We start from the raw sequence: 224,599 nt of genomic DNA on the forward strand, positions 1-224,599 counted from the left end.
GTCGATCTCAACGGCCTTGTCGGGGTAGCCTTCCTTCTTGAAGCGCAGCGTATAGGTCTGTCCAGAAAAATACCCATCACCTGATTTGAGAGTAATGGTGCTTGGAGTGTTTCCGGAGTGAACGACAATTCCGTTTTTATCGGTGACCTCGAAAGATGCACCAGGCGGAGCGCTAGAAACCGCTACAGGATATCGCGACTCTCCCACAATACTCGCACACCCTTGGATTCCCAGAGTCGCGGCAACAACAGCAGCTCCAATCACTTTCCGAACCATTTTCTAACAGCTCCGTATGCCTTTATTGGCTAGGGCCGGATATCGGCCGTCGGCGATTGTACTCAAACGATGTCAAATAGCCATCACCTCGAAAAATAAAGTGGTCGGGCGGTAATTCAGACTCAGAAGACCACTTCCTGAACCTGCATAGCCTTATGAAGCCCGCCGCTGAGCAGGCATTTTTCTAGGCAGGAGAATTTATGTACTTCTGGTATTTGAGCGCCATGAACGACAAGCGATGTATTGGGAGGAGCAGTCGATTCTGTTCGGAGTGCTTCCGGATCACTTGCAGACGATGGCCTTATTCGAGGTGAACGCGGGCTGCCGGGCGCACTAAGTTTGCAAGCTGCGGTGGGATTGGGAGATTGCAATGCCGGAACTCGGGACCAGTGCTTTCCTGATCCCCGCTGACTTCGGCGGGAGACACGCCCGGTCGGGAGTAAAGAATGGCGACGAACGCTTGGTGGTCTTGAACAGCGTGGCCAAGTCGATCATTGAGAGTCAGCGGGCATCAGCCGGGAGTGGGTTTTCTCGTACAACGGCACCGCAATGCACCGGATGAACGACTCGGCTTGGAAGAAGGCACGGGTGAGAGCGGCGAAACTCTGGCCTCGATCAGGATTCACGACTTGAAGCACACCTTCAGCCGCCTACTGCGGGCCGCGGGAATTACTGAAGAAGATCGGAAGTCACTGCTCGGGCACAAGAACGCCAGCATCACCAGTCATTACTCGGGCGCTGAGCTTGGTCAACTGATCGAAGCGGCAAACATGGAATCAGCCACTGATTCGAGAGGACCAGTGCTGACGATCTTGAAGAGGAGGCAGGCGTGAAAATTAGAGAAGTCACGCAAAAGTCACGCACATGAAAAAGGCCAGCTCTCACGAAACTGGCCTAATTCATTGAAAATAATGGTCGGGACGGAGTGATTCGAACACTCGACCCCTTGCACCCCATGCAAGTGCGCTACCGGGCTGCGCTACGCCCCGACTGGGCTTGAAGCATGTTCTCCTAGTTGCTGAGAACGTTGAAGAATGTACCCTAACCTTTTGAATTATGGAAGCATTTTTTCCAAAATTCCTGGCCCGATAAGGGTTACTTCTTCAGCACTACCAATACATCCTCAAGCTCGACAATCATCTGCCGGATCAGTTGTTTGTACTGGGTAGTGTCGTCCTTGGCTTCATCGCCAGAGAGGCGCAATCGCGCCCCGCCGATGGTGAAGCCCTGGTCGTACAACAGCGCGCGGATCTGGCGGATCATCAGCACGTCTTGGCGCTGGTAATACCGTCGGTTGCCGCGACGCTTCACCGGGTTGAGTTGTGGGAATTCCTGCTCCCAGTAGCGGAGCACATGCGGTTTTACCGCACAAAGCTCGCTCACTTCACCGATGGTGAAGTAGCGTTTGCCTGGAATCGGCGGAAGCTCGTCGTTATGACTTGGTTCCAGCATAAGCCTCAACTCGGGCTTTCAACTTCTGCCCTGGACGAAAGGTGACGACTCGACGCGCCGTGATCGGGATCTCTTCCCCTGTCTTGGGGTTGCGGCCCGGCCGCTGGCGTTTGTCACGCAGGTCGAAATTGCCGAATCCGGACAATTTGACTTGCTCGTTGTCTTCTAGAGCGTGCCTGATTTCCTCAAAGAACAGTTCGACCAATTCCTTGGCCTCACGTTTGTTCAGGCCCAGCTCCTCGTACAGCCGTTCGGCCATCTCAGCTTTCGTCAGAGCACCCATACGCTATTTCCTTAACGTGGTGTTCAACCTTTGTTCGAGCGAGGTGAGGATGTTTTGTGTCGCGGTATTCACCTCTTCATCATTAAGAGTGCGCGATGGATGCTGCCAGGTCAAGCCGACCGCCAGGCTTTTTCTATCAGGATCAATGCCTTTACCCTGATAAACATCAAACAGCCTGAGGTCTGTCAGCCATTCGCCTGCATTGTCACGAATTACTTCAAGTACCGAGCTCGAAGCAACATCACGTCCTGCTACCAAGGCCAGGTCACGACGCACTTCCGGGAATTTCGACAATTCGCTGAACTTCGGCAGACGGCCTTCGGCCACTTCACCCAACACCAGCTCAAAGACGAATACCGGACGGTCCAGACCGAGGGTTTTAGCCAGTTCTGGGTGAATGGCACCCAGGTAGCCAACTTCACGGCCGTCACGCTCGATGCGGGCAGTCTGGCCTGGATGCAGCGCAGGGTGCTTACCCGGTACGAAGTTGAACTCGGCCAGCGAACCCGAGAAGCCCAACAGTGCTTCTACGTCAGCCTTCACATCGAAGAAGTCGATGGTGTCGCGACCGTTGGCCCAGCCTTCCGGCAGGCGGCTGCCGCACACCACGCCAGCCAGCATCGGTTGCTGCTGCAAGTCACCCAGTTGGCCGACAAAGCGCAGGCCGCTCTCGAACAAGCGCACGCGATCCTGCTGGCGGTTGAGGTTGTGTTGCAGCGACTTGACCAGGCCCGGCCACAAGGAGGCACGCATGGCCGCCATGTCGCTGGAGATCGGGTTGGCCAACAGCAGCGGCTCGACGCCTGGGCTGAACAGCTCGAACAGTTTCGGGTCGATGAAACTGTAGGTGATAGCTTCCTGGTAGCCGCGGGCAACCAACAAGCGACGAAGGGCCGGCAGTTCACCACGGGCCTCGGCCTTGGCTTGCGGAGCCAGGCGCGCTTGCGGGTAACGAACCGGCAGGCGGTTGTAACCGTACAGGCGGGCCAGTTCTTCGATCAGGTCGACTTCCAGGCTGATGTCGAAGCGATGGCTTGGTACTTCAACCTGCCACTGCCCGGCTTCACCGCTGGTTTTCAGGCCGAGGGCGTTGAGCAGGCGCTCGACTTCGGCGGTGTCCATGTCCATACCGAGCATCTGATTGATACGCTCGGAACGAAGGGTCACCGGTGCAATTTTCGGCAGGTGCTGTTCGCTGACGGTTTCGATAACCGGACCGGCTTCGCCACCGACGATGTCCAGCAGCAGGCCAGTGGCGCGCTCCATGGCTTCACGGGCCAGCTGCGAGTCGACGCCTCGCTCGTAGCGGTGCGAAGCGTCAGTATGCAGGCCATAGGAGCGGGCCTTGCCAGCGACCGAGATCGGCTCGAAAAACGCGCTTTCAAGGAAGATGTCGCGCGTGGCGGCAGAAACACCGCTGTGCTCGCCACCCATGACGCCGGCGATAGCCAGGGCGCGAGTGTGGTCGGCGATAACCAGGGTATCGCTGCGCAGTGCTACTTCCTGGCCATCAAGCAGAACGAGCTTCTCGCCCTCCTCGGCCATACGCACGCGGATGCCGCCGTTGATTTCGGCGAAATCGAATGCATGCAGCGGCTGACCAAGTTCGAGCATCACATAGTTGGTGATGTCGACGGCAGCGTCGATGCTGCGCACGTCAGCGCGACGCAGGCGCTCAACCATCCACAGTGGCGTCGGACGCGACAGGTCGACGTTGCGGATGACACGACCCAGGTAACGCGGGCAAGCGACCGGGGCCAGAACTTCCACCGGGCGCACTTCGTCGTGTACAGCTGCAACGGCGGACACTTGCGGGCGAGTGACTGGCTCTGCGTACAGGGCGCCAACTTCACGGGCCAGGCCAGCCAGGGACAGGCAGTCGCCACGGTTCGGGGTCAGGTCGACCTCGATGCTGGCGTCGTCCAGGTCCAGGTACACGCGAATGTCTTCGCCAACCGGGGCGTCGGCAGCCAGTTCCAGCAGGCCATCGTTTTCTTCGCTGATCTGCAGCTCGGCAGCCGAGCACAGCATGCCGTTGGATTCAACGCCACGCAGCTTGGCTTTCTTGATTTTGAAGTCGCCCGGCAGTTCGGCGCCGATCATGGCGAACGGAATCTTCAGGCCAGGGCGAACGTTTGGCGCGCCACACACTACCTGGAAGGTCTCGCTGCCGTTGCTGACCTGGCACACGCGCAGCTTGTCGGCGTCTGGGTGCTGCTCGGTGCTCAGCACCTCACCGACAACGATACCGCTGAATTGACCGGCAGCCGGGGTGACGCTGTCGACTTCAAGGCCGGCCATGGACAGACGGGCAACCAGCTCGTCTCGGGATACCTGCGGGTTTACCCAACCGCGCAGCCATTTTTCACTGAATTTCATCCTGCTCTCCTGAAAGATTCGTTACGGGTGCGCGACCTAGCGAAATTGCGCAAGGAACCGCAAGTCGTTGTCGAAGAACAGACGCAAATCGTTGACGCCGTAACGCAGCATGGCCAGGCGCTCGGCGCCCATGCCGAAGGCAAAGCCCTGGAACTCTTCAGGGTCGATGCCGGACATGCGCAGCACGTTCGGGTGAACCATGCCGCAGCCCATGACTTCCAGCCAGCCGGTCTGCTTGCACACGCGGCAGCCTTTGCCGCTGCACATCACGCACTGGATGTCGACTTCAGCCGAAGGCTCGGTGAAGGGGAAGAAGGACGGACGGAAGCGGACCGCCAGTTCCTTTTCAAAGAACACACGCAGGAATTCTTCGATGGTGCCTTTAAGGTCGGCGAAATTGATGTCGCGATCGATCAGCAGGCCTTCGACCTGGTGAAACATCGGCGAGTGGGTCAGGTCCGAGTCGCAACGGTAAACGCGGCCCGGGCAGACAATGCGGATTGGCGGCTGGCTGGACTCCATGGTCCGTACCTGCACCGGCGAGGTGTGGGTGCGCAGCAGCATGTTGGCATTGAAATAGAAGGTGTCGTGCATTGCCCGGGCCGGGTGGTGGCCGGGAATGTTGAGCGCCTCGAAGTTGTGGTAGTCGTCTTCGACCTCTGGGCCTTCGGCGATGCCGTAGCCGATATGGGTGAAGAACTGCTCGATGCGCTCCAGGGTGCGGGTGATCGGATGCAGACCACCGGAGGTCTGGCCACGGCCCGGCAAGGTTACATCAATGCACTCGGCAGCCAGACGGGCGCTGAGTTCGGCTTCTTCAAACGCCGCCTTGCGCGCATTGAGCACCTCGGTGACGCGTTCCTTGGCGTCGTTGATCAGCGCGCCAACTTTTGGCCGCTCTTCGGCAGGCATGTTGCCCAGGGTCTTCATCACCTGGGTCAGTTCGCCTTTCTTGCCAAGGAATTGAACCCGGATCTGTTCCAGGGCATTGATGTCTTCAGCGCGTTCCACGGCCTCCAGGGCTTGGGAGACCAGCGCGTCCAGGTTTTCCATGTACAGACTCCAGATACAAAATAGGGGAAGAGCGCAGGCTCTTCCCCTATTAAGACGTTTAACACCCGGCGCCGGAAATGACGCCGGGTGATTGTCGGGGGTACTTAAGCCAGCGAGGCTTTAGCTTTCTCGACAATCGCAGCAAACGCCGCTTTTTCGTTCACTGCCAGATCGGCCAGAACCTTACGGTCGATTTCGATCGACGCTTTTTTCAGGCCAGCGATCAGGCGGCTGTAGGACAGACCGTTGATACGCGCACCAGCGTTGATACGAGCGATCCACAGAGCGCGGAACTGACGTTTTTTCTGACGACGGTCGCGGTAGGCGTATTGGCCTGCCTTGATGACCGCTTGCTTGGCTACACGGAATACGCGCGAGCGTGCGCCGTAGTAACCTTTAGCCAGTTTCAGAATTTTCTTGTGACGCTTACGAGCGATGACGCCACGCTTTACACGAGCCATGAGTAATTTCCTCTATCTTTGACCAAAAATTAACGAAGGCGCAGCATGCGCTCGACTTTTGCAACGTCCGACGCGTGCAGCAGGCTGCTACCGCGAAGTTGACGCTTACGCTTGGTCGACATTTTGGTCAGGATGTGGCTCTTAAAAGCGTGCTTGTGCTTGATGCCGTTAGCCGTTTTCAAGAAACGCTTGGCTGCACCGCTTTTGGTTTTCATCTTTGGCATGTTCGGATACTCCGCATTCAGTTGATAAACATAACCGCAAGGCCTGCCGTGCCCTGGTGGTTATTTCTTTTTCTTGGGGGCGATGACCATCATAAGCTGGCGTCCTTCCATCTTCGGATGCTGTTCGACGGTACCGTATTCGGCGAGGTCAGCTTCGACCCGCTTCAGCAGTTCCATACCCAGCTCCTGGTGAGCCATCTCACGGCCGCGAAAACGCAGGGAAATCTTGGCCTTGTCCCCATCACTAAGGAAACGTACCAGGTTGCGTAGTTTTACCTGGTAATCCCCTTCCTCCGTCCCTGGACGAAACTTGATTTCTTTAATCTGGATCTGCTTCTGATTCTTCTTGGCGGCGGCCTGCTGCTTTTTCTTCTCGAAAAGGCTTTTGCCGTAGTCCATGACGCGGCAAACAGGGGGTACCGCGTCGGCAGAAATCTCTACCAGATCCAGCTTCGCTTCTTCAGCGATACGAAGCGCTTCATCGATCGAGACGATGCCAATCTGCTCGCCGTCAGCGCCAATTAACCGAACCTCGCGTGCCGAGATATTCTCGTTGATCGGGGCCTTCGGTGCAGCTCGTTTATCGTTTCTCATATCACGCTTAATAGTAATTACTCCGATTCTTGGCGACCACGCCGGGAAACCGACTGCGCAAGGAACTCCGCGAACTGGGCGACCGGCATGGAGCCGAGGTCTGCGCCTTCTCGGGTACGTACGGCGACGGTTTGCGTTTCGACCTCACGGTCCCCTATAACCAAAAGGTAAGGGACCTTGAGCAAAGTATGCTCGCGGATTTTAAAGCCGATCTTCTCATTTCTCAAGTCGGACTTGGCACGGAATCCGCTTTCATTGAGAGTTTTTTCAACATTCAGGGCGAATTCGGCCTGCTTGTCGGTGATATTCATGATCACCGCCTGGGTTGGCGCGAGCCAAGCCGGGAATGCACCTTCGTAGTGCTCGATCAGAATTCCGACGAAACGCTCGAACGAACCGAGGATCGCACGGTGCAGCATTACTGGGTGCTTGCGGCCGTTATCTTCGGAGACGAACTCTGCGCCCAGACGGATCGGCAGGTTGAAGTCGAGCTGCAGGGTACCACACTGCCAGACACGACCGAGGCAATCTTTGAGCGAGAACTCGATCTTCGGACCGTAGAAGGCGCCCTCACCCGGTTGCAGGTCGTACGGCAGGCCGGCGCTGTCGAGTGCGGCGGCCAGTGCGGCTTCAGCGCGATCCCACAGTTCATCGGAACCCACACGCTTCTCAGGGCGGGTGGACAGCTTCATCTCGATGTCCTTGAAGCCGAAATCGGCGTAGACATCCATGGTCAGCTTGATGAAAGCGGCGGATTCGGACTGCATCTGCTCTTCGGTACAGAAGATGTGCGCGTCATCCTGGGTAAAGCCGCGTACACGCATGATGCCGTGCAGGGCCCCGGATGGCTCATTGCGGTGGCAGGCACCGAACTCGGCCAGGCGCAGCGGCAGCTCGCGGTAGCTCTTCAGGCCCTGGTTGAACACCTGCACGTGGCAAGGGCAGTTCATCGGCTTGATGGCGTAGTCGCGGTTTTCCGACTGCGTGGTGAACATGTTGTCGGCGTAGTTGGCCCAGTGACCGGACTTCTCCCACAGCGAGCGATCAACCACTTGCGGGGTCTTGATCTCCAGGTAGCCGTTGTCACGCTGCACCTTGCGCATGTACTGCTCAAGCACCTGGTACAGGGTCCAGCCATTCGGATGCCAGAACACCATGCCCGGCGCTTCTTCCTGGAGGTGGAACAGGCCCAGGCGCTTGCCGATTTTACGGTGATCGCGTTTTTCCGCTTCTTCGATGCGCTGGATGTAGGCGGCCAACTGCTTCTTGTCGGCCCAGGCAGTGCCGTAGACACGTTGCAGTTGCTCGTTCTTGGCATCGCCGCGCCAGTAGGCACCCGACAGCTTGGTCAGCTTGAAGGATTTGAGGAAGCGGGTGTTCGGCACGTGCGGGCCACGGCACATGTCGACATATTCTTCGTGATAGTACAGGCCCATGGCCTGTTCATCCGGCATGTCTTCGACCAGGCGCAGCTTGTAGTCTTCGCCACGGGCCTTGAACACTTCGATCACCTCGGCGCGCGGGGTGACCTTCTTGATGACGTCGTAATCGGTGTCGATCAGCTGCTGCATGCGCTGCTCGATGGCAGCCATGTCCTCAGGCGTGAAAGGACGCTCGTAGGCGATGTCGTAATAGAAGCCTTCGTCGATGACCGGACCGATGACCATCTTGGCGGTCGGGTACAGCTGCTTGACGGCGTGGCCGACCAAGTGAGCGCACGAGTGACGGATGATCTCCAGTCCCTCTTCGTCCTTGGGCGTGATGATTTGCAGGCTGGCGTCGTGGTCGATCAGGTCACAGGCGTCGACCAGCTTGCCGTCGACTTTACCGGCGACGGTGGCCTTGGCCAGGCCCGCACCAATGGATGCGGCGACTTCAGCTACGGATACGGCCTTGTCGAACGAACGTTGACTGCCATCGGGAAGAGTAATAATGGGCATGGCGCCTCCTCTCCTAGTGGTGACCCCTACCAAAGGTCACGTGGGTTGGGATGAGCCAGTACGCGATCCGCCCCTGCCCTTGCCTAAGCAAAGCCTGTCTCACAGTGACAGAAGCCCGAGAGCCTGCCAGGGAACGAACCAGAGTGACTGGAAGTAAATGAATATGGTGGGGAGCATTAAGCCGTGAGCTGTAAGAAAAAGCGCACGGCGATCCCGAGCTGGGCATGCTAGCACAAAGCTTTGCGGCGATTGGGCCTGGGGCAGAAATATTCGGAATTTACGCCGCCCGGGTGAACTTGCGCGGATTTTTTCCGCTCAGAGCTTGTGAAGCGTCCTACTCTTGTGAGACTCGACCCCAAGGAGTGTTTGGTTATGCGACTTCAGTCTCTTCTGGCCCTGGCGGCTGCCTCTGCCCTGCTGCTGCCGCTGGGCGCCCATGCCGGCAAGCTACCCGCAGGCTACCAGACCAATTGCGTTGCCCAGGCGCAACAACAAGGCGTGGCGAAGACCGCTGCCGAACAGCATTGCACCTGCGCCGGCAAAGTGATCGAAAAGGAGTTCAGCGATGCTGAAATCAAGGATCTGGACAGCCGGGATGGCATCGACGCCAGCACAATGAAGCGCGCCCAAGAAAAAGTTGCAGCCGCCTGCGCCCCGAAAAAATAGGCGTTTGGCCATGTAATCCATCGCAAATTTGCTCCAGATCAGCAATCTGCGAAGGTAAAAGGGGCTACAAGCCCATAATTAGACTATGATGGTCGGCGTGCACCCTGTTGGCCTCGGCAACACCGCACTACTGAAAATCATGTTTCCTGGAGATACACCCATGTCTAATCGCCAAACCGGCACCGTAAAATGGTTCAACGATGAGAAAGGCTTCGGCTTCATCACTCCACAAGGTGGCGGCGACGACCTGTTCGTTCACTTCAAGGCTATCGAAACCGACGGTTTCAAAAGCCTGAAGGAAGGCCAGACCGTTTCCTTCGTTGCCGAAAAAGGCCAGAAGGGCATGCAGGCTGCACAAGTTCGTCCAGAGTAAGATCTGACGAATAAAAAAACCCGTCCATGTGACGGGTTTTTTTGTGCCTGTAGGAGCGGGCTTGCCCCGCGATCGCGATGCAAGCCCCCTACATTGTCAACTCAACCGCAGTTGACACGCGTGACGACGCCTTGGGCATCGGTGTTCAGGTTCAAGCGCTCCGAGCGGTACTCCAGGGTGATGACATCATGAGGCCCCAGGGCGCGAGCCAGTTGTGATCCGCTGGCCTTGCGAGCCTGCTCCAGCAATTGGGGGGTCACCTGCTTGCCAACGGCAAACTCGGCACCACTGGCCTGGCAACGGCCGTCAGTTTCCGCAGCCACAGGCTCGGTCGTCTTCGACGACGAACCGCCAGTGCTGCAACCGGCCAGAGCGGCGACCGCCAACAGGCTCATCAATGATGCACGGAACATGAATCCTCCTTCAAAATACGGAATGCTGCCTATCTGACAGCCTCGCTGGTTTTTCGTTGCAAAACCCGCCAAGTCTGCCTGAGCCAGCGCACTCAAGGGAAAACCGAATCGTCACGGGATTTTGCGCAAGACCTCTCTGCATTCAGTAGAGGTCGATGTAATCGCTCGCAGGCTTCGGCCAGTTATCCTTCAAGGCATTGAACACCTGCAGCACCCAGCGCTCGTCTGCTGCGCCCTGCTCGCCGACGCAACCGGAACCCGCCGCCCAGGTTTCCAGACGAAAGGCCAGGCCGTCGAGCTCACGACCGCCCACCACCTGTGAAAGCCAGGCAATGCCCCCGCGACTGACCCGCAGTTGGTTGTGCTGGGCATTGTTGCCTGCGGCGAGCATGCTGCGCACCGCCTCCAGGGTGAACTGTTCCGGGTTGTTCAAATCAATCTGCACAGCGCGGTTCCGACAAACTGGAAACCGATAGTTTGCCACGCCCCCTGCCCTTATGCCTAAGTCGCAGTGCCTTGCCACGCGCTGGCATGATTTACTGCACTCCTTGGGCAACGGCAGCTTGGCCGTGCTCTTCAATCGCCAGGGCCCGGCGTTTGAACCCACAGTGCGCGCAGTTTTTATCCGGAAATTTTCATGACAAGCCACATCATCGATGCCGACATCAAGGTCAAATGGCCCGAAGGCCAGAGTGCCTATAGCCCCGCCAGCGCCGAAGAGCTGATGCTGATTGCCGTCGACCTGCTGGTCAAAGACCTGGGCAACGAAGCCGCGCGCAGCTTCGTCGAGCAGGTCTTCGAGCGCTATGCGCACACTACTTCAGACGCCCAAGCCGCGTACTGAGCAGGTCGAAAAAGCCCTGGGCATCGGCACGGTCGATCCACATCACATTCGCCGGCTGCCCCAGCGCGTTATGCCAATCGGCAATGGTCTGGCCGTAAGTCGGGCCTTCACGGCTGTCGACTTGCAGATGGATCTTTCGCCCGGAAAACAGCTCTGGCTTGAGCAGGTAGGCGATCACGCTGGCGTCATGCACAGGGCCGCCGGGTAGGCCGTAGCGCGCCATGTCGATGGTGATGTAGGCATTGAGTACATCCAGCACCCGCTTGCTGGCCGCATTGTCGACGGCGGCCAGTTGCTGAAGCCGCGCCTCGCTGGTCAGCACCTTGTGGGTGACGTCCAGCGGCAGGTACGTCAGTGTTAGGCCGCTGCTCAGCACCACGTCTGCCGCCTCGGGGTCGGCGAACAGGTTGAATTCGGCCACCGGCGTGATGTTGCCGCCATTGAAGTGCGCCCCGCCCATCACCACCACTTCCTTGATGCCCCTGACAATGTCCGGTGCCTGGATCAGTGCCAACGCCAGGTTGGTCTGCGGACCGAGCATGGCCACCGTGATACTGCGCGGTTCGGCATTGCCGAGGGTGTCGATCAGATACTGCACCGCGCCGCCCGCAGCCAGGCCCAGCCTGGGCTCGTACACCGCAACACCCGGCATGCCCTCCTCGCCATGAACATCGGCCGCACACACAGGGGCGCGCAACAATGGCCTGGCGGCACCGGCATACACCGGAATGTCCTCGCGCCCTCCCCACTCCCTGGCCAGGCACGCATTGCGCGAAGTCTTGCCCAGGCACACGTTACCGGCCACGGTCGTAATGGCGCGAATGTTCAACGCATCGGGTGACGCCATGGCCAGCAGCAACGCCACCACATCGTCGGCGCCGGGGTCGGTATCAATGATCAGCTCGATCGGGGAAGCCTGGGCGGCATTGGCCGTCAACAGGGACATCAGCAGTACTCCTTGCAGCAAACGTTTGGCGATCAGGCCTAAAAGGTAACACCCGCGATCAAGGCGATGTTGCTGTACGGCTTGCATTCACCGGTGCGCACCACCACCCGGGCGCCGCGACTGAGTTGCTTGAATTCGGCATGGCTGAGCAGGTTGCGGGCGCCGAGTTGGCCATGGGCAAAACATTGCTCGATGGTGGTCAGCGCGGGTGGATTGGCCTTGAACAACTCCTCGGCCAGCACATGGCTTTCAACCTGCATTTCGCTGAGTACGGCACGCAAGGTACTGGCAAAGTCCGGGATGCCAGGCGTCAGGGCCAGGTCGATCAGCTCGACGCCGGGCGGCACCGGCAGGCCGGCGTCACCAATCACCAGAATGTCGCCGTGGCCCAGGGACGCTACAACCCGGGACAGGGCAATGTTGAGCAAGGCGGTCTTTTTCATGGCTGCAACTCGACCAGATAAGGGATCGAAGGTTGGGCGCCAGCGCGAGTGACCGACAGGGCCGCCGCGCGCTGGCCGAACGCGATGGCCTCGCCAGCCTCCATACCCCGCGCCAGGGCTGCGGCAAAGCCGCCGACAAAGGTATCGCCAGCGGCCGTGGTGTCCAGCGGCTGGACCACCGGTGCCGGAAAGTGGCGCATGCCCTGGGCATTGGCAAACAATGCGCCTTGGGCGCCGAGGGTGACAATCACGTTTTTCACCCCCAGATTGCGCAGATGGCTGGCCGCCACCTCGGCGCCGGTCAGGTCGATCACCGGCAGGCCGGTCAGGGCCTGGGCTTCACTCTCGTTGGGGATCAGGTAGTCGATAGCGTCGTACCAGTCCTGAGGCAAGGGGCCGGTACAGGGCGCCGGGTTGAGGATCACGGTCTTGCCCAGCGCGCGACCGCGCTCCAGGGTGTAGGCCACCGTCGCCGGCGGAACTTCCAGCTGGCAGATGATCACCTCGGCGCCTTGCAGCAACCCATCGAACGCCTGCACCGACTCAGGCAACAACTGGCCATTGCCGCCGGGAATGATGACGATGGAGTTCTGGCTACTGGCATCCACCACAATCAGCGCCAGGCCGCTGGAGACGCCGGCGCACACACCCACGCCCTGGCAGTCAATCCGTTCATCGAGCAAGGCCTGGCGCAGTTGCTGGCCGTAGGCATCGTCGCCCACCCTCCCGATCATCGCCACCGGCGCCCCCAGGCGCGCCGCGGCCACGGCCTGGTTGGCGCCCTTGCCACCGGGTACGGTGGCGAAGGATTCGCCCGCCAGGGTCTCCCCCGCGCGCGGCAGCCGCTGGGCGCGGGCCACCAGGTCCATGTTCAGGCTACCGACCACCACTACCTTGGCTTGCATGTTCGTGTTGCTCTCAGCGGTAATCATTGAAAAGGTCCGGACGCGGCGCGGTGGACTCACGCAAAACGATCTTCGGCGCAACGATGCGCTGCTCTGGCGCACCGCGCAGGGGTTGGGCAATCCGTGACAGCAGCAAAGCTGCTGCACTCTCGCCCAACTCGCGGATCGACTGCCCCACCGTCGTCAGCGCAGGAAACACATAGCGACTGAGCTGGATGTCGTCGAAACCGATCACCGACAGCTCGCTCGGCACGCAGATGTTGCGCTCGGCGGCGGCGCGCAACACGCCGATGCCGATCATGTCATTGCCGGCAAATATCGCCGTCGGGCGCTCCCCTTCCAGCAACCGCGCCGCAGCGGCGTAGCCGCCAAGGCTGGTGAAGTCACTGCTGAGAATACGCTCTGGCGCCACCACAACCCCGGCTTCGGCCAGGGCACGCTCAAAGCCTGCGAGGCGCAACTGGGCAACGCTGGTGTTATCCGGGCCGCCAATACAGGCGATATCGCGATGCCCCAGGTCCAGCAGGTGACGGGTGGCAAGGTAGGCGCCCTGCTCATGGTCGATACGCACGATGTCGGCCTCGACCCCCTCCAGCGCACGATCGACGATCACCATCGGTGTACGCACGGCGGCCAGACTGTCGAGCAGGTCGCTGTCTTCACCCACCGAGGCAACAATCAGGCCGTCGATGCGCTTTTCCAGCAGCACGCGCAAGTAGCTGCGCTGCTTTTGCGGGTTATCGTCGGAGTTGCACAGGATCACGCAGTAGCCCTTGCGCTCGCAGCCGTCCTCGATGCCCCGGGCCAGCTCGGCGAAATACGGGTTGACACTGTTGGGCACCAGCAAACCGATGGTGGCCGTGCTGCGCGCCTTGAGCGAGCGCGCCACGGCGCTGGGCACGTAGTCGAGTTCAGCAATGGCGGCCTCCACTTTCAGGCGCACCTGCTCGCTGACCGGTCGGGTCTTGTTCAGTACATGGGACACGGTGGTGTAGGAAATCCCCGCCAGTGCCGCGACATCTTTGATCGTTGCCATTGTTCAGTTCCGCCGGCTTGCACGCCGGCTACGGTAGGTGTCGAGGACCACGGCGATCACGATGACCGCCCCGGTGATAATGCGTTTAGTGGGTTCCGAGGCGCCGATCTGCGCCAAGCCTGCGGCCAGCACCGAAATAATCAGCACGCCAAAAAAGGTGCTGATGACCGAGCCGCGCCCGCCCATCAGGCTGGTACCGCCGATGACCACGGCGGCAATGACCTGCAGCTCAAGGCCTGAGCCGGCGTTGGGGTCGGCCGCCTCCAGGCGGGAAATCTGGAACAGCGCCGCGAGCCCGGCGAGCAACCCCATCAACGAGAACACCAGGACCTTGTAAGGGCGCGGGTCGATACCCGCCAGGCGCACGGCCTCCTCGTTGGTACCGATGCCGATCAGGTAGCGGCCGAACACGGTGCGGGTCAGCACAAACTGGGCGAGAACAATGACCAGCAGGGCGATGATGAATGACGGCGACACGCCGAATGCCAGCGGGTTCGAGAGCCAGGCAAAAGCATCGCCGATATAGGCGGTGCGCGAGTCGGTCAGTTGATACGCCAGGCCCCGCGCCATTTCCAGCACGCCCAGCGAAACGATGAACGACGGAATCCGCCAGGCCACGGTAATTGCGCCGGTGACGCTTCCGGCCAGCGCCGCCACGCCCATCCCCAGCAAGGCCGCCGGCAACACGCTCCAGCCCCAGCCCAGTATCGCCACGCTGACCGCCGACGCCGCCAGGGCGAGCACCGAACCCACCGACAAGTCGATGCCACCGATGATCAGGACGAAGGTCATGCCCACCGCCAGCACCATCAGGTCGGGGATCTGGTTGGCCAAGGTGCTGAAGGTGCCATAGGACAGAAAGTGATCGCTGAGCAGCGAGAACAGCACAATCATCGCCAGCAATGCGCCAGCCAGGCCCAGGTAGGTACCCAGGCCGTAATAGGTGCCACCACGCTTGGCGCGGGGGGCGGTGGTGTCCGGTACAGTGGTTTTCATGGGGCTGTCCTGGCTGCCGCATCGTGCAGCAGCGCATCACGTTTTTGATAGCCGGCGAAGGCCGCGGCCAATAGTTGGTCCTGGGTCCAGTGCTCGCGCTCGAAGGTGTCGATCAGGCGCCCGGCGCTGAGCACGGCAATACGGTCGCAGATCAGCATCAGCTCGCGCAGGTCGCTGGAAACCACCACCAGCGCCTTGCCCTGGCGCGCCAGTTCGGCGAGCAGGCCGTAGATATCGAATTTGGCGCCGACATCAATGCCGCGGGTCGGCTCATCAAACAGCACCACACTGCAGTCGCGCTCGAGCCAACGGCCGATGACCACCTTTTGCTGATTGCCACCGGACAGCTCGCCCACCGCCTGGTCCGGGCTGGAACTACGAATGCGCATGGCGCTGATCTGCCGCTGGGCAAGCGCTCGCTCGGCGGCGCCGTCAAGCACCCCGGCGCGGGAAATTGCCGGCAGGTTGCCCAGGGCGATATTGGCGCTGATCGACTGCGACAACAGCAACCCCTCCCCCTTGCGGTCTTCGGTGATCAAGGCGATGCCTTCACGCACGGCCGCCGCCGGCGAGTGGATCTGTACCGCGCGCAGCGGACTGCCCAGTTCGATACTGCCGCTGTCGGCTCCGTCGGCACCATAGATCAAGCGGAGTAATTCGGTGCGCCCGGCGCCGATCAGTCCCGAGATGCCAAAAATCTCGCCGCTGCGCACTTCAAAGGACACGTCACGAACCTTGTCGGCCCGACTCAGGCCATTGACCTTGAGAAGAGGCGCGCCAATCTGACGCTGCCCCAGATCGATATGCTCGGCCAGCTCGCGCCCCACCATCAGATTGACCAGCTGCGCGCTGCTGTAGCGATCCATCGGCTCGACACACACCAATTTGCCGTCGCGCAGCACGGCAATTCGCTGGGCGATGCGCTTGAGCTCTTCAAGACGGTGCGAGATGTAGACGATGGCCACACCGCGCTGCTGCAGGCGTTCGATCTGGGTGAACAGCAACTCGACTTCCCGCGCCGTGAGCATGGCTGTCGGCTCGTCGAAGATCAGCACACGGCAGTCGCCGACCAGGTTGCGGGCAATTTCCACCATCTGCTGATGACCAATCCCCAGCTCGCCCACCGGCGTGTCCGGGTCGATGGCCTCCAGGCCAACCTGAGCCATGGCTTCCTGGGCCATTTGGCGCAGGCGCCTGCGATTGATCCAGCCAGCGCGACTGGGCAGGTTGTCGAGAAACAGGTTCTCGGCCACGGTCAGGGTCGGCAGCAAATTGAGTTCCTGCATGACCATGCGCACGCCGGCACGCTCGGCGGCAGCACGACTGCCCGGCTGGTACGCCTGCCCCTGATACTGCATGTGCCCGGTGGTGGGCACTTCAAGGCCGCCGATGATCTTGGAAAGCGTGCTCTTGCCCGCCCCGTTCTCGCCGGTGAGCGCCAGCACCTCGCCGCGATACAGGCTCAAGTCGATATCGCCCAGCACGGGCTGGGCGTAGGTCTTGCCGATGGCGCTGACTGAAAGTACAACATCCGCCGTCGCTGACATTGCCGATTCTCCTGGCGCCGACCCTGGGGCAGGCGCACATTGTGCGACTACGGTTGGGTGATCAGTTCGACCGGGGTCTGGATGACGTTGTCGGCATCCACTTCAGGCTTTTCGCCCTTGAGCATCTTCAGCGCCGCCTCAATGCCGAACACCGCCTGCTTGGCGGCGTACTGATCGGCCGTGGCGAGTACGCGACCGTCCTTGAGCATCGGCTTGATCGCGTTGATGTTGTCGTAGCCGACCACCTGCACCTGGCCGGCCTTGCCCGCCGCCCGCACTGCCGACACCGCCCCCAGGGCCATGCTGTCGTTACCGGCCAGCAGCGCCTTGATATCCGGGTGCGCATTGAGCATCGAGGCGGCCACCGCGTTGCCCTTGGCAATTTCCCAGTCACCCGACTGCACCGAAACCACCTTCATCTGCGCCGCCTCCATTGCCTCCTTGAAGCCTGCGGTGCGCTGCTGGGCGTTGGTGGTGGTGGAAACGCCCTCGATGATGCCGACCTGGTCACCGGCCTTGAGTTTCTCCTTGGCCAGGTACTCTCCCACCAGGCGTGCGCCTTTGCGGTTATCGGGGCCTACGAAGGGCACACTGAGGTGTTTGCTCTTGAGCACCTCGGGGTCCAGACGGTTGTCGATGTTGATCACTGTGATGCCGGCATCCATGGCCTTTTTCACCACCGGCACCAGGGCCTTGGAGTCGGCGGGCGCAATGACCAGCGCATTGACTCCGGACACGATCATCTGCTCGACGATACGAATCTGGTTGCTTGAGTCAGTCTCGTCCTTGATGCCGTTGGAGATCAGCTCGAAGTCGGCGGCGTGGGCTTTCTGGTAGGCCTTGGCGCCGTCTTCCATGGTCAGGAAGAACTCGTTGGCGAGCGATTTCATCACCAGCGCAACCTTGGGTTTTTCATCGGCCAGGGCCTGAGACAACGGGGCAGCGAGGGAAAGGGTAGAAAGTACGGCGACAGCCAGCAGGCGCCCTGGGAACGGCAGCTTCATGGGTTTACTCCGGATCTTATGATTTTTATCGGGTCGCAAACGTTTGCGTTAGCTCACTATGGAAATGTAACCAAACTTTGTCAAATCCGCTGCCGGAGACCGTCTGGATAGCGCGCGTAGGAATTATCGTTCAAACAACCGTAAAACCGAACACTCCTTGCGGGCAATATTCGGAATTCCGAATACCCAGCGCTTTCAACAACCTCCGTGACGCAACATAAATTCCTTTAAAAACAATGTGTTACACATGAAAACAGACAAACGGTCGAGCTGGTACGCTTTCTGCTCCCTCCCAGGGGTTACACAGCTAACGCCACCAATAAGAGAGAACAACAATGAAAGCTGCGCTTACCTCCTTCGCTCCTGGGGCCCTGGCCCTTTTGCTGCTCCTGCCCACCACCGTTAACGCCAAGGAAGCCGAAAACCAGCAGAAGCTGGCCAACGTCGTGATCCTCGCCACCGGCGGCACCATTGCTGGTGCCGGCGCCAGTGCCGCCAACAGCGCGACCTACCAGGCCGCCAAGCTGGGCGTCGATAAACTGATTGCCGGCGTTCCGGAACTGGCCAACATTGCCAACGTGCGCGGCGAGCAAGTGATGCAGATCGCCTCCGAGAGCATCAGCAACGAAAACCTGCTGCAACTGGGCAAGCGCGTCGCCGAACTTGCCGACAGCAAGGACGTCGACGGCATCGTCATTACCCACGGCACCGACACCCTGGAAGAAACCGCCTACTTCCTCAACCTGGTAGAAAAGACCGACAAGCCGATCGTGGTGGTGGGCTCGATGCGTCCAGGTACCGCGATGTCGGCCGACGGCATGCTCAACCTGTACAACGCCGTGGCCGTTGCCAGTGACAAGCAATCGCGCGGCAAAGGCGTGCTGGTCACCATGAACGACGAGATCCAGTCCGGTCGTGACGTCAGCAAAACCGTCAACATCAAGACCGAAGCCTTCAAGAGCCCATGGGGCCCGCTGGGCATGGTGGTCGAAGGCAAATCCTACTGGTTCCGCCTGCCGGCCAAGCGCCACACCGTGGATTCGGAATTCGACATCAAGAAGATCAGCAGCCTGCCTGCCGTGGACATCGCCTACGGTTACGGCAACGTGACCGACACGGCCTACAAGGCGCTGGCCCAGAACGGCGCCAAGGCGATCATTCATGCCGGCACCGGCAACGGCTCGGTATCGTCGCGCGTAGTGCCTGCCCTGCAGGAGCTGCGCAAGGAAGGCGTGCAGATCATCCGCTCTTCCCACGTCAATGCCGGTGGCTTCGTGCTGCGCAACGCCGAGCAGCCTGACGACAAGAATGACTGGGTCGTGGCCCACGACCTGAACCCGCAAAAAGCCCGCATCCTGGCGATGGTCGCCCTGACCAAGACCCAGGACAGCAAAGAGCTGCAGCGAATCTTCTGGGAATACTGAGTGAATTGCGCTGGCTTACCGTGCCGGTAGGCCAGCGCCCCTCCCTGCCCTGGCAAAAGCCTTCAGCGAACCGCAGCAAAATCCGCGGTTCGCCTCCAATGCGTTCTTTCACTGACGAGCAGTTGCGAAAATTCCTACAGTAAAATACTGTATGCGCATACAGCTAAATAAGGAACGCTTCGTGGCCACCACCTCCGCACCTGCCAGCAGTTACGAACAACTGGGCATCCGCATCCAGAAAATCATCAACTCGCCCACTGCACAAAAAGCCCGGGCCGCCCTGATCTTCCGCCTGGAGCATGAGTCGCCCGATGACTGGGCTACGCTGCTCGAAGAAATCGCCGAAAACGACAACGTCACCCTCGCCTATCGCGACGACGGTGGCGTGCAGATTTTCTGGGTTGTGCCCAAGGAAGATTGATTGCGCATGAGAGTTTCGTTTTTTGCAGTCGCTTGCCTGCTGTTGAGTATCACCACCGCCCATGCCGACGCACCGCGCACCTTCAGCGAAGCCAAGAAGGTTGCCTGGCGCCTGTATGCGCCGCAGTCCACCGAGTTCTACTGCGGCTGCAAGTACAACGGCAACAAGGTCGACCTCGCAGCCTGCGGTTATGTACCCCGCAAGAACGCCAACCGCGCCTCTCGCATCGAGTGGGAGCACATCGTCCCCGCCTGGCAGATCGGCCACCAACGCCAATGCTGGCAGGACGGCGGGCGCAAGAACTGTGCGCGTAACGACAAGGTGTTCCAGCGCGCCGAAGCCGACCTGCACAACCTGGTGCCAAGCATCGGCGAGGTGAACGGGGATCGCAGCAACTTCAGCTTCGGCTGGCTGCCCGAGCAGCGCGGGCAATACGGTTCGTGCCTGACCCAGGTGGACTTCAAGGCCAAGAAGGTCATGCCACGCCCGTCGATTCGCGGGATGATCGCACGCACCTACTTTTATATGAGCAAGCAGTACAACCTGAAACTGTCCAAGCAGGACCGCCAGCTGTACGAGGCCTGGAACAGGACCTACCCGCCGCAAGCCTGGGAACGCCAGCGCAATCAGCGGGTAGCCTGTGTGATGGGCCGGGGGAATGACTTTGTCGGCCCGGTGAACCTCAGCGCGTGCGGCTGAGGTTCAGGCCAGTGCCTGCAGGTAAGCGCTGGCCTGCTGGTAACGGGCCAGGCGCGCCATGTCTTCAGGGCCGGGAATGGCGATACGCGACAGGTCACTGTTGTCGGCAAGGTCTGCCAGCTTGACCACCCGCGCCAGCGGGTCACCACCCAGGCGGATGACGAAGGCCTCGTAGCTTTCGTTATCGCGCCGACTCAGCGCCTGCACCGCCGCCAGGATCTTCAGAGCAAAACCTTCCCGGGCAAGGTCCGACAAGGTCATGGGTGAATCCTCGAGCACATCGTGCAACACCGCGACGATGCGCTGCTCTGCGGTCGACACCCTCAACATCACCCGCAATGGGTGCAGAATATATGCAGCGCCGCCCTTGTCGTGCTGCCCCTCGTGCGCCTTTGCCGCTACCGCAATGGCCCGTTCCAACGTCGACATAAGGCCCCTCCCGCTCAACGCCCGCGCCGCTTAAGGCGCGCCATGCTGTAGACATCGGTCAACACGCCGTCACGCAAAGCATAGTCAAGCAATTGTCCTTCGACATCAAAGCCATGGCGCTTGTACAAGGCCAGCGCCGGTTGATTGTCGGTGTACACCGTCAACTCCACGCGCTGCAACCCCATCCAGTTGTCGGCCACCTCAAGCACCGCCTGCAACAGCCGAGAACCTACGCCCTGCCCTTGCCAGGCGGGCGCCACAGCCATGCCGATGCCACCGCTGTGACCAAGGCGCACGCGCGCATACTGTTCCAGCGAGCAGTTGCCGATCACTTCACCTTCATGCAGGGCCACCAGCGGCACCAGGCGTTCGTTCTCTGTGCCCAGTCGCTTGCGCCAGATTTCAGCTGACGGGTAAGGCAATTGCAGTACCTGGCGAGTGACTTGCGGATGACTGTACAGCGCGACCAAGCCCTGAACATGCTGTTCGGTGGCGCGCTGCAGGGTAATGGCGGGGGATGCTTCCTTCATCACGGCTCTCCTTGCGTTGAGCCGTGAGTGTACGGGGCCGGGAAAGACGCTGGCTAGCGCGTCGCACCGTGCTGGATGATCACCGAGTCGGTACCCAGGCGCGTCATCACGTCGTCTTGCCGGGATTCGGCCTCGGCCTTGGTCGCGAACGGGCCGAGCAGCACCACCGGCTTGCCGTCACGGTAGGCGACTGAAGACGGGATCTGCTTCTCGATCAGGCGAGCGGTCATGTCGCTCAAGGCGCCCATGTTAGGGCCCTGGACGATCTCGACATCCCAGCCTTCAGGGGCTGGCTGGTCAGCCAGGGCGTCGGCACGGCGCTGCAGATCGGCACCGCCGCAGATTTCGCGAATGCGCAGATTGCTGCCCTTGTCGGCGAGAATAATCTCGTAGCCGTCGGTTTTCTTGATCGCCACATAGCTGCGGTACGGCAGGAACGTGCCGGTATCGTCTTTGGTACGAACCTGGCCACAGATGTCGCCCTGGGTGTCGGTCCGCACGTTGGCGAACTTGGCTGTCTTGGGGTTTGGCAGCTGTTCGGCAATCTGATTGTGTACGCCTTCGATTTCATTTTCACAGCCGGCCAGCGCCAGAACTGCCATTACCATCGCCACTTTGCGCACGCGTCTATCTCCTGAATTCAAGCGGCGGATTCTAGCATTTATGCTGTTTTCGTGTGGGCAGGAGCGCTGGCCGCGGCCGCCGGGTAGCGGCTGCAACATCCAGGAAACCGGAATGCAAAAAGGGCGATCCTTTCGGATCGCCCTTTCTGTCGAGATTTGGTAGGCACAATTGGACTCGAACCAACGACCCCCACCATGTCAAGGTGGTGCTCTAACCAACTGAGCTATGTGCCTGCTGTGGGGCGCATAATACGCAGGTATGTACCTGTCGTAAAGCGAAATTTCATAAAAAAATCAGCAGCTTTAGTCTTTCGGCCAAACCCGCCGAAAACAAAAAAGGCGACCCTTTCGGATCGCCTTTTTGGTACCGCCAGCAGGGGCGGATTTGATTTGGTAGGCACAATTGGACTCGAACCAACGACCCCCACCATGTCAAGGTGGTGCTCTAACCAACTGAGCTATGTGCCTGCTGTGGGGCGGCATTCTACGGAATCGGCTGACAGTGTCAACTCTTTTTTTCACGCTAAGCCACTGAATCTTAAAAATATTTATGAAAACCCCCAGTAAAGGATTTTCAACACACGACTAGCGGGTGTTTATTATTATTGATAGCATCGGTACAGTCGTAAAAAATATAAAACAGAGGTTTCGCAGCATGGCCAATACCCCCTACCCTCAGTCCTACTACGCCGCATCGGCCAATCCGGTACCGCCGCGCCCGGCGCTGCAGGAAGAGGTACAGACCGATGTCTGCGTGATCGGCGCCGGCTACACCGGTCTGTCCAGCGCTTTGTTCCTGCTGGAGAGTGGCTTCAGCGTGACCGTACTGGAAGCCGCCAAAGTCGGCTTCGGCGCCTCGGGCCGCAACGGTGGCCAGATCGTCAACAGTTATAGCCGTGACATCGACGTCATCGAGCGCACCGTCGGCCCCAAGCAGGCTCAACTGCTCGGCCAGATGGCCTTTGAAGGCGGTCGCATCATTCGTGAGCGCGTGGCCAAGTACAACATCCAGTGCGACCTTAAGGACGGCGGTGTCTTCGCAGCCCTGACCCCCAAGCAAATGGGCCACCTGGAGTCGCAGAAACGCCTGTGGGAACGCTTCGGCCACACCCAGCTGGAACTGATGGACCAGAAGCGCATCCGTGAAGTTGTCGATTGCGACCAGTACCTGGGCGGCATGCTCGACATGAGCGGCGGTCATATCCACCCGCTGAACCTGGCCCTGGGCGAAGCCGCCGCGGTCGAGTCGCTGGGCGGCAAGATCTACGAGCAATCCCCGGCCGTGCGCATCGAGCGTGGTGCCAACCCGGTGGTGCATACCCCGCAAGGTAAAGTGCGCGCCAAGTTCATCATCGTTGCCGGCAACGCCTACCTGGGCAACCTGGTGCCGGAACTGGCGGCCAAGTCCATGCCGTGCGGTACCCAGGTGATCACCACCGAGCCACTGGGCGAAGACCTCGCGCGCCAGCTGCTGCCACAGGACTACTGCGTCGAAGACTGCAACTACCTGCTCGACTACTACCGCCTGACTGGCGACAAGCGCCTGATCTTCGGCGGCGGCGTGGTGTACGGCGCACGTGATCCAGCCAATATCGAAGCGATCATTCGTCCGAAGATGCTCAAGGCCTTCCCGCAGCTCAAGGACGTGAAGATCGACTACGCCTGGACCGGCAACTTCCTGCTGACCCTGTCGCGCCTGCCGCAAGTGGGTCGCCTGGGCGACAACATCTACTACTCCCAGGGCTGCAGTGGCCACGGCGTCACCTACACCCACCTGGCGGGCAAGGTGCTGGCCGAAGCCCTGCGTGGCCAGGCCGAGCGTTTCGACGCCTTTGCCGAACTGCCGCACTACCCCTTCCCGGGCGGCCAGATGCTGCGCGTACCGTTCAGCGCCCTGGGCGCCTGGTACTACAGCCTGCGCGACCGCCTGGGCTTCTAAGCCAGCACCCGGCTTGCGCCGTCACTGCCCCAGGGCGCTGACGGCCTGCCGGGCCGCTTGTTCCTGGCCCGCCTGGGCCAGGTCATTGGCCGCTTTGAGCCAACGATTGCGATCGACCTGGGCCGGCAATTGGCCCGGCTGCTGCACCAGCACCGCCCAACTCCCCTCTTTACTCCACGCCGACGTGAAGTCGTCGAAGTCCATCAGCATGCGCCGGTGATTACCGGAGCGCAGCAGTACGCGCTGCTTGTAGCGGTCGTAACCGACCATCAAGGCATAGCGCGGCTGGGCCCAGAACGTCGAACCCTCGGAATAGCGCAGCAACACCGGATTGCCGGCCGACACCTGGGCCAGCAAAGCGTTGAGTTTCGGCTCAAGCGGATAAACCACCATGCCGTATTGACGGGCGACGTTCTGCATCGAGTCCTGCAGCTTGTCCACGCCCTGGGGCAGGCCCAATTGCTGTTCGAGCAAACCTGGCGTAATCCGCACCCCCTGCTGCGACAGCATGGCCGCCAGCGCCATGGGCGCGCTCTGGTTGGCATTGCCGCGGTAGAACGGCACCGAGCCGATTTCGACGCGCTGCGCCAAACCGTCCTTGATCGGGGCCGGCGGCTGACTGGCGCAGCCAACCAGCGCAACAGCCAGGGCACAGGCCGCCAACAGGCGACGCGGGGAAGTACAGGAGAAAGACAGTGGCAGCATGAACACTCGCTTGTGCTGATGCCCGGCAGACAGCGCCCGGCCCTGGGGTGCGATCATAGGCCGGCAAAGGGTGCGGGTATAGCCCGTCAGGGGCTTAGAACAAAGTAACCCAAGGGGCTAGACCATCGGTCAATGGCCTGAAACATGGCTTCGGCTAGACTACAGGGGTGTCCGCGTGGCTAGCAGCATGGGCTTGGCCAGGGACCTGAGGAGGCATACATGAGCCTGACGATGGCAATCCTGATGCTGGTCGGCGCCTGGTTGAGCGTCGCCGCTGCAATGCTATGGGGCGTCCTGCGGATTGCCCGCCGTCACCACCCCCACCATACCTTGCCGAAAAAGAGCAACGAGCCTGTACCCGCCCGGCGCAACCGCCGGCATGCCAACGCCCACTGATACCTGAAAAAACCCGAGGGAGCCGGCAATGCCGGCTCCCTCGGGTTTGGCTTATCAGCCCTCCGCTGCCTCACGCTTCAACCGCGCCCGGCGCGACATGATGTTCAGCACTTCGATCAGCGTCGAGAACGCCATCGCCGCATACACATAGCCTTTCGGTACGTGGGCGCCGAAGCCTTCGGCGATCAGGGTCATGCCGATCATGATCAGGAAGCCCAGGGCCAGCATCACCACGGTCGGGTTATCGTTGATGAACTTGGCCAGCGGGTCGGCCGCCACCAGCATCACGATAACGGCGCTGATCACAGCGATGATCATGATCGGCAGGTGCTCGGTCATGCCCACGGCGGTAATGATGCTGTCGATCGAGAAGACGATGTCCAGGATCAGGATCTGCCCGATAGCAGCGGCAAAGCCCAGCGTGATGGTCGAGGACGCCTTGGCTTCAGCCTGAGCGCGCGGATCGACGCTCTCGTGGATTTCCTTGGTCGCCTTCCACAGCAGGAACAGGCCACCGGCGATCAGGATCATGTCCTTCCAAGAGAAGGTATGGCCGAACACATCGACCACAGGTTCGGTCAGCTGGACGATCCAGGCCACGGTACTCAGCAGGCCCAGGCGCATGATCAACGCCATGCTGATACCGATGCGACGCGCCTTGGAGCGAAACTCCTCCGGCAGCTTGTTGGTCAGGATAGAGATGAAAATCAGGTTATCGATGCCCAGCACGATCTCCATGGCCACCAGGGTGGCCAGGGCTACCCAGGCGGTCGGGCTTGCAGCGAGTTCCAACAAGTATTCCATGAATCAATCCTGAATCGAGGTAAGGGGTGGGTCAGATTTCTTGAGCGCTGTCATCGCGCTCGGATTTTTCAGCCTTGTCGCCGCCCTGGGAGCCGGTGGCTTCGCTCAGCGCCTGCTGGGCTGCATCGTTGGTTTTATCGATGGCCTCCTTGGCCGACTCCGCTGCCTGGTTGAGCATCTGCTGGGCGGACTTTTCCGCCTGCTCGCAACCGCTCATGGCCAAGAGGGCCAGCAGCAACACCAGGGGTGTACCGATGGATTTGAAGTGAAGCATCTTTGGATCTCCGTGCAAATGAATCAGCGCCCAATCAGCGGCACCGTGATGGCTGGGGATTCTAAATATCTTGATACATCAGGAAAATTCGTATTTTCAGCAGTTATACTTCGATTTTTACGAATCCGGACTCGGCATGCTCAACTATCGACAGCTGCACTACTTCTGGGTAGTCGCCCGCACCGGCAGCATCGTGCGCGCCGGCGAGCAACTGAACCTGACGCCCCAGACCATCAGCGGGCAAATCAGCCTGCTGGAGCAAACCTACGGCATCGAGCTGTTCCGCCGGGTCGGCCGGCAACTGGAACTGACCGAAAGCGGCCGCCAGGCCCTGACCTACGCCGAGCAGATGTTCCAGATTGGCGGGGAGCTTGAAGCCATGTTGCGGGCCCGCCCGGATGAGCAGCAGATTCTGTTCCGGGTCGGGGTGGCCGATGTGGTGCCCAAGTCCATCGTCTACCGCCTGCTGGCACCGACCATGGACATGGAAGATGCCCTGCGCCTGAGCTGTCGCGAAGACAAACTCGAACGCCTGCTGGCGGACCTGGCGATCCAGCGCCTGGACCTGGTGATTTCCGACAGCCCCATGCCCAGCCACCTGGACATCAAGGGCTACAGCCAGAAGCTGGGCGAATGCGGCATCAGCTTTTTTGCCACCCCGAGCCTGGCCGCCAGCCTCGGCCAGGGCTTCCCGGGTTGCCTGCAGAACGCACCGCTACTGATTCCCGGCCAGGAAACCGTGGTGCGCAGCCGCCTGCTGCGCTGGTTCGCCGAACAACAGCTGCAGCCCAGAATCGTCGGCGAATTCGACGACAGCGCCTTGATGCAGGCCTTCGGCCAATCCGGCAGCGGCATTTTCATCGGCCCCAGCGTGATTGCCGATGAGGTGTGCAAACAGTACGGCGTCGAACTGATCGGCCAGACCGACGCGGTGATCGAGTCGTTCTACGCCATCTCGGTGGAGCGCAAGGTCAAGCACCCGGGCATCATCGCCATCACCGAAGGCGCCCGGCGCCAGCTGTTCAATTGGTAACGCGCACCCGCGCCAGGCCCAACGCCAGCAGCACCGACAAGCCGATCAACAACGCGGCGGCATAACCCAGGCTGGCCAGGCCCAGGCTGTCGATCACCCGACCGCCAATCACGGCGCCCAGGCCAATGCCAAGGTTGGCCCCGGCGATGTTCAGCGAAGCGGCAAAGGCCGGAGCCTGCGGCGCGGCCTTGATCACCCGCACATGGCTGACCAGAAACAACGTCGCCTGCGCCGCGCCCCAAAGCGCCAGAGCCACGATCAGGCCGTAGGTGGAATGGATGCTCGGCACCAGGGCAATCAAACCCACAAGCATCACCGCGCAAAAGCTTGCCGACGCCAGCAAAGGATGGCGATCCACTGCCCGGCCGCCCAGGCTGTTGCCAATCAGGCCCACGGCACCGAAGCCCATCAAATACCAACCGACCCGCGCCCCGTCGAAGCCCGCCAGGCGTTCAAGCATGTCGGCCAGGTAGGTGTAGGCGGTGAACATGCCGCTGAACACCAGCACCGAGAGCAGCACATGCCCCTGCAGCAGACCACTGCGCAGCAAGCCGAACTGCCCGCGCAACGAGGTGACCTGGTTATGCCGTGGCGTGCGCGGCAAATAGAGGTGCAGCAACAGCGCCTTGGCCAGGGCCAGTACCGCCAGCAGGGCAAATGCCGCGCGCCAGCCCAGGGCGTCGCCCACCAGGGTGCCGACCGGAATACCGAACACCGTGGCGCACACGACGCCAAAGCTGATTTTCGCGATGGCCCGGCCGGCATAGGCCGGGCCGACAATATCCACCGCCGTTTCACTGGCCAGCGACCAGAACACCGGCAAGCCCAGCGCTGGCAGCAACCGGGCCAGGCCCATCACATAGATGTTGGGAGCCAGTGCCGCCAACGCATTGCATCCGGCAAACAACAGCAAAATGCCCACGAGCAGGCGCTTGCGCTCAAGGCGCGCGCACCAGGCCGTGAGAAACGGCCCGAAGCAGGCCACGGTGAAGGCAAACAGCGTGACCAGCAGCCCGGCCTGGGGAATGCTCACGGCCAGGTCGCGCGCAATGCCGGGCAACAGGCCGACAATCACGAACTCGGTGGTCAACACGGTGAAGCCTGCGGCAGCCAGCAATAGGATCGGCAGTAACATCTACACTCCAGAAGTTCTAAACATCCACGGCCCGCAGCCGTTTCAAGGGGGCGCGCATACTACACCCGCCACGCGACCGTCTGACACAGGGCCGTCACCAAAAGTGGCTGCTGTGCTAAAGTCGCGCCCCTTTCACGGCCCTGAACGCTTGGCGCCCCGTTATTTCGGCGTCGCGACGGGCTTGCAGCCCTCTTACAAGACCGAGAAACACCCGACATGACACCCGTTCTAAAGTTGTTGAACCGTACCAGTCTGGTGGTACAGATCATGATCGGCCTGGTGGCCGGTATCGCCCTGGCCCTGATGGCCCCCGACGTCGCCCTGAGCCTGGGTTTCATCGGCAAGGTATTCGTGTCTGCCCTCAAGGCCGTTGCACCGATCCTGGTGTTCATTCTGGTCATGGCCTCCATCGCCAACCATAAGCACGGCACCGAAACCCACATTCGACCGATCCTCGTGCTGTACCTGTTCGGCACGTTCGCGGCGGCCGTGGTTGCCGTGATCGCCAGCATGGCCTTTCCGTCGAACCTGGCGCTGAGCACCTCGGACGTTGCGCTCAGCGCCCCCGGCGGCATCACCGAAGTGCTGCAAAGCCTGCTGCTGAGCGTGGTCGACAACCCGGTCAGCGCCCTGATGAATGCCAACTTCATCGGCATCCTGGCCTGGGCCATCGGCCTGGGTGTGGCCATTCGTCATGCCGGGCCAACCACCCGCACCGTGGTCGAAGACCTCTCCAACGGCGTCACCCTGATCGTGCGCGTGGTCATCCGCTTCGCGCCGCTGGGCATTTTCGGCCTGGTGGCCTCGACCCTCGCCCAGTCGGGCCTGGACGCCCTGCTCGGCTACCTGCACCTGCTGGCCGTGCTGATCGGCTGCATGCTGTTCGTGGCGCTGGTGGTCAACCCGCTGATCGTGTTCTGGAAGATTCGCCGCAACCCTTACCCGCTGGTGCTCCTGTGCCTGCGTGAAAGCGGCATCACCGCCTTCTTTACCCGTAGCTCGGCGGCCAACATTCCGGTCAACATGGCCTTGAGCGAAAAACTCGGCCTGCACGAAGACACCTACTCGGTGTCGATCCCGCTGGGTGCCACCATCAACATGGCCGGCGCAGCCATCACCATCACCGTCCTGACCCTGGCCGCGGTACACACCCTCGGCATTGCCGTCGACATCCCTACCGCCATCCTCCTCAGCGTCGTGGCCGCCGTGTGTGCCTGTGGCGCTTCGGGCGTTGCCGGGGGTTCGCTGCTGCTGATCCCGCTGGCCTGCAGCCTGTTCGGCATTCCCAGTGAGATCGCCATGCAGGTGGTGGCTGTAGGCTTCATCATCGGCGTGCTGCAGGACTCGGCAGAAACCGCACTCAACTCCTCCACCGACGTGCTGTTCACCGCCGCGGCCTGCATGGCCCAAGAGCGCCAGGCAGCCTGAGCCTGACCCGCAGCCGGTGCGTCCTGCACCGGCTGCTTGTGTTTTACCCTGTCGCGCACCTAGGCTAGAGGCCTTACTTCGCAAAGAGACAGGGTCATGTCCGACGAAAACGAATCCCCTTCCGAAGCCCGCTTCAACAGCACCGAGATCCGCGTCCTCGGCTCGCTGATCGAAAAACAGGCCACCAGCCCCGAAACCTACCCCCTGACCTTGAACGCCCTGGTGCTGGCCTGCAATCAGAAGACCAGCCGCGAGCCCGTGATGAACCTGAGCCAGGGCCAGGTCGGCCAGGCCCTGCGCGCCCTTGAAGGCCAGGGGCTGACCCGCTTGCAGATGGGCAGCCGTGCCGACCGCTGGGAGCACCGCGTAGACAAGGCCCTGGAGCTGGTGCCTGCCCAGGTCACCCTGCTGGGCCTGATGTTTTTGCGCGGCCCGCAAACGGTGAACGAACTGCTGAGCCGCAGCAGTCGCATGCATGAGTTCGAGGACGCCGAGCAAGTCGTGCACCAGCTCGAGCGCCTGATCGCCCGCGGCTTTGCCTTGCACCTGCCGCGCCAGGCCGGGCAGCGGGAAGATCGCTACACCCACGCCCTGGGTGATCCGGCCGAGATCGAAGCGATTCTGGCGGCGCGCCAGCAAGGGCCGGAGCGCAGTGGCGGTGCCGTGTCACTGGAGCGTATCGAGGCCCTGGAAGCGCGCATTGCCGCACTTGAAGAACGCCTGGCCCAGCTGGAATAAACCGCTGCTTTTACCTGTGGGCGCCGGCTTGCCGGCGCCCACAGCGGTTCACCCCTTCGCCCTCACTCTCGGGCAAATGCCACCGCCAACTGCACCTGCTCCGGCGTCGGCCGAACCCCGGTGTACAACACAAACTGCTCCAGCGCCTGCAAGGCAATCACTTCAAGCCCGGTGATCACCGCCTTTCCCTGCCGCTCGGCCTCGATGATCAACGGCGTACGCGCCGGCATCGCCACCACATCGAACACCAGCTGCGCCGCCGCAATCGCCTCCAGGCCGAACGCCAGATGCTCGGCTTCCACCCCGCCGGCCATGCCAATCGGCGTGACATTCACCAGCATCGGCGGGCACAGGTCACCCAGGTCGGCCTGCCAGCGATAACCACAGCTGTCTGCCAACTGCCGTCCCGCCTGCTCGTTGCGGGCGACGATGGTGCCCCGGGTAAAACCGGCATCACGCAGCGCGCTGGCCACCGCCTTGGCCATGCCGCCACTGCCGCGCAAGGCAAACGCCGTGGACGGATCGACCCGATGCAGTTCAAGCAATTGGCGTACGGCCAGGTAGTCGGTGTTGTAGGCCTTGAGCCTTCCGCCGTCGTTGACCAGGGTGTTGATCGAGTCGATCGCCGCAGCCGAGGGGTCGATCTCATCGACCAGGGCCATGCAGGCTTCCTTGTACGGCATCGACACGCCGCAACCACGAATCCCCAGGGCCCGAATGCCATTCACCGCCGCCGGCAGGTCCTGGGTGGTCATGGCCTTGTAGTAGAAGTCCAGGCCCAGTTGCTCATACAGGTGATTGTGAAAACGCACCCCGAAGCGACCGGGGCGACCGGCCAGGGAGATGCACAATACGGTGTCTTTACCGGGCACGTGGGCCATTTGAAGCTCCTTTGCGATCGAGTCGGCATTATGCACAGCGCAGGCGTCTACCGTTGATCGGCGCTTACAAAACCTTTACTCAGACGCCCTGTGCAACGCTCGGTTCCCGCAGTCTTATAGAGGTATCCCCAGGTGGGGTTGCTCTGTGAGGAATTCGCGATGAACCGTCATCTGCCGTCAATCGCCCTGCTGGTCGGCGCCCTAGCCGCCAGCGCACAGGTCGCCGCCCATGGCGGGGGTGGCGGTGGAGGTCATGGCTGGTACGGCCCAGCCCCGGTGATTGGCGCGGCAGTGATCGGCGCCGTGGTCGGTTCGGCGCTCTATGGCGGGCGCGACCGTACGGTGTACGTTGAGCGCCAGCCGGTCTACTACGGTCCACCACCGGTGTATTACCAGGTGCCCCCGCCGGTGTACTACCAGCCATACCCGGTGGTCGAGCGTTATGCGCCACCGCCTCCACCCTACTATCGCGAGCGCTACTACGGCCCGCCGCCGGTCTATTACGGACCACCGCGCTGGTGAGGCCGGGTCGATGACAGTGATGAACACTATCGAGCCGGTTGATTTCAACCGGCCCGCTTCACGACGTAAGGTAGGCCCATGAATCGCAGGAGAACACCCATGGCCCCTATCAGCATCATGTCCGTCATCGGCAGCGCCGTCCCCGCCTCGCTCAGAGAGCTGGGCCTGCTGGCCTGCTGGTACCTGGTCCGCGAAGGTGAGCCGGTGTCCGGCCCGCTGACCTCACTGACCGATGCCCAGGCCCTGGCCAGTCGCCTGCAGTACCCCGGCATGCGTGCCTGAGGCTCGACCGCTTTTATCGTGCGTTGCTCCGCACAGCCCCTTGCCCCGCCTATTGGCGGGGCTTTTTATGCACGCGACCATGGCTCCGGTGATCACGTCGGCTGGATGCGCCGTATCAACGCCGCCGTGCTGCGCGGCCAACCTACGCGGCCGAACCAGGCACCGCCGGCGATGGTGGACGCGATGACAACGCCGTACGCCACCAGTGCCAGGCCCTGCGCCACGAACACATGGACCAGGTCGCCACCCCAGCGCAATGCCAGCCAGCCACCCAGGCCAGCCACCGCCAGGCGTGCGAGGTTGCCCATCACCGGCCAGAACAGTCGCCCCGTGCCTTGGGAGGCGAAGTACAGCACCTGGCCAGCGCCAAAGAAGCCGTACAACGGCGCAACCACCTGCAAGTATTGGGTGCCGGCCTCGAGCATGGCGGGCTCGCTGCCGAACAGCATCAGCCAGGATCGTGGGAACATCGCCGCTGCCAGACCGATCGCTTCGGTGATCGCGAAAACCATCGCTGCACCCACCCACGCGGCCTTGAGGGCGCGCTCGCGATTGCCAGCCCCAATGCAGGTACCGACGATGGCCAGCAGGGGTGCGCCAAAGCCAAATGCCAGCGGCACCAGCAGGTACTCAAGCCGCGCGGCGGTACCGTAGCCCGCAATCGCATCGGGCCCAAACTGCCCCGACAGCGCCGTCGCTATACCGATCGACAGGTTAGCGGCCACCGTCGCAATCGCACCGACCAGGCCAATGCGCAGGATGTCGCGAAACAGCGGCCAGCACAGGCGTACGCCCATCAGCTTCGGCTTGAGCAGGCTCTGCGGCGAACGCAGGTACATCCAGAGCGCCAGCGCGCCACCGAGGTAGTAGAGAAGTAGCGCGGCGGCACCGCCGGCGATCCCCATGCCGGGAATCGGCCCCCAGCCGAAGATCAGCAAAGGTGACAGCGGGATAAGGACGACGGCACCAGCGACCGTCACGTTGGCGGGCACGGCCATGTTGCCGGTGGCCCGGATTACCGCAGCCAGCGCGTTGAACAGCCACACCAGCACGGAACCGGCAAATACCCAGTGCGAATAGACCAGCGCCGCCTCAAGCGACGGTCCGGTTCCCCCCATCAGCGTGTACAACCACCGCCCTCCGAGCAGGAGGGCCACGGTGAATGCAAGACCGAACCCCAGTGCGATGAGCATGGAGTGGAGTACCAGGGCATTGGCATCTTCCCGGCGTTGCGCGCCGAGTGCCCGGGCAATCGAGGAAGCAATACCGCCGCCTATCGCACCCGCAGAGCTCATCTGCATCAACATGACAATTGGAAACACCAGCGCCATCGCCGCCAGGGCGTCGCCTCCCAGTTTCCCGACGAAAAAGGTTTCGATCAGGCCGACGGAGGCCTGGACAATCATTACCACCACGTTGGGTGCCGCCAGACGCAGGACAGTCGGCACGAGGGGAGCTTCTAACAGGAGACGTGTACGCGAGTCGATGGCAGTCATGATTAGCCCTTGTGAGTTTTATTGTTTGGCTTGACCTCCATTGGATCGCTAGCAATTTAATGAGAGAAGTGAATTCTTTAAATTCCAACTATTCATAGTGTGCATAAAGCGATGTCACTGGTACCCGAACCAAGACTGCCGCCCCGGCCCACTACCTTCGCGCCAAAAACGACTACTCTCCACACCCTTGACCCAGCAAATCATCATTGCTGGGCTATCGTCGAAAGGGTTGCCGGCGGATTGTCGGACCTGTCCAAGTTCCTCCGCATACGGCAAAGAACAAAAGGAGTCAGGACGCAGTAATAAAAGTCGCGCTTCGCGACCCACTGGTATAGGAGCAAGTCAGATGACGTGCGTACGCAAGTGGCTACCCAAAGTCGCCTTGATGGCGACCTCACTCATGGTTTTATCGGCAACCGCCACAGCTGCAGACAAGCCAAACATATTGGTGATCTTCGGCGACGATATCGGCCAGACCAACATCAGCGCCTATGCCGATGGTGTCGTGGGGTACCAGACCCCCAATATCGATCGAATTGCCAAAGAAGGCATGATGTTCACCGATTACTACGCGGAGAACAGTTGCACGGCGGGCCGGTCGACGTTTGTCACGGGGCAGTCACCCCTGCGTACAGGCCTTTCCAAGGTGGGCATGCCAGGTGCACCGGTCGGGCTGCAGGCAAGGGATGTGACAATCGCCCAGGCGCTCAAAGCCCACGGCTACGCTACCGGTCAGTTCGGCAAGAACCACTTGGGCGACAAGGACGAATACCTCCCTACCAACCACGGTTTCGATGAGTTTTTCGGCAACCTTTATCACCTCAACGCCGAAGAGGAACCCGAGCGTCCGTACTGGCCAAAAGATAACGCTGCATTTATCAAAGCGGCCTCGCCTCGCGGAGTTATCCATAGTTACGCCGACGGCAAGATCGAAGACACCGGTGCGCTGAACAGCAAACGCATGGAAACCATCGATGACGAGACCACCCAGGCCGCCATCAACTTCATCGAGAAACAAGCCAAAGCTGACAAACCGTTCTTTGTCTGGATGAACACCACGCGCATGCATGCCTTCACACATGTACGCGACTCCATGAAAGGCCAAAGCGGCATGGCGGGCAATGACTATGCCGACGGCATGCTGGAACACGATGGCGACGTCGGCAAGTTGCTCAAGAGCATCGATGACCTCAAGCTCGCCGACAACACCATCATTGTTTACACCACTGACAACGGCCCCAACCAATGGTCCTGGCCGGATGCTGCAACCACACCATTCCGCAACGAGAAAAACTCGAACTGGGAAGGGGCTTACCGTGTTCCAGCAATGGTCCGCTGGCCCGGGAAAATCAAACCCGGCGTCGTATCCACCCAAATGTTCTCCGGCCTCGATTGGTTCCCCACACTGCTGGCTGCAGCAGGCGATACCGATATCAAGGATCGCCTGCTCAAAGGGACTGACGTCGGCGGGAGTAACTTCAAGGTGCACTTGGACGGTTTCAACCAGCTGGACTACCTGACCGGCAAAGCGGATAAAAGCGCACGTAACGAGTTCTTCTACTTCAGCGACGATGGCGACCTGGTAGGCATGCGTTACGACAATTGGAAGATTGTTTATTGTGAACAGCGTGCACCCGGTGGTTTGAAGGTGTGGAGCGAACCGTTCACCTGCCTGCGCGTACCCAAGCTGTTCAACTTGCGCATGGACCCGTACGAGCGTGCCGACGTGGTGTCCGACCAATATTATGATTGGCTGACAAAGAACGACTACCTGCTGTTTGAAGGCACCCAGAAAGCCGCAGCCTTCCTGGAGACATTTGTCGAGTATCCACCGAGCCAACGCCCTGCGAGCTTCAGCATCGACCAGATTCGCGCCGACGTGGACAAGCGAATTGAAGCGAAAATGAATCAACAGAAGAAGTGAGTAATGCGAATCCAGCGTCCGCCCATGGGCGGACGCTTTTCTCATCGCACTATCAGCAACCGCCCGGTGGGTAGCACAGTTTCAGCCACCACGGCATGCGAGCCTGGCGCAGGATCTCAGGCAACGTTGCGACGCCGGACACGCCGAAGTACCCCAAAGACGATATTGGGCAACATCATGATCGCGAACATGCCCCAAAACCCGACCTTGCCGGCGCCATGAAGGTAGCCACCCAGGGCGATGAAAACCACCGTGAGCAAGAACTGAAACGATACGAATTTCTCCAGGCCTCTCACCCTAACTCCTTAGATTCATTAATAAACACCTCACGAGTCTACAGCCTGCAGCGCGGGCATGGTGCGCCATTGCAATGACGAAACAAGCACTGGCCAGCCTGACAAATAACGGACAGGATTAAATCTTTTTCATATTTGCCCCAGCAGATACGGCGCAATCGACAGCAACTCGGCCATACTCCAGAGATGTTTTTCGCGTTTTGGCGAGTGATCCAGAGTGGCGAAGCCAAGTAAAAACGGGGGTTTCGCCACTCTGCCCTACATACAAAAACACACCAAAACATAGCTGTTGGTACAAAAAGTTGTATGGCCCTCCTCCGGCGTTCTGCCGACCTCAATTCCAACCTCAATTGATCACAGACTTACCAACGGTCATTCCGTCGTACTCACGCTCGCACTGCTGCCCGGCGATGCGGGCACGGTCATAAGCTTCCGCCGGCGCTCCCGCTCGTTCGTCAGACCGTGCGAGCAGGTCGGAGAGCACCATGGCGGCGCGGGTGGCTGCCTGGCCACTGGCGACGGCGGCGGCAGCGAGTTGGGCGGCCTCACTGCGCAACCGCTGGCCAACAGCATCGGCGCCAGCATCAGCCATCGTTCTTTCTTCATGCCCTTTTACCCTCGCCTCTTGCTGCGCATCTGCGCTACGGTGTTCTTGCTGGCGCGCCGACCGTTCGCCAATTACTTCAGCCAGTAGGTCACCGCTGTCACGCTTCGCAGATGCCTGGTCGGCCTTGGCAAGCTCCACTGAGCGCCCGTGCTCGTAGGCCACCCAGTGGGAAACTAGCAGCACCAGCCCTGCAGCAGCGCCAGCCCACGGGCTCATGAAGGCAGGGCCCGCCGCACACCCTTGCCGATCACTTCGGCCTTGTAGGGGTTGCTGCCGTTCTCATGGACGATGATGCCGAGCACGGCTTCGCGCAGCACCTGAGGCTTGGAGATGTCGATGGAGTCGCAGACGCCCACGCCGAGTCGCTTGGCAATGGCCTTAACATAGGCCAGGGTGTTGTTCTCGCTGGACGGTGCCCAGCGACTGATGAACTCCAACGGGGTATCGATACCGGGCCGCCCGACGCCGGGCATACCGTCCTTGCCTCGGTAGTTGAGCAGCAGCTTGCCGAGTGCTCGGATGCCGTTTTCAGCCTGGTCGAACCGAGCAAAGCGCGGGTTTAAATCAATGTTGCCTAGGTTGTGGTTGCGGATGCCGCGAGGTGTGGTCATGGTTTACTCCAGTCGAAAAAAATCCCGCAAAGATGCGGGGCTAGGTAGAATCCGAGGCATGGCTGCGGATGCCAGCCTTGGGAATGATTAACTGGTGCTTTAAGGAGCTATTTTGAACAAGCACGAAGTTGCAGCTGCAGAACTTAACGAGGCGTATAAATCGGTCCGAGCCGAGCTTTCGTCCAATGGCTACGAATCCGAAAAATTCTCTACCGACGCTGGGCTAGCCGATTTCTTGTCCTCCTTGGAGCAGGAAGCAAACCGCACAGCAAGCCTGGCTCGGCGACTGAGCCTTAAAATTCAAGCCGCAATGGAAAAAGAAGAGCTGACCGGCCCGCGCGCATAAAGCCAATCGAGCCAGCCAATCTCGAACCGCATACAACTCCTGATTTAAAAAGAATACAGAACGATGACCGCCATAGAAGAAATTGATATTTCACTATCCCCAAGATTCATTGGATGGCATGGCTCAAAAAGCAACCCTCAGCGAAATAGAGCCATTCCTAAAAAGATATGGACCTACTGGAACTCTGAGGAGGCGCCTAAAACTGTCAGGGCGTGCATGAAGTCATGGAAGGACAAAAACCCAGACTATGAGATAACCCAGCTAAATCCGAACAATCTGCAAGCGTACCTAAGAGAAGTACCTGAGCAATTCTATAGTGACACTCCCCAGAGGCAAGCTGACTGGGTTAGGCTAGCTGTTCTCAGGGAGCATGGTGGAGTATGGCTTGACTCCACCACAGTCACGTTTGAGCGGCTTGACTTCCTTCACCAGATCCAGCGAGTGCACGGAAGTGAGCTAATCGCGTTCTTCAACAAACAGCACACCAGCAACCCTCTATATCCGATAATTGAAAATTGGTTCATTGCGGCGCCCGAGAAAAGCAAGTTTATCAGCGATTGGTATGACGAATTTGGAAAATCAATCGCAAATGGCGCTGGAAAATACATTGAGCAGCTCGGAAAAGAGTTCAACATCCACGAACTAGCTCAAAACCTTAAAAAGCACAATTATTTCTCGATGCACATTGCAGCCCAAGCATTAATGAATCGAGAGAACAACTATTCATTATCACTGATGCCAGCTGACAGCGATGCCTTTAAGATTGCCCGTCATTTTTCATGGAGCCTTGAAAAGATCGCTGATGCAATGTGCAAGGCTGACAATCTGAATGTACCTTGCAACCTTTTCAAAATGACCGGAAAGGTTTGGGACCCAATCAATCAGATGCTCACCAGCGGTGACTATCTGCCATCCTCCATCATGGGAAAGCTTTACGATTCAACTTTTTAAGATGAATGTAGTTGGGCGACTACGATTCGCCCACCCCCTCCCCTTCATGTTATACCGAAATCCCGAGCCGCTGCATGCGACGCCGGATTGCGCCGGCAACCTGGTCGATCTCGGAATCCGTGAGATAGCTGGAGTAGATCGCCGCAGCAGAGATATCCGACTCGCCGTTGTAATCAAAGGTACCACTGCCAATCCTGAGCATTTTGTCACACAGAATCCGCTTGGTGACATCCGGCTTGGCTGGACTTTAAGGTCATCCCCTTCGAGGGTTTGGGCGAGCAAGTGATCCGCCTGCGCGTATCCGTCATCACTGGCGGCGCGCAACCAGTGCTGAAGCTGCGCTGGATCGGTGAGGAAGCACAGCGCGAAGCCATTGCCCAGGAGTTCAAGGCTGTTCTCGACACCAAGGCCGGTACCGCCGCGAAGTTGTCCCTGGGCACCTTTGACCCTAAGTAACCTCCGAGGACGACGCATGAAACCTGAAATGGTGAAACTGGAGCACAACGGCCTCAAGTTCAAAATTTCTCGACCAGTCCTGGCTGAGCTCGCGATTGCCAGCGTGTTTGCCCAGGCGCTACCGCCTGCGGCCAATGTTCAGCCGATCACCCCGACCGACATCCCTGCTGTCGGACAGCCATGGCCGGGCCAGGGCGGCATCAACGGTGGCCTGGTAGCTGCTTGAGGCGAAGTTCCAGAGCACTACCTGATCATTGCTTCCAAGGACATCGGCGACCATGCCTGGAGCGGCCACCGGGAAGAGTCGAGGGCGACCAGCAAGACCGATGGCATGGCAAACAGCGCAATCCTGCTGGAGGAAGGCAGCCACCCTGCAGCCAGCGCTGCGAGCAAGCACACCGCCGACAACCACAACGACTTCTACCTGCCGGCCGCAGCCGAGCTCTATCACTGCTGGGTTAACTGCCCGGAGGTGTTCGCTCAGGACCGCTACTACTGGTCGAGCTCGCAGCGCTCCACCCACCTCGCATTCTTCATGCACTTCGGTGGTTGCAATCAGGGCATCAGCGGCAAGGGCAGCGAGCTCCTCGTCCGCCCCGTCCGCAGGTTGTTCATTTAATCCTTCATTCCTTCAATACCAGGGCGCAACAGCGCCTTTTTTGTTGCCTTCAGAAAGGAGCAGCACATGAGCGCAGTAGAGAAAGTGGCACCTGCAGTACATCTTCCCGAGATCGGCCAGGCCTTCGGCGGTGGCTTTTTCTCCGGTATCACCGTCGAGAACGGCCAGCGCTTCGCCAACATCACTGCCGGTGCAGAGCATGAGCTTGTCGGCGAATGGGGTGAGTACGGCGTCAAGATCGACGGCGCCGACAGCTTCACCGATAGCCGCGCCAAGACCGAGGTAATGGCCAAGGCCAGCGGCGAACTGGCACAGCAGGTCCTGGCTCTGGATATCGGCGGCTTTACCGACTGGGCGATCCCGGCGCGCGATGTGCAGGAGCTGCAGTACCGCCACTTCAAACCAACCAGCCGCGAGAACTACTGCTGGAACCACGACGGTGACAACCCCAACAGCCTGCCGGTGGGCCTGCTGCACACCAAGGAGTCGCCAACCAAGACCCAGGTGCCAGGTTTCGCAGATGGTGAGCCGGAGGCCTTCAAGGCTGACTGGTACTGGTCATCTTCGCAGCGCTCCGCCTACAACGCTTTCAGCATGGACTTCGTTGATGGCTATCAGAGCAACGACGGCAAGCTCAGCGAGCTCCGCGTCCGCCCCGTCCGCAGGTCGCTTATTGATTAATTCGCTCATTCAATCCGGCCGCTTGCGGCCGGTTGCTCAAGGAGGAGCGCCGCAATGGCAATGCACACCGATCTGTCGATCTACAAGTCATCGCTTGGCCTGCTGTAAATGGCCACCAACCTGACCCGGAACATCCCTCGCGACCTCAAGCAGTCACTGGGCAAGCGCGTGATTGATGAGTGCATCGACGTGCTGATGCTGATTGCCCGGGCCAACGCATCGCAGGACAAGCGCCCGCATCTGACAAAGCTGGTTGAAAAGGTACAGGTGATCGAGTTCCTGATGCGGCTGTTCAAGGAAAGCCGGTTCATCAGCGTGCCACAGCACGCCAAAACGATGGAGGTCACCACCTTGATCGGTAAACAGGCCAACGCCTGGAAACGCTCCACCCCAACCGCGCCCGCTACCTGAGAGTCACGGCTTTCAGGTCTGTGCGAATTGAACCTGGTCGTGCCGCTGACCTCTGGTCACCGCCATGCGCACCCTGGATACCGCCGGTCTAAAGCGTCCGTGTAGGTCCAGCGCAGTTTGCCCGCTGAGGATTCGGCAGGCCAACGTAGATAGCACGACAGGTCGCAGCGCTCCGCCAACAACGCATTCAACATGAACTTCGATGATGGCAATCAGAACAACAACGACAAGAACGACGAGCTCCGCGTCCGCCCCGTCCGCAGCTTCAACGCCCTACCCGTTCAGCGATTTGGTTCAGGCCTATTACGACTGCCGTCGCTCGAAGCGCAACAGCGCCAGCGCGCTGGCTTTCGAGATGAACCTGGAGCTGAACCTGACAGCGCTTCACCGCGACCTGGTGACCGGCCAATACCGGCCAGGCCGCTCTATCTGTTTCGTGGACACCCGGCCCAAGCCCCGCGAGGTGTGGGCCGCCGACTTCCGCGACCGCATCGTGCACCACCTGCTGTACAACCACATTGGCCCAGGCATCGAGCGCAGCTTCATAGCGGACAGCTGCGCCTGTATCCGAGAGCGCGGCACGCTATACGCCGCCCGGCGCCTTGAGGCGAAGATCCGCAGCCAGACGCAGAACTGGTCGAAGCCAGCCTTCTACCTGAAGTGCGACCTGGCCAACTTCTTCGTGGCCATCGACAAGCGTGTGCTGGCCGGACAACTGTCGGCCAGGATCGCTGAGCCCTGGTGGCGTGCCCAAGCCCTGCAGGTGCTGATGCACGACCCGCGCGAGAACTACCAAGTCCGCAGCCCGGCGTACCTGTTCAACCGGGTACCGAAGCACAAGCGCCTGACCGCGCAGCCTGCACACCTGGGCCTGCCGATCGGCAATCTGTCGTCGCAGTTCTTCGCCAACATCTACCTCGACGCCTTGGATCAGTTCTGCAAGCACCGGCTGGGCGCGCGGCATTACGTGCGATATGTCGACGACTTCGTGCTGCTGCATGAATCCCCCCAGCAACTGAACGCCTGGAAGGCCGAGATCGAAGCGTTCCTGCCGAAACTGGGCGCCAGGTTGAACCCATCGAAGACCATCCTGCAGCCGATTGACCGAGGCGTGGACTTCGTTGGGCATGTGATCAAGCCCTGGCGACGTACAACCCGCAAGCGATCCGTGGCGCAGGCCATTAAGCGCACCGCAGCGGTACCAGCCGAGCAGTTACGCGAGACCGCCAACAGCTACTTCGGCCTGCTCACTCAGGCCAGTCACAGCCAGAAGGACCGCGCCGACCTGGCCAACCTGGTGCTTAGGCGCGGGCACGTCGTCAACGGCGAGCTGACCAAGACCTACCCGAAGCGATAGAAATCCAATCAACGAATCACGCAGTCCGGCGATGGCAGTGCTTGGAGCGGTTACCCCTTTCGCCGAACGTCTTCGATTGCAGCGTGGTTGCTGGTTACTGCCGTAAAGCTCCCTGTGAAACAGTGGCGCAGCTCTCTTGGCATCTCGAAGGAGAAATGCACAAGCCAAGATCCATCGCCCAGCTGAATGGTTTCCCGACGGTATCGCTCCACCTCAGCCACTTCGATTCCGACTTCAACTGCAACTTCTTGATTGGTTGGTTCGGTATCCATCGACTTCTCACCTCCGCTGAATTAAGTGACCTCTCGCAGATTTAGCGATAGCACATAGACATCACAACCACCAATTTTCACGCCACCCCGGCGAGGTATCCCCATGCCCCCAGATAACCAACTCGGCAGCATCGTTCAAATGGTCCCATGTGACGATGGCCTGCACCTGATCCAGCTTGATGAGAACTTGAGTCACTACGGGTGGGTATTCCGAAAGGTCGAGGGTGGCGAGCCCTTCTCAGTGCGCAAAGCGACTGAGCACGAAATGGCGCACGCCAAAGCTCGTCAGCATCTGCGAGCAGGCGCTGCGCAAATAGCAGCCCAATACAATCCCAGCCACCCAGCACCAAAGCGACGGCTTCAGCGCCGGTGACATGGCCGACCAAGGTGCCAAGGCGTCCCGGGATGGGCAGCGGGCTCTGGTGCTGCCAGATCGCGAGCTGTACACCAAGTACCTGCCTGGCGCGATCCCGAAAAATGCGGCTGAAGTGAACAGCTACAAGGAAGGCTGGAACTCCTGTCTCGAGGAAGTCAGCCGCCTGAACGAAGCAGCTACTACCCCAGAGTAACCAAGGAGTACATTTGCACTCCAACCCTCTCCCCACTATCGAAGAGCTACTCGGTCAGGCCTCACTAGGGGTGCGCCGCTTGACTTGAGGGACATTTGAGGTGGCGAGCTTTCGGGCCAGCGCTACACCCCAACCCAGCGCCCTGGTCATCGACTCACCAGGCCTGGAGTTGTAAGCCTCTACATGCAAGGCCATTCCTGATGGCCCATAAACGCCGATGAACATTTGCGTGTTCCCAGTGCGTGATAGGCACACTTGTACGTCGATCATTGTTCCATCGTCGAGCGTTTCATCATGGAACCTGTACTGGGTCAGCCCACAGCCAAAAAGCTTCGCCTCGTATTCTCATGTCACCCATACGACTTTAGTCTTATATGTGTAAAAGCCACCATAGACAAAGCCAAGTGACAAGCAGCACCTCGCGACTGGATTGATTGCTGAATCAGACAACCGGCTGAAAACCCTGTACCGAACTTCATTCCCTGTACAACTTTCAGCCGCGATAGCGGCAAGGACGAAGTCATGCCTGAAAAAAATATTGCCCTCGACTCAATCGACCTGGATGCCCTGTACGTCGCCGCCAAAGCCGCAGCCGAGGACGTGATTCGCTCGCACGGCTGGAAAGGCATGGTCGAGGATGCCGATATGCTCCGAACGGATGAGCGCTACTTAGTGTTGGCTGATCTCACCGTGATAGCTGGCCTCATCGTTGAACTGAAGGATCTTCGGCTCGCACTGGGCGGCATGCTGTTCGCCTTCGACGATGGCGCTGGTGCGGACTGGTCGCGAGGCCTTCTAGACCATGCCCGCAAGATCGCGCCTGCAGTCGAGTTCAAGCCATGATCCTCCTGCCCCTCGCCGCCCCGCTCTACATGGCCTATTTGATCTACAGGGGGGCGAAATAATGACCGACATCGGCCACGGTGTGCTAATGCCAAAGGAACTTGTGCTTGACCGCGAGCACCGCAGTCAGAAGCCCGCGCGCCGGTTTGTCGCGGTAGTCCACGGCTGGCACGTTCACAGCAACGGCTTCAACGTGCACGAGCTCCAGGCCTGGATACTCGAAGAGGCGAACAAGGAAGCCTGCTGGCTTTGCGATCAGCGCGATGCCGCGTTCGATCGGTGCGCCTGGGTGGTGGTCGAGATCGAGGCTCACGAACACCTTCCGCGCCGCCTGACCTGGCGTGAACGGCTCACCGGCCGCATCAAGTAACCCCTCCCCCTACAACAACTCAATCCTGCCGGAAAGCGGGCGAGGACGACCCGTGCTCAAACAAATCGGAAGGTTCATCACCGAACCACTTCGCAAAGGGGACAAGCATCGTCCGCTGAAATGGCGGATGGGCATGCGCCTCAACCACATCCACCTGGACCTTCACTGCAATCACCCGCGCACCTGGAATGCAATCGTGCTGGTCGGCCGGTGGCTGATCTACAAGCCGTTCGGGCACCCATGGACGCGGTTCTCGCCGGTGAAGTACGGCGACTTTGGCGACTCGCGGATGTGCAGAGTGTGCCGGACCAGTCACAGCCCGCATCGCGGAATCGACACGTACCACGAAACTCATCGACGCGGCGGCTGGACCAAGATCACGAATCCGTAACCCTTCCAAACCTCTGCCGCCATGCGCGGCGTGGAGACAATCATGCAAGACGAAGAAAGGCAGCCCATCGCCCATGCGTCCGACAAAGTTCCTGAGAAACGCATGGCGGAACTCATCGGCACAACCAAGCGCGCCCTGGAGGGCAAACGAAGCCGAGGCGTGATCCCCGAGGGGGTCTGGAAAAAGATCGACGGAAGGATTTTCTACAGCATCAGGAGGTACGAGGCGTGGCTGGAAGGAGAATGGGGTTACCCACTGGAGTCGATTACATTGGCAAATCAATTCGCATCCGTTTCACTTGGAATGGCGAGCACCGAACTGAAACCCTCGCGTATCCCCAGACCGCGAAGGGGGTCAAAGCGGCCGCTGATCTACGCGCTCAGGTAGTCAGTCTCGCGAAACATGGCGTACTGGACGAAAAGCGGTACGCCGAGCTGTTCCCGAACTCGAGTTACGGGGCTAGGCCCACCGAGATTCTCTTTGGTGAGTACGCACAAAGCTGGCTGGACAGCCTGGAGGTCGTCAAGGATACCCGGGTGAACTACAAGGGATTGATGAACAACTACTGGATGCCGTACTTGGCGACGCTGCCCATGACGGCGGTAACTCCTATGGTGCTGAGGAAGGCGGTCGCTGAGACCGAGTGGAAAAGCTCGACAGTCAAACGCGCTGCGATCGCCCGGGTCAAGGCGATGTTTCGTGCAGCCGTCTACGACGAGGTTGTGGAGAGGAACCTGGCGGCATCCATTCAACTGCCGCAGAATATCAAGAAGCAGATCGAGCCATTTTCGGTTGAAGAAGCAGATGCCTTGATCGCCTGGATGTACGCCAACTTCTCCCAGTGCCTGCAGGTAGTAGCCGCGTTCTATGAGTTCGCGTTCTACACCGGCATGTGGACAGGCGAGATAATGGCGCTGCGATGGGATGAGATCAACTTCGAGCAGAAGACCGCTCACGTTTGCAGGATCGTGGTGGAGAACCAGGTGGTTGAGCGCACCAAGACGAAGTACACACGGACGGTGATGTTGAACAGCAGGGCCTTGGGCGCGCTGGCAGCAGCCCGTCGGATCGCCGACGATCGCGCAAAACACAAGCGAAGGGTCTCTACCAGCTCACCCTTCATCTTCCAGCCTTCCGGAAGCTCGCCGCACATGAAGGTGCCGGAAACCCCCGGCCAGCACTTCAATCGTGCCGTTGGCGCGGTCGGCATTCAACCCCGCTCTCAATACAACTGCCGCCACACGTATGCCACCATGTGCCTTATGTCGGGAATGAATCCTGCCTTCATTGCCGGGCAGTTGGGGCACTCCGTCCAGGTGCTACTGTCGACCTATGCGAAGTGGTTGAATTCAGCCAATGACTGGACCGAACTGGCCAAGTTGGAAATGCAGCTAATTGGTACAGAATTGGTACAGGATTAAATCTTTTTCATATTTGCCCCAGCAGATACGGCGCAATCGACAGCCGTTCAGCCATACTCCAGAATGCAGCGGTTTTTTTGGGGGAAAACCCTTGCACAGCCAACGACATAACAACTTTTAGTGAGCCTCAACGTGAAAACTTCCCTTTCGATTCTAAGCCTGCTGCTGTTGCTCACGGGTACCGCGACTGTCACCACAGCCGCTGCTGCGCAACCCCCGGCCCAGGTGCAACGCGATCCCGCCAAGTTGCACCTGGCTTCCGGTGCTGCGTTGCTGATCGATCTGCAGACCAACAAGGTGCTCTACGCCAACAACCCTGACAGGGTGGTGCCGATTGCCTCGGTGACCAAGCTGATGACCGGCATGGTGGTGCTCGACGCCAAGCAGAACATGGATGAAATGCTCACGGTCACCATCGCCCAGAACAAGGAAATGAAAGGCGTGTATTCGCGCGTGCGGCTGGGCAGCCAGCTCAACCGCAAGGACATGCTGCTGATCACCCTGATGTCGTCGGAAAACCGCGCTGCCTCTACCCTGGCCCACAACTACCCAGGCGGCTACAGCGCCTTCATCAAGGCAATGAACGCCAAGGCCAAGGCCCTGGGCATGACCCAGACCCGTTATGTCGAACCCACGGGGCTGTCGCACAGCAACGTCTCCACGGCCCGGGACCTGGGCAAGTTGCTGCTGGCTGCGCGCAACTACCCGATGCTCAGTCAACTGAGCAGCACCCCGGAGAAGACGGTGGCGTTCCGCAAACCCAACTACACCCTGGGCTTTCGTAACACCGACCACCTGGTCAACAAGAGCAACTGGGACATCACGCTGACCAAGACCGGCTTCACCAACGAAGCCGGCCATTGCCTGGTGCTGTTGACCAAGATGGACAACCGCCCGGTGGCCATGGTGATTCTCGATGCCTTCGGCAAGTACACCCACTTCGCCGATGCCAGCCGCATGCGCCAGTGGCTGGAAACCGGCAGCGCCAAGCCGGCCCCGGCAGTGGCGATGCGCTACAAGTCCGAACGCAGCCAGAACCGCCCGACGGCCGACTGACCTCAGGCGCTGGTGCTGACCAGCGAACCTGAGCTTGCACCGCCGCTCTCGTTCAAGGCATTGAGCAGCGCGGCGGTAGCCGAGCCCAGGGCCGCCATGGTGGCGCCGACGGCCGACTGCGCGGCGGCAACGGCGGCGGCCTTGGCGGTTTCTTCCATCTGGCTGGCCATGACCTGCTGCAAGTGCTTCTGCTGCTCTTCCAGCTGCTTCTGCAGCTTCTCGATCATCTGTCGCAACTGCTTGACATGGGCCGGCTCCGAGTCGGCCCGCGGGTCGCTGGCGCCACTGGCCTGCGCCTTGGTGGTGCGAAAGCTGGACGGATCAATCACCACCTTTGCGTCCGAAGCCGCTGCAGGCGCCTGATCTGCAGTGACCGCCACCCGCGCGCCGGATGCGAGGGTGGTGCTTTGCAGTGGATTTGCGTTGAGTGTTACGGCACCGATGCCTGCCATGGAGTGATCTTCCTGATGGGTACTTGGGATGTCGTACTTATCGGCCGCCACCGCCCAATCTTGAACTGACACACGGCTCAGTAAGTGCCGCGCAGCGTGAGCACAAAATTGCGCGGGTCACCGTAGAAGTTGCCGTACATGGAATTGCCAATGGTCGAGTAGTACTTCTTGTCAGCCAGGTTGTTGCCGTTGAGCGCCACGCTCCAGTGGTTGTTCAGGCGGTAGTCGGCAAAGGCGTTGTACAGCGCATACCCCGGCTGGGAAAAATCAATGTTGCCCTCCGCGACGTAGCTCGCGCTCTGGGTCGTGACACCGCCCCCCACACGCAGGTTCTCCAGCGCGCCCGGCATGCGGTAGGTCAGGAACGCCTTGCCCAGGTGCCTGGGCGTCAGGCTCAAGGCCGTGGCAGTGGTCGAACCGCTCTCAGTCGCTACGTTGCGGCTGTGGTTGTAGGTGTAGCCAAAGGTGCCTTCCAGGCGCTCGGTGATCTGCCCGCTGGCTTCGAATTCAACGCCCTTGCTGGTGACCTCGCCTTCATCGAGGAAGCAGCACGAGGCACCCTGCCCGGACACCACATACGGTACATTGAGGTCCTGCACGGCTTCGCCATCACGCTTTGTGTAATACAGCGCAGTGGCGGTGTTCAAACGACCGTCGAACAATTCGCCTTTGATACCCAGCTCATAAGCACGCCCTTCCACCGGGTCCAGTGACGAACTGCCAGGGCTTGGACCCTTGAGGTAATTGGCCTGGGACTTGTAGATCTCGGCGACGCTGGTATAGGCGGTCCATTCATCGCTCAGTTTGTAGGTCAGGGCGGCAAACGGGGTGAACACGTTGTCGTCGCTGTACACCGTCCTGCTGTTGGCCGTCTGCGCACCGGCGGCGTTGAAACGGGTGGCCTCGAAGCTGTAGTAGTAATCGTTGTATCGACCACCGAGGATCACGTGCAACGGGTCCGCCAGTTGCAGGCGGACCGAGCCGTAGAAACCGCTCTGCTTGATGTAGGTTGGCAACACCTGGCTCGGGTAGCGCGCGTCTTTTTGCGAAGGGAAATCGCTCGGATCGAAGGCAAAAATATCGCCCGCCGAAACGCGCGCGCCAGCGGCATAGGCATCAATGTCCTGCTTGGAGTTCTGCCAGGTATACCCCAGCACCGCATCGTGACGCCCCCCCAGCAGGTCGAAACCACCCTTGAGGGAAAGGTCTACCGCGCGATCACGATAGGTTTCATCCTGGAAGGCCCAGACGCCTCTGGAGCCGGTGTTGGTGGCCGGGTCGATGGCGCCGATGAAGTTGTAGTAATCGCGGTCCTGCTGGTTCTTGGCATAGATGGCATCCAGCGTCGCCGTCCAATTGTCATTGAGGTGCTGTTCCAGCCGTGCATAGACGTTGTCGCCACGACGGTCCTTGTAGTCGTGCTTGCCCGCCAGGAAGGTGCTGCGCGACACGTCCAGATCATTACCGTTGCTGTAGCGCGGCAAGCCATAGGCCTGGTCGCTGGCGTTCAGGCGGTCATGGGTGTAGCCCACGGTGAGCAGCGTGCTGTCGGTCAGGTCGGCCTCCAGCACGCCATGGAACAACTGGCGATCGGAGTCGAATTCGTCGATGTAGGAGTTGCGGTCCTGGTACACGATCACGCTGCGCCCGCGCAGCTTGCCGTCAAAACCCAACGGGCCGCTGACATCGAGTTCGGTACGGTAGTTGTCCCAGCTGCCGATGGACTGGGTCACCGAGAACTGATTGAACGCGGTCGGGCGCTTGCGCACCAGGTTGACGCTGCCGCCCGGCTCGCCGTTGCCCGAGTACAGGCCATCGGCGCCACGCAGAATCTCCACATGGTCGTAGATGGCCATGTCCAGGTCTTTCCAGGCAAAGGCACTGACCCCTACCGGCGCTCCACCATCCAGGCGGAAGTTGGTGATCTCGAACCCGCGCGCCAGGTAGCGCGAGTTGGTCATGCTGCCCTGGTAGGCGGTGACGCCCGTGGTCTGGGTGAGCACGTCGTTCATGGTGGTCAGGTGCTGGTCTTCCATCCGCTGCCGGGTGATGACGCTGACGCTCTGCGGGGTGTCCTTGATCGACTGGGGCATCTTGCCGATCGACACCGAGCCCGCGGTGTAGGAGCCCGTGCCCTCAGTGGTCGCCCCCAGGCCGGTGCCGGTGATGCTGGTAGCGCCCAGTTCCATCGCCGCGTCGTCGGGGGTACCCAGCAACAGCACGGTACCGTCCTCGATCTGGTAACGCAGGCCGCTGCCGCGCAACAGCTGCGACAGGACATCGCTGGACTCCATCGCACCGTTCACGGCGCCTGCGCGCTTGCCCTCCACCAGGCGTGGCTCGTACAGCACCTGCAAGCCCGACTGCTCACCAAATGCACGCAGGGCACCAGCCAGGCTCTGGGCCGGGATGTTGACAGTGACCGGTGCAGCCTCGGCCATCGCGGCAAAACCCAAGACCCCCAGCAGAACCCATGACGCTGAACGGGAGCACTCCCTCCTGGAAAACGGCGACACCACTGAACGCAAACGACGTGCTGCAAGCCCCATGACAACTCCATGTATAAACAAGAATGATTCTGCTTTAATTAAGTGTTTCCAATTAGACGAAGCCGTGATCGCAAACCGGAAAACTTTTTTTGGGGCGCAGCGAAGGCGCAGGTCTATCCAGGAAGCGGGCAAAAAGATTGGGACCGAAGCGCCCGGCAAACCTTGAAACAGAGCCTTAGTAAGAATTAGATACATTTTCTTGCAAATAAGCAGACGGGTTTTGCCCTGCTCATCCGTCCTTATAGAGACGGGTAACTTATCTGACGAGATCGGCTGCCCACCGTTCACCTACAAAAGACAGGCTCATGTCGAAAAAGTCACGCTCAAAACTCTGGTTCCTGGTCCATAGCTGGCTCGCGTTGCCGATCTGGTTTTTCGTGCTGATCGTGTGCTTTACCGGCACGTTGGCCGTGGTTAGTCAGGAGATCGTCTGGCTGGCCAACCCGGACGTACGCGCCACCAAGCCAAGCCCCGATGCCGAGCGCCTGAGCTTCCAGCAAGTGCTGGACGCCATGCAAAAGGCCGAACCGGAAATGGCCGTGCGCTTTATCAGCCAGCCCGACGGCTCGCACTTTGCCCTGACTGCGGCGGTGACCTACCCCGACGGCAGCGCGCCGACGCTCTACGTCAACCCGTACACCGGGGCGATCCAGGGCAAGAGCCCGTCATTCAACTTCGAGGGCTTCACCCGTGCCTTGCACGGCTGGTGGCTGGTGCCCTTCACCAATGGCTACAGCTGGGGCTGGTACCTGGTGTCGCTGCTCGGCCTGCCGATGCTGGCCTCGCTGGTGACCGGCCTTGTGGTGTACAAAAAATTCTGGAAGGGCTTTTTCAAGCTGCCACGGGCCAACCACGGCTCGCGGATTTTCTGGGGCGACCTGCACCGCTTGAGCGGCGTGTGGTCGATCTGGTTCATCGCAGTGATCTCCATCACCGGCACCTGGTTCCTGATCCAGGCGATTCTGGGCGACAACCACATCACCATTTCCACTGAGCCGGTGGTACCGGTGATTGCCCGTGAGGATGTACCGCGCAGCGAGTCGGGCGCGCCTGCCCCGCGCATCGATCTGGATGAAGCCGAGCGCATCGCCAAGTCGCAGATTCCCGGCCTGGATGTGAGCTTCATCCAGATGCCGGGCAACGCCTACTCGCACCTGTACCTGGGTGGCCGTGGCTGGTACCCGCTGATGTTCCAGACGGTCAACGTCAACCCGTACAACAGCAAGATCGAAGCGCAGTTCCTGATCGAGGACCGTTCGACCCTGGAGTTCGTCACCGAGTCCATGCGTCCGTTGCACACCGGTGACTTCGGCGGCCTGATCATCAAGTTGATCTGGGCCTTCTTCGGCCTGGTGCTGTCGCTGATGGTACTGAGCGGCCTGCTGATCTGGACCAAACGCACCGCCCAGGCCACCGCCGCCGCCCTCAAGCGCAGCGAGCGCGCACCGCGCAAACAGGCCGTTAGCGCCACCCCTGACACCGCCACGGAGACCAGCGTATGAGCAAGGCAGCCGTCGAGACCGCCAGCCCGTTGAGCCGTTGGTGGCACAAGTGGCGTTTTCACCTGAACATCCTGTTGTTGCTGATCCCCCTGGGCTTCATGCCCAAGTACTTCAGCGAAGCCGCACTGTTTCGCGGTGACAGCGGCCTGGGTGAACGCGAGCTGGGTGATGTGCAGGTCGGGCGCTGGAGTGTGAAGCTGGCCGAAATGCGCGACGAAGCCCCGCGCCAGGATGGCCCGGCCGGTTACTTCAAGGTCTTCAACCTGGCCCTGTGCCAAACCTGCATTCCCGAGGTCAAGGCGGTTTACCTGCGCATCGGCAAGCCGCGCAGCCTGCGCGCCGCCGGCACCATCTTCTTCGGCCCGCCCTACCGCATGAGCACCGGGCTGCCGGTCCCCACCAAGACCAGCCCGGACGCCGAGATCTGGATCACCCTCGAAGGCTGGGACGGCAGCATGCAGCAGGGCTCCATCCCCCTGGCCAAGGCCTCGCCGGCCACCGTGGCCTGGCTGAAAACACAAGGAGGCAAGTAATGACGTTTACCGCCCGCAGGCTGCTTGTGCCCCTGCTGTTGCTCGGCGCCGCCGGCCCGGCCCTGGCCCACAACCCGATGTGCGAGTGCAAGCCCATCGACGGCGAGCAGATCGAATGCACCGGTGGTTTCTCTGACGGCAGCGGCGCGCCAGGGGTGACCCTGGATGTGATCGGCTACAACGAAGAAATCCTGGTGCCGGGCAAGCTTGGCGACAACTCCAAACTGACCTTCAAGCGCCCGGAAGGCGAATGGTATGTGCTGTTCGACGCAGGCCCCGGCCACGTCGTGGAAATCGACTACGCCGATATCGGTGAGCCATGAGCCGGGTCCAGGTAGTACGCCCGGCCGGCGCCGGGCATGAAACCCTTTATGTGCTGTTGGTGAGCCTGTTCATCCTGGCCGTGGCGGCCGGGGTGGTGGCGCTGCGTGGCGAGAACCACGACGAGGTCAGCATCGAGGCCCATCAACTCGATGCCCGCCGCGACCTCAACGCCGCCGAACAAGGGGTGTATGCCGACCTGCGGGTGGCCTTCGAGGAAATCCAGCTGCTGCGCGAAGACGACCCGGCGCTGGTCGAGGTGGCCGTGCTGGCCGAGGAAGGCTTCCCGCCGTTCGTGACCGATGCCAGCAGCGCCAGCCGCGGCGAGCATCAATGGCAGGTGCTGGGCGAGCAGGCCTACCTGGGCCTGAGCCAGTCGCCGAGCGTGGCCGGCAGCTTCCTGCTGCTGGTACCCAACGCCCATGACGGCGCCGCCGACATCTGGCTGCAGCGCAAGGCTGGCGCCAGTGCCCCTGCCGACTTCAGCCCCGCTGCCCTGATCGCCGCCGGCTGGCAGCAGATCGCCGCCCACTACGACGCCGGTGTCACCCGCCAGCATCGCCACTGATACAAGGACGCCCCATGCTTCGCTCCGCCCTCGCCCGCCGTGTTCTGAGCCTGTTGATCGCCTGCGCCCTGCCAACCCTGGCCCTGGCCGACAACGGCAAGCCGCTGCGTATCGGCATCACCCTGCACCCCTACTACAGCTACGTGAGCAACATTGTCGGCGACAAGGCCGAGGTGGTGCCGCTGATTCCGGCAGGCTTCAACCCCCACGCCTACGAGCCACGGGCCGAGGACATCAAGCGCATCGGCAGCCTCGACGTGGTGGTGCTCAACGGCATCGGCCACGATGACTTCGCCGACCGCATGATCGCCGCCAGCGAAAAGCCGCAGATCACCGTGATCGAGTCCAACACCAACGTACCGCTGCTGGCTGCCACCGGCGTGGCTGCGCGTGGCGCCGGCAAGGTGGTGAACCCGCATACCTTCCTGTCGATCAGCGCCAGCATCGCCCAGGTCAACAACATCGCCCGCGAGCTGGGCAAGCTCGACCCGGACAACGCCAAGTACTACAGCCAGAACGCCCGCGCCTACGCCAAGCGCCTGCGTAAACTGCGCGCCGACGCCCTGGCCCAGGTCACCGAAGCGCCGGGCGCGGAGTTCCGCGTGGCCACCATCCACGCCGCCTACGACTACCTGGTGCGCGAGTTCGGCCTGGAAGTCACCGCCGTGGTCGAGCCCGCCCACGGTATCGAACCCAGCCCAAGCCAGCTGAAAAAGACCATCGACCAGCTCAAGGCCCTGGACGTGAAAGTGATCTTCTCGGAGATGGACTTTCCGTCGGCCTATGTCGAGACCATCCAGCGCGAGTCGGGGGTGAAGATCTACCCGCTGACTCACATCTCCTACGGCGACTACAGCAAGGAAAAGTACGAGGTGGAGATGAAGCGCAACCTCGACACCGTGGTGCGTGCGATCAAGGAGTCCAAGGCATGACCGTGGCCGAAACCGTCGTCAGCCAGCCCTGCGGGCCGGACATCGAATTTGCCGGCATTGACCTGACCCTGGGCCGCACACGGATTCTCGACCAGGTCAGTTTCAAGGTCGCCGCCGGCAGCGTGCATGCTTTGGTGGGCCCCAACGGCGGCGGCAAGAGCTCGCTGATCAAGACCCTGCTGGGGCAGATGCCGCACCAGGGCCAACTGACCCTGACCTGGCCAGGCGATGCGCAGATCATCGGCTACGTGCCCCAGGCACTGGAGTTCGACCGTGGCCTGCCGATGACCGTGGACGACTTCATGGCCGCCATGTGCCAGCGCCGCCCGGCCTTCCTCGGGCTTTCGCGCAAGGTGGCGCCCGCCATCGACGCAGCGCTTGCGCAGGTCGGCATGCTCGACAAGCGCAAGCGGCGCATGGGCGCGCTGTCCGGTGGCGAGCGCCAGCGCGTGCTGCTGGCCCAGGGCCTGATCCCGGCGCCGCAACTGCTGGTGCTGGATGAGCCCATGTCGGCGCTGGACGAAGCCGGTATCCAGGTGTTCGAGCGCCTACTGCTGGACTGGCGCGCCGCCGGCACCACGGTGCTGTGGATCGAGCACGACCTGCAAGCGGTGACACGCCTGGCCGACCGGGTGACAGGCCTGAGCCGCCGGGTGCTGTTCGACGCCCCGCCCAAGCAGGCCCTGACCCCTGAGCGCCTGCTCAGCCTGTTCTCCATCCATCCGCGCAGCGAGAGCATCGCCTGATGAACTACGAAGAATTCCGCCTGCTGATCCAGGCGTGGGCCAACGCCGGCTACCTGCCCGAAGCCCTGGCCTACGGCTTTGTGGTCAACGCCTTGCTCGCGGGCCTGATGATCGGCCCGGTGCTGGGCGGCCTGGGCACGCTGGTCGTGGTCAAGCGCTTTGCCTTCTTCTCCGAAGCGGTGGGCCATGCGGCGCTGACCGGCGTGGCCATCGGCATCCTGCTGGGCGAGCCCTACACCGGCCCCTACGGCAGCCTGTTCGGCTACTGCCTGCTGTTCGGCATCCTGCTCAACTTCCTGCGCAACCGCACGGGGCTGTCGCCCGACACCCTGATCGGCGTGTTCCTGTCGGTGTCCCTGGCCCTGGGCGCGAGCCTGTTGTTGATGCTGGCCGGCAAGATCAACGTACACATTCTCGAGAACGTACTGTTCGGTTCAGTGCTCACCGTCAATCCCCAGGACCTGCTGGTGCTCGGCATTGTCGGCAGCCTGGTGCTGGCCCTGGCCCTGCCGCTGTACAACCGCATCATCCTGGCCAGCTTCAACCCGCAACTGGCGGCGGTGCGAGGTGTGGCCGTAAAGCGCCTGGACTACTTGTTCGTGGTGCTGGTGACCCTGGTGACCGTGGCGGCGGTGAAAGTGATCGGGGCGATCCTGGTGGGCGCACTGCTGGTGATCCCGGCGGCGGCGGCGCGGTTGGTCAGCCAGTCGCTCAAGGGTTTCTTCTGGGCGTCGGTGCTGATCGCCACCTTGAGCACCCTGGCCGGCATCCTGCTGCCGATCGTGTTCGACCTGCCGGTGCCTTCCGGTGCGGCGATCATCCTCGTCTCCGGTGCCTTTTTCGCACTCGCCGCACTGGCGCGCGGCCTTGTTCCACGCCTGCAAGGAAACCCGGCATGACCTTCAAACTCCAGCACCTGTGCCTGGCCCTGGCGCTCGCCGGCCTGCCCTCCCTGGGCCTGGCCCAGAACGCACCGGCCGCCCCTCGGCAACAGGCCGCTACGACCACCGTTCTGGCCGCCCTTCCCGTTACCCACGCCCTGGCAGCCGCGCTGCTCGACGGTACCAGCGTCAAACTGCAACGCGCGGCACCGGCGAACATTCCGGCTTCGCGCCAGCCGTCGTACTTCAGCGGCCGGGGTGGCGCCAGCCTGCAAAAGGCCGCAAGCCAGGCCGATGCAGTCATCGCCCTGCGCTCGATCTGGGGCGATGACCCGCTGTACCCGATGGCCCGGCGCACTAACATCCGCATTATCGAAATCGACGCCGCCCGCCCGGTAGACGGCGCCTTGCCGGGGATTGCCGTACAGGGCAGCAACGCCTTTGCCGCCTACCCCTGGCTGAACCCGACCAACCTGGGGCGCATGGCCGACGTCCTCGCCAACGACCTCGGGCGCTTGAGCCCGAGCGACCAACCGAAAATCCAGACCAACCTTGCCAGCCTCAAGCGCCAGTTGCTGGAACTGAGCGCCGACAGCGAGTCGCGCCTGGCCGAGGCGGACAACCTCAGCGTGATTAACCTGTCAGATCGACTGGACTACCTGATCAGCGGCCTGAACCTCGACCTGATCGACCACCCGCGCCTGGCCGACGACCAATGGGACGCCGCTGCGCTCAAAGGCTTGGGGGATGAACTCAAAGCACAGGACGTGGCGCTGGTGATGCACCACAAACAACCGAGCAAGGACGTCGCGGACGTGATTGCCGCGAGCGGTGCGAAACTGCTGGTGATCGACACCGATCCACAGGACACCCTGGTTGGGTTGAAGGCCAGTGTCGAGCACGTGGTAGAGGCTTTGCAGTAATCGCTGGCTTGCCCTGCGATAGCAATTCCACAGATACATCGCATCGCGGGGCAAGCCCGCTCCTACCGAGCTCGATCTGTGGGAGCGGGCTTGCCCCGCGATGGATCGTGAATCTTGCCGACAGACCCATGCCTGCCGGTAATCCTGCTTCACCGTTGCACCTAGGTGTGCATGACTCAGGGGCCTCATCGCGGGGCAAGCCCGCTCCTACCGAGCTCGATCTGTGGGAGCGGGCTTGCCCCGCGATGGATCGTGAATCTTGCCGACAGATCCATGCCTGCCTGCAATCCTGTTTCACCGTTGCACCTGGATGTGCACGACTCAGGGGCCTCATCGCGGGGCAAGCCCGCTCCTACCGTTTCATGCACCGCTCATAGCGCTCATCCACCCGCTTGGCAAACCAGGCCGTGGTCAACTTGCGGGTAATCTTCGGGCTCTTCAATTCGATGCCCGGCAACTGCGCCCGCGGCAACTGCTTGCCCGCCTTCCCCTCAGCCAGTGCATAAACCCCGCTGTACAATCGCGTCTGCTCGAACGCCAGGCTATCGCCCTGCTCCAACTGGCTGCGAATACTCGGGTTACGCAGATCAAGCTGCTCCCCCAACCGCCGCGCCGCCTTCTCGGTCGTGCCCGGAAAAATCGCCCCCGGCGCAATCAGGTCCCCATCCAGGGCCAGGGTCACCCCACTGGCCCGGCTCAGGGCACTCTGGAACGCCGCATTGCGACTGGCGTACCACCCGGCATTGAAGTCGGCAAACCGGTACAACTGGCGCTCGTAGTGGCTGGGGTACCCGAGCAAATGAGCAATGCCGAAGTACATCCCGCCACGCCGACTGAACACCTCCTGGCGAATCGTCCCCGAATGGCTGTAGGGATACCCCTGCGCATGGCGCTCGGCAAAGTCGATACTGACCTGCATCGGCCCACCGGTATGGACCGGGTTCAAGTCGCCCAGCAAAGTGCGCCCCAGCGGCACTGTACCGATCAGGTCATCGAAGATCGCACTGAGTTGCTTCTCGCTGCGCACCCCGTTCAAGCGCTGGCTGTACGTCTGGCCATTGGGCGAACGCGTCTGCAGGGCCGCGTTCACCAGCATCTGCGGGATGTGCAGACTGGCGGCGCGACGGTCGATTTCCTGGCGGGCAATGCGGCCAAGCCCCGGCACTTGCGGGTCGGCCTGGAAGGTGGACTCCTGCTCGGTCACCGCCAGCACGGCGCACAGGTTGGAGCGGCTGGGGGTGATCTTCTGCGTGGTGAAGGCCGTCTGGATATCCCGGGCCCAGCCTTCACGGTCCTGGGTGGATGCCGGCAACAAACGCAGGATCTGCGCCCGCACCTTGGCGGGGTCGCTTTCCGGTGCCTCGCGCTGGGTGACGCAACCCTGCACCGTCAGCAGCACCACAATCGCCAACAACCATCCCCTGACCCGCATGTACCGCCCTCGCCTTGTGCTCGATCAGCAGCACAGTAGCGAGGGCCGGGGCCGACTGCAATCAAGCACTGGCCCTTACTGGAAGTTGAAGCTGTACGAGACCGGCAAGTGATCGGAGGGCCCGGCCACGCCGACCCGACCAGGGTTCGACGGCCCGGCCGTGCCATTGCTGACGGCATAGTCGAGCATGTTCTGCGGGGCGACACTGGGGTGGGTGCTGCCGTTGGCCGGGATGACCTGGGCGATGTCCGGTGGCGAGACCCATTCGCCACGATCCGGGTGCAGAGCATCAGCCGTGCGTGGGTCGCGGTTGAAGTCGCCCAGCATGACGTAGGGCGTACTGGCATGCCAGCTGACTTCCCGCAACAGCCTCGGCGCGTTGACCCCGCCACCGGAAACGGCATGAAGGTTGGCCACCACAATGTCCTCCACCAGCCCCTGCAATCGCAGGCGCAACCCCAGCACGGGGCGGATGGGGGGTACCTGGGGATCGCTTGGTATGCCATCGGCAATGACCAGCGCCGACTGGATGCTCAGGTTCGCCCGCTCGGCCACCACGATGGCAAGGTTCACGCGTATACGTTGAACATTGAGAAAGAACAATTGGTAGCCCTCGGGACGGCTTGCAGATCCCCCCGACCAACGATAGTGGTTGACCTCGTGCTGCTGGCCGAACTGATCGTCAATGCGCATCCGCTCCAGATGCTGTGCGGAAAAAGGCGCGACACCCGCTTCCTGCAAAACCACCACATCGTGCTCACGGGCCAGCTGGAGCACCCGTGTGCGCCACTTGTAGTCGGTTGATTGCGCCCCACCCTGCAGATTCCAGGTGGCCGCTCGCAGGGCAATCGGGGCACCGGCCCGATTGATACGACCGATCTCGATCTGTGCCCCCCCGGCTCGCTCGCTCACCCGGGCGTGATGGTAGTCGCGTACCGCACCGTTCAAGCGTACATACGCATGCCAGGGTCCGAAGGCCGCACCGACGATAATCTGCAGCATGCGCAAGGCATCGAACGCATCGAGGCTGTGCGGCCCGTCCTGGCTGCGCAGCCCATTCATCAGCAAGGCATGATGAAATCGGTAGAGCATGAGCAACACGGCCAGGCTTGTGGCACGCGGTGCACCAGCAATTGCCGTGATCACACGCTGCTCGTTGTAGCGACGCTGCAGCACGCGGGTAACGGCGCTGGCGTAGCTGGCCTGCAGCGCCTGGTTACTGCTGCGCATGAACAGTGAGGACAACCGCGAAGCCAGGTAGGCGCTGGTGGGAGGCGCCTCATCCGGCGCACGGGCCAGCAACTCGACGATTTCCCCAACAATGAAATCAATCTGCGTTTCCAAGGGGTCGGAAGACAGCCCGGCAATCAACAAGTGGTCAATGTAGTGGCGAACATCCTGGTTCACTGGCATGAGCAATGGCCTTTATCAAGGGACAATGAAGTGGCGTGGTACACGTCAGTCCTGACCGTGGTACAGCACATACAAAATGCCGTCCTGCACCGCCATGGAAACCCGAAACTTCGCCCCCAGGTTCAGACTGGTATCCGGCTCACTGATTACATTGCCATCGTAGCCATACAGATCGATCGCACGCGCACTCAGATTGCCTTTCCAGCCACTGAATGCCACCTTCAACAAGCCATTGTGAATCGCCAGCCCTGGCGGGCTTGAATAGTCCCTCGCGATCCATGTCCTGGCGCGCGTCCAGGCGGTGTCGCCATCGAACTTGATCAACAACGAACCTTTGCCAAGTTCGTTATTGGCCACCAGATGAATCAACCCCTGATAACTGATAGCCACCGGATCCAACGCACAGGAAAGGTTAAGCGAATCGTCAATCTTGACGGGCTTTGCTTCGCTCCAGGTCACCATGTCGCGGGTGGACTTCCACAGCACCGTGGTGCTATCCGGCTCCTTGTAGAACATGTAGAGCTGCCCATTGTGCTCCACCAGGCTGGGCCCGCCGACGAACTGTGCCGCGAACTCAGTCACGGTGAAGCGCCCGGTCAAATCATCGTACTCGGCCAGATGAGCTGAAACACTCTGCTCCCGCACGATGTGCCGACCGCTGCAGAGCACATAGAGCTTGTTGCGGAAGACAAAAACAGCGGGCGATCCAGAGAGGCTGACGGCGCCCACTTCAAGCGGATTGCCCCAGCCCGCGGCAGAGGGTTTGGAAATGAACTTGACGTTTTGGTCGCTACCCTCGGCGATATAAGCACAAAACAAAGTGCCCTTGTAATTGACCACGCAGCAATCAGACTTTATATCGGCCGGTGTAGCATACGAGTTGTTCAAAATGCCGAAGCGACTTACTGTGTACCAGCACTTCATAATGGTCGACCCCTTGAATGAGGGCCCAGTAGACCTTGCGTCATACCTGCACAAGCAGTTGGAAATCGTTCGCGGCGCTCACACGGCAGAACTCAAACATCCCCCGGCACGATGTAGTTTTTGCTGATATGCCGGAACTGCTCATGGCTGGAACTTTCCATCCACTCGAACAGCACCATCTCCCGGGTAACGATCTGCGCCCCGGCATCACGCATGCGCGCGATACCGGCCGCCTTGCTGGCACTGGTGCGGCTGTCACAGGCATCCTCGACCACGAACACCTGCTTGCCCAGCTCACGCAGGCCGAGCACGGTTTGCAGCACGCACACGTGGGTTTCCATGCCGCAAACAACCACCTGCTCGCGGGCCAGCAGCGAGGCCGGCAGGCAGTTGGCGGCGACGCAGGAGAAGTGCAGCTTTTCCACCACCTGCGCTGCGGGCGAAGCCTCGATCAGCGCCGCCACGGTGTGGCCCAGCCCCTTGGGGTACTGCTCGGAAAACACCGTGGGTACGCCCAGGGCATGCGTAGCAGCCAGCAGCCAGCGGGTGCGGGCCAGGGTGCCGGCCGGATCGCTGACGGCACCAATGAGCTTGTCCTGCACATCAATGACCAGCAGGCTGGCCTGGTTAGGCTTGATCAACATCCCTTACACCTCGTCATGAGTGAGCCGCCAAGGCTCGCCCACCACGGCCATGGCGTCAATAATGACGGCCTGGCATTGCTGCGCTTCGCGCCGAAAAGTGACAGCCCAGCGCACCCCGGACTGGAAAAATTCGTCGCAAAGCGCCATCCTCCCCGCCTTTTTTCACGCTCACCTCGCCAAGGACCCTGTTTATGCAAGCCCAACCCCTGACCCCCAGCGAGTTCGAGTACATCGAAGACATCTTGCTCAAGTACGGTGACGACCACTCCGTGCTCAACCCCTCCGAGCTCGACGGCTACTTCACCGCGCTGGTCTCGAGCCCTGCGCAGGTGGACATCGCCGAATGGTTCCCGGCCATCTGGGGCAGCAACACTCCGGAGTGGCAAAAGCCGGAAGAATGCCGCCGCTTCATCGACCTGTGCGTGCGCCACCTCAACACCCTGGCCAGCCAGCTCGCTACCGCGCCCGAGGCATTCAAGGCGCGCTTCGAGCAAACCGAACACCGCGGCCAACCACTGACCCTGGCCGAAGAATGGTGCTTTGGCTATGTGCGTGGCGTGGCCGTCGGCAACTGGCCGGCACTGACCGAGCCACTGGCGGGCCGCCTGCAACTGATCACGGACTGCGCCGAGCAGGACAACTACGAGCTGCCGGTGGATTTCGACGTAGTGCTGCATCGCCAGCGCGTGGCGGCCATTGAACCGGCTGCACGGGCATTGCATGACTATTGGGTAGCGCAACGCTGATTCACTTGCCGCAGCCACCAGGCTGCGGCTTCAGGCGAATGCACCGAGGATGGCTATAGTCATTGACTGACTCTTTTGCCATGCCCATCCGACTCTTTTCAGAGAGGTGCCCCATGCTCACCATCGGCTACGCCGCACAAACCCCACAGGCGCCGCTGGCGCCCTTTACCTTCCAGCGCCGCAGCCTGCGTCCCAACGACGTGGCCATGCAGATCCTCTACTGCGGCGTCTGCCACTCCGACCTGCACCAGGCCCGGGATGACTGGGGCATCAGCCGCTACCCGATCGTCCCCGGCCACGAAATCATCGGCCGGGTGACCGACATCGGCAGCGCCGTCACCCGCTACAAAGTTGGCGACGCCGTGGCCGTCGGCTGCATGGTCGACTCCTGCCAACAGTGCGACCAGTGCCGTAAAGGCGAAGAGCAACTGTGCCGCGAGAACAACACCCAGACCTACAACGGCCTGGACCGCATCACCAAAGAGCCCACCTACGGCGGCTACTCCAAACACCTGGTGGTTCGCGAAGAATTCGTGCTGCGCGTCCCCGACGGCCTGGACCTGGCCAAGGCCGCGCCGCTGCTGTGCGCCGGCATTACCACCTACTCCCCCCTGCGCACCTGGAACGTCGGCCCCGGCAGTCGCGTGGCGGTAGTCGGCCTGGGCGGCCTGGGGCACATGGCGGTGAAGCTGGCCGCCGGGCTGGGCGCCTTCGTCACCGTACTCAGCCGCACCCCGGACAAACTCGCCGACGCCCTGGAACTGGGCGCCGATAACCTGCTGGTGTCGACCGACCCCAAAGCGATGGCCGCAGCCCGTTCGAGCTTCGACCTGATCATCGACACCATCCCCGTGCGCCACGATGTATCGCCGTACATGGCCTTGCTGGACGTCGACGCCACCCTGGTGATCGTCGGCCAGGTCGGCCCCATCGACGAACAACTCACCGTCCCCTTCATCCTGGGCCGCCGGCGGCTGGCCGGCTCGCCCATTGGCGGCATCGCCGAGACCCAGGAAATGCTCGACTTCTGCGCCCGCAAAAACATCCTCCCGGACTGCGAAATGATCCGCATGGACCAGATCAACGAAGCCTTTGAACGCATGGAACGCTCGGATGTGCGCTACCGCTTCGTCATCGACATGGCCAGCCTGGACGACACCGCCAAACCCTGAACCTGATGACCCCATTCGATGGGGTCATCCCCCCATACCCGCACCGCTGACACCCGCCTATCCACCACCACTAGACATCAATGATGGCCAATTAGTAGCATCGCATCCCACACACCGTGTTGTCCTACAAAAAGAACCAGCCAGGGAGGCCCAATGTCCACCATCGTCCACCGCCCGATCCACGTCGCACCCCGCCCTACCCTCACCTGGACCGACACCTGGCAAGGCCCCGACAACGGCTTGATCCGCTGCTGGGAAATCGGCCGGGAACGCGCCCTCAAACACCCGGAAGTCGCCCAGCGCTGCCTTGCTGGCGAACTCCCCGTGCTGGGCTGGAAAGGCGGCGTCGAACGCCCCCTGAAAAAACGCGAAAAATACGGCTCGCTCAAATACCTGGCCCAGTGGCAGGGCCTGCGCGGCGAAGACCTGCAGATTGATACCAGCACCGAGCTGACCCTCAACTGCACCCGCACCGGAATGCTGGTGACGTTTACGCCGGATGCGGCGAAGTACTACAACCCGCAGCTTGAGATGGAAGAATAAGGAGCCCTGCGTCATGGTCGATTTGCATCAGGAATTCCAGAACAGCCGCTTTTACCACCAGGCCCGCATCGATCGACGCTCAGCCGATGCCCTGCTCGGCATCGCAGCCGGCCTCACCGCCGACAGCAGCATCAACCAGCAAGAAGCCGAATTCCTCAAAAGCTGGATCGAACAACACCTGGCCCACCTGGATGACCCTGTGATCAACCTGCTGTACCGGCGCCTGACCAACATGCTGAGCGACGGCATTCTGGATGCCGACGAGTCCGCAGAACTGCTCGAAGTGCTGCATCAATTTACGGGCGCCCCTCAAAACAGCGTCCGGTCCTTTACCGCCCCGACCACCCTGCCCCTGAACATTCCAGCCCCCGTGCTGGAGTGGTCCGACCGCGTGTATCTGTTCACCGGCGCAATGGCTTATGGGCCGCGCAAAGAGTGCGAAGCGCTGGTGCTTGAGCGTGGCGGGTTGATTGGCGGATCGGTGAGCAAGAAGGTCCACTTCCTGGTCGTGGGTAGTGTTGGGAACGAACAGTGGCTGCACAGTAGCTATGGAACGAAGATCAAAAAGGCGTTGGAGATTCGCGAAGCGGGTGGCGGGATTGCGATTGTCAGTGAGGAACATTGGCAGCGAGCGGTGTTTGGCTGAAAGCACTAACCTCGCGCATTGGCCAACACAACAGAGGCATTGCACATGGACGTACGTTGCACATCGCTCGAAGAGGTTCGCGAGCATATTGACGGCATTGACCGTGAACTGGTCAGGCTGCTTGCGCGTCGGGGGAATCTGGTTGCCCAGGCGGCGGCGTTCAAGAAGACCACCGATGATGTAAGAGCACCGGCGCGGGTCGAGCAGGTCATTGCCAAAGTACGAAGCCTTGCTGAGGAAACAGGGGCCTCTGCTCATGTGGTCGAGCGAGTGTATCGGGCGATGATTGATGCGTTTGTAGAGGAAGAGTTGAGGGTGCATGCGGGGCTGGTGAAGTCCTCATAGTGCGTGTCGACTTGTGAGTTGAAGTGGATGGTTCGAGGGGCAGCTATCGGCCAGAAGCGGTCCTACACCAGTGGGAGCGGCGGTGCGACGCTTCGACTTGCCCCGCGACAGACTCACGGCAGCATGGCAAACATTCCCCATCGCCAGAATCGCGGGGCAAGCCCGCTCCCACTGCGATCAGTCCGGGAAACGCTCTACGCCCGCTGCGCGGCCGATCGCAGCCTCGTACCTCGGCAGCGGCTACACCGCCCGTAGCCGCTGCCGACAGGCTGCGATCGACTGCGTAGCAGTCGCCAATGCGGTGATGAATGGCATGGTGAAGACAGTTGCTCCCACCGAGCCTCTATGCACTGACGGCTTTGGGTCGCAAGACTCATCAAGTTCAATGCAAACGGGTGGCCTAATCATCTGAAGGCGCGTCCACGTCAGCCGGTGAACCATCAAGCACTGAATAATCTGAATAGCTTGAAACACGGCGCCAAAAAAAAGAAAATAGCAGAGTGCCATCACCGCACAATTTCTCTGCTGTCCACGCTTCAGGATGGGCAGTCACGAATGGACCAGTAGGGGGTACCGCAAACAATGTGGTCCGCGCCCTATGGGTCAACCTAGTAGGACAAGGACCATAGGGAATGATGATTCGAGTATTAGCTACATTGCTGGGTGCAGTGGCTCTCCAGGGGTGCGCGACTCACACCGGCAAGCAGTGCGAAGATAATTTCACAACGTCCGGAAGTTTTCTGACTGGGAAATCGTTTACCACTACCTCTGAACTGCCTACCACAGCTCCCTCCATAGCCTTTACCAATGCTTACAAGATGCTGTTGCGTGAAAGCTTCCACGTCGAGAGCGCCGATCCCGAGCGCGGTCTGATTTCTGCGTATCAGAACGTGAATCTGAGCAGCAAGACGGCTCCCCTGAACGTCATTATTGAACCGGTCGGTGAAGGCTCCAAGGTCACGTTCATATTTGCTGCTGCAGCCGGCCTCTATACGCCGGAATCCGGGGCTAGAGACAAATTCTGCGAGATGCTCGGCCAGGTTACCCAATAAAACGCTTGGAAGTGACTACTGATCCCTCGAGAGCAGGTACCCATATCTGACAGCAACCAAGCCAAGGCATTGCTCGACGATGCCTTGTCGGGCTTTGCAAAAGGGGCAAGCACCACTGTAGTGAGCGGTGCACTTGGCTCAGGCCGCCGATGCGGCCATCTGCAATCGCTCGATGCAAACACCTGAATGTCGATCCGGGCGTTACATCAGGGCTTACATGGGGTGCCAAGCAGGGCAGCGGCGGACATCGCAAAACAGCAGATCGAAGTCCGGGTTCTTGAGCCAACATGCGAGGACCTTCAGGTTTGCGGAGCGAATTTTGCGATCCGTGACCTTTCGGAAACGTCTCGGCGGCGTCTCTCGCTGACTTGCGAAGCTGTCGCTGTGAAAACGCGCCAGGCGCTTGCGGATTGCGAGACTTCGCGAAGTGAGCAACTCGGGCTCAATGTCCCAGAGCACAAAAACATAATCGTACTGGCAGCCATGGCGCCGGTAGGTGCGTGCCATATCCACATCTCCCTTTCATTATCTGGCTGACATGGCGGTCTCCTTTGGCAAGGTTGAAGGGGTAAGAAACTCGGAGCGTGTGTGATGCACGCTCCGGTTCAAGTGATTGGCTACAGGTCTTCGAGTAGCTCGATTTCGCGAGTGATGAGTGCAGTGACGTCGATCATGCCTTCGCGGGGGAACACTTCAGTATTGATCGACCACGCGTCACGACGGCCCGGTGTGAAGCGCAGTGCACCAATGTCTTGAAGTACGGCTGCAAGCGCGCTGGCGTCAGGCGGGTTACCCTTCTTGTCGGTCGCTTCGTAGTAGGCGGTACCGATACCAAACGCGCTTTCATCGGCACGGACCTTCGTTGCGCTATTGGCGAGAGGGAATGGCGTGCTACCCGATACTTCCCAAAGGATATTCAACATCTTGTTGATGACCTCGAGCGGATAGCGGCGGCCTCCATGAAGCCGTATTGCGCCGCCGTCAATCTGGTAGTGGAACTTATTGCCTTTTGCAGCGGTGTAGCACTCGGTCCAACCGTCACCAGGCATCGGGGGGGTGGTCAACAGAGGCTGGGCATTGCTCCCGTCATGGGGCAGGTCATAACCGATCATGAACAATGCAGCCTCCAGTTGGCGTAGCGCCGGTACGGCAGAGGAGACGGCGAAATCGCTGGCAGGTGCCCGGGCCAATGCCGCTGCCAGAATCCAGCTGGCCTTGAGATTCCACTCTGCATGGTGGGCACCGGCGATCAAACGCGGAAAGCTGTAACCATGCCGAGCAGGGTTGCGGTTCTTTGGCGACTTTGCATTAGGACCCTCTTTGGAAGGCGCCCAGGGAAAGGCGAGTTCGGCGGGGACACTCGAGAGCTGCTTCTCCTGGCAATACTTCACGACAATCCAGCCCAGGGCGGCCGCAACACGGCTGTCGTAGATGATGAAATCGTTGACCAGTAGCGAGTAGACCTTGGTCATGCCGGCGTTGAAGCGCAGACCATTACTCACGAGGATCTGCTCAGTCAGGTCGCCGCGGGTCAATGCGGCGGCTGTCGACGTCAGGGTCTGGGCCAGGTTGTTGATGTTGATACTCAGCCAGCGAATGTTACCTGCCTGGACGCCGCCCCATATCATCACATCCGCAGCAGCGGAAAATGCAGCCTGGTCGTTTGCCGGGTTGATGCTGCTACGCAACGCGCTACTCAGTGCGTTCAGCGCTTCACCGTTGCTGGTCAGGTCTGTTCCTGGTGGAACGCCAAGAGCCCCTTTGTGCCGCCATTGATAGCGTGCGCAAGCGTCCTGAAGCCCTTGGCATTGCCAAAGGATGCCGCTGCGGCGGTCCGTGTACTCATGAGTAAATAGCGATGTGTTGCCCAGGTTGTTAACCAGCCAATCGACAAAGTCACCCACCACATGGCTCGTCGTGGCGGAAGAAGTGGTGCCGAGGTACTGATCGCGATGCATGTCCCGATTCCTTGTGATGGGCGTCTTGAGTTGCGCTAGTATCCCTCTAGGTACGACATAACCTGTCGCACATGGGCAGCTAGTTTATCCCGCCATTGACGCCAATAGTGACGGTTTGATCTTCGCATCCAGATGTGGGCCAACAGAGGAGCCGAATGTGACCAAGCAGGATTTGCCGAATGCGATCAAGACCTTGAAGCGGCGATTTGAACTGCTGCGCAATGTGAGGTCGTCAAAGGGAAAAGGCATTACCGCGACTGAGTTACAGGGTAGCGATGACAGTGGTGTGGACATCCGAACGATCCAGCGTGATCTGGAAGTCATGGCCAAGGCAGGTGTACTCAAGGTGAAGTCGCGTGGCAAACATGAAACTCCGACGTGGTTTTTGCATGATGAAAGTCCTATTGATCTGAACTTTGCGGGCGACTATGGGCGGGCAGAGACACTGGAATTATCACCCTCCCAACTGAAATCCAGCCGTGTAGCTCTGGGGATCGTGACACTTTACGAGCACGCTCAGCACCTCTTGCACCACGCAGCGCTAGCTGATCTGAAACCGATCTATGAACGGTCCAGGGACATCCTCAAAAAAAATCACTCACTGGAACATGGCTGGGTCGGAAAGGTCGTGCATGGAACCCAACAAGTTCAACTCCGCCCAGCCAAGGTCTCCAGTGTGGTACTACACGCAATTCAGACCGCTATTCTGGAGGGAACCCAAGTCAGGGGGCGCTACCGATCTCGTCGTAGCAAAGATACCAAAAGCATGCTCCTTAACCCTCTCGGTCTTGCTTACCAGGACTCAAGCATCTACCTGATTTGCCAACTGGACGGTGATCAGATCATTCGCAAGCTGCCACTTCAACGCTTTGAAGCCGTTCATGTACTTCAGTCTCGTCGCGTATCAATACCGGAGAATTTCGCACCGTCTGAGCATGTTCAGAAAATTCACAAAGCATGCGGCCCCATCCGATTAAAGATGAGGATCAATGAGGCACTTCGTGAGCGACTGGATGAGTCGGAAACCCCATTGACAGAAAATCAGGTACTGACGCCTCTGAGTTCCGGCGACTGGATGCTGGAGTGTGACTACGAGTACACCCAAGGCCTTGAATGGTGGATTCTCGGCCACGGTGCCGCCATCGAGGTACTTGAACCGGCCCAGTTACGGGAAAGCATCAGCAATTGCGTCAGGCAAATGGCCCAGGCATATGGGCACCTTGTGCACGAGAGTGCCACTTAGCTCGATCGCGCTAACGATTTCATACACGGAAAGGCTATGAACCGCTTCGCACAGTTTGACGCAACCAAAGCCTCGTTAAAAACTCGTTTATCCAGGGTCCTTGATGAGGCCTCGTCTGGGCTGGCCCATGCATTAATCCTCCAAGATTTATCCAGTGATGCGCGCATGGCGTGAGCTAGTCCGAGCGATGCTTGTTCAAGATAGTATTTAGGACATTGCGAGTACATTTTGGGCGACCTTGTAACTGCACCTGGCACACGTCGCGCACATGCGCCTGCGACGACCGTCACCCGCCCCGCTTCGCCGTAAACGCCCAGACCGCCCAGGCCGCAGCGCTGATCAAGGCCCCCAGCAGGCTGACAGCCATCCAGCCCCAGAGCGCATAAACCTGGGTCGCGGCGATGGCCCCCAGCGCACTGCCGAGCGAGTAAAAACACATGTAGGCGCCGACCATGCGGCTTTGGGCATCGGGTCGCGCTGCAAAAATGAAGCTCTGGCTGGTGACGTGAACGGCCTGTACCGCGAAGTCGAGCAACACCACGCCGCATACCAGCGCGACCAGGGAGGTCTCGGTAAACGAGATGGGCAACCAGGAAAGTGTCAGCAGGCCCAGGGAAACACCCGTGACCCGTTGCCCCAACCCTTGATCGGCCCAGCGCCCGGCTCGTCTGGCGGCAAGCGCACCGACCACGCCGGCCAGGCCAAACAGGCCGATGGCCGTGTGTGAAAGCGCCAGCGGCGCGGCGCTCAGCGGCAGCACCATCGAGGTCCACAACACGGAAAACGCGGCAAAGATCAGCAAGGCCAGCAGGCCTCGGGTCCGCAACACCGGCTCAGTCATGAACAGCGTGAACAGCGAGCGGATGAGCGCGGGGTAAGACTCTTGGCTGCGGGGCGACACAGTGGCGGGCACCACTTTCCAGAACAGCACGGCGAGCATCAGCATCAACCCTGAGGACGCGAAATAAACCGCGCGCCAGCCCGCAAGGTCGGCAATCAGCCCCGAGGTGAAGCGGGCCAGAAGAATGCCCAGGACAATGCCGCTGGTGACCGTTCCCACGGCCTGCCCGCGTTGCACCGGGGTTGCCAGCACGGCGGCATAGGCCACAAGCACCTGGACGACCACGGCCAGCACGCCCATCACGATCATGGCGCCCAGCAGCGTCAGCCACTGCTGGGATGCCCCCACTGCCGCCAGCGCAACAGCAGACAGAATCACCTGGGTGAGAATCAGCCGCTTGCGGTTGACCCTGTCGCCCAGCGGCACGATCAACAGCAGCCCCAGTGCGTAGCCAACCTGAGTGGCCGTCACCACCACCCCGATCAATCCAGAGGCAACGCCCAGGCTGTGCGCCATCGAGGACAGCAAGGGTTGGGCAAAGTAGACATTGGCCACGGCGAGTGCGCAAGTGACGGAAAACAACAGCGTGAGCGAGGGAGAGAGCCCCGGGGGTTGCCTGGTTAGATCTTGGGTGAGCGAACCGGTATCTGCTGTCATGTACGCCTCCACGGCGCTAAACTGGTTTCAATTCAAAACCTTTTTCTATTGTTGGCAAATCAGGTTTCAAAACGCAACCACATTCAGCAGGTAAACACGATGGTCGAAAGTACGGCACTGCACAGCAGCGAATGCCCGGTAGCGAGAACACTGGAGGCCATTGGCGATCGCTGGTCACTGATGATCATCCGCGACGCCTTTGACGACGTTCGCCGGTTCAGCGAATTCCAGAAGCGCCTGGGCGTGGCCAAAAACATCCTGGCCTCGCGGCTTAAAGCGTTGGTTGAGGTCGGTGTCTTCGAGGTTCGCCCCGCGTCGGATGGGAGCGCCTACAAGGAGTACGTTCTCACCCGGAAAGGACGGGAGATTTTTCCGGTCGTGGTCAGCATGAGGCAGTGGGGCGAACGTTTCCTGTTCGAGCCGGGCGAGACCCACTCCGTGCTGGTGGACAACGCCTCCGGACAGGCGCTGATGCCGATGGAGGTTCGCTCATCCAGCGGTGAGCTACTCGGGCCTTCTGACTGCCACAAAGTCAGACATACTGCCCACGCCTCGTGAGTCGACAGCCAATCCAGCCTTACCAGAACGCCCTTGCGGAACTCGCCATGCACCCGAACAAAGCCTGCGCCGTTGTCCTCTCCCCTGCCCCACACCCCCGCATCCTGCTGTTTCGTCACCCCCTGGCCGGGGTACAACTGGTCAAGGGCACCATCGAGAAAGATGAAACGCCAGCGCAAGCAGCGCTGCGTGAGTTGCAGGAAGAGTCGGGAATCCGCGCTGCCCACGTCTCAAGCGACCTGGGTTGCTGGGATGCCGGCCACCTCGATCAAATCTGGTCGTTTCACTTGTGCCAGGCGCACGCACCCCTGCCTGAACAATGGTCCCACCACACGCTGGACGACAACGGCCATTGCTTTGAATTCTTCTGGGCGTCGCTCGACCGCTTGCCGTATGCCGACTGCCACCCGGTGTTCAGTCGAGCCCTTGAGTTCGTGACAACCGCACTGAAACACGGGACCCGGTAGGAGCGGGCTTGCCCCGCGATAACGATCAACCTGACACACCGCATCGCGGGGCAAGCCCGCTCCTACCGTGCAGCCGCCAGATAGTGCGCCACCAAGGCATTGGCATGGCCGTGCCCCAGGCCATGCTCAGTCTTGAGCGCGGCCACCAGCTCCATGTGCTTTTTTGCGCCCATCGTTTCCAACACACTGAGCCAATGACTGATCGGCTGGCCGTACTTTTTCTCGATCGAGGGAAAGTACGAAGCCGGGCCTTTTACGTTTGTATCGTCGCTCATGATGCAATCCCCTTGGCGTGGAGAATCAGCATAGCCCGCGCCCGCACCACTGTAGGAGCGGGCTTGCCCCGCGATCGCGATCAACCTGACACACCGCCTCGCGGGCCAAGCCCACCAAGTCGGTCCTCAATGGGCCGATGCGCCGCTGGCGCCTACACCGGTCTGGCCGCGGACATACTGATCCTCGAAGGCTTCGCGTTCGGCCCTGGCGCGGGCGCTGTGGTCGAGTTTCGAGAACACGTAGGCCGCCAGGAACGCCAACGGCATGGAGAACAACGCCGGCTGGGTATACGGGAACAGCGGCTCGCTGAAGTGGAACACATCGACCCACACCAGCTTCGACAGCACCACGAACGCCATCGCACTCAGCAACCCCAGGTAACCACCTGCCAGCGCACCCCGGGTCGTCAGCCCACGCCAGAACATCGAAAGAAACAGCACCGGAAAGTTCGCCGACGCGGCAATCCCAAACGCCAGCGCCACCATGAAGGCCACGTTGGTGTTCTCGAACACGATGCCCAGGCCGATGGCGACCAACCCCAGGCCCAGGGTCGCGAATTTGGTGACGCGCAGTTCCTGCGCCTCGCTGGCCGTGCCCTTCTTGATCACCCGCGCATACAAGTCGTGGGCGATGGCCGAGGCACCCGCCAGGGCAAGCCCGGATACCACGGCCAGGATGGTGGCGAAGGTCACCGCCGAGAGAAAGCCCAGCAGCATGTTGCCGCCCACGGCCTGGGCCAGGTGCATGGCCACCATGTTGCCGCCGCCCAGCAGTTTGCCGCCGGTCTGGCCACCCTCGAAGTACTGCGGGTCCTGGCTGACGATGACAATCGAGGCCAGGCCCAGCAGGAAGATCACGTTGAAGAAATAGCCGATGAAGCCGGTGGCATAGAGCACCGACTTGCGCGCCTCCTTGGCGTCGCTGACGGTGAAGAAGCGCATCAGGATATGCGGCAATCCGGCGGTCCCGAACACCAGCCCGAGGCTCAGCGACAATGCTGTCAGCGGGTCGGCCAGCAGGCTGCCGGGTGCCAGCAGGCGATCACCCAGGCCGTGAATGCTCATCGCGCGGGTGACCAGGGTGTCGTAGCTGAAGTTGAACTCGTTCATCGCCAGCAGCATCACCAGGGTGCCGCCCACCATCAGCAGGAAGGCCTTGATGATCTGCACCCAGGTGGTCGCCACCATGCCGCCGAAGGTCACGTAGAGCATCATCAGCGCCCCGACAATCAACAGCGCGATGTGGTAGTCCAGGCCAAACAGCAGCTTGATCAGTTGCCCCGCCCCGACCATCTGCGCCACCAGGTAGAAACACACCACGGTCAACGAGCCGATCGCGGCCATGGTCCGCACCTTGCCCTGATCGAGGCGGTACGAAGTGATGTCGGCGAAGGTGAAGCGTCCCAGGTTGCGCAGCCGTTCGGTCATCAGCAACAGCAGCACGGGCCAGCCGGCGAAGAAGGCGATCAGGTAGATGTAGCCGTCCATGCCTGAGGTGTAGATCAGCGCGGTGATGCCCAGCAAGGTCGAGGCCGACATGTAGTCGCCCGCCAGCGCCAGGCCGTTCTGGAACCCCGAGATGCCGCCCCCGGCGCTGTAGAAATCGGCGGTCGAGCGGGTGCGCCGCGCGGCCCACCAGGTGATGGCCAGGGTGAAGAGCACGAACACCATGAACATGCCGATGGCATGCAGGTTCAACGGCTGGCGTGCTGCCGCCTCCATCGCGGGCGACGCCAGCAGCGACGTGGAACAGAGCGCAGCGCCAAGGGCGAGCAAGCAACGTGCGTTCATCGGGCCTCCTCCTGCTCGACCTGGGCGATCAGCTCGCGGGTCATGCGGTCGAACTCACCATTGGCGCGGTACACGTAGAAGCCGGACAGCGCGCAGAAGAACACGAACAGCGATACCCCGGCGACCACGCCGACGGTGAGCGTCGAGCCCTCGGCAAGGCGCTGGCCGATCAGCTCGGGCCAGAACGACACCAGCCCCATGTAGGCGTAGAACACCGCCACGATCACCAGCAGAAGGGCCAGCGTGAGCCGGTTGCGTCGAGCCACCAGCTCGATGAATTGGGTGTTGCGCCGTATGCGTGCATACAAGGGACTGGAACTGGGCATGTGACCACCTCTGACGAAAGCACTTGTTGTTATTGGAAAAGGCGTGCGACGGGTCGATCAGTGTTCAAGCTGGCTGGGCACCTCCTGTGGCGCCCTGGCCCATTCACGCAGCACGAACTTCTGGATCTTGCCGGTCGCGGTCTTGGGTAGCTCCACCAGCGAGACATGCCGCGGCGCCTTGAAGTGCGCCAGGCGCTGGCGGCACCAGAGGATCAACTCATCAGCGCCGACGCTGGCGCTGGCATCCGCGCGCAAGGTCACGAACGCATGGGGCGTTTCCCCCCAGTGCGGGTCGGGTCGAGCCACCACGGCCGCCTCGATCACCGCCGGGTGTTGATAGAGCACTTCCTCGATTTCCAGCGAGCTGATGTTCTCGCCACCGGAGATGATGATGTCCTTGGAGCGGTCCTTGATCTCCACGTAGCCGTCGGCGTGCAGCACCGCCAGGTCGCCGGTGTGCAGCCAGCCATCGGCAAAGGCGGCGCGGGTCGCCGAGGGGTTGTTGAGGTAGCCCTTCATCACCGTATTGCCGCGCACCACCAGCTCCCCGAGGGTAACGCCATCGGCGGGCACCGGCTCGCCACTCTCGACGTCGACTACCGTGGCTTCTTCAAGCATCGGGTGGGCCACGCCCTGGCGCCCCATGAACTGCGCACGGGCCTCCAGCGGCAGTGCGTCCAAGCCCGGCTGCCACATGCACAGGGTGCTCGGCCCATAGCTTTCGGTCATGCCGTAGGCGTGGGTGATGCTGAACCCTCTTGCCTCCATGGCAGCGATCACGGCACTGGGCGGCGCGGCGCCCCCGGTGATCACCGCCACCGGCTGACCGGCGCTTCGCTCGAACTGTTGCTGGGCATGGATCAGCATCGACATCACCACCGGCGCCGCACTCATGTGCGTGACACCGTGCTCGGCGATGGCGGTGTAGATCGAGGTGGTCTGCACTTTGCGCAGGCACACATGGGTACCGCCGCACAGGGTCACCGCCCAGGTGTGGCTCCAGCCGTTGCAATGGAACATCGGCAGGGTCCACAAGTACACGCTGCGCGGCCCGAGCTGAAAGATCAGCGCCCCGGCGCAGGCATTGAGGTAAGCGCCCCGGTGATGCAACAGCACGCCCTTGGGGTCGCCGGTGGTGCCGGAGGTGTAGTTCAGGGCAATCGACTGCCATTCGTTTTCCGGCAGCGCAAGCGCCCGCCGGGCGTCGCCCTGGGCCAGGAACGCTTCGTAGTCCAGCTCGCCGATCAGCTCGCCGCCCACAGCCTGGGCATCGTCGATGTCGATCACCAGAGGCCGGCTTTCCAGCAAGGCCAGGGCCTGGCGCACCGTGGCACTGAACTCGCGGTCACAGATAAGCACCTTGGCCGCCGAGTGGCGAAGGATGAAGGCAATGCTGTGCGCTTCCAGGCGAATGTTGATGCTCACCAGTACCGCGCCCGCCCCCGGCACACCGTAGTGCGCCTCAAGCAGCTCCGGCACGTTCGGCGCCAGCACCGCCACGCGGTCGCCGCGCTGGACGCCGACCCGCTCCAGCGCACTGGCCAGGCAGCGGCTGCGCTGGTGCAACTGCCGGTAGCTGTAGCGACGGCTGCCGTGGATCACCGCGTCGCGGTCCGGGTAAATGTGCGCGGCACGCTTGAGGAACGAGACTGGCGACAGCGGCACATAGTTGGCGTCGTTGGGCGCCAGTTCCGCTTCAAACATCGAAGGCATCATGTATTGCTCTCCTGACCGTCATCGGTCTGTTGTTGTGCTTCAGAGGCGTTGCCGCAGACGGCCTACAGGCCGCTGCACAGATGCCCTCCATCGACCACGATCTCGGCGCCGGTCATGGCCTTGCCGGCATCGGAGGCCAGCAGCAACAGCGCACCGTCGAGGTCCGCCGGCCGGCTGAACGCACGGCTGGGAATCCGCGCCCGCAGCTTCTCCCCCGCTTCACTGCGAAGAAATGCTTCGTTCAGTTCGGTCATCACATAGCCCGGCGCCAGGGCGTTGACCCGGATGCCATGGCGCGCCAGCTCCAGCGCCATGGCGCGGGTCAGGTGGGCCAGCCCGGCCTTGGCCGCCACGTAGGGGCTGACCGCGCCGGCCACGCGGCTGGCGAGAATGGAGGTGACGTTGATCACACTGCCGCCACGCTGCGCCTGCACCATCCGCCGCGCGGTTTCCTGGGCAACGATCCAGGCGCCCTTGAGGTTGGTGTCGAGAATCTGGTCCCAGCCCTCGTCGTCATAGGCCAGCACAGTGCGGCTGTCGCTGACGCCGGCGTTGTTGACCAGGATGTCCAGCGGGCCGACCTCATCGAGGCAGCGGCAGATGGCGTCGCGGCGGGTGACGTCGAGTGAATGGGCGCTGGCCCGGCCGCCGGCCGCCTGGATGTCGTACACCAGTTGGCGCAACGGCTCGCTGCGCCGCGCCGCCACCGCCACCTCGGCACCGGCGGCGGCCAGGGTCAGGGCGAAGTGCCGGCCCAGGCCGCTGGAGGCGCCGGTGACCAGGGCGCGACGGCCTTCCAGGTTGAACAGTTGGGCAATCGCGGGCTGCATCAGTGCGCTCCTGTACGGCGGTCGAGGATCTTTTTCGCCAGGCTCATGCGATGGACTTCGCTCGGGCCGTCGTAGATACGGAACGGGCGGATGTCCCGGAAGATCCGCTCGACCACGGTGTCGTCGGTCACCCCGCGACCACCGAGCATCTGCACACAGCGGTCGACCACCCGCCACAGCGCTTCGGCGCTGATCACCTTGGCCATGCTCGAATCGACATTGGCGCGCTGGCCCTGGTCGAGCACCCAGGCGCAATGCCAGACCGCCAGGCGAACCACGTGCAGGTCCATCATGTTGTCGGCGAGCATGAAGCCGACCCCCTGGTGCTCGCCCAGCGGCTTGCCGAACGAATCACGGGTGCGGGCGTAGTCGCAGGCGATGTCGTGGGCCCGACGGGCCGCACCGAGCCAGCGCATGCAATGGGTCAGCCGCGCTGGCGCCAGGCGTACCTGGGCATAGCGAAAGCCGGCGCCGATCTCACCCAGCACGTCGCTGGCCGGAATGCGCAGGTTGTCGAAGCGCAACTGGCTATGGCCGCCGGTAAAGCAGCTGTCCAGGGAGTTGAGCTGACGCTCGTGGACGATGCCCTCGCGGTCCATGTCGCTGAGGAACATGGTGGCGGTGCCGTCTTCCATGCGCGCCATGATGATCACGAACCCGGCACCCTCGGCGCCGGTGATCAGCCACTTGCGGCCATTGATGAGGTAGTCGTCACCGTCGCGGGTGGCGGTGGTGCGCAGCATCGACGGATCGGAGCCGGAGCCCGGCGCAGGCTCGGTCATGGCAAAGCAGGAACGGATATGGCCCTGCACCAGCGGACGCAACCAGCGGTCTTTCTGCGCCTCGGTGGCGACCACGTCCATCAGGTGAATGTTGCCTTCATCCGGCGCATGAATGTTCATCGCCACAGGGCCCAGCGGCGAGTAACCGGCCTCCTCGAAGACGATGGCCTTGGCGATATGGCTCAGCGCCTGGCCACCCATGTCGCGGCTGGCGTGCGGGGTCAGCAGGCCTGCGTTGCGGGCGCGTTCGACCAACGCCTGGCGCAGGCTTTCGCTGGGACCATGGGCGGTCTGGCGTGGATCGTTTTCCAGCGGGATCACCTGCTCGGCGATAAAGGCGCGGGTCTTCTCTTGCAGGGCAAGCAAATCGTCGGAGAGAGAGAAATTCATGGCTGTCCTTGGGTGCGTGGCACGGTGCGGTATTCAAGAGGGGCGACGGGCGCGTTCATGGCAGCGCCTTGGGGTTGCTGATTGCCAGCTGTGCGAGGGTGGTCTGGTGCAGCGCCTCAAGCAGGCGGTCGCGTTCATCGCCTGCGTCGAACCGGCCTTCGCGGATGGCCGCGGCCAGCCCCTTGCGGGCGTCTTCCAGCGACAGCTGGCGGTCGTCCAGCAGCGCCTGCAGCTGCTCGCATTCCATGGCCGATGCGCCACTGGCGGCCTGGTACTCGCGGCCAGCGATGGCCATGGCATTGGCGACCATCAGGGTCAGGTAGCGCTTGTCGGCAGGCAGTGCGGGCAGCAGCTCCTGCAGCAGGGTCTGGCGAGCGATGTGCAGCAGCTCGCGGGCGTCGGGGCGGTTCATTGTGTGGCTCCTGAGGTCAGGCGCAGGATGTCCAGTTCCAGCTCCGGCAACAGGCGCCCGGTCAGCGCCAGTTCGAGCGACGGCTCTTCGCCCGAGAGGTGGCGTTGGGTTTGTTGCAGGGCGATCACAGCCCAGCGCAGGGTCGCCATCACTTGCCAGTAATCGAGTTGTTCACGGTCGATGTGCAGCGGGGCGACCTCGCGGTAGCCGCGCAAAAAATCATCCAGTTGGCCGATGCCGCCCGCCTCGAGGTCCGGTCGAGCGAAGCGCCAGCAACGGGCGCTGAACCAGCCGATGTCTTCGCGGGGATCGCCCCAGCCGGTGAATTCCCAGTCCAGTACAGCCTGCAAACCGGCGGCGTCGGCCAGGTAATTGCCGCTGCGGTAATCGCGATGCAGCAGGCAGAGCGTGCTGTCGCTCGGTGCATTGCGTTCGCACCAGCGCAGGCCCCATTCCAGCACCGGATGGGCACCCCCGTGGCCGTCGAGAAACGCGCGGTACGTGGCGATGCTGGCCAGTGCCGGCGCGGTGTCGGGCAGCGGCAGAAAGTCCAGCTCGGCGCAGGGCGGGCGCAGCTGATGCAAGCGCGCAAGGTTGGCGCCCAGCTCGGCGGCCAATTGCGCATTGCCTTGGGCCGCAGATTGGCCACTGAGCAAACGCCCCGCCGCAATACCGGGCATCCACTCCATGAGGAAGAAGGCGCGGCCAATCACCGCCGGGTCCCGGCACAACCACAACGGCCGTGGCACTTTCACCCCGGCGCGATGCACCTGGCCGAGCACGGCAAACTCCTGGGCGCGGCTCAGGCTTGCCGGCAGCGCGGAAGCGGCATCGCTGCGCAGTACCCAGCGCTGCACACCGGCAAAGGGGCCGCCGTCGAGCTGCAGATCGAGCAGCCAGTTTTCCTGGATGGCTCCGCCGGAAAGCTGTTTGCGTTGCAGGATGACCACCCGCTGCGCCTGGGCCTGCTCGCCAATGAACGCCAGCAGAGGTTGGTCGTTCGCCGCGTCGCTGTGTACGCCAGCGGCCTGGGATGCTGCGTTGAGACTGCTCATGACTCGATTCGCCCTGCCCTTTGGATTTTTTATCGGGGTTGCCTGTGGCGGGTTAGCTATAGCAACCGCCGGGCCAACATCCGCCAGGGCAGCGCTGATCCGCCGCAAAGCCCCGTTCTGCCAGGGCTTTGCCACATGGTGCGGTCACCCCGGTGTGGCACGGCAGCGGTTAGACGTTTCACTCTTGAATCAAATCTGTTCAACTCTGCAAAACAATTTCATCCTTGAACAAAGGAGCCACTCATGTCCCTGCCCCGCGCCCAGATCGTCGTGCTCATCAGCCACCTGGAACGCCCCGTCCAGCAAAGCCGGCTGGCGCGTGTGGTCGAAGGGCTGATGGGTGACTTCGCCGAAGAGACCAGCATCCAGGTGCTCGACACCTCGGTGGAGGAAGCGCTGCAAGTGGCCTGCGAGCTGGAGCGGCGCGGCGAGGTCGATGTGTTTGTGTGCGCCGGCGCAACGGCGGCCTACCTGCGCAAACACCTGACCCGCCCGGTGCTGTCCATGCGCATCAGCGGCGCCGACCTGCTGCGCGCCCTGGAGCAGGCACGCGCGCACTCGGCGCAGGTGGCAATCCTCAGCTACAGCCACATCAATGCTGAACTGCAGGCCATGGCCGGGCTGTTCACCGTGCAGTTCCATCAGGCCTCCTACACCAGCCTGGAACAGGCACGGGCAGCGGTGGAGCAGGTGGCGAAGCTGGGGTGTCGCAGTGTCATCGGCTCCTCCACGGTGCTGGAACTGGCCGAACAGGCCGGCCTGCACGGCGTGCTGGCGTTGAGCAGCGAAACGGTCCGCAAGGCGCTGGAAGAAGCCGTTGGCATTCTGCACAGCCAGCGCATCGAGATCGCCAAGCGCCAGCACCTGAACGGTGTGTTGCAGCACATCCCCGCCGGTGTGGCGGCGATCGACAACCACGGCATCGTGCAGTCGCTGAACCCGGCGCTGGCGCTGCTGCTGGACCTGCCGCCCAGTGCCGCACTCGGGCGCCCGTTGCAGGAGCTATGTCCGGCGCTGGACCTGGCGCAAGCCTTGCGCGATGGCATCGGCGAGGAAAACCAGGTGATCCGCCTGGGTGCCCACCAGGTGGTCAGCAACGTGCTGCCCATCCTTGAGAACGGCCAGCGGACCGGCATGGTCCTGACCTGCCAGGACACCACTGCGGTACAGCGCGCCGACCAGCGCATCCGCTCCTCGCGCCGCCCCGGCGCGTTCGTTGCCAAGTACCGGCTGGACCAGATCAGCGGCAACAGCCTGGCCAATCGCGAACTGCTGCACCTGGCCGAACGCTATGCCCTGACCGACTCGACCATCCTCATCACCGGCGAGAGCGGCACCGGCAAGGAGCTGCTGGCCCAGGGCATCCACAACGCCAGCAAGCGCCCCCATGGACCGTTCGTGGCGATCAACTGCGCAGCCTTCCCCGAGTCGCTGCTCGAAAGCGAGCTGTTCGGCTATGAAGAGGGGGCATTCAGCGGCTCGCGCAAGGGCGGCAAGCCGGGGCTGTTCGAGGCCGCGCATCGCGGCACGCTGTTTCTTGACGAGATCGGCGACATGCCGGTGTCGCTGCAGACCCGCCTGTTGCGGGTGCTGCAAGAGCGCGAAGTGTTGCGCCTGGGCGGCACCGAGCCGATCGCCATCGACGTGCGCATCATCGCCGCCACCCACCAGGACTTGCGCGGCGCCATCGAGGCCGGGCAGTTTCGTACGGACCTGTACTACCGCCTGAACATCCTTCGCCTGCAGACCCTGCCGCTGCGCGAGCGGCGCGAAGACATCGCCCTGATCGCCCGAGGCATCGTCCAGGGCCTGCTGGTCAGCGGCCAGCCGCGCGGTGCAGGCGCCCTGCCCCCGGCCTTGATGCCGTACCTGCTGGACTACCCCTGGCCGGGCAACGTGCGCGAGCTTGAAAACATCGTCGAACGCGCGGTGCTCTCGGCCAGGGAACTGACACAGCATGGCGAGATCGACGAACCACGGCTGGCGCGTTTACTGCCCGAGTTGTTCGAGCACCGCGAGGGACCGTCGGCGCACTTGCCGGTGGAGCCCGAAGACCTGCGCGCGTTGGGCAAGGCCGCGCAATTGACGCACGTGCGCCAGACACTGGAGGCGTGCCAGGGCAACCATGATGAAGCGGCGCGGCGGCTGGGCATCAGTCGCACGACGTTGTGGCGGCGGTTGCGAGGGTAATCCGCCTCCCCCCCGGTGGGAGCGGGCTTGCCCCGCGATCAATGGTTCAGACAATACCCATTTTGCTGGCTGTCCCGGCCTCTCGCGGGGCAAGCCCGCTCCTACCTTGAGGCGGCGGGGTAATCCCTCGCGACCTCACACAACCCCTGTGGGAGCGGGCTTGCCCCGCGAAAACGCCGGCACAGGCGCCCGGTAAAAACGTTCAAACGCCTCCCCCGGCATCGCCTTGGCGAAATACCACCCCTGACCAAATTCCACCCCCTGTCGACGCAGGCAATCCACCTGCGCCTGGGTCTCGATGCCCTCGGCGACGATCTTCAAGCGCAGGCTCTTGGCCATTTCAATGATATGGGTGGTGACCGAGCCGGCAGCGTTGTCCGGGTCGAGGGTGTCGACAAACGACTTGTCGATTTTCAGGATATCCAGCGGCAACTGCTGCAGGTGCTGAAGGCTGGAGAAGCCGGTACCAAAATCATCGATGGCCGCCAGATGCCCCATCGCACGCGCGCGATTGACGGTTGTCCGCGCCTTGTCGATTTCCACAAAACCACACTCGGTCGCCTCCAGCCAGATCTGCTCCGGACGCACGCCGGCCTTGGTCAGGGTGGCTTCAAGCCTGGGCAAAAAGCGGCCGCTACTGACGTCTGCCGCCGCCAGGTTGATAGACACATGCAGGTCGCGCTCTTTTACCAACAACGGGCCAAGGTCGCGCATCACCTGCTCGAACACCTGATCGGTGATCGGCAGGATCAAGCCACTCTTCTCGGCCAGCGGTATGAACGCATCCGGACTTATCAGGCTACCGTCCTGCCGGCGCCAGCGCAGCAGCGCCTCGGCACCGATGCAGCGGCCATCGCCCAGGCTCACGATCGGCTGGTAATGAACGATGAATTGGCGGTTGCGCACTGCCAGGCGAAGCTCGGCCAAAGGCGACAAGCGTCGTCGCGTACGCCTGACCAGCACCATGGCCAGCACCCCGGCCATCAACCCGCCGATCGGCAGCAAGAGCATTTCCATCCGAATCAGCCCTTGCAGTAACTCCTGCCGCGACAGGGCCGCAATCGCTACCCAGTCGCCGCTGTGTACCAGGGTGTAGAGATAGCCCTCCTCCAGCCCCTCGTGCGTCCCGGTGTGTACGCGGCTCAAAAACCGCTCCACCTCCGGCCGTGAGGCGCTGACCAGATGCCCCCCGGCAGTGCCCACGGCCAGTTGAACATTGTCATCGATGGCCACCTGGAGGAACTGCTGAGGGTCCACCAGCACGTTGAACGCGGCGTACTGCAGGGCCATCATCGGTTTGGCGTCGACGATGCGCGGCTGTACACCGAGCGACACGCGCACACCGTCGGCGGTGGTGAAATCTTCCCGCCACGGCGTCACATGCTGGCCCACCGAACCCCAGGAGCCGCAGGCGAACACTTCCTCTTCGACATAGCCGACCGACTTCACGGAGAAGGTATTGATGGTCAGCAGGCGCATCTGGTCGATGCTTTCCGGCGTGCAAGGTGCAAGGGAGGAGCCGGCGATGCGCTTGAGCGCACCGGCGGCTTCGTTGACGGTGCTGCTGGCCCGGCTGGAGGCAACGACAGCCAGGTCTTGCAGACGCTGCTGGGCCGAGTTCAGGTTGAGCATCCAGGCCAGGTACCCCATCAGCAGAACCGGCAGAAGGACGCAAGGAAAGCCCAGGAGGATGCTTTCCCAGACGATGCGTTTACGGTTCATGGTGCCGCCTTGGCCGTTGGCCTGTGCCCAGCTGCATCAGCCTAGGCTTGCCCTGGCGGTTCGATATTGCTGCAGATCAACAGCAATTCCGAATAGGCAGCGCCTATGAGAACCGGCCAAACCTACCCGCCAGTTCGCCTGGGTCACGGCCGCGGTGGGAGCGGGCTTGCCCCGCGACCAATGGTTCAGGCAGCACCCATTTTGCTGGCTGTGCCGGCCTCTCGCGGGGCAAGCCCGCTCCTACTCCGGGGGTGGCGAATTAGCACACAACCACGACCGCTGCGCGGTCGATCGCAGGCTGGCGCCAGCGGCTACAAGGGCCTGGCCTCGTGTGTGGATCGGATCGGTGGGAGCGGGCTTGCCCCGCGATCAATGGTTCAGACAACACCTGTTTTGCTGGCTGTGCCGGCCTCTCGCGGGGCAAGCCCGCTCCTACCCCGGGGGTGGCGATTTAGCACACAGCCACGACCGCTACGCGGCCGATCGCAGGCTGGCGCCAGCGGCTACAAGGGCCTGGCCTCGTGTGTGGATCGCACCGGTGGGAGCGGGCTTGCCCCGCGATCAATGGTTCAGGCAGCACCTATTTTGCTGGCTGTGCCGGCCTCTCGCGGGGCAAGCCCGCTCCTACCCCTGGGGTCGCGATTTAGCACACAACCACGACTGCAAAGCAGTCGCCCGCAAGACCAATCAACGCTCACCCTGCTCCCTGATCCGCTCCCACTGGCTTGCCACTTCCTCCACACTCGCGCATGGGATCCGGGCAAGGTCGGTCGGGTAGTCCACGCCCGGGTTCTCGCAGAACCGCGTGGCGGTGAACTGGCCGTTGCTGGCCCGCAGGATCAGGCCAGTGTCCTGGCACAGCGAACTGGCCAGGTACAGCACGCCCGGGGTGACCCACTCCGGCTTGAGGTTCTCGGGCGGCTGGGTGATGCCCCACATGCGCGTCTTGGCCACCGGCGACACCGCGTTGACCAGGATGCCGTGCGCGCGGCCCTCCATGCTCAGGGCGTTCATGATGCCGATCTGCGCCATCTTGCCGGCCGCGTACGCCGTCAGGCCCACCTGGGCGTATTGCGTGTACATGGCGCGATCAGAGGTGGTCAGCACCACCCGGGCAGCAGCGGAGCGCTTGAGGTGCGGCCAGGCATGTTTGCTCAACCAGATCGGTGCCTGCACGTTGATGCCCAACGAGCGTTGCAGGAACGCCGCGTCTTGCTCCTCGATCGACTGATAGCCGACCCACCCGGCGTTGTGGATCAGGATGTCGAGCCCGCCGAACTGCTCAATGGCCAGTTCCACCAGCGCCTTGCACCCCGCCTCTTGATCCAGGTTTCCGGTATGCGCCACCACCTGCCCACCCTCGGCCTGCAATGCGCGTACGGCGGCATGGGCGACGCTTTCATCCTGGCCTGCGCCTGCCCGGTCGGTACCCAGGTCGCTGATGACAACCCGGGCGCCTTCGGCCAGCAGGGCCTTGGCGTACGCGAGTCCAAGTCCTTGGGCAGCCCCGGTGACGATGGCGACTTTGTCTTTGAACAGCATGGTCCACTCCTTTGGTCAGAACGGCGACAGCCTAGCAGCCCTCAGCAGGCACTGGCGTCCGCCTCATGCTCGTCGGCAAAGGCCATGAACATGTCAAAGTCCAGCACCTCCAGCTTGATCCTGGCGATAAACGCAGAGAACGCCAGGTTCGCCGCCAGCAGCCGCAGGTCGCTGGCCCACGCCGGCACATGCACCGGTCCCTTGAGCCAGCCCGAGTCGAACAGCGGCCCCAGGCGCAGGGTGTCGCTCAGGCTCAGGCGGCCGGCAAACAGGCGCCCCACCAGTTCCGGCCGGTTGTCGCGGATGGCGATGCGCATCAGGGTGTGGACACCCAGCAAACCGGTCAGGTAGGCCGCGTCCTTGGTAAACGCCGAGCCGCCTCGCAGGTCGGCGCCACGGAAAATCCGCTGAGTCGAGCGGAAGGACTCTTCCTGTGACTGGCCCGCCGCCAGAAACCCCTCGAACACCTGGATGAAATCGGCCCCGTCCATTGCCTGCTGAACCGCAAGCACGCGCAGGGCCAGGCGGCGCAGGCGGTTGATGTCCATGCTGCCGGTGAACAACTCGGCCAGGGTGGCGATGCCCTCCTGGGTCTGGGTGGTGCGCGGCGCCCCCAGGCCCAGGCATTTGAGGTTGGGTTGCAAGGCGCCGTTCTGCGCGGTGGCGACGTGCACGAAGGCCTCGTGTTGCAACAGCTGGTTTTTGTCCAGTTCCGAGAACAGCGCGCTGGCACGCAAGCGGATACGGCTGGTTCCGGCGATGGCCTTGGCGGCGAGGGTCGGATCAAGCTTGATTGCGACCTGGCCCACACCAAAAAAGCGGTCCAGCTCGGGCTGCAGCCAGGCCGCAAAGTCTGCCGCCGGGATGTTGGCCTCGGTGGGGGGAATGCGGGTGCCGCCCAGCAGGGCGTCGGTGGTGGTGAGGAAGAATCGGGCGGCGTCCAGCATGCTGAGTTGCTGCTTCGGATAGTAGAAATCCGGACGCCGGTACAACGCGCAGGAATAGTGTGTGAAGTCCGGGGTGCCGATGGCACCCAGCATGCGCCCGGCGGTGGCATAACTGCGGGCGGTCATGGCCAGGAAGTGCCCGGCCGGATGGCCCACATCGCAGCGGCCGATAAAGGCCTCCAGCGCGGCGATGTCGACGCTGTGGTCACGGGGGCGCTGATCGACATCGGGCAGTTGCGCCTTGCCGGCGCGCCAGTCCTTCAGGAAGGCTTCCTCGACACCGTCCGGCCAGGACAGCGCCTCCAGCACACGGATCTTGCGGGCCAGAATCGGCAGCGCGGCATCGAGCTCGGACAAGGAGGCAAGGCTCATGGCGTTTTCCTCGGCAGGTGAGGTGCATCGCCAAAGCGTAGCCCCTGCCGTCAGGCTGCGATCGAGTGATATTAACTAGCCATCATTTAGTGCTCAAGATCTCGCTACCCATGGCCGATACCGTTCAAACGTCCCGATAAAAATCGAGTGAACTCACCACGCCATGAACAGAAGTCTTCGTTTCAGTCACAAAATTCTTTTGGCCGCGTCTTTGATCGTGATGCTCGCCTTCACCCTGTTCACCCTCTACAACGACTACCTGCAACGCAATGCTACCCGCGCCAGCCTGGAAAACTACCTGGCCGAAATGGGCGAATCGACCGCCACCAACATTCGCAACCTGCTAGAGGGGCGGATCACGCTGGTGGAAAACCTGGCGCAGAACATCGCCCAGGACCCTGCCAATGCCGAGACCCTGATGGGCCAGCGGGCGCTGGTTTCCAGCTTTCTGACCGTTTACCTCGGCAAGGTGGATGGCGGCTTCAGCGTGCGTCCCGACACCAAGATGCCCGACGGCTACGACCCGCGCCCCCGCCCCTGGTACAAGGACGGCATGAACGCCAGCGGCGCGATACTCACCGAACCCTACATCGACCTGACCACCAACAAGACGGTGATCGGCATCCTCAGCAAAGTGTCCAGCAGCATCGGTGTGGTCGGTGGCGACCTGTCGCTCGAAGGCCTGGTGCAGATCATCAATTCGCTGAACTTCGGCGGCATGGGCTACGCCTTCCTGGTCAACGACCAGGGCAAGATCCTGGTCCACCCGGACCAGACGCTGGTAATGAAATCGCTGTCGGACCTGTTCCCGGGGCGCACGCCTCGACTGTCGGGTGAGCTGACCGAAGTCCAGGCCGATGGCCACGCCCGCCTGCTGACCTTCACGCCGATTAAGGGGCTGCCTTCGGCCAACTGGTACATCGGCCTGTCGGTGGACAAGAACAAGGCCTATGCGATGCTCAGCGAGTTTCGCACCTCGGCGATCATTGCCACGCTCATTGCGGTGGCCATCATCATCGCCCTGCTCGGCCTGCTGATCCGTGTGCTGCTGCAACCGCTGCTGACCATGACCCGGGCCATGGAGGACATCGCCCAGGGTGAAGGCGATCTGACCAAGCGCCTGGCGATCCACAGCCACGACGAATTCGGTGAACTGGGTAACGCCTTCAACCGCTTTGTCGAGCGTATCCACGGCTCGATCCGCGAGGTGTCGTCAGCCACCGAGCAGGTCAACGAAGTGGCATTGCGCGTGGTCAGCGCGTCCAACTCCTCGATGGTCAACTCCGACGAGCAATCCAACCGCACCAACAGCGTTGCCGCCGCGATCAACGAGCTGGGCGCCGCCGCCCAGGAAATCGCCCATAACGCAGCGCAAGCTTCGCAGCAGGCCAGCTCGGCACGCCGCCTGGCCGAAGAAGGCCAGCAGGTGGTCGACCGCAACATCGCCGCCATGAACCGCCTTTGCGACCTGATCTGCACCTCCAGCTCGCACATCGAGACGCTCAACAGCAAGACCGTGAACATCGGCCAGATTCTCGAAGTGATCACCAGCATTTCCCAACAGACCAACCTGCTCGCCCTCAACGCCGCAATCGAGGCCGCGCGGGCCGGTGAAGCCGGTCGTGGTTTTGCCGTGGTCGCCGATGAAGTGCGCAACCTGGCGCACCGCACCCAGGAATCGGCGCAGCAAGTGCAGAACATGATCGAGGAGTTGCAGGTCGGTGCCCGCGAGTCGGTCGAGACCATGGGCCAGAGCCAGCGCCACAGCCAGGACAGCGTCGAGATCGCCAATCAGGCCGGTGAGCGCCTGGGCAGCGTGAACCTGCGCATTGGTGAAATCGACGGCATGAACCAGTCGGTGGCCACCGCGACCGAGGAGCAGACCGCCGTGGTCGAGGCGATCAACATGGACATCAACGAAATCAACATGCTCAACCAGGAAGGGGTCGAAAACCTGCAGGCCACCCTGCGCGCCTGCTCCGACCTGGAGCAACAGGCCAGCCGCCTGAAGCACCTGGTAGGCAGCTTCCGCATCTAGCAGGAGCATCGGTAGGAGCGGGCTTGCCCCGCGATAGCGGTCTGCCTGTTACACCGCCATCGCGGGGCAAGCCCGCTCCTACCTAGGGTTTCAACAGCTCGGTGATCCAGCGGACTTGCCGGGCGACGTCTTCAGGCGCCGCCTGGTGTGTCAGGATCCGTTGCTTGAGGCGCAACCTGCGTTGCCATTTGACCAGGAACGCCTCGCTGCGCGCCTGCATCAGCAACGGACCGAAGTACAGTTCAAGGTCGGTGTACAGCACCGGCCCGCTGTGCTCGGCGACGATGATTTCATAGTCGAAACGGTTCTCGCGCAGCACTTCCTCATGGAGGATGCGGTAACCGTTTTCCATCAGCCACAGGCGCAGCGGCTGCTCGCCGCCGTTGGGCTGCAGGATCAAGCGTTCCTTGCCGCTCAGGCGCGTCTTGTCGCGCTCAAGGATGTCGCGGATCGTCTCGCCGCCCATGCCGCACAGGCTGACCGCGGTGATGCCGTCACCCGGCTCGATCGCCGCCAGGCCATTGGCCAGGCGCACGGTAATGTGCCCCTCCAGGCCCTCTTCGCGCACGGTGCGTTCGGCGGCGCGAAACGGCGTCAACGCCACCTCGCCGGCCACCGCCGCCGCGATCAGGCCACGGCGCATCAAGGCCACCGGCAGGTAGCCGTGATCCGAGCCGATATCGGCCAGGCGGGCCCCGGCGGGCACCTGCGCTGCCACGCGTTCAAGACGCATGGACAATGTCTGTTCGTTCAACGGCTGCCCTTCTTCATTTGCCCGGATCGGGGCGCGATTCTGTCGGCCAACGCCACGCATTTCAACCCGGTAGGAGCGGGCTTGCCCCGCGATAGCGTTCTGCCTGTTACACCGCTATCGCGGAGCAAGCCCGCTCCTACGGGATTGCACAGTCTTTTATCCGCTCTCGCAGCCATTTCAGGCCCGGGTCGGTATCGAACCGGCTGTGCCAGTAGGCAACCAGTTCCGGTGCCGGGAAGTCGACCGGCGGCTCATGGCAACTGAGGCCGAACGTGTGCGCGAAAACACGGGCGATCGGGCCCGGCAGATTGCAGATGTAGCCCGTCTGTGAAGCGATCACCGGCATCGCCATGAAGTTCTGCACCAGCACACCGATACGACGGGCAAGGCCCTGGGCCTTGAGGGTCGTGTCGATGATGTTGCCCTCACGCTGGTGCATTTCGATCATCACCTGCGGCCGCTCAAGGTAGAGCTCCAGGGGGAAGCGTCCGGGCGCCAGACCTTCGCGCTCCCAGATCAGCGTAAGCAACGACACCGTGGTGATCGGCTCGTGGCGCAGGCTGGCAGCCAGCGTCATGGGTGTGCTGATGACCAGGTCGATGTCGCCCCGTTCCAGCAACGGCGCCACGGTGCTGGCGGGCGGCAGCGGCACCACCTCGATCATCACCCCCGGCGCCTCGCGCGCGATGTGCTGGATCAGCCGCGGCAGGATCAGGAATTCGACGAAGTCGCCGGAGGCAATGCGGAATTTGCGTTTGGCCGCGGCCGGCAGGAAGGGTTCGGAGCCTTGCAACACATCGTCCAGGCGCATCAGCGCATCGCGCACCGGGCCGATCAGTTCGGCCGCACGCGCCGTCGGTACCAGGCCACTGCGGCCGGTCACGAACAGTTCGTCGCCCAGTCGCTCGCGCAACCGCCGCAGGGCGTGGCTGACCGCCGGCTGGCTGAGCGCCAGGCGCTCACTGGCGCGGGTGACGTTCTGCGTCTCCCACAGGGTGGCGAAGACCACCAGCAGGTTCAGGTCCAGGGTACGGGTATTAATGTTGTGCATTCCCGGAATTCCACATATTCATTTCCTTCACGGTACAGGCTTTGGTGTAGTCGCTCCACCCCCCACATCTGTGTGAGAGCGCAATCATGAATAACAATAAAACCCTGCAAATGGGCTGGTTCATTCCCACCATTGGCGACACCACCGCCTTCAGTGATCCGACCAAGAGCATTTCGCAATCCCGCGAGCATTTCGAGCGAGTCGCCGTTGCCGCCGAACAGGCCGGTTTCGATTACGTACTGGTCCCGGTCACCCCCTTCTGCTGGGATGCCTGGGTGACCGCCGCGTTCGTGGTGGCCCGTACCGAGCGCCTGAAGGCGTTGGTGGCGGTCAAGCCCGGCTTCATCCATCCGGTCGCCCAGGCGAAGATGTTCGCCACCTTCGACCAGATGTCCAAGGGGCGCATCTACATCAACCTGATCGCTGGCCTCAGCGAAAAGGACGCCTACGCCGAGGGCCAGATCTGCTCCAAGGAAGGTCGATACGAGCAGCTCGAAGAAGAAGTCGAGCTGATGAAACGCCTGTGGACCGAAGACGGTGTGGAGTACGAGGGCAAGTACTACCAGGCCCATGGCCCGAAGGTCATCCCGGCACCGTTCCAGCAACCCCACCCGCCGTTCTTCCTCGGCGGCGGCTCCGAGCAGGCCGCCGAAATCTCCGCCAAGCACTCTGCGGTACACCTGTTCTGGGGCGATTACCCGGAGCGTATCGCCGAGCAGGTCAAGGAAATGCGTGAACGCGCGGCCAAGTACGGCCGCGGTGAAGAGATCGAGTTCGCCATGCGCCTGCAGATCATCTGCCGCGAAACCGAAGAACAGGCCTGGGCCGCCGCCGATGCCCTGGTCGACGGCGCCGACCCGGCCTGGACCGAGCAGGTCAAAACCATGATGGCGGAGTCCGTCGCCAACCAGCGACAGAAAGAACTGTCGCGAACGGTCGGACGCAAGATGACCCCGCACCTGTGGACCGGCATCACCGAGGTGCGTCCCGGTGCCGGCGTGGCGGTGGTCGGTAATCCCCAACAAGTCGCCGACCAATTGCTGGCCTTCGTCGATGCCGGTTGCACGGGCTTCTGCCTGTCCGGCTACCCGCACCACGAAGAAGCCGAGCGCTTCGGCCGCCTGGTCATGCCGCTGCTCAAGCGCTGAGTCACTCCACCCCAACAACAATTAGCCGCCGGCACGCCCGGCGGCAATGGAGTCCACATCAATGAACACTTCCAACTTCGACCCCCGGCAGTTCCGCCAGGCGCTGGGCGCCTTCACCACCGGCGTGACCATCGTCACCACCCGCGGGCAGGACGGCCAGGACTACGGATTGACCGCCAACAGTTTCAACTCGGTGTCGATCGACCCGCCGCTGGTGCTGTGGAGCATCAACAAGGACTCCTCCTCGGCCCAGGCCTTCACCGAAGGTTCGCACTTTGCCGTGCATATCCTGGCCACCGACCAGGAGGCGCTGTCCAATCGCTTCGCCAAAAGCGCCAGCGACAAGTTCCAGGCCCTTGAGCTGCAGCGCGGGCCCAGCGACGTCCCCTTGCTCGATGGCTGCTCGGCACGCTTCCAGTGCAAGACCACCTACCAGTACGAGGGCGGCGACCACATCATTCTGGTCGGCGAAGTGCTGGCCTTCGACCGCTTCGACAAGGACCCGCTGGTGTTCCAAGGCGGCGGCTACCGCCGCCTGCTCCCCGCCGCAGCCCCGGGCCAGGAGCACACCAGCATCGACGAGAACGGGCTGGGTTCTCTTCTGGGCCGCGCGCCCGAAGCCCTCTCCTTCAAAGAGGCCCAACAGCTCAAGTCACTGATCGGTCGCCTCATCCAGCACACCGGCGCCGAGCTGCCGGCGTACTGGCGCACGGATAACGCCTGGCACAACAGCCACCTCTGGCAGCAACTCGACGGCGCCCCGGCAGCACGCTAAGGCAGCCCTGCGCGGTGTGCCGTACACCGCGCAGCCTCGACTTCAACATTCAGTCCCAGAGGTAACCCGTCGATGACCCGTACAACGACGCTCCACGCCACGGCGATGCCCCGCACGGCGCCGTGGCTGCCCAGTCATGGCCAGGCCAGCTATGCCCTGGGTGTGCTGCTGCTTGCCTACGTCTTCTCGATCATGGACCGGCAGATCCTCAGCCTGTTGGTCGGGCCGATCCAGCAGTCCCTGCACGTCAATGACACCTGGATGGGCCTGCTCCACGGCTTCACCTTCGCGGCCTTCTACTCCCTGGCGGGCCTGCCACTTGCACGGCTGATCGACCGTGGCAACCGGCGCCTGATCATCACGGTCGGCATCGGTGTGTGGTGCCTGGCCACCGCTGCCAGCGGCCTGGCCAGCGAGTTCTGGCACCTGCTGGTGGCCCGCATCGGCGTGGCGGTGGGCGAAGCGGTGCTGCTGCCCGGCGCCGTGTCGCTGATCAGCGATCTGTTCGTGCCGCACAAGCGTGGCCGCGCCCTGGGCGTGTTCGGTGCCGGCGGCCCGGTCGGTGTCGGCGGTGGCCTGCTGGCCACCGGCCTTGTGCTCGGCTACTTCAGCGCCCATCCCTTGACCTTGCCGGTGCTGGGTACCCTGGCCCCCTGGCAGACCACGCTGATGTCGATCGGCCTGCCGGGGCTGATCGTCCTGGTACTGATGTTCGGTGTACCGGAGCCACGCCTGCAAAGCGCCGGGCTGGTGTTGCCGACGTCGGCCGCGCAGGGCGTGCCCCTGGCTGACGTGCTGGCCTTCCTGCGTGGCAACCGGCGGACCTTTGCCACCATCATCATCGGCCTTGGCTGCTACAACGCCGCGGTCTACGGTGGCGGAACCTGGGTACCCAGCTACCTGGTGCGCGAGTTTGGCTGGACCTACGCCAGGGCCGGCACCGTGATGGGGCTGATCATGTGCGTCAGTGCACCGCTCGGTGTGCTGGGTGCCAGCTGGCTCGGGGAGTACTGGCGCCGACGCGGCGTGGAGAACGGCAACCTGCGCGTGGCGATCATCGCCAGCATCGTCCTGCCCGTGTGCGCGATCCCCTTGCTGCTGGCGCCCGGTGCCACCCTGGCGCTGCCGTTCCTGGCCCTCACCGCGGCCTTCTGGGTGTGCCTGTTCGGTGTCGGTCCGGCGCTGATCGTCGAGATGTCGCCTGCCCCCATGCGCGGACAGTTCATTGCCCTGTTCACCGGCGTCCTCAACCTGCTCGGTGCCGGCGTCGGCCCGGTGGCCATCGGCGCGATCACCGACTATGTGCTGACCGACCCCGCCGCTATCGGCTACTCGATTCTGGCCGTCACCCTGATTGCCTGCATCCTCGCCGCGGTACTGCTGTCGGGCGCCCGGCGCAGCTTCAGCCGGACCCTGCGCCAGGCCCGTGAATGGCAGCCCGCCACAACCTGCACCCGCTAACCCTTGCAACGGAAGAGAACCCTCATGAATACGATCAAAGGCAGCTGCCTGTGCGGCGGCATCCACTACTCCAGCCACCTCGCCCCACTGTCGACTGCGGTCTGTCACTGCAACGACTGCCAGAAACAGAGCGGCAGCGCTTTTTCGGTGAACCTGCTGGTGCAGGCCGAAGGCTTCCTGATCCAGGGCGTCGGCCTGGGTTGCTACGCCAAGGCCGGCGGCAGCGGCCTGCCGGTCAAGCGTTACTTCTGCACTCGATGCGGCTCGGCGCTGTATTCGGAAGTCGCGTCGATGCCAGGGGTTCTGGCGGTCAAGGCCGGCACCCTGAGCCAGCCGAAAAGCAGCACACCGAACCTGCACCTGTGGTGCGCCTCGGCACAGCCCTGGGTGGTCATTGACCGCTCCCTGCCGTGCTTCGAGCAGACACCCACCGAATGACTTCCATCGCCTTGGCAGGCGTGAACAAGCAGTTCTTAACCAGAGAGCACGTCATGAAAACAACAAGAATACTGGTGCAAACCGGCGCCCTGGCGCTTTCGCTGCTGGCCTCGAGCGTGATGGCCAAAGTGTCTCCCGAGGAGGCCGCGCAGCTGGGCACCGCGCTAACGCCCATCGGTGGCCTCAAGGCCGGCAACGCGGCGGGCAGCATTCCGGCCTGGTCCGGCGGCCTGCCCACCACAGCGGGCACAGTCGATAGCAAGGGGTTCTTGTCCGATCCCTTTGCCGGGGAGAAGCCCCTGTTTGTCATCACCGCCGCCACGGCCGCACAGCACAAGGACAAACTGACGGCGGGCCAACTGGCGCTGTTCGAGCGCTACCCGGCCACCTACAAGATCCCGGTGTACCCCACGCATCGCACCGCCGCGCTGCCCGCCGACATCTACCCGGTGATCAAGGCCAGTGCGGTCAAGACCGAACAGGTCGATGGCGGCAACGGCCTGAGCGGTTTTGCCGATACCCGCTACTACGCATTCCCCGTGCCGAAAAGCGGCATCGAAGTGCTCTGGAATCACCTGACGCGCTACCGCGGCGGCAACATCAACCGTCTGGCGACCCGCGTGCAACCCCAGGCCAACGGCGACTTCAACATGGTCCAGCTCGCCGACGAGATCTCCTACCCACGTGAGCTGCCTGACCTGGAGAAGGGCCAGGCCGACAACATCCTCTTCTACTTCATCCAGCGAGTGACCGGGCCCGCCCGCCTCGCCGGCAACGTATTGCTGCTGCACGAAACCATCGACCAGGTGAAGGAACCCCGTGGTGCCTGGCAGTACAGCGCCGGACAGCGCCGCGTGCGCCGTGCGCCACAAGTGGCCTACGATGGCCCGGCCACTGCCGCCGATGGCCTGGCCACCGCCGACAACTTCGACATGTTCAACGGTGCCCCGGATCGATACACCTGGGAACTGGTCGGGAAAAAGGAGCTGTACATCCCTTACAACAGCTACAAGCTCGACTCCCCTGCCCTCAAGTACGCCGACATCCTCAAGGCCGGGCATATCAACCAGGACCTGACCCGCTATGAGCTGCACCGTGTCTGGGAGGTGGTGGCCAAGGTCAAGCCGGGCCAGCGTCACATCTATTCGACACGGCACATGTACTTCGATGAAGACACCTGGCAATTGGCCGAAGTGGATCATTACGATGGCCGCGGCCAGCTGTGGCGCGTGGGCGAGGGACATGCCCAGCAGTACTACCACAAGCAAGTGCCCGGCTATACCGCGGAGGTGCTGTATGACCTGCAGTCCGGTCGCTATTCGGTACTGGGCCTGAAAAACGAAGAGAAGCGCAGCATCGAGTTCGGTGCCGTCGCCTCGGCAAGCAACTACACCCCGGCCGCCCTGCGCCAGGCAGGGGTGCGCTGACCGCCCGGTCTGCTGCAGGAGCGGGATCTCCTGCAGTGTGACCATCCATCAGTTGGATCCCACGCCCGGAGCGGGCCACTAGACTTCATAGGGGGGAAATCAACGCACCTCACATCCGGAGATCTGTGATGAACAGAGCATCTTGGCTGGCGTTGGTAGTGGTGGTTGGGGCAGTTTCAGGCTGCGCGAGCAGGTCCGAAATTGTCGATGTCCCCCTCCAGGCTACCCCGCTGAACGCAACGCATATCGCACGCGCCACTCTCAGTCCGGTGGGCGATCAAACCAGCATCAAGCTCACGGTCGGTGGGGTTCCCCACGACATGGCCGTTTCCAGCCGCCTGGACACGACAATCGTCGCCGGGTCGTGCCAGCACCTGGGTAAACCTGCCTACACCACCCGCCAGGCCAACAGCGTCGACTACCCCTCCCTGGCCCCACGTACCCAGTACTGGGCGCAGGCTCCCGTGGCGCTGAGCGAACTGGCCAAGGGTGAATATGCCCTGCTCATTCGCACCAGCCCGGCGGACGGAAGCCAGCCGCTGTTCTGCGGCGATATCAAAGAAGGCTGAACCCTGCGTAGGAACGGGCTTGCCCCGCGATAGCGGTGTATCAGGTTGATCGCTGTCGCGGGGCAAGCCCGCTCCTACACGGCTGGGTATATCTGGAAGAGATGGCTCCATCTGAAATCAGCACTACGGGTGTTGACCAAAGCCTGCCTAAGATGAGCAATAACTCCCTACAAATGCCGCCCGCCTGACGCGGCGAACAAGAACCGGAGACTGCTCGATGCCCCTTCCCCATTCCCTGTGCGATGACCTGCACCTGTTGCTCGGTGACCGGTTTTCTACCTCCGCCAGCGTGCGCGAGCACCATGGCAGCGATAGTTCCGCCCTCGATCCGATGCCGCCGGATGCCGTCGCCTACGCCAACAGCCTCGACGATATCGTCAGCATCAGCGCCGCGTGCCATCGCCACAACGTGCCGATGATCGCCTATGGCAGCGGCACCTCGCTGGAAGGTTGGTTGCAGGCGAGCCACGGTGGCGTGAGCATTGATGTCTCGGGCATGAACCAGATCGTCGAGATCCGCGTTGACGACATGGATGCCACGGTACAACCCGGCGTGACCCGCAAGCAGCTCAATGCAGCCTTGCATGGTACCGGGCTGTTCTTCCCCATCGACCCGGGTGCCGACGCCTCGCTGGGCGGCATGGCGGCAACCCGCGCCTCGGGTACCAACGCGGTGCGCTACGGCACCATGCGCGAAAACGTGCTGGGCATGACCGCCGTGCTGGCCGACGGTCGCGTGATCAACACCGGCGGACGGGCACGCAAATCCTCCTCCGGCTATGACCTGACGCACTTGCTGGTGGGCTCGGGCGGCACGCTGGCGACCATCGCCGAGCTGACCGTCAAGCTGCACCCGATTCCGGAGTCCATCTCGGCAGCCGTCTGCCGATTCCCCAGCGTCGATCACGCCGTCCGCGCGGTGATCCAGATCATCCAGCTGGGCGTGCCCGTCGCCCGCATCGAACTGCTCGACGCACTGACCATGCGCGCCCTCAATGCCTACAGCAAAACACAACTGCGCGAGGTGCCCTCGCTGCTCTTTGAACTGCATGGCTCCGAGGCCGGGGTGAAGGAGCAACTGGAGACGGTGCGCATGGTCGCCGACGAACACCAGGGGCTGGACTTCGAGTGGGCGGTGCATCCCGAAGACCGCAGCCGCTTGTGGCAAGCACGCCACGACGGCTACTTCGCCGCCCTGGCCCTGCGCCCCGGCTGTCGTGCCCTGACCACCGATGCGGTGGTGCCGATTTCGCGCCTGGCCGACTGCATTGAAGCGACCGCTGCGGACCTTGCGGAACAGGGCTTGCTCGCGCCCATTTTCGGCCACGTCGGCGACGGTAATTTCCATGCGCTGATTCTGGTCGACCCGGCCGACGCGGCCGAAGTCGAGCGCGCCGAAGCGGCCGCCCATCGACTGGCCGAACGCGCGATTACCATGCACGGCAGTTGCACCGGCGAGCACGGCATCGGCCTGACCAAACAGCACTACATGGCGGTTGAACATGGGGCAAACGCGGTGGACGCCATGCAGGCGATCAAGGCCGCACTGGACCCGAAACAACTGATGAACCCCGGGAAGATTTTTCCGCGCGGACACGCCACTGGCTGAGGCGCTGTACCATCACCGGCCCTGAATGCCCGAGTCCTGCAGGAAGCCCCCATGGAAATCCGCCAGATCAGATACTTTGTCGCTGTCATTGATTGCGGCAGCTTGTCCCAGGCCGCTCGCCAGGTGCATGTGGCGCAATCGGCATTGAGCAAACAGATGTCGGCGCTGGAGGACGAGCTGGGGGTGCAGCTGTTCTATCGCAGCTCCAACGGCGTGGTTGCCAGTGAAGCCGGCAAGGTCTTCTACGAGTACGCCCAAGGCATGCTCAAGCACCTGGCCGATGCCCGTGCCGCCGTCACCAGCAGCCCCGGCGCGGTCAGTGGCTCGATCGTCGTGGCGCTGCCGCAAAGTGTCGCGACCATTCTCGCCATGCCGTTGATGCGAGCGGTGGCCGCGCGCTACCCGCAGGTGGCGTTCCACCTCAACGAGGAGTTGACCGGCAACGTCATGGATCAACTGATCCACGGCCGTGTCGACCTTGCCCTGTTCACCTCCCTCGACTTGCCTGCGCAGGTGCTGTTCAGCGCAGTGCTCGAGGAAGACTTCTACCTGATTCACCGCGCCAAGGCAGCCGATGCCCCACCGGCTGGCGAGGTTTCGCTGGAGCAGGCACTGGCTCGCCCGCTGGTGTTCCCGAGCCAGGCCCACGGTCACAGCACCCGCACCCTGGTCGAACACGCGGTCAAGCAGCACGGGCTTGCCGTGGGCGAGATCGCCATGGAGGTCAACTCCGTGCACATCCTCAAAAGCGCGGTCGAGGCCGGCATTGGCCACACCATCATGCCGTTGAACCTGGCCATGCGCGAAATCGAAGACGGACGCCTGATCGCCCACCGGATTGCCGCGCATGGCCTGTCGCGCACCCTGGGCATCTGCAGCTGTGCCTCGATGCCCGCCAGCCACCTGAAAACGCTGATCAGCGAGTTGATCCGCGAAGTCGTCCGGGACATGTGTGCGTGCGGCGACTGGCCGGGAGGTCGCGCGCTCTGACCCAGGCGTCATGCCATTTCACGTTCGCTCCTACAACAACAAGAACGAGGCTCGAGATGAATACCCAACCGCCACTCCCCGGTGACCTGCCGGACGCTGCGCTGCACTCTGCCTACCGCAAGACCGCGTGGCGGATCATTCCGCTGCTGATTGTCTGCTACCTGGTCGCCTACCTCGACCGGGTGAATGTGGGCTTTGCCAAACTGCAGATGCTCGATGACCTGAAGTTCAGCGATGCGGTGTACGGACTGGGTGCCGGCGTGTTTTTTGTCGGCTACCTGATGTTCGAGATTCCCAGCAATATCGCCCTGCATCGGTTTGGCGCCCGCCGCTGGATCGCCCGCATCATGATGACCTGGGGCCTGCTGTCGGCGGCGATGATGTTCATCGAAACGCCCATGACCTTCTACGTGCTGCGCTTTCTGATCGGTATCGCCGAAGCCGGTTTCTTTCCCGGGATCATTTTCTACCTCACCACCTGGTTCCCGAGTCATCGCCGAGGCGTGATGATTTCGCTGTTCATCGCCGCCCTGCCGATCTCGAGCATGCTCGGCTCGCTGATTTCCGGCTGGATCATGCAGCACTTCGATGGCGTGGCCGGTTATGCCGGGTGGCAGTGGCTGTTCGTGATCGAAGGCTTGCCGGCCGTTGCACTGGGTGCTGCGGTGTTCTTCCTGCTGCGCGATCGCATTGCCGACGCCCGCTGGCTCAGCCCCGAAGAAAAGCGCGGCATGCAGGCGGCACTGGATCGCGAGGCCAGGGAAAAGCCCCGCCACTCACTGCGTGACGGCTTGCTGAACCCGATGATCTGGATGCTGGGTGCGGTTTACTTCTGCCTGGTGCTGGGCCAGTACGTGATCAGCTTCTGGATGCCGACCATCATCCGCAACAGCGGCGTCGCCGAACCCTGGGCCATCGGCGTGCTGACGGCGATTCCCTACTCCGTGGCCACGGTGAGCATGGTGTTGGTCGGGCGTAGCTCCGACCGCCTGCGCGAGTACCGCTGGCACCTGGCGATCTGCGCCTTCATCGGCGGTGCCGGGGTGGTGTTCGGCACCTTGTTGGGTGACAGCCTTGTGCTGTCGATGATCGGCCTGACCATCGGCACCGCGGCGATGATCAGCAGCCTGCCGGTGTTCTGGGGCTTGCCCACCGCCGTCGTCGGCGGTGCGGCGGCGGCAGCGGGAATCGCGTTGATCAACTCGCTGGGGAACGTCGCCGGGTTCTTCAGCACCATTGTGGTTGGCTGGTTGACGCAGCTCACGGGCAATACCCATACGGCGATGTACTTCATGGCCGGTGCCCTGGTGGTTGGCGGGCTGCTGGGGTTGAGCGTGCCGCGTACGCAGCGCGTGACCGAACCCGTAGGAGCGGGCTTGCCCCGCGATGCGGTGTGACGGGTAGATCGCTATCGCGGGGCAAGCCCGCTCCCACAGGCCGGTTGGCACGGGCTTGCCCCGCGATGGGATGTAACGTGCAGGACGCTATCGCGGGGCACAGAGAAAGCTCACCAGTTCACGCCCATGACTGCTGAGCGACTCCCAGCCCTTGATGCACAACCGTAGCTCCAGGGTGGCCCAGCTTTCCTCCAGCGGGATCATCCGCACCGGCAGCTCCTGCTCCATGCGCAGCGCGGTGGTCTGCGGCAGCATGGCGATGCCGGCGCGCTGGGCGACCAGTTGGGCGATGGCCTCGAAGCTCGGTGCCCGCACGCGGATCTGCAAGGGCACGGCCAGTTTTCTCGCCCGCTCTTCGACAAAACGCTGCATGGCCCGCTCCGCCGGCATGCCAATGAACGGATAGCTCAGCGCATCGCTCAGGCGGGTATGGGCACCCGCCGCCAGGGGGTGCTCGTTGGGCACCAGCATCACCAGCCGCTCTTGGCGAAACGGCAACGACAGTACGCCATCACTGATGACGCTGCCGTCATACACACCGATTTCACATTCCCCCGTCAGCACCGCGCGCATGACGTCCGCACTGCGGTACTCGGTCAGTTGCAGATCGACCTCGGGGTAGTCGGCCAGAAACGATCCCAGCACCGCCGGCAACAGGGTGTTGGTGGTCACGGTGGTCGCCGCCAGGCGCAGGGTGATGCGGCGCTGGCCGGCGAGTTCCTTGAGGGTGTCCTGCAGGGTTTGCGCCTCGCCGAGCACGCTGCGGGCGGCCTCCAGCACCAGACGCCCGGAGGGCGTGAGCTGCATGCCGTCGGCCTTGCGGGTGAACACGGTAATGCCGCAGCGCTCCTCGAACAGGCGCAGGCGGCTACTGGCGGCCGAGACGGCAACCGGAATGCTGGCCGCGGCCTTGCTCAAGCTGCCGGAGGTGGCAATGGCGGTCAGCAGGCGAAGATCGGCGAGGTCAAAATGCACGGGGCGTTCTCTTTTAGCGAAGGCTTCGTTCGGAAAATTGCGATTCTTGGAAGATGGCGTTCTCTTTAGAATAACCCCTGTCTTTCTTCCTGTTCTGGGCTGTCGATGAATAATTTACGTGCGTTGTGCCAGCGTAGCGTCAGCAACGGCAGCCTGTTTGCGGTGCTGTCTGCCCTGGGGTTCAGCCTCAAGGCGATTTTCGTCAAGTTGTCTTATGCGGCAAGCCAGGTGGATGCGATCACCCTGCTGGCGATGCGCATGGGCCTGGCCTTGCCGCTGTTTGCCTGGCTGGTGTGGGCCAGCCGCGGCCCGAGCAACGCGCCGCTGGGCCTGGGCGACGGGGTGCGGGTGATGCTCCTGGGCCTGTTCGGCTATTACCTGGCCAGCCTGTTCGATTTCTACGGCTTGCAGTACATCAGTGCCGGGCTCGAACGGCTGATCCTGTTCACCTACCCGACCCTGGTGCTGGTGTTCCAGGCCATCGCCCTGCGCGAGCGCCCTACCCTGCGTACCCTGGCGGCAATGGGCCTGTGCTACCTGGGCCTGGGTATCGCCTTCGTGCATGACGTGAGCGTCGCCAACATGGGCAACCAGGTGATCGTCGGTGCGGCGTGGGTGTTCGCCAGTGCCGTGACCTATGCACTGTACTACTCGGGCACCGGCATCATGCTCAAGCGCATGAACTCCATGCGCCTGGCAGGGCTTGCCGGTGGCGCATCGTCGCTGATGGTGCTGGCGCACTACCTGCTGGTGGCCGATTTCGCCGGGCTCTGGCAACTGCCCACGGCGGTGTGGGTCTATGCGGCGTTGATGGCCGTGATCTCCACGGTGCTGCCGATCTATTGGGTGGCGCTGGCGATCCAGCGCATGGGCGCCACCCATACCGCGGCCGTCGGCAACCTGGGGCCGGTGCTGACGGTGCTGGCCTCGTGGGCGGTGCTCAGTGAGGAGGTGTCGGTGTACCAGATGGCCGGGCTGGCCCTGGTGCTGTTCGGGGTGTCGCGGCTCAAACCTGCGAAGGCGAAAGCGCAGGCACCCGGGCAGGTCGGCTCGTCGCCGCAAAAGGCGTAGCGTGCGGCTCAGCTAGACTTGAGGGGCCTGGTGCCGAGCGTTGCGCAAGGCACCGGCCCCCAAGCGTAGTTACTCTCACCGAATTGACCTGAGTACACACCATCATGTGTAAATCATGTGATTCAACCTCCACCCCAAACCCGAACGACCGTCGTCGCTTTCTTCAACTTGCCGGACTCGGCGCAGGTGCCCTGCTGCTGGCCGGTGCGCTACCTGCACGGATGATCCAGGCCGCGGAGAAATCGTCGGCGCCCCCCAAACCTCAAAACGTCATGACACCCGACCAGGCCCTGCATCGCCTGGTCGAAGGCAACGAGCGGTATGTCAGCGGCAACTCCGACACCCACGACTTTCAGGACGAACGCGAAGCGTTGGTTTCCGGCCAGAATCCGTTCGTGGCGGTGCTCAGTTGTTCCGATTCACGGATCGCCCCCGAATACGCCTTCGACACCGCGCGCGGTGATCTTTTCGCCATCCGTGTGGCCGGCAACTTTGTCACCGACGAAGGCCTGGCCAGCCTTGAATATGCAGTCGCCGTGCTCGGCGCACCGTTGATCCTGGTGCTGGGGCATGAAAGCTGCGGCGCCATCGATGCCGGCATCAAGGCGGTCAAGGATCAGACCGTGTTCCCCGGCCATATCTCCAAACTGACCGACGCCCTCAAGCCCGCCGTCGAAAAGGTCCTCAAGCAACCCGGCAATCTCATGGAAAATGCGACGGTGCAAAACGTCAAAGACTCGGTCCAGCGCCTTAAGAACGCCACGCCACTGCTCACCGATGCCCTGAGCAAGGGCACGTTGAAAGTCGCAGGCGGCATCTACCGCCTGGGCACCGGCAAAGTCGAGCTGATTGCCTAGCGCCAGACAACAAAAAAGCACCCGAGGGTGCTTTTTTGTTGGTCGCTGTTTAGCGGGTCAAGGCCGCTACCTTGGCCCGCGCGCTGTGCAGCTTTTTGTAGCTCTCGAGCAGCCGCAGGTGCTTGTCGAGGCCTTCAAGCTTCATGCTCGTAGGCGTCAGGCCGAAGAAGCGCACGCTACCGTCCACCGAGCCCAGCACCGCATCCATCCGCGGGTTGCCGAACATACGGCGGAAGTTGACCTCGTAGTCTTGCATCTCCAGCTCATCGTCCAGTTCCACCTCAAGCACCACGTTCAAGGCCTGATAGAACAGTCCGCGCTCGACGGTGTTGTCATTGAACTGCAGGAAGGTTTCCACCAACTCCTTGGCCTCGTCGAACTGCTGCAGCGCGAGGTGGATCAGCAGCTTCAGTTCCAGAATGGTCAACTGGCCCCACACCGTGTTCTCGTCGAACTCGACGCCGATCAGGGTCGAGATGTCGGTGTAGTCATCGAGCTCGCTCTCGATCAGGCGCTCGAGCAGTGCCTGCAGGTCATCTTCGTCCAGGCTGTGCAGGTTGAGGATATCGGCGCGGAAGAACAGTGCCTTGTTGGTGTTGTCCCAGATCAGGTCGTCCACCGGGTAGATTTCCGAGTAACCCGGCACCAGGATGCGGCAGGCCGTTGCACCCAGGTGCTCATACACTGCCATGTACACTTCCTTGCCCATGCCTTCGAGAATGCCGAACAGGGTGGCGGCTTCCTCGGTGTTGGCGTGCTCGCCGTGGCCGGAGAAGTCCCACTCGACAAACTCGAAATCAGCCTTGGCACTGAAGAAGCGCCACGACACCACACCGCTGGAGTCGATGAAGTGCTCGACGAAGTTGTTCGGCTCGGTCACCGCATGGCTTTCAAAGGTCGGCTGAGGCAAGTCGTTCAGGCCCTCGAAGCTGCGGCCCTGGAGCAGCTCGGTCAGGCTGCGCTCCAGCGCCACTTCAAGGCTTGGGTGGGCCCCAAAGGAGGCAAACACACCGCCGGTACGCGGGTTCATCAGGGTGACGCACATGACCGGGAATTCTCCGCCCAGCGAGGCATCCTTGACCAGCACCGGGAAGCCCTGCTCTTCCAGCCCCTGGATACCTGCCTGAATCGCGGGGTACTTGGCCAGCACCTCCTGCGGCACATCCGGCAGGGCGATTTCGCCTTCGAGGATTTCGCGTTTGACCGCACGCTCGAAGATCTCCGACAGGCACTGCACCTGGGCCTCGGCCAAGGTGTTGCCGGCGCTCATGCCGTTGCTCAGGTACAGGTTTTCGATCAGGTTGGAGGGGAAGTACACCACCTCGCCGTCCGACTGGCGCACAAACGGCAGCGAGCAGATGCCGCGTTCTTCATTACCGGAGTTGGTGTCGTACAGGTGCGAGCCGCGCAGCTCGCCATCGGGGTTGTAGATCTCCAGGCAGTAGCCGTCGAGCAGGTCAGCCGGCAGTGCGTCTTTACGGCCCGGCTTGAACCAGCGCTCGTCGGGGTAATGCACGAACGGCGCGTTGGCGATTTCTTCGCCCCAGAACTGGTCGTTGTAGAAGAAGTTGCAGTTCAACCGCTCGATGAATTCGCCCAGCGCCGAGGCCAGCGCGCTTTCCTTGGTGGCACCCTTGCCGTTGGTGAAGCACATCGGCGACTGTGCATCGCGGATGTGCAGCGACCAGACGTTGGGAACGATATTGCGCCACGACGCGATCTCGATCTTCATGCCCAGGCCCGCCAGGATCCCGGACATATTGGCGATGGTCTGCTCCAGTGGCAGGTCCTTGCCGGCGATGTAGGTGCTGGCGTCCGAATCCGGATTGACCATCAGCAGCGCCTGGGCGTTGGCATCGAGGTTTTCCACTTCCTCGATGACAAACTCGGGGCCGGTCTGCACCACTTTCTTTACCGTGCAACGGTCGATGGAACGCAGGATGCCCTGGCGGTCTTTCTCGGAGATGTCCGCCGGCAGCTCGACCTGGATCTTGAAGATCTGGTTGTAGCGGTTCTCCGGGTCGACAATGTTGTTCTGCGACAGGCGGATATTGTCGGTGGGGATGTCACGCGTCTGGCAATAGAGCTTGACGAAGTAAGCCGCGCACAGGGCCGACGAAGCCAGGAAATAGTCGAATGGCCCCGGGGCAGAACCATCGCCCTTGTAGCGAATAGGCTGATCGGCCACCACCGTAAAGTCATCGAACTTGGCTTCAAGTCGAAGGTTGTCGAGAAAGTTAACCTTGATTTCCATGCGGGATTACCATCGAGCGAAACAAATTGGCCGCCATTATCCGGTTTTTCACCCTGAAGTCCCGTGCTTTTGCGCGATGGCCGCTGGCCGGTCCCGGGCTAGCGCTTCACGAAATCGACAATGGCCTCGACCACGCCTGGCGCAAGGGGTAGATCGCGCTGTGCGTAAGCACGCAGGTTGGCTTGAGTGTCGCCCTCGGGCACTTCCTTGAGGACATGATTGACGCCCGGCAGCAGCTTGACGATGGCATCTGGTTTTGCCGTTGCCAGGGCCTGGGCATCCTTGGTGTGCACCTGCAGGTCTTCAGTACCTTGAAGGATAAGCACCGGCCGGCTGATGTTGTTGATGAGCTGCCCGGGATCGAGCTGGAAAAGGCTGATCAGGTAGCCCTGGACCTTCGGGCGAAACAAAGGCTCGAGCGGCGCGGAGACCTCGGCCACCGCCTTGCCCTGTTCAAGCGAACGGATGATGCTCATAGCCTCTGGCAACAACGGCTGGTTGGCAGGATTGCCTTCGAGCTGGTCGCGCACTACCGAGGCCATTGGCCTGCCGGGCGTAGCGGCCAGAATCAGGCCGCACACACCCGTGCTGTTCTGCGCCGCCTGCAGGGCGACCAGGCCACCTTCGCTGTGGCCCAGCAGCCAGATGCAACCTTGGCTGTTGCGATCAGCGAGGTACTCGACCCAGGCACGTACGTCGTGCGCATAGTCCTGCATCCGTACCTGATCCGGATCGGCGATCGCAGCCCGGCTGCCAAACATCCCGCGTTTGTCGATACGCACGGTCTGGATGTCCCGTGCTGCGAGTGCCTGCGCCAGCAGCCGATAGGGCGCTGCGCCAATACCCAGCGGGCTGTTGCCGTCACGGTTGGTCGGGCCGGACCCGGGGATTATCAGCACCAGGGGAGCCGACGGTGCCGAGCCACTGAGCAAGGCGCCCTGCAAGGGGCCCTGGGGGCCTGGAATCTGCACCACCTGCTCGGCCGTGGCGTGAATGGAAAACACCATCAAGAGCGCTAAGATCGGCATCCTTGCCCGGTTCATTGTCCTGAATCCTTATGTGTGTGCGCAGTCGGGCTACGCAGCGATGATTGAACACGCAGTCTGCCACAACGCCCTGACGCTCCTACCAAGCCAACCTCACAAATCGCTCAAGGCAGCCGTTCGGTGGCAGAATCTCCTGACTTTGATCGTTTTGGAGACCCCCATGCTTCGTGCATTCGAACGAAGGCTCGACCCCTTTCCTCCTGACGAGGTACCCCCACCGCCGGTGGGCCTGGCCCGGTTCCTGTGGGCGTGCACACGGGGCGCGCGCGGCTACATCCTTGCGTTTGCGCTGCTGAGCGCCAGTGTGTCGATCTACGAAGCCTGGCTGTTTTCGTTCCTCGGTCAGGTCGTGGATCTGCTCGGCACCTGGCAGGCAGGTGGCGATGCAGCAGCGCAGGAACGTCGCGTGTTGTGGGGCATGGCTATCGTCATGCTGTGCAGCGTCGGGCTGGTGGCATTGCGCACCATGGTGCAGCACCAGATTTTGGCGATAAACCTGCCATTGCGACTGCGCTGGGACTTCCACCGCTTGATGCTGCGGCAAAGCCTTTCGTTTTTCTCCGATGAGTTTTCCGGCCGGGTGACCACCAAGGTCATGCAGACGGCGCTGGCCGTGCGTGACCTGCTGTTCACCCTTATCGAGATCGCTCCCGGGATAGGCGTGTATTTCATTGCGATCATCGCCCTGGCCGGTGGTTTCGCGCTCAAGCTGATGCTGCCTTTCGTTGCCTGGGTCGTGTTGTTCGGGCTGGCCATGCTGTACTTCGTGCCCCGCCTGGGAAAGGTCGGGCAAGAGCAAGCCAATGCGCGGTCGATGATGACCGGGCGTATCTCGGACGCCTACACGAACATCACCACGGTGAAGCTGTTCTCCCACTCCAACCGTGAAGCCCATTTCGCCCGTGCAGCGATGGAGGACTTCAAGCAGACCGGCTTTCGCCAGATGCGCCTGGTCAGCCAGTTCGAGATCGTCAACCAGGCCTTGGTGGTGGCGTTGATCATGGCCGCCGGGGGTTATGCCCTGTGGCTGTGGCACCAGGGTGAGGTCGGCGCAGGCGCGGTGGCGGCAATCACTGCCATGGCATTGCGGATCAATGGCATGTCGCACTGGATCATGTGGCAGATGACTTCGTTGTTCGAGAGCATCGGTACCGTGCAGGACGGCATGGCAACCCTCACCCGCGGCCCCAAGGTGAAGGATGCGCCGGATGCGGGTGTGCTGGTGACCAGCGCAGGGGCGGTAACCTTCGACAATGTGAGCTTCAACTACGGTGGCGAACGCCAGGTGCTCGATGGCCTGAACCTGACTATTCGCCCGGGTGAAAAAATCGGCCTGGTCGGCCGCTCCGGCGCGGGCAAATCGACGCTCATCAACTTGCTGCTGCGCTTCTATGACGTCGACAGCGGGCAGATACGCATCGACGGCCAAGACATTGCCCACGTGACGCAAGACAGCCTGCGCAGCGCCATCGGCATGGTCACCCAGGATACGTCACTGCTGCACCGTTCCATTCGCGACAACATCGCCTACGGCCGCCCCGATGCGAGCGACGCACAAATCCGCCGTGCCGCGGCCAATGCCCAGGCCGATGAGTTCATCAGCCAGCTCAGCGACCGGCAAGGCCATACCGGCTACGACACCCTGGTGGGCGAGCGCGGCATCAAGCTGTCGGGCGGCCAGCGCCAGCGCGTCGCGATTGCCCGGGTAATGCTCAAGAACGCCCCGATCCTGCTGCTCGACGAGGCCACCAGCGCGCTGGATTCCGAGGTCGAAGTGGCCATTCAGGAAAGCCTCGATGAGATGATGAAGGGCAAGACCGTGATTGCCATCGCCCATCGGCTGTCGACGATTGCGGCAATGGACCGGCTGATTGTCATGGATGAGGGACGCATCATCGAGCAAGGTACCCACACCGAACTGCTGGCGAAAAACGGCATCTACGCGCAGCTGTGGCACCACCAGAGTGGCGGGTTCCTGGGTGAGGACCGGGGCGTGGCCGAGGCGATGGATCAGGCGTAAGCGGGGGCTGCGAGCGGCCCTTCCGTGGACACCATCACGACCGCTGCGCGGCCGATCGCAGGCTGTCGCCAGCGGCTACGGGGTTTGGCCTGCACGCTGTAGCCGCTGCCGAGGAACGAGGCTGCGATCGGCCGCAACGCGGCCGTCATTCAGATTGTTTGTTGGCGGAGGCCCTTCCGTGGGCGCCATCACGACCGCTGCGCGGCCGATCGCAGGCTGTCGCCAGCGGCTACGGGGTTTGGCTTGCACGCTGTAGCCGCTGCCGAGGAACGAGGCTGCGATCGGCCGCAACGCGGTCGTCATTCAGATAGTTTGTTGGCGGAGGCCCTTCCGTGGACGCCATCACGACCGCTGCGCGGCCGATCGCAGTCTGTCGCCAGCGGCTACGGGGTTTGGCCTGCACGCTGTAGCCGCTGCCGAGGAACGAGGCTGCGATCGGCCGCAGAGCGGTCGTCATTCAGATCCGGATGCCATGCCTGCTGGGCTGGTATCATTCGAGCATCTACAGGCTGGGTTGAAAGATGAACCGTCAAAAGAAGATCAAGCAGTTACTGAAGGCGCACGCCAAAAAGGCCAGTGCCAAACTCGCGCCGAAGAACAAGCCCAAATACATCAGCAAGGCTGACCGATTGAAGCTTGAGGCTGAAACCAGCCAGGACGCGGACGTTCCCGCCGAGTGAATCGCCCCGCCTGGCCATCCCGCACCGACTCAGATCGAGCGCTGGTTTACCCGGCTCATCAGTTGTTCTGCCGTTTCTTTGCGCTCCGAATAGCGATCAACCAGAAACGCCTGGCGGTCGCGCAGCAGCACGGTGAATTTCACCAGCTCCTCCATGACGTCAACGACGCGGTCGTAGAACGGCGACGCTTTCATCCGGCCGGCCTCATCGAACTCCAGGTAGGCCTTTGGCACCGACGATTGGTTGGGGATGGTGAACATCCGCATCCAGCGCCCCAGTACGCGTAGCTGGTTGACCACGTTGAACGACTGCGAGCCGCCACAAACCTGCATCACCGCCAGGGTCTTGCCCTGGGTCGGGCGCACGGCGCCCAGTTCCAGCGGGATCCAGTCGATCTGTGCCTTGAACACCGCCGACATCGCGCCGTGCCGCTCCGGCGAGCACCAGACCTGACCTTCCGACCACAGCACCAGCTCGCGCAGCTCCTGAACCTTGGGGTGGTCGGCCGGCACATCGTCGGGCAGTGGCAGCCCCGACGGATCGAAAATCCGTGTATCGGCGCCGAAATGGGTGAGCAGGCGGGCGGCCTCCTCCACCAACAACCGGCTGAACGAGCGCGCGCGGGTCGAGCCATAGAGCAGCAGGATGCGCGGTTTGTGATCGCCGGGAATTACGGCCTGGGCGTGATCGAACAGGGTGGGGTCAAGGTTGGGCAGATGCTCTGACATGCGTCCTCCGGTTTAAAGCGTGCCGATACGATCAAGCTCGCGCTGGAGTTCATCGCGGCCAAATTGGGCAAAGGGAAGTTCGAGAAAGGCTTGGCAGCGCTGTTCAATGCGCGCCAGGGTGGAACGGAAGGCCGCGTCAATCGCCGCCTCGTCACCCGTTACCTCGGACGGATCGTCCAGCCCCCAATGGGACTTGAGCGCCGGGCCGAAATACACCGGGCAGGTTTCGCCGGCGGCTTTGTCGCAGACGGTGATGACGATGTCTGGCGGGTTGCTGACGAAGGCGTCGTTGCCCTTGCTGTGCAAGCCTTCGATGCTGATGCCGGCCTGCTGCAGCGTAGAAAGACTGCGTGGCAGCACCTGCCCCTTGGGAAAGCTGCCGGCACTGACGGCTTCGGTGCCTGGCGGTGCCAGGTGATTGAACATGGCTTCAGAAAGAATGCTACGGCAACTGTTGGCCGTGCACATGAACAGGATTCGCATGATGGGAGGTTCTCTCGATCAGGGTTCAGCAGCAGGCAACTGCGCGCACGGGACGACCATCCATGCTCTGCAGGCGTTGCGCGTTGTCCTTGAGCCAATCGGCATTGGCCTTCGAGGTGACGTGCAGGATTTGCCGGACCCAGTCGGGGAGGTCCGGATTGAGCCGGTAATAGACCCACTGGCCCTGACGGCGATCGAGCAGCAATCCATTGCTGCGCAACTGTGCGAGGTGGCGGCTGACCTTCGGCTGGCTGTCGTTGAGCGCACACATCAGCTCGCAGACACAAAGCTCTCCCTGATCGGCAATCAGCAGGGTGGCACGCACGCGGGTCTCGTCGGCCAGGCTCTTGAAGACTTCGGGGGGCGTGATCATGAAGCGCGCTCTACATATACGGATAGGCGAATATACGCATTACCGCATATCTAGAGCAAGCCCCGCCACATTGCGATCACATGCATTAGCGACGGTAGTAGCGGCGGTCGTCCTCGTAGCGGTGGCGCATGACCCGGTCGTGGTGGCGCTCCCAGTCACGATGGCGGGCAGCTTCACGGCGGGCCTGCTCCCTGCGCCATTGGTCCCGGCGCCATTGATCCCGACGCCAATCGTCCCGACGATCATGCCAGCGGTCGTCATGCCGGTAGCGGTCGTCATGGGCCAGCAACGGCCCGGTCTGCTCACTGGCCAGGGTCGCCCAGGGGTTGCCGGCAGCCTTTTGTACGGCCGCGACAGGCGGGGTTGCTGTCTTGATCTGTGTTGCCGATGCCGAGCCCATTGCCGCAAACGCGAACAGGCCGAAGAGCACCATCCGTGGGACATGGAATTTCATGAGCGAAGACAACCTCTGCTGGACAATTGGACGTGTGGCCATCCGGCTGCAGCAAACCTGAAGGTTCGTGCCTGGCAATCGAATGTGCCTATCCACATAGACCGGCAAACAGGAAAAAGTTCTAAGGCGCCTTCGCTTTAAATGCCTTTGGACATGGCGTTGGCCGACAGGTATCTTTCCGCTCGCACTGACTGATAATACGATTGATTTTCAATTAAGCGCCGCTGCAGTGGAAGGAACGGCATGTCCGGCAAACACCCCATCGAACACCTCTACGTCGAGCACCATGGCTGGTTACAGGGCTGGCTCCGGCATCGACTGAACAATGCCGCGGATGCGGCGGACCTTGCCCAGGACACCTTCGTTCGTGTGCTGCAACGCCGTCACGCGCAGGCCTTGCTAGAGCCACGGGCGTACCTGCGCACCATCGCCCGCGGGCTGGTCATCGACTTGTGGCGCCATCGCGACATCGAGCGGGCCTGGCTCGAAACCCTGGCGCACTTGCCCGTTGAAGACATGCCTTCACCGGAAACCAATGCCCTGGCCATCGAGGCACTGGTGGCCATCGACCGTCTGCTGGACGAGTTGCCAGCACGTGCCCGTGTCGCCTTTCTGCTGGCTCAACTGGACGGTATGCCCTGTCCGCGGATCGCCGAGCAGTTGGGGGTATCGTTGTCCACGGTCGAACGGGATATCGCCAAAGCCTTGCGCCATTGCTACACAAGGGTGTTCGAGGACGCGATATGAACGGCGCTGCCCTGCCCTCGCTGCCGCCCGAGGTGGTCGACCAGGCCATCGAGTGGTCGATACGCCTCAACTACAACCAGCCTGACCCGGCGACGCGCCTGGCCTTCGATGCCTGGCTGGCCCGTGCCGATACACATCGCCTGGCCTGGGCTCGCATCCAGAGCCTGGGCGGCCGTTTTGCAGGCGTGCCGTCGGAGCTTGCCATGCAAGCGCTGGAGAAACTGCCGGAGGCTCGCCTGCAACGGCGTCAGCTGCTGAATTTGCTGTCGGTGTTCGCAGCGGTCGGCGTTACAGCCTGGACCACCCGCCAGACCCTTCCCTGGCAGCGGCTCCAGGCCGACTACAGCACTCAGGTCGGGGAACGTGGGCGCTGGGACCTTGCTGACGGCAGCCTGCTTGAGCTCAATACCGACAGCGCCGTGCGCCTGCGCTTCGACGCAATGACCCGCGACATCGAATTGCTGCGGGGTGAGTTGCACCTGATCAGCGGCGCAGATACCGACAGCCCCACCCGGCGTGCGCTGCGCGTCAGTACTGCACTGGGTACGTTCGAGGCCCTGGGCACCCGCTTCAGCGTGCGCCTGGAGGCTCAGTCCTGTCGCCTGAGCGTGACCGAAGGCGCGGTGCGCATGCAGCCGCAGGCGGGTACTGCCGCTGTCGCCCAGGCCGGCGAAATCTGGCAACTGGATGCTGCCGCCACCCGGCGCCTGACAGGCGACGCGGCGGAGTCCGCGGCCTGGCGTGATGGCGTGCTGGCCGTGCGCGACATGCCGCTGACCGATGTGCTGCAGGAGCTCGGCCGCTACCGCAACGGCTACCTGGGCTGCGCACCCGATATCGCCCGGCGGCCCATCAGCGGCAACTTCAACCTGACAGATACCGATGCCACCCTGGCCTTCCTCGCCCAGGCCCATGGCCTGCAACTGCACTCACTGACGCGCTACTGGGTGCGTCTTAGCGCTTAGCGCAGGCCGATAAAAAAGTTCGCGATCCGTGAAGGGGTTTTCGATCTGGGACGGCATACAGATCAGTCCCCATCTGCCAATGAGAATCATCGTGACTCACCACCCCTCCCTTCGCATCGCCGTTCGCCATGCCCTCTTCTGTCTCGGCCTTGGCCTGAGCGCCGTACCGATCGCTCAAGCGGCTGATCCGGTCAGCGCCAGCGCCACCCATGAGTTCTCCATTGCGGCTGGATCGCTGGATTTTGCACTCACCGAACTCAGCCGCCAGACCGGCCTGAACATCACATTCGAGCCCGTCGATCTGGCTGGCAAGCACAGCCGGGGACTGCGTGGACGCTTGACCATCGACCAGGCCCTTGACCGCCTGCTGGCCGGCAGTGGCCTGCAGGCATTGCCCATGAGCAATGGTGGCTTTCGATTGATACCGGCCGCCCCGGACGCCGCTGGCGCCGTGGCGCTGGCCCCCACCAGCGTCGTCGGGGCCACCACCCTCGGCGAACTCACCGAGAACACCGGCTCCTACACCACCGGGGCCATCGGCGCAGGTGGCAAGACGCCGCGGAGTTTGCGTGAAACACCCCAATCGGTTTCGGTCATGAGCAAGCAGCGCATGGAAGACCAGAACCTGACCAGCCTCACCCAAGTGCTCGACCAGACCACAGGCATTACCGTAGTGGGCGGCAACGACTCGAAGAACGAGATCTACTCCCGTGGTTTTGTCATTCGCAGCATCCAGACTGACGGCGGTGCGCCGATGCTGCGCAACGAGGCCTTCGACACCCTGCCCGACATGACCGCCTACGATCACGTCGAGGTGCTGCGCGGCTCCGATGGCCTGTACGGCGGCACCGGCGATCCCGGTGGCAGCATCAACCTGGTGCGCAAACGTGCACTGGCCTACAACCAACTGAAAGTCAGCCAGTCGGCGGGCAGCTGGGACAACTACCGCAGCGAAGTGGATGTGACCGGCCCCCTGGGTTTTGACGGTGCCCTGCGCGGTCGGGTGGCCATGTCTTTTGAAGACAAGCAGTACTTCTACGACAATGCCGACAGCGAGAAGCATGTGGTGTTCGGCACCCTGGAAGCCGACCTGACACCCGATACCCTGCTGACGGTAGGCGGCAGCTACGAATGGCGAGACATGGATGGCTACTGGGACCGGGGCCTGGTTCGCTACAAGGACGGGGCACAAATCGGCACCTCGCGCAGCACCTCGCTGGCCGCCGACTGGTCAGCCAACAACTACAAGCGCACCGAGTACTTCAGCAAGGTCGAACACGCCTTCAACGACAACTGGAAGATCAACACCAGCTACACCAAGAGCAAATTCGATTCCACCCAGGACATCGGGGAGGTCAAGAGTTCGGTCACACCCAATGTCACCAATGGCACGATTTTCTCGCGCTTCATCCGTGGCTACAGCAATGAGCAAGACCTGTTCGATACCAACGTCTCCGGTAAATTCGAGGCCTTCGGTTTGCACCACGAACTGCTGGTCGGTGCCGACTACGCCGAAGTCATCCGCAGTTACTCCGACCACAGCGACCTGACCACTCCCAGCGCGATCAACGTCCCGTTCGACATCAACACCGGCGACGCCGGCGCCATGCCCAAACCGCCAGCGCCCGGGATTTACTACTACAACCCGGACTGGAACCAGCGCAAATCCGGCGCCTACACCACCTTCAAGGCGCAATTGGCCGACCCGCTGCACCTGACCCTGGGCGCGCGCTATTCGGATTACCGCGACAACGTGCGCACCGTGGTGCCGAGTTTCAACGCCGACAACCGGGTCAAGGAAAGCAACCGCGGCGAAGTCACCCCGTTTGGCGCCCTGGTGCTGGACGTCACAGAGCAATGGTCGCTGTACACCAGCTACGCCGAAATCTTCCAGCCCCAGACCGCGTATCAGTCTCAAAGCGGTCATCCGCTGGACCCGATCGAGGGTGAAACCTACGAGTTCGGCACCAAGGGCGAACTGCTCGGCGGAGCCCTGAACGTCTCCTCGGCGTTGTACTACACCAAGCGCCAGAACGAGGCAGTGAGTACCGGCAATGGTTTTTATGCCGCATCCGGCGAGGTGGTGAGCAAGGGTATCGACGCCGAGATTTCCGGCGAACTGGCGCCGGGCTGGCAGGCCATCGTTGGCTATACGCTGAACCTCAACAAACAGCGCACCGCCGGCAGCCCAGCCAACGACGGCAAGCCGATGAGCACGCAAACGCCCAAGCACCTGTTCAAGTTCTTCACCACCTACCAACTGCCGGGTGAGTTCGAGCGCTGGAAAGTCGGCCTCGGCGCGACCCTCCAGAGCGACAGCTACAAGAGCGGTTTCGTCCAGCATCGCCTGCCGGACGGCAGCCTGAGCACGGCCGAGGCGTACTCGTTCGAGCAGTCGGGCTATGCCGTGTGGAACAGCCTGGTCGAGTACAAGATCGACCAGCACTGGACCGCGCAGGTCAACGCCAACAACCTCTTCGACAAAACCTACTACCAGACGGTCAACTCCAGCGATGGCGGCAACTGGTACGGGGCACCGCGCAACTACATGCTGACCTTGCGCGGCACATTCTAGAGAACCCAGACCGCGAACCCGTGGGAGCAACTGTCTTCACCATGCCATTCATCACCGCAATGGCGACTGCTACGCAGTCGATCGCAGCCTGTCGGCAGCGGCTACGGGCGGTGTAGCCGCTGCCGAGATACGAGACCGCGATCGGCCGCGCAGCGGGCGTAGATCGTTTCCCGGACTGATCGCAGTGGGAGCGGGCTTGCCCCGCGACGCGACGGAACAGGACGACCGCTATCGCGGGGCAAGCCCGCTCCTACAGATTCGCGCAGCGCCTGACATCACCGCATTGGCGACTGCTACGCAGTCGATCGCAGCCTGTCGGCAGCGGCTACGGGCGATGTAGCCGCTGCCGAGGTACGAGGCTGCGATCGGCCGCGCAGCGGGCGTAGATCGTTTCCCGGACTGATCGCTGTAGGAGCGGGCCCCGCGACGCGATGTAACGGGATGATCGCTATCGCGGGGCAAGCCCGCTCCTACAGATTCGCGCAGCGCCTGACATCACCGCATTGGCGACTGCTACGCAGTCGATCGCAGCCTGTCGGCAGCGGCTACGGGCGGTGTAGTCGCTGCCGAGGTACGAGGCTGCGATCGGCCGCGCAGCGGGCGTAGATCGTTTCCCGGGCTGATCGCAGTGGGAGCGGGCTTGCCCCGCGATGCGACGGAACAGGACGACCGCTATTGCGGGTCAAGCCCGCTCCTGAAGAAGCCTGAAGCATTCAAACAAGTTACTGGCCCATTGCCAGAATCCTGTCGATCAAATAATAATGCGATCAATTCCCATTTGAGCCATTTACCATGTCGGCCGACTCCTCCGCCCTGCCCGCCGCTGTCGGCGACCTTTACGCTGCACACAACGCATGGCTGCGTGGCTGGTTGCGCAAGCGCATGGGTGATCACGCCGATGCAGCCGACCTGGCACAAGACACCTTCGTCAAGGTCATCAAGGCGCGTAATGCGCTGGAGATCCGCGAACCCCGCCAGTACCTGGCGACCATCGCCAAAGGCTTGATGATCGACCAGTTCCGTCGCCGGTCGCTGGAACTGGCCTACCTCGAAACCCTGGCAAGCCTGCCTGCCGCTCAAGTCCCCAGCTGTGAAGCGCAAGCGATCCTGTTCGAGACATTGGTGGAGCTGGACCGGATGCTTGCCGGGCTTGGAGCACGGGTACGCCAGGTCTTCATCCTGTCGCAACTCGACGGCCTGACGTACGCCCAGATTGCCGACCAGCTGGGTATTTCCCTGCGCTCGGTGAACAACCACATGGCCAAGGCCATGGAACACATCTGCCTGATGCAATGGGAAACCCTGGCATGACCCCGTCGCCCTCCCCAGCCCAACGCGAGGCGATCCGTGACGCGGCCCACTGGTACGCCCGCTTGTCCTCCGGCGAGGCCAGCGCCGAAGAGCAGGCGCAATGGCAACGCTGGCACGATACCAACCCCCTGCATCAACAGGCCTGGCAACGCATGCAGGCGGTGAGCGCGACGCTGGATCGCTTGCCCCGGCACCTGGCTTCCTCGACGCTGCTGAGCGCCGGGCAGTCGCGGCGACAGGTGCTCTATGGGTTGGCAATGCTGCTTGGCGGTGGCGCACTCGCAACGCTGGGCTGGCGTAGCGAGTTGCGCCATGAGTGGACCGCAACCTTCCGTACCGGCGTGGGCGAACGCCGGGACTTGACGCTGGCGGACGGCAGTCAGGTGATACTCGACACCGACAGTGCCCTGGACCTGCAATTCGATGATCGGCAGCGGCGCCTGATCCTGCGTCGCGGGCAATTGGCAATCACCACGGCGCCCGATCCCTTGGTCCGCCCCCTGATGGTCGACACCCGCTTTGGCCGGGTACTGGCGCTGGGTACCCGCTTCACCGTCAGCGTCGATCACCAGGGCAGCGAAGTGGCTGTGCTGGAAAAGGCGGTGCAGGTGTCGCTCGGATCAACCCGCCACCTGCGCCTTGACGCCGGCCAACGGGCGGCCTTCGGGCCGACGGGGATCGGTAGCGTGCGCAACAACGATGCATCGGTCGGCGCCTGGCAGGACGGCAGCCTGATCGCAATCAACCAGCCCTTGGGCGAACTGCTTGCCCAGTTGTCCCGCTATCGCCCCGGGGTGCTGCAGTGTGATCCGGCAGTCGCGGCCATGAAGATCTCGGGTGCCTTCCCCATCGCCGATACCGACCTGGCCTTGGCCGCGTTGCAAGCCGCCTTCCCACTCGGCGTGCATCGACGCACCCGCTATTGGGTGACCGTTACGGCACAAGGCTGAAGTTTTTTTGCCTGCCATTGCACTTTTCCCCGCGCCCGTTCGGCTCTCCCTTCCAACTGATCAACTGAATGTTCCTGGGAAGGGGAAACATGAGCATTAAGCTACGGGCACACACGACATTGGCCCTGACACTCCACCTGACGATGGGCGCGGCGCTCGTTTGGCCCGGCGTCTCGCTTGCCGCGCAGGTGAGCAGCAGCCAGGCCCGCGCCTACGACATCGAACCCGGTACGTTGACCGAAACGCTGAGCCGGTTCGCCAGTCAGTCCGGGGTGGCGTTGTCATTCGATGACGCCAGCACCCAGGCGCGTCGCTCACCCGGCTTGAAGGGCAGCTACACCGTCGAGCAGGGCTTCGCTGTACTGCTGGCCGGCAGTGGATTGCACGCCGCACGCCAGGAAAATGGTGTCTACCTGCTCAGCGCCAGCACCCTGCGCAACGGCTCCGTGGAACTGGGCGCGACGACCATCGAAAGCCGCAGCCTGCAGGCGGACGCCGACAGCTATAGCGCCGGCACCGCAACCGTTGGCAGCAAGGTGGCGACGTCGCTGCGTGAGGTCCCGCATTCGGTCTCGGTCATGACCCGCCAGCAAATCGAGGACCAGAACCTCAACAGCCTGACCGACGTCATGGGCAAGATGACCGGCGTCTCGCTGCAAAAAGGCGGGATTTCCCAGGCGGCCATGGGTAACGAGAGCAACTTTTTCTCGCGCGGTTTCGCCGTCTCCAACACCACCATCGATGGCGGCGCGCCATTGACGACCTCGATCGCCGGTTACGGTTCGCTGAGCCAGCTGGATATGGCCCAGTACGAACGCGTCGAGTTTTTGCGCGGTGTCGACGGCCTGTACTCCAGTACCGGCGACCCAGGCGGTACCGTCAACCTGGTACGCAAGCGAGCCCTGCGGGAACACCAGCTGACGTTCTCGGTATCGGCGGGCAGCTGGGACAACTACCGCACCGAGCTGGACGTGACCGGTGCCCTGGTCGACAGCGGCGCCATACGGGGTCGACTGGGCATGGCGTATCAGGACAGCAAGTCATTCATGGACTATGTCGACACGCAGAACTCGCTGACCTACGGCTCGCTGGCATTCGACCTGAGCCCCGATACCACCCTGACCCTGGGCGGCAGCTTCCAGGACAACGACGGCGTCCCCTACTTTGCCGGACTGCCGCGCTACACCAATGGCGACGACCTGAAACTGCCGCGCCACACCGCGTTCACCTCGAACTGGAACACGGTCGAGGAAAAGACCACCCAGCTGTACACCAAGCTCGAACATAGCTTCAGCAGCGACTGGTCACTGACCACCGACCTGTCCTATGTCGATATCGACCGTGACTCCGCTGGCCTGTACTTCTTCGGCGGCGTCGACCCGATCACCGGCACCGGACCGACCTGGCACCAGTTCCCGAACAAGGGCGGCAGCGTGCGCAAGTCGGTCAACAGCTACGTCAAGGGTGGCTTCGACGCCTTCGACCTGCACCACGACGTGCTTTTCGGTGTCGACTACACCCACACCGTCGGCACCGTCATCCAGCGTACCGGCCTGATCTCGGGCATTCCGGTTGACCTGAGCGACCGCAATCCGCCCCAGGACATGGGCAGCACTGCCAACAAGAAACAGGACCTGCCCGAGATACGCCGCTCCGCCTATGGCATGACCCGTCTGTCCTTGACCGACGAGCTCAAGTTCATTCTCGGCGGCAGACTGTCCGACTACAGCTACCAGAACAAGCAGGACTTCTACGACGGCGTGACCCCACCCTCGCGGCCAGCGACCCAGCACAAGCGCGGCGTGTTCACGCCCTATGCCGGTCTGACCTACGACCTGAACGACCAGTGGACCACCTACATCAGCTACGCCGAGACCTTTACCCCGCAGGCAGGTAACAACGATACCAACGGCGCCCAACTCGATCCCGCCACCTCGAAGAACTACGAGATTGGCCTCAAGGGCCAGCTGCTCGATGGTCGGGTCAACACTTCGTTCGCCGTCTACCGGATCGAACAGGACAACACCGCGGTTTACGATGAGAACGGTACCGGCCCGGTCGGTAGCGAAGCGACCTGCTGCTACTTCAACGCCGGCCAGGTGGTGAGCAAAGGCTTCGATGCAGAAATCAGCGGTGAAGTCGCCAAAGGCCTGCAACTGATGGCCGGCTACACCTACAACCGCCTCGAAGCCAAGGACGCCAGCGAAGGGCGCGGCAGCTTTGAAGGGGTCACGCCCAAGCACCTGCTCAAGGTCTGGGGTACCTACCAATTGCCGGGTGAGTTGCACGACTGGAAAGCGGGCCTGGGTGCGATCAGCCAGAGCACCACCTCCAAGCAGGGCTCGATCTCACCGTTCAACCCCGACACCGGCAATTTCGACGGCGACCCGGTCGATTACAAGTTCCTGCAGTCGGGCTACACAATCTGGAGCGCAAGCCTGGACTATCAGATCGACAAAAACTGGTCGGCCACGCTCAATGCCAACAACCTCTTCGACAAGAAGTATTACTCGACGGTGGGCACGTCGGCGTACAACAACTTCTATGGCGACCCACGCAACTTCATGCTGACCATTCGCAGCACGTTCTGAAGAGCGCCCCCTTGTGACAGCGGCGCACAGGCAGCCGCTGTCATGATCCATGCTTTAATGGCACGCATGGGCGATGTGGTGCTGGAGGCCACCGGGGCCTTGCGCATGAACTATGAAATTCTCGGTAACGCGGAGCCGGAGCTGCATTGCCACATCTTCCCGCGCTATGCCTCGGAGCCGGAAAAAAACCGCAAGATGCCCGCCTGGTTCTATGACTGGAAGACAGCCATCGCGTATTCGGAAGAAACACACGGGACGCTGCGCAAGCGGATTGCGCAGTTGCTGACGGCAACAACCAGCCAAGCATGACCCCACTGTAGGAGCGGGCTTGCCCCGCGATAGCGATCGTTCTGGCACATCGCATCGCGGGGCAAGCCCGTTCCCACGGCTGAAAGAGCCAGTCTATTACCCCCCAATACTCCCGCTATTAGCCCTCGCCCTTCTCCACGACTAGCCTATATTTATCGCTGCACTGATCCGGCCGGATGGCTTCTGGGAAGGCGGTAACAAAGCGGCGACAGCCGCCCTCTCCCGCAGTGGGCATCAAGCCGATAACGAGATTGCCGCTTCGCTTGCCTGTCCGTGATAGCCATCCAGAGGTGAAACAGTCATGTCAAACGAGTCAAAATGCCCGTTCAACCATGCTGCTGGCGGTGGCACCACCAACCGTGATTGGTGGCCCGACCAGCTGAACCTGAAGATCCTGCACCAACACTCCTGCCTGTCCGACCCGATGGACGAAGACTTCGATTACGCCAAGGCCTTCAAGAGCCTGGACTTTGCCGCCCTCAAGCAAGACCTGCGGGCACTGATGACCGATTCCCAGGACTGGTGGCCGGCCGACTTCGGTCACTATGGCCCGCTGTTCATCCGCATGGCCTGGCACAGCGCCGGCACCTACCGGATCGGTGACGGCCGCGGCGGCGCAGGCTCGGGCCAGCAGCGTTTCGCCCCGCTCAACAGCTGGCCCGACAACGTCAGCCTCGACAAGGCCCGGCGCCTGCTGTGGCCGATCAAGCAGAAGTACGGCAAGAACATTTCCTGGGCCGACCTGATCGTGCTCACCGGCAACGTCGCGCTGGAATCCATGGGCTTCAAGACCTTCGGCTTTTCCGGTGGCCGCGCCGATGTCTGGGAACCGGATGAAGACGTGTACTGGGGTGCGGAGAAAGTCTGGCTCGGTGGCGACACCCGCTACGGCAAGGCCCAGCCTCCCGGAGACGTCCCGCTGGTAGCCGAGCCGTCGATGCACGGTAAAGAAGAAAGCCGCACCGACAACCCCGGCCGCAACCTCGAAAACCCGCTGGCCGCCGTGCAAATGGGCTTGATCTACGTGAACCCGGAAGGCCCCGAAGGCAACCCCGACCCTATCGCCTCGGCCAAGGACATCCGCGATACCTTCGGCCGCATGGCCATGAACGATGAAGAGACCGTGGCGCTGATCGCCGGCGGCCACGCCTTCGGCAAAACCCACGGCGCCGGCCCGGCCGACAACGTGGGCGCCGAACCCGAGGCTGCGGGCCTGGAAGAACAGGGCCTGGGTTGGCGCAACAAATTCGGCACCGGTGTCGGCGCCGATGCCATCACCAGCGGCCTGGAAGTCACCTGGACCTCGACACCCACGAAATGGAGCAACGAGTACCTGGAAAACCTGTTCAACTTCGAGTGGGAGCTGACCAAGAGCCCGGCCGGCGCCCATCAGTGGAAGCCGAAAAACGGTGAAGGCGCTGGCAAGATCCCCCACGCCTTCGACCCGTCGAAAAAACAGGAACCGCGGATGCTGACCTCGGACCTGGCCCTGCGCTTCGATCCGATCTACGAACCCATTTCCCGACGCTTCAAGGAGAACCCCGCGCAACTGGCCGACGCCTTTGCCCGTGCCTGGTACAAGCTGATCCACCGGGACATGGGCCCGCTGTCGCGCTACCTGGGCCCGGAAATGCCCAATGAAGAACTGCTGTGGCAAGACCCGATTCCCAAGGTCGACCACGCCCTGGTCAGCGACGCCGATGTCGCCGCGCTCAAGGCCAAGGTGCTGGGTTCGGGCCTGTCGGTGTCGCAGCTGGTGTCGACCGCCTGGGCGGCCGCCTCAAGCTTCCGCGGTTCCGACAAGCGCGGGGGGGCCAATGGCGGTCGCCTGCGCCTGGCTCCGCAGAAAGACTGGGAAGCCAACCAGCCCGCGCAACTGGCCGAGGTACTCGGCAAGCTGCAAAGCATCCAGAACGAGTTCAACGCCGGCGGCAAGAAAATCTCCCTGGCCGACCTGATCGTACTGGCAGGCAATGCGGGTGTGGAGCAAGCGGCGAAAAATGCCGGCCACAGCGTTACCGTGCCCTTCGCCCCTGGCCGCGCCGATGCCTCGCAACAGCAGACCGATGTCGAATCCTTCAACCTGCTGGAGCCGGTTGCCGATGGCTTCCGTAACTTCATCAAGGCAGGGGTCAAGGCCAAGCCTGAGGCGCTGCTGATCGACAAGGCGCAACTGCTGACCCTCACCGCACCGGAAATGACGGTACTGGTGGGCGGCCTGCGGGTGCTGGGCAACAATGCCGGCAAGAGCGCGCACGGCGTGTTCACCAAACGGCCGGAGCAGTTGACCAACGACTTCTTCCAGAACCTGTTGGACATGAGCGTGGAATGGAAACCCACCTCCAGCGCCAACGACACCTATGAAGCCCGCGACCGCAAAACTGGCGAGGTGAAATGGAGCGGAACCCGCGTGGACCTGGTGTTTGGCTCCCATGCCCAGTTGCGCGCCCTGGCCGAGGTGTATGCCAGCAACGATGCCAAGGACAAATTCGTCCATGACTTCGTTGCCGCCTGGACCAAAGTCATGAACCTGGACCGTTTCGACCTGGCGTAGGAGGCACGCCAAAACGCCCCGACCTGAAGGTTCAGGCCGGGGCGTTTTCTATTCTGATCCGTATTTTTCTGCGCTACCTGCATCTGTAATGCAAACCCTGAGACTCCGACAATAAAGCCCTGTAAGGCGCGTTTGCCTCTTTCCTGTTCAATTCGGAGTTCATATGGGCAAGCTTGCATTTTTCGTGGTTGGCTTTCTGGTGCTGGCAATTGGCATTGGCGCGCTGGGCACCATCTCCCCCTTGTAAAGACACCGTAGGAGCGGGCTTGCCCCGCGATAGCGATCGTTCTGACACATCGCTTCGCGGGGCAAGCCCGCTTCTACGGTAGCTGTCATCATCGCGTCATGGATCGAGTGGCAAGATCGTCGCACACGCTTTTAGCGCTACCGATGAACGTGCAAGGAACACTCGATGAAAAGCGACACCTCCCTGTTTGCGGCCATTGACCTGGGGTCCAATGCGTTTCGCATGATGATCGGCCAACCGGTCAAACGGAACCGGCAATGGGTCATCGAAGAGGTGAAATCCTTGCGCGAACCCGTACGCCTGGCCGAGGGTCTGCACGGTGGCGCCCTGGATGAACTGGCGCTGGACCGGGGCTGGCAAGCCCTCGCCCGCTTTGGTAAAAAACTGCGCGGTTTCGAGCCCGGACGCGTCCGCGCGGTGGCCACCAGCGCCGTGCGCGAAGCGGCAAACGCCAGGCTGTTTTTGAGCGATGCCCAGCGTCACCTGGGCTTTCCCATCGATGTGATTTCGGGCGAAGAAGAAGCCAAGCTGGTGTACGCCGGCGTCAGCCATCGCATCCCGGCGTCCGATGCCATGCGCCTGGTGGTCGACATCGGCGGCGGCTCCACCGAACTGATACTGGGCCGGGGTGAGCAGGCCCTGCTGACCGAAAGCCTGACCATCGGCAGCGGCACCTGGAGTACACGCTATTTCCCCGGCGGCCTGGTATCGGCACAGTCCCTGCTGGACGCCGAGCGCTGCGCCACCCTGCAGTTCGAGAAAGTCGCCCGTCGTTATCGTCACCTGGGTTGGCAGCAGGCAATCGGTTCATCGGGCACCGCCCGAATGCTGGCCAAAGTGCTCAGGGCCAATGCCTTGAACGACTGCGGCGAAGGCGGCATCACCTATCGCGGCCTGCTGCGCCTGGCGGTGCTACTGCTCGATGCCGGGCATGTGAACTGCACCCGCCTGGGCGGCTTGCAGCCCCATCGCCAGAACGTGCTGCCGGGTGGCCTGGCAATCATGCTGGCGGCCTTCAAGGCGTTCGGGATTACCGAGATGACGCCGTCGGAGCCTGGGCTCAGGTTTGGTTTATTGCATGGGTTGATGCTGAACAAATGAGGGTTGGCCTAGTGCCACAGCGGCTGCATCACCGTTGCCGGAAGTGATGTCAGGGCAGGCACTTCCGTCACCTTGCGAAGGTTGTACCCGTGCACCAACTCCAGCGTTGAACCTCGCTACAGAAATACCGCGATAGCGGTGTTGACCAGAATGGTGATCACCCCGGCTGTAAACAAATCCCAACGTGTTTGAGCAAGACCAACCTGCTTCAGCGCATGGAGCCGGCCGAGGCTGCTTTCGCCTTTGAGCAGCGAGTCGAACTCCCGAGCGTTGATCGTTCTGCTCGCCAACAAGCCCGTCCATTTGGCAATGTTGTCTTTTGCTTGTACCAGGAAGTCCTTCAGGTCTTTTTCTGCAGCGCTCTTGAAGTCGTGGAAATTGTCTTTGATGAACACGGCCAACGGTTGCTTCAGCGCATTCAGGTAATCATCCAAATCGGCCATGGCTATTTCACCCTGCTAGTGTTTGATCTTTGCACTTTCCAGCTCGATGACTTGATTAAAGCTGGCCGCTATTTGTTTTTTCTTTTCAGGCAGAAACCCGACATTGAGCACGCCCTCGCGCTTCCATAGATTCAAGGTCGAGTACAGGTTGCCGTTGTCATTGACTTGCCATTCCTTTTTCTCGAACGAATAAACATAGCCCCTTATTTCCGCCCACATACCCACCACGACCTCGTTCTTTGGCTGACCTTTGGCATATTCATAGGCCTTTTCAACTTCAAGTTTCAGCGCCTCCACTTCGCTTGCATGGGCCGAGTAAGGGCTTGCGACATTATCCAGCACGGCCAGTGCCTGTGCCTTGGTCGCCGTGGCCAGCTCGTAGGAGCGCTGGTCATAAGGGGAGATCGTGGGGCATCCCACTAACGCCATAAAGCCAACCGCTATAACCCAGTACTTCAAACTGCTATCAATTTGCATTACATGCTCCCGGACACCCACAGCACTTACTATGTCTATAAACAGGTTCGTTAGTTAGTGTTGTTTTAGCACAGAAGACAGCACCGTCAATGGTCCCGCCCGCGTCAAAAACACCTTTAGTTTGCTACACAGATTGATGCAAAAGCGGTGAAAACAGACGGAAACAAGCATTGGCATTTGTGGGAAAAATCAGTAAAGTCCCGAGCGCTACATGACACGCTCACCTGAGGACGACCTCAGGCTCGAATACTGATCGGGGACGGCCCTGGACTTCCAAGGAAGCAGGCCGTGACCGATGTACCCGCACCCCCTCCTGTCCCTCCCCTGTTCCGCTCTCCTGTGCAGCGCTTTCGGTTCTGTCCGTCAGCCCCGTGCGCCTGTGGCTAGCCCGTTCCCGCCTGAAGATTTCAATGACTTGAGCAACGCCACGTTGATCCATTCACACCGGGGACTGAACAATGACAGACACAGCCACCATCTCTCACAACTGGGCCTTCGGCGTCTTCTTGCTAGGCGTCGTCACGCTTTGCCTGTTGATGCTGGGCATTTCCAGATTCCTGGGCGGCAAGGCCTGGGGGCGGAGCAAGAACGAACCCTTCGAGTCGGGGATGCTCCCCGTGGGTACCGCCCGCCTGCGGCTATCGGCCAAATTTCACCTGGTCGCGATTCTGTTCGTGATTTTTGAAGCCGAGGCACTGTTTCTGTTTGCCTACGCCGTCTCAGTGAGGGAAACAGGCTGGGCCGGATTCATCGGGGCCGTTATCTTCGCCGGCATCCTGCTGCTCGGGTTGGTTTATGAAGGTGCGATGGGCGCCCTCAACGGGGGCGTAAAAACCAAGCCCCGGGGCACGCGCAAAGACACCAACGCACCTTCGTGCTCCCAGGGGAACTGACCCATGAACACAGCACCAAGCCACGACACCTTGTACTGCGACGCCAACAAACGTCCGCTCATTCCCTTATCGACCTGGATGCGCCTGACCGGCGCCTGGCTGGTGGTCGGCCTGTTCATGCTGCTGGGTGCAGAGCTGCTGGGAAGCACCTTGAACTCGCTGACCTCGACCTGGGTGTTCCTGCTGCTGTTCTTCACGATCCTGATGGCGTCTTTTGGCGTGGTGCACGAAGCCGATCACCTGGCGCAGCAGCTGGGCGAGCCCTACGGCACACTGATTCTGACGTTGTCGATTGTCTCGATCGAAGTGATCCTGATTGCCTCGGTATTGCTGGGGCCGGGTGAGTTCCCGACCATTGGCCGGGATTCGATCTTTGCCGTGATGATGATCATCATGAACCTGGTCATCGGGATCTGCCTGATCGCTGGCGCTGCGCGCAACGGCGAGCAGGCGTTCAATATCCAGGGTGCCAACACCTACATTTCCATGATCGTGCTGCTCACCGCGGTCGCCTTGATACTGCCCAACTACACATCAAGCACCGGCGAGTTCACCATCACCCAGGCGGTTGGCATTTCGGCCCTGACCCTGGTGCTGTATGGCGCGTTCCTGTGGATGCAGATGCGCAGCCACCGGCGCTTCTTCGTGCAACCGCCAGCCGGGCAGATGAACATTGCCCAGTTTGAAGCACAGAGCGACACGCCGGGTAGCAACGGCCACAGCTCGCTCGATCGCAAAGAAATCCTGGTACGTTCCCTGGTGCTGCTCGGGTTGATACTGCCCATTGTATTGCTGGCGCATTACCTGGCCGTGGTGACCGACTACGGCATCGAGGCCGTCGGCGCCCCCACTGCCGTGGGCGGTGTGTTGATTGCGATCATCGTCTTCACCCCCGAATCCATCACCGCGGTGAAGGCCGCGATCAACAACGAAATGCAACGGGCGATCAACCTGTGCCTGGGTGCATTTGTCTCGACCGTCGGCCTCACGGTGCCGGCAGTGCTGGTGATCGGCATGGTCACCAACAAGCAGGTGGTGATGGGGATTTCCAACACGGAGATCCTGCTGTTCGTCATCACCGTGGTGCTGACCATGCTGAGCTTCAACAGCCAGAAAACATCACCGATACAGGGCCTCATGCACCTGGTGGTGTTTGCAGTGTTCGGGCTGGTGCTTTTTTACCCGTGACCGTCCGTAGGAGCGGGCTTGCCCCGCGATAGCGATCTGGCAGTCACATCGCTATCGCGGGGCAAGCCCGCGCCTACAGACAGTGCAGATCAGCAAGAGCGCAGCGAATTGTGCTCTTGATCTTGATCTGGCTTTTGATCCACCGGCCCCGTTAACCAGAAGGGCCGAACGGAGGTGTCGCGGAGGGGCTAGCGCGCAGCGCCTTCGGCGAAGGCCGAAGATGCGAAGCGTAGCGTTGCTTGCAACGCGTAGCTCGCAATGCCCCGTAGCGACACCGCAGTGAGGGGACTCGCAGCGAAGCGGAGAGCCCCTGGTGGGGCAAGCCCTTTGCTTACTTTGGGGCGTTTGCCAAAGTAAGGCGCCGTAAGGGCGCAAAGGTGAATCAGCGTCACCCTGGCCAATGGATAAGACCACCAACACCAACACCAACACCAACACCTCATCGCGAGGCCGGTGATGGTACTACCCGATGTGCACGACTCGGGGGCCATCGCGGGGCAAGCCCGCTCCCACAGCCAGCACAGGCCAGCAAGAGCGCAGCGAATTGTGCTCTTGATCTTGATCTGGCTTTTGATCCACCGGCCCCGTTAACCAGAAGGGCCGAACGGAGGTGTCGTGGAGGGGCTAGCGCGAAGCGCCTTCGGCGCAGGCCGAAGATGCGAAGCGTAGCGTTGCTTGCAACGCGTAGCTCGCAATGCCCCGTAGCGACACCGCAGTGAGGGGACCCGAAGCGCAGCGTAGGGCCCCTGGTGGGGCAAGCCCTTTGCTTACTTTGGGGCGACTGCCAAAGTAAGGCGCCGTAAGGGCGCAAAGGTGATTCAGCGTCACCTTGGCCAATGGATAAGACCACCAATACCAACACCCCAAAGCGGGGCCAGTGGTGGTCCTACCCGATGTGCACGACTCGGGGGCCATCGCGGGGCAAGCCCGCTCCTACAGGTGCTGCAGCACTACTTCCAGCGGATGGCGCAAGGTGCGGTCGGCCTGGCGCTTGACCTGGCTACGGCATGAATACCCCGTGGCCAGCGCCTCTCCTTCCTTGTCCAGCTTGCCGGCCCAGGACTGCTCGAAGATCACTTTCGAGGTGTCCTGGTTGCGGGCTTCGTGGCCGTAGGTGCCGGACATGCCGCAGCAGCCGGTGGCTTCGGTGGAGAGTTTCAGGCCCAGGCGGGCGAACACCTGCTCCCACTGGCGGGTACTGGCCGGGACGTTGGTCTTCTCGGTGCAGTGGGCCATCAGCCGATAGGTGGTGGTGGCGCGGGTCGGCTGCTCGGGCAGTACGTCCATCAACCACTCCTGGGGCAGCAGCACGGTCGGGCAGCCACCCAGGCCCGGCACTTTCTGGTACTCCTGGCGGTACACCAGGGTCATCGCCGGGTCCAGGCCCACCAGCGGTACGCCGCATTCGGCCAGGGCGCTGAGCTGGCGCGCATTGCGGATCGCCGCCTTGTTGAAGGCACCGAGGAAGCCCTGTACATGCAGCGGTTTGCCGTTGGCGCTGTAGGGCGCCAGGTACACGCGGTGGCCCAGGCGGTGGACCAGGTCGATAAAGGCCGCCAGCACCGGCGTCTCGAAGTAGCGGGTAAAGGCGTCCTGGACCAGGACGATGCTGCGCTCGCGCTGGGCCGGGGTCAGTTCGCGCAGCGCCGGGATGCTCGCCATGCGCACATTGCAGCGGGTCAGCGTGGCTTGCAGGTTGTAGCGGCTGATCAAGGGGCTGTCGAGCATGCCGACATGACGCTCCAGCAACGCGCTCACCCACTTCGAGCCCATCACCGCGTTGTACAAGCCGGGGGCATGGGCCAGGTACGGAATGCTGAACTCCAGCGAGCCGATCAGGTAGTCACGCAGCGGCCGCTGGTAACGCCCGTGGTAGAGCTCAAGAAAGCGCGAACGGAACTCCGGCACGTTGACCTTGATCGGGCACTGGCCTGCACAGGATTTGCACGCCAGGCAGCCAGCCATGGCGTCGTACACCTCATGGGAAAAATCCGCCTCGCCCTTGTTGCGCGCCAGGTTGTTGCGCAGGCGCGTCGGCAGGCCCTTGAGCCAGGCAGCCTTGCCCTTGGCGACGTCCAGCACGTCGATACTGGCGGCACCCTGCAGGCGCAGCCATTCGCGAATCAGCGAGGCACGGCCCTTGGGCGAGTGCTGGCGTTCGCGGGTGGCTTTCCACGACGGGCACATGGCGTCGTTGGGGTCGTAGTTGTAGCAGGCGCCGTTGCCGTTGCAGTGCACGGCGCTGCCGAAGCTCTGCCACACGCGCTCGTCGATCTGGCGGTCGTAGTCGCCGCGCAGGGGTGCCTCGTTGACCTTGATCAGGCCCTGGGCGCTGTCGGGCGGGGTGCAGATCTTGCCGGGGTTGAGCTGGTTGTGCGGGTCGAACGCGCCCTTGAGCGCCTGCAACGACGGGTACAGTTCGCCGAAGTACTCCGGCACGTATTCCGAGCGCAGGCCCTTGCCGTGCTCGCCCCACAGCAGCCCACCGTAGCGCAGGGTCAGTGCCGCCACGGCATCGGAAATCGGCTTGACCAGTGCGGCCTGGGCCGGGTCTTTCATGTCCAGGGCCGGGCGCACGTGCAGCACGCCGGCATCGACGTGGCCGAACATGCCGTAGGCCAGGCCATAGCTGTCGAGCAAGGCGCGGAAATCGGCAATGTAGTCGGCCAACTGCTCCGGCGGCACGGCGGTGTCTTCCACGAACGGCTGCGGGCGCACTTCACCTTCGACGTTACCCAACAGGCCCACCGAGCGCTTGCGCATGGTGTAGACCCGCGTCACCGCCTCGGCGCCTTCGGCCAGGGTGTGGCCCAGGCGCTCGACGCCTTTGTCGGCCTGCAAATGCGCAACGAAGGCCTGTACCCGCGCATTCACTTCGGCCGGGTCATCGCCACAGAACTCCACCAGGTTGATGCCCAGGGTCGGGCGCTCGGCGTCGGCGGGGAAGTATTCGGCAACGCTGTGCCAGACGATGTCTTTCATCGCCAGCATCAGCACTTTGGAGTCGACGGTTTCGATCGACAGTGGCTTGTGCGCCATCAGCGCATTGGCGTCGCGCAGGGCGTCCATGAAGCTGGTGTAGCGTACGTTCACCAGCACCGCGTACTTGGGGATCGGCAGGACATTGAGCTTGGCCTCGACCACATAGCCCAACGAACCTTCGGCGCCACACAGCACACTGTTGAGGTTGAAGCGCCCCTGCTCGTCGCGCAGGTGCGCCAGGTCATAGCCGGTCAGGCAGCGGTTGAGCTTGGGAAAGGTCTGCTCGATCAGCTCGGCCTGGGTTTCCTGGATCTGCCGGGCGGTGCGGTACACCTCACCCGCGCGACCGGGCTCGGCACAGGCAGCCTCAAGCTCGGTGTCGCTCAAGGGCCGGGTGTGCAGGCGCTGGCCGCCGAGCAACACACTGTGCAGCTCCAGAATGTGGTCGCGGGTCTTGCCGTAGGTGCAGCTGCCCTGGCCACTGGCATCGGTGTTGATCATGCCGCCGACGGTGGCACGGTTGGAGGTCGACAGCTCCGGCGCGAAGAACAGGCCATGGGGCTTGAGCGCGGCGTTGAGCTGGTCCTTGACCACACCGGCCTGCACCCGCACCCAGCGCTCCTCGACGTTGATTTCGAGGATGGTGTTCATGTGCCGCGACACGTCGACGACGATACCGTCGGTCAGCGACTGGCCATTGGTGCCGGTACCGCCACCACGCGGGGTGAGCTTGACGTCCTTGAAGCGCGGTTCGGCCATCAGCGCGGCAATGCGCGCGACGTCATCGGCGTCCACCGGGAACACCGCGGCCTGGGGCAGGCGCTGGTAGATGGAGTTGTCGGTGGCCAGCACCGTGCGGGTGGCGTAGTCAGCGCTGAGCTGACCACGGAAACCGGCATTGCGCAGGGCGTCGAGAAAATCAGGATAGAGCGTGGCCGGTGCAGTGCCGGTCAGTCGGGCGATCATCGGGGGATGGCCTCATTTATGTCAGGCTAATCAGGAATACGTGCCAAAACGGTATGGTCAGTACACCGCCAGGTAGTGGATGATGCCAATGATCCCGTAGCCTTGCGCCGGGCACAAACGGATATTCCCGCAACCTTTGATGACTTTTACGAATGAATTACCGCAACCTCACCCCCTCAATGTCGTTATTGCTGGCTTTCGAGGCCGCCGCCCGGCATGAAAGCTACACCCGCGCCGCCGTGGAGTTGTCGCTGACCCAGAGTGCGGTCAGCCGCCAGGTCCAGGCGCTGGAACAACAACTGGGGGTGATGCTGTTTCGTCGCGAGGGTCGCACGGTCAAGCTCACCGATGTGGGGCGGCTGTACCAGCGCGAAATCGCCGAGGCCCTGGGCCGGGTGCGCAGCGCCACCCTGCACGCCATCGCCCACCAGGCCGGCGGTGGCAGCCTGCGCCTGGCGACCCTGCCCACCTTCGGCTCGAAATGGCTGCTGCCGCGCCTTCATGCGTTCTACCGCAGCCACCCTGAGGTGATGGTGCACATCAATTCCCGGATCGAGCCGGTGGACTTCGCCACCAGCGGCATCGACGCCGCCATCGTGGTCGCCACCAGCGACCTGCCCGGGCTGATCTGCCATCGCCTGCACGCAGAAGAGCTGATGGTCATCCTCTCCCCCACCCTGGCCGCTACCCGCCCAGCGTGGAGCCCCCAGGACATCAGCCAGCAGGTACTGCTCAGCGTGGCCAACAACCCCAATGCCTGGGGCGACTGGTTCACCCACCACGGGCTTGCGCACCAGGCGATGCGCCTGGGGCCGAGCTTCGAGCTGACGTCGCACCTGATCCAGGCCGTGCGCGCCGACATCGGCATCGGCCTGGTGCCGCGCATCCTGATCACCGAAGAGCTGGCCAGCGGCGAGCTGTGCAGCCCCGCCTTGCCTTACGCCAGTGCGCGCAGTTACTACCTGGTGTATCCGCCGCGCAATCAGGCGTTGCCGGCGCTGGAGGCGTTTCGGGGATGGTTGCTGGAAAAGGCGGGAATATGATCGCAAGGCTTAACCCGTAAACAGTAAGCGAGAACGCCCGATGCCGCCTGGCCCTCTTTAAACAGTTTTGCTTTAAGCAACCAACTTTCTACTTCCAACTGAACACGCCTGTCGCACGCACCTTATTAGTGCTTGATTATTTAGGGCAGCCGCAATTCACCCGATAATTGGATCCATATTTAAGGACAGGTAAATATACATTCCAATACACAATTCCATCACTAGACAAACTCGCCACCCGCGACTACCCACCAGCTCTAGACCGGGCCAGAGACGCCGCAATCTAGCCATTTGCCATTATTTTTTCAAATACCCCTGCATATAAAAAAAGAGCAGCTATGTTGCTAATAAACCGGTCCGCAACGGACCCCTGGTGCGCCGAAGGTGTTCCTGATGAAAACAACAATAATGGTTGCCGCTGTTACCAGTGCGCTAACAAGCGCCCTCCCCTGCGTTTCACTTGCTGCAACATCGACCGACCCGGTAGTGGCTGTGGGTTTGATCGGTAGCTATAGCGAAATGGAATTCAAGGGCCCGCGCTCCACCGACACCGAACATATACCCGAAGGGGGGCTGTTCATTAACTTCGGTAATAAGTTGACCGCCCAGTCCGGCCTGGTCTATCAGGCAGAACTCAGCGGCCAATATGTCGAACGCCAGGGTGAACGCGTCAAGGACGCCCAGGCCGACCTGGATCTGGGCTGGCGCATGGCCCTGGATGACAGCAACTTTGTCGATGTTCTGTTGGGGGCCGGCTACAAATGGAACCGCTTTCACCCCGACTACAACAAGTACGACATTGACCTGACCAGCCGCACCCCCTTCGCCAAACTTGCGATTGGCTATAACCATCAGTTCAATAATGCCACGGTGCGATTAGAAGCCGGCGTGCGTAAAACCATTGATGGTGATTCGCAGTTGGAAATAAGTCGCGTCGGCAACGACACCCTGGACCTCAAGGACACCAGTAACCCCTACGCCGAACTGCATCTGCTGTTCAATCAGCAAGGGGACTTCCCGGTGGTTGCCACGCTGTACTACAGCCACTTCAAATACGACCTGGATGGCCAGTTCCTCATCAGCAACTTTGACAAACAGACCCGTAATGAATATGGCGCCAAGTTGGGCCTGGTGTTCTGACGTTTGCCGGTCAAACCTTCGGCTGGTGGCTGGTCACGCAATGAATGCCACCGCCGCCTGCGGCAATGGCGTCAATGTTCAACTGCACCACTTCGCGGTCGGGATAGCACTGCGACAACAGGTCATACGCCTTGGCGTCGGCCACCTTGTCACCGAACTCGGGGGCAATCACCGCGCCATTGATGACGAAGTAGTTGATGTATCCGGCGGCAAAGTCAGGGTTGTTCTTGCTGAACTTGCTTTTGCGCGGCTTGAGCGGTGGCGACAGGGTCAGCACTTGCAAAGCGCGGCCATCGGCATCGGTGGCCTGCTTGAGGATTTCCAGGTGGGCCAGCGTGACCTTGTGATCGTATGAGTCCGGGTCGGTGTCGAGGTTGGCAATCACGACCCCGGGCTTGACGAAGCGGGCATAGAAGTCGACATGGGCGTCGGTGATGTCCTTGCCCTTGATGCCGGGCAGCCAGATGATTTTGCGCAGGCCCAGGCGTGCCTTGAGCTCTTTCTCGACCTCGGCCTTGCTCCAGTCGGGGTTGCGGTTGCGGTTGATCCAGCAGCTTTCGGTCATTATCGCCGTGCCGTGGCCATCCACCTCGATACCCCCGCCCTCGCCCACCAGCTCGCTCTGGATGTAATGCGCACCGGTCTTGTCGGCGATCAGCCCGGCCAGCTGCGCATCTTCATCGTGCTGCTGCTTGTTGCCCCAGCCGTTGAAGTTGAAGTCCACCGCGCCCAGGCCGCCTTCACCATCGATGACGAAGTTGGCGCCGGTATCACGAATCCACACATCATCCAGCTCGGTGATGACGTAGGTGATGTTGGCGCTGCCACAGTACTCCTCGGCCAGTGCTCGCTCGTCCTTGCGGCAGAACACCGTGACCGGCTGGTAGTGGGCGATGGTGCGGGCGATCTCGCCGATGGCGTGCTGCACGTCGGCGGTAAAGTCCTCCCAGATGTCTTCCTGGGCACCAAAGGCGATAAATGCCCGCTGGTGGCGGTCACCTTCATCGGGCATGTGCCAGCTGCCCGCGCTGGCAGCCTGGGCGCGCGAGGGGTTCAGGCCGAACCCGAGCGCCATGGCGGCGCTGATTCCGGCAACGACCGAAGCCTGTTTGATGAAGTCACGACGCGTCGTCATAGATGAATCCTTGAGGGGGTGCCAGCGCGCTTACTGCGCGGTGGCGGTCTTGAATTTGGTCCAGGTGCGCATGCGTGCGCGCATGTCGGCCTGGGGAATGTCCTGGCCGGGAATCAGCCGCTCGTAAGTGGCCTCGTCCAGGTAAATGTCCGGGTTGTTGCGCATGCTCGCATCGACATCCGCGCGCGCCTTGGCGTTGGACGTGGGGTAGCCGGTGAAGTTACTGATCGCCGCCATGTTTTGCGGGCGCATGACAAAGTTGATGAAGGCATAGGCGTACTCCGGATGCTTGGCGTCCACGGGAATCGCCATGGTGTCCATCCACACGGTAGTCCCCTCTTTGGGAACGCGGTACTGGAACCGGGTGGTTTTACCCGCGCTGTCGGCGGTGCGCTGCGCCTGCGTCATGTCGCCGCTGTAGCCAAGCGACAGGCACAGGTTGCCGTTGACAAGGTCAGTCACTGGCTGGGACTGGAACTTGCGGATGTAGGGCCGAATCTTGAGCAGTACCTCGCTGGCTGCGGCCAGGTCTTCACGCCGGCCGCTGCGCGGCTCGCGGCCCAGGTAATTGAGCACCACGGCCAGCACTTCGTCGGGCGAGTCGATCATCGAGATACCGCAGTCGGCGAACTTGGCCGCCAGCTCCGGCTTGAACAGCATGTCCAGGCTGTTGACCGGGGCATCGGCCATGCGCTGGCTGATCTGCTCGGCGTTGTAGGTCAGGCCGATGGTGCCCCAGGTGTAGGGCACGGTGGCGGGCGTGGAATGCGCATAGTGCGTGCGCAATTTTTGCAGCCCGGGCTCGATGTCGTTCATGGCGACGAGTTTGGTTTGATCCAGCACCTGCAGGCTGCCGGCGCGCATCAGGCGTTCCGCCACGGTGTCGCCGGGAAAGATCAGGTCATAGCCACTGCCACCGGCCATCAGCTTGGCTTCCAGGGTTTCGCTGCCATCCATGACGTCGTAGATCACCTTGATACCGGTTTCGCTGGTGAAGCGGGCCAGGGTGTCCTCGGCAAAATAGTCGGCCCAGTTGTACAGCCTCAGGGTTTTCTCTTCGGCGTGCAGGGGCGCCATGGTGCAACCCAAGGCAAGACCCAGCGCGCACAGCAGGCGTTTGTTGGCAGCGTGCATATCAGACTCCTTGGCTGTTCCAGCGAGCATTGAGGTGGCGGCCGTCCTGGCTCAACAGCGGTCCGTACATCTCTGGCCGACGGTCACGGTAGATGCCCCAGCTCAGGCGCTCTTCGGCCATGGCGGCCAGGTCCAGCCCGTGCAGCAGCACACCGGTGCTGCTGCGGTCGGCCTCGGCCAGCAACTTGCCCTTGTGATCGCAGATAAAGGACGAACCATAGAACTCCATCTGCAGTTGCGCATCGGTGGTCGCCACTTCACGACCGACCCGGTTGGACGCCACCACCGGCAGGATGTTGGCCGCGGCGTGGCCGCGCATCGCCATCTGCCAGTGATCGCGCGAATCCAGTTCCGCGCAGCCAGGCTCCGAGCCGATGGCCGTGGGGAACAGCAGGATTTCAGCGCCCATCAGGGCCAGGCAGCGGGCCGTCTCGGGGAACCACTGGTCCCAGCAGATGCCCACGCCAAGGCGCCCGGCCGCCGTGTCCCAGACCCTGAAACCGGTATCGCCGGGGCTGAAGTACTCCTTCTCCTGGTAGCCGATGGCGTTGGGGATATGGGTCTTGCGGTACACGCCCAGCAACTGCCCATCGGCATCGGCCACGCTCAGGGAGTTGAACCAGGCGTTGCCAGCCCGCTCGAACCAGCTCAACGGCAACACCACCTCCAGCTCACGGGCCAGCGCGGCGAAGCGCTTGAGCACCCGGCTGTCGCGGTACTCCTCGGCCAGTGCCAGGTGTTTATGGCTCTGTTCAATGCAGAAATACGGCGTGGCAAACAGCTCCTGCAACAGGATCAGTCGGGCGCCTTTGGCGGCGGCCTCGCGCACCAGCTGTTCGGCGCGATCGAGGTTTTGCTCAAGGTTCCAGGTGCAGGGCATCTGGGTGGTGGCAACGGTCAGCAGGCTCATGGCATCAACCCTCCAGCGGCCAGGCAGGCTGTTGCTGGGTGATGCAATGCACCCCGCCACCGCCATGGGCCAGGTGGTTGATGCGCACCGGCACCACTTCGCGCCCCGGGAACGCCTGGGCCAATACGTCAGCCGCTGCGTGGTCGGCCTCGATGCCGTAGGCCGGCATGATGATCGCGTCGTTGGCAATGTAGAAGTTGGTGTAGGAGGCGCAGAACACTTGCGCGTCGGTGTCTACCGCTTCGCTGGCTTCAAACAGCTCGATCAGCTCGAACCGTCGGCCGTGGGCATCGGTGGCCAGCTCCAGCGCACGACGGTTTTCCCGGGCCACCTGGGCGTACACCGAACCCTGGTCATGGGTGGCGTCGACCAGCAACACACCGGGACGCGCGAAGGCACACACACCATCGACGTGGCCGTCGGTCATGTCGCCGGTCACGTAGTCGGGGTCGCCCGGTAGCCAGATGGTCTTCTTGATGCCCAGCAGGCGGGAGAAGATTTCCTCCATCTCGGCCTTGGCCACGCCCGGGTTGCGGTTGGGGTTGAGCAACACCGACTCGGTGGTGATCAGCGTGCCCTGACCATCGACATGAATGGCGCCGCCTTCGTTGCTCAACGGCGTGCCGAAACACGGCAGGTTCAGGCCATTGAGCACGCGACGGGCCAGGCCTTCGTCCAGGTCATGGGCCGATTTGCCGCCCCATGCATTGAAGCGCCAGCTCACGCCAGCCACGCCGTGCTGGGGATGGCACACAAAGCTTGGGCCCGAGTCCCGGCACCAGCTGTCGTTCACCGCCAGCTCGATCAACTCGATGTTCGGCCCGCACAGGGCCTTGGCACTGCCGACAGCAGTGGGGTCGACCACCAGCTTGACCGGCTCGAACCGGGCAATGGCATTGGCCACGCGGGCAAAGTCTTCCTGCACCTGCGCCAGGGTCACGCCCCAGCCCGATTCCCACAGGGCCTTGTTGTGGGGCCATACCATCCAGGTCGCCGCGTGCCGGGCCCACTCTGCGGGCATCCACCAACCTTCGTTGCGTACGTGATTCTGCTGCATGACAAATACCTTTGAGTTAAGTCATTGTGTTCAATGAAAACTGCCTTGGCGGTCTTGGCATGCATGCTACGGCCCTGAAAACGGGCAAACAAACGATGGATTTTGCAGAAAACTGATTAGGACAACTTATCAATGCTCAAACACTGGCCCCCACTGAGCACCCTTCGCGGCTTTGAAGCGGCCGCCCGACTGGGCAGCTTTCACAAGGCTGCCGAAGAGCTGCACCTGACCCAATCGGCCATCAGCCAGCAGATCCGCAGCCTTGAGGCGTACCTGGAACAACCGCTGTTCTTTCGCAGCGGGCGCAGCGTCAGCCTGACCGATGCCGGGCACGACCTGCTCAGCACCACCCAGGCGATGCTGCAGCAACTGGCGGTGGGCATCCGGCGCCTGGGGCAGTACCAGAAACCCAATCAACTGGTGCTCAACACCACCCCGGCGTTCGCCCGGCACTGGTTGCTGCCGCGCCTGGCCGACTTTCGCCGCCAGCATCCGCAGGTGGATCTGTGGATCTTCACCACCGACGAAGTACCGGACATGGCCAGCCAGACCATCGACCTGGCGGTGCGCGATGACATCAGCGCCCAGGCCGAATGCAGCTTCAAAGTGCTGCATGCCGACCGCCTCTACCCGGCGTGCCACCCCAGCGTGCTGGCGTTGCCCCGGGAGCAGCGCACCACCTTGCATGGCGAGCGGGAAATGGACTGGAGCCACTGGGCGGTAGAGGCCGGCGTCGATGTCGGCCAGCAGGACCGGGGGCTGAATTTTTCCGACCCGGGCCTGCTGCTCGATGCCGCGACCTCGGGGCTGGGCATTGCCCTGGTCAGCGAACTGCTGAGCCGCCAGGCGCGTGCCAGCGGGCTGTTGCAGCCCTTGGTGGAGCAGACCATTCGCGGCCCGAACTGGGCCTCGCTGACCCACCGCGACAGCGAGTACGACCCCTTGGCGCAAAGCTTCAGCGGCTGGCTGCACGACAACCTGCAAGCCGTGGGTACACTAGGCTCTGTATGAAACGTTTTGAGACGAAGGTCAGGCAAGGCGAAAACAGCCGAGGAAGCGGGTTGTAAATGAGCATTCCGAGGCTGTTTTCAATGCAGCCTCACCGAGTATCAAGGCTTTTCGTACAGAGCCTAACGCCAGCCTGAACCTGCCACCGGAGACTTGCATGAACGTTGGCGTGATTTCCGACACCCATGGCCTGCTGCGCCCTGAAGCGCTGCAAGCGTTGCGTGGCTGCGAGCGGATCATCCATGCCGGCGACATCGGCAAGCCCGAGATCCTCCAGCAACTGACCGCCATCGCCCCCGTGCACGTGGTGCGCGGCAACAATGACCTGAACCTCCCCTGGGCCCACAGCATTGCCGACCATGTGCGCTTCGACCTCAACGGCTGGCAGGTGCTGCTGGTGCATGACATTGCCGATGTGCCGGCACTGCTCGATGACGACATCCGCCTGGTGATCACCGGCCACTCGCACAAGCCCCTGATCCAATGGCGCGGCGAGCGCTTGTACCTCAACCCGGGCAGTGCCGGCCCGCGGCGATTCAAGCTGCCGGTGACCCTGGCGTTGCTTGAAGTGCAGCCCGCATTGCTGGCGCCGCAGCTAGTCTCTTTGGTGGAATGACCCTGCGCGCAAGCCCCGGCAAATTATGTACTAACTTGTTAATTAGCTTGCTAAGGGTATAATTCCGCCATCCCTCCTTCGAGTTTTTTTCGATATGAAGCACGCTCCGCGCGCCGCTGGCGCCTCCTCATTCATCCTGGTTGGCCTGGGCGTGATCATCGCCCTGCTCGGCCTTGCACTCGCTGCCGGCGGTGTAAGGCTGGTCGGCCTGGGTGGCTCCTGGTACTTCCTGCTCGGCGGCCTGGCAATGGCTGTTTCCGGCCTGCTGATTGCCCGCCGCAAGCCTGCCGGCGCCTGGCTGTTCGCCGCCTTCCTGGTGGCCACAGCAATCTGGGCCGTGGCCGATGTGGGGCTGGTGTTCTGGCCGCTGTTCTCGCGCCTGTTCATGTTTGCCGCTATCGGTTGTGTGGTCGCCCTGGTCTATCCGCTGCTGGCCCGTGCCAACGGCGCCACCCCGGGCCGTGGCGCCTATGGTGTGGCGGGCGTGCTGGCCGTCGCCCTGGTGATTGCGGTGGGCAATATGTTCGTCGCCCACCCCAGCGTCGCGCCGACCGGCACCGGCCCCGGCATCACCCCGGTGGACCCTGCCACGGCGCAGAAAGACTGGGCCCACTACGGCAACACCGAGGGCGGCAGCCGCTTCGCAGCGCTCGACCAGATCAACCGCGACACCGTCAACAAGCTGCAAGTGGCCTGGACCTACCACACCGGTGACGTGGCCCAGAGCGACGGCAACGGCGCCGAAGACCAGCTGACCCCGCTGCAAGTCGGCAACAAGGTGTTCATCTGCACCCCGCACAACAACCTGATCGCGCTCGATGCCGATACCGGCAAAGCGCTGTGGAAGAATGAAATCAATGCCAAGTCGGCGGTGTGGCAACGGTGCCGCGGCATGGCTTACTTCGATGCCACAGCCCCCATCGCCCAACCGACCCGGCCGGACAGCTCGGCGGTCATCGCCGCCAGCGTACCGGATGGCGCCAATTGCCAGCGCCGCCTGCTGACCAACACCATCGACGCCCGGCTGATTGCGGTGGATGCCGATACCGGCGCGTTCTGCCAGGGCTTTGGCGACAACGGCCAGGTGGACCTCAAGGCCGGCCTGGGCAATGTGCCCGACAGCTACTACCAACTGTCGTCGGCACCGCTCATGGCCGGCACCACCGTGGTGGTCGGCGGGCGCATTGCCGACAACGTACAGACCGACATGCCCGGTGGCGTGATCCGTGGTTTTGACGTCATCAGCGGCCAGATGCGCTGGGCCTTCGACCCGGGCAACCCCGAAGACCGCAACGCCCCGACAGGCGACGCCACCTACGTGCGCAGCACGCCCAACAGCTGGGCACCGATGTCGTACGACCCCGCCATGAATACCCTGTTCCTGCCCATGGGCAGCTCGTCCACCGACATCTATGGTGTTGAACGCACGGCGCTGAACCACAAGTACGGCGCCTCGGTGCTGGCCCTGGACGCCAGCACCGGTGCAGAAAAGTGGGTGTACCAGACCGTGCACAACGACCTCTGGGACTTCGACCTGCCCATGCAACCGAGCCTGATCGACTTCACCCAGGCCGACGGCCAGTCGGTGCCGGCGGTGGTCATCGGCACCAAGGCCGGGCAGATCTTCGTGCTCGACCGCGCCACGGGCAAGCCGCTGACCCAGGTCGATGAAGTGCCGGTCAAAGCGGGCAACATCCCCAACGAGCCCTACTCGCCCACCCAGCCCAAGTCCGTGGGGATGCCGCAGATCGGCGCCCAGCAACTGACCGAATCGGACATGTGGGGCGCCACGCCCTATGACCAGCTGCTGTGCCGCATCGACTTCAAGAAAATGCGTTACGACGGCCTGTACACAGCGCCCGGCACCGACCTGTCGCTGAGCTTCCCGGGCTCTTTGGGCGGCATGAACTGGGGCAGCCTCTCTACCGACCCGGTGCATGGCTTTATCTTCGTCAACGATATGCGCCTGGGCTTGTGGATTCAGATGATCCCGTCGCAGAACCAGGGCCAGGCCGCCTCCGGTGGCGAGGCGCTGAACACCGGCATGGGGGCGGTGCCGCTCAAGGGCACGCCGTATGCGGTGAACAAGAACCGCTTCCTGTCGGTAGCCGGCATTCCATGCCAGGCGCCGCCGTTCGGCACCCTCACCGCCATCGACATGAAGACCCAGAAAATCGCCTGGCAAGTGCCGGTGGGCACGGTTGAAGACACAGGTCCCCTGGGCATCCGCATGCACCTGCCGATCAAGATCGGCCTGCCGACGCTGGGCGGCACCCTGTCGACCCAGGGTGGCCTGGTGTTCATTGCCGGCACCCAGGACTTCTACCTGCGCGCCTTCAACAGCGGCAACGGTGAAGAAGTCTGGAAAGCCCGCCTGCCGGTGGGCAGCCAGGGTGGGCCGATGACCTATGTATCACCCAAGACCGGCAAGCAGTACATCGTGATTACCGCCGGTGGCGCACGTCAGTCCACAGACCGTGGCGACTACGTGATGGCGTACGCCTTGCCTTGATTTAGCACTCTTTTCGCGGGGCAAGCCCGCTCCTACCTAGGAGCGGGCGTGCCCCGCGATCGCCTTGAAGATTCAGGAACACCCCTCAATGTCCTCCGCTTTGCGCTTCACCTCCTGCCTGCTCACCGCCCTTGTCAGCACCACCACCCTGGCCCAGGACACCACCCTCACCGGCGACTGGGGCGGCCTGCGTCGCCAGCTCGACGAGCACGGTATCAAGTTCACCGGCGACTACAGCGGCGAGACCGCCTACAACGCCAACGGCGGCCTGCACCGCTCCGCGCGCTACTCGCAAAACATCAAGCTCGGCGTTCAGCTTGATCTGGAAAAACGCTACGGCCTGGACAACGGCGGCAAGGTCCAGCTCACCGTCAACGACCGGCGCGGCAACAGCGCCTCCGAGGACCTGGTGGGCAACCGCCTGCCCATCCAGGAAAACTACGGCGGCCTCTACACCCGCCTGACCGAACTGAGCTACGAACGCACGCTGTTCACCCCGGCCCTGAACGTCAAGCTCGGCTACATGGCCATGGGCAACGACCTCGGCGGGCTGGACAGCGGCATCCTGTGCAACTTCATGAACGCCGGCTTCTGCGGGCATCCGCTGAACATGTCCGGCGGTAGCGGCTGGACCAACTACCCCAACGCCCACCTCGGCGTGCGGGTCAAATACGACCTGGCGCCGGCCTGGCAGTTACGCGTGGCGGCGTTCAATGTCGACCCCGAAAGCAACGGCAACGCCAGCCGCGCCTGGCACCTGGGGCCCAAACACAGCACCGGCACCGTGGTGCCGATCGAGCTGGTGTACAAACGCGCGGGTGAGCTGCCTGGGGAATACAAGCTGGGTTACTACTACGACAGCGCCGACGCCAAGCGCATCGGCAGCAACGATGAAGTGGCCGGGCGTGGCGGTCATTACCTGCTGATCGACCAGGCCGTGTGGAACTCCCAGGCCTCGACGGGACGCAGCCTGCACGCCTTCGGCCAGTACTCGGCCGCCAGCGCGGCGGCATCGCCTTTCAAGACCTGGTATGGCGCAGGCGTAGTGCTGTACAAGCCGTTTGCAGGCCGCCCCCGCGATACCGTCGCCCTGGGCTACGGCCGCGCCGTGCCCAACCCGCGCAGCCGTGACGTCCAACAGAACGCCGCACTGGCCAATGACGAAGCGTTCCCCAACCTGGACAGCGCCGAACAGTTGATCGAACTGAGCTACGGCTACCAGGCCACCCCCTGGCTGACCCTGCGCCCGGATGTGCAATACATCATCGAACCGGGGGCGTTCTCGGGCGAACAGATCGACAACGCCCTGGTGCTGGGCCTGCAGGTCAAGGCAACGTTCTAACGCGCCTGCAGGAGCGGGCTTGCCCCGCGAGACGGCGGGGCAGACAGATCGCTATCGCGGGGCAAGCCCGCTCCTACACAGGCTATTATCCTGCGTTCCACATTTCAGCTGATGGGACCTTTGCAATGCACCTCGCCCCCGCCATCCCGGTTCTGCGCATTTTCTCGGTCGAAAAAGCCAAGGAGTTCTACCTCGACTTTCTCGGCTTCACCCTCGACTGGGAACACCGTTTCGACCCCGACCTGCCGCTGTACGCCCAGGTGCATCGCGACGGCTTGATCCTGCACTTGAGCGAACACCACGGCGACAGCACCCCAGGCTCTACCGTGTTTGCCCGCGTCGAGGATATCGAAGCCCTGCAACGCGAGCTGATTGCCAAGCAGTACGGCTATTCACGCCCCCAGGCGCAGGACGTCGGCTGGGGCCTGCAAATGGAGATCGCCGACCCGTTCGGCAATCGCCTGCGTTTCTGTCAGCAGATCGAGGGCTGATCAATACCGTTGTGTTAGACCGGGGCTTGGACGTACCATCGATAATAATTCCCATTTGATATCGATTCACTCGGCGCCTGCGATGGAGCGCGTTGTCCCCATGCCCCAGTCCCCCACTCATTCGGATATCGGCTGCCTGTATCAAAGCCACCACGGCTGGATACGCGCCCTGCTCAATCGCAAGCTGGGCAATGCCAGTGATGCCGCCGAGCTTGCCCATGACGTGTTCGTGCGCTTGCTGAGCAACCCCAGGCACTTTCCCAGTGACGCCCATGCCCGCGCATACCTGAGCGCCATGTCGCGCAATGTCTGCGTGGACTTCTGGCGCCGACGCCGGGTCGAAATGGCGTGGCTTGAAGTACTGGCCAGCCGGCCACAGGCCTGCATGCCCAGCGAAGAGCACCAGGCGATGGTGCTGGAAGCGTTGCAACAGGTCCAGGGCATGCTTGAAAAGCTGGCGCCGCCAGTAGCCAAGGCATTCCTGCTGGCTCAACTGCATGGCCTGAGCTACCGCGCCATCGCCGAGCTGATGGGGGTGAGCGAACGCACCGTCACCAGCTATATGGCCAAGGCCATGCTGCATTGTGCGCTGCTGGAAGCCGAACTGGACGCAGCGCTGCTGTGAACGAACACCCACCCAAGGTCGATTATCAGTCCCTGCAACAGGCTGCCGAATGGTTTGCCCGCCTGACCGGGCAACCGGACGATCCAGCCCTGCGCCAGGCCTGGCAGCAATGGCATGGACAGAGCGATCAGCATCGCCTGGCCTGGCAATACATGGAACGGGTCAGCCAACGCTTTGCGCCCCTGCACGGCGATGTCGACAACGCCGCGCAAACCTTGCAGACCCTGCACCACAACCGAATGTCCCGGCGCCAGGTGATACGCGGGCTGGGCGCACTGTCTTGCCTGGCCGCACTGGGCTGGGCCGGTTGGCGTCCAGGACTGTCACAACCCTTGCTGGCCTGGCAGGCAGATCTGCGCACCGCCACTGGCGAGATCGCCGAGCACGTACTGGCCGATGGTTCGCGCCTCTGGCTCAACAGCGCCAGCGCCCTGGACATCGACTTCAACGACCAACAGCGCCACTTGCGCCTGTATACCGGTGAAGTGCTGGTAAGTACCGCTGCCGACCCGCGCCCGCTGCGCCTGCACACCCGACACGGCAGCCTGCAACCACTGGGCACCCGCTTCAGCGTGCAGTTGCAGGCAGGCACAACCCGGCTCTCGGTGTTCGAGGGGAAGGTGCGTGCGCACTGCGTCGACTCGGGCCGCGAGCAAACGGTCGAGGCCGGGCACAGCCTGGGCTTCGACGGCCAGCATTTCACCCCGCTACAAGTGGCGCAGGCGCAACGCCAGGCCTGGAGCCAAGGCATCCTGCTGGCCGAAGACATCGAACTGGGCCAACTGATCGAAACCCTCGGCCAGTACCGTCACGGCTACCTGGGCGTCGATCCGCAGATCGCCGGGCTCAAGGTCATGGGGGCGTACCCGCTGCATGACACCGACCTGGCCCTGGCCATGCTCGAACGTGCACTGCCGATTCGCATCCAGCGAACCCTGCCTTGGTGGGTCAATGTACGGGCACTTGGTCCGCGTCCCGACTGATTCCTTGAAAAAGATTCATTCGCAGCTTCCGGTTTTTTCGGCTCATCCGATTTAACCGGGTAACAACAGCTCAGCGTCTTTTTCAAGGAACCCTTCATGCCGTCCCGTCTTCCCACCCACCTGAACACACTGGCCCTGGCCATCGCCCTCGGTTTGTCGACCACTGTGCTGCCCAGCCTGCCGATCCAGGCCAGCGAGCGGGCACAAGTGCAGGCATTCGATATCGCCGCCGGCCCGCTCAGCGCGCGCCTGAACCAGTTGGCCAGCGAAGCCGGGATTCTGCTGGCTGGCGACTCACGCCTGACCCAGGGCAAGACCGGCCAGGCCGTTCGCGGCCGTTACCCAGCGGCCCAGGCCCTGCAGATCATGCTCGTCGGTACCGGACTCAGCGCGGTGGCCAGTGGCGACAACCGCTACCTGCTGCAAGCCGCCCAGGACGGCGAAACCCTGGAGCTTGGGGTCACCAGCATTGATGCCCGCACCGACAGCGCCACCACCGAGGGCAGCGGCTCCTACACCTCGCCGGTGACCACCATCGGCAAGGGTGTCAAGGCACTCAAGGACATTCCCCAGGCCGTGAGCGTAGTGACCCGCCAGCGCATGGATGAGCAAAACATCAGCACTGTCACCGAAGCGCTGATCAACTCGCCCGGGATCACCGTGGTGCCGTCGTTCACCGGCAGCCAGTTCTATTCCCGGGGCTTTTTCATCAACAGTTTCCAGTACGACGGTGTGCCGCTTGAGCGCCAGTTGTACGCCCGTGGTTCGAGTTTTGGCGGGCAGACGGCGATCCTCGACCGCGTCGAAGTACTGCGCGGACCACAAGGGTTGCTCGAAGGTGGGGGTGACCCTTCGGGGGCGGTCAACCTGGTACGCAAGCGCCCGACCCATTCGGCGCAAACCCACCTGAGCGCCAAGGCCGGCTCCTGGGACCACTATGGCGCACAGGTCGACACCGCCGGCCCGCTGGACGCCCAAGGCCGCGTGCGGGGCCGCCTGGTGATGGACTACGACACCACCCAGTCATTTGTCGATGTTGTGCAAAGCGACAACCAGACCCTCTACGCCGCCCTCGACTTCGACCTTACCGACAGCACCCAGCTGGGCGTGGGCTACAGCCACGAGCGCCTGGATGCCACGCCCTACATGATGGGCATCCCCAACTACAGCGACGGCAGCATGCCGAGCCTGGACCGCTCCACCTTCCTGGGGGCCCGCTGGGACAACTGGGACAAGCGCCAGGACACCTACTACCTGGACCTCAACCAGCAACTGAGCGACGACTGGAAGCTCAAGGCCAGTGTGGTGAACATTCGCGAGTTCAATGACTTCAAATACCTGCAGCGGCGCGGGCGCATGGGCCCGGGCTACACCCTGGCGGGCGATGCCTATGTGTTCGACTATTTCTCCGAACACTGGGGTGGCGATATCAATGCCACCGGTGACCTGCAGTTGTTCGGCCGACGCCTGGGCCTGACCCTGGGCGGCAACTATTCGCGACTCAAGAGCAACGACGTGTGGGGCGCGCGCTACAACTACGTCACGCCCATCAACATCTTCGACTACAGCCCGAGCGCCATTGAACCGAGCGACGACTCGATCTACTCCGCCAACCAGTGGCTCGACGGCTACACCTCGACACAGAAAGGCCTGTACGCGGTAGGCGACTATCAACTGACCGACAACCTGTCATTGATCCTCGGCAGCCGGGTATCGAGCTTCCGTACGGTGTTCGATTCCGATGGTCCCTGGGGCGTGACCCGCTCCACCGCGGAAAAAAACGGCAAGGTCACGCCCTACGCCGGCTTGGTGTACTCGCTCAACGAGCACTGGAACGCCTACGCCAGCTACACCGAGATCTTCAAGCCACAGACCCAGCGTACCGCCGAAGGCAGCCTGCTCGACGCACGCACTGGCAAAAGCTATGAGATTGGCCTCAAGGGCGAGCACGCCAATGGCCGACTGAACACTGCCTTTGCCCTGTACCAGATGGAGCAGGACAACATCCCGATGCCCGATGCGGGCATCCCCTCGGACATTGCCAATGCCCAATGCGGCGGTACCTGCTATGTGCCCTCCGGCACCATCCACAGCCGTGGCTTTGAAGCAGAGATCAGCGGCGAAGTGCTGCCAGACCTGCAGGTCTCGGCGGCCTATACCCTGAACCTGCTCAAGTACCTGGACGAAGAGCCGGCCACGGCAGGCAACATCAGCGCCAACACCCAGACGCCAAAACACATCCTGCGGACCTGGGCCAACTACCGTCTGCCAGGCGAATGGCAGCGGGTCTCGGTGGGGGCCGGGGTCAATGCTCAAAGCAGCTCGGCAGGCTTTGGCTACTATGGCCGCGAACAGGGTGGCTATGCCGTGTGGAACTCGCGGGTCGCCTACGCCTTCGACGAACACTTGAGCGCCGCGTTGAACATCAACAACCTGTTCGACCGCAAGTACTACCGGGCCATTGACTACGATCACAACTTCTATGGTGATCCACGCAATGTGCTGATGAGCCTGGACTATCGCTTCTAAGCCTGGGCGGCGCTTTACCGGCGTCGCTTATACCCTTACGCTGTGCAGCCCATGCGCTTTCCCGAGGTGTAGTCCGATGCGTCATTAATGCCGCCGTCTGCTTGACGGCCCGTCTTCATCCCCCTTTGCCGGGGACGTTGCTGGCATTTTATGGAGTGTCGTATGACCCCTGCCTCGATCCTGACGCTCGATGGCGTCGCCTATGCCCTGCCCGATGGCAGGCCATTGTTTACCGACCTGAATGAACGTTTCGACCAGCGCCGCACCGGCCTGGTCGGACGCAATGGCGTGGGCAAGAGCATCCTTGCGCACATCCTCTGCGGCCGTCTGGCGCCCACCAGCGGGCACTGCCGCGCCGCCGGCCGGGTGCATTATCTGGGGCAACACCTGGGCGGCCCCGCCACGACGGTGAGGCAACTGGCCCAGGTCGACGCGGTGCTCGATGCCTTGCAGCGCATCGAGGCGGGTAGCTGCTCGCAAGCCGACTTCGACACCGTGGGCGAACGCTGGGACATGCGCGAACGCCTGCAAGCGCAACTGGCGCGCCATGGCCTGGAACAGCTGGATGCAGAGCGGCCCGTCGCCACCTTGAGCGGCGGCCAGGCCATGCGTGTGGCCTTGCTCGGGGCGTTTCTCAGTGAGGCCGATTACCTGATCCTCGATGAGCCGAGCAATCACCTGGACGGCCCCGGCCGCGCGCAACTGCTCACCTTGCTCGGTGAATGGAACAAGGGCTTGCTGGTGATCAGCCATGATCGTGAACTGCTTGAGCATATGGAGCGGATCGTCGAGCTCTCGACCCTGGGCCTTGCCAGTTATGGTGGCAATTACAGTGTCTATGCCCAGTGCAAAGCCGAGGAAAGCGCCCAGGCCGAACGCACGCTGGAACGCCTGAAGCTGGAACGCCAGCGCCAGGCCCGTGCGCTCCAGCAACAACGCGAGCGACTGGAGCGGCGCCAGTCCAGGGCCGGCCGGGAAGCACGTGACAGCAACCAGGCGAAGATCCTCCTGGACCGCAAGCAGGAGCGCAGCGAAGCCACCGCCGGCAAGCAGCAGCGTGATCATCAGGCCGCGCGCCAGGCCATGGCGCAAAAAATTCGCGACGCTGCCCAGCGGGTGGAAGCCGGCAGCGCCATCGTCCTCCATGCGCCGGCACCCACGCGGCAGGCGGGTAACCCGCTGGTAACGCTGCAGGCCGTGCAACTGCCTTTCGGTGATCCGCTGCAGGCACCACTGGACGCGTGCCTGTACAGCGGCGAACGGGTCGCGCTGGTCGGTGCCAACGGCAGCGGCAAGTCGACGTTGCTCAGCGTGCTGGCGGGGCATCTCGCGCCACGCGGCGGCCATGTACAGGTATGCGTTGCAACCGCCTACGTCGACCAGCAATGCAGCCTGCTGCCCTCCTCGCAGTCGGTACTCGATTACCTGCGCCAGTGCACCGCCAGCCTCGATGAAAGCAGCCTGCGCACGCGCCTTGCACAATTGGGTCTGGGTGCCGATCGGGTGGAGCTGCCCAGCGGTGTGCTCAGTGGCGGCGAAAGGCTCAAGGCGGCCCTGGCTGGCGTGCTGTATGGCGACAATCCGGTGCAGCTATTGCTGCTGGATGAGCCGAGCAATCACCTTGACCTACCCTCCCTCACCGCCCTGGAAACCATGCTGCGCCACTACCGCGGCGCCTTGCTGGTGGCCTCTCACGACAGCGTGTTCTTGCAGCAGGTGGGGCTGGACCGCGAGTGGCGAGTGGGACGCTGAAACGACAAGGCCCCGTCCATTGCTGGACGGGGCCTTGGTTTACCCTGCTGCCTGGTGTTCAAACTATCGTACCTGCCCCGCGATTGGCGGCGGTCGGGATACGTATCGAGGTCAGCGGGCAAAGCTTCATTGAATTTATGGTGCGCCTGACTTTTCGGTCTGTCCAGCTCAATGTGCAGACAAATGGCCCAACGGTAGCGGCCCGTGGGGCTTGACCGTCTGGATGGCGAAATTGCTGCGAATATCACTGACGCCCGGCAGCTTGAGCAGGGTGTCGATGAGGAAGCGCTCGTAGCTGCGCAGGTCAGGTACCACCACCTGCAACAGAAAATCCGACTCGCCCGACACCAGGTGCGCAGCAATCACTTCCGGCAGGGCCAGTACCGCTTGCTGAAAGGCCTGGGCGGCCGGTTCGTGATGGCGCTCGACCTTGACCCCGACGAACACGGTCAGGCCCAGGCCCACTTCGTTGCGGTCCAGCTGGGCGGCATAGCCCTTGATCATCCCCGCCTCTTCCAGCAGGCGGACCCGGCGCAGGCAGGGTGACGGTGACAGGCCGATCATTTCGGCAAGCTCCACATTGCTCAGGCGCGCGTTGCGCTGCAGGGCGTCGAGAATCTTGCGGTCAAAAGCGTCCAGGGTGATTTTTGGCATGATCGGTATATTCCTTTACTGATCGTGGCAGTTTATATCAATACACTCTGTAGTCCACGCAACATTCGCAAGCACCTGCCAGCCCCTCCCGGCATAGAATTTTTGCCTGACGGTTGATTGCCAAGGGTGGGTGAAATGACGCAATACAGCGTGTTTTGTGCAGCATTGCTGGTGGTGTACCTGGTACCCGGGCCGGACATGTTCCTGCTCCTCAACACCGGCGCCAGCGAAGGCCGTCGCCAGGCCCTGATGACCGCACTGGGCCTGGCCCTGGCGCGGGCCGCTCATGTCACCCTGGCCGCCCTGGGGCTGGCGGCGCTGCTGCGCACCCATCCCTGGGCCTTCGACCTGCTGAGCATCGCCGGCGGCGTGTACCTCGCCTGGCTGGGCTGGCAGTTGCTGTGCACTCCGATCTCGGCATTGCCCAGCAGCTCGGCCAAGGCACGCAAGCCCGGCCATTGGTCGGCTGCCTTGAAAAAGGGCCTGCTGACCAACCTGCTCAATCCCAAGGCACTGTTGTTCTGTTCGGTGCTGCTGCCGCAGTTCATCAGCCAGACAGCCGGGCCGATCGGCCAGCAATTTGCCATCCTGGGCAGCGTACTGGTGGTGGTCGGGCTGGGCTTTGACACGTTCTACGCCTTGAGCGGTGATCGCCTGGGCCGCTGGGTGGCCGCCAGCCCCTGGAAACAGAAGCTGCAGAACCGCCTGTTCGGCACCCTGCTGATCGGCTTCGGGGCGCGCCTGGTGCTGCTGCGCGAGCTTGGCGGGTGACGATTTGCGCTGATTTTCACTGCGACCATGGTCCAATCTATGACTGGGCGTTCCCGATCCGCACGGGATGTATTATCGTGGCTGCGTGCGCTATTTCAGCCGCCTGAGCCATCAGGCATATGCCAACCATTCGAGGGTGCCATGAGTAACGAAAGCATTAACTGGGACAAGCTGGGCTTCGACTACATCAAGACCGACAAGCGCTACCTGTCCTACTTCCGTAACGGCGAGTGGGACAAGGGCACCCTGACCGAAGACAACCAGCTGCACATCAGCGAAGGCTCGACCGCGCTGCATTATGGCCAGCAGTGCTTTGAAGGCATGAAGGCGTACCGCTGCAAGGATGGTTCGATCAACCTCTTCCGCCCTGACCAGAACGCCCTGCGCATGCAGCGCAGCTGCGACCGCCTGCTGATGCCACGCGTGCCTACCGATGTGTTCATCGAGGCCTGCAAACAAGTGGTCAAGGCCAACGAGCGCTTCGTGCCGCCGTATGGCAAGGGCGCCCTGTACCTGCGTCCGTTCGTGATCGGCGTCGGCGACAACATCGGCGTGCGTACCGCGCCGGAGTTCATCTTCTCGATCTTCGCGATTCCGGTCGGTTCGTACTTCAAGGGCGGCATGACCCCGCACAAGTTCCTGATCTCCGATTACGACCGCGCCGCGCCACAAGGCACCGGTGCCGCCAAGGTCGGCGGCAACTACGCAGCCAGTCTGCAACCCGGCTACAACGCCAAGCAGGCCGGTTTTGCCGACTGCATCTACCTTGACCCGCTGACCCACACCAAGATCGAAGAAGTCGGTTCGGCCAACTTCTTCGGTATCACCGCCAACAACGAGTTCATCACGCCGAAGTCCGCTTCGGTGCTGCCAGGCATCACCCGCCTGTCGCTGATGGAACTGGCGCAATCGCGCCTGGGCCTGACGGTGATCGAAGGCGACGTGCTGATCAACAACCTCGGCCTGTTCAAGGAAGCCGGTGCCTGCGGTACCGCGGCAGTGATCACCCCGATCGGCGGCATCCAGTACGACGGCAAGCTGCACGTGTTCTACAGCGAAACCGAAGTGGGCCCGGTGACCCAGAAGCTCTATCAGGAGCTGACCGGCATTCAGAGCGGCGACATCGAAGGCCCGGCGGGCTGGATCGTCAAGGTCTGATGAGCTGACAACTTCGCGGGGCAAGCCCGCTCCTACCGGGGCGGGCTTGTCTGGCGATCATGAATTTTTCTTTAACCCGGGCACCGCCTATTCTTTGGCACAATCAGGTCTCTACTCGCCGCCCAGGTAATAGCATGCCCCGCGTACTGACTATCGAAGACGATGCGGTCACCGCACAAGAGATCGTCGCCGAACTTTCCAGCCATGGCCTGGAAGTGGATTGGGCCGACAACGGCCGTGAAGGCCTGGCCAAGGCCATTGCCGGCGGCTACGACCTGATCACCCTGGACCGCATGCTCCCCGAGCTCGACGGCCTGACCATCGTCACGACCCTGCGCAACCTCAAGATCGCCACGCCAATCCTGATGATCAGCGCTCTCTCGGATGTCGACGAACGGGTACGCGGCCTGCGTGCCGGTGGCGACGACTACCTGACCAAACCCTTTGCCTCCGACGAAATGGCCGCCCGCGTAGAAGTGCTGCTGCGGCGCAACAGCGTGCCCCTGGCGCAGACCCGCCTGCAGGTCGGCGACCTGGAGCTGGACCTGATCAGCCACGAGGCGCGGCGCGGCGAGCACACCCTGAACTTGCTGCCCACCGAGTACAAGTTGCTGGAATTTCTCATGCGCCATGCCGGCCAGGTGATTACCCGGATGATGATCTTCGAGGAAGTCTGGGGTTATCACTTCGACCCCGGCACCAACCTGATCGACGTGCATATCGGCCGCTTGCGCAAGAAGATCGACGCCGCCGGCCAGACCCCGCTGATTCGGACCGTGCGGGGCTCGGGCTATGCCATTGCCGAACCCGTCTAAGGGCTGGAGCTCGTCCACCAGCCGCCTGCTTGCGCTGTACAGTTTTCTATTCGTGGCCTGGAGCAGCATCCTCATGGGGGTGCTGTACTTCGAGGTCTCGGGCTACCTGAACAAACTCACCCGCCACTCGCTGCTGCAGCGCCAACACTTGTTCGCGCACATGAGCGGCAAACAGCTCGACGATGCCCTGATCGCCAGCCAAGCCTTCGAGGAGCGCAGCTTCGACGCCTACGGCCTGTTCGATGCGCAGTTCAATCCTCTCGGCGGGCAGATCCGCCAGGTGCCGGCCGACCTGGGCCTGGACGGCAAGATCCATGAGCTGAACCGCTGCCTGGATGCTGACGACCCACACCTGCCCCGCGACAGCTGCGACGCGGTGGCCATCAAGGTCCGTGATGGCCGCTGGCTGCTGCTGGTGCGCGACAACGGCTCACTGTTCGTGGTCACCCGCATCATCCTGCATGCCCTGCTGTGGGGCCTGTCGTTGACCATCATTCCCGGCATCGCCGGCTGGTACCTGCTGCGCCGCCGGCCGCTCAAGCGTATTCGCGCGATCCAGGACACCGCCGAGCAGATCGTCGCCGGCGACCTGACCCGGCGCCTGCCGCTGTCGTCGCGGCGCGACGAGCTGGACATGCTGGCGGCCATCGTCAATGCCATGCTCGACCGCATCGAGCGGCTGATGCACGAGGTCAAGGGCGTGTGCGACAACATTGCCCACGACCTGCGCACGCCACTGACCCGCCTGCGCGCCCAGCTCTACCGTATCCGCCAACAGGCCGGTGACGACTCGCCCCAGGCCGAGGCGCTGGAGCAGGCCATCGGCGAAACCGACACACTGATGGCGCGCTTTCGCGGCTTGCTCCGCATCAGCGAACTGGAAGACCGCCAGCGTCGCGCCGGGTTTGTCGAACTCGACCTGCGCGCCCTGCTGCTGGAGATGCATGATTTCTACCTGCCGCTGGCCGAGGATGGCGAGATTCAACTGAGCCTTGAAGTGCCTGAACAGCTGCCACCCCTGCATGGCGATCGCGAGCTGCTGTTTGAAGCCCTGGCCAATTTGCTGGGCAACGCCATCAAGTTCACCCCGGCCGGCGGCCAGGTGCGAATGCGCGCCAGCAGCGATGCGCAGGGTGTGCAGATTGCGGTTGAGGACAGCGGACCGGGGATTCCCGAGGACGAGCGCGATGCGGTGTTGAAGCGCTTTTATCGCAGTGAGGAAGGCCATCGGCACCCGGGGTTCGGGCTGGGCTTGTCAATCGTTGCGGCGATCGTTGACTTGCATGGCTTTGGCTTGGAGGTGGGGAGCAGCGCGTTGGGCGGGGCGAAGTTGGTGGTGCATTGTCGAACCACATCGCGGGGCTAGCCCGCTCCTACCGTGTAGGAGCGGGCTAGCCCCGCGATGGATCAGTCAGCCAGACGCCAGGTGGTCTCGCCCTTCTTGTCTTCCAGCACGACACCCATCGCCGCCAGCTGATCGCGAATCCGGTCGGACTCGCCCCAGTTCTTGTCGGCACGGGCCTGCAGGCGCGCCTGGATCAGGGCTTCGACTTCAGCCGCATCCACCTTGCCTTCGGCACCGGCACGCAGGAAGTCGTCGGCATCCAGTTGCAGCACACCGAGCAGGTCACCCAGCTCACGCAGGCGACCGGCAAGGCCAGCCGCGACCTCAGGCTCGCTGTCGCGCAGGCGGTTGATCTCGCGCACCAGGTCAAACAGCACGGCGCACGCCTCGGGGGTGCCGAAGTCGTCGTTCATCGCCAGGGTGAAGCGGTCGACGTAGGTCTCGCCCCCCTTCGCCTCGACCCGCGGCAAGCCGCGCAGGGCGTGGTAGAAACGCTCCAGGGCACCCTTGGACTCGCGCAGGCTGTCTTCGGAGTAGTTGATCGAGCTGCGGTAGTGGCTCGACACCAGCAGGTAGCGGACCACCTCCGGGTGATACTTGTCGAGCACGTCGCGAATGGTGAAGAAGTTGTTCAAGGACTTGGACATCTTCTCGCCATTGATGCGAATCATGCCGCAGTGCATCCACGAGTTGGCGTACTGCTTGCCGGTGGCGGCCTCGCTCTGGGCGATCTCGTTCTCGTGGTGCGGGAACTCCAGGTCGTTGCCACCGCCGTGGATGTCGAAGCTTTCGCCCAGGCAGCAGGTGGACATCACCGAGCACTCGATGTGCCAGCCCGGACGGCCCGGACCCCATGGCGATTCCCAGCTCGGCTCGCCCGGTTTTACGCCCTTCCACAGGACGAAATCGAGCGGGTCCTGCTTGGCCTCGTCGACCTCGATCCGCGCACCGATGCGCAGGTCTTCGATCTTCTTGCGCGACAGCTTGCCGTAGCCGACGAACTTGCCGACGCGGTAGTACACGTCGCCATTGCCCGGTGCGTAGGCGTAGCCCTTGTCGATCAGGGTCTGGATCATCGCGTGCATGCCGGCGATATGGTCGGTGGCACGTGGCTCCTGGTCCGGCGGCAGGATGTTCAGGCGGCGCTCGTCTTCGTGCATCGCGTCGATCATGCGGGCGGTCAGCGCGTCGAACGACTCGCCGTTCTCGTTGGCCCGGTTGATGATCTTGTCGTCGATGTCGGTGATGTTGCGCACGTAGGTCAGGTCGTAGCCGCTGTAACGCAGCCAGCGGGTGACCAGGTCGAAGGCGACCATGCTGCGGCCGTGGCCCAGGTGGCAGTAGTCGTACACGGTCATGCCGCAGACGTACATGCGCACCTTGTTGCCTTCGAGCGGTTTGAAGACTTCCTTGGTTTTGCTAAGCGTGTTGTAGATGGTAAGCACGAGCGTTCCTCAGCTGCCCCACGAATCGCGCAGGGTCACAGTCCGGTTGAATACCGGGCGACCCGGCTGGGAGTCTTTCAGGTCGGCGCAGAAGTAGCCTTCGCGCTCGAACTGGAAGCGGTCTTCTGGCTGGGCCTGGCCCAGGGAAGGTTCCGCACGACAACCGGTGAGGACCTGCAGCGAATCGGGATTGATGTTGTCGAGGAAGGTGCCGCCATCGTCGGTCTTCTCGGGGTTGGCCGAGCGGAACAGACGATCGTACAGGCGCACTTCGCACTCGACGCTGGCCGCCGCCGGCACCCAGTGGATCACGCCCTTGACCTTGCGGCCTTCAGGGTTCTTGCCCAGGGTTTCCGGATCGTAGGAGCAGCGCAGCTCGACGATGTTGCCGTCGGCGTCCTTGATGGCCTCGTCGGCGCGGATCACATAGCTGCCGCGCAGACGCACTTCACCGGCCGGTTCCAGGCGCTTGTAGCCCTTTGGCGGCTCTTCCATGAAGTCGTCGCGGTCGATGTAGAGCTCGCGGGCGAACGGCAGTACGCGCACGCCCATGTCTTCTTTGGGGTGGCGCGGCAGTTCGAGGTTCTCGACCTGGCCTTGCGGATAGTTGGTGATGACCACTTTCAGCGGGCGCAGCACGCACATGGCGCGTGGCGCGGTGCGGTCGAGGTCTTCGCGGATGCTGAATTCGAGCATCGACATATCGACCACGCCGTCGGAACGGTTGGTGCCGATCATTTCGCAGAAGTTGCGGATCGAGGCCGGGGTGTAGCCGCGGCGACGGAAGCCCGACAGGGTCGACATGCGCGGGTCGTCCCAGCCGTTGACGTGCTGCTCGTCGACCAGTTGCTTGAGCTTGCGCTTGCTGGTGATGGTGTAGTTCAGGTTCAGGCGGCTGAACTCGTACTGGCGCGGCTTGGCCGGCACCGGCAGGTGGTCCAGGAACCACTCGTACAGCGGACGATGGCCCTCGAACTCCAGGGTGCAAATGGAGTGGGTGATGCCTTCGATGGCGTCCGACTGACCGTGGGTGAAGTCGTAGTTCGGGTAGATGCACCACTTGTCACCGGTCTGGTGGTGGTGGGCATGGCGAATGCGATAGAGGATCGGATCGCGCATGTTCATGTTTGGCGAAGCCATGTCGATCTTGGCGCGCAGCACGCGCTCGCCGTCCTTGAACTCGCCGGCCTTCATGCGCGCGAACAGGTCCAGGTTCTCCTCGACCGAACGCTCGCGGAACGGGCTGTTCTTGCCAGGTTCGGTCAGGTTGCCACGGTATTCCTTGGACTGCTCGGGGGTCAGGTCGCAGACGTAGGCATCGCCGGCCTTGATCAGCTCCACGGCCCAGTCGTGCAGTTGGTCGAAGTACTCCGAGGCGTAGCGCACCGGGCCGGTCCACTCGAAACCCAGCCACTTGACGTCGCTCTGGATGGCGTCGATGTACTCCTGGTCTTCTTTGGCCGGGTTGGTGTCATCGAAACGCAGGTGACAGGCTCCGCCGAACTCCTGGGCCAGGCCGAAGTTCACGCAGATCGACTTGGCATGGCCGATGTGCAGGTAACCGTTGGGCTCTGGCGGGAAACGGGTGACGATGCTGCTGTGCTTGCCCGAGTCCAGGTCGGCCTGCACGATCGGACGCAGGAAGTTCGCAGGGACGGCGGGCGCGCCTTTGGCAGCGGCGTTGGGAGCGGTGTCGGCAGTGGGCTTGCTCATAGGATCCTTGAAATACGGGTACACGGCCTGGGTAGGCCGACTGAATCAAAGCGCTTATCATAGCCGAAGCGGTCGAGCTGCCGACAGCGCCCTGCCGACAAACTGGCGGGATATTCGACCGGCAATGCAAAAAAACTGCCGCGAGCCACGTATCGCGGGTTGTAGACTGTGCGTCAGGTTTACATCGCGTTGCGGCGCGACCCTATTTCAAATGCCTTGAAAGAGCGAATTCCAGCATGTCCAAAGTCAAACTGAGCACCAACCACGGCGACATCATCCTGCAACTGGACGCCGAAAAGGCCCCTAAAACTGTCGAGAACTTCGTTCAGTACGTTAAAGAAGGCCACTACGACAACACCGTGTTCCACCGTGTGATCAAGGGCTTCATGATTCAGGGCGGCGGTTTCGAGCCAGGCATGAGCCAGAAGAAAACCCGCGCCAGCATCCAGAACGAAGCGGACAACGGCCTGAAGAACACCAAGTACAGCATCGCCATGGCCCGTACCATGGAGCCGCATTCGGCCTCGGCGCAGTTCTTCATCAACGCCTCCAACAACGATTTCCTCAACCACAGCGGCAAGAACGTGCAGGGCTGGGGCTACGCGGTGTTCGGTGAAGTGACCGAAGGCCAGGACATCGTCGACAAGATCGAAGGCGTTGCCACCGGCTCCAAGTCCGGTCACCAGGACGTGCCGAAGGACGACGTGATCATCGAGAAAGCCGAGATCATTGAGTGATACTGCTGATCTCTGATCTGCACTTGCAAGAAGAACGCCCGGACATAACCCGGGCGTTTCTTGATCTGCTCGACGGACGTGCCCGCCACGCCCGGGCGCTGTACATCCTCGGTGATTTCTTCGAGGCCTGGATCGGCGACGACGCCATGTCGCCCTTTCAGACCCGCATCTGCCAGGCCCTGCGCGCCTTGAGCGACAGCGGCACGCAGGTGTTCCTGATGCACGGCAACCGCGACTTCCTGATCGGCGAGGCCTTCTGCCAGGCCGCAGGCGCAACCCTGCTGGCTGACCCCAGCGTGGTCGAGATGGGCGGTGAGCCGGTGCTGCTGATGCATGGCGACAGCCTGTGCACCCTGGACCTGGCCTACATGAAGATGCGCCGCTACCTGCGCAACCCCGTCAGCCTTTGGATCCTGCGGCACCTGCCGCTGAGCACCCGACAAAAACTGGCGCGCAAGCTGCGCAGCGAAAGCCGGGCGCAAACGCGGATGAAGGCCACCGACATCGTCGACGTGACCCCGGAGGAAGTGCCGCGGATCATGGCCCAGTACGGCGTGCGCACCCTGGTGCATGGGCACACTCATCGTCCGGCGATTCACAAGCTGGTGGTCGACGGTCAACCGGCGCGGCGCATCGTGCTGGGCGACTGGGACCGTCAGGGCTGGGCGCTGGAGGTGGATGAGCAAGGGTTTCAACTGCAGCCCTTTGCTTTTGCGTCCTAGTTGATCGCGGGGCAAGCCCGCTCCTACCGGTAGGAGCGGGCTTGTCCCGCGATTGCTCAATGCCCCGCCGACGCAGGCCCGGCCTTGGCCGCAAACGGCGGCTTGGCCAGCCACACCAACAGAATCAACCCCGCAAACACCCAGCCCATCAGGGTGAAGTAATCCACTGTCGACATCATGTACGCCTGACTGCTGAGCATGCGCTCCAGCTGCGCATACGACTGCCCGTTCGCCCCACCCAGGTGATTGAGCGCATCACGGGTAGCCGGCTCATAGGTGCTGATACTCTCGCTCAAATAAGCATGGTGCTGGTCGGCCCGGCGAATCCAGATCCAGGTGGTCAACGAGGCGGCGAAGCTGCCTCCCAGGGTCCGCAGGAAGGTCGCCAGGCCCGAACCATCGGCAATCTGGTGCGGCGGCAGGTCCGAAAGCAGGATGCTCAAGGTCGGCATGAAGAACAGCGCCACGCCAATGCCCATGAACAACTGCACCAGGGCGATGTGCTGGAAGTCCACCTCATTGGTGAAGCCGGCGCGCATGAAACAACTGGTGCCGATCGCCAGGAAGGCCAGGCCCGCGAGCAGGCGCAGGTCAAAGGTGTGCGCGTACTTGCCGACAAAGGGCGACATCAGCACTGGCAACAAGCCGATCGGCGCCACGGCCAACCCGGCCCAGGTGGCGGTGTAGCCCATCTGGGTCTGCAGCCATTGCGGCAAAATCAGGTTGATGCCGAAAAAGCCCGCATACCCCAACACCAGCACGATGGTGCCGATGCGAAAGTTGCGGTGCACGAACAGCCGCAGGTTGACCACCGGGTGCTTGTCGGTCAGCTCCCAAATGATGAACACGGCAATGAACACCACCGATATCAGGCTGCCGATGACGATGAAGTTCGACTCGAACCAATCCAGGTCGTTGCCTTTGTCCAGCACGATCTGCAAGGCGCCAACGCCGATGATCAGGCACAGCAGACCGACGTAGTCCATGGGCTGGCGGCTGGTGCTGACGGGGCGCGTGCGCATCTGCTGGCGCACCACCGCCGCGGCGAACAGGCCGATGGGCACGTTGATGAAGAAGATCCACGGCCAGCTGTAGCTGTCGGTGATCCAGCCGCCAAGAATGGGGCCGGCAATCGGCGCCACCACGGTGACCATCGCCAGCAAGGCCAGGGCCATGCCCCGTTTGGCTGGCGGATAGACAGCAATGAGCAGGGTCTGGGTCATCGGGTACAGCGGGCCTGCAACGATGCCTTGCAGCACACGAAAGCCGACCAGCTCCGGCATCGACCGGGCAATACCGCACAGGAACGAGGCCAGCACGAACAGCAGCGTGGCCCAGATGAACAGCTTCACCTCACCGAAGCGCCGGCTCAACCAGCCGGTCAGCGGCAAGGCGATGGCGTTGCTCACCGCGAACGAGGTAATCACCCAGGTGCCCTGCTCCACGCTCACCCCCAGGTTGCCGGCAATGGTCGGCAGCGCCACGTTGGCGATGGTGGTGTCGAGCACCTGCATGAAGGTCGCGAGCGACAGGCCGATGGTGGTCAGCAGCAGGCTCGGCGGCGTGAATGACGCGGTGTTGCTCATCGCACGGCCGTCTTGCTGGCCGCCGCACTGTTGTCATGGATCAAGCGAGTGATCATGGCGTCGGCTTCGACCAATTGGCGGTCATACACCTTGGTGGTGAACGAGGCCTTCTGCGGCGGCAACTGGGCCAGCACCGGGCCGCTCTGGTCATGCAGGTCGACCGTGACCTGGGTCGACAGGCCGATGCGCAGCGGATGCGCCGCCAACTGCTCGGCGTTGATATGGATGCGTACCGGCACCCGCTGGACGATCTTGATCCAGTTGCCGGTGGCGTTCTGCGCCGGCAACAAGGCAAAGGCGCTGCCGGTACCGGCCCCCAGGCTGTCGATGGTGCCGCTGTACTTGACCTCGCTGCCGTAGAGGTCGGCAACGATATCCACCGGCTGGCCGATGCGCATGTTGCGTAGCTGGGTTTCCTTGAAGTTGGCGTCGATCCACAGCTGATCCAGCGGGATCACGGCCATCGTCGCAGTCCCCGGCTCCAGGCGCTGGCCCAGTTGCACGGTACGCTTGGCCACATAGCCGGTCACCGGCGCCACCAGGGTTGTACGGGCAGCGGCCAGATAGGCCTGGCGCAGTTGGGCGGCGGCGGCCATGACTTCAGGGTGCGACGACACCACGGTGTCATCGACCAGCGCGGTGGTGGTGTTGAGCTGCTGACGGGCATTGATCAGGGCGTTCTGGGCCGAGGCCAGGTCGTCACGGGCGTGGGACAGCTCTTCCAGCGAAATCGCCCCGCCAGCGGCCAGGGTCTTGCGGCGGGTGTAGTTCTCCTGGGCCTTGGTCTGCTCGGCCTGCCGCGCCGCGACCTGGGCCTTCATCCCGTCGACATTGCTGTACAGCCCGCGCACCCGGCGTACCGCTCGGGCCAGATCGGCCTGGGCCGCCTGCAAGCCGATTTCGGCATCGCTGGGATCGAACTCGATCAGCACCTGGCCTTCATGCACCAGGTCGCCATCATCGGCGCCGATACTGACCACGGTGCCGGTCACCAACGGGGTGATTTCCACCACGTTGCCATTGACGTAGGCGTCGTCGGTCTCTTCATTCCAGCGCCCGTACAGCTCATGCCAGGCCCAGACAGCGGCGCCGAGCACGACGATCAGCAACAGAAGGCCGAGCAGCCAGGTCTTGCGCTTGCGCTGGTTGTTGAGGTCCTGCGTGGCGTCAGCAGGCTCCGGGGTGTTGGCAATGGCCATGTCGAATACCTTGGCTTACGCGTTTTCTGAAGGGGAAGGCCGGGCTGCGGCAGTGCGCAGGGCCGTCAGGGTGTCACCGGCGGCCAGCAGGACCTTGGTCAGCAAGCCTTCCAGGCTTGCCAGCTCGTCCGGTGCCAATACGCCCAGCAGCTCGTTCATGGCGGTGGCGCCGATGTGCGGCAACTGGTCAGCGAGTTTCTGGCCCTCCTCGCTCAACTCCAGGCGCACCTGGCGGCGATCGTCGGGGCAGCGACGGCGCAAGAGCAGGTCTTTTTGCTCCAGGCGATCGAGCATGCGCGTCATCGAACCGCTGTCCAGGGCCAGGTAGCGGCACAACTCGGCGGGGGTATCGACACCATACTGGGCGACGATGATCAGCACCTTGAACTGCGCGGCGGTCACGCCGAAGGCTTGCAGGTGGCTGTCGAGAATACGGTCCTTGACCAACGCGGCGCGGCCCAGCAACAGGCCAAGGGTGCAAGACTGGAAGTTCTCGGGGGTGTAATGCGGCATGACAGGAATCCCTGCTTAAGCAGTTAGTAACATAATGTTACTGCTCAGGCAGCTAACGTCAAGGCATTAATTAGCTAGCTCATTATTTTCGCGGAACAAGCCCACCCCTACCGATAGGAACGAGCTTGCCCCGCGAACCGCTAATTCAGGCAGGAATACCGCTGTGAAACCGGAACTCTTCATCCGGCGTGCTGATCAGCTCGGCTTCGACCGCCCTGACCTTCTCCACCACACGCTCGATATCAGCCGCATCACCGTACTGGTGCGCCAGCTTCAGGTAGCCCTGGTAGTGCCGCGCCTCACTGTTGAGCAAGCCGTGGTAGAACTTGCCCAGCTCTTCATCCAGGTGCGGCACCAGCGCGGCAAAGCGCTCGCAGCTGCGCGCCTCGATGAAGGCGCCGACTACCAGGGTGTCGACCAGCTTGACCGGCTCATGGGTCCGCACCACCCGGCGCAACCCTGACGCGTAGCGCCCGGCCGACAAGGGACGCAGGCCGATCTTGCGACGCTTCATCAGGCGCAGTACCTGCTCGTGATGCACCAGCTCCTCACGGGCCAGGCGCGACATCATGTTGATCAGGTCAAGGTGGGTGTTGTACTTGGCCATCAGGCTCAGCGCGGTGCTGGCGGCCTTGAACTCGCAGTTCTTGTGGTCGATCAGCAGGGTTTCCTGGTCGGCAAGGGCCGCCTGGACCCAGGCATCAGGCGTACGGCAACCAAGAAAGGCTTCGATTTCGGGAATAAGGTGCATAGGCTCACAAACAGGCAGGGCAACGGCAAGACCGGCGATTATACCGGCGGCGGTGGCGATCACCAGCGACTAAACTTGATGTGTATCAACGCCCATTGCACTTGGCGCCGACTATAGTCAGGCATTGGTCGCCATTTCTGAAGGGAGTTCACTCATGCAAGAAGTACGCAGCATCCTGGTGGTACTCGACCCCGAACACGCCCATAGCCGCGCGCTGACTCGGGCCAAACTGATCGGCGGTGCCACGGGCGCACGCCTGCATCTGCTGATGTGCGACAAAAAACAGGACCACAGCGCCCTGCTCAGCCTGCTGGCCAGCCAGCTGCATGACGATGGCTTCGACAACGTGACCTATGAACAGGCCTGGCACGACACCCTGCACGAGTCGATCATCGATGTGCAGCAGGCCGAGGGCTGCGATCTGGTGATCAAGGAGCACCGCCCGGACAACCCGCTGAAAAAGGCGCTGCTCACCCCCACCGACTGGAAGCTGCTGCGCCAGTGCCCGTGCGCGGTTCTGATGGTCAAGCACGAACGGCCCTGGACCGGCGGCGTGATTCTCGCTGCCGTGGATGTCGGCAACCACGACGAAGCGCATCGCCTGCTGCACAAGAACATCATCGACCACGGCTATGAGATCGCCAACCTGGCCAAGGGCAATCTGCACGTGATCAGTGCCCACCCTTCACCGATGCTGTCGGCGGCCGACCCGGTGTATCAACTCAAGGAAACCATCGAACAGCGCTACCGCGAGGAATGCAGTGCCTTCCAGGCCGAGTTCGATATCAAGGATGATCGCCTGCATGTGGCCGAAGGGCCGGCGGATGTGCTGATCCCCTACACCGCGAAAAAATACGAGGCCGTGGTGACGGTGATCGGTACCGTGGCCCGGACCGGGATTTCCGGGGCGCTCATCGGCAACACCGCCGAGGTGGTGCTCGATTCGCTCGAGAGCGATGTGCTGGTGCTCAAGAGTGAAGAGGCGCGGGTGCACCTGACTGAACTGGCACAGGGCTGAATGCAATCGCGGGGCAAGCCCGCTCCTACCTGCAGGAGCGGGCTTGCCCCGCGATGTTTCTACCCCAATGCATCCTTCAAGAACCCGGGCGCGATATAGCGCTGGTAATGCGCCTCGGACAGCAGGAAAAATTCCCGATCAATGGCATCGCGCAACTGCGGCAATTCCCAGTCGCGAAACTCCGGCAACAACACCATGCCGTAGGCCTCAAGGTCGCGTATAACCCGCGCGCCACGGGCGATCAGCTGGTAGGCCCAGCAGTATTCGGACTGGTGCGGCACGAAGCGGATCTTGCGCTGCTCCAGTTGCAGGCGCAGGCGCGAGGCATCAAAGACCTCAAGTTTGGCGACCATGACCTGCACCAGCAATTGCTCGAGGCGCAGCCAGACCGCACGCTTTTCGTCGTCGTTGTAGCCGTTCCAGTTGATCACTTCATGATGAAAACGCTTGCAGCCGCGACACACCAGATCCCCGTAAACCGTGGAACAGAGGCCGACACAAGGCGTTTTGATTGACTGATTGGACATGAAAAAGGCAGCAGCTTGGCGGTGGAACAGGCCGCCATGTTAGCCCTTTGTCTAACGGGGGTCACTCGTTAAAGTCCTACAGCGCGCCTTACCTTTATCCAGTTTTTACCGTAGAATCATCCGGCCTTTTTAAGGCGCCAATGTCCGTTAGAAGCTGTTTTCAAAGCGTCACGAGCACAGTTCATCCGGTAGAACGGCGTTGGCCCGGGATATTCGCCAGTCGCATATCCCGCGCCAGCCCTCATCAGCCTCCGTTCTACAGGCGTAAAACTTTGAAAGCAGCTTCTGTGAGGATTTCCTGCAACCCTGGCTACGCGGCCCAAGAAGCCGTATTGCGCACGGGTGCTGGACATTCTGGATGAGCGTCCCGGACACCCATTTGGGACCACTGATGAGGGTAATAACTGTGCTTGAAGCCTACCGCAAACACATCGAAGAGCGTGCCGCCCAGGGTATCGTGCCCCAGCCGCTTAACGCCGAACAAACCGCAGGCCTGGTCGAGCTGCTGAAGAACCCCCCTGCTGGCGAAGAAGCCGTCCTCGTCGACCTGATCACCAACCGCGTTCCACCAGGAGTGGACGAAGCCGCCTACGTCAAGGCCGGTTTCCTCTCTGCTATCGCCAAGGGCGAAGCCACTTCCCCGCTGATCAGCAAGCAACGTGCCGTTGAGCTGCTGGGCACCATGCAGGGCGGCTACAACATCGCCACCCTGGTCGAGCTGCTGGATGACGCTGAGCTGGCCGCCGTTGCCGCCGAACAACTCAAGCACACCCTGCTGATGTTCGATGCCTTCCACGACGTCGCCGAAAAAGCCAAGGCGGGCAACGCCCACGCCAAGGCCGTACTGGACTCCTGGGCTGCCGGCGAGTGGTTCACCAGCAAGCCTGCCATCGCTGAAAAATACAGCCTGACCGTCTTCAAGGTCCCTGGCGAAACCAACACCGACGACCTGTCCCCTGCCCCGGACGCCTGGTCGCGCCCAGACATCCCGCTGCACGCCCTGGCCATGCTGAAAATGGCCCGTGACGGCATCGTGCCTGAGCAACAAGGCGCCATCGGCCCGCTCAAGCAGATCGAAGAAGTCAAGGCCAAGGGTTTCCCGGTTGCCTACGTCGGTGACGTGGTCGGTACCGGTTCCTCGCGTAAATCCGCCACCAACTCGGTGCTGTGGTTCTTCGGCGACGACATCCCGTACGTGCCGAACAAGCGCGCCGGTGGCTTCTGCTTCGGCTCGAAAATCGCCCCGATCTTCTACAACACCATGGAAGACGCCGGCGCCCTGCCGATCGAGTTCGACGTATCGAACCTGAACATGGGCGACGTCATCGACGTCTACCCGCACGCCGGCAAAGTCTGCAAGCACGGTACCGACGAAGTCATCACCACCTTCGAGCTGAAGACCCCGGTGCTGCTCGACGAAGTCCGCGCTGGCGGCCGTATCCCGCTGATCGTTGGCCGCGGCTTGACCGACAAGGCCCGCACCGAGCTGGGCCTGCCGGTTTCCGACCTGTTCAAGAAACCTGAGCAGCCTGTCGACACCGGCAAAGGCTACACCCTGGCGCAGAAAATGGTCGGCAAGGCCTGCGGCGTGACTGGCGTTCGTCCAGGCACCTACTGCGAGCCGAAGATGACCACCGTCGGTTCCCAGGACACCACTGGCCCGATGACCCGTGACGAACTGAAAGACCTGGCGTGCCTGGGCTTCTCTGCTGACCTGGTCATGCAGTCGTTCTGCCACACCGCGGCCTATCCAAAGCCGATCGACGTCAACACCCACCACACCCTGCCGGATTTCATCCGCACCCGTGGCGGCGTGTCCCTGCGTCCAGGCGACGGCATCATCCACAGCTGGCTGAACCGCATGCTGCTGCCGGACACCGTCGGTACCGGTGGTGACTCGCACACCCGCTTCCCGATCGGTATCTCGTTCCCGGCCGGTTCCGGCCTGGTCGCCTTCGCCGCTGCCACCGGCGTCATGCCGCTGGACATGCCGGAGTCGGTACTGGTTCGTTTCAAGGGCAAGCTGCAACCAGGCATCACCCTGCGTGACCTGGTACACGCCATCCCTTACTACGGCATCAAGAACGGCCTGCTGACCGTCGAGAAGAAGGGCAAGATCAACGCCTTCTCCGGCCGCATCCTGGAAATCGAAGGCCTGGACGAGCTGACTGTCGAGCAAGCGTTCGAGCTGTCCGACGCCTCGGCTGAGCGTTCCGCTGCCGGCTGCACCATCAAGCTGCCAGAAAAGGCAGTGGCCGAGTACCTGAAGTCGAACATCACCCTGCTGCGCTGGATGATCAGCGAAGGCTACGGCGATGCCCGCACCATGGAGCGTCGCGCCCAAGCGATGGAAGCCTGGCTGGCCAATCCGGTTCTGCTGGCAGCCGACAAGGACGCCGAGTACGCCGAGATCATCGAAATCGATCTGGCCGACATCAACGAGCCTGTGCTCTGCGCCCCGAACGACCCGGACGACGCCCGTCTGCTGTCCACCGTTCAGGGTGAGAAGATCGACGAAGTGTTCATCGGTTCGTGCATGACCAACATCGGTCACTTCCGCGCCGCCGGTAAGCTGCTGGAGAAGGTCAAAGGCTCGATCCCAACTCGCCTGTGGCTGTCGCCGCCGACCAAGATGGACGCTCACCAGCTGACCGAAGAAGGCTACTACGGCATCTACGGCAAAGCTGGCGCGCGCATGGAAATGCCGGGCTGCTCGCTGTGCATGGGTAACCAGGCACGTGTAGCGGCGAACTCGACTGTTGTGTCGACTTCGACCCGTAACTTCCCGAACCGTCTGGGTGATGGTGCCAACGTGTACCTGGCCTCTGCCGAACTGGCTGCCGTTGCCTCGATCCTGGGCAAGCTGCCAACCGTCGAAGAGTACATGGAATACGCGAAGAACATCGACAGCATGGCTGCCGACGTTTACCGCTACCTGAGCTTCGACCAGATCGCCGAGTTCCGTGAAGCTGCTGCGAACGCCAACATCCCGGTCGTTCAAGCGTAAGCTGACTTAGCGTCAAAAAACCCCGCCAATCGGCGGGGTTTTTTATTGGGCTTCAACTGACCCGGTAGGAGCGGGCTTGCCCCGCGATGGGATGTGACTGTCGGAACGCTATCGCGGGGCAAGCCCGCTCCTACGTTCAGATCACGAACAGATCGACGAACCGGTGCACCGCCGTCGCTTCAAGCGCCGCCTGATCCTTGCACAACGCAAAAATCTCATTCACCCGCTGCCCGGCAAAACGCGTCGCAAGGTTGGCCTTGAACTTCTCTTCGAGCAACGCAATCCCCTCGGCGCGACGCCGACGGTGACCCAGCGGATACTCCACCACCACCTGCTCGGTACTCGACCCATCGGTGAAGAACACCTGCACCGCATTGGCAATCGAACGCTTGTCGGCCTCCAGGTATTCGCGGGTAAACCGCGGCTCTTCGACAATCTCCATTTTCTCGCGCAGCCGATCGATGATCGGGTGGGCGGCATGGAATTCATCCTCGTACTGCTCAGCCACCAGGTTGCCAAAAATCAGCGGCACGGCGGTCATGTACTGGATGCAGTGGTCGCGGTCAGCGGCGTTGGCCAGCTTGCCGGCCTTGGAGATGATGCGGATCGCCGACTCATGGGTGGTGATGACGATGCGGTCGATTTCATGCAGGCGGTTACGCACCTGGGGATGCAAGGTCACCGCCGCTTCACAGGCAGTCTGGGCATGGAACTCGGCGGGGAAGCTGATCTTGAACAGCACGTTCTCCATCACGTAGCTGGCAAACGGCTGGGAGAAACTGAACGCGCGCTTGTCTTCGGGTTTGAGCGCCAGGTCCTTGTTGGTATGGCTGAACAGCACATCGTAAAAGCCCCACTGCGGCGCAGTGAGCACCCCGGGCACACCCATCTCGCCTCGCAAGGCGATATCGGCCAGGCGCACGCCTCGACTGGAGGCATCCCCCGCCGCCCAGGATTTACGCGAGCCGGCATTGGGTGCATGGCGATAGGTACGCAGGGCCTGGCCGTCTACAAATGCATGGGAGAGTGCCGACAGGAGCTGCTCGCGATTGGCCCCCATGAGCTTGGCGCACACCGCCGTGGACGCCACCTTGACCAGCAGCACGTGGTCGAGGCCGACGCGATTGAAGGCGTTTTCCAGAGCGATCACACCCTGAATCTCGTGGGCCATGACCATGGCGTCGAGCACCACGCGCATGCTCAAGGGCGCCTCGCCCTGCGCCACGCGTTTTTGTGAAAAGTGGTCGGCCACGGCCAGGATGCCGCCGAGGTTGTCCGAAGGATGACCCCACTCGGCGGCCAGCCAGGTGTCGTTGTAATCGAGCCAACGTACGATGCAACCAATGTCCCAGGCCGCCTTGACCGGGTCCAGGCGGTAGCCGGTGCCCGGCACGCGTGCGCCATGGGGTACCACCGTACCGTCCACCAGCGGCCCCAGGTGCTTGGTGCATTCGGGGAAGCGCAAGGCCAGCAGGCCACAGCCCAGGGTGTCCATCAGGCAATTGCGCGCCGTATCCAGCGCCTCCCCGGACTCGACGGTGTAATGGAGGACATAGTCAGCGATGTCCTGCAGCACCCGGTCGTAGTCGGGGCGGTTGTTCAGATCAACGTTGGCACTCATTTCACATCTCTCTGTTGGGTAAACAGGGAGCCAAGCGCCGCTAATGGTTAGAAGGCATCACCGGGTACACGCACCCAGCCCTCCATCAGTATGCGAGCGCTGCGGCTCATGATTGCTTTGGTTACAGTCCATTCACCGTTCACCTGGCGAGCCTCGGCGCCAACGCGCAAGGTGCCCGACGGGTGTCCGAAACGTACGGCGCTGCGCTCGCCGCCACCGGCCGCCAGGTTCACCAGGGTGCCCGGCACGGCGGCTGCGGTACCGATGGCCACGGCGGCGGTGCCCATCATGGCGTGGTGCAACTTGCCCATCGACAGCGCCCGTACCAAGAGATCAACGTCACCTGCGGCCACGGTCTTACCGCTGGACGACTGATAAGCCACGGGCGGTGCAACGAACGCGACCTTGGGGGTGTGCTGGCGCTTGGCGGCTTCGTCGACGTGAGCGATCAGGCCCATGCGCACGGCGCCGTGGGCGCGGATGCTTTCAAAACGGGCCAGGGCCTCCGGGTCGCCGTTGATCGCGTCCTGAAGCTCCGTGCCGGTGTAGCCGATGGCTTCGGCCTGGATAAAGATGGTCGGGATGCCGGCGTTGATCAGGGTCGCCTTGAGGGTGCCGACACCGGGCACTTCCAGGTCGTCGATCAGGTTGCCGGTGGGGAACATCGAACCACCCTCGCCGTCTTCGTCGGCGGCCGGGTCCATGAACTCGAGCTGCACTTCGGCCGCCGGGAAGGTCACGCCGTCGAGCTCGAAATCACCGGTTTCCTGCACTTCACCCTGGGTGACCGGGACGTGGGCGATGATGGTCTTGCCGATGTTGGCCTGCCAGATACGCACGGTGGCGATGCCGTCCTGGGGCACACGGCTGCTGTCGACCAGGCCGGCGCTGATGGCAAAGGAGCCGACCGCTGCCGAGAGGTTGCCGCAGTTGCCGCTCCAGTCGACAAAAGCCTTGTCGATCGACACCTGGCCGAACAGGTAATCGACGTCGTGCTCAGGCTTGCTGCTACGCGAGAGGATCACGGTCTTGCTGGTGCTGGAGGTGGCACCGCCCATGCCGTCGATCTGCTTGCCGTAAGGGTCGGGGCTACCGATCACGCGCAACAGCAGCGCGTCACGGGCAGCCCCCGGAACCTGGGCACGCTCGGGCAGGTCTTGCAGGCGGAAGAACACGCCTTTGCTGGTGCCGCCACGGATGTAGGTGGCGGGGATTTTTACTTGGGGTACGTGAGCCATGTTTGGGGTCCTGGGTTTGCTTTGGGGGGGCGCGGGGCAAGCCCGCTCCTACGGTAGGAGCGGGCTTGCCCCGCGACAACGCCCTTAAACGGTCGCCGACTCGAGGAAGTCCTGGGCGAAGCGCTGCAGCACGCCGCCTGCCTCGTAGATCGACACTTCTTCGGCGGTATCCAGACGGCAGGTGACCGGCACTTCCAGGCGCTCGCCGTTACGACGGGTGATCACCAGGGTCAGGGTCGCACGCGGTGTGCGCTCACCGACCACGTCGTAGGTTTCGGTACCGTCGATGTCCAGGGTCTTGCGGTTGACGCCCGGCTTGAACTCCAGCGGCAACACGCCCATACCCACCAGGTTGGTGCGGTGGATACGCTCGAAACCTTCGGCGACGATGGCCTCGACACCCGCCAGGCGCACGCCCTTGGCTGCCCAGTCGCGGGACGAGCCCTGGCCGTAGTCGGCACCGGCAACGATGATCAGCGGCTGCTTGCGGTCCATGTAGGTTTCGATGGCTTCCCACATGCGCGTGACCTTGCCTTCCGGCTCGATCCGCGCCAGCGCCCCCTGTTTGACCTTGCCGTCTTCGCGCACCATTTCGTTGAACAGTTTCGGGTTGGCGAAGGTGGCGCGCTGGGCGGTCAGGTGATCGCCGCGGTGGGTGGCGTAGGAGTTGAAGTCTTCCTCCGGCAGGCCCATTTTCGCCAGGTACTCGCCGGCGGCGCTGTCGAGCATGATGGCGTTGGACGGCGACAAGTGGTCGGTGGTGATGTTGTCCGGCAGCACGGCCAGCGGACGCATGCCCTTGAGCGTACGCTCACCGGCCAGGGCGCCTTCCCAGTACGGCGGACGGCGGATGTAGGTGCTCATCTCGCGCCAGTCGTACAGCGGCGGGACCTTCGGACCGGTGTCTTCCTCGATGGTGAACATCGGGATGTAGACCTGACGGAACTGCTCCGGCTTGACCGCCGCCTTGACCACTGCGTCGATCTCTTCGTCGCTCGGCCAGATGTCCTTGAGGCGGATTTCCTTGCCATCAACCACGCCCAGCACATCCTTCTCGATGTCGAAGCGGATGGTGCCGGCGATGGCGTAGGCCACTACCAGCGGCGGCGAAGCCAGGAACGCCTGCTTGGCGTACGGGTGGATACGGCCGTCGAAGTTGCGGTTGCCCGAGAGCACGGCGGTGGCGTACAGGTCGCGGTCGATGATTTCCTGCTGGATGGTCGGGTCCAACGCACCGGACATGCCGTTGCAGGTGGTGCAGGCAAAGGCCACGATGCCGAAACCGAGTTCCTCCAGCTCGTCATCCAGGCCCGCTTCCTTCAGGTACAGGGCAACGGTTTTGGAGCCCGGCGCCAGGGACGACTTGACCCATGGCTTGCGGGCCAGGCCCAGCTTGTTGGCGTTGCGCGCCAACAGGCCTGCGGCGATCACGTTGCGCGGGTTGCTGGTGTTGGTGCAGCTGGTGATCGCGGCGATGATCACGGCGCCATCGGGCATCTGCCCCGGCACTTCTTCCCACTGACCGGCGATGCCTTTGCTGGCCAGGTCGCTGGTGGCGACGCGGGCGTGCGGGTTGGACGGGCCGGCCATGTTGCGCACGACGCTGGACAGGTCGAAGCGCAGTACACGCTCGTACTCGGCATTGGCCAGGCTGTCGGACCACAGGCCCGCGACCTTGGCGTAGGTTTCCACCAGCTTGACCTGCTCGTCTTCACGGCCGGTGAGCTTGAGGTAGTCGATGGTTTGCTGGTCGATGGAGAACATCGCCGCCGTGGCGCCGTATTCCGGGGCCATGTTGGAGATGGTGGCGCGGTCGCCCAGGGTCAGGGCGCGGGCGCCTTCACCGTAAAACTCAAGGTAGGCACCGACGACCTTTTCCTTGCGCAGGAATTCGGTCAGGGCCAGTACCACGTCGGTGGCGGTGATGCCCGGCTGCGGCTTGCCCGACAGCTCGACGCCGACGATTTCCGGCAGGCGCATCCAGGACGCACGGCCAAGCATGACGTTCTCGGCTTCCAGGCCGCCGACACCGATAGCGATCACACCCAGGGCATCGACGTGCGGGGTGTGGCTGTCGGTGCCGACACAGGTATCGGGATAGGCCACGCCACGTTCGGCGTGGATCACCGGCGACATCTTCTCCAGGTTGATCTGGTGCATGATGCCGTTGCCGGGCTGGATCACGTCGACGTTCTTGAACGCCTTCTTGGTCCAGTTGATGAAGTGGAAGCGGTCTTCGTTGCGACGGTCTTCAATGGCGCGGTTCTTCTCGAACGCCTGCGGGTCGAAACCACCGCATTCCACGGCCAGGGAGTGGTCGACGATCAGTTGCACCGGCACCACCGGGTTGACCTGGGCCGGGTCACCGCCTTTGTCGGCGATGGCGTCGCGCAGGCCCGCCAGGTCCACCAGGGCGGTCTGGCCGAGGATGTCGTGGCAAACCACACGGGCCGGGAACCAGGGGAAGTCCAGGTCGCGTTTGCGCTCGATCAACTGGCTCAGGGAGTCGTTGAGGCTGGCTGGATCGCAGCGGCGCACCAGGTTTTCAGCCAGTACGCGCGAGGTATAAGGGAGACGGTCATAGGCGCCGGGCTTGATGGCATCGACAGCCGCGCGGGCGTCGAAATAATCCAGGCCAGTGCCCGGCAGGTTCTTGCGAAATTCAGTATTCATGGCACAGGGACTCAATCACGGTAGGGTCTGTAGGAGCGGGCTTGCCCCGCGATAGCGGTGTGTCAGGTGAATCGCCATCGCGGGGCAAGCCCGCTCCTACATAAGGGCTCAGCGTTGTTCGATTGGCACGAACTTGCGCTGCTCAACGCCGGTGTACTCGGCGCTTGGACGGATGATGCGGTTGTTGGCACGCTGCTCGAACACATGCGCCGCCCAGCCCGTCAGGCGCGAGCAGACGAAGATCGGCGTGAACAACTTGGTCGGGATGCCCATGAAGTGGTACGCCGAGGCATGGTAGAAGTCGGCGTTAGGGAACAGCTTCTTCTGCTCCCACATGGTCTTGTCGATGGCTTCGGAAACCGGGTACAGCACGGTGTCGCCCACTTCGTCGGCCAGCTTTTTCGACCAGCCCTTGATCACTTCGTTACGCGGGTCGGACTCTTTGTAGATGGCATGGCCAAAGCCCATGATCTTGTCTTTGCGCTCAAGCATGCCCAGGGTGCCGTTGATGGCGTCCTGCGGGGTCTTGAACAGCTCGATCATTTCCATGGCCGCTTCGTTGGCGCCGCCGTGCAGCGGGCCGCGCAGCGAGCCGATGGCGGCGGTGACGCAGGAGTACAGGTCCGACAGGGTCGAGGCACACACGCGGGCGGTAAAGGTCGAGGCGTTGAACTCGTGCTCTGCGTACAGGATCAGCGAAACGTTCATCACCTTGACGTGCAGCTCGCTCGGCTTCTTGCCGTGCAGCAGGTGCAGGAAGTGGCCGCCGAGGGTGTCTTCGTCGCTGGTGCAGTTGATGCGCACACCGTGGTGGCTGAAACGGTACCAGTAGCACATGATCGCCGGGAACAGCGCCAGCAGGCGATCGGTCTTCTCGTGCTGCAGATCGAAGCTCAGCTCCGGCTCCAGGGTGCCGAGTACCGAGCAACCGGTACGCATCACGTCCATCGGGTGGGCGGTGACCGGGATGCGCTCAAGCACTTCCTTCAACGCTTGTGGCAGGTCGCGCAGGGTCTTGAGCTTGCCCTTGTACTCGGCCAGCTGGGCCGCGCTTGGCAGTTCGCCGTAGAGCAGCAGGTAGGCGACTTCCTCGAACTCGGCATGCTCGGCCAGTTCACGAACGTCATAGCCACGGTAGGTCAGACCGGCGCCGGCCTGGCCGACGGTCGACAGTGCGGTTTGCCCGGCCACTTGACCACGCAGGCCGGCACCACTGAGTACTTTTGCTTCGGCCATTGTTTTTCTCCACTTTTAAATTTGTTATTGGGTATCTGGCTAATCGCGGGGCAAGCCCGCTCCTACAAGTGAGAGCTGCTCAACCCTTCTTCTGGGCGAACAGGGCGTCGAGGCTTTGCTCGAACGCGTGGTAGTTGATGGCGTCGTACAGCTCCATGCGAGTCTGCATGGTGTCGATGACGTTTTTCTGCGTGCCGTCGCGACGCAGCGCGGTGTAGACGTTCTCGGCGGCCTTGTTCATGGCGCGGAACGCCGACAGCGGGTACAGCACCAGGGAGACGTCGACCGAGGCCAGCTCTTGGGTGGTGTACAGCGGAGTGGCACCGAATTCGGTGATGTTGGCCAGGATCGGCGCCTTCACGCGGTCGGCGAAAGTCTTGTACATGGCAAGTTCAGTGATCGCTTCCGGGAAGACCATGTCGGCACCGGCCTCGATGCACGCAGCAGCGCGATCCAGGGCCGCTTCCAGGCCTTCGACGGCCAGGGCATCGGTACGCGCCATGATCACGAAGCTGTCATCGGTACGGGCGTCTACCGCCGCCTTGATGCGGTCGACCATCTCCTGCTGGGAAACGATCTCTTTATTAGGACGGTGGCCACAGCGCTTGGCGCCCACCTGGTCTTCGATGTGGATCGCCGCTGCGCCGAACTTGATCATCGACTTGACGGTACGGGCCACGTTGAAGGCCGAGGAGCCAAAGCCGGTGTCGACATCCACCAGCAACGGCAGGTCGCAGACGTCGGTGATGCGGCGCACGTCGGTGAGCACGTCATCCAGACCGGTGATGCCCAGGTCCGGCAGACCCAGGGAACCGGCAGCTACACCCCCACCCGACAGGTAGATGGCCTTGAAACCGGCACGCTTGGCCAGCAGCGCGTGGTTGGCATTGATCGCACCGACCACCTGCAACGGGTGCTCGGCGGCGACGGCATCACGAAAACGCTGGCCGGGACTGCTTTTCTGACTCATGACTCACCTCGTGGGCTGGTAGCGTCCAGGTAATGACGCTCGATGTTGCGTTTGGACGCGCCGATATGTCGGCGCATCAAGAGCTCGGCCAGTTCACCGTCACGGTCGGCGATGGCATCGAGAATCCGGTGGTGTTCGGCGAACGCCTGGCGTGGCCGATTGGGGGTGGCGGAGAACTGGATGCGGTACATGCGCACCAGCTGATACAGCTCGCCACAGAGCATCTGCACCAGGGTGCGGTTACCGCTGCCCTGGATGATCCGGTAGTGAAAGTCGTAGTCGCCTTCCTGCTGGTAATAGCCAAGGCCGGCCTGGAAGGTGGCGTCGCGCTCGTGGGTATCGAGCACCCGCCGCAGCTCGTCGATCTCGGCTACGCTCATACGCTCGGCAGCCAGGCGGCAGGCCATGCCTTCAAGGGACTCACGGATTTCGTAGAGCTCGATCAGTTCGGCATGGTTGAGCGACACCACCCGCGCCCCGACATGAGGTATGCGCACCAGCAGGCGCTGGCCCTCAAGGCGGTGGATGGCCTCGCGCAGCGGCCCGCGGCTGATGCCGTAGGTGCGCGCCAGCTCAGGCTCGGAGATCTTGCTGCCGGGGGCGATCTCGCCCTTGACGATGGCCGCCTGGATACGCCGGAAGACGTTTTCAGAGAGGGTTTCTGAATCCTCTGCTACTGCGCCGGGGGCTTGGGCTGTGTCCAGCATATTGTCGACACCTCATAAATCAATGAGGCCAAAACTAGCCAAATTGATAGCAAGAGTCAAAGACAAAATGAATATTGTCGACAATCGTCTAAGAACGAACTTCACTAGCCCCGGTGTTGTCTGAGTGCAGCCGCTGGCGCCAGCACACCAGCGTGATAGAATGCCGCGCCTCACACGAGGCATGAATAGTGTGCCTGTCATCAATTTGTGTTGCTGACAGATGAACGAGGAAGCTTGCGCAATACTGCCAGTGGCCTTGACCCGAACATCGCACAGCACCGCGCCAGGATTTATGAGACTTACGCCCCTCCCACTGTTGTTCAGCCTGTTCTTCCTGCCTGCCCTGAGCCAGGCCGCGGAAAAGACCGTGTACGGCCTTAATGAATACGCCCGCCTTGCCGATATCGACCTGGAGGTTGCCGCCAAGCTCGATACCGGGGCCAAGACTGCCTCGCTCAGCGCCCGCGACATCAAGCGCTTCAAGCGCAACGGCGAGTCCTGGGTGCGCTTCTACCTGGCAATTGACGCCGCCCACGCGCATCCGATAGAACGACCCCTGGCCCGCGTCAGCAAGATCAAGCGCCGCGCCGGCGATTACAACCCGGACGAAGGCAAGGCCTACACCGCCCGTCCAGTGATTGAAATGAACATCTGCATGGGGACGGCCAAACGCGTCATCGAAGTGAACCTCACCGACCGCAGCGCGTTCCAGTACCCGCTGCTGATCGGCTCGGAGGCACTCAAGCACTTCGATGCGCTGGTCGACCCAAGCCTTAAATACGCGGCCGGCAAACCTGCCTGCGCCCCTGACGCTCACACCGCAGAGTAATCCCGATGCGCTCTCTTACCCTTCATCTGAAAGTCCTGATCACCGTTCTGGTGCTACTGGGCATCATTGTCACGGCCTATCAGATCTTCTTCCTCGGCATCCCGGTGACCGAAGACGAAACCGACGACCTGTGGAACATCGATGCCAAGGTCGAGTTCGTCGCCAACCCCAAGGACCCGGTCAAGGTACAGATGTTCGTGCCGCCGCTGAGCCGTGACTATGTCAGCCTCAACGAGAGCTTCATCTCCAACAACTACGGGGTCAGCGTCAACCGCGTCGACGGCAACCGCAAGGTCACTTGGTCGGCCCGTCGCGCCAGCGGCAACCAGACCCTGTACTACCGCCTGGTCCTGACCAAGCGCTACAGCACCGAAAAAGCCAAGATCAAGGGCCCGACCTTCCGCGACAGCCTCGCCGTCGAAGGCCCGGAGAAGATCGCCGCCGAAGCCCTGATGGCGCCGATTCGCCAGCACTCGGCCGACGTCGAGACCTTTGTCAGCGAGACCATCAAGCGGGTCAACAACCTCAACGACGACAACGTCAAGCTACTGCTGGCCGGCGACACCTCGTCGCTGAACAAGGCCAAGGTCATCGACCTGCTGCTGTCGATCGCCCACGTGCCGGTTGAAAAGGTCCACACCATCCGCCTGGTCGCCGACCAGCCGCAAACCCCTGAGCTGTGGCTGCGCAGCTTCAACGGCACTGACTGGCTGTACTTCAACCCGGACACCGGCGAGCAAGGCCTGCCGACCGACCGCCTGCTGTGGTGGACCGGTGACGACAACCTGATCACCGTCGATGGCGGCAAGAAAGCCAACGTCAGCTTCAGCCTCAACAACAGCGAGATGAACGCCATCCGCCTGGCCAAGCTGACCGACGAGAACACCGACGCCGACTTCCTCGAATACTCGCTCTATGGCCTGCCCCTGCAGACCCAGCAGACCTTCATGATCATGGTGATGATCCCGATCGGCGTGCTGGTGATCCTGGTGCTGCGCAACCTGATCGGCATCCAGACCCTGGGTACCTTCACCCCGGTACTGATCGCCCTGGCCTTCCGTGAAACCCAATTGGGCTTCGGTATCATCCTGTTCACGGTGATTACCGCGCTTGGCCTGTCGCTACGCTCCTACCTCGAACACCTCAAGCTGCAGATGCTTCCGCGCCTGTCGGTGGTCCTGACCTTCGTGGTGGTGCTGATCGCCGCCATCAGCCTGTTCAGCCACAAGCTGGGCCTGGAGCGCGGCCTGTCGGTAGCCCTGTTCCCGATGGTGATCCTGACCATGACCATCGAGCGCCTGTCGATCACCTGGGAAGAACGTGGCGGTGGCCATGCGATGAAAGTCGCCATCGGCACCCTGTTCGCCGCCTCCCTGGCACACCTGCTGATGAGCGTGCCGGAGCTGGTGTACTTCGTGTTTACCTTCCCGGCGGTACTGTTGATTCTGGTGGGCTTCATGCTGGCGATGGGTCGCTACCGCGGCTACCGCTTGACGGAGCTGGTACGTTTCAAGGCTTTCGTGAAGGCTGACGCCTGATGATCGGACTCTGGAAGACATGGAAAGCCCTGGAGGCCCGGGGCATCATGGGTATCAACCGGCGCAACGCGGACTACGTCCTCAAGTACAACAAGCGCCACCTGTACCCGATCGTCGATGACAAGATCATCACCAAGGAGCGCGCCATCAAGGCCGGCATCCATGTGCCGGAAATGTACGGGATCATCTCCACCGAGAAAGAGATCGACAAACTCGGCGAGATCATCGGCGGGCGCAACGACTTCGTCGTCAAGCCTGCCCAGGGTGCCGGCGGTGACGGCATCCTGGTGGTGGCCGATCGCTTCGAGGACCGTTACCGTACGGTCTCGGGCAAGATCATCAGCCACGAGGAAATCGAGCACCAGATCTCCAGCATCCTGACCGGCCTGTACTCCCTGGGCGGTCACCGCGACCGTGCCCTGATCGAGTACCGGGTCACCCCCGACCAGATCTTCAAGAGCATCAGCTACGAAGGCGTGCCGGACATCCGCATCATCGTGCTGATGGGTTACCCGGTCATGGCCATGCTGCGTTTGCCAACCCGCCAGTCCGGCGGCAAGGCCAACCTGCACCAGGGCGCCATCGGCGTCGGCGTAGACCTGGCCACCGGCCTGACCCTGCGCGGCACCTGGCTGAACAACATCATCAGCAAGCACCCGGACACCACCAACGCGGTGGATGGCGTGCAACTGCCGAACTGGGACGGCTTCATGAAGCTTGCCGCCGGCTGCTACGAGCTGTGCGGCCTGGGCTACATCGGTGTCGACATGGTGCTGGACCAGGACAAGGGCCCGTTGATCCTCGAACTCAACGCCCGCCCCGGCCTGAACATCCAGATTGCCAACGACTGCGGCCTGACCAAGCGCACCCACGCCATCGAGGCGCACCTGGAGCAACTGGCCAAAGACGGCAAGCAGGAAACCGCCGAGGAGCGTGTGCGCTTCGCCCAGGCCCTGTTCGGTCACGTCCCGTCCACCTGAGTGCACCCACCTGGTTCGCGTCAGCCCACAGCGGCTGACGCGGGCCAGGCACTCAAGGTCGTAGTCAGCGCTAGGCGCATGTCCTGCACAGGACTACAATCGCCTCCCCGCATTCATTGCTGTTCACTTGCATGCCGACCTGTACGCTCCACCCCCTGCCTTACCTCGCCGATCCCGCGGCCTACTTTGCACGCATCCGCAAGGCGCCTGGCGCCGTGCTGCTCGACAGCGCCCGTCCGAGCGCCGAGCGCGGCCGCTACGACCTGCTCAGCGCCTGGCCGGTACAAAGCCTGGCACCTGAGGCCGGTGAAAGCGGTGAAGCCTACTTGCAGCGCCTGCGCGAGTGCCTTGAGCAGCTGGGCCGCGCCGAACTGCCGCAGAACGTCGAACTGCCGTTTGCCGGTGGCCTGATCGGCTACCTCAGTTACGACTTCGGCCGCCGGCTTGAGCAATTGCCCACGCTTGCCGCCGACGACCTGGGCCTGGCAGACGCACACCTGGGGCTCTACGCCTGGGCACTGATCAGCGACCACCTGCGCCAGCAGAGCCAGCTGGTGTTTCACCCAAGCCTGGCCGAGGCCGAGCGCCAGCGCCTGATTGCACTGTTCGAGAACCCGGCGACGGACGAGCACGCGCACTTTTCCCTGCAGGCGCCGATGCGCGGTGATATCAGCCCCGAGGACTATCGCAAGGCGTTCGACCGGGTGCAGCAGTACATTCATGCCGGCGACTGCTACCAGATCAACCTCACCCAGCGTTTCCGGGCGCCCTGCCAGGGCGATCCGTGGCATGCCTACCAGGCGCTACGCCAGGCCTGCCCCACGCCCTACTCGGGCTTCCAGTTGCTGGCTGACGGCAGCGCACTGCTGAGCTTTTCGCCGGAGCGTTTTATCCAGGTCAGCGCCGGCCAGGTCGAAACCCGCCCCATCAAAGGCACCCGGCCACGTAGCGCCGATGCCGCCGAGGACGCCGGCAACGGTGTGGAATTGCTGGCAAGCAAGAAAGACCGCGCCGAAAACCTGATGATCGTCGATTTGCTGCGCAACGACCTGGGCCGCACCTGCGAGATCGGCTCGGTGAAGGTGCCGGAACTGTTCAGCCTGGAAAGCTACCCCAATGTCCATCACCTGGTCAGCAGCGTCACCGGCCGCCTGGCTGCCGACAAGGATGCGCTGGACCTGATCGCCGGCAGCTTCCCCGGCGGCTCGATCACCGGCGCGCCGAAAATTCGCGCCATGCAGATCATCGACGAACTGGAACCCAGTCGTCGGGCGCTGTACTGCGGCTCGTTGCTGTATGTGGACGTACGCGGCGAGATGGACAGCTCGATTGCCATCCGCAGCCTGCTGGTCAAGGACGGGCAGGTGTGCTGCTGGGGCGGGGGCGCGGTGGTGGCGGACTCGGACTGGCAGGCCGAGTACGACGAGTCGATCACCAAGGTGAAGGTGTTGCTCGAGACGCTGCAGGGCCTTTGAATGCATCGCGGGGCAAGCCCGCTCCAGTAGGAGCGGGCTTGCCCCGCGAAAAAGCCATTACAGACTCAACGACCGGCTCGAAGCCTTGATGAATTCCTTCTTCAACGCCTCGAAATCATGCACCGCCGGGAATTGCGGGAACTCGCGAATCACGTTCTCCGGTGCATGGAACAGGATTCCGGTATCGGCCTCGCCCAGCATGGTGGTGTCGTTGTACGAGTCGCCAGCGGCAATCACCCGGTAGTACAGGCTCTTGAAGGCCAGCACCGACTGACGCTTGGGGTCTTTCTGGCGCAGTTGATAGCCGGTCACACGATCGGTTTCGTCGGTGATCAGGCGATGGCACAGCAGCGTCGGGAAGCCCAGCTGGCGCATCAACGGCTGGGAGAATTCGTAGAAGGTGTCGGAGAGGATCACCACCTGGAAGCGTTCGCGCAGCCAGTCGACGAATTCAATGGCGCCGTCGAGCGGCTTGAGTGTGGCGATGACCGCCTGGATGTCGGACAACTTCAGACCGTGCTCGTCCAGAATACGCACGCGCTGTTTCATCAGCACGTCGTAGTCGGGAATATCGCGGGTGGTGGCCCGTAGCGATTCGATTCCGGTTTTTTCCGCGAAGGCGATCCAGATTTCCGGGACCAGTACGCCTTCCAGGTCGAGACAGGCAATTTCCACAGCACACTCCTCGAACAACGCCAAAAATGGGAAGCCGCACTCTACATGCGAGGCGTCTGCCCGGGCAATTTTTGTTAAGATCGGCACATTACGAGCGCCAAGCGCCATTCAATGACCGGAAGCCGCCTGATGAGCCAACCCTTCGACGTCGCCGCCCTGGCCGCGACCTATGCCAACAAGTCCCCACAAGACATCCTCAAGCTCGCCTTCGAGCACTTTGGCGATGACCTGTGGATCTCTTTCAGCGGCGCCGAAGACGTGGTGCTGGTGGACATGGCCTGGAAGCTGAACAAGAACGTCAAGGTGTTCAGCCTCGACACCGGTCGCCTGCACCCGGAGACCTACCGCTTCATCGACCAGGTGCGCGAGCACTACAACCTGCCGATCGAGATCCTCTCCCCCGACCGCAGCAAGCTTGACCCCTTCGTCAAGGAAAAGGGCCTGTTCAGCTTCTACAAGGACGGCCACGGCGAATGCTGCGGCATTCGCAAGATCGAACCGCTGCGACGCAAGCTGAGCACCGTCAGCGCCTGGGCCACCGGCCAGCGTCGCGACCAGAGCCCGGGCACCCGCAGCCAGGTAGCCGCACTGGAAATCGACGGCGCGTTCTCCACGCCCGAGCGCACGCTGTACAAATTCAACCCGCTGGCGCAGATGAGCAGCGAGGAAGTCTGGGGCTACATCCGCATGCTCGAGCTGCCGTACAACAGCCTGCACGAACGCGGCTTCATCAGCATCGGCTGCGAGCCCTGCACCCGCCCGGTGCTGCCGAACCAGCACGAGCGCGAAGGCCGCTGGTGGTGGGAGGAATCGACCCAGAAGGAATGCGGTCTGCACGCCGGCAACCTGATCAGCAAGGGCTGATCGCCAGGCGCACAAAAACCGGCTTCGGCCGGTTTTTTCATGCCCGCGAGAAAGGGGCTTGCGTGATAGCACAAGTGTATTGCTACACTAATACACATGGACGCCATGACCCTGCACATCGAACCCAGCGCTGCCGATCCGATCTATCGCCAGATCGTCGGCCAGATCACCCGCCTGATCAGCGCAGGCACCTGCCCGCCCGGCACCCGCCTGCCCTCGGTGCGCGAGGTCGCCGCAGCCCATGCCATCAACCCGATGACCGTCTCCAAGGCCTACGCCCTGCTTGAGGCGCAGGGCCTGCTGGAGCGCCAGCGTGGCAAGGGCATGCAAGTGGCCGACAACCACCTGGCCGTCACCCCGGCACAAATCCGTCTGCAGACTCTGCAACCGGCCTTGGAGCAACTGGCCCGCCAGGCCCGCCAACTGGACCTGAGCCTTGAGCAGTTGATCGAAGCACTCGCCCCACTCATGAACGACGTAGAGCCTCACGAAGGAACGCAATGAGCCACCTGGACCCCGTGGTCGAAGCCCTCGCCTTGACCAAACGCTACAAGGATCACACTGCGCTGAACGATGTATCGCTGCGCGTCGCGCCGGGAACGGTGTTGGGGTTGCTCGGCCGTAACGGCGCGGGCAAGAGCACGCTGATGGAATGCCTGCTGGGGCTGCGTAGCGCCGAAAGCGGGCAAGCCCGGCTGTTTGGCAAGCCTGCCCTGCAGATCAACGACCACGACAAAGCCGCGCTGGGCTACGTGCCGCAACAAACCGACAGCCTGCTATGGATGAAAGTCGGCGATGCATTGACGTTCTTCGCCAGCCTCTACCCGACCTGGGACAGCCACCTGGCCGACAGCCTGCTGCAGCGCTGGAACCTGGACAGCAAGCGGCTGATTCAGGACCTGTCGCCGGGGCAACGCCAGCAAGTGGCAATCATCCGCGCCCTGGCGCCGCGTCCGCGCCTGCTGGTGCTGGATGAACCGGCCGCCGCCCTCGATCCGCTGGTGCGCCGCGAAGTGTTGCGCGAGATTGTCGAACTGGCCGCAGAGCACGGCAGCACCGTGGTGTTCTCCACCCACATCCTCTCGGACCTTGAGCGCATCGCTTCCCATGTTGCGCTGATGCACGAAGGCCGCTTGCGCCTGTATGGCGAACTCGACCAGCTCAAGGACGAACTGCGCAGGGTCCGGTGGCCGCAGCACAGCACCCTGCCCGCCCTGCCATTGCCCGGCGAAGTGGCCCGCCGGCCACTGGCCGAAGGTGGCTGGAGCCTGGTCCTGAACCTGGCCCAGGCTGACGCGAGCACCCTGCCCGGCCAGGCCAGCACCCACAGCCTGAGCCTTGAAGACCTGTTCGTGGAGCTGGCGGCATGAACGCCGGTACATTCAAACCCTTGTTCCTTGGACCCTGGCTGCTGGCGTTGGGCGTGCTGTGCTATGGGTCGGTCCTGGGCATGGGGGTGATCATCGGGCAGATCGGGCCAGCCAGCCGTGAGTCCCTGGCCTGGCCCGTCACCTGGGCCCTGGCCGCCGCCCTGTGGTGGGTGTTCCATGGGCCACGGCTGTGCAACCTCGTCCACAGCATGGTTGCCTTGCAGTTACCGGGCGCTCGGATGACCCTGCTGCGCGGCATCGGCGTGCACATGGTGCTGAGCATCAGCCCTCCCCTGCTGTGCCTGCTGCTGTGGCCGCCTGCCGGTCAAGATACCGTGCAGCTGGCTGCGGCACTCTGGCTGGGCGCGTGTTTCGGTTTGTGGGCGATCAGCCTGCCGTCCGTGCTGTTCTTCATTCCCGCCACGCTGTTGAGCCTTTACTGGCAAGTGCTGGCTGATCCCGCCCTGTGCGCCATGCTCGGCGTATTCGCACTGACACTGACCTGGGGACTCTGGCACTGGCAGTCACGGCATCCGCGCACACGCGTCCTCACCCCGTTCGGTGTTGTGCTGGATGGCTATGCGCTGAGTCTGCCTGGCCCACTGAAGGAGCGCCTGACGCCAACGGCCGGCACACGTGAATCCCTGCGAGCACAGCCAGACCACCTGGGTCAGGCGCGCATGGCCGCCCTGCTCGGTCGAAATTGCCAGACCCTCCGGCAAATCTACGGCAAGCGCGGCCAGGCGTTTATCTACCTGAGCCTGGGAGGCCTGCTGGCATTCTGTTATTGGCTAAAACCGGGCTATGACAGCAGCTTTATCGCCCTGTGGGCTGCCGTCGTGCTGGTCTGGATTCCCCTGCAGCCGATTGGCACCCTGATCGATCTGCACGGCCGTAACCGGGCAATCCTCGCCGAGCTGCTGCTGGCACCCGGCTTGCCGCCACGCGAGCAGTTGCAGGCAACCCTGATGCGTCAGCTGCGTCGCTGCATGCTGGAGCGGCAGCTGTTCATGACCTTGCTGATCATGGCGCTGGGGGCACACAACGACAGGCCCGGACTGCACCAGCCGGCGGCCGCGATTGCCTTCTGCGCGTTCATGCTGATGGTGAACCAGGGCCTGGTCAGGCTGGCCTGGCGCGGCGCGCTGAGCCGAAAACAACTGGCGCTGGGTGCTGCAGCCGCGATGTTGCTGATCTACCTTTGCACACTGATGCTGCGCAACGCCTGAAGCCGCCTGCGGGCAATAAAAAAACCGGCGCCATGGCCGGTTTTTTAGGGCTGCGATGCGGTATCAGTGCACCGGCAGCTCGACGCCTTCAAACAGTTCTTCAAGCTCTTGCTTGTTGTGGCACTGGATGGCCTTGGCCATCACTTCGCGGGTCAGGTGCGGGGCGAACTTCTCGATGAAGTCGCACATGAAACCACGCAGGAAGGTGCCACGACGGAAACCGATCTTGGTCACGCTGGACTCGAACAGTTCGCTGGCATCGAGTACCACCAGGTCGCTGTCGAGCTTGGGGTCGACGGCCATCTTGGCGACGATGCCGACACCCAGACCCAGACGCACGTAAGTCTTGATGACGTCGGCGTCGGCGGCGGTGAACACCACTTTCGGGGTCAGGCCGCGATGGCTGAAGGCTTCATCAAGCTTGGAGCGGCCGGTGAAACCGAACACGTAGGTCACGATCGGGTATTCGGCCAGGGCCTCGAGACTGAGCTTGGGCAGCTTGGTCAGCGGGTGACCCTGAGGCACGACCACGCAACGGTTCCAGCGGTAGCACGGCATCATCACCAGGTCGCCGAACAGCTCCAGCGCTTCGGTGGCAATGGCAAAGTCCACGGTGCCGTCAGCGGCCATTTCGGCGATTTGCATGGGCGAGCCCTGATGCATGTGCAGGGCCACTTCCGGGTATTGCTTGATAAAGCTGCTGATCACCGGCGGCAGGGCATAACGCGCCTGGGTGTGAGTGGTAGCGATCGACAGGGTGCCTTTTTTCTCGTTGGAGAATTCCTGGGCAATCTGCTTGATGCTTTCGACCTTGCGCAGGATCTCGCCAGCCGTGGTGATGATACGCTCACCTGCCGGGGTCACGCGGGTCAGGTGCTTGCCGCTACGAGCGAAAACTTCAACGCCCAGTTCGTCTTCAAGCAGGCGGATCTGCTTACTGATACCCGGCTGAGACGTATACAGGCTCTGCGCTGTCGCGGAGACGTTGAGGTCGTGGTGCGCCACTTCCCAGATGTAGCGCAATTGTTGAAGCTTCATAGGTATCCCTCAAATCTGCTGGGGCGTCACCGGCAGCAGCGACGATTTATAACTATATTAGTGGTTTGGAGAATAAATCTAGAACTATTTTGGCAGTCTAGTACCAATCCGCTTACAACGCCCCCTTATGCCTTCCTACGCCCCAGGTGTTGCGCCAGAGGCACCATATACACCGGCACCGGCGAGAGCTGCAGCAAGCGCACGGCGGTACGGCCAATGGGAATATCGACACCCGCCCCCTGGCTGTGGCTGCCGAAGATCAACAAGTCGACACTCAGGCGCTGGGCCTGTTCCAGAATCACCTGGGCCGGGTCACCCTGGCGCACACGCACCGCCTTGATCAATGCAAGGTCGGCCTCCTCACCCAACTCGTCGCGGAAGTTCTCCAGCACCCGCTGCTCGATATTGGCCATGACGCTGTTGACACCCTGGCTGTGCAATTCATCGAGGGTGCGTTCGTCCAGGTAGCTTTGCAGCAGCGACTCGGCGAACTGCCCCATGGGTTCGACGGCGTGAATCACGTAGAGCTCTGCATTGAAGGTGCGCGCCAGTGCGAGGGCGTGCTGCATGACAAAAGGTGCGTATACACCGAGGTCGGTGGCATAGAGCATGGAACGGATCATTCGACCTCCTCGACTGCCGCTTGGGCAGAGCAAGCTTCAGCTTAGCAGCGCCCGTACAACGCGCCGTTCCGTCCGGCGCCAGGCGCGGATGCCTCAGCCGAGGGTCGGTTCGTTGCTGATTCCATGGGGCACATGACCGGTCGCCACCACGCTGCGCGCCCGTTCGCAATGACCGGCCTGATCGTCGAAAAACACATCGGCGGCAAAGGCTTCAAGGAACGCCGATTTGTCCAGGCCGCCAAGAAACAGCGACTCATCCAGGCGCACATCCCATTCGCGCAGGGTGCGAATAACCCGCTCATGGGCCGGTGCCGAACGGGCCGTCACCAGGGCCGTGCGGATGGGGCAGGCGCCTTCGGGAAATTCTTTCTGCAACAGATTGAGCGCAGCCAGGAAGGGTTTGAACGGACCGCCCCGCAGCGGCTCGCGGGCCGACTGCCGCTCGCTGGCCTGAAAAGCCTCCAGCCCGCCCAACTGATAGACCCGCTCGGACTCATCGGAAAACAGCACCGCATCGCCATCGAAGGCAATGCGCAGTTCATCACTGTTGGCCCGCTGAGCGCCGCCGGAGAGAATCGTGGCGGCAGCGAACCCGGCCTCCAGGGCACTGCGCACATCATCGGCATCCGTGGACAGGAACAGGTGGCAACCAAAGGCCGCCAGGTAAGGATACGGACTGCGTCCCCCCACGAACGCTGCACGGTAGATTCCCAGGCCGTGGTGCTCGATGGAGTTGAACACCCGCAGGCCCGTGTCGGCACTGTTGCGCGATACCAGCACCACCTCGACCCGCGGCTGACCGAGGTGGGCATTCAGGCCCAGCAGCTTTTGCACCAGCGGGAACGCATCCCCCGGCACCAGCACTTCGTCTTCATGGTCGATCTGGTACTGGCGGTAGGCTTCGACCCCATGCGCCAGGTAAATACGGTGGCTCTCGCTGAGATCGAACAAGGCCCGCGAGGAAATGGCAACGACGAGTTTGTCACCGAGGTTTTTGCTCATTAGCTACTCCTTTGCGGGGCCAGCCCGCGGCTACAGTGCCTGTGGGCTGGCCTCGCGATTGGCCTGATCAACAAAAGCCAGCGCCTGATACAACGCCTCCATACGCGGCATGCTGCACCCCGCCTCGCGCGCCCGGGCCAGCGGCTCTGCATAGATCACATCCAGCTCCAGCGGCCGCTGCTCAGTAAAGTCGTGGTACATGCTTGGCCAGTAATCGGGCAGCTTTTCGGTCCCCGCGAACAGTTGCTCAGCATAGCCCTCAGGCATCTCATGGCCGCGTGACCGCGCGCCCTCGACCACCTCGGCCATCAACGCCTGGATCAACGCACGACTGTGCGGGTTGCTCATCAACGCCGTGGTACTGGCCTTGAGCAGCACCGACAAGCCGTTGTAAGGAACGTTCCACACCAGTTTCTGCCAGCGCGCCTGAGCCAGGTTGCCCATGGCCTGCGAGTCGATACCGGCCGTGCGAAACAGGTCAGCCCCGGCCTCGGCGATATTCTGACGCACCACCGCGTCCACCGCCGGGCCGCTGTGATAGCCCAGGTTCACCGCTCCCAGGGCCTGGTGGCGAACGATCCCTGGCGCCTCCCGATTGACGCAGATAAAGCACAGGCCACCCAGCAGGTGCAGGGTGGCGGGCAACAACGGCCGCAACTGCTCTTCCACGCCCAGACCGTTCTGTAACAGCACGACCTTGCAATCGGCCGCCGCAGCCTTTGCAATCACCGGCGCAAGTTCGGCATTGCTGGTGGTCTTGGCGCCCACCAGCAACCAGTCACAAGGCGGCATGTCGGCGACATCGGCGTAGGCCTGCACCGGCATCTGCAGCGTGCCATGCACGGCACTTTCGACCCGCAATCCGCGGGTCTTGACCGCCTCGAACTCGCTACGCAGGAGGAAGTGCACATCAAACCCGGCCCTGGCCAGCATCAGCCCATAAAAGCCGCCAATGGCGCCGGTTCCGATGATGCCGATACGCGGACTGCTGCTGGTCATCCTGCTCTCCTCGATTGCTGTTTTTTTGTTCAGTTTTTTGACACACAAATCAAGCGCTTTCCCAGCCTTCACTATACTGAGGCGAACAAGGTCAAAAAATCGACACGGAGTCGATCATGCGTGGATACCTCACTCACCCGGACGATGTCCCGGTCGAACTGGCGTTACGCCAGTCGCCCAGCCTGTTTCGCCAGCGCCTGCACACTATCAGCCTGGGCGGAATCGCCTGCAACCACCCCCGCGCCTACCGCCGGGGAATGGCCATTGAAATGTTCATTCCGTCGCTCGGTGAATCGGCACGCTACCCCGGCTATGTGGCCTGGTGCCAGAAGCACCAGGACGGCTACCGGGTCGGCATTGCCTTTGTCGATGAACAGGCGCTGTTCGGGGCGAGAATGAGTGAGCAGGTCTGCCAGATCCAGCATCTTTACCAGCAGCAGACCCTGGACGACACCACCCCGCCCGACCTCGACACCCTCGCCCGCCAATGGGTCAGTTTGCACGCCGGCGAGTTCTCCGAGGCCAGCCTCGAAGCCACGCATACCCAACAGATTCTCATTTAACGACAAAAACCCTGCCCCTGCGGGCTTACACAGGCAGGAAAGCGGGCTCTGCCCATTGTCGAGCCACGGTGTAACGCGCTAAGGTTCGGCTCCCCGCTGCGTACAATCATGCTGCTCCGCCGCACGGGGATCGCTGGCGGCCGGCACCCGTGACCTGACGAGTAACACGATGGCTGATTTACCGATCGATGACCTAAACGTTGCCTCCAACGAGACCTTGATCACCCCCGATCAGCTCAAGAAGGAAATTCCCCTGAGCGCCACTGCGCTCAAGACCGTGACTGCGGGCCGCGAAGTGGTGCGCAATATTCTTGACGGCAAGGACCACCGCCTGTTCGTGGTGATCGGCCCCTGCTCGATCCACGACATCAAGGCCGCCCACGAGTACGCCGAACGCCTCAAGGCCCTGGCCGCGGAAGTGTCCGACACCCTGTACCTGGTCATGCGCGTGTACTTCGAGAAGCCACGCACGACCGTCGGCTGGAAAGGCCTGATCAACGACCCGTACCTGGACGACTCCTTCAAGATCCAGGATGGCTTGCACATCGGCCGCCAACTGCTGCTGGACCTGGCTGAAATGGGCCTGCCTACCGCCACCGAAGCCCTCGACCCGATCTCCCCGCAGTACCTGCAGGACCTGATCAGCTGGTCGGCTATCGGCGCGCGCACCACCGAATCCCAGACCCACCGCGAAATGGCCTCTGGCCTGTCCTCGGCAGTGGGCTTCAAGAACGGCACCGATGGCGGCCTGACCGTGGCGATCAACGCCCTGCAGTCGGTCTCCAGCCCCCACCGCTTCCTGGGCATCAACCAGGAAGGTGGCGTGTCGATCGTCACCACCAAGGGCAACGCCTACGGCCACGTGGTCCTGCGTGGCGGCAACGGCAAGCCGAACTATGACTCGGTCAGCGTCGCCCTGTGCGAGCAGGCACTGGCCAAGGCCAAGATCAAGCCGAACATCATGGTCGATTGCAGCCACGCCAACTCCAACAAGGACCCGGCGCTGCAACCTCTGGTGATGGAGAACGTTGCCAACCAGATTCTTGAAGGCAATCAGTCGATCATCGGCCTGATGGTCGAGAGCCACCTGAACTGGGGCTGCCAAGCGATTCCGAAGAACCTTGAGGACCTGCAGTACGGTGTTTCGATCACCGACGCCTGCATCGACTGGGACGCCACCGAGAAAACCTTGCGCAGCATGCACGCCAAGCTCAAGGACGTGTTGCCTAAACGCAACCGCGCCTGACCGCCACACACAAAAACGCCGGGCAATGCCCGGCGTTTTTGTGTGTGCGTTTGAATGGCAGCCCTGGGCTGCCCTTCGCGATTCTCAAGCCTTGGTGGAGTGCCGCTGCTGGCGCTCCATGTAACGTTCCACGTACGAGCATGACGGAATCACGGTGTAGCCCATGTCTTCTGCATACTGCAGCGCCTTTTCGGTCAGCGCCGCGGCAATGCCCCGGCCCCGCAACGCATTGGGAACAAAGGTGCGGTAGATATCCAGGGTTTGCTTACCCAGGTCCATGTAGGTCAGGTAAGCACGATGACCGTCCACACTGGTCTCGAACTGATGACCAGCCTGGTCATGGTGGATGGACAACGCCTCGCTCATCACTACTCCTTGCGGGTCTTATGATCTGACCCCTTACCTTACCGATGTTTGTCCGGCGAAGGAACCTCTACGCCACCCCGTGCCCGGTTGGACAGCAAGAACAGCATGGTCGTTCTCTGGCAAATGAGCACGTACAAATAGTAGGCGCCCAAGGCCCGGTTACTCAAGGCGGCTGGTCGCAAAAATCACGCACTTGCAGCAGGTGAACCAGGTGGCGGACAGCCGCCTGAACAGTTGCCGGATGTTGTAGTGCTATGACGTTTGATGACACTTTAAGTCACCTTTAGTTCAACAAAAAGCAAGTTTGCTACACTCTCTTACGCCCGTACAGGCAGCGTCCAGGCGGTTTTCTAGAAAACCCGGTGTCGGCACAAGCGCAAGCGCATTTTTTTTCCAGTTCTTGCGCTCTGTCAGTTTACTTACTACAAGTAATGGGTACTATGTACGCCGGTCAGTTTCTCATTGTTGAGAGATGGCTATTTAATAGAAAGTCCTTGAAGGGGAACACGATGAACAACGTTCTGAAATTCTCTGCTCTGGCTCTGGCCGCAGTTCTGGCTACCGGTTGCAGCAGCGTATCCAAAGAAACCGAAGCTCGTCTGACTGCTACTGAAGACGCAGCAGCTCGTGCACAAGCTCGTGCCGATGAAGCCTATCGCAAAGCTGACGACGCTCTGGCTGCAGCTCAAAAAGCTCAACAGACCGCTGACGAAGCTAACGAGCGCGCTCTGCGCATGCTGGACAAAGCCAGCCGTAAGTAATAATCCCTCGGGATTGTTATTTGGAGCCGACCCACTTGTGGGTCGGCTTTTTTATTGCCCGAAAGAAAGTAACCCTGCACAAACGACAAGGCCTGCACAATGGCAGGCCTTGGGTGCAACAACAGAGGGTTACTGCATGTCTAGCGGTACGCTCGAAACCATTGGCTGCTGAGCAGTGATCGGCACGGCGATTTCCACTGGCATGCCATCTTCGGCGGCAACCACATCACGCACCATGTCCCAGTTCATGCGCAGGTTGTTGGCAAGATCTTCACGCTTGAGCAAGGCGTTGATCACTGCGGTGTGTTTGTCGACCACCGACGGATCACCTTTGTCATCCAGCGGCGTGTGCGCCTCCAGATAAACCTTGCCAGCACTCACACCGAACTTGTACGGCTCATTGATGATGCGCACGGCAACACCGACCGGGGCCATCTTGGCCAGTTCCAGCACGTTGTTGTTGAACATGCGGAAGCAACCGTGGCTGGTACGCATACCGATGCCGAACTTCTTGTTAGAACCGTGGATCAGGTAGCCCGGTACGCCCAGGGTGAACTTGAACGGGCCCAAGGGGTTGTCCGGGCCGGCAGGCACTACGGTCGGCAGGATGTCACCGTCTGCGGCGTGCTCCTTGCGGATCGAGGCGGGCGGCGTCCAGGTCGGGTTTGGCGTCTTGGCGGTCACCTTGGTGTTGGCGATGGGCGAGCCCCAGCCTTCACGACCGATACCCAGCGGATAGGTATGCACCACGTTCTGCCCTTTCGGGTAGTAGTACATGCGGTACTCGGCCAGGTTGATGACGATACCTTCGCGCGGGCCCGGCGGCAGGATGAAGCGGGTCGGCAGGATGATTTCGGTGCCGGCACCTGGCAACCACGGGTCGACGCCCGGGTTGGCGGCGATCATTTCCAGATAGCCGAGGTCATTGGCAGTACCGATATCGGCGAAGGTATCTTCGTACTTGGCCTTGATCACCTGGACCTGGCCAATGACGTCTTCACCAGGCGGTGGCAGGGGAAACTCCAGCGCAGCAGCAGGACCTGCCGCCAGCAGGGCGGCCAGGGACAGGCAACGGGTGACGGCGGGAAAGCGCGGCAACATCCGGGAAATCCTTCGCTAATTCAGTGAGGTCAAGACGAGGATTGTACACCGCCCCCGGCACAATCGGGAGTGATCGAGGTATTTCAAGGCGTTTGAGGGATGAAAGGCTATCTCAGCCAACTACCAGCTGTGGCCAGACAGGCCGCGTGCCGCGGCGCTGGGCATCGAGAATCGCCCGGCAGAGGGTGCACAGGCGGCGGTCGCGATAGATACCGCGCTCGACCGTCGACCAGCGTGGTTGAGCCGGCAACAGCGTACCGCACAAGGTACGGTCGGCCGAGCCGCCAAGCTCAAGCTGGCGGGCCACAAGATGGACGCGGATCTCCTGGCAGGCGAACAGGTCAAGCTGTTCGTCAGGCTCGATCAATTGATAGGCATACAGGGACCAGGCGGGACGCGGCATCGGGGGCTCCAAATCGGGGGCGCAACATTAGCCGAAAGCCGGTCACTATAAAAGCGTCAAAGCAGCGGTTTTAGTTGTGGCCAGGCATTTTCCAGCAACCTTGCCTGCGCCCCCTGCCCCGGATGGATGCCATCGGCCTGCATCAGCTCGGGCACACCGCCCACTCCCTCAAGGAAAAAGGGCACCAGCGGCACCTGTTTCTCGCTCGCCAGGTTTTCATAGACCTGGGCGAACGCCGTGGTGTACCGCACGCCATAATTGGGCGGCAAGCGCATGCCCAGCAACAGCACCTTGGCGCCGGCATCGCGGGAGCGGTCGATCATCGAAGCAAGATTTTGTTGCAATTGCTTGGGCTGCTGCCCGCGCAGGCCATCGTTGCCCCCCAGTTCCAGCACCACCAGCTCCGGCTTGTGCTCTGCAAGCAGCGCCGGCAGCCGTGCCTGGCCTCCTGCACTGGTGTCACCACTGATCGAGGCATTGACCACTTTACTGTCGAAACCCTCGGCCTTCAGCCGCTGCTCCAGCAAGGCAACCCAGCCCTGGCGGGTATCCAGGCCGAAAGCGGCACTGATACTATCGCCGACAATCAAGACGGTACCCGCTGCTGCGCCCTGGGCCATGCACATCAACGCCAGGCCAGCACTCAATAACCACACTCGCATCGGATTCTCCATGGGCCCCAGCATTCTCACTGCGCGGAACCTTAGCAAAGTGGTTCCCAGCGCGGAAGGCGACCTGACCATCCTGCACGAACTCTCCCTGGAATTGAAACAAGGCGACAGCCTGGCGATTGTCGGTGCCTCGGGTTCGGGCAAATCGACGCTGCTGGGCCTGCTGGCGGGCCTGGACCTGCCCAGTGCAGGCTCGGTGACCCTGGCCGGGCACGACCTCGGCCCTCTGGATGAAGACCAGCGCGCCCGGGTTCGCGCCGAACACGTCGGTTTCGTGTTCCAGTCGTTCCAACTGCTCGACAGCCTCAACGCCCTCGAAAACGTCATGCTGCCCCTGGAGCTGGACGGCCGCCGCGATGCCCGTGAGCATGCCCGCAGCCTGCTGGAGCGGGTCGGCCTGGGCCAGCGCCTGAGCCATTCGCCTCGCCAGTTGTCCGGCGGCGAGCAGCAACGGGTAGCCATCGCCAGGGCCTTTGCCGCCGAGCCTGCGGTGCTGTTCGCCGACGAACCCACCGGCAACCTCGACAGCCACACCGGCGAGCGCATCAGCGACTTGTTGTTTGAACTGAACAAAGAACGCGGTACCACCCTGGTACTGGTCACCCATGACGAACGCCTGGCACAACGCTGTCGGCGCCTGATCCGCCTGGACGCCGGCCACCTGGTCGCGCCGCTGGAGCCCTGATGGCCCGCCTGCCGATTTTCCGTCTGCTGGCGCTGGCCGTGCGCCAGTTGCTGCGCGATGCCCGTGCAGGTGAACTGCGCGTGCTGTTCTTTGCCTTGTTGGTCGCCGTGGCAGCCAGCACGGCAATCGGTTACTTCGGCGCCCGCCTCAACGGCGCGATGCTGCTGCGCGCCACCGAGTTCCTCGGCGCCGACCTGGTACTGCGCGGCAGCTCGCCCGCCCAGCCCGAGCAGATTGCCGCGGGCAAGGCCAGCGGCCTGCAACATGCCCAGGTGGTCGAATTCTCCAGTGTGATTGCCACCGACAATGGCATTCAGCTCTCCAGCATCAAAGCCGCCGACAACGCCTATCCGCTACGAGGCGAGCTGCGCAGCGCCCCCGAACCCTACGCCAGCGAATCCAGCGGCGGTGGCCCGGCGCCCGGCGAGGCCTGGGTCGAACCCCGCTTGCTGGCAGCCCTGGAGCTGAAAATCGGCGACAGCATCGACGTCGGCATGAAAACCCTGCGCATGAGCCGGGTACTGACCTACGAACCGGACCGCGCCGGCAACTTCTACAGCCTGACGCCGCGGGTATTGATCAACCTGGCCGACCTCGACGCCACCGGCGTGGTGCAACCCGGCAGCCGGGTCAGCTACCGCGACTTGTGGCGCGGCGAGCCCGAGGCCCTGGCCGACTACCGGGACAGCATCACCAAGGCGCTGGCGCCCAACCAGCGCCTGCAGGATTCGCGCGATGGCAACCAGCAGATCGGCGGCGCCCTGGGCAAGGCCGAGCGTTACCTGAACATGGCCAGCCTGGTCGCCGTACTGCTCGCGGGCGTGGCCGTGGCCCTGTCGGCCAGCCGCTTTGCTACCCGCCGTTTCGATGCCAGTGCCCTGCTGCGCTGCCTGGGCCTGTCGCGGCGCCAGGCGCTGGGCTTGTTCTGCCTGCAACTGGCAATCCTCGGCGGCCTTGCGGCCCTGGGCGGCGCCCTGCTTGGCTGGCTGGCCCAACTGGGCCTGTTCAAGTTGTTGCAAGGCTTGATGCCGGCCCAGATTCCACCCGGTGGCCTAGCCCCCGCACTGGCCGGGATTGCCACCGGCCTGGTAGCCCTGGCCGGCTTTGCCTTGCCGCCATTGGCGGCACTGGGCCGCGTGCCACCGCTGCGGGTACTGCGCCGCGACCTGCTGCCAGTACCGCCAAGCAGCTGGCTGGTGTACGGCGCCGCCCTGCTCGCCCTGGGCCTGATCATGTGGCGCCTGAGCCTGGACCTGCTTCTGACCTTCGCCCTGCTCGGTGGCGGCCTGGTAGCGGCAGTGCTGCTCGGCGGCCTGCTGTTGCTCGGCTTGCGCAGCTTGCGCCGCCTGCTTGCCGGCTCGCCCCTGGCCTGGCGCCTGGGCCTGGGCCAACTGCTACGCCACCCACTAGCGGCAACCGGCCAATCCCTGGCCTTTGGCCTGATCCTGCTGGCCATGGCCTTGATTGCCCTGCTGCGCGCCGAGCTACTCGATACCTGGCAGAACCAGCTGCCCAAGGACGCACCGAACTATTTCGCCCTGAACATCCTGCCCGACGACAAAAACAGCTTCGCCCAACGCCTGAACGAATTCTCGGTCGAAGCCGCGCCGCTGTACCCGGTGATTCCCGGACGCCTGACGGACATCAACGGCCAGGCCGTGCAGCAGATCGTCAGCAAGGAATCCACCGGCGATCGCGCCGTGCAGCGCGACCTGAGCCTGACCTGGGCCGCCGACCTGCCAACAGGCAACGCCTTGAGCGAAGGTCAGTGGTGGCAGCCCAGCCCAGGGGCCGATAGCAACCTGCCAGGCGTCTCGGTCGAGACCGAGCTGGCCCATAGCCTCAAGCTCAAGCTGGGCGACCACTTGACCTTCAACATCGGCGGCCAGCAACGCCAGGTCGTGGTCACCAGCCTGCGCACGGTCAATTGGGACAGCTTCCAGCCCAACTTCTACATGATCTTCCAGCCTGGCACGCTTCAGGATTTGCCAACCACCTACCTCACCAGCTTCTACCTTGCCCCCGGTCACGACCAGCAGGTCGTGGCGTTGTCCCGGGCCTTCCCGGCAGTGACGATCCTGCAGGTCGATGCCCTGCTCGAACAACTGCGCAGCATCCTCGCCCAGGTCACCCTGGCGGTGGAATATGTGCTGTTGTTCGTACTGGCCGCCGGGCTGGCCGTGTTGTTCGCAGGTTTGCAGGCAACCCTGGATGAACGCATTCGCCAAGGCGCCCTGCTGCGTGCGCTGGGTGCTGGCCGGGCCTTGCTGATCAAGGCCCGGCGTATCGAATTCGGCCTGCTGGGGGCGGCCAGCGGGCTGCTCGCCGCCATCGGCTGCGAGCTGATCACCCTGCTCCTGTACCGCTATGCCTTCGACCTGACCTGGAGCCCTCACCCCTGGCTGTTGCTGCTGCCAGTGATCGGCGCCCTGCTGGTCGGCGGCGCCGGTGTCTACGGTACCCGCCGAGCGCTCAACGCCAGCCCGCTCACCGTGCTGCGCGAAGGCTGACCCTGGCCCCGACGTCAAGTGCGCCAGCCGGTTCACTTGACGTCAACCAAGCCCCCCCTACCGCACATCGACCTCCATAGCTGTTGGCTTGTGCCTTGCTAGGCTCACTCTGCTGCACCAAACCCTAGCGCCGTACTGGAGGTTCGCATGAGTATTACGAAATCCTTATTGGCATTGTCCATCGGAGCGATTCTGTCGACATCAACTGTGCTGATCCCTGACTCCCTGACCGGATTTTCGAGTGCCTACGCCAAGGATGGAGGTGGTGGTGGTGGTGGCCACGGTGGGGGTGGTGGACACGGCGGAGGGAGTGGCGGCGGTGGTGGACATGGCGGCAGTGGCGGCGGTGGACACGGCGGCAGTGGCGGTGGCGGCGGACACGGTAGCGGCAACGGTGGCGGCCATAGTGGTGGCAGCGGACACAGCGGCAGTGACCACGGTGACGGCCATGCCGGACACAGCAGCACCGGCGAGTCCTCTTCCGGGCGCTCCGGCACCCACGCCGAGCCGGGTGATGATCACGGCGTTCACGCAGCGGGCGAGCCCGGCGATGATCACGGCGTCCACGTGGGCGGCGAGCCTGGCGACGACAAGGGCGGACTGCGCTGACTCCAGGCCTCCCCACATTCGGGGCAATTACACCAGATCCGGGTGCGCCTGGCGTTGAGGTATCAGCGCCAGGCGCTTTGTCGCGCCCCGTCGATGAGATATCGTTGACCAGCCCACCCAACCGGCACACACCCTTAAGGATGAAGCTTGGCTACGAACATCATCACGCGAGAAGGCCACGAAGCACTCAAAAGCGAGCTGGATCACCTGTGGCGCACCTACCGCCCGGAAATCACCGCCAAGGTGGCCTGGGCGGCATCGCTTGGCGACCGCAGCGAGAATGCCGACTACCAGTACAACAAGAAGCTGCTTCGCGAGATCGACCGCCGCGTTCGCTACCTGCGCAAGCGCCTAGAAGACGTCAAGGTGGTCGACTACGCCCCTGAGCAGGAAGGCAAGGTGTTCTTCGGCGCCTGGGTAGAAATCGAAAACGACGACGCTGAACGCAAGACTTTCAGAATCGTCGGCTACGACGAAATCTATGGGCGCAACGACTACATCTCGATCGACGCCCCAATGGCCCGCGCGCTGCTGAAAAAAGAGGAAGGCGACGAAGTGGTGGTGCAGACGCCAAGTGGCGAGGCGACCTGGTACATCAACCGCATCACCTACGGCTCCCCGCCGACGTCCGAAGACGCGTAACCGTTGCTCAGTGTTTGCTGCCGGGTGCGTGACTTGCATCGGCTGTGCGCCCGTCCCACCCATGTGCCCCAGGCTCTGTACGAAAAGCCTTGATACTCGGTGAGGCTGCGTTGAAAACAGCCTCGGAATGCTCATTTACAACCCGTAAAGTCGAGCGCGACTCCGACCGTTCCTCGGCTGTTTTCGCCTTGCCTGACCTTCGTCTCAAAATTTTTCATGCAGAGCCTAGGCACCTGGAACAGCAAAAACACAACAATACGGTCTGAACCCCATGCATGCCCAACGAAAAGCGCTGCACAACGAGCTGCACGCTCGCCCGTCGTTATATTTCGACGAGCCGGCCCATGTTTTCCACCTGGCTTTTCTCGGCACTGCCGCACAATGCGATGACCTGCTGCAGCGCTGCTGCCCCGATACCTTCGAGCCCGACGCGGCCCAGGGCATCACCCTCCTCGACGGCCATCCGTTCAAATGGGAGCGCCACGCCGAATTCTTCACCCTGACCCTGGTCGTGCCGGCCGCTGACAGCGAGCTGACCTGGACGACCCTTCCCCAGGCCCTGGCACAGGCTATCGAACCCTGCCAGCAGCAGATCATCAACGCGGTGCAGGTGATCGTGCGCGACGAGACCGGGCTGGATCTTGCCCGTTACGGTTTCAAGGACCCCTGCGGCTCCTGTGTCGGCGGTGGCGATGCGGTGGTCTGGAGCGACTTTCGCCTTACCGAAGACGGTACCAATCGCTTCCTGTTCATCAACCGTCGCCTGAATGCCTATCGGCAAGGACGAATGATTCGCCGGCTGCTGGAAATCGAGACCTACCGGATGATGGCCTCACTGGCGCTGGACAATGCCAAGGCCTTGAGCCGTCAACTCGACAGCTATGACCGCACCCTGGTCAGCCTGTCGGAACGCAACGTCGCCAGCGACGGCGGCAATGCCAAGGCGCTGCTCGAAGACATTGCCCAACTGTCGCGCCAGGTGGTCGGCAGCACGGTAAAAAACCGCCACCGCTTCAGCGCCACCCAAGCCTATGCGCAACTGGTGTTCGAGCGTTTAGGTGAACTGCGCGAAAGCCACGTCGCCGATTGCCAGCGCCTGGGCGTGTTCATCGAGCGGCGCTTCAAACCCACGGTGCGTTACTGCACCGCCACCGAACAACGTCTGGAACACCTGGCCGAAAGCGTGGCCAACCTCGGCGAGCTGCTGCAAGCGCGCGTGCAGGTTGAGATGGAAGAACAGAACGCCGAGATCCTGCGCAGCCTGAACGCCCGCGCCGACACCCAGATCAAGATTCAACGGGCGGTGGAAGGCCTGTCGATCATTGCCATCACCTACTACCTGCTCAGCCTGCTGAAACTGGTCTACAGCGGCCTGCACACCCTGGGCGCACCGTTCAGCGAGCGTGAGGCGCTACTGGGCATGGCGCCGTTGGCGATCCTGATCCTGCTAGTGATTTTGCTGCGCATCCGCAAAGCCAAGGAGCATTGAGCCTGCCCCCTACACGCGCGTGATCAGCCCCTGCCGGGCAACCCGGGTCAGGTGGCCGATCACCTCGGCAGCATCTTCGGCGCTGGGCGACTGGATGACAGCAAGGTCGAAACGATCGCTGGCAAACTGACTGAGCGATGCACGGGTATCGGCGAACTGAATCAGAAAAGCGGTAGCGCGGCCTTTACGACGAGGCCAGCCATCGAGATAACGCAGAAGAGTGGGCTGGTGGGCACCGCCCAGAAGAATACGCGGCACGCGCGCGGCCTGACTGGCAGGCAGAGGGCTCAAACAGACACTGGTACGTGGACAACTCATGGAATGATTCTCCGCCTCGCAGATCCCGCTGGGCTGCGGTGGGAGGCGTCACCGAACCAGCGTTTTAGCGGTATTTGGAAAAACCGGGAGGTTTCCCCTGCGCCCCGCAAGTAGCTGTTTAAATCGGCGCAAGTCAGCATGCTAGAGAAGCTGCTGTATGGATGTCAACTCAGCTTCGCTTCAAGGGGCAAGCGGTAAGCTTGGAGCTGTAAGTAAGAGCGAAGCGTGTGAGGGTGAGCCGCTAGCGCTCCAGGGTCTTGCGTTCGCGGTCGAAGGCTAGGAAGTATTTGTTCACGCTGTTGACGTAGCTGACGGGCCCCATCCCGACCTGCTCCATGGCAATTCGCTCGGTCTGGAAAAACCATTGGTTGCCATTGAGTCCCCGTCGACGTGCCTCGGCCCGCATTGCCTGGACTCGCTCTGGTCCAAGGTTGTATGCCGCCAACGTGAACGCCATGCGCTCACGCTCATTCAATTGATTGCTGGAAAAGAATTTGCGCCGGATCAGCGCCATGTACCGCGCACTGGCCCGTACATTGCCATCGACGCTGCTGATATTGCTCACCCCGACCCGCTGCGCCGCGCTGGGCGTAATCTGCATCAAGCCATGAGCCCCACCGGCACCGCGGGCAGCCGGATTGAGCGAGGATTCCTTGAACGCCACCGCCGCCAGATTCAACCAGTCGATGTTCTGTTCACTGGCATGGCGCTGCAGCACTGGCCTGAGGGCTTCCAGGCGCTTGCGGTCAGTACGGGCCAAGGGATTGTGCACCCGGTACAAACGCCGATAAATCCGCTCGAACGCCGCATCCTGATTCTGTGGTGGCTTATAACCCTGCAAAAAGCGATCGACACTGGCGTGCAGCATCACCGCATCGCGCCGCACATACCAGCGCATGGCCTCGGGAGCCGCCACCTGCACCCTGCGGTCCACACGCAACTTGGGCATCACCCGTGCCCAGCGCTCGGCAATCGGCTGCTCGACCACCGTGAGGTGGAAGATCCCGGCCTGGACCATTTCCAGCACATCCTCCACCGCCAAGGTCGGGTCCACCCACTCGACCTTGATCGGCGCGAGTTTGCGCAAGGCCAGTTTCTGGTTGATTTCATGCAGGGTATCGCCGGCCGCACTGGCACTGGTCAGCGCCAGCGTGCGCCCCGAAAGCTGCTCGACCCGCTGGTAACTGCGCTCGCCCTTGCGCCCCACCAGCACCATGGACACCTTGTCCACTACCGGGTCGCTGGCCACCAGGCCGCGGGTGGAGGTCGGATCAAGCAGCTCTCCGGGGGCGACCAGGTCGGCTTCGCCGCGCTGCAACGCGGCCAGCAATTGCTCCTTGGCCCGGGGAATGATTTTCAGGCGGATTTCCTGGCCGTCCTGGGCGCGGGCATTGAGGTAGTGCTCGAAGGCCCGCAAGCGGTGATATTCGACGCCCACCGGCTCGCCCTTGACCTCACCGGAGCTGTTGCGGCTCTGATTGACCAGCACCTTGAGCACCCGGGTGCTACGGATCTGCGCCAGGTCGCGAACCTGGGCCTTGGGAACCGACTGCTGCGGCCCGGGCAGGCGCGCGCTGGCCGGCCCTGCCTGAAGCAGACCGAAGCCCAGCACGATCAACAAAAACAGCGCACGCGTCATCCGTATGAAGGCCTGCGGGGGTGTGGTTGACGCCATAGTTTGCAGTCGATCCATGACAATTGACCGCAAAAGACCACGACAACGCGTTGAAGTTCTTCGATTTATCGAAATTCCTCGAGCTTTGCTATGCTGGCCGGCTTCCGGCCTGAGGTAGCACCATGCAACTCATCGACATCGGCGTCAATCTGACCAACCCAAGTTTTGCCGACAAACACCAGGGCATTCTTGAGCGCGCCGAGGCGGCGGGTGTGGTGCAAATGATGGTCACCGGCACCAGCCTTGAGGGCAGCGAACAAGCACTGGAACTGTGCCTGGCCCTGGATGAAAGCGGCCAACGCCTGTTCAGCACCGCCGGGGTCCACCCCCACGATGCCAGCAGTTGGAGCAGCGACAGCAACCGCCAGTTGCGTGCCTTGCTGGAACAACCTCGGGTCCAGGCCGTAGGTGAATGCGGACTGGACTTCAACCGCGACTTTTCGCCCCGCCCGCAACAGGAAAAGGCCCTGGAAGAACAGTTGGCCCTGGCGGTAGAGCTGCACATGCCGGTGTTCCTGCACGAGCGCGACGCCAGCGAACGCCTGCTGGCGATCCTCAAGGATTACCGCGACCGCCTGCCCGCCGCCGTGGTGCACTGCTTTACCGGCGAGCGCGCCGCCCTGTTCGGCTACCTGGACCTGGACCTGCACATCGGCATCACCGGCTGGATCTGCGACGAGCGTCGCGGCACCCACCTGCACCCGCTGGTCAGCAGCATCCCTGAAGGCCGCCTGATGCTGGAGAGCGATGCACCTTACCTGCTGCCACGCAGCCTGCGGCCCAAGCCGAAAAGCGGCCGCAACGAGCCGGCCTTCCTCACCGAGGTGCTGCGCGAAGTGGCCTTGCACCGCGGCGAAAGCACCGAGCAACTGGCCGCTCACACCACCGCCTGCGCCCGCGCCTTCTTCAACCTCCCCGCGATTATTTGACGCATATCAAGACGCCCCTCTGATAGGCTCGGCACAATGATGGCACCTTGCCAACATTGTTTCCGCTCAATCAGAGAAGACCTTACATGGGTGCCTGGCTTAGCAATATCTCCCTGAAGTACAAGTTCTGGGCCGTCAACGCGGTGGCCTTTGTCACAACGCTGTTCCTGGTGCTCTACGCCGTGCACCTGGAGCAACAGGCCCGGGCACAGGACGCCCAGGACAAGGCCCAGGCCCAGGCGCAATTGCTCGCCGCCTGGCCTGCCGGGCAGGCCCTGCCGCACAACCGCCTGTGGCTGCAATACGCCCCCGGCACAGCGCCAGGTTTTGACGGTGAACAGCTCAAGCCCCTGGCCAACGCCCAGGGCTGGGTGCAACTGCATGGCCTGGCGCTGACCGGCACCAACCCGCTCAGCGGTGCCCAGGTGATCAGCCGCGACGGTCAGCAGATCGCCGTGCTCGCCCCCTCCCCCAGCCTGCTCCAGGTGTTTACCGACCGTTTCACCAACTACGCCGTCTGCGTGCTGATCCTGATGCTGGCGATGCTCTGCGCCTCGCAGTTGCTGATCCGCTTCCTGCTCAGCCAGCTCAACACCCTCAAGGACGTGATGTTGCACGTTGAAAAAACCGGCGATCTTTCGGCCCGGGTGCCGTTGTCGTGCGGCGATGAAGTCGGCCAGATGGCCAGCGCCTTCAACGCCATGCAGACCACGTATCACCGGGTGGTCAACACCGTGGCCCGCACCGCCGCGCAACTGGACTCCGGTGCCGCGCGCCTGGCCGCCAGCATGAATGACGTGCGCCACGGCATGCTCGGCCAGCAAAGCGAGACCGACCAGGCCGCCACCGCCATCAACGAGATGTCGGCCACCGTCTACCACATCGCCCAGCACGCCGGTGCCACCCGCGACTTGTCGCAGACCGCCGACACGCTGGCAGGCAGTGGCCAGGAAGTGGTCAGCCGGGTGCAGACCTCGATTGCCGGTCTTTCCAGCGGTGTGCAGCAAACGGCCGAGATGATTCGCCAACTGGCCGAAGACAGCCAGAAGATCAATGGTGTGGTCGGGGTGATTCACAGCATCGCCGAGCAGACCAACCTGCTGGCGCTCAACGCCGCCATCGAGGCGGCCCGTGCCGGCGACCTGGGCCGTGGCTTTGCGGTGGTGGCCGATGAGGTACGCAACCTTGCCAAGCGCGTACAGGCCTCCACCGACGAGATCACCACCATGGTCTCGGCGCTGCAGGCCGGTACCCGCGATGCCGTGGACTTCATGCAGGAGAGCTCGTTCAAGGCCGACGACTGCGTCCAGCAGGCCCAGGAAGCCGGTATCGCCCTGGCCGAGATCACCAGCGCCGTGGCGCAGATGCGCGAGAGCAACACCCAGATTGCCGTGGCCGCCGAGCAGCAGAGCCAGGTGGCCGAAGAAATGAATCGTGCGGTGGTGAGCATTCGCGACGTCACCGAAGAGACCGTGCAGCAGACCGTCGACTCGGCCACCACCAGTAGCGAATTGGCCACCCTGGCCGGTGAATTGAGCAAGGCCATCGGCCAACTCAAGCTATAAGGCCGATAGCTGCCGCTCATTGGCCCCCTGTCGGGGGCCGCACTATTCTTCAGACAGAACCCTGAGGAATTGCTCATGAACAAACGCTTGCCCAACTTGCCCGCCTGGCAATGGCGCGGCTACCACCACAATCACCGCAACCCGACCAACCTGGTGTTGCACCTGATTGCCGTGCCGCTGTTCATCCTCGGTGTACTGCTGGTGCTGTCGGGGCTGTTCTCACTGGACCTGGGACAACTGGCCGTCGGCATCATCGCCCTGATCGCAGGCCTTGGCCTGCAGCGCCAGGGCCATCGCCTTGAGGCCGAGCAACCCGAACCCTTCAGCGACCGCAAAGACGCCATCGGCCGCCTGCTGGTGGAACAGTTCGTCACCTTTCCGCGCTTTGTCTTGAGTGGCGCCTGGTGGCGCGCCTGGCGTAACCGCCATCGCCACTAAGCGAAGACAGTCACCGTCTGGCGACTGATCGCCAGCAACTCACCCGAAGCCGTCCACAGGGCGGCTGCCGCGTGGCCGTAACCGTCACGGGCATGCTCGGTCTGCGCACAGTATTTGAACCAATCGTGCGTGGTGAGGCTTGGCACCGGCTGAATGAACTCGATGGTCCAGGTCAGGGTACTTCCTGCCGCCGGCCTGTTCAGGTGCGAGAGCAAGGTCGGCGGCCAGGCATCGGTCAGCGCCAGCAGGTGCGCTTCGCTCAAGGTTTCGTCACCACCCTCATCACGCAGCCGGACCCAACCGCCCATATTGCGCGACGGGGTGTTGCTGAACGGAATCCCGCCAATGGCCCAGCGCAGCGACACATGGCGCATGAACTCTGGCGTCACGCCTTTGATATAGGGGAGCTCGGTGGCGGACTCCTCCAGGCTTTTCATTTCAATTGCCGGCAACGCTGGCACGTTGACAACCGAGTCACGCCCGCCGCCGAAACTGCCTTGCATCAAGGTCACCACCTGACCGTTCTGCACCGCCCGGCCCAGCAGTGAACTGACTGCCTTGCCTTCGCGCAGCAACTCCACTTCAAAGCTGATCGGCACCTCGGGTTCGGCCGGGCCGACAAAGGTGATGGCCAGGGAACGCACCGGACGACCGGGCGAGGTCTTGGTGAGCATGGTTTCATACAGCAGAGCAGCCATCAGGCCACCAAAACAGGCGCGCCCTTGCGCCCAACTGGCAGGAATGGTGACCGCCTGGGGGTGCAGGCGGACCGCCTTGAGCAATTGCGAGAGATTCATGCCGTACTCATCCGTGGGAAAAGTCCGATCTTAACCAGCGAAAACTCCTGCGACAGCCCGCATTTCGGCCATATCAGCGGCTTATCGTTGCGCCAGCGCCTTCTGCAGGCGTTCCAGGGTCACATCGGCACGTTGTTCGGCGATGAGCCATTGCGCTTTCCAATGCTCAACGCACGGTGCCAGGTCGGGCTGCTGTTCGGCTTGCAGCAGCCACTGATGCAAATCGTGCCAATCGCCCAGATCACCTTGCGCGCGTTTCAGCCCCCGTTGCAGGCGCTTCCCGGCGTGCTCCAACTGCGGGTAGGCATCGGCGCCGTAGCGCACGCGCTTAATCAACAGGCGCAGTCGATGACGGTCATGGGCGGGGTCGTCGAGGGCTTCGCGCAGCTGCATCCACTGCTTTTCCAGGCGCTTGTCGATGCGTTGGTGCAACTTGCGGATCAGGCCTTCGCGCTGGGCTGCACGCAGGAAGATCGGAAAGGCATCGACAATCGCCAGCAACCGCTCAAGCTGCGCACTCTCGGCAACGCTGGCGAAGGTTTCCCGCCGGCCGGCCAGGCGCTGGCGCGCGGCGTCGAACCGCTCGCGTTCAAGCAACTGCGCTGCCAGCACTTCACGGTCGCGTAACGGCGTCGTCAGCTCCCCCAGCGCCTTGGCCGCGCCTTCAAGCTGCTCGACCCCGGGCAACTCGCGTAGCGGCCGCAACAGGCTGCGCAATCGCCGGGTGGTGGTGCGCAGGTCATGCAACGCCTCGCTGTCGGTGTCCGCAGCAAGGCGGGCCTGGCAACCGAGCAGGCGAACCTGCAGGGCCAGTACCTGGGCAATCACATGGTCGAGCATGGCCGACATGGTGTTCTCCTGTGTCAACGACCGGCGCGGGATTCACGAATGTAGAAGCGGGCCTTCTCGGCCTTCTTGCTGCAACCTTCAAAGGCCTCGAACTGCTGCTGGGTCTTGGCCCCGGTCAACAGCGACAACGCCTTGGAGTAACTGACGGTACCGGCAAACCCTTCGGCCTTGGCCAGGTCGAGTTCCTTCCAGGCCGAATCCAGCTGATTGGCGCAACTGTCGCGGTAGGCGGTTTTACCCGCACAACCGGTCAATACCAGGGCAATCAGGGGCAGGCAGATCCAGGCTTTCATCAGTGATACCTCAAAAGAAATGTTCAAGTGGCGAGTTCGACGGCTACAAAGAAGAAAAGTGCCCGGCAAGCGTAGCGCAGCGCGTATGACGATTGAAGCACAGACACGAATGGGCGCATTGTTAGCCCAACGATAACGCACAGGCGGGGGGCATCATGGGCAAACGCGTTGCATTGGTGCTGGGCTCGGGTGGAGCACGCGGGTACGCGCACATCGGCGTAATCGAGGAACTTGAACGGCGCGGCTATGACATTGCCTGCGTGGCCGGCTGCTCCATGGGCGCGGTGATTGGCGGCATCTACGCCGCCGGCAAGCTTGAGGAGTACCGCAACTGGATCGAGAGCCTGGATTACCTGGACGTATTGCGCCTGGTCGATGTGAGCTTTCGCCTGGGCGCCATCCGTGGTGAAAAAGTCTTCGGCCAGATCCGCAAGATCGTTGGCGAAATCAACATCGAGGAGCTGCGCATCCCCTACACCGCGGTGGCGGCCGACCTCACCAACCAGCAGGAAATCTGGTTCCAGGAAGGCTGCCTGCACCAGGCCATGCGCGCCTCGGCGGCGATACCCAGCCTGTTCACCCCGGTGGTGCAAGACAATCGCATGCTGGTCGATGGCGGCATCCTCAACCCCTTGCCGATCATTCCGGTGGTGTCCAGCCACTGTGACCTGATCATTGCCGTGAACCTCAACTCCACCAACCAGAAACACTACCAACTGCCGGTGATCGAACGCCCGGCGGCCTTCAAGCTGCGCTTTGACAACCTGATCAACTCCCTCGGTTCGCACCTGCCGTTCCGGCGCAAACAGGCCGAGCAACTGATGCGCATCGAACAAGGCCTCGCGACCGAAGCTGCGCAGATCCCCAACCCCTGGCTCAGCGATGCGGCCGACCCCGAGGCCCAGCAGCCCGCTGCCGCCCCCGAGACCGAAGGCGCACCGAAATCGGCGAGCGGCTCGTTCATCATCGACAACGTCGGCCCCGCTTCATTGCTGGATCTGATCAACCAGAGTTTCGAGGTGATGCAAACGTCGCTGGCCCAGTACAAGATCGCCGGCTACCCGCCGGACGTACTGATCAACGTGCCCAAGCGGGTGTGCCGGTTCTTCGAGTTCTACAAGGCGCCGGAGCTGATCGCCCTTGGACGGGAGATAGCGCGCGATACCATGGACAACTACGAAGCGGAGCGGCGCTGACCGTAGCCGCTGCCGCCAGGCTGCGATCGGCCGCAAAGCGGTCGTAGACGCCACAAGGCGACTGCTGCGCAGTCGATCGCAGCCTGGCGGCAGCGGCTACGGTGTGGGTGTATGACTCACCCCACCTCTGGCCCCACCAACCGATACCCCACCCCCGGTTCGGTGATGATGAATCGCGGCGCCGTCGGATCATCCCCCAGTTTCTGCCGCACATGCGCCACCACAATGCGCAGGTAGTGGCTGTCATCGACGTGGGTCGGCCCCCAGATATCCTTGAGCAGTTGCTGCTGGGTAATCACCCGGCCCGGGTGCGTGGCCAGTTGCGCCAGCAGAGCGTACTCCTTGCGGGTCAGGGCAATTTCAACGCCCTCGAGGGTGACTTTGCGAAAGGCCAGGTCCACCGTCAACGGCCCAAAACTCGGCGCTGCCTGCGCCGTTGTGCCTTGCGGCACCTGACGCAGCAACGCCCGCACCCGCGCCAGGAATTCCTGGATGCCGAACGGCTTGGTCACGTAGTCGTTGGCACCGTTGTCCAGCGCCTCGACCTTCTGGATTTCACTGGCCCGCACCGACAGCACCAGCACGGGCACCGCACTCCACTCGCGCAGTTCGCGCAGCACCTGCTGGCCGTCCATGTCCGGCAGGCCAAGGTCGAGCACCACAAGGTCCGGCCGATTCAGCGCCGCCTGGGACAGACCCTCGGCACCGGTCGCCGCCTCCAGCACCTTGTAGCCCTGGGAACTCAGGCTGATGCGCAGGAACTTGCGGATCTGGGGTTCATCGTCAATGACCAGCAGGGTAGCGATCTGGCTCATGGGGCTTCGCTTTCAGGCTCGGGCTGGGTGGGAAGCGGCAAGCATAATGTGATGCAGGTGCCACGGCCATCGATACCCTCATCGACCCGAATATGCCCGCCGTGGGCACCGATCATGCCCTGGCAGATAGCCAGGCCGAGCCCGGTGCCCTGCCCGCCCCGGTCGCCACGGGCGGCGGTGTAGAACATGTCGAAAATCCTCTCCCGGTCCGCCACTGGAATGCCCGGCCCTTCATCGCTGACCGCAAACTGCAGTTGCTCATCAACGGCACTCACCTGCAATGTCAGGCGGCCATTGGCCGGTGAAAAGCGCGCGGCGTTCTCCAGTACATTTACCAGTGCCTGCTCGATCAAGGCCGCATGGACGAACAACAGCGGCAAGCCCTCCGGCACTTCGGTGCTCAACTGCAACGGCGCCAGTACCACCCGCAGGCGATTGAGCGCGCTGCCGACGATATCGGTCGGCGCCACCCAGTCACGGGCCAGTTTCAGCCCGCCGTGCCCCAGGCGGGTCATGTCCAGCAGGTTCTGGATGTAGCGGTCCAGGCGCTCGGCTTCGTCGCGGGTGCCTTCAAGCAGTTCCTTGCGGTCGGCCTGGGGGATCGCGTCGCCGAGGGCCAGCAGGCTGTCGATGCTGCCGCGCATGGCCGTCAGCGGTGTGCGCAGGTCATGGGACACCGACGCCAGCAAGGCGCTGCGCAGTTGCTCGGTTTCGCCATGCAAGCGCGCCGCCTCCAGTTGCTCGGCCAGGCGCGCCCGGGCCAGTGCCTGGGCCAGCGGCTGGCTCAAGGCCTTGAGCAAACGCCGACGTTGGGGCGTCAGGTTCTGGCCCTGTCGTGGCCGGACACCCAGCAGCGCCAGCGGCGATTCATCCACCGACAGCGGCCACCACCACCAGCGGCCGTTGGGCAACGTATCGCTGCCCAGCCCCGCCGCCTGATCGTGCTGCCAGGCCCAATCGGCGGCGGCGCGCTCATTGTCGCTGAACTGCGGGCTGTCGCCGCTGGCCACCTGCAAGCGGCCGTCGGCACTGCGCTCAAGCAGGCAGACCTTGAAGTCATGCCAACCATCGAGGTGCTGCCCGGCAGCATTGAACACCGCCTGGCGGTCGGTGGCGGCCGTGAGTTTGCGCGACAGCTCCAGCAGTTGGTTGGTCTGTTCCTGGGTTTCGCGCAGGGCCTGCAATTGCCGGCGCTGGCGGGCCGCCAGGTTGCCGGTGAGTGCTGCCATGAGCAAGAAGAACAGCGAGGTCAGCACGTCTTCTTCACGCTGGATGCTGAAGGAGAAATTCGGCGGGATGAACAAGAAGTCATAGGCCAGGAACGACATCACCGCACAGGCCAACGCCGGCCCCAGGCTGCTGCGCACCGCGACCAGCAGCACCGCGGCAAGAAACACCAGGGAGATGTTCGGCAGCGCCAGCACACTGGCCACCCCCCAGGCCAAGCCGGTTGCCAGCAGCGTGGCGACCAGGGCCAGCAGGTAATGGCGCCACACCCAGGCCTTTTTCGCGACGGCACTGGGCGGCTCGGGTTTGTCGTCACGGTCCAGTACGTTGATTTCCAGGCCATGGGCTTCGCGCAGCAGTCGCGTGGCCACACCGGCGCCGAACAAGCGTCGGCGCAGGCGATCGCGCGACTGCCCCACCAGCACCAGGTTGGCGCGCCGTTCCAGGGCATGCTGGATCAGTGTTTTGGCCACTTCCCCGGCGCGCAGCAGCACCACTTCGCCGCCCAGGCGCTCGGCCAGCTGCTGGGCCGCTTGCAGGCGTTGGCGAGCGGTTTCGTCACGCAGTTTGCCGTTGTCGACATGCACCAGGCTCCAGGGCAGATGACGCCGCTGGGCCACCCGGCAGGCGTGGCGCACCAGGCGCTCGGCCTGGGCGTCGCCATCCACGCCGACGAGCAAGCGCCCGCGCAAGGCCGGCGCATCCTGGCCCAACTGGCGATAGCCGTGGGCAAGGTCGGCATCGACCTGGGCAGCGGCTGTCTGCATGGCCAGTTCGCGCAAGGCGGTGAGGTTGGTCTGGCTAAAGAACGCGTCGATGGCGGCACGCGCCTGTTCGGGCACGTAGACCTTGCCCTCGCGCAGGCGCTCGAGCAGTTCCCGTGGCGGCAGGTCGATCAGCACCAGCTCGAAGGCTTCCTGCAACACCCAGTCAGGCAGGGTTTCGCGCACCTGCACGCCGGTGATGCCGCGCACCTGGTCATTGAGGCTTTCCAGGTGCTGGACGTTGACCGTGGTGTACACGTCGATGCCGGCAGCCAACAGCTCCTGCACGTCCTGCCAGCGTTTGGCGTGACGGCTGCCGGGGGCATTGCTGTGGGCCAGCTCATCGACCAGCGCCAGGTGCGGCGCGGCCTTGAGCAAGCCGTCGAGATCCATTTCCTCAAGCTGAACGCCACGGTACTCCGAACGCACCAGCGGTTGCTGCGCCAGCCCCGCCAGCAAGGCTTCGGTCTCGGCCCGGCCGTGGGTCTCGACCACCCCTGCCAGCACCTGAACACCCTGGCGCGACTGGGCATGGGCGGCCTGCAACATGGCGAAGGTCTTGCCGACGCCGGGCGCCGCCCCGAGGAACACTTTGAGTCGGCCGCGCCCCTCGCGCGGCAGTCCGGCCAACAACGCATCGGCGCGTTCGGAGTTGCTATCGCTCACTGCTCTTCCTTATCTAGAAACCGGCGCGAGCCGCTCAAGGGCTGCGTTCAATGTCAGTACGTTGACCACCGGCGGACCGATCAATGGCTGCAGGGTGGACTGCTCCACCAGGGCTTGCAAGGCCTGCGTGGAAACCTGCCGCGCCGCCGCCACGCGCGGCAGCTGGTAAGCCACGGCGGCGGGCGACAAGTGCGGGTCCAGGCCGCTGCCGGAGGTGGTCAACAGGTCCAGCGGCACCGCCCCCTGCTGCTCGACATACAGCTGCGCGGCACGCTCGCCGATACGCTGGACCAGCGCCGGGTTGCTCGGTGCCAGGTTGCTGGCACCGCTGGCCACGGTGGCGTAATCCGCCGCCGAAGGCCGCGGCTGGAACCAGGCATCGCCGGTGAACGCCTGGGCGATCAGGCGCGAGCCGCGCACCTGGCCCTGGTCATCGCGCAGCAGGCTGCCGTTGGCTTGTTCGGGGAAAGCCACCTGGGCCACCCCGGTGACCACCAGCGGGTACACCGCGCCGGTGATCAGGGTCATCAACAGAATCAGGCTCGAGGCCGGACGAAGGTAAGCGGTCATGGTCATCTCCTTGGTATCAGACCAGGTGCAAAGCGGTGAGCAGCATGTCGATCAGCTTGATCCCGGCAAACGGCACGATCAGCCCGCCCAGCCCGTAGATCAGCAAGTTGCGGCGCAGCAGGTGCGCGGCACTGGCTGCCTGTACCCGCACCCCACGCAGGGCCAGGGGGATCAGCACGACGATGATCAGCGCGTTGAAGACAATGGCCGAGAGGATCGCGCTCTGCGGGCTGCTCAGGTGCATCAGATTGAGCACGCCCAGTTGCGGGTAGATCGCCGCGAACAGCGCCGGCAGGATGGCGAAGTACTTGGCCACGTCGTTGGCAATCGAGAAGGTGGTCAGCGCGCCGCGGGTCACCAGCAGTTCCTTGCCCACCTGCACCACGTCCAGCAGCTTGGTCGGGTCGCTGTCCAGGTCGACCATGTTGGCGGCCTCGCGGGCAGCCTGGGTGCCGTCGTTCATGGCCATGCCGACATCGGCCTGGGCCAGGGCCGGGGCGTCGTTGGCGCCGTCACCGCACATGGCCACCAGGCGTCCGTCGTTCTGCTCCTGGCGAATGCGCGCCAGCTTGCGCTCGGGGGTCGCTTCGGCCAGCACGTCGTCCACCCCGGCTTCGGCAGCAATGGCGGCCGCAGTGAGCGGGTTGTCGCCGGTGACCATCACGGTACGGATGCCCAGCTTGCGCAGTTCGGCAAAGCGCTCACGGATACCGGGCTTGACCACGTCCTTGAGGTGGATCACCCCCAGCAGGCGTTTGTCGACGCACACCAGCAACGGCGTGCCGCCGCTCTGGGCGATCTTGTCCACCTCGCGGGACAACGACGCCGGCATCTCCAGGCGCTGCATGCCCACAAAGGCCAGCACCGAATCCACCGCACCCTTGCGAAAACGCCGCTGCTGATAGTCGACACCCGACAACCGGGTCTCGGCGCTGAAGGCCACCGGCGACAGTTGATCCGCGGCGGGCTCGTCGAAGTCATGCAACTGGCGCAGGTACTCGACAATCGACTTGCCTTCGGCGGTGTCGTCCGCCAGCGAGGCCAGCAAGGCGCCCTCGCCCAGCTCCTTGCTCGTGACCCCGGGGGCGGCATGCAAGGCACTGCAACGGCGGTTGCCGAAGGTGATGGTGCCGGTCTTGTCGAGCATCAGCACATGCACATCACCGGCCGCTTCCACGGCACGACCGGAGCGGGCGATCACATTCAGGCGCACCAGGCGGTCCATGCCGGCGATGCCGATGGCCGACAGCAGGCCGCCGATGGTGGTGGGAATCAAGGTCACCAGCAGCGCCACCAGAAACACCAGCGGCAGGCTGCCCCCGGCAAAGTGGGCGAAGGGCTGCAAGGTCACCACGACCACCAGGAAGATCAGGGTCAGGCCGATCAGCAGGATGTCCAGGGCAATCTCGTTGGGGGTCTTCTGGCGCTTGGCGCCTTCAACCAGGGCGATCATGCGGTCCAGGGTCGACTCGCCCGGGTTGCTGGTGATGCGGATCAGCAGCCAGTCGGACACCAGCCGGGTATTGCCGGTGACCGCCGAACGGTCCCCGCCGGACTCGCGGATCACCGGGGCAGACTCACCGGTAATCGCCGCTTCGTTGACTGCCGCGATGCCTTCGAGCACCTCACCGTCACTGGGGATCATCTCTCCGGCCATGACCTTGACCACATCGTCCTTGCGCAGGCTGGTGGCCGGCACCACCTCGAAACCGCCCGATGGGGTACGGCGCCGGGCGCTCAGGCCCTGGCTACCGGCCTTGAGGCTGTCGGCGCGGGCCTTGCCGCGACCTTCGGCCAAGGCTTCGGCGAAGTTGGCGAACAACACCGTGAACCACAGCCACAGGGCAATCTGCACCGCCACCGCCGTGGGCACGTCGCTGTCGGGCACCAGGCACAACAGCGTGGTGAATATCGCCGTCAGCTCCACCACCAGCATCACCGGCGAGCGCTTCAGTTGACGCGGGTCGAGCTTGACGAAGGCCTGCACCAGCGCCGGGCGCCACAGCGCGGCGAAGGTGGTCGGTGCCGCAGAGGCCGGGGCTGCTTTCACTTCAGGAATCGGCATGTTCATGATTCGCTCCTCAGAAACCCAGGCTCAGGTGTTCGGTAATCGGGCCCAGGGCCAGGGCCGGCAAGAAGGTCAGGCCACCGATCAGCAGGATGGTGACCACCAGCAAGGTGGCGAACAACGGGCCATGGGTGGGGAAGCTGTTCTCGCCCACCGGCGCGGTTTTCTTCATTGCCAGGCTGCCCGCCAACGCCAGCACCGGCAGGATGTAGCCGAAGCGGCCGATCAGCATGCCAAGGCCCAGCATCAGGTTATGGAAGGTGGTGTTGGCACCGAAGCCGGCAAAGGCTGATCCGTTGTTGGCGCTGGCCGAGGTGTAGGCATACAGCAACTGGCTGAAGCCATGGGCACCCGGGTTGGTGACCGCCGCCGCAGGGCCCGGCAGGCTCGCCGCCAAGGCGCCCAGTATCAGCACACCCACCGGCATCACCAGCAAGGTGGCCACCAGCAACTGCACCTCTCGGGCCTGCAGTTTTTTACCCAGGTACTCGGGGGTGCGACCGATCATGAGCCCGGCCAGGAACACCGCGACTAGTACGTTGAGCAACATGCCGTAGAGCCCTGCCCCCACTCCGCCGAAGATCACTTCGCCGACCATCATGTTGACCAGCGCGACCATACCGGTGATGGGGTTGAGGCTGTCGTGCATGTTGTTCACCGAGCCGTTGGAGGCGGCGGTGGTGGTCACCGTCCAGAGCACGCTGGCGGTGGTACCGAAGCGGCTTTCCTTGCCTTCCAGGGGTGCGGCCTGCTCGACTTGCGGGTTGTTCAGGCCAGGGTTGGCCTGGTACTCCGACCACAGCGCGGTACCGCCCCCGATCAGGAACAGCGCCAGCATGCAGGCGATGATCGCCCGGCTCTGGCGCAGGTCCTTGACGTAGTGGCCGAAGGTGAACACCAGGGCCGCGGGAATCAGGATGATCGAGGCCATTTCAAACAAGTTGCTCCAGGCCGTCGGGTTCTCGAACGGGTGCGCCGAGTTGACGCCGAAGAAGCCGCCGCCGTTGGTGCCCAGTTGCTTGATGGCGATCTGGCTGGCGGCCGGGCCCAGTGGAAGGGTCTGGTCGGCGCCCTGCAGGGTCAGGGCCTGCACGTAATGACCGAAGGTTTGCGGCACGCCCTGCCAGACCAGCAACAGCGCCAGCAGCAGGCACAGCGGCAGCAGGCCATAGAGGGTGGCGCGGGTCATGTCGACCCAGAAGTTGCCCAGGGTCTGCGCCGAGCGCCGGGCAATGCCCCGGCACAGCGCGACCAGCACGGCAAGGCCGGTGGCGGCACTGACGAAGTTCTGCACGGTCAGGCCGATCATCTGGCTCAGGTAGCTCACCGAGGCTTCGCCGCTGTAGGCCTGCCAGTTGGTGTTGGTGACGAAACTCACCGCGGTGTTGAACGCCAGCGACCACTCCTGGCCCGGCAGGTGCTGCGGGTTAAGCGGCAGGTAGCCCTGCAACAGCAGCACGGCGAACACCAGCACAAAGCCCGCCAGGTTGAACGCCAGCAAGGCCAGGGTGTATTGCTTCCAGCCCTGCTCGGCCTGTGCATCGACCCCGGCCAGCCGGTAGCAACCCCGCTCCACCGGCCCCAGCAGCGGCGACAGCCAGGTGCGCTGGCCTTCCATGACTTTGTAGTAGAAGCGCCCAAGCCAGGGCGCCGGTACCAGCACCAGCGCAAAGAACGCCAGCAGCAACGCGTAATCGTAACTGTGCATGGCCGCTCCTAGCCCCGGTCGGCGCGCAGCAGCGCGACCATCAGGTAGATCATCAACGCCACTGCCAGCAGCAGCGACACCCCGTCCAGAATGCTCATCGAATTTCTCCGTCCTTACGGCGTTATGCCGCTGACGGTTATTGTCCGAAGTGCTGCTGTAAAGGTGCGAGACCGGGACCGGATGCAACCCATAAAGAATGCGTAAAGACTGCCTTAGGCCCTGTACAAAAAGCCTTGATACTCGGTGAGGCTGCGTTGAAAACAGCCTCGGAATGCTCATTTACAACCCGTAAAGTCGAGCGCGACTCCGACCGTTCCTCGGCTGTTTTCGCCTTGCCCTGCCTTCGTCTCAAAACATACAGCGCCTAGCCTCCTGCCAATGCCCGCCACTGCGCCGGTTGCACGTAATGGACTGCCCAGTTGATGACCGCCTCGGCCGGCATCGGTCGGGCGATGCCATAGCCCTGGGCGACGTCGCAGCCCAGGCCCATCAGCAACTGGCCATGCTCCAGTGTCTCCAGCCCCTCGGCGATGACCTGGCGGCCGAAGGCCCGGGCCAGGCCGATCACCGCGCGGGTGAGGGCCAGGTCGTCATGGTCATGGAGGATGTCGCGCACGAATGACTTGTCGATCTTGATGGTGCGGGTGGGCAGGCGCTTGAGGTAACTGAGTGACGAGTAGCCGGTGCCGAAATCATCCAGCGAGAACTGCACCCCCAGTTGCTGGCAGGCCTCCAGGCACTGACTGACCCGCTGGATATTCTCGATGGCCACCGACTCGACGATTTCCAGGTCGAGCATCTGTGGCGCCACGCTCGGGTAACTCGCCAGCAGGCGCTGGAGGCGCTCGACAAAATCGCTGCGCTGAACGTGCCGGGCGGCAATGTTCACGCTCACCGGCCACACATGCCCAATCTGCTGCCAGCGCTGCATCTGCTCCAGGGCCTGGGCGATCACCCATTCGCCGATATCAATGATCAGGTCGGTCTGCTCCACCAGCGGCAGGAACTCACCCGGCGCCACCAAGCCTTCAACCGGATGCTGCCAGCGCAGCAAGGCCTCGAAGCCCAGCACCTGGCCGCTGCGCATGTTCACCTTGGGCTGATAGTGCAAGCACAACTCGCCATTGACCATCGCCTGACGCACCCGCTCCACCGTCTGGTGCGTGGCCTTGACCTCGCGGTCCAGCGACACGTCGAACAGGTGGTAGCGATTGCGCCCGCTCTGCTTGGCCACGTACAGCGCCTGGTCGGCGTGGCGCACCAGGGTGTCGGCGTCTTCGTTGTCGAGGGGGTACAGGGTGACGCCAATACTGGCGCTGACGCTCACCTCCTGGTCACGGATCGAATACGGCGTGGCAATTGCCTTGAGCACCCGGTCCAGCGCCGCCTGCAACGCCGACGGGTGCTGCACATGGCGCAGAATCAGTACGAACTCGTCGCCCGAGAGCCGCGCCACGGCATCTTCACCCCGCAGGATGCCCTTGAGACGCTTGGCCACCTCGACCAGCAACACGTCACCACTGGCATGGCCGTAGCCGTCATTGACCGCCTTGAAGCCGTCCAGGTCGAGCATGCACACCGCCAGGGCGATGCCTTCGCGGCGGGAGAATGCCAGCGCCTGGTTGAGCAGGTCAGAGAGGTAGGCGCGGTTGGGCAACCCGGTCAGCACGTCATGCCCCACGCGCCATTGCAGGGTGTGCAGCAACTGGCGCTTCTCGGTGACGTCGAAACGGATCGACACGTACTTGCGCACCAGGCCGCTGGCCGGGTCGATCAGCGGCACCATGGTGCTGTCGACCCAGTACAGCGAGCCGTCCTTGGCGCGGTTGCAGATCTCGCCCTTCCAGACCTTGCCGGCGACCAGGGCGCGCCACATGCCATCGAAAAAATCCGCTTCGTGCAGGCCCGAATTGAGAATGCGGTGATTGGCCCCCAGCAACTCGTCGCGGCTGTAGCCGGAGATACTGCAGAACTGCTCATTGACGTAAGTGATCCGACCGCTCAGGTCGGTTTCGGAAAAAATGGCGGCCGCATCGACGGCCGCCCGGTAGTTATCATCCATGAAACGTTCGTTACCCTTCGCGTCAGCGGTTGAATCGCTCGACCAGGGCACGCAGGCCCATAGAAATGTGTTCCAGTTCTGCCCCGCGGGTGGCGGCGGCATTGGCGTTCTGTGCCGTGTGCTGCACGGTTCCGGCCACGGTGTTGATTTGTTCGGACACCGACTCGGCCACCGACGACTGCTCCTCGGCGGCAGCGGCCATCTGCTGACTCATGTCGCTGATGTGCTCGACCGCTGCACGAATGCCCTGCAGCGCCTGCTGCGCCTCAAGCACCCGGGCCACCCCTTGCTCGGCTTCGTCGATGCCCAGACTTGCAATGCTCACCGCATCAACGGCGCCAGCGCGCAGGCTCTCGATGATGCCCTGGATCTGCAGCGTCGACTGGCGGGTCTTGCCGGCCAGCGCGCGCACCTCATCGGCGACCACGGCAAACCCGCGCCCCTGCTCGCCGGCTCGGGCCGCTTCGATGGCGGCATTGAGCGCCAGCAAGTTGGTCTGGTCGGCAATCGAACGGATCACTTCGGCGGCGACCGAGATGTCCTCGGTCTGCCCGGCCAGGTGAGTGACCGCCTGGTTGATCTGGCTGACCGTGCTGGCCAGCAACTGGATCGCGTCACGGGTGGTGCCCACCACATCATTGCCCTGCCCGGCCAATTGGTTGGCCGTGTGGGCTTGCCCTGCGGTCTCGTGCACATGGCGCGCAACCTCGGCAATCGAGGCGGCCATCTCGGTCATGGCGGCGGCGGTCATGTCGGTCTCGGCGCGCTGGTCGAGCAGCGCCGACTCGGTATGGCGCGACAGCCGACTGGAGTCGCCCGCCGCCTCGCTCATCTGCACAGCCAGGTCGCTCAGGCGGGTGAGTGCGGTCTTGAGCCGCGCTTCTTCACTGATCAGGATCATCTGCAACTGGGCCATCGGGCCGAGCGCATCGCTGTAGGTCAGCGCCACAACCGGGTCGGCGAAGGTGTTGCTGGAGCAGCGAGCGATCTGCGCCAATTGCTGCCCCATGCGCTGGTGGGCCCACAGGCCGACCAGGCCAAACAGCCCCAGCGTGATGCCATGGGCGGGCCAGCCCGGTAGCCACTGCTGGGCCGCGAGGGCGACGCCACCGGCTAGCAACGGCACGCCCAGCACCTGGCCGCACTGAGCCAGGCGCCGGGCAGTCGAGACCGCAGGCTTGCCTTCACGCAAACGGGCATACAGCGCTTCGGCACGGCGCACCTGATCGCGCGTCGGCTTGACCCGCACCGACTCGTATCCCACCACCCTTCCCGCTTCGAGTATCGGCGTGACGTAGGCGCTGACCCAGTAAAAATTGCCGTTCTTGCAGCGGTTTTTGACGATGCCCATCCAACTCTGGCCAGCCTTGAGGTACTGCCACATCTGCTGGAACACAGCGGGCGGCATGTCAGGGTGGCGAACCAGGTTGTGCGGGCTGCCGATCAGTTCCGCCTGACTGAAACCGCTCATGGCGGCGAACTCGGCATTGCAGTAGGTGATGTTGCTGGCGGTGTCGGTGGCAGAGATGAGCCGTTGATCCTCGCCAAACGTCTGTTCGACCGAGGTGACCGGCAGGTTGAAGCGCACGATGAAACTCCCTTTATAGCGGCAACAAGCAGCACGTCCGGGCCCTGGCCACTGTTTTTTAACTGAACGTTTGAATAACCCTACTAATTACATCATATTTCTGTAACAAATAGTTATTGAAAGCTATCGCGACCAAATGCTAATGGCGCAGTAAATGATTGATTACTAAGCAGATCCAGGCGAAGGTCCGGCAGATTCGCATCCGTGATTCGCGTGGGTTTCAGGGCATGGCCTATGGACCGAGCCCACAACATCACGGCCCGTTCAGCGAGGCGATAACGGTGCAGGCGTAAAACCGGTAGGAGCGGGCTTGCCCCGCGATAGCGATGTGACCGGTGGATCGCTATCGCGGGGCAAGCCCGCTCCTACAGCGGTTTCAGGGCAACAGCGAGTGGCTCAACTCATCCGGTGTCCCGGCCTGGTATCAAAATCACCCTCACGGGGAGGAGCGGCGGCCTTCCTCGATGGATGAGGCCGGGGGGCGATCCTGCTGTAAAAGATGGCAGACAAATACTGAATAACCCGCCGCGATGATAGCGGCCACAAATAGATTACTTAGGAAGTCCAGCCAACTCGCCGACAACCCTCTATCCTCTGGGAGAAGTGCACTCAGGGCGTACGAACCCGTGATAACGGTACTGAATAAAACAAGACGTCCGGCCATTTTGCTGGTTAAGCGACTGGAAAAGTCTGCCGATGTGGCCCTTCTGAAATCGACCCCTACGGATAAGCCAGTACGACTCCCGCTGGGAACAGACCATTGTTCCATGGCATGTTGCGTTGTCCGCAACGTAATATCATCTATCATCTCACCGACAGAATTGATGGCACTACGTATTAGTTCGTTACGCCATTGAAAGGTACCGGCCGAAGCTGCGCCAGCGCCGGCGGGCGATGCCAGAGCACTGGAGAGCATACCACTCCCCAATTGATTGACGCCGTAGGCTGCCGCTGACACACCCACCGCGGGTAGCGATATTCCATTATTATTGTCAGTCTGCCTGACATACATCTCAATAATGTCCCGCAAGACGCAGTACAGCTGCGCAGAAATAAGCGTAGATGCACCTCGAGCCAAGGTTCCCGTCGCCTGCGCTCCCGCGAGTGCTGTGATGCTGCCAATAATCCCCAAAATGCGTCCTGTTCTCGTGGCGCGGGTGGCAGTGTGATTGACTTCATCTCGAATTCCACCCGCTACTGTTAACGCGGTGGGCAGGGCGCCAAACGCGCCACCGATGGCAGCACGGGCCGACGATGAAAGGGCGTAACGGGAAAATTCGGACTCTATTGCAAAAGCGATGGACTGCCGAATGAACGTGGGAACCCCAACACTCAGTGAAATCCGCAACCAGATTTTTAAAACGTTTTTAGTCCAGCGCTGACCCGCTATTGCGCTTGGCTTCAATATCTCCTCGCAGAAAAGCCTGATAGCGAAGTCGATGCGATGCATCTGCTCCCTTGAGACGCGTACACGTGGTCGAACAGGAACTATATCCATAAAAACACCCTCTGCAATCTATGGGTTAACCGTGCTAACACTCATCAAAATAACGATGTACGACTCAGAGGACGCGACGATCATGAGCAGTCATCTATTTTGATATTTTCCTTGGTCCAGGTTCACTAAACACTGATGCACTCAGACACCAGACGTTTCCTGCTCTTGACTCATCAGGTGCCCCTTGAACAATGCCCGGGGCACAACATGACCCTTCTCGATCAGAACGCGCTCAGGAATAGCGTGTTTACGTTTGCCGGCGCACTCGAAATCGGAAAGCTCATCTGGCTCATGGAGTGGAAGACTTGCTGAACGTGGTTGAATGAAGGGCTATATTCAAGCCACTGTAGTTTTCCAGGCGAAGAAGTACTGAAATAGATCAGCGCGCAGGCTAAGTAAAGTCTGCCGCGGGCAACATAAGATTTGTCCTAGTTTTCCATGCCCATATGTAACTTGCACAACTAGAAAGTTCAGCCTTTTATTTCGGGAACCTTCAAACGTCGTATCTGCCGACGCAGGCACTCCGACCGAGATCCTCCCTGGCTACATGCGCCACCCGGGCTAACCGGTCTGACCAGTTGAATAGACCCGCGATACCGTGCACACGCGCCTCTGGGGCTTAAATCAGTAGACCTCAGCGGCGTAGCAACGCGCCTATAAGTCACTGATTCCTATGGAAACAGGCTCTGGTCAGTTACCTCTGCCGAAGAATCCCTTGCCAACCCCGAAAATTCGCGCCTACACTGGCCTCGCACTGGACATACCGGTAAGACCACAATAATTAAGTCCTCCGCTCTTTCGCCCTCCTCCGGCCATCGAAGCAAGGACACCGATCAGAGATCCCTCCCATGCTCAAATGGTGCTCGCGTTCGATCTTCCTCCAAGTCGTGCTGGGCCTGGCGCTAGGCATTGCCTGCGGCCTCAGCTTTCCCGAAGTTTCCCTGCAGCTCAAACCCCTGGGTGACGGCTTTATCAAGCTGATCAAGATGCTCATCGGGCTGATTGTGTTCTGCGTGGTAGTCAGCGGTATTTCCGGTGCGGGCGACCTGAAGAAGGTCGGGCGGATCGGCCTCAAATCGGTGATCTACTTTGAAATCCTCACCACCATCGCCCTGGTCATCGGCCTGGTGTTCGCCTTTACCTCCGGCATCGGCAGTGGTGCCAACATCCACCTGGATCAACTGTCAACCGCCGAAGCCGGCAACCTGGCCGAGCGTGGCCAGCATATCCACGGCACCGCCGCCTTCCTGATGGACCTGATACCCACCTCGGTGGTCGGCGCCTTTGCCGACAACAACATCCTGCAGGTGCTGCTGTTCTCGGTGCTGTTCGGCAGTGCGCTGAACCTGGTGGGTGAAGCCGCCTCGGGCATCTCGCGGCTGATCAATGAACTGAGCCATGTGATCTTTCGCATCATGGGCATGATCGTGCGCCTGGCGCCGCTGGGTGTGTTCGGCGCCATTGCCTTTACCACCAGCAAATATGGCCTGGAATCGCTGCAGCACCTGGGCGGCCTGGTGGCGTTGTTCTACCTGACCTGCATGGGTTTCGTGCTGCTGATCCTGGGCACCGTGATGCGCCTGTCGGGCCTGCGTATCCTGCCGTTCATCAAGTACCTGCGCGAAGAGCTGACCATCGTCCTGGGCACCGCTTCATCCGACGCCGTGCTGCCACAGATCATGCGCAAGCTGGAACACCTGGGCATCGGCAACTCCACCGTCGGCCTGGTGATTCCTACCGGTTATTCCTTTAACCTCGACGGCTTTTCGATCTACCTGACCCTGGCCATCGTCTTTATCGCCAACGCCACCGGCACGCCACTGGCCATGACCGACTTGTTGACTATCCTGCTGGTCTCCCTGATTACCTCCAAAGGTGCTCACGGGATTCCCGGCTCTGCCCTGGTCATCCTCGCCGCGACCCTGACAGCCATTCCGGCGATCCCGGTGGTCGGCCTGGTGCTGGTGCTGGCCGTGGACTGGTTCATGGGCATCGGCCGGGCGCTGACCAACCTGATCGGCAACTGCGTGGCCACCGTGGCGATCGGCCGCTGGGAAGGCGATATCGACATGGAGCGGGCCAACAATGTACTGGCCGGCAAACAAGGCTTCAGCTTTGCCCAGCGCAAGGCCCCGACCGCCCATCAACAAGAGTTCTGAGTGACCGGGCCGGCACTGCGGTGCCGGCCCCCAGGAGCACAACATGCATTCGATCTCAGGGAGTGAACCGTGATCAGCTCATCCACCGTCGTCAACTCCGTGGTAGAAAAACTGCGCCAGGCCCTGGACCGCGGCCAATGGCGCTCGGGCGACATGCTCCCGGGCCAGCGCGAACTGGCCGAGCAACTGGGCATCAGCCGTCCGAGCCTGCGTGAAGCGGTCACCGTGCTGGAGACCCTGGGCCTGGTACGCTCGCTGCCCGGCAAGGGCGTGCTGGTGCTCGAACCCGGCAGCGTCGAGCCGGTGCAGGCCCAGAACGCCGTGGCCCAAGCCAGCCTCGAAGACGTACTGCAACTGCGCTACACCCTGGAGCCGTTCATCGTCGGCCTGGTAGCCCAGTCCATCAGCAGCAAGGAAATCGGCCAGCTGCGCCTGACCCTGATGGACATGCGTGAAGCCCTTGAAGCCGAAGACAGCGAAGCGGGTGTCAACGCCTACATTGCCTTCCACGAAGAACTGTTCACCCTGACCGCCAACCCGATCTTCCAGAACGTGGTGCAGCAAACCAGCAACGCCCTCAAGCAAAGCGCCAGCGTGCTGCGCAACTCGCCCGAGCACCTGGCCGCGCGGCTGGAAGAAAACGAAGCGGTGGTACGCGCCATCCGCAACAAAAACAGCGCCCAGGCCAGCGCGCAGATGCGCCACCACATCCTCCAGGAAGGCCGGCGCATGGGCATCGAACTGAACATTCCGGACGAACATCCGAGCCATTGACCTCAGGAGAGCAGTGATGAACGCCAGCGCCCAAGCCCCTGTGACCACCCTGCCGCCACTGCTCGCCCAGGGCGAAGTACGCCTGTCGGCCGAGCAGATCTACCCGCGCCTGTTCGACGCCATCCTCGAACAGCGCCTGGCCCCCGGCAGCGCCCTGCCCGAGCAGGCACTGGGCGATGCCTTCGGCGTCAGCCGCACCGTCATCCGCCGCGTCCTGGGCCGGCTGTGCGACCAGCAGGTCATCGTCCAGCGCCCCAGCCACACGGCGCACCTGGCAGCGCCCGATCCGCAACAGGCACGGCAGATCCTCAGCGCCCGGCGCCTGGCCGAAACCACACTCATCACCCTGGCCGTGCAACGTTCACGGCCGGCGAAGATTCGCCAATTGCGTGAGCTGGTGGCCCGCGAGCGTCAGAGCCATGAGCAAGGCCAGCGCTGCACCGCGATCCGCCTGGGCGGCGAGTTCCACCTGAAACTGGCGGAGATTGCCAACAACGCGCCACTGACCCGCTTTCTCAACGGCCTGGTGCCGCAAACCTCGCTGATCATCGCCCAGTATGAAAGCCGCCCCTGCAGCCACTGCGCCTGGCAGGAGCATGCGGCGATCATCGATGCGCTGGAGCAAGGGGATGGCGAGGCAGCGTTGGCGCTGATGCATGAGCACCTGGATCATATTGAGGCGAAGCTGGAGCTGGGTGCCTGAAGCCATTGCGGGGCAAGGCCGCTTCTACCCGGCACTAATGGCCCCCTCCTATACTCAAATAGGAATACGCCAACGCCGGACTGTCCATAGGGGCTGCGATGTGAATCCGCCTTCCCCGCTCACCTTCCTTTTACTCACCCTGCTGCTGGTGCTGGGTGGCTGCGCCTCCAAACAAAAGCCCGTTGAACCGCCCCCCGTGCAACTGAACCCCGCCACCTGGGAGCAGATCGACCGGGAGATCATCCAGGCCTCCCTGGCCGCGACCAGTTCGGTCAATGACTACACCCGCCGCTCCATGCGGGTGTGGAAAGACCGGGTACAGCAATACACCGAGAGCGATTTCATTCCCTGGTTCACCGGCTACTGGACCCAGCAATGGCTGACCATGAAAGTGGCCTGGTACAAGATGAACAGCGGCGACGGCAAGGACCCTCCGGAAAAGCGCCTGGCCCTGTACCTGCAGGAGCAGTATCACCAACGTGTGCTCGACCAGGTGGCCAAGGAGATCGACCCCGAGGCCATTCGCGTCCGGGCCATGGAGCTGTATATCCAGTTGCTCGGCCAACAGTTGCAGCAACTGGCCCAACGCTACCGGGCGCCGCCCGAGCAGTTCAACCTGCGCCTGACGCGCATCCAGGCCATCACCCTCGCCCCGCCCGCCGCCCACAATGCGTCGCTGTACCAGTTGCTGTTCAGCAAGTCACTGGCCGAGCAACCGGCCTATGCCGCACTGCTCACGCGCATGCACAGCGCCGTGCGCGCCGGCACCCAGCGCTCGGACATCGGCTTGTCGTCGGTGGCCCGGCAGGCCAGTGAAAAAATTGGCGCGACCCTGGCGCCGCGCGGCATCGCCAGTGCCGTTGCCAGCGCAGTGGGACGCACCGCCGGCGCGTTGATTTCGGTCGTCGCCACCGGCTACGGGGTTATCTCCCATAGCCAGGAACAGCCGGCGATGGTCGAGCAGTTGCGGGTGATCCTCAATGTGGCGCTCAACGAGGAGTGGCGGGAGCTGATGGAAAACCGCAAGACCGGCGCCATGGCCGGGGTCTATTACCTGTCGGGCGAAATCGAGGACGACCTGCTCGGCGCCACTCGCCTGCAACAGGAGCCGGATTCCGGCTCGCTGCGTATCGTCATTCCCGCCCAGTGACTCATGCCGCCACAGGCTGCGCCTGTGCCGAGGTCGGCAGACCGAAGATGCGGTCGAATGCCCAGTTGTAGAGGAAGGTGTAGCAAGGGATCAGGATGATAAAGGCCAGGTCCACCAGGAAGGCTTCGACCAGGCTCATGTCCAGCCACCAGGCGATCAACGGAATCAGGTAGACCACCAGCGTCAGCTGAAAGCCGATGGCATGGGCAACCCGGCGGGCGACGCTGCGTCCACGCTTGGCCTGCCGGCTTTCCCAGTACTCGAACAGGGTGTTGTAGATGAAGTTCCAGGCCATGGCGATGGTGGTGATCATCACCGCCAGGGGGCCGGTATTGCTAGGGGCGGTGTCTGACAGATACGCCAGCC

General features: G+C 62.4%; 216 protein-coding genes, 3 tRNA genes and 7 pseudogenes (2 of these 226 only partly in view). 116 read left to right on the plus strand and 110 right to left on the minus strand.

Translation table 11 applies throughout. From position 1 onward, the window contains the following. Positions 1-276: the 5' portion of a hypothetical protein gene (locus U9R80_RS17620; protein WP_301841911.1), read on the minus strand. 219 nt of this gene lie to the left of the window's left edge; the window shows 276 of its 495 coding nt (coding positions 1-276); its start codon is at positions 274-276; the stop codon falls past the left edge of the window. A 238-nt stretch (positions 277-514) separates the two neighbouring features. Between U9R80_RS17620 and U9R80_RS17625 the strand changes: the two are divergent. Beyond that, positions 515-1,109, plus strand: a pseudogene (locus U9R80_RS17625) (tyrosine-type recombinase/integrase); the annotation flags it as partial. Between the two features lie 79 nt (positions 1,110-1,188). Here U9R80_RS17625 and U9R80_RS17630 read toward each other — a convergent pair. The 9 genes from U9R80_RS17630 to thrS all read right to left on the minus strand — a co-directional run bounded on the left by U9R80_RS17630 (position 1,189) and on the right by thrS (position 8,662). Beyond that, positions 1,189-1,265 (minus strand) — tRNA-Pro (locus U9R80_RS17630). A gap of 106 nt (positions 1,266-1,371) precedes the next feature. Beyond that, positions 1,372-1,728 (minus strand): MerR family transcriptional regulator, encoded by a 357-nt coding sequence (locus U9R80_RS17635; protein ID WP_010222411.1) that lies wholly within the window; start codon positions 1,726-1,728, stop codon positions 1,372-1,374. Beyond that, positions 1,709-2,011 carry an integration host factor subunit alpha gene (gene ihfA / locus U9R80_RS17640; RefSeq protein ID WP_002553164.1) on the minus strand — a complete coding sequence of 101 codons (303 nt, stop codon included), beginning with the start codon at positions 2,009-2,011 and terminating at the stop codon, positions 1,709-1,711. Before ihfA ends, U9R80_RS17635 begins: the two co-directional genes overlap by 20 nt. A gap of 3 nt (positions 2,012-2,014) precedes the next feature. After that, complete coding sequence (pheT, locus tag U9R80_RS17645; RefSeq protein ID WP_301841912.1) at positions 2,015-4,390, minus strand: phenylalanine--tRNA ligase subunit beta; 2,376 nt, start codon at positions 4,388-4,390, stop codon at positions 2,015-2,017. Positions 4,391-4,426: 36 nt separating this feature from the next. Continuing rightward, the gene (gene pheS, locus U9R80_RS17650) at positions 4,427-5,443 is read right to left on the minus strand and encodes a phenylalanine--tRNA ligase subunit alpha (RefSeq protein ID WP_028941672.1); all 1,017 of its coding nucleotides are present in this window, start codon (positions 5,441-5,443) and stop codon (positions 4,427-4,429) included. Positions 5,444-5,547: 104 nt separating this feature from the next. Continuing rightward, complete coding sequence (gene rplT / locus U9R80_RS17655; protein ID WP_010222414.1) at positions 5,548-5,904, minus strand: 50S ribosomal protein L20; 357 nt, start codon at positions 5,902-5,904, stop codon at positions 5,548-5,550. 29 nt (positions 5,905-5,933) lie between these two features. Next, positions 5,934-6,128 carry a 50S ribosomal protein L35 gene (gene rpmI / locus U9R80_RS17660; RefSeq protein ID WP_027620572.1) on the minus strand — a complete coding sequence of 65 codons (195 nt, stop codon included), beginning with the start codon at positions 6,126-6,128 and terminating at the stop codon, positions 5,934-5,936. A 60-nt stretch (positions 6,129-6,188) separates the two neighbouring features. Next, entirely contained in the window at positions 6,189-6,740 is a 552-nt protein-coding gene (gene infC / locus U9R80_RS17665) for a translation initiation factor IF-3 (RefSeq protein ID WP_274115345.1), read from the minus strand. Beyond that, entirely contained in the window at positions 6,740-8,662 is a 1,923-nt protein-coding gene (thrS, locus tag U9R80_RS17670; protein ID WP_301841913.1) for a threonine--tRNA ligase, read from the minus strand. Before thrS ends, infC begins: the two co-directional genes overlap by 1 nt. A gap of 372 nt (positions 8,663-9,034) precedes the next feature. On the opposite strand from thrS, the gene U9R80_RS17675 reads away from it, so the two are divergent. After that, the gene (locus U9R80_RS17675) at positions 9,035-9,328 is read left to right on the plus strand and encodes a hypothetical protein (RefSeq protein WP_301841914.1); all 294 of its coding nucleotides are present in this window, start codon (positions 9,035-9,037) and stop codon (positions 9,326-9,328) included. A 160-nt stretch (positions 9,329-9,488) separates the two neighbouring features. After that, positions 9,489-9,701 carry a cold-shock protein gene (locus U9R80_RS17680; RefSeq protein WP_007956027.1) on the plus strand — a complete coding sequence of 71 codons (213 nt, stop codon included), beginning with the start codon at positions 9,489-9,491 and terminating at the stop codon, positions 9,699-9,701. Between the two features lie 101 nt (positions 9,702-9,802). On the opposite strand, the gene U9R80_RS17685 is transcribed toward U9R80_RS17680, so the two are convergent. Both U9R80_RS17685 and U9R80_RS17690 read right to left on the minus strand, forming a co-directional pair. Further along, positions 9,803-10,114, minus strand: a complete 312-nt coding sequence (locus tag U9R80_RS17685) for an I78 family peptidase inhibitor (protein ID WP_301841915.1) — start codon at positions 10,112-10,114, stop codon at positions 9,803-9,805. A gap of 142 nt (positions 10,115-10,256) precedes the next feature. Continuing rightward, positions 10,257-10,559 (minus strand): hypothetical protein, encoded by a 303-nt coding sequence (locus U9R80_RS17690; RefSeq protein WP_301841916.1) that lies wholly within the window; start codon positions 10,557-10,559, stop codon positions 10,257-10,259. Positions 10,560-10,751: 192 nt separating this feature from the next. Between U9R80_RS17690 and U9R80_RS17695 the strand changes: the two genes are divergently transcribed. Then, positions 10,752-10,958, plus strand: coding sequence for a hypothetical protein (locus tag U9R80_RS17695; protein WP_301841917.1), 207 nt, complete (start codon positions 10,752-10,754; stop codon positions 10,956-10,958). Here U9R80_RS17695 and U9R80_RS17700 read toward each other — a convergent pair. Genes U9R80_RS17700 through U9R80_RS17730 form a run of 7 tightly spaced genes read right to left on the minus strand, consistent with a single transcriptional unit; the run spans position 10,930 to position 17,835 of the window. Next, entirely contained in the window at positions 10,930-11,937 is a 1,008-nt protein-coding gene (locus tag U9R80_RS17700) for a nucleoside hydrolase (RefSeq protein ID WP_301842113.1), read from the minus strand. The two genes, U9R80_RS17695 and U9R80_RS17700, sit on opposite strands and share 29 nt — an antisense overlap. Positions 11,938-11,942: 5 nt before the next feature. Then, on the minus strand, positions 11,943-12,347 hold the full coding sequence (gene rbsD, locus U9R80_RS17705; protein ID WP_301841918.1) for a D-ribose pyranase: 405 nt from the start codon (positions 12,345-12,347) through the stop codon (positions 11,943-11,945). Beyond that, the gene (gene rbsK, locus U9R80_RS17710) at positions 12,344-13,252 is read right to left on the minus strand and encodes a ribokinase (RefSeq protein ID WP_301841919.1); all 909 of its coding nucleotides are present in this window, start codon (positions 13,250-13,252) and stop codon (positions 12,344-12,346) included. Before rbsK ends, rbsD begins: the two co-directional genes overlap by 4 nt. A 13-nt stretch (positions 13,253-13,265) precedes the next feature. Further along, on the minus strand, positions 13,266-14,288 hold the full coding sequence (locus U9R80_RS17715; protein ID WP_301841920.1) for a LacI family DNA-binding transcriptional regulator: 1,023 nt from the start codon (positions 14,286-14,288) through the stop codon (positions 13,266-13,268). A gap of 3 nt (positions 14,289-14,291) precedes the next feature. Further along, a complete protein-coding gene (locus U9R80_RS17720) occupies positions 14,292-15,284 on the minus strand; it encodes an ABC transporter permease (protein ID WP_301841921.1) in 993 nt (330 codons plus the stop codon). Beyond that, positions 15,281-16,831, minus strand: a complete 1,551-nt coding sequence (locus U9R80_RS17725; RefSeq protein WP_301841922.1) for a sugar ABC transporter ATP-binding protein — start codon at positions 16,829-16,831, stop codon at positions 15,281-15,283. The genes U9R80_RS17720 and U9R80_RS17725 overlap by 4 nt, the downstream gene beginning before the upstream one ends. A 47-nt stretch (positions 16,832-16,878) precedes the next feature. After that, positions 16,879-17,835: a sugar ABC transporter substrate-binding protein gene (locus U9R80_RS17730; RefSeq protein WP_301841923.1), complete on the minus strand. Its 957-nt coding sequence runs from the start codon at positions 17,833-17,835 to the stop codon at positions 16,879-16,881. A gap of 335 nt (positions 17,836-18,170) precedes the next feature. On the opposite strand from U9R80_RS17730, the gene U9R80_RS17735 reads away from it, so the two are divergent. The 3 genes from U9R80_RS17735 (at position 18,171) to U9R80_RS17745 (ending at position 20,379) form a co-directional block, all read left to right on the plus strand. Beyond that, a complete protein-coding gene (locus tag U9R80_RS17735; RefSeq protein WP_301841924.1) occupies positions 18,171-19,259 on the plus strand; it encodes an asparaginase in 1,089 nt (362 codons plus the stop codon). Positions 19,260-19,410: 151 nt separating this feature from the next. Further along, on the plus strand, positions 19,411-19,680 hold the full coding sequence (locus U9R80_RS17740) for a DUF1654 domain-containing protein (RefSeq protein ID WP_045184252.1): 270 nt from the start codon (positions 19,411-19,413) through the stop codon (positions 19,678-19,680). A gap of 6 nt (positions 19,681-19,686) precedes the next feature. Beyond that, complete coding sequence (locus U9R80_RS17745; protein ID WP_301841925.1) at positions 19,687-20,379, plus strand: endonuclease I family protein; 693 nt, start codon at positions 19,687-19,689, stop codon at positions 20,377-20,379. A gap of 3 nt (positions 20,380-20,382) precedes the next feature. On the opposite strand, the gene U9R80_RS17750 is transcribed toward U9R80_RS17745, so the two are convergent. The 5 genes from U9R80_RS17750 to U9R80_RS17770 form a co-directional block, all read right to left on the minus strand. Continuing rightward, the gene (locus U9R80_RS17750) at positions 20,383-20,808 is read right to left on the minus strand and encodes a GTP pyrophosphokinase (RefSeq protein WP_301841926.1); all 426 of its coding nucleotides are present in this window, start codon (positions 20,806-20,808) and stop codon (positions 20,383-20,385) included. A gap of 14 nt (positions 20,809-20,822) precedes the next feature. Next, the gene (locus U9R80_RS17755) at positions 20,823-21,338 is read right to left on the minus strand and encodes a GNAT family N-acetyltransferase (protein WP_301841927.1); all 516 of its coding nucleotides are present in this window, start codon (positions 21,336-21,338) and stop codon (positions 20,823-20,825) included. Positions 21,339-21,391: 53 nt separating this feature from the next. Then, positions 21,392-21,961 carry an SPOR domain-containing protein gene (locus U9R80_RS17760; protein WP_301841928.1) on the minus strand — a complete coding sequence of 190 codons (570 nt, stop codon included), beginning with the start codon at positions 21,959-21,961 and terminating at the stop codon, positions 21,392-21,394. Between the two features lie 157 nt (positions 21,962-22,118). Beyond that, positions 22,119-22,195 (minus strand) — tRNA-Val (locus tag U9R80_RS17765). A gap of 157 nt (positions 22,196-22,352) precedes the next feature. Continuing rightward, positions 22,353-22,429, minus strand: a tRNA-Val gene (locus U9R80_RS17770). Between the two features lie 187 nt (positions 22,430-22,616). On the opposite strand from U9R80_RS17770, the gene U9R80_RS17775 reads away from it, so the two are divergent. Further along, entirely contained in the window at positions 22,617-23,900 is a 1,284-nt protein-coding gene (locus U9R80_RS17775) for an NAD(P)/FAD-dependent oxidoreductase (protein ID WP_301841929.1), read from the plus strand. Between the two features lie 21 nt (positions 23,901-23,921). Here the strand turns inward: U9R80_RS17775 and U9R80_RS17780 are convergent, their stop codons facing one another. Beyond that, a complete protein-coding gene (locus U9R80_RS17780; protein ID WP_301841930.1) occupies positions 23,922-24,662 on the minus strand; it encodes a PA2778 family cysteine peptidase in 741 nt (246 codons plus the stop codon). Between the two features lie 162 nt (positions 24,663-24,824). Between U9R80_RS17780 and U9R80_RS17785 the strand changes: the two genes are divergently transcribed. Beyond that, on the plus strand, positions 24,825-25,001 hold the full coding sequence (locus tag U9R80_RS17785) for a hypothetical protein (RefSeq protein WP_301841931.1): 177 nt from the start codon (positions 24,825-24,827) through the stop codon (positions 24,999-25,001). Between the two features lie 54 nt (positions 25,002-25,055). On the opposite strand, the gene U9R80_RS17790 is transcribed toward U9R80_RS17785, so the two are convergent. Beyond that, positions 25,056-25,805: a TerC family protein gene (locus U9R80_RS17790; RefSeq protein ID WP_301841932.1), complete on the minus strand. Its 750-nt coding sequence runs from the start codon at positions 25,803-25,805 to the stop codon at positions 25,056-25,058. A 31-nt stretch (positions 25,806-25,836) separates the two neighbouring features. Continuing rightward, positions 25,837-26,079 carry a hypothetical protein gene (locus U9R80_RS17795; protein ID WP_274113589.1) on the minus strand — a complete coding sequence of 81 codons (243 nt, stop codon included), beginning with the start codon at positions 26,077-26,079 and terminating at the stop codon, positions 25,837-25,839. Positions 26,080-26,215: 136 nt separating this feature from the next. Between U9R80_RS17795 and nhaR the strand changes: the two genes are divergently transcribed. Continuing rightward, on the plus strand, positions 26,216-27,112 hold the full coding sequence (nhaR, locus tag U9R80_RS17800) for a transcriptional activator NhaR (RefSeq protein WP_301841933.1): 897 nt from the start codon (positions 26,216-26,218) through the stop codon (positions 27,110-27,112). On the opposite strand, the gene U9R80_RS17805 is transcribed toward nhaR, so the two are convergent. Beyond that, positions 27,102-28,247: an MFS transporter gene (locus U9R80_RS17805; protein ID WP_301841934.1), complete on the minus strand. Its 1,146-nt coding sequence runs from the start codon at positions 28,245-28,247 to the stop codon at positions 27,102-27,104. The genes nhaR and U9R80_RS17805 overlap by 11 nt on opposite strands. 216 nt (positions 28,248-28,463) lie before the next feature. Here U9R80_RS17805 and sstT point away from each other — a divergent pair, with 216 nt between their 5' ends. Both sstT and U9R80_RS17815 read left to right on the plus strand, forming a co-directional pair. After that, positions 28,464-29,675 (plus strand): serine/threonine transporter SstT, encoded by a 1,212-nt coding sequence (sstT, locus tag U9R80_RS17810; protein ID WP_301841935.1) that lies wholly within the window; start codon positions 28,464-28,466, stop codon positions 29,673-29,675. Positions 29,676-29,771: 96 nt separating this feature from the next. Then, positions 29,772-30,413, plus strand: a complete 642-nt coding sequence (locus U9R80_RS17815; RefSeq protein ID WP_301841937.1) for a YceH family protein — start codon at positions 29,772-29,774, stop codon at positions 30,411-30,413. A 62-nt stretch (positions 30,414-30,475) separates the two neighbouring features. On the opposite strand, the gene U9R80_RS17820 is transcribed toward U9R80_RS17815, so the two are convergent. Beyond that, positions 30,476-31,294, minus strand: coding sequence for a shikimate 5-dehydrogenase (locus tag U9R80_RS17820; RefSeq protein ID WP_301841938.1), 819 nt, complete (start codon positions 31,292-31,294; stop codon positions 30,476-30,478). 159 nt (positions 31,295-31,453) lie between these two features. Between U9R80_RS17820 and U9R80_RS17825 the strand changes: the two genes are divergently transcribed. Together U9R80_RS17825 and U9R80_RS17830 are read left to right on the plus strand one after the other, a co-directional pair. Beyond that, positions 31,454-31,816 carry a hypothetical protein gene (locus U9R80_RS17825; RefSeq protein ID WP_301841939.1) on the plus strand — a complete coding sequence of 121 codons (363 nt, stop codon included), beginning with the start codon at positions 31,454-31,456 and terminating at the stop codon, positions 31,814-31,816. Between the two features lie 99 nt (positions 31,817-31,915). Further along, on the plus strand, positions 31,916-32,098 hold the full coding sequence (locus U9R80_RS17830) for a hypothetical protein (RefSeq protein ID WP_301841940.1): 183 nt from the start codon (positions 31,916-31,918) through the stop codon (positions 32,096-32,098). A gap of 92 nt (positions 32,099-32,190) precedes the next feature. On the opposite strand, the gene U9R80_RS17835 is transcribed toward U9R80_RS17830, so the two are convergent. After that, positions 32,191-33,546: an MATE family efflux transporter gene (locus tag U9R80_RS17835; RefSeq protein ID WP_301841941.1), complete on the minus strand. Its 1,356-nt coding sequence runs from the start codon at positions 33,544-33,546 to the stop codon at positions 32,191-32,193. A gap of 394 nt (positions 33,547-33,940) precedes the next feature. Between U9R80_RS17835 and U9R80_RS17840 the strand changes: the two genes are divergently transcribed. Beyond that, on the plus strand, positions 33,941-35,518 hold the full coding sequence (locus U9R80_RS17840; RefSeq protein WP_301841943.1) for an arylsulfatase: 1,578 nt from the start codon (positions 33,941-33,943) through the stop codon (positions 35,516-35,518). A 116-nt stretch (positions 35,519-35,634) separates the two neighbouring features. On the opposite strand, the gene U9R80_RS17845 is transcribed toward U9R80_RS17840, so the two are convergent. The 3 genes from U9R80_RS17845 to U9R80_RS17855 form a co-directional block, all read right to left on the minus strand. Continuing rightward, positions 35,635-35,814, minus strand: a complete 180-nt coding sequence (locus U9R80_RS17845) for a hypothetical protein (RefSeq protein ID WP_301841945.1) — start codon at positions 35,812-35,814, stop codon at positions 35,635-35,637. Positions 35,815-36,160: 346 nt separating this feature from the next. After that, a complete protein-coding gene (locus U9R80_RS17850; protein WP_301841947.1) occupies positions 36,161-36,637 on the minus strand; it encodes a DUF2514 domain-containing protein in 477 nt (158 codons plus the stop codon). After that, positions 36,634-37,032, minus strand: a complete 399-nt coding sequence (locus U9R80_RS17855; RefSeq protein WP_301841950.1) for a structural protein P5 — start codon at positions 37,030-37,032, stop codon at positions 36,634-36,636. Before U9R80_RS17855 ends, U9R80_RS17850 begins: the two co-directional genes overlap by 4 nt. 112 nt (positions 37,033-37,144) lie before the next feature. On the opposite strand from U9R80_RS17855, the gene U9R80_RS17860 reads away from it, so the two are divergent. From U9R80_RS17860 to U9R80_RS17895, 8 genes and pseudogenes are all read left to right on the plus strand, one after another. Then, positions 37,145-37,378 (plus strand): hypothetical protein, encoded by a 234-nt coding sequence (locus U9R80_RS17860; protein ID WP_301841952.1) that lies wholly within the window; start codon positions 37,145-37,147, stop codon positions 37,376-37,378. A 63-nt stretch (positions 37,379-37,441) separates the two neighbouring features. After that, on the plus strand, positions 37,442-38,329 hold the full coding sequence (locus U9R80_RS17865; protein ID WP_301841955.1) for a glycosyltransferase family 32 protein: 888 nt from the start codon (positions 37,442-37,444) through the stop codon (positions 38,327-38,329). A gap of 231 nt (positions 38,330-38,560) precedes the next feature. Then, positions 38,561-38,785, plus strand: a pseudogene (locus U9R80_RS17870) (DUF2303 family protein); the annotation flags it as partial. Positions 38,786-38,801: 16 nt separating this feature from the next. Then, positions 38,802-39,011, plus strand: a complete 210-nt coding sequence (locus U9R80_RS17875; RefSeq protein ID WP_324803447.1) for a hypothetical protein — start codon at positions 38,802-38,804, stop codon at positions 39,009-39,011. A 105-nt stretch (positions 39,012-39,116) separates the two neighbouring features. After that, positions 39,117-39,404, plus strand: a complete 288-nt coding sequence (locus U9R80_RS17880; RefSeq protein ID WP_324803449.1) for a hypothetical protein — start codon at positions 39,117-39,119, stop codon at positions 39,402-39,404. A 66-nt stretch (positions 39,405-39,470) separates the two neighbouring features. Further along, positions 39,471-40,085, plus strand: coding sequence for a DUF1566 domain-containing protein (locus U9R80_RS17885; protein WP_301841957.1), 615 nt, complete (start codon positions 39,471-39,473; stop codon positions 40,083-40,085). 108 nt (positions 40,086-40,193) lie between these two features. Next, a complete protein-coding gene (locus U9R80_RS17890; RefSeq protein WP_301841959.1) occupies positions 40,194-40,496 on the plus strand; it encodes a four helix bundle protein in 303 nt (100 codons plus the stop codon). A gap of 202 nt (positions 40,497-40,698) precedes the next feature. Beyond that, complete coding sequence (locus U9R80_RS17895) at positions 40,699-41,853, plus strand: RNA-directed DNA polymerase (protein WP_301841961.1); 1,155 nt, start codon at positions 40,699-40,701, stop codon at positions 41,851-41,853. Positions 41,854-41,903: 50 nt separating this feature from the next. On the opposite strand, the gene U9R80_RS17900 is transcribed toward U9R80_RS17895, so the two are convergent. Then, a complete protein-coding gene (locus U9R80_RS17900) occupies positions 41,904-42,125 on the minus strand; it encodes a hypothetical protein (protein WP_301841963.1) in 222 nt (73 codons plus the stop codon). A 374-nt stretch (positions 42,126-42,499) separates the two neighbouring features. Between U9R80_RS17900 and U9R80_RS17905 the strand changes: the two genes are divergently transcribed. Further along, positions 42,500-42,694, plus strand: a complete 195-nt coding sequence (locus U9R80_RS17905) for a hypothetical protein (RefSeq protein ID WP_301841965.1) — start codon at positions 42,500-42,502, stop codon at positions 42,692-42,694. Positions 42,695-42,748: 54 nt separating this feature from the next. On the opposite strand, the pseudogene U9R80_RS17910 reads toward U9R80_RS17905, so the two are convergent. Continuing rightward, positions 42,749-43,043, minus strand: a pseudogene (locus U9R80_RS17910) (hypothetical protein). A gap of 173 nt (positions 43,044-43,216) precedes the next feature. Between U9R80_RS17910 and U9R80_RS17915 the strand changes: the two are divergent. The 5 genes from U9R80_RS17915 to pbpG all read left to right on the plus strand — a co-directional run bounded on the left by U9R80_RS17915 (position 43,217) and on the right by pbpG (position 46,775). After that, a complete protein-coding gene (locus U9R80_RS17915) occupies positions 43,217-43,537 on the plus strand; it encodes a hypothetical protein (RefSeq protein WP_301841967.1) in 321 nt (106 codons plus the stop codon). A 61-nt stretch (positions 43,538-43,598) separates the two neighbouring features. Further along, on the plus strand, positions 43,599-43,907 hold the full coding sequence (locus U9R80_RS17920; RefSeq protein ID WP_301841969.1) for a hypothetical protein: 309 nt from the start codon (positions 43,599-43,601) through the stop codon (positions 43,905-43,907). A 52-nt stretch (positions 43,908-43,959) separates the two neighbouring features. After that, on the plus strand, positions 43,960-44,298 hold the full coding sequence (locus tag U9R80_RS17925; RefSeq protein ID WP_301841971.1) for a hypothetical protein: 339 nt from the start codon (positions 43,960-43,962) through the stop codon (positions 44,296-44,298). Between the two features lie 242 nt (positions 44,299-44,540). Next, on the plus strand, positions 44,541-45,719 hold the full coding sequence (locus U9R80_RS17930; RefSeq protein ID WP_301841973.1) for a tyrosine-type recombinase/integrase: 1,179 nt from the start codon (positions 44,541-44,543) through the stop codon (positions 45,717-45,719). Between the two features lie 132 nt (positions 45,720-45,851). Then, a complete protein-coding gene (pbpG, locus tag U9R80_RS17935) occupies positions 45,852-46,775 on the plus strand; it encodes a D-alanyl-D-alanine endopeptidase (protein WP_301841975.1) in 924 nt (307 codons plus the stop codon). 2 nt (positions 46,776-46,777) lie between these two features. On the opposite strand, the gene U9R80_RS17940 is transcribed toward pbpG, so the two are convergent. Next, positions 46,778-47,299, minus strand: coding sequence for a hypothetical protein (locus U9R80_RS17940; RefSeq protein ID WP_301841976.1), 522 nt, complete (start codon positions 47,297-47,299; stop codon positions 46,778-46,780). Between the two features lie 5 nt (positions 47,300-47,304). Further along, positions 47,305-49,776 carry a TonB-dependent siderophore receptor gene (locus tag U9R80_RS17945; protein ID WP_324803460.1) on the minus strand — a complete coding sequence of 824 codons (2,472 nt, stop codon included), beginning with the start codon at positions 49,774-49,776 and terminating at the stop codon, positions 47,305-47,307. A gap of 305 nt (positions 49,777-50,081) precedes the next feature. Here U9R80_RS17945 and U9R80_RS17950 point away from each other — a divergent pair, with 305 nt between their 5' ends. The 8 genes from U9R80_RS17950 to U9R80_RS17985 are packed head-to-tail and all read left to right on the plus strand — an operon-like array spanning position 50,082 to position 56,182. Next, complete coding sequence (locus U9R80_RS17950) at positions 50,082-51,278, plus strand: PepSY-associated TM helix domain-containing protein (protein WP_301841980.1); 1,197 nt, start codon at positions 50,082-50,084, stop codon at positions 51,276-51,278. Continuing rightward, positions 51,275-51,811 (plus strand): thiamine pyrophosphate-binding protein, encoded by a 537-nt coding sequence (locus U9R80_RS17955; protein WP_301841983.1) that lies wholly within the window; start codon positions 51,275-51,277, stop codon positions 51,809-51,811. The genes U9R80_RS17950 and U9R80_RS17955 overlap by 4 nt, the downstream gene beginning before the upstream one ends. Further along, positions 51,811-52,134: a hypothetical protein gene (locus U9R80_RS17960; protein WP_301841984.1), complete on the plus strand. Its 324-nt coding sequence runs from the start codon at positions 51,811-51,813 to the stop codon at positions 52,132-52,134. The genes U9R80_RS17955 and U9R80_RS17960 overlap by 1 nt, the downstream gene beginning before the upstream one ends. Beyond that, positions 52,131-52,700, plus strand: a complete 570-nt coding sequence (locus U9R80_RS17965; RefSeq protein WP_301841986.1) for a DUF6162 family protein — start codon at positions 52,131-52,133, stop codon at positions 52,698-52,700. Before U9R80_RS17960 ends, U9R80_RS17965 begins: the two co-directional genes overlap by 4 nt. Before the next feature lie 14 nt (positions 52,701-52,714). Continuing rightward, entirely contained in the window at positions 52,715-53,632 is a 918-nt protein-coding gene (locus U9R80_RS17970; RefSeq protein WP_274113560.1) for a metal ABC transporter substrate-binding protein, read from the plus strand. Beyond that, complete coding sequence (locus U9R80_RS17975) at positions 53,629-54,378, plus strand: metal ABC transporter ATP-binding protein (protein ID WP_301841989.1); 750 nt, start codon at positions 53,629-53,631, stop codon at positions 54,376-54,378. The genes U9R80_RS17970 and U9R80_RS17975 overlap by 4 nt, the downstream gene beginning before the upstream one ends. Beyond that, positions 54,378-55,277 carry a metal ABC transporter permease gene (locus tag U9R80_RS17980; RefSeq protein ID WP_301841991.1) on the plus strand — a complete coding sequence of 300 codons (900 nt, stop codon included), beginning with the start codon at positions 54,378-54,380 and terminating at the stop codon, positions 55,275-55,277. Before U9R80_RS17975 ends, U9R80_RS17980 begins: the two co-directional genes overlap by 1 nt. Further along, positions 55,274-56,182, plus strand: coding sequence for a metal ABC transporter solute-binding protein, Zn/Mn family (locus U9R80_RS17985; RefSeq protein ID WP_301841993.1), 909 nt, complete (start codon positions 55,274-55,276; stop codon positions 56,180-56,182). Before U9R80_RS17980 ends, U9R80_RS17985 begins: the two co-directional genes overlap by 4 nt. A 352-nt stretch (positions 56,183-56,534) precedes the next feature. On the opposite strand, the gene U9R80_RS17990 is transcribed toward U9R80_RS17985, so the two are convergent. The 4 genes from U9R80_RS17990 to U9R80_RS18005 form a co-directional block, all read right to left on the minus strand. Then, on the minus strand, positions 56,535-57,614 hold the full coding sequence (locus U9R80_RS17990; RefSeq protein ID WP_301841995.1) for a DUF1615 domain-containing protein: 1,080 nt from the start codon (positions 57,612-57,614) through the stop codon (positions 56,535-56,537). A 75-nt stretch (positions 57,615-57,689) separates the two neighbouring features. Then, positions 57,690-59,027 (minus strand): endonuclease/exonuclease/phosphatase family protein, encoded by a 1,338-nt coding sequence (locus U9R80_RS17995; protein WP_301841997.1) that lies wholly within the window; start codon positions 59,025-59,027, stop codon positions 57,690-57,692. 45 nt (positions 59,028-59,072) lie between these two features. Continuing rightward, complete coding sequence (locus tag U9R80_RS18000) at positions 59,073-59,867, minus strand: hypothetical protein (protein WP_324803471.1); 795 nt, start codon at positions 59,865-59,867, stop codon at positions 59,073-59,075. A gap of 176 nt (positions 59,868-60,043) precedes the next feature. Next, positions 60,044-60,595, minus strand: coding sequence for a hydrolase (locus U9R80_RS18005; protein WP_301842001.1), 552 nt, complete (start codon positions 60,593-60,595; stop codon positions 60,044-60,046). 191 nt (positions 60,596-60,786) lie between these two features. Here U9R80_RS18005 and U9R80_RS18010 point away from each other — a divergent pair, with 191 nt between their 5' ends. The 6 genes from U9R80_RS18010 to U9R80_RS18035 all read left to right on the plus strand — a co-directional run bounded on the left by U9R80_RS18010 (position 60,787) and on the right by U9R80_RS18035 (position 65,099). Beyond that, on the plus strand, positions 60,787-61,341 hold the full coding sequence (locus tag U9R80_RS18010) for a UPF0149 family protein (RefSeq protein WP_301842003.1): 555 nt from the start codon (positions 60,787-60,789) through the stop codon (positions 61,339-61,341). A gap of 113 nt (positions 61,342-61,454) precedes the next feature. Continuing rightward, positions 61,455-62,513: an NAD(P)-dependent alcohol dehydrogenase gene (locus tag U9R80_RS18015; RefSeq protein ID WP_301842004.1), complete on the plus strand. Its 1,059-nt coding sequence runs from the start codon at positions 61,455-61,457 to the stop codon at positions 62,511-62,513. A 153-nt stretch (positions 62,514-62,666) separates the two neighbouring features. Then, a complete protein-coding gene (locus U9R80_RS18020) occupies positions 62,667-63,056 on the plus strand; it encodes a hypothetical protein (RefSeq protein WP_301842006.1) in 390 nt (129 codons plus the stop codon). 13 nt (positions 63,057-63,069) lie between these two features. Beyond that, positions 63,070-63,702 carry a BRCT domain-containing protein gene (locus tag U9R80_RS18025; protein WP_301842009.1) on the plus strand — a complete coding sequence of 211 codons (633 nt, stop codon included), beginning with the start codon at positions 63,070-63,072 and terminating at the stop codon, positions 63,700-63,702. Positions 63,703-63,747: 45 nt separating this feature from the next. Next, a complete protein-coding gene (locus tag U9R80_RS18030; RefSeq protein WP_301842011.1) occupies positions 63,748-64,047 on the plus strand; it encodes a chorismate mutase in 300 nt (99 codons plus the stop codon). A 632-nt stretch (positions 64,048-64,679) separates the two neighbouring features. Further along, a complete protein-coding gene (locus U9R80_RS18035) occupies positions 64,680-65,099 on the plus strand; it encodes a hypothetical protein (RefSeq protein ID WP_301842013.1) in 420 nt (139 codons plus the stop codon). Between the two features lie 213 nt (positions 65,100-65,312). On the opposite strand, the gene U9R80_RS18040 is transcribed toward U9R80_RS18035, so the two are convergent. Next, positions 65,313-65,606 carry a hypothetical protein gene (locus U9R80_RS18040; RefSeq protein ID WP_301842015.1) on the minus strand — a complete coding sequence of 98 codons (294 nt, stop codon included), beginning with the start codon at positions 65,604-65,606 and terminating at the stop codon, positions 65,313-65,315. Between the two features lie 110 nt (positions 65,607-65,716). After that, complete coding sequence (locus U9R80_RS18045) at positions 65,717-67,057, minus strand: hypothetical protein (RefSeq protein ID WP_301842017.1); 1,341 nt, start codon at positions 67,055-67,057, stop codon at positions 65,717-65,719. Positions 67,058-67,214: 157 nt separating this feature from the next. On the opposite strand from U9R80_RS18045, the gene U9R80_RS18050 reads away from it, so the two are divergent. Continuing rightward, positions 67,215-68,300: a helix-turn-helix transcriptional regulator gene (locus tag U9R80_RS18050; RefSeq protein WP_301842019.1), complete on the plus strand. Its 1,086-nt coding sequence runs from the start codon at positions 67,215-67,217 to the stop codon at positions 68,298-68,300. A gap of 286 nt (positions 68,301-68,586) precedes the next feature. Here the strand turns inward: U9R80_RS18050 and U9R80_RS18055 are convergent, their stop codons facing one another. Then, on the minus strand, positions 68,587-69,798 hold the full coding sequence (locus tag U9R80_RS18055; RefSeq protein ID WP_301842021.1) for an MFS transporter: 1,212 nt from the start codon (positions 69,796-69,798) through the stop codon (positions 68,587-68,589). Positions 69,799-69,897: 99 nt separating this feature from the next. Here U9R80_RS18055 and U9R80_RS18060 point away from each other — a divergent pair, with 99 nt between their 5' ends. Both U9R80_RS18060 and U9R80_RS18065 read left to right on the plus strand, forming a co-directional pair. After that, complete coding sequence (locus tag U9R80_RS18060) at positions 69,898-70,356, plus strand: winged helix-turn-helix transcriptional regulator (protein WP_301842022.1); 459 nt, start codon at positions 69,898-69,900, stop codon at positions 70,354-70,356. A 47-nt stretch (positions 70,357-70,403) separates the two neighbouring features. Beyond that, positions 70,404-70,823, plus strand: a complete 420-nt coding sequence (locus U9R80_RS18065; RefSeq protein ID WP_301842024.1) for an NUDIX hydrolase — start codon at positions 70,404-70,406, stop codon at positions 70,821-70,823. A gap of 62 nt (positions 70,824-70,885) precedes the next feature. On the opposite strand, the gene U9R80_RS18070 is transcribed toward U9R80_RS18065, so the two are convergent. The 8 genes from U9R80_RS18070 to U9R80_RS18105 all read right to left on the minus strand — a co-directional run bounded on the left by U9R80_RS18070 (position 70,886) and on the right by U9R80_RS18105 (position 78,400). Next, a complete protein-coding gene (locus tag U9R80_RS18070; RefSeq protein WP_301842038.1) occupies positions 70,886-71,098 on the minus strand; it encodes a DUF4287 domain-containing protein in 213 nt (70 codons plus the stop codon). A 126-nt stretch (positions 71,099-71,224) separates the two neighbouring features. Then, the gene (locus U9R80_RS18075) at positions 71,225-72,889 is read right to left on the minus strand and encodes a cation acetate symporter (protein WP_301842040.1); all 1,665 of its coding nucleotides are present in this window, start codon (positions 72,887-72,889) and stop codon (positions 71,225-71,227) included. Then, positions 72,886-73,215: a DUF485 domain-containing protein gene (locus U9R80_RS18080; protein ID WP_301842042.1), complete on the minus strand. Its 330-nt coding sequence runs from the start codon at positions 73,213-73,215 to the stop codon at positions 72,886-72,888. The genes U9R80_RS18075 and U9R80_RS18080 overlap by 4 nt, the downstream gene beginning before the upstream one ends. A 57-nt stretch (positions 73,216-73,272) precedes the next feature. Then, positions 73,273-74,931, minus strand: a complete 1,659-nt coding sequence (locus U9R80_RS18085) for an acyl-CoA synthetase (protein WP_301842044.1) — start codon at positions 74,929-74,931, stop codon at positions 73,273-73,275. Between the two features lie 62 nt (positions 74,932-74,993). Continuing rightward, positions 74,994-75,761 (minus strand): SDR family NAD(P)-dependent oxidoreductase, encoded by a 768-nt coding sequence (locus U9R80_RS18090; protein WP_301842046.1) that lies wholly within the window; start codon positions 75,759-75,761, stop codon positions 74,994-74,996. Beyond that, the gene (locus U9R80_RS18095; RefSeq protein WP_301842048.1) at positions 75,761-76,933 is read right to left on the minus strand and encodes an acyl-CoA dehydrogenase family protein; all 1,173 of its coding nucleotides are present in this window, start codon (positions 76,931-76,933) and stop codon (positions 75,761-75,763) included. The genes U9R80_RS18090 and U9R80_RS18095 overlap by 1 nt, the downstream gene beginning before the upstream one ends. Before the next feature lie 55 nt (positions 76,934-76,988). Continuing rightward, positions 76,989-77,345, minus strand: a complete 357-nt coding sequence (locus U9R80_RS18100) for a DUF6285 domain-containing protein (RefSeq protein WP_301842050.1) — start codon at positions 77,343-77,345, stop codon at positions 76,989-76,991. Further along, the gene (locus tag U9R80_RS18105; RefSeq protein ID WP_301842051.1) at positions 77,342-78,400 is read right to left on the minus strand and encodes a phosphotransferase family protein; all 1,059 of its coding nucleotides are present in this window, start codon (positions 78,398-78,400) and stop codon (positions 77,342-77,344) included. The genes U9R80_RS18100 and U9R80_RS18105 overlap by 4 nt, the downstream gene beginning before the upstream one ends. A 243-nt stretch (positions 78,401-78,643) precedes the next feature. Between U9R80_RS18105 and prpR the strand changes: the two genes are divergently transcribed. Continuing rightward, positions 78,644-80,590 (plus strand): propionate catabolism operon regulatory protein PrpR, encoded by a 1,947-nt coding sequence (prpR, locus tag U9R80_RS18110; RefSeq protein WP_301842053.1) that lies wholly within the window; start codon positions 78,644-78,646, stop codon positions 80,588-80,590. 135 nt (positions 80,591-80,725) lie between these two features. Here the strand turns inward: prpR and U9R80_RS18115 are convergent, their stop codons facing one another. From U9R80_RS18115 to U9R80_RS18125, 3 genes are all read right to left on the minus strand, one after another. Continuing rightward, entirely contained in the window at positions 80,726-82,312 is a 1,587-nt protein-coding gene (locus U9R80_RS18115; RefSeq protein ID WP_301842055.1) for an EAL domain-containing protein, read from the minus strand. A 687-nt stretch (positions 82,313-82,999) separates the two neighbouring features. Next, positions 83,000-83,854 carry an SDR family NAD(P)-dependent oxidoreductase gene (locus U9R80_RS18120; protein ID WP_301842056.1) on the minus strand — a complete coding sequence of 285 codons (855 nt, stop codon included), beginning with the start codon at positions 83,852-83,854 and terminating at the stop codon, positions 83,000-83,002. 41 nt (positions 83,855-83,895) lie between these two features. Further along, positions 83,896-85,173: a flavohemoglobin expression-modulating QEGLA motif protein gene (locus tag U9R80_RS18125; protein ID WP_301842058.1), complete on the minus strand. Its 1,278-nt coding sequence runs from the start codon at positions 85,171-85,173 to the stop codon at positions 83,896-83,898. Between the two features lie 307 nt (positions 85,174-85,480). Between U9R80_RS18125 and U9R80_RS27370 the strand changes: the two are divergent. Both U9R80_RS27370 and U9R80_RS27375 read left to right on the plus strand, forming a co-directional pair. Beyond that, positions 85,481-86,305: pseudogene (locus U9R80_RS27370) on the plus strand (cache domain-containing protein); the annotation flags it as partial. Between the two features lie 309 nt (positions 86,306-86,614). Continuing rightward, positions 86,615-87,211, plus strand: a pseudogene (locus tag U9R80_RS27375) (methyl-accepting chemotaxis protein); the annotation flags it as partial. 82 nt (positions 87,212-87,293) lie between these two features. On the opposite strand, the gene U9R80_RS18135 reads toward U9R80_RS27375, so the two are convergent. Beyond that, complete coding sequence (locus U9R80_RS18135) at positions 87,294-87,965, minus strand: tRNA (adenine(22)-N(1))-methyltransferase (RefSeq protein ID WP_301842061.1); 672 nt, start codon at positions 87,963-87,965, stop codon at positions 87,294-87,296. 136 nt (positions 87,966-88,101) lie between these two features. Continuing rightward, complete coding sequence (locus U9R80_RS18140; protein WP_301842062.1) at positions 88,102-89,016, minus strand: LysR family transcriptional regulator; 915 nt, start codon at positions 89,014-89,016, stop codon at positions 88,102-88,104. Between the two features lie 86 nt (positions 89,017-89,102). Here U9R80_RS18140 and U9R80_RS18145 point away from each other — a divergent pair, with 86 nt between their 5' ends. The 9 genes from U9R80_RS18145 (at position 89,103) to U9R80_RS18185 (ending at position 98,830) form a co-directional block, all read left to right on the plus strand. Then, positions 89,103-90,164: an LLM class flavin-dependent oxidoreductase gene (locus tag U9R80_RS18145; RefSeq protein WP_301842064.1), complete on the plus strand. Its 1,062-nt coding sequence runs from the start codon at positions 89,103-89,105 to the stop codon at positions 90,162-90,164. Positions 90,165-90,225: 61 nt separating this feature from the next. Next, positions 90,226-90,939 carry a flavin reductase family protein gene (locus U9R80_RS18150; RefSeq protein ID WP_301842066.1) on the plus strand — a complete coding sequence of 238 codons (714 nt, stop codon included), beginning with the start codon at positions 90,226-90,228 and terminating at the stop codon, positions 90,937-90,939. Positions 90,940-91,011: 72 nt separating this feature from the next. Further along, a complete protein-coding gene (locus U9R80_RS18155) occupies positions 91,012-92,400 on the plus strand; it encodes an MFS transporter (RefSeq protein ID WP_301842069.1) in 1,389 nt (462 codons plus the stop codon). A 24-nt stretch (positions 92,401-92,424) separates the two neighbouring features. Next, the gene (locus U9R80_RS18160) at positions 92,425-92,838 is read left to right on the plus strand and encodes a GFA family protein (RefSeq protein WP_301842070.1); all 414 of its coding nucleotides are present in this window, start codon (positions 92,425-92,427) and stop codon (positions 92,836-92,838) included. A 53-nt stretch (positions 92,839-92,891) separates the two neighbouring features. Continuing rightward, positions 92,892-94,265 carry a DUF1329 domain-containing protein gene (locus U9R80_RS18165; protein WP_301842071.1) on the plus strand — a complete coding sequence of 458 codons (1,374 nt, stop codon included), beginning with the start codon at positions 92,892-92,894 and terminating at the stop codon, positions 94,263-94,265. A gap of 128 nt (positions 94,266-94,393) precedes the next feature. Next, the gene (locus tag U9R80_RS18170; RefSeq protein ID WP_301842073.1) at positions 94,394-94,834 is read left to right on the plus strand and encodes a hypothetical protein; all 441 of its coding nucleotides are present in this window, start codon (positions 94,394-94,396) and stop codon (positions 94,832-94,834) included. Between the two features lie 217 nt (positions 94,835-95,051). Next, complete coding sequence (locus tag U9R80_RS18175) at positions 95,052-96,443, plus strand: FAD-binding oxidoreductase (protein ID WP_301842075.1); 1,392 nt, start codon at positions 95,052-95,054, stop codon at positions 96,441-96,443. A 51-nt stretch (positions 96,444-96,494) separates the two neighbouring features. Then, a complete protein-coding gene (locus U9R80_RS18180) occupies positions 96,495-97,433 on the plus strand; it encodes a LysR family transcriptional regulator (RefSeq protein WP_301842076.1) in 939 nt (312 codons plus the stop codon). Positions 97,434-97,489: 56 nt separating this feature from the next. After that, complete coding sequence (locus tag U9R80_RS18185; RefSeq protein WP_301842078.1) at positions 97,490-98,830, plus strand: MFS transporter; 1,341 nt, start codon at positions 97,490-97,492, stop codon at positions 98,828-98,830. An 87-nt stretch (positions 98,831-98,917) separates the two neighbouring features. Here U9R80_RS18185 and U9R80_RS18190 read toward each other — a convergent pair whose 3' ends face one another. Next, on the minus strand, positions 98,918-99,805 hold the full coding sequence (locus tag U9R80_RS18190) for a LysR family transcriptional regulator (RefSeq protein WP_301842080.1): 888 nt from the start codon (positions 99,803-99,805) through the stop codon (positions 98,918-98,920). Positions 99,806-99,910: 105 nt separating this feature from the next. On the opposite strand from U9R80_RS18190, the gene U9R80_RS18195 reads away from it, so the two are divergent. Both U9R80_RS18195 and U9R80_RS18200 read left to right on the plus strand, forming a co-directional pair. After that, on the plus strand, positions 99,911-100,876 hold the full coding sequence (locus tag U9R80_RS18195; protein ID WP_301842082.1) for a DMT family transporter: 966 nt from the start codon (positions 99,911-99,913) through the stop codon (positions 100,874-100,876). A 104-nt stretch (positions 100,877-100,980) separates the two neighbouring features. Further along, positions 100,981-101,733 (plus strand): carbonic anhydrase, encoded by a 753-nt coding sequence (locus U9R80_RS18200; protein ID WP_301842083.1) that lies wholly within the window; start codon positions 100,981-100,983, stop codon positions 101,731-101,733. Positions 101,734-101,782: 49 nt separating this feature from the next. On the opposite strand, the gene U9R80_RS18205 is transcribed toward U9R80_RS18200, so the two are convergent. Both U9R80_RS18205 and U9R80_RS18210 read right to left on the minus strand, forming a co-directional pair. Continuing rightward, complete coding sequence (locus U9R80_RS18205) at positions 101,783-103,987, minus strand: OsmC domain/YcaO domain-containing protein (RefSeq protein ID WP_301842085.1); 2,205 nt, start codon at positions 103,985-103,987, stop codon at positions 101,783-101,785. Positions 103,988-104,085: 98 nt separating this feature from the next. After that, the gene (locus U9R80_RS18210; protein ID WP_324803493.1) at positions 104,086-104,994 is read right to left on the minus strand and encodes an alpha/beta hydrolase; all 909 of its coding nucleotides are present in this window, start codon (positions 104,992-104,994) and stop codon (positions 104,086-104,088) included. Positions 104,995-105,193: 199 nt separating this feature from the next. Between U9R80_RS18210 and U9R80_RS18215 the strand changes: the two genes are divergently transcribed. Both U9R80_RS18215 and U9R80_RS18220 read left to right on the plus strand, forming a co-directional pair. Beyond that, complete coding sequence (locus U9R80_RS18215; RefSeq protein ID WP_301842088.1) at positions 105,194-107,053, plus strand: ABC transporter ATP-binding protein; 1,860 nt, start codon at positions 105,194-105,196, stop codon at positions 107,051-107,053. Between the two features lie 521 nt (positions 107,054-107,574). Beyond that, positions 107,575-107,733 (plus strand): DUF2986 domain-containing protein, encoded by a 159-nt coding sequence (locus U9R80_RS18220; protein ID WP_301842090.1) that lies wholly within the window; start codon positions 107,575-107,577, stop codon positions 107,731-107,733. A 29-nt stretch (positions 107,734-107,762) separates the two neighbouring features. On the opposite strand, the gene arsH is transcribed toward U9R80_RS18220, so the two are convergent. The 4 genes from arsH to U9R80_RS18240 all read right to left on the minus strand — a co-directional run bounded on the left by arsH (position 107,763) and on the right by U9R80_RS18240 (position 109,771). Then, complete coding sequence (gene arsH / locus U9R80_RS18225) at positions 107,763-108,461, minus strand: arsenical resistance protein ArsH (protein WP_301842093.1); 699 nt, start codon at positions 108,459-108,461, stop codon at positions 107,763-107,765. A 12-nt stretch (positions 108,462-108,473) separates the two neighbouring features. Next, on the minus strand, positions 108,474-108,944 hold the full coding sequence (locus tag U9R80_RS18230) for an arsenate reductase ArsC (RefSeq protein WP_301842095.1): 471 nt from the start codon (positions 108,942-108,944) through the stop codon (positions 108,474-108,476). A 25-nt stretch (positions 108,945-108,969) separates the two neighbouring features. Then, positions 108,970-109,317 (minus strand): metalloregulator ArsR/SmtB family transcription factor, encoded by a 348-nt coding sequence (locus U9R80_RS18235; RefSeq protein WP_301842097.1) that lies wholly within the window; start codon positions 109,315-109,317, stop codon positions 108,970-108,972. Positions 109,318-109,402: 85 nt separating this feature from the next. Further along, positions 109,403-109,771 carry a hypothetical protein gene (locus U9R80_RS18240; protein ID WP_301842099.1) on the minus strand — a complete coding sequence of 123 codons (369 nt, stop codon included), beginning with the start codon at positions 109,769-109,771 and terminating at the stop codon, positions 109,403-109,405. A 243-nt stretch (positions 109,772-110,014) separates the two neighbouring features. On the opposite strand from U9R80_RS18240, the gene U9R80_RS18245 reads away from it, so the two are divergent. The 9 genes and pseudogenes from U9R80_RS18245 (at position 110,015) to U9R80_RS18285 (ending at position 123,121) form a co-directional block, all read left to right on the plus strand. Beyond that, positions 110,015-110,518 (plus strand): sigma-70 family RNA polymerase sigma factor, encoded by a 504-nt coding sequence (locus tag U9R80_RS18245; RefSeq protein WP_301842101.1) that lies wholly within the window; start codon positions 110,015-110,017, stop codon positions 110,516-110,518. Then, positions 110,515-111,483 (plus strand): FecR domain-containing protein, encoded by a 969-nt coding sequence (locus tag U9R80_RS18250; protein ID WP_301842103.1) that lies wholly within the window; start codon positions 110,515-110,517, stop codon positions 111,481-111,483. Before U9R80_RS18245 ends, U9R80_RS18250 begins: the two co-directional genes overlap by 4 nt. A 91-nt stretch (positions 111,484-111,574) precedes the next feature. After that, the gene (locus U9R80_RS18255) at positions 111,575-114,058 is read left to right on the plus strand and encodes a TonB-dependent siderophore receptor (RefSeq protein ID WP_301842106.1); all 2,484 of its coding nucleotides are present in this window, start codon (positions 111,575-111,577) and stop codon (positions 114,056-114,058) included. A gap of 792 nt (positions 114,059-114,850) precedes the next feature. Next, positions 114,851-115,369, plus strand: a complete 519-nt coding sequence (locus U9R80_RS18260; RefSeq protein ID WP_301841869.1) for a sigma-70 family RNA polymerase sigma factor — start codon at positions 114,851-114,853, stop codon at positions 115,367-115,369. Further along, complete coding sequence (locus U9R80_RS18265; protein ID WP_301841868.1) at positions 115,366-116,319, plus strand: FecR domain-containing protein; 954 nt, start codon at positions 115,366-115,368, stop codon at positions 116,317-116,319. The genes U9R80_RS18260 and U9R80_RS18265 overlap by 4 nt, the downstream gene beginning before the upstream one ends. Positions 116,320-116,408: 89 nt before the next feature. After that, positions 116,409-118,910 (plus strand): TonB-dependent siderophore receptor, encoded by a 2,502-nt coding sequence (locus U9R80_RS18270; RefSeq protein ID WP_301841867.1) that lies wholly within the window; start codon positions 116,409-116,411, stop codon positions 118,908-118,910. Positions 118,911-118,967: 57 nt separating this feature from the next. After that, positions 118,968-119,219: pseudogene (locus tag U9R80_RS18275) on the plus strand (hypothetical protein); the annotation flags it as partial. Positions 119,220-119,520: 301 nt separating this feature from the next. Beyond that, positions 119,521-121,773, plus strand: coding sequence for a catalase/peroxidase HPI (gene katG, locus U9R80_RS18280; RefSeq protein ID WP_301841866.1), 2,253 nt, complete (start codon positions 119,521-119,523; stop codon positions 121,771-121,773). A gap of 412 nt (positions 121,774-122,185) precedes the next feature. Beyond that, positions 122,186-123,121 (plus strand): Ppx/GppA family phosphatase, encoded by a 936-nt coding sequence (locus U9R80_RS18285; RefSeq protein WP_301841865.1) that lies wholly within the window; start codon positions 122,186-122,188, stop codon positions 123,119-123,121. 116 nt (positions 123,122-123,237) lie between these two features. On the opposite strand, the gene U9R80_RS18290 is transcribed toward U9R80_RS18285, so the two are convergent. Next, positions 123,238-123,564, minus strand: coding sequence for a hypothetical protein (locus U9R80_RS18290; RefSeq protein WP_301841864.1), 327 nt, complete (start codon positions 123,562-123,564; stop codon positions 123,238-123,240). Between the two features lie 15 nt (positions 123,565-123,579). Continuing rightward, a complete protein-coding gene (locus U9R80_RS18295) occupies positions 123,580-124,041 on the minus strand; it encodes a hypothetical protein (protein WP_301841863.1) in 462 nt (153 codons plus the stop codon). A 458-nt stretch (positions 124,042-124,499) separates the two neighbouring features. On the opposite strand from U9R80_RS18295, the gene U9R80_RS18300 reads away from it, so the two are divergent. Further along, positions 124,500-124,934, plus strand: a complete 435-nt coding sequence (locus U9R80_RS18300; protein ID WP_301841862.1) for an NADH-quinone oxidoreductase subunit A — start codon at positions 124,500-124,502, stop codon at positions 124,932-124,934. Between the two features lie 3 nt (positions 124,935-124,937). Continuing rightward, positions 124,938-126,122, plus strand: a complete 1,185-nt coding sequence (locus U9R80_RS18305) for a calcium:proton antiporter (RefSeq protein ID WP_301841861.1) — start codon at positions 124,938-124,940, stop codon at positions 126,120-126,122. A gap of 933 nt (positions 126,123-127,055) precedes the next feature. Here U9R80_RS18305 and ydiJ read toward each other — a convergent pair. Beyond that, entirely contained in the window at positions 127,056-130,070 is a 3,015-nt protein-coding gene (ydiJ, locus tag U9R80_RS18310; RefSeq protein ID WP_301841860.1) for a D-2-hydroxyglutarate dehydrogenase YdiJ, read from the minus strand. Positions 130,071-130,222: 152 nt separating this feature from the next. Between ydiJ and U9R80_RS18315 the strand changes: the two genes are divergently transcribed. Together U9R80_RS18315 and U9R80_RS18320 are read left to right on the plus strand one after the other, a co-directional pair. Beyond that, on the plus strand, positions 130,223-131,113 hold the full coding sequence (locus tag U9R80_RS18315) for a LysR substrate-binding domain-containing protein (protein WP_301841859.1): 891 nt from the start codon (positions 130,223-130,225) through the stop codon (positions 131,111-131,113). A gap of 393 nt (positions 131,114-131,506) precedes the next feature. After that, on the plus strand, positions 131,507-132,253 hold the full coding sequence (locus U9R80_RS18320) for a hypothetical protein (RefSeq protein WP_301841858.1): 747 nt from the start codon (positions 131,507-131,509) through the stop codon (positions 132,251-132,253). Between the two features lie 10 nt (positions 132,254-132,263). On the opposite strand, the gene U9R80_RS18325 is transcribed toward U9R80_RS18320, so the two are convergent. The 4 genes from U9R80_RS18325 to U9R80_RS18340 are packed head-to-tail and all read right to left on the minus strand — an operon-like array spanning position 132,264 to position 136,489. Beyond that, complete coding sequence (locus U9R80_RS18325; protein WP_301841857.1) at positions 132,264-133,388, minus strand: agmatine deiminase family protein; 1,125 nt, start codon at positions 133,386-133,388, stop codon at positions 132,264-132,266. 30 nt (positions 133,389-133,418) lie between these two features. Further along, positions 133,419-134,522, minus strand: coding sequence for an extracellular solute-binding protein (locus U9R80_RS18330; RefSeq protein WP_301841856.1), 1,104 nt, complete (start codon positions 134,520-134,522; stop codon positions 133,419-133,421). A 1-nt stretch (position 134,523) separates the two neighbouring features. Beyond that, positions 134,524-135,432 (minus strand): N-carbamoylputrescine amidase, encoded by a 909-nt coding sequence (aguB, locus tag U9R80_RS18335; RefSeq protein WP_301841855.1) that lies wholly within the window; start codon positions 135,430-135,432, stop codon positions 134,524-134,526. A 4-nt stretch (positions 135,433-135,436) separates the two neighbouring features. Beyond that, positions 135,437-136,489: an agmatine deiminase family protein gene (locus U9R80_RS18340; protein WP_301841854.1), complete on the minus strand. Its 1,053-nt coding sequence runs from the start codon at positions 136,487-136,489 to the stop codon at positions 135,437-135,439. Positions 136,490-136,621: 132 nt separating this feature from the next. On the opposite strand from U9R80_RS18340, the gene U9R80_RS18345 reads away from it, so the two are divergent. The 9 genes from U9R80_RS18345 to U9R80_RS18385 all read left to right on the plus strand — a co-directional run bounded on the left by U9R80_RS18345 (position 136,622) and on the right by U9R80_RS18385 (position 148,347). Continuing rightward, positions 136,622-137,500, plus strand: a complete 879-nt coding sequence (locus U9R80_RS18345; protein ID WP_301841853.1) for a LysR substrate-binding domain-containing protein — start codon at positions 136,622-136,624, stop codon at positions 137,498-137,500. A gap of 154 nt (positions 137,501-137,654) precedes the next feature. Further along, entirely contained in the window at positions 137,655-138,113 is a 459-nt protein-coding gene (locus U9R80_RS18350; protein ID WP_301841852.1) for a metallophosphoesterase family protein, read from the plus strand. Positions 138,114-138,207: 94 nt separating this feature from the next. Next, positions 138,208-140,625, plus strand: a complete 2,418-nt coding sequence (locus U9R80_RS18355; RefSeq protein WP_301841851.1) for a glucose/quinate/shikimate family membrane-bound PQQ-dependent dehydrogenase — start codon at positions 138,208-138,210, stop codon at positions 140,623-140,625. Positions 140,626-140,713: 88 nt separating this feature from the next. Next, positions 140,714-141,967 carry a carbohydrate porin gene (locus tag U9R80_RS18360; protein WP_301841850.1) on the plus strand — a complete coding sequence of 418 codons (1,254 nt, stop codon included), beginning with the start codon at positions 140,714-140,716 and terminating at the stop codon, positions 141,965-141,967. 125 nt (positions 141,968-142,092) lie between these two features. Further along, positions 142,093-142,458: a glyoxalase superfamily protein gene (locus U9R80_RS18365; RefSeq protein ID WP_301841849.1), complete on the plus strand. Its 366-nt coding sequence runs from the start codon at positions 142,093-142,095 to the stop codon at positions 142,456-142,458. A 100-nt stretch (positions 142,459-142,558) separates the two neighbouring features. After that, positions 142,559-143,083, plus strand: coding sequence for a sigma-70 family RNA polymerase sigma factor (locus U9R80_RS18370; protein ID WP_301841848.1), 525 nt, complete (start codon positions 142,559-142,561; stop codon positions 143,081-143,083). Then, positions 143,080-144,066 (plus strand): FecR domain-containing protein, encoded by a 987-nt coding sequence (locus U9R80_RS18375; RefSeq protein WP_301841847.1) that lies wholly within the window; start codon positions 143,080-143,082, stop codon positions 144,064-144,066. The genes U9R80_RS18370 and U9R80_RS18375 overlap by 4 nt, the downstream gene beginning before the upstream one ends. A 96-nt stretch (positions 144,067-144,162) precedes the next feature. Beyond that, on the plus strand, positions 144,163-146,595 hold the full coding sequence (locus U9R80_RS18380; protein WP_301841846.1) for a TonB-dependent siderophore receptor: 2,433 nt from the start codon (positions 144,163-144,165) through the stop codon (positions 146,593-146,595). 162 nt (positions 146,596-146,757) lie between these two features. Next, positions 146,758-148,347, plus strand: coding sequence for an ABC-F family ATP-binding cassette domain-containing protein (locus U9R80_RS18385; protein ID WP_301841845.1), 1,590 nt, complete (start codon positions 146,758-146,760; stop codon positions 148,345-148,347). Between the two features lie 168 nt (positions 148,348-148,515). Here U9R80_RS18385 and U9R80_RS18390 read toward each other — a convergent pair whose 3' ends face one another. After that, the gene (locus U9R80_RS18390) at positions 148,516-148,992 is read right to left on the minus strand and encodes an Lrp/AsnC family transcriptional regulator (RefSeq protein ID WP_301841871.1); all 477 of its coding nucleotides are present in this window, start codon (positions 148,990-148,992) and stop codon (positions 148,516-148,518) included. Positions 148,993-149,136: 144 nt separating this feature from the next. Between U9R80_RS18390 and U9R80_RS18395 the strand changes: the two genes are divergently transcribed. The 4 genes from U9R80_RS18395 to U9R80_RS18410 all read left to right on the plus strand — a co-directional run bounded on the left by U9R80_RS18395 (position 149,137) and on the right by U9R80_RS18410 (position 153,111). Next, the gene (locus U9R80_RS18395) at positions 149,137-149,772 is read left to right on the plus strand and encodes a LysE family translocator (protein WP_301841844.1); all 636 of its coding nucleotides are present in this window, start codon (positions 149,137-149,139) and stop codon (positions 149,770-149,772) included. 141 nt (positions 149,773-149,913) lie between these two features. Beyond that, positions 149,914-150,930, plus strand: coding sequence for a branched-chain amino acid aminotransferase (locus U9R80_RS18400; protein WP_301841843.1), 1,017 nt, complete (start codon positions 149,914-149,916; stop codon positions 150,928-150,930). Positions 150,931-151,064: 134 nt separating this feature from the next. Then, positions 151,065-151,745, plus strand: a complete 681-nt coding sequence (locus tag U9R80_RS18405) for a response regulator transcription factor (protein ID WP_274113429.1) — start codon at positions 151,065-151,067, stop codon at positions 151,743-151,745. After that, positions 151,723-153,111: a sensor histidine kinase gene (locus U9R80_RS18410; RefSeq protein ID WP_301841842.1), complete on the plus strand. Its 1,389-nt coding sequence runs from the start codon at positions 151,723-151,725 to the stop codon at positions 153,109-153,111. The genes U9R80_RS18405 and U9R80_RS18410 overlap by 23 nt, the downstream gene beginning before the upstream one ends. Before the next feature lie 41 nt (positions 153,112-153,152). On the opposite strand, the gene cysS is transcribed toward U9R80_RS18410, so the two are convergent. Then, positions 153,153-154,535, minus strand: coding sequence for a cysteine--tRNA ligase (gene cysS / locus U9R80_RS18415; RefSeq protein ID WP_301841841.1), 1,383 nt, complete (start codon positions 154,533-154,535; stop codon positions 153,153-153,155). A gap of 9 nt (positions 154,536-154,544) precedes the next feature. After that, complete coding sequence (locus U9R80_RS18420) at positions 154,545-156,248, minus strand: glutamine--tRNA ligase/YqeY domain fusion protein (protein ID WP_301841840.1); 1,704 nt, start codon at positions 156,246-156,248, stop codon at positions 154,545-154,547. 236 nt (positions 156,249-156,484) lie between these two features. On the opposite strand from U9R80_RS18420, the gene U9R80_RS18425 reads away from it, so the two are divergent. Next, positions 156,485-156,985 carry a peptidylprolyl isomerase gene (locus tag U9R80_RS18425; protein WP_301841839.1) on the plus strand — a complete coding sequence of 167 codons (501 nt, stop codon included), beginning with the start codon at positions 156,485-156,487 and terminating at the stop codon, positions 156,983-156,985. After that, positions 156,982-157,707, plus strand: coding sequence for a UDP-2,3-diacylglucosamine diphosphatase (locus U9R80_RS18430; protein WP_301841838.1), 726 nt, complete (start codon positions 156,982-156,984; stop codon positions 157,705-157,707). The genes U9R80_RS18425 and U9R80_RS18430 overlap by 4 nt, the downstream gene beginning before the upstream one ends. A gap of 56 nt (positions 157,708-157,763) precedes the next feature. Here the strand turns inward: U9R80_RS18430 and U9R80_RS18435 are convergent, their stop codons facing one another. The 4 genes from U9R80_RS18435 to U9R80_RS18450 all read right to left on the minus strand — a co-directional run bounded on the left by U9R80_RS18435 (position 157,764) and on the right by U9R80_RS18450 (position 161,756). Further along, positions 157,764-159,293: a DHA2 family efflux MFS transporter permease subunit gene (locus U9R80_RS18435; protein ID WP_301841837.1), complete on the minus strand. Its 1,530-nt coding sequence runs from the start codon at positions 159,291-159,293 to the stop codon at positions 157,764-157,766. After that, positions 159,290-160,492, minus strand: coding sequence for an HlyD family secretion protein (locus U9R80_RS18440; protein ID WP_301841836.1), 1,203 nt, complete (start codon positions 160,490-160,492; stop codon positions 159,290-159,292). Before U9R80_RS18440 ends, U9R80_RS18435 begins: the two co-directional genes overlap by 4 nt. A 15-nt stretch (positions 160,493-160,507) precedes the next feature. After that, positions 160,508-161,005, minus strand: a complete 498-nt coding sequence (locus U9R80_RS18445) for a MarR family winged helix-turn-helix transcriptional regulator (RefSeq protein ID WP_301841835.1) — start codon at positions 161,003-161,005, stop codon at positions 160,508-160,510. Positions 161,006-161,150: 145 nt separating this feature from the next. Then, on the minus strand, positions 161,151-161,756 hold the full coding sequence (locus U9R80_RS18450; protein WP_301841834.1) for a tRNA-(ms[2]io[6]A)-hydroxylase: 606 nt from the start codon (positions 161,754-161,756) through the stop codon (positions 161,151-161,153). 154 nt (positions 161,757-161,910) lie between these two features. Here U9R80_RS18450 and U9R80_RS18455 point away from each other — a divergent pair, with 154 nt between their 5' ends. Further along, a complete protein-coding gene (locus U9R80_RS18455; RefSeq protein WP_301841833.1) occupies positions 161,911-162,774 on the plus strand; it encodes a universal stress protein in 864 nt (287 codons plus the stop codon). A 59-nt stretch (positions 162,775-162,833) separates the two neighbouring features. Here U9R80_RS18455 and U9R80_RS18460 read toward each other — a convergent pair whose 3' ends face one another. Next, the gene (locus U9R80_RS18460; RefSeq protein WP_301841832.1) at positions 162,834-163,301 is read right to left on the minus strand and encodes a DUF1289 domain-containing protein; all 468 of its coding nucleotides are present in this window, start codon (positions 163,299-163,301) and stop codon (positions 162,834-162,836) included. A 406-nt stretch (positions 163,302-163,707) separates the two neighbouring features. On the opposite strand from U9R80_RS18460, the gene acnB reads away from it, so the two are divergent. Continuing rightward, entirely contained in the window at positions 163,708-166,308 is a 2,601-nt protein-coding gene (gene acnB, locus U9R80_RS18465) for a bifunctional aconitate hydratase 2/2-methylisocitrate dehydratase (RefSeq protein WP_301841870.1), read from the plus strand. A 136-nt stretch (positions 166,309-166,444) separates the two neighbouring features. On the opposite strand, the gene prpD is transcribed toward acnB, so the two are convergent. The 6 genes from prpD to U9R80_RS18495 all read right to left on the minus strand — a co-directional run bounded on the left by prpD (position 166,445) and on the right by U9R80_RS18495 (position 174,753). Further along, on the minus strand, positions 166,445-167,929 hold the full coding sequence (gene prpD, locus U9R80_RS18470; RefSeq protein ID WP_301841831.1) for a 2-methylcitrate dehydratase: 1,485 nt from the start codon (positions 167,927-167,929) through the stop codon (positions 166,445-166,447). Between the two features lie 47 nt (positions 167,930-167,976). Next, positions 167,977-169,167: a 2-methylaconitate cis-trans isomerase PrpF gene (prpF, locus tag U9R80_RS18475; protein WP_301841830.1), complete on the minus strand. Its 1,191-nt coding sequence runs from the start codon at positions 169,165-169,167 to the stop codon at positions 167,977-167,979. Between the two features lie 84 nt (positions 169,168-169,251). Continuing rightward, the gene (gene acnD, locus U9R80_RS18480; protein ID WP_301841829.1) at positions 169,252-171,840 is read right to left on the minus strand and encodes a Fe/S-dependent 2-methylisocitrate dehydratase AcnD; all 2,589 of its coding nucleotides are present in this window, start codon (positions 171,838-171,840) and stop codon (positions 169,252-169,254) included. 108 nt (positions 171,841-171,948) lie between these two features. Next, positions 171,949-173,076 carry a bifunctional 2-methylcitrate synthase/citrate synthase gene (gene prpC, locus U9R80_RS18485; protein ID WP_301841828.1) on the minus strand — a complete coding sequence of 376 codons (1,128 nt, stop codon included), beginning with the start codon at positions 173,074-173,076 and terminating at the stop codon, positions 171,949-171,951. Positions 173,077-173,155: 79 nt separating this feature from the next. Beyond that, on the minus strand, positions 173,156-174,046 hold the full coding sequence (gene prpB, locus U9R80_RS18490) for a methylisocitrate lyase (RefSeq protein ID WP_028941445.1): 891 nt from the start codon (positions 174,044-174,046) through the stop codon (positions 173,156-173,158). Next, a complete protein-coding gene (locus tag U9R80_RS18495) occupies positions 174,043-174,753 on the minus strand; it encodes a GntR family transcriptional regulator (protein WP_301841827.1) in 711 nt (236 codons plus the stop codon). Before U9R80_RS18495 ends, prpB begins: the two co-directional genes overlap by 4 nt. 292 nt (positions 174,754-175,045) lie before the next feature. Here U9R80_RS18495 and rloA point away from each other — a divergent pair, with 292 nt between their 5' ends. The 4 genes from rloA (at position 175,046) to pabB (ending at position 179,575) form a co-directional block, all read left to right on the plus strand. Then, positions 175,046-175,582 carry a retropepsin-like aspartic peptidase RloA gene (gene rloA / locus U9R80_RS18500; protein WP_028941443.1) on the plus strand — a complete coding sequence of 179 codons (537 nt, stop codon included), beginning with the start codon at positions 175,046-175,048 and terminating at the stop codon, positions 175,580-175,582. Positions 175,583-175,587: 5 nt separating this feature from the next. Beyond that, the gene (gene rloB, locus U9R80_RS18505; protein ID WP_028941442.1) at positions 175,588-177,120 is read left to right on the plus strand and encodes an osmotic stress tolerance membrane protein RloB; all 1,533 of its coding nucleotides are present in this window, start codon (positions 175,588-175,590) and stop codon (positions 177,118-177,120) included. A gap of 2 nt (positions 177,121-177,122) precedes the next feature. Next, the gene (locus U9R80_RS18510) at positions 177,123-178,100 is read left to right on the plus strand and encodes an alpha-L-glutamate ligase-like protein (RefSeq protein ID WP_274115339.1); all 978 of its coding nucleotides are present in this window, start codon (positions 177,123-177,125) and stop codon (positions 178,098-178,100) included. A 131-nt stretch (positions 178,101-178,231) separates the two neighbouring features. After that, on the plus strand, positions 178,232-179,575 hold the full coding sequence (gene pabB / locus U9R80_RS18515) for an aminodeoxychorismate synthase component I (RefSeq protein WP_301841826.1): 1,344 nt from the start codon (positions 178,232-178,234) through the stop codon (positions 179,573-179,575). Between the two features lie 57 nt (positions 179,576-179,632). Here pabB and thrH read toward each other — a convergent pair whose 3' ends face one another. After that, positions 179,633-180,250: a bifunctional phosphoserine phosphatase/homoserine phosphotransferase ThrH gene (gene thrH / locus U9R80_RS18520; protein WP_301841825.1), complete on the minus strand. Its 618-nt coding sequence runs from the start codon at positions 180,248-180,250 to the stop codon at positions 179,633-179,635. Positions 180,251-180,379: 129 nt separating this feature from the next. On the opposite strand from thrH, the gene U9R80_RS18525 reads away from it, so the two are divergent. The 4 genes from U9R80_RS18525 (at position 180,380) to U9R80_RS18540 (ending at position 183,713) form a co-directional block, all read left to right on the plus strand. Next, positions 180,380-181,114 carry a phosphoadenylyl-sulfate reductase gene (locus U9R80_RS18525; protein ID WP_028941438.1) on the plus strand — a complete coding sequence of 245 codons (735 nt, stop codon included), beginning with the start codon at positions 180,380-180,382 and terminating at the stop codon, positions 181,112-181,114. A gap of 105 nt (positions 181,115-181,219) precedes the next feature. Next, entirely contained in the window at positions 181,220-181,618 is a 399-nt protein-coding gene (locus U9R80_RS18530) for a GntR family transcriptional regulator (protein WP_301841823.1), read from the plus strand. Further along, positions 181,615-182,484: an ABC transporter ATP-binding protein gene (locus U9R80_RS18535; protein ID WP_301841822.1), complete on the plus strand. Its 870-nt coding sequence runs from the start codon at positions 181,615-181,617 to the stop codon at positions 182,482-182,484. The genes U9R80_RS18530 and U9R80_RS18535 overlap by 4 nt, the downstream gene beginning before the upstream one ends. Beyond that, a complete protein-coding gene (locus tag U9R80_RS18540; protein WP_301841821.1) occupies positions 182,481-183,713 on the plus strand; it encodes a hypothetical protein in 1,233 nt (410 codons plus the stop codon). Before U9R80_RS18535 ends, U9R80_RS18540 begins: the two co-directional genes overlap by 4 nt. A 63-nt stretch (positions 183,714-183,776) precedes the next feature. On the opposite strand, the gene cysB is transcribed toward U9R80_RS18540, so the two are convergent. From cysB to U9R80_RS18560, 4 genes are all read right to left on the minus strand, one after another. Continuing rightward, entirely contained in the window at positions 183,777-184,751 is a 975-nt protein-coding gene (gene cysB / locus U9R80_RS18545) for an HTH-type transcriptional regulator CysB (protein WP_028941437.1), read from the minus strand. A 125-nt stretch (positions 184,752-184,876) separates the two neighbouring features. After that, a complete protein-coding gene (locus U9R80_RS18550; RefSeq protein WP_028941436.1) occupies positions 184,877-185,374 on the minus strand; it encodes a universal stress protein in 498 nt (165 codons plus the stop codon). 93 nt (positions 185,375-185,467) lie between these two features. Beyond that, on the minus strand, positions 185,468-186,376 hold the full coding sequence (locus tag U9R80_RS18555; protein ID WP_301841820.1) for a 5'-nucleotidase: 909 nt from the start codon (positions 186,374-186,376) through the stop codon (positions 185,468-185,470). 30 nt (positions 186,377-186,406) lie between these two features. Beyond that, positions 186,407-187,375, minus strand: coding sequence for a putative 2-dehydropantoate 2-reductase (locus U9R80_RS18560; protein ID WP_301841819.1), 969 nt, complete (start codon positions 187,373-187,375; stop codon positions 186,407-186,409). Between the two features lie 116 nt (positions 187,376-187,491). Here U9R80_RS18560 and U9R80_RS18565 point away from each other — a divergent pair, with 116 nt between their 5' ends. Further along, positions 187,492-187,938 (plus strand): PilZ domain-containing protein, encoded by a 447-nt coding sequence (locus tag U9R80_RS18565; RefSeq protein ID WP_301841818.1) that lies wholly within the window; start codon positions 187,492-187,494, stop codon positions 187,936-187,938. A 169-nt stretch (positions 187,939-188,107) separates the two neighbouring features. Further along, on the plus strand, positions 188,108-189,184 hold the full coding sequence (locus tag U9R80_RS18570; RefSeq protein ID WP_197876549.1) for a 3-deoxy-7-phosphoheptulonate synthase: 1,077 nt from the start codon (positions 188,108-188,110) through the stop codon (positions 189,182-189,184). 84 nt (positions 189,185-189,268) lie between these two features. Here U9R80_RS18570 and U9R80_RS18575 read toward each other — a convergent pair whose 3' ends face one another. Then, positions 189,269-189,550: a GNAT family N-acetyltransferase gene (locus tag U9R80_RS18575; protein WP_028941432.1), complete on the minus strand. Its 282-nt coding sequence runs from the start codon at positions 189,548-189,550 to the stop codon at positions 189,269-189,271. 509 nt (positions 189,551-190,059) lie between these two features. Between U9R80_RS18575 and oprI the strand changes: the two genes are divergently transcribed. Further along, positions 190,060-190,311: an outer membrane lipoprotei OprI gene (gene oprI, locus U9R80_RS18580; protein WP_003259780.1), complete on the plus strand. Its 252-nt coding sequence runs from the start codon at positions 190,060-190,062 to the stop codon at positions 190,309-190,311. Between the two features lie 129 nt (positions 190,312-190,440). Here the strand turns inward: oprI and U9R80_RS18585 are convergent, their stop codons facing one another. The 3 genes from U9R80_RS18585 to U9R80_RS18595 form a co-directional block, all read right to left on the minus strand. Next, positions 190,441-191,412 (minus strand): L,D-transpeptidase family protein, encoded by a 972-nt coding sequence (locus U9R80_RS18585; protein ID WP_028941431.1) that lies wholly within the window; start codon positions 191,410-191,412, stop codon positions 190,441-190,443. A gap of 112 nt (positions 191,413-191,524) precedes the next feature. Further along, positions 191,525-191,815, minus strand: a complete 291-nt coding sequence (locus U9R80_RS18590; protein WP_301841815.1) for a hypothetical protein — start codon at positions 191,813-191,815, stop codon at positions 191,525-191,527. 56 nt (positions 191,816-191,871) lie between these two features. Beyond that, positions 191,872-192,477: an arylesterase gene (locus U9R80_RS18595; protein ID WP_301841812.1), complete on the minus strand. Its 606-nt coding sequence runs from the start codon at positions 192,475-192,477 to the stop codon at positions 191,872-191,874. 10 nt (positions 192,478-192,487) lie between these two features. Between U9R80_RS18595 and U9R80_RS18600 the strand changes: the two genes are divergently transcribed. From U9R80_RS18600 to U9R80_RS18620, 5 genes are all read left to right on the plus strand, one after another. Continuing rightward, positions 192,488-193,171, plus strand: coding sequence for an ABC transporter ATP-binding protein (locus U9R80_RS18600; protein ID WP_028941428.1), 684 nt, complete (start codon positions 192,488-192,490; stop codon positions 193,169-193,171). Further along, positions 193,171-195,681, plus strand: coding sequence for an ABC transporter permease (locus U9R80_RS18605; RefSeq protein ID WP_301841810.1), 2,511 nt, complete (start codon positions 193,171-193,173; stop codon positions 195,679-195,681). The genes U9R80_RS18600 and U9R80_RS18605 overlap by 1 nt, the downstream gene beginning before the upstream one ends. Before the next feature lie 147 nt (positions 195,682-195,828). Beyond that, the gene (locus tag U9R80_RS18610; protein WP_301841809.1) at positions 195,829-196,290 is read left to right on the plus strand and encodes a hypothetical protein; all 462 of its coding nucleotides are present in this window, start codon (positions 195,829-195,831) and stop codon (positions 196,288-196,290) included. 147 nt (positions 196,291-196,437) lie between these two features. Beyond that, a complete protein-coding gene (greB, locus tag U9R80_RS18615) occupies positions 196,438-196,932 on the plus strand; it encodes a transcription elongation factor GreB (RefSeq protein ID WP_301841808.1) in 495 nt (164 codons plus the stop codon). Between the two features lie 271 nt (positions 196,933-197,203). Beyond that, positions 197,204-198,421, plus strand: coding sequence for a DUF3422 domain-containing protein (locus U9R80_RS18620; protein WP_301841807.1), 1,218 nt, complete (start codon positions 197,204-197,206; stop codon positions 198,419-198,421). Positions 198,422-198,430: 9 nt separating this feature from the next. On the opposite strand, the gene U9R80_RS18625 is transcribed toward U9R80_RS18620, so the two are convergent. Together U9R80_RS18625 and U9R80_RS18630 are read right to left on the minus strand one after the other, a co-directional pair. Then, positions 198,431-198,739 (minus strand): hypothetical protein, encoded by a 309-nt coding sequence (locus U9R80_RS18625; protein WP_301841806.1) that lies wholly within the window; start codon positions 198,737-198,739, stop codon positions 198,431-198,433. 241 nt (positions 198,740-198,980) lie between these two features. Continuing rightward, positions 198,981-200,378: a transglycosylase SLT domain-containing protein gene (locus U9R80_RS18630; protein WP_301841805.1), complete on the minus strand. Its 1,398-nt coding sequence runs from the start codon at positions 200,376-200,378 to the stop codon at positions 198,981-198,983. A gap of 158 nt (positions 200,379-200,536) precedes the next feature. Here U9R80_RS18630 and U9R80_RS18635 point away from each other — a divergent pair, with 158 nt between their 5' ends. From U9R80_RS18635 to U9R80_RS18645, 3 genes are all read left to right on the plus strand, one after another. Continuing rightward, positions 200,537-201,343, plus strand: coding sequence for a TatD family hydrolase (locus U9R80_RS18635; RefSeq protein WP_301841804.1), 807 nt, complete (start codon positions 200,537-200,539; stop codon positions 201,341-201,343). Positions 201,344-201,429: 86 nt separating this feature from the next. Beyond that, on the plus strand, positions 201,430-202,908 hold the full coding sequence (locus U9R80_RS18640) for a methyl-accepting chemotaxis protein (RefSeq protein ID WP_301841803.1): 1,479 nt from the start codon (positions 201,430-201,432) through the stop codon (positions 202,906-202,908). Positions 202,909-202,983: 75 nt separating this feature from the next. Further along, a complete protein-coding gene (locus U9R80_RS18645; RefSeq protein WP_301841802.1) occupies positions 202,984-203,346 on the plus strand; it encodes an Mpo1-like protein in 363 nt (120 codons plus the stop codon). Here the strand turns inward: U9R80_RS18645 and U9R80_RS18650 are convergent. The 3 genes from U9R80_RS18650 to U9R80_RS18660 all read right to left on the minus strand — a co-directional run bounded on the left by U9R80_RS18650 (position 203,343) and on the right by U9R80_RS18660 (position 205,285). Then, positions 203,343-204,143, minus strand: a complete 801-nt coding sequence (locus tag U9R80_RS18650) for an acyl-CoA thioesterase (RefSeq protein ID WP_301841801.1) — start codon at positions 204,141-204,143, stop codon at positions 203,343-203,345. The genes U9R80_RS18645 and U9R80_RS18650 overlap by 4 nt on opposite strands. Before the next feature lie 81 nt (positions 204,144-204,224). Continuing rightward, the gene (locus U9R80_RS18655) at positions 204,225-204,992 is read right to left on the minus strand and encodes a CHAD domain-containing protein (protein WP_301841800.1); all 768 of its coding nucleotides are present in this window, start codon (positions 204,990-204,992) and stop codon (positions 204,225-204,227) included. A 14-nt stretch (positions 204,993-205,006) separates the two neighbouring features. Continuing rightward, a complete protein-coding gene (locus U9R80_RS18660) occupies positions 205,007-205,285 on the minus strand; it encodes a hypothetical protein (RefSeq protein WP_028941416.1) in 279 nt (92 codons plus the stop codon). Between the two features lie 155 nt (positions 205,286-205,440). Between U9R80_RS18660 and U9R80_RS18665 the strand changes: the two genes are divergently transcribed. Next, positions 205,441-206,481 (plus strand): patatin-like phospholipase family protein, encoded by a 1,041-nt coding sequence (locus U9R80_RS18665; RefSeq protein WP_301841799.1) that lies wholly within the window; start codon positions 205,441-205,443, stop codon positions 206,479-206,481. Between the two features lie 116 nt (positions 206,482-206,597). On the opposite strand, the gene U9R80_RS18670 is transcribed toward U9R80_RS18665, so the two are convergent. From U9R80_RS18670 to U9R80_RS18710, 10 genes and pseudogenes are all read right to left on the minus strand, one after another. After that, positions 206,598-207,296 carry a response regulator gene (locus U9R80_RS18670; protein WP_301841798.1) on the minus strand — a complete coding sequence of 233 codons (699 nt, stop codon included), beginning with the start codon at positions 207,294-207,296 and terminating at the stop codon, positions 206,598-206,600. Next, the gene (locus U9R80_RS18675) at positions 207,293-209,953 is read right to left on the minus strand and encodes a sensor histidine kinase (RefSeq protein ID WP_301841797.1); all 2,661 of its coding nucleotides are present in this window, start codon (positions 209,951-209,953) and stop codon (positions 207,293-207,295) included. Before U9R80_RS18675 ends, U9R80_RS18670 begins: the two co-directional genes overlap by 4 nt. Before the next feature lie 9 nt (positions 209,954-209,962). Then, entirely contained in the window at positions 209,963-210,523 is a 561-nt protein-coding gene (gene kdpC, locus U9R80_RS18680; RefSeq protein WP_301841796.1) for a potassium-transporting ATPase subunit KdpC, read from the minus strand. A 16-nt stretch (positions 210,524-210,539) separates the two neighbouring features. Continuing rightward, a complete protein-coding gene (gene kdpB / locus U9R80_RS18685) occupies positions 210,540-212,594 on the minus strand; it encodes a potassium-transporting ATPase subunit KdpB (protein ID WP_301841795.1) in 2,055 nt (684 codons plus the stop codon). 10 nt (positions 212,595-212,604) lie between these two features. Next, complete coding sequence (kdpA, locus tag U9R80_RS18690; protein WP_301841793.1) at positions 212,605-214,299, minus strand: potassium-transporting ATPase subunit KdpA; 1,695 nt, start codon at positions 214,297-214,299, stop codon at positions 212,605-212,607. A gap of 8 nt (positions 214,300-214,307) precedes the next feature. After that, complete coding sequence (kdpF, locus tag U9R80_RS18695; protein ID WP_105642480.1) at positions 214,308-214,397, minus strand: K(+)-transporting ATPase subunit F; 90 nt, start codon at positions 214,395-214,397, stop codon at positions 214,308-214,310. A gap of 266 nt (positions 214,398-214,663) precedes the next feature. Beyond that, positions 214,664-216,361 (minus strand): putative bifunctional diguanylate cyclase/phosphodiesterase, encoded by a 1,698-nt coding sequence (locus U9R80_RS18700; RefSeq protein WP_301841792.1) that lies wholly within the window; start codon positions 216,359-216,361, stop codon positions 214,664-214,666. Between the two features lie 22 nt (positions 216,362-216,383). Beyond that, positions 216,384-217,514 carry a methyl-accepting chemotaxis protein gene (locus U9R80_RS18705; RefSeq protein WP_442964982.1) on the minus strand — a complete coding sequence of 377 codons (1,131 nt, stop codon included), beginning with the start codon at positions 217,512-217,514 and terminating at the stop codon, positions 216,384-216,386. A gap of 153 nt (positions 217,515-217,667) precedes the next feature. Beyond that, positions 217,668-217,832 (minus strand): annotated as a pseudogene (locus U9R80_RS27380) (PAS domain-containing protein); the annotation flags it as partial. Between the two features lie 553 nt (positions 217,833-218,385). Further along, a complete protein-coding gene (locus U9R80_RS18710) occupies positions 218,386-219,399 on the minus strand; it encodes a hypothetical protein (protein ID WP_301841790.1) in 1,014 nt (337 codons plus the stop codon). Between the two features lie 896 nt (positions 219,400-220,295). Between U9R80_RS18710 and U9R80_RS18715 the strand changes: the two genes are divergently transcribed. The 4 genes from U9R80_RS18715 to U9R80_RS18730 all read left to right on the plus strand — a co-directional run bounded on the left by U9R80_RS18715 (position 220,296) and on the right by U9R80_RS18730 (position 224,233). Beyond that, positions 220,296-221,606 carry a C4-dicarboxylate transporter DctA gene (locus U9R80_RS18715; protein ID WP_301841789.1) on the plus strand — a complete coding sequence of 437 codons (1,311 nt, stop codon included), beginning with the start codon at positions 220,296-220,298 and terminating at the stop codon, positions 221,604-221,606. 69 nt (positions 221,607-221,675) lie between these two features. Continuing rightward, positions 221,676-222,380 (plus strand): FadR/GntR family transcriptional regulator, encoded by a 705-nt coding sequence (locus U9R80_RS18720; protein ID WP_301841788.1) that lies wholly within the window; start codon positions 221,676-221,678, stop codon positions 222,378-222,380. 16 nt (positions 222,381-222,396) lie between these two features. After that, entirely contained in the window at positions 222,397-223,083 is a 687-nt protein-coding gene (locus U9R80_RS18725; RefSeq protein WP_301841787.1) for a GntR family transcriptional regulator, read from the plus strand. A gap of 100 nt (positions 223,084-223,183) precedes the next feature. Continuing rightward, positions 223,184-224,233, plus strand: coding sequence for a hypothetical protein (locus U9R80_RS18730; RefSeq protein WP_301841786.1), 1,050 nt, complete (start codon positions 223,184-223,186; stop codon positions 224,231-224,233). Position 224,234: 1 nt separating this feature from the next. On the opposite strand, the gene U9R80_RS18735 is transcribed toward U9R80_RS18730, so the two are convergent. Next, positions 224,235-224,599 carry the 3' portion of a PACE efflux transporter gene (locus U9R80_RS18735; protein ID WP_301841785.1) on the minus strand. 73 nt of this gene lie beyond the right edge of the window, so the window shows 365 of its 438 coding nt (coding positions 74-438); the start codon falls outside the window, past its right edge; its stop codon occupies positions 224,235-224,237.

The organism is Pseudomonas sp. JQ170C (assembly GCF_035581345.1).
Lineage (GTDB): Bacteria > Pseudomonadota > Gammaproteobacteria > Pseudomonadales > Pseudomonadaceae > Aquipseudomonas.

Excerpts from the sequence above, each read along its gene's own strand:
- U9R80_RS17635 (WP_010222411.1), bottom strand. The coding sequence starts at position 1,728 with ATGCTGGAACCAAGTCATAACGACGAGCTTCCGCCGATTCCAGGCAAA.
- ihfA (WP_002553164.1), bottom strand. The coding sequence starts at position 2,011 with ATGGGTGCTCTGACGAAAGCTGAGATGGCCGAACGGCTGTACGAGGAG.
- pheT (WP_301841912.1), bottom strand. The coding sequence starts at position 4,390 with ATGAAATTCAGTGAAAAATGGCTGCGCGGTTGGGTAAACCCGCAGGTA.
- pheS (WP_028941672.1), bottom strand. The coding sequence starts at position 5,443 with ATGGAAAACCTGGACGCGCTGGTCTCCCAAGCCCTGGAGGCCGTGGAA.
- rplT (WP_010222414.1), bottom strand. The coding sequence starts at position 5,904 with ATGGCTCGTGTAAAGCGTGGCGTCATCGCTCGTAAGCGTCACAAGAAA.
- rpmI (WP_027620572.1), bottom strand. The coding sequence starts at position 6,128 with ATGCCAAAGATGAAAACCAAAAGCGGTGCAGCCAAGCGTTTCTTGAAA.
- thrS (WP_301841913.1), bottom strand. The coding sequence starts at position 8,662 with ATGCCCATTATTACTCTTCCCGATGGCAGTCAACGTTCGTTCGACAAG.
- U9R80_RS17675 (WP_301841914.1), top strand. The coding sequence starts at position 9,035 with ATGCGACTTCAGTCTCTTCTGGCCCTGGCGGCTGCCTCTGCCCTGCTG.
- U9R80_RS17680 (WP_007956027.1), top strand. The coding sequence starts at position 9,489 with ATGTCTAATCGCCAAACCGGCACCGTAAAATGGTTCAACGATGAGAAA.
- U9R80_RS17685 (WP_301841915.1), bottom strand. The coding sequence starts at position 10,114 with ATGTTCCGTGCATCATTGATGAGCCTGTTGGCGGTCGCCGCTCTGGCC.
- U9R80_RS17695 (WP_301841917.1), top strand. The coding sequence starts at position 10,752 with ATGACAAGCCACATCATCGATGCCGACATCAAGGTCAAATGGCCCGAA.
- rbsD (WP_301841918.1), bottom strand. The coding sequence starts at position 12,347 with ATGAAAAAGACCGCCTTGCTCAACATTGCCCTGTCCCGGGTTGTAGCG.
- rbsK (WP_301841919.1), bottom strand. The coding sequence starts at position 13,252 with ATGCAAGCCAAGGTAGTGGTGGTCGGTAGCCTGAACATGGACCTGGTG.
- U9R80_RS17715 (WP_301841920.1), bottom strand. The coding sequence starts at position 14,288 with ATGGCAACGATCAAAGATGTCGCGGCACTGGCGGGGATTTCCTACACC.
- U9R80_RS17720 (WP_301841921.1), bottom strand. The coding sequence starts at position 15,284 with ATGAAAACCACTGTACCGGACACCACCGCCCCCCGCGCCAAGCGTGGT.
- U9R80_RS17725 (WP_301841922.1), bottom strand. The coding sequence starts at position 16,831 with ATGTCAGCGACGGCGGATGTTGTACTTTCAGTCAGCGCCATCGGCAAG.
- U9R80_RS17730 (WP_301841923.1), bottom strand. The coding sequence starts at position 17,835 with ATGAAGCTGCCGTTCCCAGGGCGCCTGCTGGCTGTCGCCGTACTTTCT.
- U9R80_RS17735 (WP_301841924.1), top strand. The coding sequence starts at position 18,171 with ATGAAAGCTGCGCTTACCTCCTTCGCTCCTGGGGCCCTGGCCCTTTTG.
- U9R80_RS17740 (WP_045184252.1), top strand. The coding sequence starts at position 19,411 with ATGCGCATACAGCTAAATAAGGAACGCTTCGTGGCCACCACCTCCGCA.
- U9R80_RS17745 (WP_301841925.1), top strand. The coding sequence starts at position 19,687 with ATGAGAGTTTCGTTTTTTGCAGTCGCTTGCCTGCTGTTGAGTATCACC.
- U9R80_RS17750 (WP_301841926.1), bottom strand. The coding sequence starts at position 20,808 with ATGTCGACGTTGGAACGGGCCATTGCGGTAGCGGCAAAGGCGCACGAG.
- U9R80_RS17755 (WP_301841927.1), bottom strand. The coding sequence starts at position 21,338 with ATGAAGGAAGCATCCCCCGCCATTACCCTGCAGCGCGCCACCGAACAG.
- U9R80_RS17775 (WP_301841929.1), top strand. The coding sequence starts at position 22,617 with ATGGCCAATACCCCCTACCCTCAGTCCTACTACGCCGCATCGGCCAAT.
- U9R80_RS17780 (WP_301841930.1), bottom strand. The coding sequence starts at position 24,662 with ATGATCGCACCCCAGGGCCGGGCGCTGTCTGCCGGGCATCAGCACAAG.
- U9R80_RS17785 (WP_301841931.1), top strand. The coding sequence starts at position 24,825 with ATGAGCCTGACGATGGCAATCCTGATGCTGGTCGGCGCCTGGTTGAGC.
- U9R80_RS17790 (WP_301841932.1), bottom strand. The coding sequence starts at position 25,805 with ATGGAATACTTGTTGGAACTCGCTGCAAGCCCGACCGCCTGGGTAGCC.
- U9R80_RS17795 (WP_274113589.1), bottom strand. The coding sequence starts at position 26,079 with ATGCTTCACTTCAAATCCATCGGTACACCCCTGGTGTTGCTGCTGGCC.
- nhaR (WP_301841933.1), top strand. The coding sequence starts at position 26,216 with ATGCTCAACTATCGACAGCTGCACTACTTCTGGGTAGTCGCCCGCACC.
- U9R80_RS17805 (WP_301841934.1), bottom strand. The coding sequence starts at position 28,247 with ATGTTACTGCCGATCCTATTGCTGGCTGCCGCAGGCTTCACCGTGTTG.
- sstT (WP_301841935.1), top strand. The coding sequence starts at position 28,464 with ATGACACCCGTTCTAAAGTTGTTGAACCGTACCAGTCTGGTGGTACAG.
- U9R80_RS17815 (WP_301841937.1), top strand. The coding sequence starts at position 29,772 with ATGTCCGACGAAAACGAATCCCCTTCCGAAGCCCGCTTCAACAGCACC.
- U9R80_RS17820 (WP_301841938.1), bottom strand. The coding sequence starts at position 31,294 with ATGGCCCACGTGCCCGGTAAAGACACCGTATTGTGCATCTCCCTGGCC.
- U9R80_RS17825 (WP_301841939.1), top strand. The coding sequence starts at position 31,454 with ATGAACCGTCATCTGCCGTCAATCGCCCTGCTGGTCGGCGCCCTAGCC.
- U9R80_RS17830 (WP_301841940.1), top strand. The coding sequence starts at position 31,916 with ATGGCCCCTATCAGCATCATGTCCGTCATCGGCAGCGCCGTCCCCGCC.
- U9R80_RS17840 (WP_301841943.1), top strand. The coding sequence starts at position 33,941 with ATGACGTGCGTACGCAAGTGGCTACCCAAAGTCGCCTTGATGGCGACC.
- U9R80_RS17850 (WP_301841947.1), bottom strand. The coding sequence starts at position 36,637 with ATGAGCCCGTGGGCTGGCGCTGCTGCAGGGCTGGTGCTGCTAGTTTCC.
- U9R80_RS17855 (WP_301841950.1), bottom strand. The coding sequence starts at position 37,032 with ATGACCACACCTCGCGGCATCCGCAACCACAACCTAGGCAACATTGAT.
- U9R80_RS17865 (WP_301841955.1), top strand. The coding sequence starts at position 37,442 with ATGACCGCCATAGAAGAAATTGATATTTCACTATCCCCAAGATTCATT.
- U9R80_RS17875 (WP_324803447.1), top strand. The coding sequence starts at position 38,802 with ATGAAACCTGAAATGGTGAAACTGGAGCACAACGGCCTCAAGTTCAAA.
- U9R80_RS17880 (WP_324803449.1), top strand. The coding sequence starts at position 39,117 with ATGGCAAACAGCGCAATCCTGCTGGAGGAAGGCAGCCACCCTGCAGCC.
- U9R80_RS17885 (WP_301841957.1), top strand. The coding sequence starts at position 39,471 with ATGAGCGCAGTAGAGAAAGTGGCACCTGCAGTACATCTTCCCGAGATC.
- U9R80_RS17890 (WP_301841959.1), top strand. The coding sequence starts at position 40,194 with ATGGCCACCAACCTGACCCGGAACATCCCTCGCGACCTCAAGCAGTCA.
- U9R80_RS17895 (WP_301841961.1), top strand. The coding sequence starts at position 40,699 with ATGATGGCAATCAGAACAACAACGACAAGAACGACGAGCTCCGCGTCC.
- U9R80_RS17900 (WP_301841963.1), bottom strand. The coding sequence starts at position 42,125 with ATGGATACCGAACCAACCAATCAAGAAGTTGCAGTTGAAGTCGGAATC.
- U9R80_RS17905 (WP_301841965.1), top strand. The coding sequence starts at position 42,500 with ATGGCCGACCAAGGTGCCAAGGCGTCCCGGGATGGGCAGCGGGCTCTG.
- U9R80_RS17915 (WP_301841967.1), top strand. The coding sequence starts at position 43,217 with ATGCCTGAAAAAAATATTGCCCTCGACTCAATCGACCTGGATGCCCTG.
- U9R80_RS17920 (WP_301841969.1), top strand. The coding sequence starts at position 43,599 with ATGACCGACATCGGCCACGGTGTGCTAATGCCAAAGGAACTTGTGCTT.
- U9R80_RS17930 (WP_301841973.1), top strand. The coding sequence starts at position 44,541 with ATGGGGTTACCCACTGGAGTCGATTACATTGGCAAATCAATTCGCATC.
- U9R80_RS17945 (WP_324803460.1), bottom strand. The coding sequence starts at position 49,776 with ATGGGGCTTGCAGCACGTCGTTTGCGTTCAGTGGTGTCGCCGTTTTCC.
- U9R80_RS17950 (WP_301841980.1), top strand. The coding sequence starts at position 50,082 with ATGTCGAAAAAGTCACGCTCAAAACTCTGGTTCCTGGTCCATAGCTGG.
- U9R80_RS17955 (WP_301841983.1), top strand. The coding sequence starts at position 51,275 with ATGAGCAAGGCAGCCGTCGAGACCGCCAGCCCGTTGAGCCGTTGGTGG.
- U9R80_RS17960 (WP_301841984.1), top strand. The coding sequence starts at position 51,811 with ATGACGTTTACCGCCCGCAGGCTGCTTGTGCCCCTGCTGTTGCTCGGC.
- U9R80_RS17965 (WP_301841986.1), top strand. The coding sequence starts at position 52,131 with ATGAGCCGGGTCCAGGTAGTACGCCCGGCCGGCGCCGGGCATGAAACC.
- U9R80_RS17970 (WP_274113560.1), top strand. The coding sequence starts at position 52,715 with ATGCTTCGCTCCGCCCTCGCCCGCCGTGTTCTGAGCCTGTTGATCGCC.
- U9R80_RS17975 (WP_301841989.1), top strand. The coding sequence starts at position 53,629 with ATGACCGTGGCCGAAACCGTCGTCAGCCAGCCCTGCGGGCCGGACATC.
- U9R80_RS17980 (WP_301841991.1), top strand. The coding sequence starts at position 54,378 with ATGAACTACGAAGAATTCCGCCTGCTGATCCAGGCGTGGGCCAACGCC.
- U9R80_RS17985 (WP_301841993.1), top strand. The coding sequence starts at position 55,274 with ATGACCTTCAAACTCCAGCACCTGTGCCTGGCCCTGGCGCTCGCCGGC.
- U9R80_RS17990 (WP_301841995.1), bottom strand. The coding sequence starts at position 57,614 with ATGCGGGTCAGGGGATGGTTGTTGGCGATTGTGGTGCTGCTGACGGTG.
- U9R80_RS17995 (WP_301841997.1), bottom strand. The coding sequence starts at position 59,027 with ATGCCAGTGAACCAGGATGTTCGCCACTACATTGACCACTTGTTGATT.
- U9R80_RS18005 (WP_301842001.1), bottom strand. The coding sequence starts at position 60,595 with ATGTTGATCAAGCCTAACCAGGCCAGCCTGCTGGTCATTGATGTGCAG.
- U9R80_RS18010 (WP_301842003.1), top strand. The coding sequence starts at position 60,787 with ATGCAAGCCCAACCCCTGACCCCCAGCGAGTTCGAGTACATCGAAGAC.
- U9R80_RS18015 (WP_301842004.1), top strand. The coding sequence starts at position 61,455 with ATGCTCACCATCGGCTACGCCGCACAAACCCCACAGGCGCCGCTGGCG.
- U9R80_RS18020 (WP_301842006.1), top strand. The coding sequence starts at position 62,667 with ATGTCCACCATCGTCCACCGCCCGATCCACGTCGCACCCCGCCCTACC.
- U9R80_RS18025 (WP_301842009.1), top strand. The coding sequence starts at position 63,070 with ATGGTCGATTTGCATCAGGAATTCCAGAACAGCCGCTTTTACCACCAG.
- U9R80_RS18030 (WP_301842011.1), top strand. The coding sequence starts at position 63,748 with ATGGACGTACGTTGCACATCGCTCGAAGAGGTTCGCGAGCATATTGAC.
- U9R80_RS18035 (WP_301842013.1), top strand. The coding sequence starts at position 64,680 with ATGATGATTCGAGTATTAGCTACATTGCTGGGTGCAGTGGCTCTCCAG.
- U9R80_RS18040 (WP_301842015.1), bottom strand. The coding sequence starts at position 65,606 with ATGGCACGCACCTACCGGCGCCATGGCTGCCAGTACGATTATGTTTTT.
- U9R80_RS18045 (WP_301842017.1), bottom strand. The coding sequence starts at position 67,057 with ATGCATCGCGATCAGTACCTCGGCACCACTTCTTCCGCCACGACGAGC.
- U9R80_RS18055 (WP_301842021.1), bottom strand. The coding sequence starts at position 69,798 with ATGACAGCAGATACCGGTTCGCTCACCCAAGATCTAACCAGGCAACCC.
- U9R80_RS18060 (WP_301842022.1), top strand. The coding sequence starts at position 69,898 with ATGGTCGAAAGTACGGCACTGCACAGCAGCGAATGCCCGGTAGCGAGA.
- U9R80_RS18065 (WP_301842024.1), top strand. The coding sequence starts at position 70,404 with ATGCACCCGAACAAAGCCTGCGCCGTTGTCCTCTCCCCTGCCCCACAC.
- U9R80_RS18070 (WP_301842038.1), bottom strand. The coding sequence starts at position 71,098 with ATGAGCGACGATACAAACGTAAAAGGCCCGGCTTCGTACTTTCCCTCG.
- U9R80_RS18075 (WP_301842040.1), bottom strand. The coding sequence starts at position 72,889 with ATGAACGCACGTTGCTTGCTCGCCCTTGGCGCTGCGCTCTGTTCCACG.
- U9R80_RS18080 (WP_301842042.1), bottom strand. The coding sequence starts at position 73,215 with ATGCCCAGTTCCAGTCCCTTGTATGCACGCATACGGCGCAACACCCAA.
- U9R80_RS18085 (WP_301842044.1), bottom strand. The coding sequence starts at position 74,931 with ATGATGCCTTCGATGTTTGAAGCGGAACTGGCGCCCAACGACGCCAAC.
- U9R80_RS18090 (WP_301842046.1), bottom strand. The coding sequence starts at position 75,761 with ATGCAGCCCGCGATTGCCCAACTGTTCAACCTGGAAGGCCGTCGCGCC.
- U9R80_RS18095 (WP_301842048.1), bottom strand. The coding sequence starts at position 76,933 with ATGAATTTCTCTCTCTCCGACGATTTGCTTGCCCTGCAAGAGAAGACC.
- U9R80_RS18100 (WP_301842050.1), bottom strand. The coding sequence starts at position 77,345 with ATGAACCGCCCCGACGCCCGCGAGCTGCTGCACATCGCTCGCCAGACC.
- U9R80_RS18105 (WP_301842051.1), bottom strand. The coding sequence starts at position 78,400 with ATGAGCAGTCTCAACGCAGCATCCCAGGCCGCTGGCGTACACAGCGAC.
- prpR (WP_301842053.1), top strand. The coding sequence starts at position 78,644 with ATGTCCCTGCCCCGCGCCCAGATCGTCGTGCTCATCAGCCACCTGGAA.
- U9R80_RS18115 (WP_301842055.1), bottom strand. The coding sequence starts at position 82,312 with ATGAACCGTAAACGCATCGTCTGGGAAAGCATCCTCCTGGGCTTTCCT.
- U9R80_RS18120 (WP_301842056.1), bottom strand. The coding sequence starts at position 83,854 with ATGCTGTTCAAAGACAAAGTCGCCATCGTCACCGGGGCTGCCCAAGGA.
- U9R80_RS18125 (WP_301842058.1), bottom strand. The coding sequence starts at position 85,173 with ATGAGCCTTGCCTCCTTGTCCGAGCTCGATGCCGCGCTGCCGATTCTG.
- U9R80_RS18140 (WP_301842062.1), bottom strand. The coding sequence starts at position 89,016 with ATGCACAACATTAATACCCGTACCCTGGACCTGAACCTGCTGGTGGTC.
- U9R80_RS18145 (WP_301842064.1), top strand. The coding sequence starts at position 89,103 with ATGAATAACAATAAAACCCTGCAAATGGGCTGGTTCATTCCCACCATT.
- U9R80_RS18150 (WP_301842066.1), top strand. The coding sequence starts at position 90,226 with ATGAACACTTCCAACTTCGACCCCCGGCAGTTCCGCCAGGCGCTGGGC.
- U9R80_RS18155 (WP_301842069.1), top strand. The coding sequence starts at position 91,012 with ATGACCCGTACAACGACGCTCCACGCCACGGCGATGCCCCGCACGGCG.
- U9R80_RS18160 (WP_301842070.1), top strand. The coding sequence starts at position 92,425 with ATGAATACGATCAAAGGCAGCTGCCTGTGCGGCGGCATCCACTACTCC.
- U9R80_RS18165 (WP_301842071.1), top strand. The coding sequence starts at position 92,892 with ATGAAAACAACAAGAATACTGGTGCAAACCGGCGCCCTGGCGCTTTCG.
- U9R80_RS18170 (WP_301842073.1), top strand. The coding sequence starts at position 94,394 with ATGAACAGAGCATCTTGGCTGGCGTTGGTAGTGGTGGTTGGGGCAGTT.
- U9R80_RS18175 (WP_301842075.1), top strand. The coding sequence starts at position 95,052 with ATGCCCCTTCCCCATTCCCTGTGCGATGACCTGCACCTGTTGCTCGGT.
- U9R80_RS18180 (WP_301842076.1), top strand. The coding sequence starts at position 96,495 with ATGGAAATCCGCCAGATCAGATACTTTGTCGCTGTCATTGATTGCGGC.
- U9R80_RS18185 (WP_301842078.1), top strand. The coding sequence starts at position 97,490 with ATGAATACCCAACCGCCACTCCCCGGTGACCTGCCGGACGCTGCGCTG.
- U9R80_RS18195 (WP_301842082.1), top strand. The coding sequence starts at position 99,911 with ATGAATAATTTACGTGCGTTGTGCCAGCGTAGCGTCAGCAACGGCAGC.
- U9R80_RS18200 (WP_301842083.1), top strand. The coding sequence starts at position 100,981 with ATGTGTAAATCATGTGATTCAACCTCCACCCCAAACCCGAACGACCGT.
- U9R80_RS18205 (WP_301842085.1), bottom strand. The coding sequence starts at position 103,987 with ATGGAAATCAAGGTTAACTTTCTCGACAACCTTCGACTTGAAGCCAAG.
- U9R80_RS18210 (WP_324803493.1), bottom strand. The coding sequence starts at position 104,994 with ATGGTGTTTTCCATTCACGCCACGGCCGAGCAGGTGGTGCAGATTCCA.
- U9R80_RS18215 (WP_301842088.1), top strand. The coding sequence starts at position 105,194 with ATGCTTCGTGCATTCGAACGAAGGCTCGACCCCTTTCCTCCTGACGAG.
- U9R80_RS18220 (WP_301842090.1), top strand. The coding sequence starts at position 107,575 with ATGAACCGTCAAAAGAAGATCAAGCAGTTACTGAAGGCGCACGCCAAA.
- arsH (WP_301842093.1), bottom strand. The coding sequence starts at position 108,461 with ATGTCAGAGCATCTGCCCAACCTTGACCCCACCCTGTTCGATCACGCC.
- U9R80_RS18230 (WP_301842095.1), bottom strand. The coding sequence starts at position 108,944 with ATGCGAATCCTGTTCATGTGCACGGCCAACAGTTGCCGTAGCATTCTT.
- U9R80_RS18235 (WP_301842097.1), bottom strand. The coding sequence starts at position 109,317 with ATGATCACGCCCCCCGAAGTCTTCAAGAGCCTGGCCGACGAGACCCGC.
- U9R80_RS18240 (WP_301842099.1), bottom strand. The coding sequence starts at position 109,771 with ATGAAATTCCATGTCCCACGGATGGTGCTCTTCGGCCTGTTCGCGTTT.
- U9R80_RS18245 (WP_301842101.1), top strand. The coding sequence starts at position 110,015 with ATGTCCGGCAAACACCCCATCGAACACCTCTACGTCGAGCACCATGGC.
- U9R80_RS18250 (WP_301842103.1), top strand. The coding sequence starts at position 110,515 with ATGAACGGCGCTGCCCTGCCCTCGCTGCCGCCCGAGGTGGTCGACCAG.
- U9R80_RS18260 (WP_301841869.1), top strand. The coding sequence starts at position 114,851 with ATGTCGGCCGACTCCTCCGCCCTGCCCGCCGCTGTCGGCGACCTTTAC.
- U9R80_RS18265 (WP_301841868.1), top strand. The coding sequence starts at position 115,366 with ATGACCCCGTCGCCCTCCCCAGCCCAACGCGAGGCGATCCGTGACGCG.
- U9R80_RS18270 (WP_301841867.1), top strand. The coding sequence starts at position 116,409 with ATGAGCATTAAGCTACGGGCACACACGACATTGGCCCTGACACTCCAC.
- katG (WP_301841866.1), top strand. The coding sequence starts at position 119,521 with ATGTCAAACGAGTCAAAATGCCCGTTCAACCATGCTGCTGGCGGTGGC.
- U9R80_RS18285 (WP_301841865.1), top strand. The coding sequence starts at position 122,186 with ATGAAAAGCGACACCTCCCTGTTTGCGGCCATTGACCTGGGGTCCAAT.
- U9R80_RS18290 (WP_301841864.1), bottom strand. The coding sequence starts at position 123,564 with ATGGCCGATTTGGATGATTACCTGAATGCGCTGAAGCAACCGTTGGCC.
- U9R80_RS18295 (WP_301841863.1), bottom strand. The coding sequence starts at position 124,041 with ATGCAAATTGATAGCAGTTTGAAGTACTGGGTTATAGCGGTTGGCTTT.
- U9R80_RS18300 (WP_301841862.1), top strand. The coding sequence starts at position 124,500 with ATGACAGACACAGCCACCATCTCTCACAACTGGGCCTTCGGCGTCTTC.
- U9R80_RS18305 (WP_301841861.1), top strand. The coding sequence starts at position 124,938 with ATGAACACAGCACCAAGCCACGACACCTTGTACTGCGACGCCAACAAA.
- ydiJ (WP_301841860.1), bottom strand. The coding sequence starts at position 130,070 with ATGATCGCCCGACTGACCGGCACTGCACCGGCCACGCTCTATCCTGAT.
- U9R80_RS18315 (WP_301841859.1), top strand. The coding sequence starts at position 130,223 with ATGAATTACCGCAACCTCACCCCCTCAATGTCGTTATTGCTGGCTTTC.
- U9R80_RS18320 (WP_301841858.1), top strand. The coding sequence starts at position 131,507 with ATGAAAACAACAATAATGGTTGCCGCTGTTACCAGTGCGCTAACAAGC.
- U9R80_RS18325 (WP_301841857.1), bottom strand. The coding sequence starts at position 133,388 with ATGACGACGCGTCGTGACTTCATCAAACAGGCTTCGGTCGTTGCCGGA.
- U9R80_RS18330 (WP_301841856.1), bottom strand. The coding sequence starts at position 134,522 with ATGCACGCTGCCAACAAACGCCTGCTGTGCGCGCTGGGTCTTGCCTTG.
- aguB (WP_301841855.1), bottom strand. The coding sequence starts at position 135,432 with ATGAGCCTGCTGACCGTTGCCACCACCCAGATGCCCTGCACCTGGAAC.
- U9R80_RS18340 (WP_301841854.1), bottom strand. The coding sequence starts at position 136,489 with ATGCAGCAGAATCACGTACGCAACGAAGGTTGGTGGATGCCCGCAGAG.
- U9R80_RS18345 (WP_301841853.1), top strand. The coding sequence starts at position 136,622 with ATGCTCAAACACTGGCCCCCACTGAGCACCCTTCGCGGCTTTGAAGCG.
- U9R80_RS18350 (WP_301841852.1), top strand. The coding sequence starts at position 137,655 with ATGAACGTTGGCGTGATTTCCGACACCCATGGCCTGCTGCGCCCTGAA.
- U9R80_RS18355 (WP_301841851.1), top strand. The coding sequence starts at position 138,208 with ATGAAGCACGCTCCGCGCGCCGCTGGCGCCTCCTCATTCATCCTGGTT.
- U9R80_RS18360 (WP_301841850.1), top strand. The coding sequence starts at position 140,714 with ATGTCCTCCGCTTTGCGCTTCACCTCCTGCCTGCTCACCGCCCTTGTC.
- U9R80_RS18365 (WP_301841849.1), top strand. The coding sequence starts at position 142,093 with ATGCACCTCGCCCCCGCCATCCCGGTTCTGCGCATTTTCTCGGTCGAA.
- U9R80_RS18370 (WP_301841848.1), top strand. The coding sequence starts at position 142,559 with ATGCCCCAGTCCCCCACTCATTCGGATATCGGCTGCCTGTATCAAAGC.
- U9R80_RS18380 (WP_301841846.1), top strand. The coding sequence starts at position 144,163 with ATGCCGTCCCGTCTTCCCACCCACCTGAACACACTGGCCCTGGCCATC.
- U9R80_RS18385 (WP_301841845.1), top strand. The coding sequence starts at position 146,758 with ATGACCCCTGCCTCGATCCTGACGCTCGATGGCGTCGCCTATGCCCTG.
- U9R80_RS18395 (WP_301841844.1), top strand. The coding sequence starts at position 149,137 with ATGACGCAATACAGCGTGTTTTGTGCAGCATTGCTGGTGGTGTACCTG.
- U9R80_RS18400 (WP_301841843.1), top strand. The coding sequence starts at position 149,914 with ATGAGTAACGAAAGCATTAACTGGGACAAGCTGGGCTTCGACTACATC.
- U9R80_RS18405 (WP_274113429.1), top strand. The coding sequence starts at position 151,065 with ATGCCCCGCGTACTGACTATCGAAGACGATGCGGTCACCGCACAAGAG.
- U9R80_RS18410 (WP_301841842.1), top strand. The coding sequence starts at position 151,723 with ATGCCATTGCCGAACCCGTCTAAGGGCTGGAGCTCGTCCACCAGCCGC.
- U9R80_RS18420 (WP_301841840.1), bottom strand. The coding sequence starts at position 156,248 with ATGAGCAAGCCCACTGCCGACACCGCTCCCAACGCCGCTGCCAAAGGC.
- U9R80_RS18425 (WP_301841839.1), top strand. The coding sequence starts at position 156,485 with ATGTCCAAAGTCAAACTGAGCACCAACCACGGCGACATCATCCTGCAA.
- U9R80_RS18435 (WP_301841837.1), bottom strand. The coding sequence starts at position 159,293 with ATGAGCAACACCGCGTCATTCACGCCGCCGAGCCTGCTGCTGACCACC.
- U9R80_RS18440 (WP_301841836.1), bottom strand. The coding sequence starts at position 160,492 with ATGGCCATTGCCAACACCCCGGAGCCTGCTGACGCCACGCAGGACCTC.
- U9R80_RS18445 (WP_301841835.1), bottom strand. The coding sequence starts at position 161,005 with ATGCCGCATTACACCCCCGAGAACTTCCAGTCTTGCACCCTTGGCCTG.
- U9R80_RS18450 (WP_301841834.1), bottom strand. The coding sequence starts at position 161,756 with ATGCACCTTATTCCCGAAATCGAAGCCTTTCTTGGTTGCCGTACGCCT.
- U9R80_RS18455 (WP_301841833.1), top strand. The coding sequence starts at position 161,911 with ATGCAAGAAGTACGCAGCATCCTGGTGGTACTCGACCCCGAACACGCC.
- U9R80_RS18460 (WP_301841832.1), bottom strand. The coding sequence starts at position 163,301 with ATGTCCAATCAGTCAATCAAAACGCCTTGTGTCGGCCTCTGTTCCACG.
- prpD (WP_301841831.1), bottom strand. The coding sequence starts at position 167,929 with ATGAGTGCCAACGTTGATCTGAACAACCGCCCCGACTACGACCGGGTG.
- prpF (WP_301841830.1), bottom strand. The coding sequence starts at position 169,167 with ATGGCTCACGTACCCCAAGTAAAAATCCCCGCCACCTACATCCGTGGC.
- acnD (WP_301841829.1), bottom strand. The coding sequence starts at position 171,840 with ATGAATACTGAATTTCGCAAGAACCTGCCGGGCACTGGCCTGGATTAT.
- prpC (WP_301841828.1), bottom strand. The coding sequence starts at position 173,076 with ATGGCCGAAGCAAAAGTACTCAGTGGTGCCGGCCTGCGTGGTCAAGTG.
- prpB (WP_028941445.1), bottom strand. The coding sequence starts at position 174,046 with ATGAGTCAGAAAAGCAGTCCCGGCCAGCGTTTTCGTGATGCCGTCGCC.
- U9R80_RS18495 (WP_301841827.1), bottom strand. The coding sequence starts at position 174,753 with ATGCTGGACACAGCCCAAGCCCCCGGCGCAGTAGCAGAGGATTCAGAA.
- rloA (WP_028941443.1), top strand. The coding sequence starts at position 175,046 with ATGAGACTTACGCCCCTCCCACTGTTGTTCAGCCTGTTCTTCCTGCCT.
- rloB (WP_028941442.1), top strand. The coding sequence starts at position 175,588 with ATGCGCTCTCTTACCCTTCATCTGAAAGTCCTGATCACCGTTCTGGTG.
- pabB (WP_301841826.1), top strand. The coding sequence starts at position 178,232 with ATGCCGACCTGTACGCTCCACCCCCTGCCTTACCTCGCCGATCCCGCG.
- U9R80_RS18525 (WP_028941438.1), top strand. The coding sequence starts at position 180,380 with ATGAGCCAACCCTTCGACGTCGCCGCCCTGGCCGCGACCTATGCCAAC.
- U9R80_RS18530 (WP_301841823.1), top strand. The coding sequence starts at position 181,220 with ATGACCCTGCACATCGAACCCAGCGCTGCCGATCCGATCTATCGCCAG.
- U9R80_RS18535 (WP_301841822.1), top strand. The coding sequence starts at position 181,615 with ATGAGCCACCTGGACCCCGTGGTCGAAGCCCTCGCCTTGACCAAACGC.
- U9R80_RS18540 (WP_301841821.1), top strand. The coding sequence starts at position 182,481 with ATGAACGCCGGTACATTCAAACCCTTGTTCCTTGGACCCTGGCTGCTG.
- cysB (WP_028941437.1), bottom strand. The coding sequence starts at position 184,751 with ATGAAGCTTCAACAATTGCGCTACATCTGGGAAGTGGCGCACCACGAC.
- U9R80_RS18550 (WP_028941436.1), bottom strand. The coding sequence starts at position 185,374 with ATGATCCGTTCCATGCTCTATGCCACCGACCTCGGTGTATACGCACCT.
- U9R80_RS18555 (WP_301841820.1), bottom strand. The coding sequence starts at position 186,376 with ATGAGCAAAAACCTCGGTGACAAACTCGTCGTTGCCATTTCCTCGCGG.
- U9R80_RS18560 (WP_301841819.1), bottom strand. The coding sequence starts at position 187,375 with ATGACCAGCAGCAGTCCGCGTATCGGCATCATCGGAACCGGCGCCATT.
- U9R80_RS18565 (WP_301841818.1), top strand. The coding sequence starts at position 187,492 with ATGCGTGGATACCTCACTCACCCGGACGATGTCCCGGTCGAACTGGCG.
- U9R80_RS18570 (WP_197876549.1), top strand. The coding sequence starts at position 188,108 with ATGGCTGATTTACCGATCGATGACCTAAACGTTGCCTCCAACGAGACC.
- U9R80_RS18575 (WP_028941432.1), bottom strand. The coding sequence starts at position 189,550 with ATGAGCGAGGCGTTGTCCATCCACCATGACCAGGCTGGTCATCAGTTC.
- oprI (WP_003259780.1), top strand. The coding sequence starts at position 190,060 with ATGAACAACGTTCTGAAATTCTCTGCTCTGGCTCTGGCCGCAGTTCTG.
- U9R80_RS18585 (WP_028941431.1), bottom strand. The coding sequence starts at position 191,412 with ATGTTGCCGCGCTTTCCCGCCGTCACCCGTTGCCTGTCCCTGGCCGCC.
- U9R80_RS18590 (WP_301841815.1), bottom strand. The coding sequence starts at position 191,815 with ATGCCGCGTCCCGCCTGGTCCCTGTATGCCTATCAATTGATCGAGCCT.
- U9R80_RS18595 (WP_301841812.1), bottom strand. The coding sequence starts at position 192,477 with ATGCGAGTGTGGTTATTGAGTGCTGGCCTGGCGTTGATGTGCATGGCC.
- U9R80_RS18600 (WP_028941428.1), top strand. The coding sequence starts at position 192,488 with ATGGGCCCCAGCATTCTCACTGCGCGGAACCTTAGCAAAGTGGTTCCC.
- U9R80_RS18605 (WP_301841810.1), top strand. The coding sequence starts at position 193,171 with ATGGCCCGCCTGCCGATTTTCCGTCTGCTGGCGCTGGCCGTGCGCCAG.
- U9R80_RS18610 (WP_301841809.1), top strand. The coding sequence starts at position 195,829 with ATGAGTATTACGAAATCCTTATTGGCATTGTCCATCGGAGCGATTCTG.
- U9R80_RS18620 (WP_301841807.1), top strand. The coding sequence starts at position 197,204 with ATGCATGCCCAACGAAAAGCGCTGCACAACGAGCTGCACGCTCGCCCG.
- U9R80_RS18625 (WP_301841806.1), bottom strand. The coding sequence starts at position 198,739 with ATGAGTTGTCCACGTACCAGTGTCTGTTTGAGCCCTCTGCCTGCCAGT.
- U9R80_RS18630 (WP_301841805.1), bottom strand. The coding sequence starts at position 200,378 with ATGACGCGTGCGCTGTTTTTGTTGATCGTGCTGGGCTTCGGTCTGCTT.
- U9R80_RS18635 (WP_301841804.1), top strand. The coding sequence starts at position 200,537 with ATGCAACTCATCGACATCGGCGTCAATCTGACCAACCCAAGTTTTGCC.
- U9R80_RS18640 (WP_301841803.1), top strand. The coding sequence starts at position 201,430 with ATGGGTGCCTGGCTTAGCAATATCTCCCTGAAGTACAAGTTCTGGGCC.
- U9R80_RS18645 (WP_301841802.1), top strand. The coding sequence starts at position 202,984 with ATGAACAAACGCTTGCCCAACTTGCCCGCCTGGCAATGGCGCGGCTAC.
- U9R80_RS18650 (WP_301841801.1), bottom strand. The coding sequence starts at position 204,143 with ATGAATCTCTCGCAATTGCTCAAGGCGGTCCGCCTGCACCCCCAGGCG.
- U9R80_RS18655 (WP_301841800.1), bottom strand. The coding sequence starts at position 204,992 with ATGTCGGCCATGCTCGACCATGTGATTGCCCAGGTACTGGCCCTGCAG.
- U9R80_RS18660 (WP_028941416.1), bottom strand. The coding sequence starts at position 205,285 with ATGAAAGCCTGGATCTGCCTGCCCCTGATTGCCCTGGTATTGACCGGT.
- U9R80_RS18665 (WP_301841799.1), top strand. The coding sequence starts at position 205,441 with ATGGGCAAACGCGTTGCATTGGTGCTGGGCTCGGGTGGAGCACGCGGG.
- U9R80_RS18670 (WP_301841798.1), bottom strand. The coding sequence starts at position 207,296 with ATGAGCCAGATCGCTACCCTGCTGGTCATTGACGATGAACCCCAGATC.
- kdpC (WP_301841796.1), bottom strand. The coding sequence starts at position 210,523 with ATGACCGCTTACCTTCGTCCGGCCTCGAGCCTGATTCTGTTGATGACC.
- kdpB (WP_301841795.1), bottom strand. The coding sequence starts at position 212,594 with ATGAACATGCCGATTCCTGAAGTGAAAGCAGCCCCGGCCTCTGCGGCA.
- kdpA (WP_301841793.1), bottom strand. The coding sequence starts at position 214,299 with ATGCACAGTTACGATTACGCGTTGCTGCTGGCGTTCTTTGCGCTGGTG.
- kdpF (WP_105642480.1), bottom strand. The coding sequence starts at position 214,397 with ATGAGCATTCTGGACGGGGTGTCGCTGCTGCTGGCAGTGGCGTTGATG.
- U9R80_RS18700 (WP_301841792.1), bottom strand. The coding sequence starts at position 216,361 with ATGGATGATAACTACCGGGCGGCCGTCGATGCGGCCGCCATTTTTTCC.
- U9R80_RS18710 (WP_301841790.1), bottom strand. The coding sequence starts at position 219,399 with ATGCATCGCATCGACTTCGCTATCAGGCTTTTCTGCGAGGAGATATTG.
- U9R80_RS18715 (WP_301841789.1), top strand. The coding sequence starts at position 220,296 with ATGCTCAAATGGTGCTCGCGTTCGATCTTCCTCCAAGTCGTGCTGGGC.
- U9R80_RS18725 (WP_301841787.1), top strand. The coding sequence starts at position 222,397 with ATGAACGCCAGCGCCCAAGCCCCTGTGACCACCCTGCCGCCACTGCTC.